This is a genomic window from Micrococcus sp. 2A, assembly GCF_039519235.1.
Taxonomy (GTDB): Bacteria; Actinomycetota; Actinomycetes; order Actinomycetales; family Micrococcaceae; genus Micrococcus.
This window is the reverse complement of sequence record NZ_CP154351.1, coordinates 620705-847977: the sequence shown is the minus strand read 5'-3', so window position 1 is coordinate 847977 and position 227273 is coordinate 620705. Positions and strand designations below refer to the sequence as shown.

Below are 227273 nucleotides of genomic sequence, written 5' to 3'. Positions count from 1 at the left end.
GGTGCCGGTCCCGGCCTGGACCAGCAGGTGCCGCCGCGACTCGAGGGCGCGCGCGACCTGCAGGACCATCTCCTTCTGGCCCGCGCGCTCCTGGCCGCCCGTGGCCTCGACCACGGCGTCCAGGAGCCGCAGCGCCTCCCTCTCCCGATCCGTGCGGGGGGCCGAGACGGCCCACTCCGCGGCGTCCGTCCCGCTCATGAGGCGTCGGAGTCCACGCGGTGCTCCGCGAGCTCGGCGGCGATGTCCTCGCGCACGAGGACGGTCAGGCGGGTGCCGCTCTCCTCATAGGCCTCGGCGAGGATCTCCGCATCCGCAGAGTGCAGGCGCGAGACCACGTCGCCCCGCGTGAACGGGACGAGCAGCTCGAGGCGCACGCTGGGCCGCGGGATCGTGGCCGCGATGGCCTTCTCCAGCTCGTCGATGCCGGCGCCGGTGCGGGCCGAGACCACGACGGTGTGCGGCTCCTTCGAGCGGATGCGGGCGATGACCACGGGATCCGCCGCGTCCGCCTTGTTCAGCACGATGATCTCCGGGATGCGCTGCGCGTCCACCTCGGCCAGCACGCCGCGCACGGCGGCGATCTGCCCCTCGGGGTCCGGGTGCGCGCCGTCCACGACGTGGAGGATGACGTCCGCGTCCGCGACCTCCTCCAGGGTGGAGCGGAAGGCCTCCACGAGCTGCGTGGGAAGGTTGCGCACGAAGCCCACGGTGTCCGAGAGCGTGTAGCCGATGCCGTCCGGGGTCACGGCCTTGCGGACCGTGGGGTCCAGGGTGGCGAACAGCGCGTTCTCCACGAGCACCCCCGCGTGGGTGAGGCGGTTGAGCAGTGAGGACTTGCCCGCGTTGGTGTAGCCGGCGATGGCCACGGACGGCACCCGATTGCGCCGGCGGTTGGCCCGCTTGGCCTCGCGCGCCGGCTTCATGGCGGAGATGTCCCGGCGCAGCTTGGCCATGCGCGTGCGGATGCGTCGGCGGTCCAGCTCGATCTTCGTCTCGCCAGGGCCGCGGGAGCCGATGCCCTCGCCGCCGGCCGCACGGCCGCCGGCCTGGCGCGACATGGACTCGCCCCAGCCGCGCAGGCGAGGCAGGAGGTACTCGAGCTGGGCCAGCTCGACCTGCGCGCGGCCTTCGCGGGACTTCGCGTGCTGCGCGAAGATGTCCAGGATCAGCGCGGTGCGGTCGATGACCTTGACCCGCACCACGTCCTCGAGCGCGCGGCGCTGGGACGGGGCGAGCTCGGAGTCCACCACCACGGTGTCCGCGCCGGAGAGGGCCACGATCTCCGCGAGCTCACGGGCCTTGCCCTTGCCGAGGAACGTGGCCGGGTCCGGGGTCGCGCGGCGCTGGATGACACCGTCCAGCACCTCCGAGCCCGCGGTCTCCGCGAGCGCGGCGAGCTCCTGGAGGGAGTTCTCGGCGTCCTCCGCGGTGCCCTCGGTCCACACGCCCGCCAGGACCACCCGCTCGAGGCGCAGCTGGCGGTACTCGACCTCGGACATGTCCTCGAGCTCCGTGGAGAGCCCGGCCACGCGGCGCAGGGAATGGCGCGCGGCCAGTTCGTCCTGGTCGCCGTCGAACTCGGTGTGCTCGTCCCCGCCCTCGGCGAGCGCGAGCGCGCGGCCCCCGACGACGGACGCCCGATCGCGCGTCTCGGAGGCCTGCTCGGACGCGTCGTCCCCGCCGGACGCGCGGCGGGCGTCGTCGGCGGCGAGGATGCGGTCGATCACGGCCTGGATCTCGTCCTCGGATCCTGCCGCGGCGGGTCCCGGCCCGTTCTGGCCGGCGGTGTTCTGGTGCTCTTCAGTCATGGTCTCCTCTGGGCGCCCGTCGGTGGGGCCCGGTTCGAATCAGCGTAGTGGGTGGGGCGGACGCGCTAGCGGCCCTGTGGAGCTCGGGCGACGCCCTCGCGGGTCCACGCGTCCAGCCGGCCGGTTCCCTCAGGCAGCCGCGCGATCAGCGCCTCCAACGGTGCGGTGGCGATCCCCCTGCCCTCGTGGTCGGGGTGGACGTCGAGGATCCCGAGGACCTCACCGCCCGAGCCGACGGCGACCCACCGGGTCGAGGGGAAGGACAGGGCGCGGCAGCGCAGCCAGCTCGGCGTGTCCGGCGGGCGCGCAGGGCGTAGCGTGATGCTCATGGGGATGTCCTGTTCGCGTCAGCGGGGCCCGGGCGCACGGAAGCGACGCCTCAGGGGCGGGATGCGGGGTGTGACGGCGGCCGGAGCGGGGCTCCACGGCGGGCGTCAGGCGAACAGCAGGAACATGAATGACACCCTACCCGGCCCCCACCGCAGCGGGAAGCCTCTCCCCCGTGGGCGAACACCCTCTCCGACATGGCGCCGCAGGCCGCCCCGGCGCCGCCGACCACGCCACGGTCCCCGTGAACGGCGCCGGCCAGGCGAGACGGTCCGCGGCCCACCGCCTGACTACGATGGTCCGCGTGAGTCAGCCAGCCCACTACTTCTCCCCCGACCCCGGGACGCCCGAGCGACGCCGGCGGATCGAGGTCGAGCTCGCGGGCCGGACCGTGGCCGTGCAGACGGCCAACGGGATCTTCTCGCCCGACGGGATCGACAAGGGCACCGCCGCCCTGCTCTCCGTGGTCCCCGTGCCGCCGTCGCACGGCGCCTTCCTCGACGTCGGCGCGGGCTGGGGACCGCTCGCCCTCACGCTCGCACTGCGCTCGCCCGAGGCCCACGTGACCGGCGTCGAGGTGAACGAGCGGTCGATCGGTCTGGCCCGGGACAACGCGGCCGCCGTGGGCGCCGAGAACGCGGTGTTCCTGCGGCCCGAGGACGTGCCGGCGGACGCGGGGTTCGACCTCATCTGGTCCAACCCGCCCATCCGCGTGGGCAAGGAGGTGCTCCACGAGCTGCTGGAGCGCTGGCTGCCCGCGCTGAACCCGGGCGGCGAGGCGTGGCTCGTGGTGCAGAAGAACCTCGGGGCCGACTCGCTGCAGCCCTGGATCGCCGGGATGCTCGAGGACCGCACCCCGGGGGCGTTCACCGTGCGGCGCGCGGCGACCGTCAAGGGGTTCCGCATCCTGACGGTGACCCGGCAGGCCTGACCCGCGGCCGGAGCGTCGGCCGGCGACCGGGTCTCAGCCGCGCAGCTCGCCGTCGAACACGAGCTCGGCGGCCCCCGCGAGGACGACGTGCTCCTCGCCGTCGGAGGCCAGGACGAAGTCCACCGCGAGCACGCCGCCCGGGACCTCCACGAGCCACGAGTCCGCGCCCTCGGGCCCGGCCCACACGCGCATGGCCGCCGCGGCCGCGCACGCGCCCGTGCCGCACGACTGGGTCTCCCCCACGCCGCGCTCGTGCACGCGCATCCGCACCCGGCCCACGCCCCCCTTGACGAGCGGCTCGTGGGCGGCCACGAACTCCACGTTGGTGCCGTGCGGCGGCTCGGGGTCCACCTCGGGAGCCGTGTGCAGCTCCAGCGCCTCGAGCTCCGCGAACGCCCCGAGCGGGACCACCGTGTGGGGGTTGCCCATCGAGATGCTCAGGCCGGGACGGGCGTCCGTCAGCCCGGTGGCGCGCACCATCGAGTCGGCGGCCGCGTCCTCCGCGAGCTCCGGGTCGATCAGGCTCCAGGGGCCCATGTCGATCGCGTAGCCGTGCTCCATGCGGGTGACGGACTTCGCGCCCGCGCGGGTTCCGATGGTCAGCGCCGAGCCGACGGGCAGGTCCACGAGCTCCTTCTCCACGAGGAAGTGGACGAAGACGCGCACGCCGTTGCCGCACATCTCGGCGACCGAGCCGTCCCCGTTGCGGTAGTCCATGAACCACTCGGCCTCGGGAGCCGCGGCCAGCACCTCACGGCCCTCGGGGAGGTGCGCCGAACGCACGGCGCGGATGACGCCGTCGGCGCCGATCCCCTGGTGGCGGTCCGCGAGCATCGCGACGCGGGAGGGCTCGAGGTGCGCGTTGCCGTCCGGGTCGGCGATCAGCACGAAGTCGTTGCCCGTGCCGTGGCCCTTCGTGAAGGGCAGCGTGGGCGTGGTGTCGACGACGGCGGAGGCGCCGGGCAGGAGGCTCATGCGGGCCAGTCTAGGAGGCGGGCTCGGCGGCGAGCACCGCGAGGGAGCGCTCGAGGACGTCGGGGGCGAGGGCGTCGACCCAGCGCACGCGGGGATCGGCGCGGAACCACGTCTCCTGGCGGCGGGCGAAGCGCCGGGTGGCCACCACGGTGCGCTCGACGGCGTCGCCCAGGCTCGCGGTGCCGTCGAGGACCTCGAGCACGGGCGCGTACCCGATGGCCTGGGAGGCGGTGCGCCCCTCCCGCAGGCCGGCGGCGTCGAGGCGCCGCACCTCCTCGACGAGCCCGGCGTCCACCATGGCCGCGACGCGCGCGGCGATGCGCGCGTGGAGCACGGCGCGGTCGATCCGCAGCCCGAGCTGCACGGCCGGCGCCACGGAGTCCTCGTAGCGCCGCCGCGGCATGAACGCCGAGAACGGCCGGCCCGTGATCCGGTGCACCTCGAGGGCGCGCACCAGGCGCCGCTCGTCCGCGACCTTCTCCGCGGAGACCGGGTCGACGGCGGCGAGCTCGGCCCGCAGCGCGGCCTCCCCGCGTGCGGCCAGCTGGGCCTCGACCTCCCCGCGGACCGCCGGATCGGTGGGAGGGAACTCCAGCTCGTCGAGGGCCGCACGGACGTACAGGCCCGACCCGCCGACGAGGATCGGGGTGCGACCCCGCGCCCGGATCTGCGCGAACAGCTCGCGGGCGCGCCGCTGGAAGTCCGCGACGGAGGCCTCCTCGCGCACGTCCAGGACGTCGAGGAGATGGTGCGGGACGCCCTCGCGCTCGGCCTCCGTGACCTTCGCGGTGCCCACGTCCATGCCGCGGTAGAGCTGCAGCGCGTCACCGTTGACGATCTCCCCGTCCAGCCGGTGCGCGAGGGCGACGGCGAGAGCGGACTTGCCGGTCGCCGTCGCCCCCACCACGGCGACGACGGGCGGGCGCGCGGCCGGCATGCTCACCCGCGCGGGCGGATCGTCGGCATGCCGAGGCGCGTCGCCCCGGAGGCGGAGGGGGCCGTACCGTCCGGCGCGCCCGGGCCGGGGACGCCGCAGGACTCGGCCTGGGCCCGGTCCCACGCGTCGCCGGCGCGCGAGCGGCGCAGGGCGTAGTCCTCGGGGCCCGGATCCGCGATCGCGAAGAACGGGCGCGCCTCGGTGACGGTCACGGTGACGAAGTCGCCCGGGCGGGGCGTCTCGGCGCCCTCGGGCACGGAGAAGTGCACGAGCCGATTGTCCTTCGCGCGTCCGGCGAGGCGGCCGCGCTCGGCCGACTTCGAGCCGGAGTCGGCGGTGACGAGCAGCTCCTGCCGCGTGCCCGCAAAGGTGGCCATCTCCTCCGCGGAGATGCGGTCCTGCAGCGCGACGAGCCGCTCGAAGCGCTCTTGCACGACGGCCTTGGGCACCTGGTCCTCCATCTCGCCCGCCGGCGTCCCGGGGCGGATGGAGTACTGGAAGGTGAACGCCGAGGCGAAGCGGGAGGCCTCGACCACGCGCATCGTCTCCGCGAAGTCCTCTTCGGTCTCCCCCGGGAACCCCACGATGATGTCGGTGGTGATGGCCGCGTGCGGGATGCGCTCGCGGACCCGCTCGAGGATGCCGAGGAACCGGGTGGAGCGGTACGAGCGGCGCATCGCCTTGAGGATCCGGTCCGAGCCGGACTGCAGGGGCATGTGCAGCTGGGGCATGACGTTCGGGGTCTCGGCCATCGCGTCGATGACGTCGTCGGTGAAGGCGGCCGGGTGGGGGCTCGTGAAGCGCACGCGCTCGAGGCCCTCGATCTGACCGCACGCGCGCAGCAGCTTCGCGAAGGCGCCGCGGTCGCCGAACTCGACGCCGTAGGAGTTCACGTTCTGGCCGAGGAGGGTGACCTCCACGGCGCCGGCGTCCACGAGCGCCTGCACCTCGGCGAGGATCTCCCCCGGGCGGCGGTCCTTCTCCTTGCCGCGCAGGCTCGGGACGATGCAGAACGTGCACGTGTTGTTGCAGCCCACGGAGATCGAGACCCAGCCGGAGTGCGTGGAGTCGCGCTTGGTGGGCAGCGTGGAGGGGAACACCTCGAGGGACTCGAGGATCTCCATCTCGGCCTCGGCGTTGTGGCGGGAGCGCTCGAGCAGCACGGGCAGGGAGCCGATGTTGTGGGTGCCGAAGACGACGTCCACCCAGGGCGCCTTCGCCTGGATGGTCGCCTGGTCCTTCTGGGCGAGACAGCCGCCGACGGCGATCTGCAGGCCCGGGTGCGCGGCCTTCACGGAGCGGAGGTTGCCGAGGTTGCCGTAGAGGCGGTTGTCCGCGTTCTCGCGGACGGCGCACGTGTTGAACACGACGAGGTCCGGCTGGTGGCCCTCGCCCGCGGGGGCGTAGCCGGTCGACTCCAGGAGGCCGGAGATGCGCTCGGAGTCGTGCACGTTCATCTGGCATCCGAAGGTGCGGACCTCGTAGGTGAGGCCGTCGTGCGGGAGGGCGGGGGCGGGGTCCGTCAGAGTCACCGGACCATTCTAGGAGGCGTCCGCCTCGTGCTCCCCGAGGACCTCCGTGACCACCCCGAACGCGAGTCCGGGGGCGTAGCCCTTCCGACCGAGCATCCCGACGAGGCGGCGCACCGCCTTGTCCCGCTCGGCGCGGTTCTCCGGGGAGTCGGCCGGCGGCACCGTCTTCCCGCGCATCCGGCGGCGGGCGAGCTCGAGGGCGGCGGCGCGCTCGTCCTCCGGCTCGATGGCCTCGAGGGCCTCCTCGGCGACGTCCCGGTCCACGCCCTTCTCGTGCAGCTCCCGGCCGATGGCCCGGCGGGAGAGGCCGCGGCCGCGGTGACGACTGCGCACCCACACCTCGGCGAAGGCGGCGTCGTCCACGAGCCGCACCTCCTCGAACCGGTCGAGCACGTGCTCGATCAGCTCCGGCTCGGCCTCGCGCTCCGCGAGCTTGCGCTCGAGCTGGCCGCGCGAGCGCGGGCCCATCGCGAGCTGCCGCAGCACGACCTCGCGCGCGGCCTCCGCGCGCTCCCGGGGGTCCTCGGGCAGGGGCGCCGGCCCCGGCCGACGACGTCGGCGAGGACGCGCGGCCTCGTCCGACGCCTCGGCGCTGCGGCCCACGACGGACGGCTCAGGCTCCGGAGCGGGCGGGGACGAGGGCGCGGCGGCCTTCGGCGCGCGACGCTTCTTCGTGCCCGGCGCCGTCGTCGGGCCCGGAACCGTCCCCGCGCCGCTGGTCCACGGCAGTGGCGTGACCCCGCCCGTGGTCGGCGCGGGGCTGGGCAGGTCGCTCGCCCGCGTGAGGAGCGCGCTCAGGTCCGCCGCCTCCGGAGGCGCCGGTTCCGCCGGCGAGGCCGCGGCGGGATCCAGCCCGGCCAGGTCGAACCAGAGCCGGGCCACCTCGGAGTCCCGGGAGTCGTCGAACCCGGCGCCGTGCCCCGACATCAGGCCTTGGTGTCACCCGCCACGGCCGCGAGGACCGGCGCCCCGTCCTCCTCGGCGGCCTCCGGGTCCACGCCGATGCCGAGCTTCGTGAGGATGCGCTGCTCGATCTCGAGGGCCAGGTCCGGGTTGTCCTTGAGGAACCGGCGGGCGTTCTCCTTGCCCTGGCCCAGCTGGTCCCCGTCGTACGTGAACCAGGCGCCGGACTTCTTGACGATGCCCTCCTCGACGCCCATGTCGATCAGCCCACCCTCACGGGAGATGCCCACCCCGTAGAGGATGTCGAACTCGGCCTGCTTGAAGGGCGGGGCCATCTTGTTCTTCACGATCTTGACGCGCGTGCGGTTGCCGACGGGGTTGCCGCCCTCCTTCAGCGTCTCGATGCGGCGCACGTCGATGCGCACGGAGGCGTAGAACTTGAGGGCCTTGCCGCCGGTGGTGGTCTCCGGGGAGCCGAAGAACACGCCGATCTTCTCGCGCAGCTGGTTGATGAAGATGGCGGTGGTCTTGGTCTGGTGCAGGCGGCCGGTGATCTTCCGCAGCGCCTGGGACATCAGCCGGGCCTGGAGACCCACGTGGGAGTCGCCCATCTCGCCCTCGATCTCCGCGCGCGGCGTCAGGGCCGCCACGGAGTCGATGACGACGATGTCCAGGGTGCCGGAGGAGACCAGCATGTCCATGATCTCAAGGGCCTGCTCGCCCGTGTCCGGCTGGCTGACCAGCAGCGCGTCCGTGTCCACGCCGAGCTTGCGGGCGTAGGCCGGGTCCAGCGCGTGCTCCGCGTCGATGAACGCCGCGATGCCGCCGTTGCGCTGGGCGTTGGCCACCGCGTGCAGGGCGAGCGTGGTCTTGCCCGAGGACTCCGGGCCATAGATCTCCACCACGCGCCCCCGCGGGAGGCCGCCGATGCCCAGGGCCACGTCCATGGCCACCGAGCCGGTCGGGATGACCTCCACCGGCGCCTGGGTCTGATCGCCCAGGCGCATGACGGAGCCCTTGCCGAACTGCTTGTCGATCTGGGCCAGTGCCGCCTCGAGGGCCTTCTCACGATCCGTCACGTTGCTCATCCTTCACCCCTTGATGTGGTCTGTGCTCGTGCGGGACTCTGCGACGCCCGCCTCGGCCATGTCAGTGACACTACGAGGTGGGGCGGACACGTTAGGCGCGCACCCAGTCTGCTGTGCACGGGCCGGCGGCCCCTGCGGCTGTGCAGGACTCTACCCCATGGATTCGAACACGTGTTCGAAGCGGTGCCCCGACCCGCCGCAGGGTCAGCGCGTCGGCGGCACGTCCCGCCCGAGACGCCGTTCGGCGGGGATGTCGTTCAGCTCGCAGACGGCCCGCCACACGGCCCGCGGATCCACGCCCGCGGACAGCGCCTCCCGCGCCGTGGCGTCCAGTCCCGGCAGGTGCAGGCTGTCCGCCTCGACCGCGGCGCGCGCGGCACCGAACTCGTCGTCCATCAGTCTCCAGAACTCGCTCACCCGCACGGTGGCCCTCCTCTGCTCGTCACGGACTCCTCCTCGCGGGGCGCGGCCCCTCGCCCGGGGCCGGCCTCCCCCCGCATGCACACGGGCGCCCCGCCGTGATGGCAGGGCGCCCAGAGGCGGAGCGGTGGGGATCAGCGGCCGGCCAGGGAGCCCAGCTCCGCGGCGCCGGCCTCGCCCATGCCCTCGGGCACGGTGTCCGGGATGACCACGCCCTCCTGCTCGGCAAGGCGGTCCGAGACCTCGCGGAGCATGAAGGACAGGGGGACGTCGAGCGCCCCGCAGATGGAGGCCAGCAACTCGGAGGAGGCCTCCTTCTGGCCGCGCTCCACCTCGGAGAGGTAGCCGAGGGAGACGCGGGCGTCGTGGGAGACCTCACGGAGCGTGCGGCCCTGCCGCTGGCGCACGTCACGCAGGACGTCGCCGATCTCGTGCCGGAGGACGGGCATGGTGCGCTCCTTGATGTCGGGGGTCTCCGCGCGGGGGCGAGGCTGCTCGCCGACCCAGCGGGTGATGCCGTTGGCATGGACGGGGTGTCGCATCATGTCTATCGCGTGCTCCTGGACTTTCGCTGAGGACGCCGGACGGGGGCCTGATCCCCCACGGCCGTCTTCTTGACTCGTTCCATTCAACCGGCTGGAGGGCGGGTTCATTCCCGCTCGGCCGCACCGCGCTCAGGAACCCCCGCGACGCTCCCCTGCGGTGGCGAGCCGCTCGAGGCACGCGACCACGGTCCCCCGGCGGATCGCTGCCCGGTCGCCCGGCAGGCGCAGCCCCCACGCCTCGGCCTGCTCCACGCCCGCCTCGTCCGTCCACGCCAGCGCGATGAACACGGTCCCCACCGGCTTGCCCTGATGGGGCTCCGGCCCGGCCACGCCGGTGGTCGCCACGCCGACGTCGGCGCCCAGCACCCGGCGCGCACCGCGCGCCATGGCCTCGGCCACCCCGGGATCCACGGCCCCGCGCTCGGCCAGCAGCGCCGCCTCGACGCCGAGCACCTCCGCCTTCACGCGGTTCTGGTACGCCACCACACCGCCCTGCAGGACGGCAGAGGCGCCCGGCACGTCCGCGAGGGTGGCGGCCACGAGGCCCGCGGTGAGCGACTCGGCGGTCGCCAGCGTCAGCTCGTCCCGGGCGAAGCGGGCGACCACCTGCGCGGCCGTGCTCATGCGGCGGTCCGGCCTGCGAGCGCGTCCCGGCGGAGCGCGGCGGCGTCGCGGACGTACTCCACGCCGGTGACCACCGTCAGCGCGGTGGCCGCGCCGATCACGGTCCAGCCCAGCCACGGCCACCAGCCGCCCACCAGGGCGCCCAGCGGCATGAGCAGCAGGCCGATGCCCGCCGCCTGCAGCACGGTCTTCAGCTTGCCACCGCGGCCGGCCGGCATGACGCCGTACCGGATCACCACGAAGCGCATGAGGGTGATGCCCCATTCGCGCACGAGGATCACGATCGTCACCCACCACCACAGCTCGCCCAGGAGGGAGAAGACCACGAGCGCGGCCCCCGTGAGCAGCTTGTCCGCGATCGGGTCCGCGATCTTCCCGAAGTCCGTGATCAGCCCGCGCGCGCGGGCGATGTCGCCGTCGAGCTTGTCCGTGTACATGGCCGCCGCGAACAGCCCGAAGGCCACCCAGCGCGCCGTGAGCGAGTCCTGGCCCCACGGCCCGCCCGCCCACAGCGCCCACACGAAGAAGGGGACCATCAGAATCCGCACGCTCGTGAGGATGTTCGGCAGGTTCCAGGCCGACGGCCGCTCCCCCGCCCGGCCCTCGGCCGTCCGCTCCGTGCTCATCTGCCCGTCAGCTCCCATGCGTCCTCGGATTCCCCCTCGTCCTCCCCATCGTCCCAGGCCTGGGCCTGCGGACGGGAGTCGAGGTCCTCGGCCACCAGGTCACGCGGTGCCGCGGACGACGACGGCGCAGGCGCCGGAGCAGGCCCCGCCGGCGCGGTGTCCCCCGAGATCGCGGCGAGCACCTCGGCCACCTCGTCGGGCTTGACCAGCACGTCGCGCGCCTTCGACCCCTCGGAGGGGCCGACGACGCCGCGGGACTCCATGAGGTCCATGAGGCGGCCGGCCTTCGCGAAGCCCACGCGGAGCTTGCGCTGCAGCATGGAGGTCGAGCCGAACTGGGTGGTCACCACGAGCTCGACCGCCTGCAGGAGCAGGTCCAGATCGTCGCCGATGTCCTCGTCGATGACCTTCTCGGTCTTCTCCGGCACCACGTCGTCCCGGTACTGCACCTGCATCTGGGCCTTCACGTGCTCCACGACCGCGTGGATCTCGGACTCGTTCACCCACGCGCCCTGCACGCGCATGGGCTTCGACTTGCCCATGGGCAGGAAGAGCGCGTCGCCCTGGCCCAGGAGCTTCTCGGCGCCGGGCTGGTCGAGCACCACGCGGGAGTCCGTGACGGAGGACGTCGCGAACGCCATGCGGGAGGGCACGTTGGCCTTGATCAGGCCGGTGACGACGTCCACGGAGGGGCGCTGGGTGGCGAGCACCAGGTGGATGCCGGCGGCGCGCGCGAGCTGGGTGATGCGCACGATCGAGTCCTCGACGTCCCGCGGGGCGACCATCATGAGGTCCGCGAGCTCGTCCACGATCACCAGCAGGTACGGGTACGGCCGGAGGACGCGCTTGGAGTCCGGCGGCAGCTTCACCTGCCCCGCGCGCACCGCCTTGTTGAAGTCGTCCACGTGCTTGAAGCCGAACGCCGCGAGGTCGTCGTAGCGGGTGTCCATCTCCTTCACCACCCACTGGAGGGCCTCGGCGGCCTTCTTGGGGTTCGTGATGATGGGCGTCACGAGGTGCGGGACGCCCTCGTAGGCCGTGAGCTCCACGCGCTTGGGGTCGACCATGACCATGCGGACCTCGTCCGGGGTGGCCCGCATGAGGATCGAGGTGATCATCGAGTTCACGAACGAGGACTTGCCCGCGCCGGTGGCGCCGGCGACGAGCATGTGCGGCATCTTCGCGAGGTTGGCCACCACGTAGCCGCCCTCCACGTCCTTGCCGACGCCCATGACCATCGGGTGGTCGGTGCGGTGCGCGGCCTGCGAGCGCAGGACGTCGCCGAGCACCACCACCTCCTTGTCCGGGTTGGGGATCTCGATGCCGATGGCGCGCTTGCCGGGGATGGGGCTGAGGATGCGCACGTCGGAGGAGGCCACCGCGTAGGCGATGTTCTTCTCGAGCGCCGTGACCTTCTCCACCTTGGTGCCGGGGGCGACCTCGACCTCGTAGCGCGTGACGGTGGGGCCGCGGGAGAAGCCGGTGACCTGCGCGTCCACCTTGAACTCGGTGAACGTGGTGGTCAGCGCGGCGACGACGCGGTCGTTGGCCTCGGAGCGCTCCTTCGGCTGCGGGCCAGCGGGCAGCAGGTCCGACTGGGGCAGCGTGTACGCGGCGTCCCCGCCGAGCTCGGCCTGCCGGCCCCGGGCCGGAGCGGCGGTCATGGGCGGCACGGGGGCCGGCGTGCTCACCGCCGGCACCGGGGCAGGCACGGCCGACGCCGACTCCTCCTCGGGCTCGGCCGCCCCTTCCACAGGCTGCGTCGGCTCCTCCGCCTCGTCGTCCGGCGTGGCGGCGTGACGGGCGCGGGCGTGCTCGCGGACCCGCTCGAGGGCCCGGTCGGCGGCGGTGGGGCGCTTGACCCCCGGGGGAAGCACCGGGGCCGCGTCCTCGTCCACCCAGGGGTCGAACGACTCGGCGGTGGAGTCGCCGCGGGCCGCGGGAGCGGCCAGGTGCTCCTCCGCGTCGAACACGCCCTGCTGGCCCCGCGCGGGACGGCGGGGGGCGGGCGCGGCGGCGCGCGGCTCGAGCACGAGCGTGGCGTCCTCCTCCGTGGCCTCCGCGGCCTCCGCGGTCCCGGCGGCGTGGGAGCCGGCCCCGGCCGCGGAGTCCAGGATCACGGGAGAGTCGTAGGCGGCGCTCTCGTGGCTGCGTTCGGATGCGGCGTCCCGGCCGCGGTCACGCCGCCCGAAGAGGCGGGCGAACAGGCCCGGGCGGGGACGCGCGGAGTCCTCCGCGGCGTGGCTGCCCACGGCGTCGAGGTAGGACTGGTCGTGGTCGGGGTGGGTGCGCGCGGGCTCCGCGGACTCCTCCCCGGCGGCGCGCCGCTCGCGGCGTGCGTCCCGGCGCTCGGCGCGGCGGGCCGAGGCGCCCTCGGGGTCCTGGCCGGTGAGCCAGTCGTACGCGCCCGTGATCCGTTGCGGGATCGAGCCCAGCGGGGTGGCGGTGAGGACGAGCAGGGAGAAGAAGGCGAGGGCGGCCATGAGCACCCACACGGGGACGGCCGTCAGGAGCGAGGCGAGCGGGACGGTCGCGAGGTAGCCGACCATGCCGCCGGCGTGCAGCACGTCCTCGAAGGACTCTGCGGCCGAGGGCAGCCCGCCGGCCAGGTGGGCGAGGCCGCTGCCCGCCACCGTGGCCATGAGCAGGCCGATGATGATGCGGCCGTTGGCGCGCAGCTCCTGGGGCGTGCGGAAGCACCGCACCGCCACCACGAGCAGGGCGAGCGGCAGCAGGAAGGCGAACCATCCCACGGTGCCGCCCACCACGCGGTGGACCACCTCGCCGAAGCCCGGCGTCTCCCGCAGGCCCCACCACTCCACCGAGGCGATGACCGCGGCGACGATCAGCAGGAGCAGGCCCGTGCCGTCCCGGCGTTCGTCGCGCGGGATGCGCACGTCACGGCCGAGCTTGCGGAAGAGCGCGCCCACGGGGGCCGCCACTCCCATCCACGCCGCGCGCAGGGCGCGGACAGGGGCGGGGGGCTGATCGGGGGCAGCGGCGGTCGCGCCCTTCCCGGCGGAGGCCCGGGCGGCGGCGGAGCCGGCGCGGGTCTTCGACGAGGAGGACGACGACCGCGGGGGGGAAGTGCGGGTCGCCATGCCCTCCACGGTACCGCCCGGGGCGGACGCGACAGCGCCCGCAGGCGTGTCAGGCCTCGAGGATCACCGGCACGATCATGGGGCGGCGGCGCAGGCGGCGGTTGACCCACGTGCCCATGGTGCGGCGCACGACCTGCTGCAGCTGCTGCGTGGTGTGCTCCTTCTGGCCCTGCACGGCCTCCTCGATGGCGCGGGCGATCTTCGGCTTGATCTCCTCGAAGACCTTCTCGTCCTCGGCCACGCCGCGGGCGTGCACGTCCGGGCCGGACACGATAGCGCCGCTCTGGCGGTTGACGACGGTGACGATGGAGATGAAGCCCTCCTCGCCCAGCACACGGCGGTCCTTGAGGTCGAGGTCGGAGATCTCGCCCACGGAGGATCCGTCCACGTAGACGTAGCCGCAGTCGACCTCGCCGACGATCTGCACGCGGCCGTCGCTCATGTCCACCACGGTGCCGTTGGCGGCCAGGATGACGTTCTCCTTCGGCACGCCCGTCTTCTCGGCGATGCGGCCGTTGGCGATGAGGTGGCGCGTCTCGCCGTGCACGGGCATGACGTACTCGGGCTCCACGATGTTGTAGCAGTAGAGCAGCTCGCCCTCGGAGGCGTGGCCGGAGACGTGGACCTTGGCCATGCCCTTGTGGACCACCTGCGCGCCGAGCTTCATGAGCCCGTTGATCACGCGGAACACGGAGTTCTCGTTGCCCGGGATGAGCGAGGAGGCGAGGACCACGAGGTCCCCCTCCTGCAGCTGCACCTGGTGGTCGCCGTTGGCCATGCGGGACAGGGCGGCCATGGGCTCGCCCTGGGAGCCGGTGACCATGAGGACGACCTCGTCGTCCCGGTACTTGTCGATCTTGCGGATGTCCACGAGGATCCCGTTGGGCACGTTGAGGTAGCCCAGCTTCTGCGCGATCGTCATGTTCCGGATCATCGAGCGACCGCCGAAGGCGACCTTGCGCTTGTGCTTCGCGGCGGCGTCGAGCACCTGCTGGACGCGGTGTACGTGCGAGGAGAACGAGGCGACGACGATGCGGCGCTCGGCCGTGGCGAAGTAGCGCTCCAGCGTGGGGCCGATCTCCTTCTCCGTGGTGGTGAACCCGGGGACCTCGGCGTTCGTGGAGTCGGTCATGAACAGATCCACGCCCTCCTCGCCGAGACGGGCGAAGGAGCGCAGGTCCGTGATGCGGCCGTCGAGCGGCAGCTGGTCCATCTTGAAGTCGCCGGTGTGCAGGATGCTGCCTGCGTCCGTGTGGATGGCGACGGCGAGGGCGTCCGGGATGGAGTGGTTCACGGCCACGAACTCGCACTCGAAGGGGCCGTACTCCTCGATGTCCCCCTCCGTCACCGGGACGAGGACCGGCTTGATGCGGTGCTCCTCGAGCTTGGCCTCGATGAGGGCCAGCGTCAGCCTGGAGCCGATCAGCGGGATGTCCTTGCGCAGGCGCAGGAGGTAGGGCACGGCGCCGATGTGGTCCTCATGACCGTGGGTCAGCACGATGCCGACGACGTCGTCGAGGCGGTTCCGGATGTAGTCGAAGTCGGGGAGGATCAGGTCCACGCCCGGCTGGGTCTCCTCGGGGAAGAGCACGCCGCAGTCGACGATCAGGATCTTGCCGTCGATCTCGAAGGTGACCATGTTGCGGCCGACCTCCTCGAGGCCGCCGAGCTGCACGATGCGGCAGGTGTCACGGGCGAGCTTGGGCGGGGTGGACAGGCGGTTGCCTGGAGTCATGTGAGGGAGTCCTTGTCAGAAGGTGATGCCGGCCTCGGCGAGGTCGGCGCGGATGAGGGAGAGCTCGTCGGCGGTCGCCGGGACGAGGGGCAGCCGCACGGCTGCGGAGGGAATGTGGCCCTGGGCGGCGAGCACGGCCTTCGCGGCCACGGCCCCCTGGACGTGAGTCATGATGCCGCGCTGGACGGGGTCCAGGGCGAAGTGGTGCTCGCGGGCGGCGGTCAGGTCTCCGGCCGCCACCGCGTCCACGAGGGCGCGGTACAGGGCGGGGGCCACGTGCGCGGCCACGGAGACGACGCCGACGGCGCCGAGCGCCATGAGCGGCAGGGTCGCGCCGTCGTCGCCGGAGTAGAGGTCCAGGTCCGAGTGCGCGAGGACCGTGGTGGTGGACTGCAGGTCGCCCTTGGCGTCCTTGAGCGCCCGGATGTTCGGGTGCGCCGCGAGCGCGATGAGCGTCTCGGGCTGGATCGGCATCACGGAGCGGCCCGGGATGTCGTAGAGCATGATCGGCAGGTCGACGCCGTCCGCGATGGTCTCGAAGTGTGCGCGGATGCCCGCCTGGTTGGGCTTGTTGTAGTACGGGGTGACCAGCAGCAGGCCGTCCACGCCGGTCTTCGCGGCGAGGCGGGACAGGTGCAGGCTGTGCGCGGTGTCGTTGGTGCCGGTGCCGGCGATGACCGCGGCGCGGTCCCCCACGGCCTCGACCACGGCCCGGAACATGTCCAGGTTCTCCGCGTCGGTGAGCGTGGAGGTCTCCCCCGTCGTGCCGGTGACCACGAGGCCGTCGGCGCCCTGGTCGACGAGGTGGGCGGCGAGCGACTGCGCGGCCGCGAGGTCCACGGCACCGTCCTTGGTCATGGGCGTCACCATGGCCGGGACCACCGTGCCGAAGAGCTTCTCGGTGGGGGCGGTGGTGTGACGGGCGGCGTTCATGCTCTCCAGCCTACCTGCGAGAATGCCTGCGTCCGGGACCCGGGCGCCCACCCCGCCCTCCGAGGAGCCTTGATGACGCACCCCGCCCCGCCCGCACGGCTGGCCGGAGTGGACGCCGCCCGTGGCGTCGCCCTGCTGGGGATGGTCGCCGTGCACGTCACCGCCCCCCTCGACGCCGACGGGGAGCCGAGCCTGGCCCACCTCCTCTTCGGGGGGCTGGCCTCGGTCCTCTTCGTCACACTCGCCGGGGTGGGCCTCGCCCTCATGACGGGCGGGGCGGCCGGAGCGGACCCGGCCCGTCTGCCCCTGCTGCGCCGCAGGATCGCCCGCCGCGCCGGCCTGCTCTTCGCGCTCGGGCTGGCGTGCGCGTGGCTGGGGACGCCCGTGGCCGTGATCCTGTGCCACGACGGACTCCTCTTCCTCCTCGCCCTGCCGTTCCTGGGGCTGCGGGCCCGCGCGCTCGCACTGCCGGCGGGGGTCGGGCTGCTCGGCGGCCCCGTGCTGGTCTTCGCGCTCAGCGCGGCGGGGCAGGCCCTGCTGGGGCACGAGGAGTTCCTCATGGACGCCCGCCTGTGGGTCACCCCCGCCCCGGAGCATCTCCTCACCCCGGGGCTGCTGCTCACCGACCTGCTGCTGACCGGCTACTACCCCGTCCTCTCGTGGATCGGCTTCCTGCTGCTCGGCCTGTGGCTGGGGCGCCTGGAGCTGGAGCGTCCGCGCGTGGCCGCGGCCCTGCTCGCCGGTGGCGCCGTGGCCGGGGCGGCCGCGAGCGCGGCCGGTTCGTGGCAGCACCACGACCCCGCACAGCTCCAGCGGATCGCCGCCGGCACGGGCGTGTCCCTCGCCGAGCTGCCGACGGCCCTGGCCACGGGGGACCACCGCCTCGCATGGCTCGTGCCCGATCCGCTGTGGCTCGCGGTGGTGGCCCCGCACGCGGGATCCGTGCTCGAGGCGGTGCGCGCGGCGGGCTGGGCGGCGGCGGTCCTGGGGCTGTGCCTGCTGGCCGCGCGGGCGAGCGGCCTCCGCCCCGCGCTCGCCCCGCTCGCCGGGGCCGGGCGGGTGACGCTCAGCCTCTACGTGGGGCACCTCGTGCTCATCGCCGCGCTGGGCACGGCGGGGCTGCCGTCCGAGGGCGGGGCCGTCGTCGCCGCGTTCTGGGCCCTGTGCCTGGGCGCGGGCTTCGCGGCGCTGCGCACGGGTCGGCGGGGCCCGCTCGAGGCGGGCGTCGCGGAGCTCTCCCGCGCGGGCGAGTGAGGCCCGCGGCGGCGGGGGCTCAGCCCTCGGCGTGCAGGCGGACGGCGTCGCGCGCCGCGGCACGGGCCCGGCGGCGGTCCCCCGCGGCGTCGTAGGCGAGGGACAGCCGGTAGCGGGCACGCCAGTCCCGCGGCGCAGCCTCGACCTCGGCCCGGCAGGTCTCGAACTGGGCGTCGGCCGCGGCGCGGTCGATCCGGCCTCCGGGCGAGCGCGGCAGGTCGTCGGCGGGCAGCTCGCCGTCGGCCGCCAGGATGCCGGCGAGCCGCTCCGTCTGGAGACCGAAGCGCAGCTCGCGTGCCAGCAGGAGCAGGCCCAGGACGACCACGACGATCACGGCGACGCCGATGGCCTTCGCCACGAACTGGGGCGCAGACATGAAGGCGACGGCGAAGTACACCGCGATCGCGGAGAAGAAGAGCAGGAGCGCGCTCGTGAAGCCCACCCACACCTTGGACGCGAGGGTCGAGCGGGTGGTCTCAGCCAAGGTCGAGGTATCCGTCCAGTCCGTAGGTGAGACCGGGGCGGGAGGCCACGGTCCGGAGGCCCAGCACGACGCCCGGCATGTAGGCGCCGCGGTCGAAGGCATCGTGGCGCACCACGAGCTGCTCCCCCGGCCCGCCCAGGAGGACCTCCTGATGGGCCTCGAGGCCGCGCAGGCGCACGGCGTGCACGTGCACCCCGTTCACGACGGCGCCCCGTGCTCCGTCGGGGTCACGCTCCGTCGCGTCGGGTGAGGGGCCGACGCCCGCCGCGGCCCGTGCGTCGCCGATCAGCTCGGCGGTGCGCACCGCCGTGCCGGAGGGGGCGTCCAGCTTGGCGGGGTGGTGCAGCTCGATGAGCTCGACCGACTCGAACCACCGCGCCGCCTTGGCGGCGAACGCGGAGGCGAGCACCGACCCCACGGAGAAGTTGGGGGCGATCAGCACGCCGACCCCGGGGTGCTCGGCCAGCCGGGCCTCGAGAGCCACGCGGCGCTCGGGGCCCCACCCCGAGGTCCCGACGACGGCGTGGAGCCCGTTCTCCACCGCGAAGGCGACGTTGTCCGGCGAGGCGTCCGGGACGGTGAGGTCCAGGACGTGGGTGGCGCCGGCGTCGACGACGGCCGTCAGCGGGTCCCGCGAGCCGAGCTCGGCGGCGAGCTCGAGGCCCTCGGCGGCACGGACGGCCTCAACGGCCCGGCGGCCCATCTTGCCGTTCGCGCCCAGGACGGCGACGCGCGGGGCGGCCTCGGGGGCAGCGTGAGGGGTGTCAGACATGGGATCCAGCCTAGTGGTCTCGCCTCAGGCCGGAGCGACGACGACGCGTCCCCGCTCCCCCGCCGCCAGACGCGCGGCGACGGCGCGGACCTGGCCGACGTCGACGGCGCGCACTCGCTCGAGCGAGGCGGCGAGGTCGACGAACTCGCCCGTGACCAGCTCGGCGCGGCCGAGGCGCGACATGCGGGCGCCGGTGGACTCCATGCCCAGCACGGTGCCGCCGCAGAGCTGACCGTGGGCGCGGTCGAGCTCCTCGGCCGTGATGTCCTCGGAGGCCATGCGGTCGAGCTCGGCCTCCATGAGGGCGGAGACCTCGTCCACCCGGTCCGGCTGGCAGCCCGCATAGAGGCCGTAGTAGCCGGCGTCGGAGTAGCCCGCCGAGAAGGAGTACGTGGAGTAGGCGAGGCCGCGCCGCTCACGGATCTCCTGGAACAGCCGCGAGGACATGCCGCCGCCGAGCACGGACTGCATGACTCCGAGGGCGAAGCGGTCCGGGTCCGTGGTGGAGAGGGAGCGGCCGCCGACGATCACATTGGCCTGCTCCACGGCCTTCTCCACGGTGTGCGTGCCGGTCAGCACGCGGGAGGCCGCGGCGCCCGCGGTGTCGACGCCGCGCCGCGGCGCCGGGGACGCACCCGGAGCCAGGTCCCAGCCGGAGCGGCGCAGGGCGTCGAGGACGAGGCCGCAGACGACGTCGTGGTCCAGGTGGCCCGCGGCGGTGACCACCAGCTCGTCCGGCCGGTACCAGTGCCGGTAGTGGGCGAGGACACGCTCGCGGCTGACGGCGAGGATGGTCTCCGGGGTGCCGCCGATGGGGCGGCCGAGCGGATGCCCGTCCAGCATGACCTCGGCGAGCTTCTCGTGGGCGACGTCGACGGGGTCGTCGGCGTCCATCGCGAGCTCCTCCAGGATGACGCCGCGCTCGGTCTCGAGCTCGTCCGGGTCGAGGACGGACGAGGTGAGCATGTCCGTGAGGACCTCGACGGCCATGGGGAGGTCCTCGTCGAGCACGCGCGCGTGGTAGACCGTCGACTCCTTCGCGGTGCCCGCGTTGGACTCGCCGCCCACGCGGTCGAAGGCCGCGGCGATGTCCATCGCCGAACGGGTGGCGGTGCCCTTGAAGAGCAGGTGCTCCAGGAAGTGGGTGGAGCCGTAGCCGTCGGTGGACTCGTCCCGCGAGCCGACCGCGACCCAGTAGCCGATGGTGACGGAGCGCTGGTCCGGCATGGACTCGGTGAGGACGCGCACGCCGCCGGGGAGGACGGACCGCCGGACGACGGACCCGTTGCCCTCGTCCGCGAGGACGCCGTTAAAGTCCAGGGGGATCTCACGCTGAATGCTCATGCTGGCCATTCTGTCCGATCGGCGGGGGCGGGGCGTCGCAGAACGGGGTGCGGCACCGGTCGTCGCGCAGGGTGACCCTGCGGCGCAGCACGGGAGGGAAGATCCGGGCCCGCGACTCCATGGCGAGCAGCTGACCGGACTCCGGTGCCGTGGAGAGGCGGCGCAGAAGGAGACAAGCGTCCTCCGACGTCGCGCCGTCCTCCCCCGCCCCGCGCGAGGCGAGGCGAGGCCGAGCATAGCCCGGGCGACGCCGCCCGGGACGGGGCCGTGACCGGGGAGCCACGCCGGGTCACCGGCACCGGCACTGGCACTGGCACCGCAGGCGTGGCCGAGGAGCGACCGGTGGAGTGCGCGTGGGGATGGTCGCCCGTGCCCACGATGGTGGCCGCGTCCCGGGTGAGGCCGGCGAACGCCGCGACGGCCTGCTCGAGGGGCAGCAGCGCACTCAGGTGGGCCATGCCCGCGCCCGCGGCAGCCGGCGCCGGGCGCACGCTCACCCGCCGCTGCGCAGGGGACCGCTCCCGACGCTCCACCGCGCCGGCCTGATCCAGCCGCAGTGCGTGAGCACGGGCCTCGCCTCCGAGGCGACGGATCCCCGTCTCACCGAGCCTGTCCGCCATGAGCTCGTCCACCCGGCGGCGCTGCTCGGGCTCGAGCCAGATGCTCTCCCGCGCCTTGACCGTCGCGTGCTCCTCCGAGATCAGGCCGCGGGTGAGGGCCGTCAGCGTGTGCGGCATCTCGTGGACGAGAGCACGGTCCATGCCCACGTGCCGACCGCCGCGGTGGGGAGACTCCCGCCGGGCGAGCGCGACCGCCGAGCCCAGCCCACGGCAGCGGTCCCGCCGGGCGATGCCCCGCTCCCCCTCGGCTGCGGAGCGCAGCGCGTGGAGACGGGCCGTGAGCGTCGCCTGGGCAGCGGAGGCGGAGGCCTTGAGCTCCTCGAGCGCGCGAACGGCCTCGAGGCAGGCGGACTCGTCCTCAGGAAGGTCGGCGGCGGCCAGCTCCCGGACGACGTCGACGACGTGGTTGGCGCCCAGGGGCCGGCGGCCCAGATCCGCTGTGCGAGTGAGGCCCGGGGAGGATGGCCGATCCGGGCACAGCGGCTGATCCAGATGAGGGACGCGCGCCGGATCTTCACAGGGCTCGCCCAGGGCGGGGGCCTCCGCCCCGCTCCGCGCCCGCGCCCCGCGCGTCACCGTCCGCTCATCCATGACCCCCACGCCACGAAGGGTCCCGGACGGGTTGAGCGAGCCGCCCAGAATTGTGGAGGAGCGGTCGGGACGGTGCCCGCCCCCCTGCGCATGCCGCCTCACGCGGCCTAGTCTGACGTCATGAGCGCGTCCGTCCCCTCCCGATCGAGCCGGTCCAGCCGCTCCCCCGGCCCCGCCCGCACCGTGCTGCTCGTCGCGGTCGGCGCCCTGCTGATCTACGTCACGCAGGCCCTGGTGCCCACTCTCCTCGACGGCAGCGGGTTCACCTGGAGCGCTCTCCTCCCCGGCCTGGATCCGATCGTGGTGCTCGGTCCGCTCGCATGGGCGGCCGTCACGGGGCTCCTGCTCCTCACGTGCCGCACCGGCCCGGCCCGGCTCGTCCTCGGCGGCCTCGCGGCCTATGTCGCGGGATTCGCCGCCGGCGCGATGATCCTCGACTCCGGGACGCACGCCGGAGGCTGGGACCTCGGGTGGGAGATCGTGTTCTTCGTGATGATGAGGCTGGGCGCATGGGTGCCCGCGCTGCTGGTCAGCATCGCCGTCGCGGCATTGTCCCGGCGCTGACCCGGCCCTGCCCCGGCCTTGCCCCCCCCGTACGACGACGACGCCGCACCCTCCAGCGGAGGGCGCGGCGTCGTCGTGCGTCAGGCGGAGGCGATGGGCCTCAGCCCCGGATCACCGGGATCAGGCCTCGGTCTGCGAGGACTCGATGGCGTCCTCGGTCTCCGAGTCCGCGGCGTCGTCGGCCACGACCGGGGAGAGAGAGAGCTTGCCGCGGTCGTCGATCTTGGTGATCTCGACCTGGACCTTCTGGCCCACGCCGAGGACGTCCTCGACGTCGTCCACGCGGTTGCCGCCGTTCATCTTCCGGAGCTCGGAGATGTGCAGCAGGCCGTCCTTGCCCGGGGTGAGCGAGACGAAGGCGCCGAAGGTGGTCAGCTTCACCACGGTGCCGAGGTAGCGCTCGCCGATCTCGGGGACCTGCGGGTTGGCGATCGCGTTCACGGCCGAGCGGGCGGCCTCGGCCGAGGGGCCGTCGGTCGCGCCGATGAGCACGGTGCCGTCGTCCTCGATCGAGATGTCCGCGCCCGTGTCGTCCTGGATCTGGTTGATCATGGCGCCCTTGGGGCCGATGACCGCACCGATCTTGTCCACGGGGATCTTCACGGCGATGATGCGCGGCGCGGTGGGCGCCAGCTCGTCCGGGGTGTCGATCGCCGCGTTGAGCACGGAGAGGATGTGCAGACGGGCCTCGCGGGCCTGGGTCAGCGCGGCGGCCAGCACGGAGGCCGGGATGCCGTCGAGCTTGGTGTCCAGCTGGATCGCGGTGACGAACTCCGAGGTGCCTGCCACCTTGAAGTCCATGTCGCCGAACGCGTCCTCGGCGCCCAGGATGTCGGTCAGGGCCGCGTACTGGGTCTGGCCGTTCACCTCGGCGGAGACCAGGCCCATCGCGATGCCGGCCACGGGAGCGCGCAGCGGCACGCCCGCGTTCAGCAGGGACAGGGTGGAGGCGCACACGGAGCCCATCGACGTGGAGCCGTTGGAGCCGAGGGCCTCGGAGACCTGGCGGATCGCGTAGGGGAACTCCTCGCGCTCCGGCAGCACCGGCACGAGCGCACGCTCGGCGAGCGCGCCGTGGCCGATCTCGCGGCGCTTGGGCGAGCCCACGCGGCCGGTCTCGCCGGTGGAGTACGGCGGGAAGTTGTAGTGGTGCATGTAGCGCTTGGACGTCTCCGGCGCCAGCGAGTCGATCTGCTGCTCCATCTTGAGCATGTTGAGCGTGGTGACGCCCATGATCTGGGTCTCGCCGCGCTCGAAGATCGCGGAGCCGTGCACGCGGGGCAGGACCTCGACCTCGGCGGTGAGCTTGCGGATGTCCGTGAGGCCGCGGCCGTCGATGCGGACCTGCTCCTTGAGGATGCGCTGGCGCACGACCTGCTTGGTCACGGAGCCGTAGGCCTTGGCGATCTCGCCGCGGCGGTCGGCGAACTTCTCGCCCTCGCCGGCCAGCTTCTCGATGACCTCGCGCTGGTAGTCGTCCGAGGCGGACTCGCGCTCCTGCTTGTCCCCGATCGAGAAGATCTCGGTGAGGCGCTTCGAGGCGAGCTTCTCGACGGCGGCGTACGCGTCGTCCTCGTAGTCCTTGAAGACCGGCACCTCGACGGGCGCCTTGCCGGCGCGGGCGGCCAGGTCGGCCTGGGCCTCGCACAGCGCGCGGATGAACGGCTTGGCGGCCTCGAGGCCCTCGGCCACGACCTCCTCGGTGGGCGCGGAGGCGCCGGAGTCCTTGATGAGGGTCCAGGAGTCGGGGGTGGCCTCGGCCTCGACCATCATGATCGCGACGTCGTCGCCCGAGACGCGGCCGGCGACGGCCATGTTGAACACGGCGTCCTTGAGCTGCGAGTGCTTCGGGAAGGCGACCCACTGGCGCTTGCCGGAGCCGTCGTCCATCAGCGCGACGCGGACGCCGCCGATGGGGCCGGAGAACGGCAGGCCGGAGAGCTGCGTGGACAGCGAGGCGGCGTTGATGGCCACGGTGTCGTAGATCTCGTCGGGCGCGATGGAGGTGACGGTCACGACGACCTGCACCTCGTTGCGGATGCCCTTGACGAACGCGGGGCGCAGCGGGCGGTCGATCAGGCGGCAGGTGAGGATGGCGTCCGTGGACGGACGGCCCTCGCGGCGGAAGAACGAGCCGGGGATGCGGCCGGCGGCGTACATGCGCTCCTCGACGTCCACCGTGAGGGGGAAGAAGTCGAAGCCCTCGCGCGGGGACTTGCCCACCGTGGTGGCGGACAGCATCGACGTCTCCTCGTCGATGTACACCATCGCGGCGCCGGCGGCCTGCTGGGCGAGGCGGCCGGTCTCGAACCGGACGGTGCGGGTGCCATAGGCACCGTTGTCGATGACGGCTTCGGCGAACGTGATCTCAGGACCTTCCATGGGGTCCCTCCTTTCAGGACGACGAGCCCGCGTCGGTGCCATCGTCCTGGTCTTCGATCGAGGCCCTCGGCCTGCCCGCTGCGAGGCGGGCGTCCGGGAGCCACTGTCGAGGACCGCGAAGGATGGGTGCGGGTCCGTCTGGGTGGTTCTCTTGCTGGTGCGGACCGCCCGGTTGGCGGCGCACGGTTCCTACACTAAGGGCGGCACCGGTGTCCGCGGGAGGTCCCACGGGCCGATGCCGCCCTCAGCGGCGGGTCACTTGCGGAGGCCGAGGCGCTCGATCAGTGCGCGGTAGCGCTCGATGTCGACCTTCTGCAGGTAGCCGAGCATGCGACGACGACGGCCCACGAGGCCCATGAGGCCACGGCGGGTGTGGTGGTCGTGCTTGTGCTCCTTGAGGTGCTCGGTCAGGTCCTTGATGCGGCGCGAGAGCACCGCGATCTGGACCTCCGGGGAGCCGGTGTCGCCCTCGTGAGTGGCGTACTCCTTGATGATCTGCTGCTTGACAGCGGGATCCAGGGCCATGTCAGGCCTCCTTCTCTTCGGTACCGCGAACGGGGAGCCGCGCGAGCCCGAGGGCACGGCGCGGGGCCTCTCCACCGCGGACTGCAGGGAGGCCGATGGTCGAGTCTACCGCAGGATCATCCCGACGGCGGAGGCGCCCGACGGCGCGCCGCCCCTACGGTGGTGCCGTGACCTCCGCTCCCCCGCCGCTCGGCCCGCTCGGCCCTCCCCTCCGCCCGCTCGACCTGCCCCTCATCGGCCACGAGTACCCCCAGCTGCTGCGGACCCCGCGCAGCCGGTGGTGGCAGCCGCTGCTCTCGCTGCTCCTCGTGCTCGGATCGCTGCTGGCCCTGATCGCGGCGCTGCTGCCGGCCATGTCGGCCGCGATCCTCTCCGAGGTCGGATGGGACGCGCTCCTCTCCTCCGACCCGGAGGACGTCGCCGCGGTGGAGGAGGCCGCCTTCTCGAACTCCGCGCCGCTGACGCTCCTGAACAACCTGCCGCTCATCGCGCTGATCGGCGTCGCCCTGCTCGCCGTGGCCGTCTGCCACCCCGTGGCCGCCCGGTTCGTCCACTCGGTCGAGGGCCGCGTGCGCTGGCACTGGCTGCTGCGCGCGCACCTCGTGCTGCTGCCGCTCTTCCTCGTCTACGTGCTCGGCACCTGGGCCCTCGACGGCACCCCCACCGCCCCGCGCTCCGCGGACTGGGCCTGGCTCCTGGCCATGACGTTCGTGCTGACCCCCCTCCAGGCCGCCGGCGAGGAATACCTGTTCCGCGGCTGGCTGCTCCTGGCCATCGGCTCGTGGTTCCGCCGCCCCGTGCCGGCCGTGGTGCTCACCGCGCTCGTCTCGGCCGGGACGTTCGCCCTGGCCCACGGCTCCCTCGACCCGTGGATCCTGCTGGACCTGGCCGTGTTCGCGGTCGCCGCGGTGGTCCTGACCTGGCGCACGGGCGGGCTCGAGGCGGCCGTGGCCCTGCACGTGGTGAACAACGTCGTCATCCTCGCCGCCGGCACCCTCGCGGGGACCGTGGACGAGAGCTACGTGGACGCGGAGGCCACGGGCTCACCCCTGGCGACCCTGGTGTCCGTCGTCGTGATCTCGCTCGCGACCGCCCTGCTGCTGTGGCAGGCGAAGCGGGCGGGCGTCGCCCGCGCCGTGCCGGTCAGCGTCGGCGCGCGCCCCTGATCAGCGGCGCCGAGGGGCCGTGGCCCGCCACGCCACCGTGACGTAGGGCAGCGCGATCACGGCGGCCGGCGCGTGGCCGAGGTGCTCGAGGAGGTACCAGTCCAGGTTCGCCGCCATCCTGGCCCGGGTGGCCTCGGAGGCGCGCAGCCAGGACGCACGCGATGCCATGAGCCCGTGCAGCTGCGGCACGGGCTGCTCCACGGTCCACGTCCACCGCGCGTGCTCCTCCGCTCCGAACGGGGCCGCGAACCGGCGCTGCTCCGGCTTGGCGGCGTGGACGTCGCCGGCGCGCATGATCCGGGTGAGCCGGTGCACCCACGGCACGGAGGTGTCCAGCTGGTTCCACACCGCCGCGAGCCGCCCGCCCGGGCGCAGCACCCGCGCGGCCTCGGCGCTCGCAACGGGCACGTCCGTCCAGTGCCATGCCTGGGCCGCCACCACGACGTCGGCGCTCGCCTCCGGCAGGCCGGTCGCCTCGGCCGTGCCGGGCAGGGCGCGGACGCGGTCGGGCAGGGCGGGGTCGAGTGCGGCGACGTCGCGCTCGAGCACGGCCCGCATGGCCTCCGACGGCTCCGTGGCCACGACGCCGCGGACCCGTGAGGTCGGTCGCGCCGCCAGCTGCCGCGTGAACAGGCCCGTTCCGGCGCCGAGCTCCACGACGTCGAGACCGCGCCCCGCGGCGCTCGGCTCCGACGCGGCCGGATCCGTGAGCACCCAGTCCACGCACGCCTCCGGATAGGAGGGCCGGACGGCGTCGTAGTGCTCCCCCGCCGCCGCGCCGCCGAGGCCGAAGGGGTTGGGTGCGTCCGTGCGCGGCCGCGCGGGGCGGCCGGGCAGGCTCGGGACGGGCCGGCCGGGCAGGCTCGGATCGGGCTGCTCGGGGACGCTCACGGCGGCGTTCAGGACGGGCGCGGCGCCGCGCCGAGGATGGCGCGCGCCCGGTCGACGTCGTCGCGCATCTGGGCAACAAGCTTCTCGACGCCCTCGTAGGCGACCATGCCGCGCAGCCGCTCGACGAACTCGACGTCGACGTGCTGACCGTAGAGGTCGAAGTCCTCGACGCGCTCCTCGGGGCGGTCGATCACGTGGGCCTCGACCACGCGCGAGACGCCCTCGAAGGTGGGGTTGGAGCCGATCGAGATCGCGGCGGGGTGGGCCGCGCCGTCGGCGTCGTGCAGCCAGCCCGCGTACACGCCGTCGGCCGGGACCATGCCGGCCACGTCCGCCGCGAGGTTGGCCGTGGGGAAGCCGAGCTCGCGGCCGCGGGCGAAGCCGTGGACGACCTCGCCGGCGAGCACGTGGTTCCGGCCCAGGACGGCGGCCGCCTGGGCGACGTCGCCCGCGGCGAGGGCCTCGCGGATCCACGTGGAGGAGCAGCGGCGCTCGGGCGTCGCGCCCTCGAGGGCCGGGAACTCGTCCACCGCCTCCACCTCGAAGCCGTGCCGCTCCCCCAGGGCCACCATCGCGGCGAAGTCGCCGGCGTTGTCCTGGCCGAAGCGCACGTCGTGGCCCACGACGACGGCGCACGCGCGGAGCCCGTCCACGAACATGCCCCGCACGAATTCCTCGGGGCCCTGCCGGGCGAACTCAAGGCTGTAGCGCTGCAGCAGGACGGCGTCGATCCCGGCCTCCTCGAGGAGGAGCAGCCGCTGCTCGGTGCTCACGATGTCCTCGTGCGGGACCTCGGGGCGGTGCACGGCGCGCGGGTGCGGCGTGAACGTCACGGCCACGGCGAGGGCGTCCTGCTCGCGGGCCAGCTCGACGACGCGGCGCAGCACCTGCCGGTGGCCGCGGTGCACGCCGTCGAAGTTGCCGAGCGTGACCACGGTCCGCCGCAGGTCCGCGGGGACCTCCGCGAGGCTGTTCCAGATCAGCATTCAGCGCACCCCGGCTTCGTCGGCGTGGGAGGGGCGGTGCGCGAGCAGCCAGGCCAGGCCCACGATCGGCAGCACGAGCGGGATGTAGCCGTAGCCCGCGCCGAAGCGCGACCACACGGTCTCGTCCGCGAACAGCTGGGGGTCCAGGAGGGTCAGCAGGCCCACGCCCACGACGCCCACGAGCTCCACGCCCACGGCCGCCACCGCGACGCGCCACGTCCGCGCACCCGTGCGGGCGAGCGAGAGGGTGGCCACGATGTACACGAGGGCCGCGAACGCCGAGAGCAGGTACGCCAGCGGCGCCACGCTGAACTGGGTCAGCAGCTGGAAGAGGCTGCGCGCGAAGGCCGAGAGCGCGAACACGGCGTAGACCATCACGATGATCCGGCCGAACCCCTGGTTGCGGGGGGCGCGGGTGCTGCGGGCGGGCGTCGTCTCCATGGGTCCTCTCACCACTGTCCGAACCAGATGACTTGCATGCGGTGCAGCATGACCACGATGGTCGGCCCGACGACGGCCAGCACGAGGTTGGACCAGCGCGTCTTGTCCGAGGCCGCCCAGCCCACCGCGACCACCGGCACGATGAGCGCCGTGAGCACGTAGCCCCAGAACTCCCAGCCGGGCCCGTTCAGCGGTTGCCCGCCGAGCTGGCGGAACGCCGCGGCCCCCGCGTACACGAGCAGGAAGAGCTCGACCGCGGCCACGGAGAGGATCGAGGAGTCGGCGGGGTGGCGTCGCACGGCCGTCATCACCACGCAGGTCAGGAAGGACAGGACGCCGATCACGGTGCCCGCCCAGAACCATCCGTCGAGGATCACGCGTCGCCTCCCGCCGGTTCGAAGACCAGGTGGGGCCGGGCCACGTCACGGCCCGCGCGGCGGCCGTCCTGCAGAAGCGCGACGACGGCGCCGGCGGGGGCCCGTCCGGCCACGAGGGCGGCCTCGCCGCCGGAGGAGGGCGGAGTCGGCGCGCCGGGCGTGCCGGAGAGCTCGCCCGAGGGGTCGATCGCCCGCCCGAAGGAGAGCTCCCGCGCCTCGTGCTCCGTGAGCTCGCGCACCGGGAAGAGGACGGCGGCGGCCGCGGAGAGCTCCGTCATGGAGAACCGCTCGGCGAGCTGGTCGAGGGTCACGGCGTCGGCCACGTGGAACGGGCCCACGTGCGTGCGGCGCAGCGCCGTGAGGTGGCCGCCCGTGGCGAGGGCCTCCCCCAGGTCGCGCGCCAACGCGCGGATGTAGGTGCCCGAGGAGCAGCGCACGGTGACGTCCAGGTCCACGAGCCGGCCGCCGTCGAGCCGGCGTTGGTCCGTGACCTCGAAGGAGTGCACGGTGACCTCGCGGGAGGCCAGCTCCACGTCCTCGCCCGCGCGCACGCGGTCGTAGGAGCGCTTCCCGGCCACCTTGATCGCCGAGACCGACGACGGGACCTGCTGGATGCGGCCCGTGAGGGCGGCGACGTGCTCCGCCACGCGGTCGGGGGTGACGGCGTTCGCCAGGCGGGTGGCCACGACCTCGCCCTCGGCGTCGTCCGTGACGGTCGACTGCCCGAGGCGGATGGTCGCCGTGTACGTCTTGTCCGTGCCCGTGATGGCGGTGAGCAGCCGGGTGGCCTTGTTCAGGCCCACCACCAGCAGGCCCGTCGCCATGGGGTCGAGCGTGCCGGCGTGGCCCACCTTGCGGGTGCCGGCGAGCCGACGGACCCGCCCGACGACGTCGTGCGAGGTCCAGCCCTGCGGCTTGTCCACGAGGACGACCCCCGACGCCGCCGTTCCCGGGGCGTCGGGGGTCTGTCCCGCAGGGGTGTGTCCTGCGGCGGTGCGCGCGTTCACGTCGGCGTCGCCTCAGGCCCGCTGCTCGTCGTCGTCGGCGTCGTCCTCGGCGGTGCGGTACGGGTCCGCGTCGCCGGCGTACTGCGCGCCCTCGCGGGCCTTCGCCAGCTCGGCGTCCCGCTCCTTGGCGGCGCGGAGGACGTCCTCCAGGTGCGCGGCCGCCTCCGGGACGGTGTCCGCGACGAACTCGAGCGTCGGCACCAGGCGGATGGTGAGGCCACGTCCCACCTCGCGGCGCAGCACGCCGCGGTTCTCCTGGATGGCCGCGTGGGCGGCGTCGACGGCCGCGTCGTCGCCGAGCACGGTGTAGTAGACGGTGGCGTGCTGGAGGTCGTTGGTCACGCGAACCTCCGTCACGGTGACGGGCTCGACGCGGTCGTCCTTCACGGCGCGGCGCAGCGCCTCCGCCACGAGGACCTTGATGCGCTGGGCCAGTCGGCCAGCACGGGCCGGATCGGCCATGGCTGCACTTCCTTCCGGGTCAGCCGGCCGCGGTCGCGGCCGGCACGGTGGGGCGCCGGGGTCCCTCACGGGCCCCGACGCCCCCTCGATCACGCGCGGGGCTTCTCCTGCATCTCGAAGGTCTCGATCACGTCGTCCTCCTTGATGTCGTTGAAGCTGCCCAGGCCGATGCCGCACTCGTAGCCCTCGCGGACCTCGGTGGCGTCGTCCTTGAAGCGGCGCAGCGACTCGATCTTGAGGTTGTCCGCCACCACCATGCCGTCGCGCACGAGGCGCGCCGAGGCGTTGCGGCGGATGAGGCCCGAGCGCACGAGCGTGCCCGCGATGCTGCCCCACTTGGAGGAGCGGAAGACCTCGCGCACCTCGGCGGTGCCGAGCTGCACCTCCTCGTACTCCGGCTTGAGCATGCCCTTGAGGGCGTTCTCGATGTCGTCGATCGCGTCGTAGATGACGGAGTAGAACCGCATGTCCACGCCCTCGCGGTCGGCCAGGTCGGCCACCCGCTCGGCAGGACGGACGTTGAAGCCGATGATGATGGCGTTGTCCACCGTCGCCAGGTTCACGTCGTTCTGCGTGATCGCGCCCACGCCGCGGTGGATGACGCGCAGCTGCACGTCGTCGCCCACCTCGACCTTGAGGAGCGAGTCCTCGAGCGCCTCCACCGGACCGGCGGCGTCGCCCTTGATGATGAGGTTGAGGGTGTCGATCTTGCCCTCGGCCACGGCCTGGTCGAAGTCCTCGAGCGTGATGCGCTTGCGGCGCTTGGCCAGCTGGGCGTTGCGCTCGGCGGCCTCGCGCTTCTCCGCGATCTGACGAGCGGTGCGCTCGTCCTCGGTGACCAGGAAGGTGTCGCCGGCACGGGGCACGGACGACAGGCCCAGGACCTGGACCGGACGCGACGGGGTCGCCTCCGAGACGGTGTCGCCGTTCTCGTCGAACATCGCGCGGACGCGGCCGTGGGCGGAGCCCACCACCACGGTGTCGCCGACCCGCAGCGTGCCGGTCTGCACCAGCACGGTGACGACGGCGCCGCGGCCCCTGTCGAGGTTCGCCTCGATGGCCACGCCGCGCGCGTCCTTGGTGGGATTCGCCGTGAGCTCGAGGGCGGCGTCCGCGGTGAGCAGGACCGCCTCGAGCAGCTTGTCGATGTTCTCGTTGTTGCGCGCGGAGACGTCGACGAACATGGTGTCGCCGCCGTACTCCTCGGGCACCAGGCCGTACTCGGTGAGCTGGCCGCGGATCTTCTCCGGCGACGCGCCCTCCTTGTCGATCTTGTTGACCGCGACCACGATCGGCACGTCGGCCGCCTGGGCGTGGTTGAGCGCCTCGACGGTCTGCGGCATGACGCCGTCGTCGGCGGCGACTACGAGCACGGCGATGTCGGTGACCTTCGCACCGCGGGCACGCATGGCCGTGAAGGCCTCGTGACCGGGGGTGTCGATGAAGGTCAGGCGTCGCTCGTCGCCCTCGTGCTCCACCGGCACCTGGTACGCGCCGATGTGCTGGGTGATGCCGCCGGCCTCGCCCTCGGTGACGTTCGCCGAGCGGATCGAGTCCAGGAGGCGGGTCTTGCCGTGGTCCACGTGGCCCATGACGGTGACGACCGCGGGGCGGGGCGCCAGGTCGGCGTCGTCCTCGTTGGCCTCCTCGGCGTCGAGGTCGATGTCGAACGCCTCGAGCAGCTCCTTGTCCTCGTCCTCCGGGGAGACGATGTGGACGCGGTAGCCCAGCTCCTCGCCGAGCAGCTGGAAGGTCTCCTCGTCCAGGGACTGGTTGGCCGAGGCCATCTCGCCCAGGGTGAAGAGCACCTTCACGAGGTCCGCGGTGTCCGCGCGGATCTTGTCGGCGAAGTCCGCGAGCGAGGCGCCGCGGCGCAGGCGCAGGATCGTGGTGCCGTCGCCCTTGGGGACCTTGACGCCGCCGATCTCGCGGGTGTGCTGCTGTTCGAACTCCTGACGCTTCGCGCGCTTGGACTTGCGCCCCTTGCGCGCTCCGCCGCCGCGGCCGAACGCACCCTGAGCGTTGCCACGGCCGCCGCGGCCGCCGGGACCACCCGGACGGGCCGGACCGCCGCCGGGCGCGCCCGCGCCCGGACGGCCACGGCCGCCGCCGCGGCCCGGAGCGGGGGCAGGGGTGATCTGCTTGGGCATCATGCCCGGGTTCGGACGGGCGCCGCCCGCACCGGGGCGAGGGCCCGCGGCGCCGGCCGCGGGACGCGGACCGCCGGGACGGGGACCGGCCGCGCCCGCCGCCGGACGGGGGCCGCCCGGACGCGGCGCGCGGTCCTCACGGCCGGCGCGCATGCCCTGCGAGGGCGCGAACGGGTTGTTGCCCGGGCGCGGCGCACCGCCGCGCGCACCGGCACCGCCGGGACGGGCGCCCGGACGCGGGGCGCCGCCGCCGGGGGCGGCCTTCGAGGTGAACGGGTTGTTGCCGGGGCGCGGGGCGCCCGGCTTGGCACCGCCCGGCTTGGGAGCGGCCGCGCCCGGGGTGGGCGTCGAGGCCGCCGACGTCGGCGCGGAGGGCGTCGACGCGGCGGGGGCCTGCGGCGTGCCCTGTCGGGACTCCTGCGGGGCGGCCGGAGCCGGCGTCGGAGCCTGCTCGGGCGTCGGCGCGGGAGCCTGCGTCGGGGCGGGAGCCGGGGTCTCGGCGCGGGCGGGCGCCTGCGGCGCGGCGGCCGGCGTCGGCTCGGGCGCCGCCGGCGCAGCGGGGGCGGCAGCCTGACCCGGCTTGGGAGCCGCAGACCCGGGCTTGGGTGCGGCCGAGCCCGGCTTCGGGCCGCGCGGCGACGGGGTGGGCGCGCCCTGGGCGGACGTGCTCGGGGCACCCGCCGCGGGGGCGGAAGGGGCGGCGGCCTTCGCGGCGCCCGTGCCGCCGGCCTTGCCGGCGCCGGGGTAGGCGCCGCGCAGCTTCTTGACCACCGGGGGCTCGATGGTGGAGGAGGCGGAGCTGACGAACTCGCCGAGATCCTTGAGGGTGCTCAAGGCCTCCTTGGAGGTGATGCCGAGCTCTTTGGCGAGCTCATGGACGCGGACCTTTGCCACGGTTCTCCTGTTCTGGCCTCACGGGCCTTCAGGGGAGCCGGGGGGCTTCCGATTCAGCGCGGCGCGAGACCGTTGACGTTTGTCCAGGCCGCACGGGACACCTCGAGGGTGCGCGCGCCGCGGCCTGCCTGATAGCAGGGGGTGAAGTTCATCGTTGGGCACTCATGCTTCAGTGCTCATCGGGTACGCATCAGATCTCTGACCCGCCTTCATCTGTCGTGTCTGCAGCCGGTGCGGCGTTCCGCGTCCGCGCGGCGCTCGGGGATCCCTCGCCGGGACCGCCCGCCTCGCGTGTGAGCCCGTCGGCGTCCACGGCGGCCCTGAAGGCCCGGTGGAACGCCCGACGGCGCACGGCGAGGAGGAGGCAGTCCGGCCCGGGGTGCACCCAGGCACCGCGTCCGGGACGTCGACGACTCCGGTCCCAGACGACGGTGGGGGGTTCCGTCGCGGGGTCCAGTGCCACGCGCACCAGCTCTTCCTGGTCCGCCCTCGCCCGGCATCCGATGCAGGTCCGCACGACCGTCTGGGACGTCATGCGGTCTCCTCACACGGTGTCGGAACGAGAATGGACCTCATCCATCCTAGCGCGTCCCGGCCGGGATCTCCTCTCGGGCCCGGGCATCAGTGCCCGGGCGCCTGCGCCGCGGCGCCGTCGCCGACGATGTCGATGCGCCAGCCGGTGAGCTTCGCGGCGAGGCGGGCGTTCTGGCCCTCCTTGCCGATCGCGAGGGAGAGCTGGTGCTGCGGCACCACCACGCGCGCGGAGTGCTGGTCGGCGTCCACGATCTCCACGGAGACCGTCTGGGCCGGGGAGAGGGCGTGGGCGATCATCGCGGCCGGGTCGTCCGAGTGCTCCACGATGTCGATCTTCTCGTCGCCGAGCTCGGTCATGACGGCGCGCACGCGCGAGCCCATCTCCCCGATCGCGGCGCCCTTGGCGTTGATGCCCGCCCGGGTGGCCTTGACCGCCATCTTGGTGCGGTGGCCGGCCTCGCGGGCCAGGGCCGTGATCTCCACCGAGCCGTCGGCGATCTCGGGGACCTCGAGCTCGAAGAGGCGCCGCACGAGGTTCGGGTGCGAGCGGGAGACGGTCACGGACGGGCCCTTGCTGCCGCGGTTCGCGGAGACCACGTAGGTGCGCAGGCGGCGGCCATGGGGGTACTGCTCCCCCGGCACCTGCTCGGGCGGCGGGAGCACGGCCTCGAGGGTGCCCAGGTTCACCTGGATCATCTGGCGGTTGTTGCCCTGCTGGACGACGCCGGAGACGAGCTCTCCCTCCTTCTCCTTGAAGTCGCCCAGCACCTTGTCGTCGTCCGCCTCGCGCAGGCGCTGCAGGATGACCTGGCGTGCGGTGGACGCCGCGACCCGGCCGAAGCCGTTGGGGGTGTCGTCGAACTCGCCGACGGCCGCGCCCTCCTCGTCCAGCTCCGTGGCCCAGATGGTCACGTGGCCGCTCGCGCGGTCCAGCTCCGCGCGGGCGCGCTTCAGGGCGCCCGGGGTCCGCTGGTACGCCATGAGCAGGGCCTGCTCGATGGTGGGGACGAGCCGGTCCAGCGGGATGTCCCGCTCGGCCACCAGCATGCGCAGCGCGCTCATGTCGATATCCACTTATGCCTCCGTGTGCTCTGCCGTGTGCTCGGCCCGGTCCGGGGACTCGCCGGGCTCGCGGGCGGTGCCCCACTCTACCTGCACCACGGCCGGCCCCAGTCGGTCCATCCCCACCCGCTCGGCCGGCAGCTCCTTGGCGGGCATGCCCTTCTTGGCGCCGGGGCGGACCACGACGAGCTCGACGTCGTGCTCCCCGACGTCTGTGAGGCGCGCGGTGATCGGCTCGGCCCCGTCCACGGACACGCTCACGAGGCGGCCCACGTTGCGCTCGAAGTGGCGCGGCTGCGTGAGCGGGCGATCGACGCCGGCCGTGGTGACCTCGAGCATGTACTCGCCGGCGCCCACACCCGGGACCTCGTCCCCGGCGGCGTCCAGCGCGGCGGAGACGCGGGCGCTCAGGGCGGCCACCTCGTCCAGGCTCAGGCCCTCGGGTCCGGCGGCGCGGTCCAGGACGACCTCCACGGTCGGGGTGGCGGCGGCGCCGGCCACGCGCACCTCCTCCACCACGACGCCGGCGTCGGCCACGGCGTCCTCGACCATCGCCGTCAGCGCGGCGCTCTCGGGACGGTCGGTGGTCTCCTGCGGGTCCATGCGGGGCTCCTGAGGGGTCGGGGGCGGGCAGGGCCAGCGTACCGCCGCGGCCGGCGCCTCACCCCACGAGCGGGGCCAGGGTGTCCGCGCCCACCTTCACGATCAGCGCGGAGACGACCGCGAGGAAGACCACCCGGATGAACCCAGTCCCCCGCGCGATCGCCATGCGCGCGCCCACGTAGCCGCCCGCGAGGTTGGCCGCGCCGAGGAGGAGGCCCAGGCCGAGCACCGCGTGGCCCGCGGGCAGGAAGAACGCCAGGGCGCCGAGGTTGGTGGCCAGGTTGACCACCTTGGCCTGGGCCGAGGCCTGCAGGAAGTCGTGTCCGAGCAGCGCCACCAGTCCCAGGATGAGGAAGGTCCCCGTGCCGGGCCCGATCATCCCGTCGTAGAAGCCGACCGCCCCGCCGAGGGCCAGGGCCCGCGTCAGGTGGGCCGCCCCCGTGTGCTTGAGGGCGGCGACCCGGCCCAGCTGCGGTCGGGTCGCGGTGACGATCCACACCGTCACGAGCGCCGCGAGGATCACGGGCCGGATCACCCCCGTGGGGAGCAGCGTGGCCACGACCGCCCCGCTGAGGGAGGTCGCGAAGGCCAGCGCGGCCATGGGCAGCGCCGTGCGCAGGTCCGAGCCGAGCCGGCGCCGGTAGGTGATCGCCGACGTCGCGGTGCCGAACACGGAGCCCAGCTTGTTGGTGGCCAGGGCCTGCACGGGCGTGAGGCCCGGCACCAGCAGCATGACGGGCAGCTGCAGCAGCCCGCCCCCGCCGACGACGGCGTCCACCCAGCCGGCGGCGAAGCCCGCGGCCAGGAGCAGCAGCACCAGGCCCGTCGTCAACTCGACGGCGCCGAACATCTCAGCGCCCGTGACGCACCTCGGCCACGACCTCGGCGACCGCGTCGGCCACCGGCACGGTGCGGGCCTCCCCCGTGGCACGGTCCTTGAGCTCGAGCTCGCCGTCGGCCAGGCCGCGGCCGATCACCACGGCGGTCGGCACGCCGATCAGCTCGGCGTCCTTGAACTTCACGCCGGGGCTCACCTTGGCGCGGTCGTCCACGATCACGGTGAGACCGTGGGCCTCGAGGCCCTCGGCCAGGTCCAGGGCGGCGGCGACGCCGTCCTCCCCCTTGGTCGCCACGACCACGTGCACGTCGGCCGGGGCGACCGCGCGCGGCCACGCGAGGCCCTTGTCGTCGCGGTAGCGCTCGGCGATCGCGGCGACGGCGCGGGTCACGCCGATGCCGTAGGAGCCCATGGTCACCACGACCTGCTTGCCGTTGACGTCGAGGACCTTCAGGTCGAGGGCCTCGGCGTACTTGCGACCCAGCTGGAAGATGTGCCCCATCTCCATGCCGCGGCGGGAGTGGAGCGGGCCGGAGCCGTCCGGGGCGGCGTCGCCCTCGCGCACGACGGTGGCCTCGAGGACCGCGTCCCATCGGAAGTCGCGGCCGGCGACGACGCCGAAGGCGTGGCGCTGGTCCGCGTTGGCGCCGGTCACCCAGGCGGTCCCGGGGGCGACGCGCGGGTCCACGAACAGGGGCAGGCCGGACACCGAGCCCTCGGCGCCGAGCACGGGGGTGCCCTCGATCTCGCCGGCCCCGGCCGGGCCGATGTAGCCCTTGACGAGGGAGGGGTGGCGCTTGAGGTCCTCAGCCGTGGCGGCCTCGACCGTGGGCTCCCCGACGACCCCGAGGGCCGGGCCGACGGACGCCTCGAGCCGCTTGACGTCGACCTCTCGGTCGCCGGGGACGGCGACGACGAACTGGCGGCGCTCGCCGCCGTCGACCACGGCGGTGAGCACGACGCACTTGAGGGTGTCCGCGGCCTCCCACGGGCGGTCGGCCCGCGGGGCCAGGTCGTTGGCGACGTCCACGAGCGCCGCGATGGTCGTGGAGTCCGGGGTCTCCTTGACCTCGGCCGCCGGCAGCGTGGCCATCGCGGCCTCGTCGAGGGGCTCGGGGGCCACGGTGGTGACGGCCTCGACGTTGGCGCGGTAGCCGCCGTCGGACTCCACGAAGGTGTCCTCGCCGACCTCGGTGGGGTGCAGGAACTCCTCGGAGCGGGAGCCGCCCATGGCGCCGGAGGTGGCCTTCACCGGCACGACCTCGAGGCCGAGCCGCTCGAAGATGCGCAGGTACGCGGCGCGGTGGGCCTCGTAGGCGTCGTCGAGGCCGGCGTCGTCCACCGTGAAGGAGTAGGAGTCCTTCATGACGAACTCGCGGCCGCGCAGCAGGCCGGCGCGCGGGCGGGCCTCGTCCCGGTACTTCGTCTGGATCTGGTACAGGTACGCCGGCAGGTCCTTGTAGGACGAGTAGAGGTCCTTGACGAGGAGGGTGAACATCTCCTCGTGCGTGGGGGCCAGCAGGTAGTCGGCACCCTTGCGGTCCTGGAGGCGGAACAGGCCGTCCCCGTACTCCTCCCACCGGCCGGAGGCCTCGTAGGGCTCGCGCGGCAGCAGCGCGGGGAAGTGCACCTCCTGGGCGCCGATGGCGTCCATCTCCTCGCGCACGACCGCCTCCACGCGGCGCAGCACGCGCAGGCCCAGGGGCAGCCACGTGTAGATGCCGGGGGCGGCGCGGCGGATCATTCCGGCCCGCACGAGCAGCTGGTGGCTCGCCACCTCGGCGTCGGCCGGGGCATCGCGCAGGGTCCGCAGGAACAGGGTGGACATGCGCAGAGGCATGGGAGGACTCCTTCAGGGGCAGCGCGCGAGCACGGGTCGGTGGACGCCGGCCGGTGCGTCGGGGGCGTCGTCGACGTCGATCCTAGCGGCCGGCCCGGCCATGTCCGGCTGCGTCCTCGGTGCCCGGGCACAGGAGGTCCGCCGCCGAGGGATCCGCGGCCGACCCGGCGGTGCACCCCAGGGGCGGATCGGACGCGGAACCAGACCCGCGCACCCCCGTCAGTAGAGCACCGTGGCGAACGTGCCCACGCGCTCGAACCCGACGCGCGCGTACGTGCGCAGCGCGGCGGTGTTGTACGCGTTCACGTAGAGGCTGACCACGGGCGCGTGACGCCGTGCCAGCCCCACGACGGCGGCCATCGCCCCGGCCGCGAGCCCGCGCCCGCGGTGCTCCGGGTGCATCCAGACCCCCTGGATCTGGGCGCACCGGGAGGAGAGCACGCCCACGTCCGCCTTGAAGCGCAGCGGGGGGCGGGCGCCGACGCCCGGCGTCGGGGCGTCCGGTGCCGGGACGCCCGGCGTCGGGGCGTCTCCGGGGACGATGAACACGCGGCCGGACGCGATGAGCCCCCGCACGCGCTCGCGGTACTGCTGCGCGCCGCCGAGGAACGGGGAGAAGCCGAGCTCCTCCTCGAACATGGCCGCGCTGGCCGGCAGCACCCGGTCATAGTCCCGCGGCCCTGCCGGGACCACGTCCGGGAGCGGCGCGACGGCGGGCCGCTCCCCCGCCACGAGGAGGGGCTGCTCCTCGCGCACGGAGCGCGGCCGGTGGCCGGCGGTCCGCAGGGCGCGGCCGATCGTCAGCACCGCGGCGGCCGGGCCGTACACGGATCCGAGGCGGCGCCGCAGGGCGACGACGGCCGCGGCGAGGGCGGCCGCGTCGTCGTCGGTCGCCGTCGACTCGGCGCGGCCGGGCGGCACCACCGGCACCACGTTCGAGCCGACCCACGCGGCGGCGCGCAGCGCGCCGGCGGGGGCTGCGGCGTCGGGGTCCTCGGGGACGCCCAGGAAGAGGGTGCCGCCCGCTCCCCCGCGCGGGCCCGCCCGGCGACCGGCCTCGAGCAGGGACTCGACGAAGACGTTCGCCACCGGGTCGCGGCGCGCGAGGGCCGCGAGTGCGGGGGTGTCGGCGTCGGTCAGAAGGCGGACCCGCCCCTGCGAGGCCTGGCGGACGGCGGCGTCAGTGGACGGAGACCACGGGGGCACCGGCGGCAGCCTGGTCACCGGAGCCCTCCTCGTGGCCCATCTCCGCGGCGATCCGGCGGGCCTCCTCGATGAGGGTGTCCACGATCTGGTCCTCGGGCACGGTCCGAATGACCTCGCCCTTGACGAAGATCTGGCCCTTGCCGTTGCCCGAGGCCACGCCGAGGTCGGCCTCCCGGGCCTCGCCCGGGCCGTTGACGACGCAGCCCATGACGGCCACGCGCAGCGGGACGGTGACGTCCTTGAGGCCTTCGGTGACCTCCTCGGCGAGCGTGTACACGTCCACCTGGGCGCGGCCGCACGAGGGGCAGGAGACGATCTCGAGCCTGCGCTCGCGGAGGTTGAGCGACTGCAGGATCTGCAGGCCGACCTTGATCTCCTCGACGGGCGGGGCGGAGAGGGACACGCGGATGGTGTCGCCGATGCCCTTGCCCAGCAGGTAGCCGAACGCGGTGGCCGACTTGATGGTGCCCTGGAAGGCGGGGCCGGCCTCGGTCACGCCGAGGTGCAGGGGCCAGTCGCCCTCCTCCGCGAGGAGCTCGTACGCGCGGGCCATGATCACCGGGTCGTTGTGCTTCACGGAGATCTTGAAGTCCTTGAATCCGTGCTCCTCGAAGAGGGACGCCTCCCACACGGCGGACTCCACGAGGGCCTCCGGCGTGGCTTTGCCGTGCTTCTGGATCAGGCGGGGGTCGAGGGAGCCGGCGTTGACGCCGATGCGCAGGGAGGTGCCGTGCTCGGCGGCCGCCTGGGCGATCTCCTTGACCTGGTCGTCGAACTTGCGGATGTTGCCCGGGTTCACGCGCACGGCGCCGCAGCCGGCCTCGATCGCGGCGAACACGTACTTCGGCTGGAAGTGGATGTCCGCGATCACGGGGATCGTGGACTGCCGCGCGATGACCTTCAGCGCGTCCGCGTCCTTGTCCGTGGGGCAGGCCACGCGCACGATGTCGCAGCCGGCAGCGGTGAGCTCCGCGATCTGCTGCAGGGTGGCGCCGATGTCGTGGGTCTTGGTGGTGGTCATGGACTGCACCGAGACCTGGTGCTTCGAGCCCACCCCCACGGAGCCCACCCGGATCTGCCGGGTCGGCCGGCGCGGGGCCAGCACGGGCGGCGGGGCGGACGGCATTCCAAGGCTGACGGGCACGGCAGCGCTCCTCACGGTTCTCGGGTCGGCGGCGAGAGGCCGTCGCTTCATCCGTCCCATCCTAGGCCCCGGTGCACGGCGGCACCGGGGCCCGGCGGGGGCGGTGAGGACGGCCGGGGATCACTGGAAGGAGACGAGCCAGGGCTTGGGGTCGTTGGCCATGGTCTGCTCCGGGGTCATCATCGGCTTGTCCTCGTCGTAGAAGTTCTTCCAGGCCATGCGGATATGGTCCGGGAGGTTCTTGCGGAGGATGCTGTACGTCTCCTTCTTGAGCTGGTGGGTGCCGTGCCCGTCCGCGTGGAGCAGGAAGGCCAGGCCCTCGCGGGCCACGATCTCCGACCGCTGCTCGATCATGGCCGAGCGGAACTGGTGCAGGACGAAGAGCTTCTCGGGGAGCCCCTCGGAGGCCACGAGGTCCGAGAGCCACGCGCTGGTCTCGTTGATCTCGGCGGCCGTCACCTGGCCGATGTCCCGCATGTGCTTCTGTCCCGGACGCAGCCGCCACTCCGGGTCCAGGGCGAGGCCGACGTGGGGCCGCTTGAGCAGGTCCTCGATGCGCTTCGCCTGGGTGGGGAAGTCCTCGAAGCCGGTCTGCAGGTCCAGGATGACGTGGATGCCGGCCGCGCCGGCGCCGTCCACCCACTCCTCGAGGCGGTCGCGCTTGACGGGCCGGGAGTACGCGCCGTCGGGGCCGGCGTCCGCCGAGGCCACCGTGGCGATCATCTCGAACGCCGGCTGGATCGGCTCCTCCGAGAACGGCTCGTAGGTCTTCGCGAGCGCCCGCACGCGCTCGATGGACGCGGGGAGGTCCTGCTCGCCCAGGACGCCGAGGGCACCGGTGCCGGGAGTGCCGTACAGGGCGACGAACCGGCGGGCCGGGAAGATCTGCCGACCGCCGCCGGGCAGCTCGCCGGACGGGGTGGGCGTGGCCGAGGACGAGTCCGCGGCGGACTCCGAGGCCGAGGCCGAGGTCGAGGCGGGGGGCGCCGACGAGCTGGCCGCCTCCTGGGAGGCGGGTGCCGAGCACCCGGCCAGGCCCGCGGCGAGGGAGCCGAGACCGAGGAGGGTGGCGCGGCGCGTCAGGGCGCTCGGAAACGGGGAGGCGTCACGAGAGGCATTCACAGCAACGATCCTAGGGGACGCCCTCCGGGCGGGCCGGGCGGGCCGGGCGGCGCCGCGGCTTCGTGCCCGGACTGTGACCTTCCGGGCCGTCCGCCCGTCAGAAGAGCCGCACGGGCTCCACGAGGTCCGCCACGATCAGCAGCAGGCCCATGGCCAGCATGGCCCCGGCCACCACGTACGTCAGGGGCATCAGCGCGGCGAGGTCGAACGGCCCGGGGTCCGGTCGCCCCCGCAGGCGGGCCCCGCCGCGGCGCAGCGCCTCGTAGAGCGCGCCCGCCACGTGCCCGCCGTCCAGCGGCAGCAGGGGGATCAGGTTGAACACCAGCAGGGCGACGTTCACCCCCGCCACGAGCGAGAGCACCATCGCGGCCTTGTCCCCGAACGAGACCTCGTCCAGCGCCGCCGCCTCCCCCGCGATCCGCCCGACCCCGACGACGGACATGGGGCCGTTCGGATCGCGCTCGGCCGGGGTGAGCACCGCGACGGCGGTGTCCCACAGCCGCTGGGGCAGCACGAGGACCACGTCCGCGACGCCGCGGATCTGCGTGCCCACCAGGCCCACCGCGTCCAGCGGCGTCCCCGTCACGGTCTCGGTCTGCGCCCCCATGCCGATGAAGCCCACCTGCTGGGTGCGGGCGGTGCCGTCCGGGGCGCGCTCCGGCTGCCCGACGGCGTCCGTCACCGGCCGCTCCGTCAGCCGCGGGGTGATCGTGGACTCGATGCGCCGCCCGTCCCGCTCCCACGCGATCGCGGTGGGCCGGCCGGCGCGCTCGCGGATGGCAGCGGCGAACGCGTCCCAGTCCTCGACGGGGACGCCGTCGAAGGCGACGACGGTGTCTCCGGGCAGCATGCCTGCCTCGTGGGCCGGCGCCACGGGGTCACCGGGCCGGCACTCCTCGGTGTCGCCCGCGGCGGCGCGCGCCTGCTGCTCCTGCGCGGGGACGACGCAGCGGAAGACCTCCGCTGCCGTCGTGCTGGGCTGCGCGGTGCCCACCGTGGTGACGAGCAGGGCGGTCAGGGCGAGCGCGATCAACAGGTTCATGGCCGGGCCGCCGAGCATGATGACGATCCGCTTCCAGACCGGCAGCGAGATGAAGGTGCGTCCCTCGTCCCCGGGCCGCAGCTCCTCGGCGGCCTGGGCCCGTGCGTCGTCGGCCAGGCGCCCCAACTGGCGGAAGAGCCCCGTGGAGGACGCGCGGGGCGCCTGCCCCGCGCGCGGCGGTGGGAGCATGCCCACCATGGAGACGTAGCCGCCGAGCGGGAGCGCCTTGATCCCGTACTCGGTCTCCCCGCGCCGCCACGAGGCGACCGTGGGGCCGAAGCCGATCATGTAGCGCGTCACGCGGACGCCGAAGAGCTTGGCGGGCACGAGGTGGCCCACTTCGTGCAGCGCGATCGAGAGGGCCAGGCCCAGGGCGACGGCGAGGACGCCGAGCACGAACCAGGCGGCGCTCATGCCCGCGCCCACCGGCCCCGGGCCGCGGCGCGGGCCCAGCCCTCGACGGCCAGGACGGCGTCGACGCTGAGGTCTCCCGGCGCGTGGCCGTGGCCGGCGGCGTCGAGGACGCGCTCGGGGGCGTAGTCGCCGAGGACGGCGCGGACCGTCTCCAGGATGCCGTCGAAGGAGAGGCACCCCTCATGGAAGGCGTCGACGGCCTCCTCGTTGGCGGCGTTGAACACGGCCATGTGCGTCGGCGAGGCGGCCGCGGCCTCCTTCGCGAGGCGCACCGCGGGGAACACCTCCTCGTCGAGGGGCTCGAAGGTCCAGGTCGCGGCGCGGGTCCAGTCGCATCCGCCCACGGCGCCGGGCACGCGGCGCGGCCAGCCGAGGCCGAGGGCGATCGGCAGGCGCATGTCCGGCGGGGAGGCCTGGGCGAGGGTGGAGCCGTCCGTGAACTCCACCATGGAGTGCACGACGGACTGCGGGTGGACCACGACGTCGATGCGGTCCAGGGCGACGTCGAAGAGCAGGTGCGCCTCGATCACCTCGAGGGCCTTGTTCACGAGCGAGGCGGAGTTGGTGGTGACCACGCGGCCCATGTCCCACGTGGGGTGGGCGAGGGCCTGCGCGGGCGTGACCGCGCGCAGCTGCTCCCGGGTGCAGCCCCGGAACGGACCGCCCGAGGCGGTCAGGACCAGGCGGGCGACCTCGTCCGCCGTGCCGCCGCGGAGCGCCTGGGCCAGCGCGGAGTGCTCGGAGTCCACGGGGACGAGCTGGCCGGGCGCCGCGGCGGCCTTGACGAGCGCGCCCCCCACGATGAGCGACTCCTTGTTCGCCAGGGCGAGGCGGTGGCCCGCCTCGAGGGCCGCGAGCGTGGGGCGCAGGCCGATCGAGCCGGTGATGCCGTTGAGCACGGTGTCCGCGCCGGTCCAGGCCGCGATGCGGGTGGCCGCCTCGGGGCCCGTGAAGAGCTCGGCGTCGGGAGCCGGGCGGCCGAGGCGTGCGGCGGCCGCCGCGATCGCCGCGCGCAGCTCCTCCGCGCCCGCCGTGGCGGAGCCCACCGCCTCGACGCCGTGGCGCACGGCCTGCTCGGCCAGGAGGGCGGTGTTGGAGCCGCCCGCGAGCGCGACGGCCCGGAACCGCTCGGGGTCCTGCTCGATGACGTCCAGGCCCTGGGTCCCGATCGAGCCGGTCGAGCCGAGGAGGGCGACGCGGCGGGGGGCGCCGTCGCCTCCGCCGGAGGGGTCGTCGGCGCGGACGCCGGGGGCCGGGAGGGTGTAGTCGGCGAGGGATCCGTGGGTCACCGGGCCATCATGCCAGCGGCGGCTGGGAGGAGGGCGGGACGGTGGAGTGCCGGGATGCCGGGGACGACGACGGCGGGACCGCACCCGTGAAGGTGCGGCCCCGCCGTCGTCAGGGGTGGGCGGATGCCCGCGGCGTCAGTGGCTCACGGCCTTCTCGGCGCCGATGCCGGTGAGGGAGCGGACCTCCATCTCGGCCTGCTTGCCCGGGTCCTCGGCGCGCGAAGACGTCACGGAGCCGAGCCAGCCGAGGAAGAAGGCCAGCGGGATCGAGACGACGCCCGGGTTCTTCAGCGGGAAGAGCACGAAGTCCGCGCTCGGGATCATGGCGGCCGGGTTGCCGGACATGACCGGGGAGAACACGATCAGGACGATCGCGGAGAGCAGGCCGCCGTACATGGACCAGAGGGCGCCGCGCGTGGTGAAGCCCTTCCAGAACAGGGAGTACAGGATGGTCGGGAGGTTCGCCGAGGCGGCCACGGCGAAGGCGAGCGCCACGAGGAACGCGACGTTCTGGCCCTGGGCGCCGATGCCGCCGAGGATGGCGAGGATGCCGATGACCACCACGGTGATCTTGCCGATGCGCACCTCATCCTCCGAGGACAGGGGCTTCTTCGCGATCACGGGGCCCCACACGTCGTGCGTGAAGGACGCCGCCGCCGTGAGGGCGAGGCCGGCGACTACCGCGAGGATCGTCGCGAAGGCGACCGCCGAGATCAGCCCGAGCAGGATCGACCCGCCGAGCTCGAACGCCAGCAGCGGGGCCGCCGAGTTCACGCCGCCGGGGGCGGCGAGGATGCGCTCGGGGCCGATCAGTGCACCGGCGCCGTAGCCCAGCACCAGGGTGAAGAGGTAGAAGGCGCCGATGAGCACGATCGCCCACACCACCGACTTGCGGGCCTCCTTGGCCGTGGGCACGGTGTAGAAGCGCATCAGGACGTGCGGCAGGCCGGCGGTGCCGAGGACGAGCGCGAGGCCCAGGGAGACGAAGTCCAGGCGCGTGGTGAAGTCCTTGCCGTACTGCAGGCCCGGCTCGAGGATGGCCTCACCCTTGGGGTTGAGCTCGACGGCCCGGCCGAGCATCGCGTTGAAGTCGAAGCCGAAGAGGGCGAGCGCCCACACGGTCATGACGCCCGCGCCGAGGATGAGCAGGATCGCCTTGATGATCTGGACGTAGGTGGTGCCCTTCATGCCGCCGATGAGGACATAGGCGATCATGAGCACGCCCACGATCACGATCACGAGCGCCTGGCCGCCCCTGTCCGTGATGTTGAGCAGCAGGGCGACGAGGCCGCCCGCGCCGGCCATCTGGGCCAGGAGGTAGAAGAGGCAGACGGCCATGGTGCCGAAGGCGGCGGCGATGCGCACCGGCTTCTGGCGCAGGCGGAACGAGAGCACGTCGGCCATCGTGAACTTGCCTGTGTTGCGCAGCAGCTCCGCCACGAGGAGCAGGGCGACGAGCCACGCCACGAGGAAGCCGATCGAGTACAGGAAGCCGTCGTAGCCGTAGAGGGCGATCGCGCCGACGATGCCGAGGAACGAGGCCGCCGAGAGATAGTCGCCCGCGATGGCGGTGCCGTTCTGGGTGCCGGAGAAGCCTCGGCCTCCCGCGTAGAAGTCCGCCGAGGAGCCCGAGGTCTTGGAGGCCCGGATCACGACGACGAGGGTGACGACGACGAACGCCGCGAAGATGCCGATGTTGACCATCGGGTTGCCGACGGCCTCCGCGGCCAGGAGGGGGGCGAGGGTGCTCATCGGATCTCCTCCGTGGGGTCGGCCGCGTGGGAGCCCGCCTCGCGCTCGAGGCGCTCGCGCAGCGCCGTGGAGCGCGGGTCGAGGGTGCGGTTGGCGAAGCGGACGTACGCCGCCGTGATGGCGAACGTGGTGACGAACTGCAGCAGGCCGAGGACCAGGCCCAGCGTGATGTTGTCGTGGAGGCGGATGGCCATGACCTGCGGGAAGAACGCCCCCAGGATGACGAACAGCAGATACCAGACGAAGAACGCGACCGTCATGGGGAACGCGAACGAGCGGTACGTGCGGCGCAGCTCCGTGAACTCCTCGGACTGCTGGGCCGCGCGGAACTGCTCGGGGGTCGGCGCCGGTGGCGCGACGGAGTGGGGTGACATGGGTGCTCCCTCAGGGGGCGGGCGTCCGGCCGCAGAGCGGGCGGAGCGGTGTGTGATGGCGCTCACATCCTTTCCCGCGAATGCTCCGCGCGTCAACCACTTTGTATACATACGCCAGTGCGTGACCGATTGTGACGACGGCCCCTGCCACTCCCCCGGTGATAGCGTTGCCGAAAGACTGCGGGCGGCCGCCGCCGCCCGCCCGCTCACCCGAGAGGTCCACCGCCGTGCCCCTTCGTGACGTCCGCCCCGAGGACCTGGACGAGTTCTTCGTGCACCAGCAGGACGAGGACGCGAACCAGATGTCCGGAATCGCCCCCCGCAGCCCTGCCGACCGCGGGGTCTTCGACCATCACTGGGGCACCCTGCTGCGCGACCCCCGCGTCCAGGTGCACACCATCGAGCACGAGGGCCGCGCCGTGGGCGCGCTGATCTGCTCCGAGCAGGACGACGCCGCCGAGCTCTCCTTCTGGACGGCGCAGGAGTTCTGGGGCCTCGGGCTGACCACCTCGGCCGTGGACGAGTTCCTGCGCGGGTACCCGCACCGCCCCGTGCGGGCCCACGTGGCCGAGGACAACGCGGGCACCGTCAAGGTCCTCTCCCGCCGGGGGTTCGAGGTGGTGGGCGAGGAGAAGGTCTTCTCCAATGCCCGCGCCGCCGTCATCACCGAGCTCGTCATGGAGCTCGGCGCGGACTGAGGCCGGCTGGAACGCGACGGCGCCGCGGAATGCCTCCCGCGGCGCCCTTCCTGTATACAGCCGTTCAGTCCCCCGCCGGCACCCGCCCGAGGGTCAGCCGGGCCTGGGCGAGCACCACCTCGTCCACCATGGTGCCGTCCAGCCCGAAGGCGCCGTGCGCCCCCTCGGCCGCCGCGAGCACGCGTCGGGCCCGGGCCACCGCCTCCTCGCTCGGGGCGTAGGCCTCACGCACCACGGGGGCCTGCGCCGGGTGGAGGCACACGGTGGCCGCGCACCCGAGCGCGACGGCGTCCTCGGCCTCCGCGGCGAGGCCCGCGTGATCCTGCAGGTCGAGGAACACCGCGTCCCACGCCGCCGTGCCGTGCGCGGCGGCGGCGAGCAGCACGGTCGCTCGTGCGTGCCGGACGACGGGGCGGTAGGCGCCGTCGGCCGTGCGCGAGGACGTGCCGCCCATGGACGCCACGAGGTCCTCCGCGCCCCACATCAGCGCGCCCACGTGGGGGTGCGCCGCGAGGGCGGGCGCGGCGAGGATGCCCGCCGCGGTCTCGCACAGGGCCACGACGCGCACGTCCTCCCCCAGCGCCGCCACGAGGCCGTCCACCTGCGCGGCGGACTCCGCCTTGGCGAGCATGAGCGTGCGCCACCCGGTCTCCGCGAGCATCGCCAGGTCCGCGGCGTGGTCCGGCGTGCCCGCCGGGTTCACGCGCACGACGACGCGGTCCGCGGCGAGCGGTCCGCCGTCCGTGCCGCCCGTTGCCCGGCCTTCCCAGGCAGCTCGCACGGCGTCGCGGGCGGCCGGGCGGGAGGCCGGCGTGACGGCGTCCTCGAGGTCGAGGATCACCGCGTCGGCGCGGTCGAGGGCCTTGGCGAAGCGCTCGGGTCGGTCCGCCGGCGTGAACATCACGGCCGGGCCGAGGGCCAGGGGCCCGGCCGCCGTGGGGGCGCTCATGCCCGGGTCTCCATGGAGCCCTGCTTCGCCTTCGCCTCGGCGTGGGCCGACGCCGTCCACATGAGGCAGGTGCGCTGGGCCCGCACGACGACGTCGCCGTGCTGGTTCTCCCCCGTCATCTGGAAGGTGACGATGCGCTGGCCCGGTCGCGAGGAGGACTCCCGGACCGCGGTGACCTCCGAGCGCCCGTAGAGGGTGTCCCCGTGGAACACGGGGTGCGGGAAGGCGATCTCCCCCAGCCCGAGCTGCGCCACGAGCGTGCCCTGCGTCGTCTGCCCGACGGCGAGGCCCACAAGCGTGGACAGCGTGAGCATGGAGTTCACGAGCGGCTTCCCGAAGGGCTGCGCGGCCGCGTATGCGTGGTCCAGGTGCAGCGCCTGCGGGTTCATCGTCAGCGTGGTGAAGAGGACGTTGTCCGCCTCCGTGAGCGTGCGGCCGGGCCGGTGCAGGTACACCTGGCCCACCGCGAGCTCGTCCGCGTAGCGCCCGCGCTGCTCGATGACCTCGGGCCCTGTGTTCTCCGCGCCCGGCTCGGGGGTCTCCGCCACCGTCACAGCCCCAGGTCGCGCGCGATCAGCATGAGCTGCACCTCGGTGGTGCCCTCGCCGACCTCGAGGATCTTGGAGTCGCGGTAGTGGCGGGCCACGAGGGTCTCGTTCATGAAGCCGTAGCCGCCGAACACCTGGGTGGCGTCGCGGGCGTTGTCCATGGCCGCCTCGCCGGCGATCATCTTCGCCATGGCGGCCTCGGTCTTGAACGGCTTGCCGGCCAGCATCTTCTGCGCCGCCTCGTAGTAGGCCAGGCGCGCGGCGTGGGCGCGGGCCTGCATGCGGGCGATCTTGAAGGAGACGGCCTGGAACGTGCCGATCCTCTGGCCGAACGAGGTGCGCTGCTTCGCGTAGGCGACCGACTCGTCGACGCAGCCCTGGGCCACACCCGTGGCGAGCGCGGCGATGGCGATGCGGCCCTCGTCGAGGATCTCGAGGAAGTTCGCGAAGCCGCGGCCGCGGGTGCCGAGCAGGTTCTCCTCGGGGACGCGCACGTCGGTGAAGTGCAGGGCGTGGGTGTCGGAGGAGTTCCAGCCGACCTTGTCGTACGGCTTGGCCACGGTGAAGCCCTCGGTGCCGGCGGGCACGAGGATCGTGGAGATCTCCTTCGCGGGGCGGCCGTCGGGGCCGGTCTTGCCCTCCACCGTGCCGGTCACCGCGGTGACGGTGACGAGGCTCGTGATGTCCGTGCCGGAGTTGGTGATGAACTCCTTGGCGCCGTTGATGCGCCACGTGCCGTCCTCGAGCACCGCCGTGGTCTGGGTGCCGCCGGCGTCGGAGCCCGCGCCGGGCTCGGTGAGGCCGAAGCCGGCCAGGTTCTCGCCCGCCACGAGGCTGGGCAGCCAGCGCTCCTTCTGCTCCTGGGTGCCGAACTTCAGCAGCGGCATCGCGCCGAGGGAGACGCCCGCCTCGAGGGTGATGGCCACCGACTGGTTGACGCGGCCGAGCTGCTCGAGCGCGAGGGCGAGGGCGAAGTAGTCGCCGCCCATGCCGCCGAACTCCTCGGGGAAGGGCAGGCCGAACAAGCCCATCTCGCCCATCTGCTTCACGATCTCGTACGGGAACTCGTGCCGGGCGTCGAGCTCGGCGGAGACGGGGGCCACGACCTCGTCCGCGAACTCACGGACGGTGTCGGAGAGGACCTGGTAGTCCTCCTCGAGGGCGGGCAGGGTGCGGTGCTTGGTGCTCATGCGGACTCTCCAGAGGTGGTGGGCACATCGGCGGTGCCGGGGGTGTGAGGGGTGACGGTGGCAACCAGCCCGCGCGCGGGCACGGACTCGCCGGGACGGACGTGGACGGTGACGACGCCGGCGACGCCCGCGGTGACGGGGTGCTCCATCTTCATGGCCTCGAGGACGGCCAGCTCGGCGCCGGCCTCGACGTGCTCGCCGGTGGACACGGACACCGCGACGACGGTGCCCGGCATGGGAGCCCGGGCCTCCGGGGAACCGCCGCCGGCGGGGGCACGACGCGCGGCGGCCGCGGCGCGCGACGCCGCCACGCGCTCGGCGCGGCCCAGCCGCTCGATTCGCCAGGTGTGCCCGCCGGAGTGGACCCACGCGGCGTCCGGGTCCGCGGGGTGGCGCAGAGATCGACCGCCCGCGTGCCCGGACTCCGCCCCGTCCTGCGCGGACGGCCCGTCCTCCGGGGCCACCGGCCCGGGCCCGCGCCACAGCACGGAGAGGTCCTCCCAGCGCAGAGGCAGCGCGGGGGCGGGGGCGCCCGCGGCGCGCCAGGCGTCCTGGCGGTGCCAGGCGCCGGCCGGCTGCACCCGCAGACCGGACGCGGCCAGGGTCGCCTCGTCGATCCCCTGGACCGTCAGCGCGGAGGTGAGGGCCTCCGGGGCGAAGGCGGCGCCGGCCGCGTCCCAGACCTCCGCGCGGGGGGCGGGGGCCTCCCATGCCGGTGCCTCGTCGATCAGGGAGGTCCTCAGGCGGCCGGCCCGGACGTCGTCGCGCGCCACGAGGTCCCGCAGCCACGCCAGGTTGCTCGTGACCCCGAACAGCACCGACTCCGCGAGCGCCGCCTCGAGGCGGTCCAGTGCCTGGGGGCGGTCCGCGCCGGAGGCGATCACCTTGGCGACCATGGGGTCGTAGTGACCGGTGACCTCGGGCTGGTCCGGGCCCTCGGACCGGCCGGGGGCGTCGTCCTCGGAGTCCGGCGGGAAGAGCAGGGTGTCCACGCGGACCCCCTCCCCCCGCGGCGGCTCCCACAGCAGCACGGGCCCGGCGGCGGGGAGGAACCCGTGCGCGGGGTCCTCGGCGTAGACGCGGGCCTCGGCGGCCGCCCCCTCCAGGGTGACGTCCTCCTGGCCGAAGCCCAGGTCCTGTCCGGCGGCGATCCACAGCTGCAGCTCCACGAAGTCCACGCGCTCGCCGCGCACCCGCACGACCTCCTCGGACACGGGGTGCTCCACCTGCAGACGGGTGTTCATCTCCATGAAGAAGAACTCGTCCGGGTCCTCGTCCGAGACGAGGAACTCCACGGTGCCGGCCCCCACGTAGCCCACGGACTCCGCGGCGTCCACGGCGGCCCTGCCGAGACGGGCGCGCAGCTCGGCGCCGTGCGCCAGGCCGGTGAGCAGGGGCGCGGGCGCCTCCTCGATCACCTTCTGGTGGCGGCGCTGCAGGGAGCACTCCCGCTCCCCCAGGTGCACGGTGCGCCCGTGGGTGTCCGCGAAGACCTGCACCTCGATGTGCCGCGGGGCGGTGATGAGCCGCTCGAGCAGGAGGGTGTCGTTCCCGAACGCGGAGCGCGCGGTGCGGCGGGCGGAGGCCAGCGCGGCCGGCAGCTCGTCCGCGGCGTGCACGGCCACCATCCCCTTGCCGCCGCCGCCCGCGGAGGGCTTGATCAGCAGCGGGAAGCCGACGCGCTGCGCCTCGGCCACGATCTGATCGTCGGTGAGCGTGGGGTCGGCGATGCCCGGCACCACCGGCACGTCCCGCGCCGAGACGTTCTCCTTGGCGCGGATCTTGTCCGCCATCGCGTCCAGCGACGCCACGGGCGGGCCCACGAAGACGACGCCGGCCGCCTCGAGCGCCCGGGCGAAGTCCGCGTTCTCGGAGAGGAACCCGTAGCCGGGGTGCACGGCCTGCGCCCCGGTCCGGACGGCGGCCGCCACCACCGCGTCCACGTCCAGGTAGGACTCGCGGGCGGGGGCCGGGCCGAGGCGGACGGCGAGGTCCGCCTCGCGCACGTGGCGGGCGCCGGCGTCGGCGTCGGAGAACACCGCCACGGAGCGGATGCCGAGGCGGCGCAGGGTGCGGATCACGCGCACGGCGATCTCGCCGCGGTTGGCCACGAGGACGGTGTCGAAGAGGGCGGGGCCCTCGGCGGGGGTCTGGGTCATGGCCAGGCTCACATCCGGAAGAGGCCGAAGCGGGCGTCCGGCAGGGGGGCTCGGGAGATGACGTCGAGGGCCATGGCGAGCACGCGGCGGGTCTGTTCGGGGGTGATGATGCCGTCGTCCCACAGGCGGGCCGTGGAGTAGAGGGGGCTGCCCTGCTCGTCGTACTGCTGCCGCACGGGGGCCTGGAAGGCCTCGACCTCCTCGGCGGTCATCGGCTCCTCCCCCTTCGCGGCGCGCTGGTCCTGCTTGACCTGGGTCAGCACGGCGGAGGCCTGCGGCCCGCCCATCACGGAGATGCGGGCGTTGGGCCACATCCAGAGGAACCGCGGGGAGTAGGCGCGGCCGCACATCGCATAGTTGCCGGCGCCGAACGAGCCGCCGATCACCACGGTCAGCTTGGGCACGCGACACGTGGCGACGGCGGTGACCATCTTCGCGCCGTCGCGGGCGATGCCGCCGGCCTCCGCGTCCCGGCCCACCATGAAGCCGGAGATGTTCTGGAGGAACAGCAGCGGGATGCCGCGCTGGTCGCACAGCTCGATGAAGTGCGCGCCCTTGCGGGCCGAGTCGCCGAAGAGGATGCCGTTGTTGGCCAGGATGCCCACGGGGTGGCCGTCGATGCGAGCGAAGGCGGTGACGAGCGTGGTGCCGTAGAGCGGCTTGAACTCGTGCACCGAGTCGGCGTCCACGAGGCGGTCGATCACCTCGTGCACGTCGTACGGGGCGTTGACGTCCACCGGCACGACGGAGGTCAGCTCCCCCGGGTCCTTCGCGGGCTCGAGGGAGGGGTGCACCTCCCACGCGGGGCGGGCCGGCGCGGGCAGGGTGGCCACGATGTCCCGCAGCAGCTGCATGGCGTGGACGTCGTCGTCGGCCAGGTGGTCCGCCACGCCCGAGCGCTCGGCGTGCAGGCGCCCGCCGCCGAGGTCCTCGGGGGTGACGTCCTCGCCGATCGCGGCCTTCACGAGGGGCGGGCCTCCGAGGAAGATGGTGCCCTGCTCGCGGACGATCACGGTCTCGTCGCACATGGCGGGCACGTACGCGCCGCCCGCGGTGGAGGAGCCGCACACGGCCGCGAGCTGCGGGATCCGGCGCGAGGAGAGCAGTGCCTGGTTGCGGAAGATCCGGCCGAAGTGCTCCCGGTCCGGGAACACCTCGTCCTGCTTCGGCAGGAACGCGCCGCCCGAGTCCACGAGGTAGAGGCAGGGCAGGTGGTTCTCGAGGGCGATCTCCTGGGCACGCAGGTGCTTCTTCACGGTCAGCGGGTAGTAGGTGCCGCCCTTCACGGTGGCGTCGTTGCCCACCACCATCACGGCGCGGCCGTGGACCAGGCCGATGCCCGCCACGACGCCGGCGGCGGCCGGGCTGTCCTCGCCGTACACGCCGTGCGCGGCGAGCGCGGCGATCTCGAGGAACGGCGAGCCCTCGTCGAGGAGCGCGTCGATGCGGTCCCGCACCAGGAGCTTGCCGCGGCCGGTGTGCCGCGCGCGGGCGGACTCGGAGCCGCCGAGCGCGGTGCGGGCGACGAGCTCGGCGAGCTCCGCCTCGAGGCGGGCATGGCCGGCGGCGTGGCGCTCGGCGGCGCTGGCGGGCGCGGCCGATGCCTCCGCGGTGGGACCGGCGGTCATGAGACCCCTTCCAGTGAATGATCACTAACTGAACCTGTCCCCAGTGTAGTGATCAGGATCACGGGCGCAAACGCCGTCACGGCCCCGTCGGGCTCGCCCTAGAGTGGCAGGCATGCCCTCCGCAGCACCCTCCGCCGCACCCTCCGCCGAGACCCCGGGCGCGGCCCCGCCCCGCGCCGACGCACCCGCCCCCACGGCCCGTCTGGCCGCGAAGGCTCGGCGCCGGGCGGACCTGTTGGCCGCGGCCGCCCGACTGTTCGCGGCGAGCGGGTTCGACGCGGTGCGCCTCGAGGACATCGGCGCGGCATGCGGGATCAGCGGGCCCGCCGTCTACCGGCACTTCGCGAACAAGGCCGCCGTGCTCCGGGAGATCCTGGAGACGGCCAGCCGCGACCTCCTGGCGGGCGCGCTCGCCACGGAGGGCACGCAGGCCCCGGGCGAGACCGTGCTGCGCGCGCTCATCGCCTTCCACGCCGACTTCGCCCTGGAGAACCGGGACGTGATCCGCGTGCAGGACCGGGACCTGCGGGCGCTGCCCGCCGCCGAGCGCGCCGAGGTCACGGCCACGCAGCGCGCCTACATCGACGTGTGGGCGCGGCAGCTCACCGCGCTGCACCCCGACGACGACGCCGCCGCGGCGGTCTTCCGGGCCCAGGCGGTCCTCGGGCTGCTCAACTCGACGCCGCGCTCCGTGCGCCGCACGCCCGCGGACCGGGCCGCGCGTCGGGCGACCCTGATCGCGATGGCATGGGCCGCCGTCGCGGCCCACGCCTGAGCGTCAGACCATCGCCAGGGTCATCCCGGGCCGGCGCAGCATCGCACCGACGTCGGCGAGGAAGCGCGAGCCCTGCTCGCCGTCCACGAGGCGGTGGTCGAAGGAGAGCGAGAGCGTGACGACGTCGCGCAGCGCGATCTCCCCGCGGTGCTCCCACGGCATGCGGCGCACGGCGCCGAGGCACAGGATGGCCGCCTCCCCCGGGTTGATGATGGGGGTGCCGGTGTCCACGCCGAACACGCCGACGTTGGTGATGGTGAACGTGCCGCCCGTCAGCTCGGCCGGACCCAGCGCGCCCTCGCGCGCCGTCGACGTCAGCCCGGCGATCGCCTGGCCCAGGGCCCTGAGGTCCATGGCCTGGGCGTCCTTGACGTTGGGCACCATGAGCCCGCGGGGCGTCGCGGCGGCGAAGCCGAGGTTCACGGCGTTCTGCTGCACGATCACGCCGCGCGCCTCGTCCCAGCGCGCGTTGACGTCCGGGGTGCGCTCCATGGCCAGCAGGCAGGCTCGGGCGGTGAGCGTCATGGGGGTGAGCTTGACGTCGCGGAACGCGCGGTCGGCCTTGAGCTCGGCCAGCAGCTCGAGGGTCTCGGTCACGTCCACCTGGAGGAACTCGGTGACGTGCGGCGCGGTGAACGCCGACTGCACCATGGCCGCCGCGGTCGCCTTGCGCACGCCCTTGACGGGGACGTCCACCTCGCGCGGACGCCCGCCCAGGGTGCGCACGGAGCCGGTCGCATCGCCAGCGGACGACGGCGCGGACGACGCGGCCGCGGGCTCGGCGGCCGCAGGCTGGGCGGCCCGCAGGAACGCCTCGACGTCCTCGCGGGTGATCACCCCGCCGGCCCCCGAGCCGGTCAGGGACGTCAGGTCGACCCCGCTGCGCTTGGCGAACAGGCGCACCGGCGGGGTGCACCGGGGGCGCTCCCCCGTGCCGCGCTCGACGGCCGGGGCGATGGGCTCCGTCTCCGCGGCGAGCGCCGGCGCCTCGCCCGGGGCGTCGGGGGCCTCCTCGGGGCCGGCGACGGGGGCCGACTCGACCGCGGTGGACGGACCCGCACCGCGGCGGACGCGCCGACCCGGCTTGCCGGCGTCGGGCGCGGCGCCGTAGCCCACGAGCGTGGGCACCCGGCCGCCGTCGCCGACGGAGCCTGCGGGATCATCCCCGGCGCCCTCCACCGTGAAGGTGACGAGCGGGGCGCCCACCTCGACGGTGGCGCCCTCCTCGGCGTGCAGCTGGGCCACGACGCCGGCCAAGGGGCTCGAGACCTCGACGACGGCCTTGGCCGTCTCGACCTCGGCGAGGGTCTGATTGACGGTGACCGCGTCGCCGACGGCGACGCGCCACATGGCGATGTCGGACTCGGTCAGGCCCTCGCCCAGGTCGGGCAGGCGGAACGTCTTCTGGCTCATCGGGTCTCCTCCCCGTCGGCGCCGGCGGCGTGCGCGGCGAGGAACTGCTCTGCGGTCTGCGGGGCGGCGAACGCGTCCACGGAGTCCAGCGAGTTGGGCCGGCCCATCGCGCGGTCCACGCCGTCGAGGATGCGGTCGAGGTCCGGCAGGTGCAGGTGCTCGAGCTTGGCCGGCGGGTACGGGACGTCCATGCCGGTGACGCGCACCGGCGGAGCCTCGAGCCAGTGGAACGCGCGCTCGGCCACGGTGGCCACGAGCTCCGCGCCCAGACCGCCCGTGCGGGAGGCCTCGTGGGCCACCACGAGCCGGCCGGTGCGGCGCACCGAGGACTCCACCAGGCCCGTGTCGATCGGCGAGAGGCTGCGCAGGTCCACGACCTCCACGTCCACGCCCTCCTCGGCGGCCACCTCGGCGGCCTGCAGGGCCGTCTTCACGAGCGGTCCGTACGAGACGAGCGTGACGTCGGAGCCGGGGCGCAGGATGCGCGCGGGGCTCAGCGGCGGGACGGCGGCGTCCACGTCCACCTCGCCCTTGTCGTGGTAGCGGCGCTTGGGCTCGAGGTAGATGACCGGGTCGTCCGAGGCGATGGCGCCGCGGATCATGTCGTACCCGTCCTGCGGAGAGGACGGGGAGACCACGCGCAGGCCCGCGGTGTGCAGGAAGTACGCCTCGGGCGACTCGGAGTGGTGCTCGGGCGAGCCGATGCCGCCGCCGAAGGGGATGCGGACGGTCACCGGCATGGGCACGGCGCCCCGGGTACGGGCCCGCAGCTTGGCCAGGTTCGCCACGATCTGGTCGAAGGCCGGGTACACGAAGCCGTCGAACTGGATCTCGACGACGGGCCGGTAGCCGCGCATCGCCAGGCCCACGGCCGTGCCGACGATCCCGGACTCGGCGAGCGGGGTGTCCAGCACGCGGTCCCTGCCGAACTCCTCCTGGAGCCCGTCCGTGATCCGGAAGACACCGCCGAGCGCGCCGATGTCCTCGCCCATGAGCAGGACCTTGGGGTCCTCCGCCAGGGCCCGGTGGAGGCCGCGGTTGATCGCGCGGCCGAACGTCATGCGCTCGCTCATGCGCCTGCCTCCTCGTCGTCGAACTGGGCTAGGAACAGCCCGTGGTCCCGGTGCTGGCGCTCCAGCTCCTGGTGCGGCTCCGCGTACACCTCCGAGAACATCGTGTCCGGCCCGTCCTCCACGAGTCCCTCGAGCGCGCGGCGGACCTCCGCGGCCAGCTCGTCGGCGGCCGCCTGGGCCTCGGCGCGGATCGCGTCCACGTCCTCGCCGAGCGAGGCCAGGTGCGCCTCGACACGCGCCAGGGGGTCGCGGGCGCGCCAGGCCTCGAGCACCTCGGGGTCCTGGTAGCGCGTGGGGTCGTCCGCGGTCGTGTGCGGGCCCATGCGGTAGGTGACCGCCTCGATGAAGGTGGGGCCGCCGCCCTCGGCCGCGCGGGCCACAGCCTGGCGCGTGGCCGCCAGCACCGCGAGGACGTCGTTGCCGTCCACGCGCAGGGCGGGGATGCCGAAGCCCCACGGGCGGTCCGCGATGTTCCGACGGGCCTGCAGCCCCACGGGCTCGGAGATGGCCCAGTGGTTGTTCTGGCAGAAGAACACGACGGGCGACTGGTAGGTCGCGCTGAAGACCATGGCCTCGTTCACGTCGCCCTGGCTCGTGGCGCCGTCGCCGAAGTAGACGATCGTGGCGGCGTCGGCCTGGTCGCGCTGGACGCCCATCGCGTAGCCGACGGCGTGCAGCGCCTGGGCGCCGATGATGATCTGCTGGGTGGCCACGCCGGTGGTCTTGGGATCCCAGCCGGAGAACGTGGATCCCCGCCACACGCGCAGCAGGTCCAGGGCGGGGACGCCGCGCAGCAGGGCCACGCCGTTCTCGCGATACGAGGGGAAGACGAAGTCGTCCGCGCGCAGGGCGGCGGCCGAGCCCACCTGGGACGCCTCCTGGCCCAGCAGCGGGGGCCACAGGGCGAGTTCACCCTGGCGCTGCAGGTGGGTGGCCTCCGTGTCCAGCCGGCGCACCACGGTCATGCTGCGGAAGAGGTCCGCGAGGACGGCGGCGTCCACGTCCTCCAGCCACGGATCGAGCTCCGGCGAGGGGACGCGGGTCCCCTCGGCGTCGAGCACCTGCAGCGTCGCGCCCGCGGACGCGTGCCCGTCCTCGAGGGGGGTGTGGCCGGCGGCGGGATCGGTGGAGCCGTGCTCCACGGGGGTGGGGTGCACCAGGGTCATGAACTCAGCCTTCCATACGTCGCCCCAGGTGAGGGGCGAGGGTGGAGGCGTCCTGCGCGGCGGGGGTGGGCGGCGTCAGGGCGCGTCTGAAATGTGATTGTAGTCACATGGTGGACGCGATTTGCCATCGGCGCCCGGGACCGCCCCGCGCCGGGCGAGGCGGTCCTGGACGCCGGGCGGGTCAGCCGCGGCGCAGCAGCACGTCGACGGCGGCGTCCAGGTAGACGTCCACCTGCGCCTCGTCGTAGCCGTCGCGGCCCTCGGCCTCGGCGAAGGACGACCGGCGGACGTCGTCGGCGGTCAGCGGACGGTCCGCGGCGTCGCCGCGCTCAGCGGTGACCCGATGCGTGCTCCCGAGGGTCGCGCGGAGTCGGTCGAGGAGGGCATCGACGTCGTCGACGGCGTAGGCGGGGGCGTCCTCGCGGGTGGGGCGGCGGAAGCGCTCGGCGGGTGCGCGGTCCGCGCGGTCCAGGAGCTCGCGGGTGCTCTCCTCGAGCGCGGCGTCCCACTCCCCGTCGCCGTGCTCGCGCACGACGGCGTCCCGCTCAGCGGCGGTGAGGGCCTCCTCGAGGCGGTCCAGGGCGTCGTCCACCTCGTCGGTGGCGTAGCCGCCGTCCACGGTGGCGAAGCGAGCCTGGCGCACCTGCTCGGGGGTGAGCTCGCCGCGTCCCTCGGCGGCCTCGCGGGCGCGCTCCATGAACGCGTCCACGTGGGTGGGCTCGTAGCCGATCTCGTCCGACTCGACGGTCTGGAAGACGTGGTCGGCGGAGGGAACGGCGTCCTTCGGGGGGCGGGGGGTCATGGCGTCTCCTGCGGGGTGGGTCGGAGCCCCGCGGTGCGGGGCGGCGGGGGGAAGGGGATCAGGTGAACGGCAGCGCCATGACCGTGTAGGCCACGGGCGCCGCGAAGACCAGGGAGTCGAGTCGGTCCATGATCCCGCCGTGGCCCGGGAGCATCGAGGACATGTCCTTGATGCCGAGCTCGCGCTTGACCATCGACTCGGAGAAGTCGCCGCACGTGGCGGCCGCCACGGTGAGCACGCCCAGCAGCGCGCCCACCCACCAGGGCTGGCCCACCAGCAGCGGCACCGCCACGACGCCCACCAGCACGGAGCCGGCCAGGGAGCCGCCGAGGCCCTCCCACGACTTCCTGGGGCTGATGCGCGGGGCGATGGGCGTGCGGCCGAAGCGGTAGCCCACGGCGTAGCCGAACGTGTCGTTGGACACCACCATGAGGAGCAGGCACAGCACCATCATGCGCCCGTGCGGCTGGGCGAACAGCGCCACGCCGAAGGAGAGCAGGAAGGGGGCCCACAGCACCACGAACACGCCGGCGAGGATGAACTGCCCCGTGGGCCGACGCCGCGTGGCCGCCGTCCAGAGGCACACGGCCAGGAGTGAGGCGAGCAACGCCAGGAACAGGGCGGGGACGCCGCCCCACCACGTGGCCAGCGGCAGGGCCGCCGCGGCGATCCACAGCGGCGGACGTGGGACGTCCATCCCGATCCCCCGCACGGCGGCCGCCACCTCGGAGACCCCGCCCAGGAGCAGCGCCACGAGGAGCGTCACCAGCACCCACGGCAGCCACAAGAGGCCCACCAGGGCGACGGCCAACAGGCCGACCCCCACGACGACGGCGGACTTGAGGTCGCGGCCGCCGCGCGGGGGCGCGGTGATGGGGGCGGGTGTCATCGAGGCGGGACGCCGGAGCGCGAGGATCAGACCTCGAGCAGCTCGGCTTCCTTCTTCTTCGACATCTCGTCCACGAGGTCGACGTGCTTCTTGGTCAGCGCGTCCAGGTCCTTCTCGCCGCGCGTGCCCTCGTCCTCGCCGATCTCGCCGTCCTTGACCGCCTTGTCCATGGCCTCCTTGGCCTTGCGGCGGGCGTTGCGGATGGAGACCTTGTGCTCCTCCGCCTTCGACTTCACGAGCTTCACGTACTCCTTGCGGCGCTCCTCGGTCAGCTCCGGCATGACCACGCGGATGACCTTGCCGTCGTTGGACGGGTTGGCGCCGATCTCCGACTCGGACAGCGCCTTCTCGATGTTGCGCAGGGCGCTGGAGTCGAAGGGCGTGATGAGCAGCGTGCGGGCGTCCGTGGTGGTGAAGGACGCGAGCTGCTGCAGCGGGGTGTAGGAGCCGTAGTAGTCCACCATCACCTTGGAGTACAGCCCGGGGTTGGCGCGGCCGGTGCGCACGGCGGCGAAGTCCTCGCGCGTGGCCTCGATGGTGCGGTCCATCTGCTCTTGCGCGGACTGCAGGGTCTCCTGGATCACGGTCTCTCCTCGGTGGTGCGGTTCGGGTCTGGTGCCATCCTACGCGGCGGGGCTCACGGGGTGACGGTGGTGCCGATCGGCTCGCCGAGCAGCGCGCGGGTCACGTTGCCCGGGCCCTCCATGCCGAACACGCGCATGCTCAGGTCGTTGTCCTTGCACATGGTCATGGCGGTCAGGTCCATCACGCGGATGTTGTTCAGCAGCGCCTCGTCGTACGTCAGGTGCTCCAGGCGCCGGGCCGTGGGGTCCTTCTTGGGGTCCGCGGTATACACGCCGTCCACGCCGGACTTGGCCATCAGCACCTCGTCCGCGCCCACCTCGAGCGCCCGCTGTGCGGCCACGGTGTCGGTGGAGAAGTAGGGCAGGCCGGTGCCGGCGCCGAAGATCACGACGCGGCCCTTCTGCATGTGGCGGATGGCGCGCAGCGGGATGTAGGACTCGGCCACCTGCTCCATGTGGATGGCGGACTGCACGCGCGTGGACACGCCGGCCTGGAGGAGGAAGTCCTGCAGGGCCAGGCAGTTCATCACGGTGCCGAGCATGCCCATGTAGTCGGCGCGCCGGCGGTCCATGCCGCTCTCGGAGAGCTCGGCGCCGCGGAAGAAGTTGCCGCCGCCGACGACGATGGCGATCTCCACCCGGTCGGCCGCGGCGGCGATCTGCTCGGCGATCCCGCTGACGGTCACGGGGTCCACGCCGACGCTCCCGCCCCCGAACACCTCGCCCGAGAGCTTGAGCAGGACGCGGCGCCGGCCCGTCTCGTCGGCGTTCTGCTGCGCGGTCTCGGCCGTGCGGGGGGCTGCGGGGGCGCGGTTGGACTCCATGGGGATCTCCTGGCATGACTGGGGGACGAGGGGCCGCCGGCCGCGCGGAGGCGCGGGGCGGGCATCGTGCGCGAGTCTACCGGCCGGCGTCGTGGGCCCCACCCCCGGACCGGCACCCGGAGACGGCGTCGGACACGGGACGAGCCGCGCCCCCACCGATGAGGTGGGGACGCGGCTCGTCTCGAGTGCTCCGCCCGGCGCGGGCGGCGCGGATCAGGCGCCGACGCGGAAGCGGGCGAAGCCGGTGACGGCGGTGCCGGCCTCGGAGGCCACCTTGCCGACGGTGGTCTTCGGGTCCTTCGCGAAGGGCTGGTCCACAAGCACGATCTCCTTGAAGAAGCCGGTCAGGCGGCCCTCCACGATCTTCGGGAGAGCCTGCTCCGGCTTGCCCTCGGCGCGCGCGGACTCGTCGGCGATGCGACGCTCGTTCTCCACGGTCTCGGCCGGGACGTCGTCGCGGGAGAGGTACGTGGGCGAGTAGGCGGCGGTGTGCACGGCGATGTCGTGCGCGGCCGTCTTGGCCTCCGCGGAGTCGGCGTCGACGGCGAGCAGCACGCCCACCTGCGCCGGCAGGTCCTTGGAGGTCTTGTGGAGGTAGGCGTCCACGAAGGAGCCCTCGACGCGGGCCAGACGGCGCACGACGACCTTCTCGCCCAGCAGGGCGCCCTCCTCGATGACGTAGTCGCCCAGGGTGCGGCCCTCGTGGTCGGAGGCCAGCAGGCCCTCGACGTCGGTGGCGCCGGAGGCGACGGCGGCGCGCAGCACCACGTCGCCCAGGGTGATGAACTTCTCGGCCTTGGCCACGAAGTCGGTCTCGCAGTTGAGCTCGATCATGACGCCCACGCCGTTCTCGACGGTGGCGGCCACGAGGCCCTCGGCCGCGGAGCGGCCCTCGCGCTTGGTGGCGCCCTTGAGGCCCTTCACGCGGATGATCTCGGTGGCCTTCTCGGCGTCGCCGTTGGCCTCGTCGAGGGCCTTCTTGACGTCCATCATGCCGGCGCCGGTGCGCTCGCGCAGGGCCTTGATGTCAGCAGCGGTGTAGTTCGCCATGCTCGTTCGGTCCTTCCCGTGGTGGGGTGGTGCGGGATGTGCTGGGGATGGGATCCGGGGTGGGCGGCCCGGTGCCGATGGGCACCGGGCCGCCCCTCACCCGGGCGGGGTCACTCGGCCTGGGCCGGGGCCTCGGTCTCAGCCACGGTCTCCTCGGCCTGGGGCACCTCGAGGGCCGGCGCCTCGGTGGCGCCCGGCGCCACGGCCTCGCCGGCGGCCGGAGCGGCGGCCGCGGGGGCCTGCTCCTGGGCCTGCGGGGCGGCCTGCTCGGCGGCGGGAGCCGCGGTCTTCACGGCCTGCTCGGCGTTGTGCTGCTCGAGCAGCTCGCGCTCCCACTCGGCCATCGGCTCGGCGGCGGACTGACCGGACTTGCCGCCGCCCTGGCGGGCCATCAGGCCCTCGGCCACGGCGTCGGCCACCACGCGGGTGAGCAGGTTGACGGAGCGGATCGCGTCGTCGTTGCCCGGGATCGGGTAGGTGACCTCGTCCGGATCGCAGTTGGTGTCGAGGATCGCCACCACGGGGATGTTGAGCTTCTGCGCCTCGTCGACGGCGAGGTGCTCCTTCTTGGTGTCCACGATCCACACGGCGGAGGGGGTCTTCGCCATGTTGCGGATGCCGCCGAGGTTGGCCTGCAGCTTCTGCAGCTCGCGGTTCAGGAGCAGGAGCTCCTTCTTGGTGTGGCCGGAGCCGGCGACGTCCTCGAAGTCGATCTCCTCGAGCTCCTTCATGCGCTGCACGCGCTTGGAGACCGTGGAGTAGTTGGTGAGCATGCCGCCCAGCCAGCGGTGGTTCACGTAGGGCATGCCCACGCGGCCGGCCTGGTCGGCGATGGCCTCCTGGGCCTGCTTCTTGGTGCCGACGAAGAGGATGGTGCCGCCGTGGGCCACCGTCTCCTTGACGAACTCGTAGGCGCGATCGATGTAGGACAGCGACTGCTGCAGGTCGATCACGTAGATGCCGTTGCGCTCGGTGAGGATGAAGCGCTTCATCTTGGGGTTCCAGCGGCGGGTCTGGTGGCCGAAATGGACACCGGAGTCGAGGAGCTGGCGCATGGTCACGACGGGCATGACGTTTCCCTTCTGTGGCAGCCGTGGCACCCCGCGCTTCGCGCGCGGGCGGTCTGCCGGTCGGTTCTTGACGGTTGTCGGCCGCACGGCACGTGCGACCCCTGGCATCAGGACGGCGGCTGCCGGGCCCCGCGTGCACCCCCGACGACGCCGTGGCGGCGGAGGCGGGGGACCGAACGTGGGGGCTGGGCTCGCCGGAGCGGGCCCACCCTGATGCGCGTAGTCGGTGCCCGAGCGCACGGCGAGACGCCGGCGCAGGACACCGCTGGGGCCAAGCCTACCGCACCCGGGGTCGGCCGGACGCGGCCGGCCCGCTCCTGCACAGCGCGCGGAGAGCCCCGCTCCGTCCCCCATCCCGGGCCCGATCGAACCGGGCGGGGCGCGCCCCGGGCAGGCTGTCCGCATGGCCGGATCATCCCCTCCGCTCCCCCGCCCCCTCCGCGGCCCGCGGGCCCTCGCGGTGCTCGCGGTGCTCGCCACCCTCCTGGCCACCCTGCTCGTCACGTCCGTCTCCGTGCCCCTCACGGGCGATCCCTCCGCGGATCCCGCCGCCGCGCCGCACGGGCTGCTCGCCGCGGGCGAGGCGCGGCCCGGGTGGCGCGCGCCCGTGGCCGGGGCGGGACCGCAGGACGTCCGCCGGGCCTTCGCCGCGCCCCTCCAGCCGTGGGGGCGCGGGCACCGCGGCGTGGACCTGGCGACGGGCTCAGGGGCCGTCCGCTCCCCCGCGGACGGAACGGTGCGGTTCGCCGGCGGCGTGGTGGACCGTCCCGTGCTCACGATCGCCCACGACGACGGTCTCGTGAGCTCGTTCGAGCCCGTCACCGCCCTGGTCCCGGTGGGCGCGCGCGTCTCCGCGGGAGAGGTGGTGGGGACAGCCGACCCGCTGGGCGCGCACTGCCTCGTGCCGTGCGTCCACTGGGGCGTGCGCCGCGAGGACGGGTGGCGCGTGGGAGGGGCCCTCTTCGACCGCTACGTGGACCCGCTCTGGCTCATCGGCTGGAGCGGTCCCTCCGTCCTGTGGCCGCAGCACGGTCCTCGGCCACCCGGCGTGCCAGCCGCAGCAGGTTCCGCGCCGAGCGGTCCCAGCTGAACCGGGCCGCCTGGGCGGCGCTCGCGCGGGAGGCCCGCGCGAACTCCGCCGGGTCTTCGAGCTCGCGCACCCGCGCCACGAGGGCGGCGGGGCGGTCGCCGTCCAGCGGCACGCCGCGGTACGCCGGCGTGCCGGCCCCCGCGACCTCCTGGAAGATCGGCAGGTCCGAGCAGATCACGGGGGTGCCGTGGGCCATGGCCTCGGCGACGGGCAGGCCGAACCCCTCGGCCCGGGAGAGCGTGACGAGGGCCGTGGCCCGCCGCAGCAGGTCCGCGTACTCCGCCTCGGAGGCGCCGCCGTGGAAGAGGACCCGGGCGCCGGACTCCCCGGCGGCGGCGCGCCGTCCGGCCAGCCGGGCCTCCAGCTCGGCCCGTCGCTGCTGCGGGATCGGGGACAGCAGGTGCAGCTCGTAGCCCGGCAGCGCGGGGGCGGCGTCCAGCAGGGACTCCACGTCCTTGTAGTCCATGAAGGAGCCCATGTAGACCAAGAGCCGCTCCGGGGCGGCGTCCGGGTCCCGCGGCGTCGCGACGTCCGGCGGCGCGTTGCCGATCACGTGCACGGGCCGGCGGGTGAGGCGGTGGCGGGCGATCAGCTCCGCGGTGGTCTGCGAGACCGTTGCCACGGCGTCGCCCCGGTCCAGCAGGAGCCGCTGCGGCGCGTAGCTGAGGTGGTAGGCCCGCCAGAGCCAGCGGATCGGCTCGGGGAGGCGCCCCGGCGGGGTGGGGTGCTCGTAGTAGATGAGGTCGTGCAGCGTGAGGATCAGGCCGTAGTCCCGCCCCCACGAGCCCATCGTCTGCATGGGCGAGAACACCACGTCCGGCTCGAGCGCCCGGACCTGCCGGGCCACGAACGGCTCCCGGACGGAGACGGGGCCGGAGACCCGGTGCCACGGGACGCCCGCGGGGAGCAGGGCCAGCTGGCGCTCGTCGGCGATGAGCATGGCCGTCCGGACGCCTTCGCCGTCGGCGTCCCCCGACGTCGTCGTGATCCGGTGGACGGCCTCGATGAGGCTCGCGCCGTAGCGGGAGATGCCGTCGTGGAAGTCGGTGCGCGTGTAGCGCGCGTCCAGGAGGAGGCGCAGGGGGCGAGGGGCGGTCACCGCTCCACGCTAGCGCGCCCGGCCCACCGCAGGCCGAGACCCCCGTGAGCGTGGGGCCGGCCACGAGCGCGTCGACGTCGGCCCTCGGCACCGTGCGCCGTGCCCGCGAGAGGGCTGCCGCGCCCCCGGCGGTGGACGGGCGAGACGAGCCCGGAGCGACGACGTGGAGAACGTGTCCTGCGGCACACTCGCGAGGCGCGCAAGGCCACGTCAGCGCAGGATTTCGTGGATTGCCCCTGGATGTTCCCCGGCGTTCATATTGCGTTTCGATAACGATCCGGTATCTTTGATCACGGATCGGTTGCGATCCACTCCGGGCTTCCTCTCGCACCCTGCGTCCCGGTCTCTCCATCACTGTTCATCACTCGCACCAGCGGTCCGGCTACACCCGGGCACCACGTGGCGCCCTGCCCGAAGGACGCTGGTCACGAATGGGAAGTAGCGCCATGACTGAGATCTCCCCCGCCATCCGCCGGCATCACCGCGTCGCCGCGGCCTCCTTCGCCCTCGCCCTGAGCGCCGGCACCCTCGCCGGCGTCGGCACCGTCGCCGCGGCGCCCTCCGCGCAGGCCGCCGAGTCCACCTACACCGTGCGTTCCGGCGACACCCTGTGGCGCATCGCCGCCGCCAACGGCGTGGCCCTCTCGGAGCTGATGAGCCTCAACGGCCTCTCCGGGTCCTCGATCATCTACCCGGGCGACGTGCTGCGCCTCACCGGCACCACCACCGCGGCCCCGGCCCCGACCTCGGGCGGCACCTACACCGTGCGCGCCGGCGACGGCTGGTGGGTCATCTCCCAGCGCGTCGGCATGAGCATGTCCGCACTGACCTCCCTGAACGGCATGACGACCTCGACCATGCTGCACCCGGGCATGGTCCTGAAGACCTCCACCGCCGTCGAGCGCACCTCCACCACCGCTCCGGCCCCCGCCCCGGCCCCGGAGCCGGTGCGCCAGTCCTCCTCCAAGCAGGCCGCGATCGACTTCATGGTCGCCAAGGTCCGCAGCTCCTCCACGTACTTCGCCTGGGGCGGCAACGGCCCCTACGGCTACGACTGCTCGGGCCTCGTGAAGCAGGCCATGGCCCAGTCCGGCATCACTGTGGCCCGCACCAGCCACGACCAGTACGTGAACGCCCCCACCAAGGTCTCGCGTGCCAACGCCCAGCCCGGCGACCTCGTGTTCTGGGCCAACCAGTCCACCGGCCGCATCTATCACGTGGCCATGTACATCGGCGACGGCAAGATCGCCCACGCGCTGAACCCCACCGCCGACCTCGTCATCACGGACATGAACATCATGTCCTCGAACATGCTCTCCGTGGTGGGCCGCTACTGAGCCTGACCCCCGCCGCCTGAACGGCGGCACGGGAAGCCCGACGCCGGCCCCCGCCCCACGCGACCGAACGGTCCGGGGCGGGGGCCGGCGTCGTCTGCGGTCAGGACGGCGCCAGGACTAGGCTGGCGCCCATGACCACCCTTCTCTGGGGCGCGGTGGCCGCGTCGTCGCTGCTGCTGGGCGCCGTGCTCGCCACCCTGCGTGACTGGCACCGGGGCACGATCGGCCTGATCCTCGCGTTCGGCGCGGGAGCCCTCATCGCCTCCGTGTCCTTAGAGCTCGCCGAGTCCGGAGTCGAGGCGGCCGGCCCGCTGGCGGTGGGCGTGGGCCTCGTGGTCGGGGCGCTGGCCTACTTCCTCGGCAACGGCTACGTGGAGCGGCGGGCGAAGCACTCCGGGGGCGGCGCGTCCTCGGGCGCGTCCCTCACCGTGGGCGCGCTGCTGGACGGCATCCCCGAGCAGGTGGTGCTCGGCATCGGCCTGGCCATGGGCGAGGGGGTCTCGATGGCCCTGCTCGTCGCGGTCTTCATGTCCAACCTGCCCGAGTCCATCGCCGCCTCGGCGGACTCGCTGAAGGCCGGCAAGTCCAAACGCTCCGTGCTGCTGCAGTGGACCGTCGTGTTCCTGGTGTGCACCCTGGCGACCGGCGCGGGCGGCCTCCTCGCGGATGTCGCCTCCGCCTCCTTCACGGGGGGCGTGCAGGGCTTCGCCGCCGGCGCCCTGCTCGTGATGCTCATCGACACGATGGTGCCCGAGGCCCGCGAGGAGGGCGGTGAGACCGCCGGCCTGGTCACCGTGGTGGGCTTCGCGATCGGCGCGTTCCTCTCCCTCACCGGGTGAGGGTCCTGTAGGGCGTGCGGGACTTGAACCCGCGACCGAAGGATTATGAGTCCTCTGCTCTGACCGACTGAGCTAACGCCCCTGGCCCGCGCACCGGCGCGGGACCCGCCCATCCTAGCGAGGACGGGGCCGGCGTCGCCTCAGAGGGCCGCGCGGACCTCCGCCACCGTGGCACCGCGGTAGAGCCGCTCGAAGAGGTCCACGCTCTTCTCGGCGGAGTGCCGCACCGCCTTGGCGTGGGAGGCCTCCCCCATCGCCGCGCGCTCGGCGGCCGGGAGCTCCAGCACGCGGGCGATCCGCTCCGCGAGCGCGACGTGGTCGCCGGGCGGGAAGAGCCAGCCGTTGACGCCGTCGTCCACGAGGTGGGGCAGGGCCAGCGCGTCGGCGAGCACCACCGGGGTGGAGGCGCTCATGGCCTCGAGGGAGACCAGGGACTGCAGCTCCGCGGTGCCGGGCTGGCAGAAGACGTCCGCGCGCAGGTAGGCCCGGTGCAGCTCCTCCTCGGACACGTGCCCGCGCAGGTGCACGCGCTCCTCCACCCCCTCGGCGGCGATGACCTCGCGGAGACGGTCGCGCTGCTCGCCGTCGCCCACGATCTCCGCGTGCGCGTCGAGCTCGGGGCGGGTGCGCGCCAGGTGCGCGACGGCCCGGATGAGCACCTCCACGTTCTTCTCCACGGCCAGGCGGCCCACGAAGAGGATGACGGGGTGGTCCGGCTTCTCCACGACCTCGCCGGGGGCGAGCTCATAGGCCGCGGCGTCGATGCCGTTGGAGATCGGCAGGACCCGCTGGAGGCCGGCGTTCTCCGCCATGGCCTTCGCGGCGAGCGCGGTGGGGGTGGTGACCGCGGCACCCTTGCCCATGAGCCGGCCCATGTCCCTCCACGAGTTCCGGGAGACGATGTCCCGGAACCACTGGGGGAAGGGCAGGAAGGGGTCGAGGTTCTCCGGGATGAAGTGGTTGGTGGAGACGGTGCGGATGCGGCGCCGCTCGGCCTCGATGATCGCGGCCTCGCCGATGAAGTAGTGGCACTGCGCGTGGACCACGTCCGGCTGGACCTCGCGGAGGACGCGGCGCATCCCCGACTTCGCGTGCCACGGCATCACGAAGCGGTAGTACTCGTGCGTGAACGCCTTCACGGAGGAGAGCCGGTGCACGGTGGCCTCAGGGCGGTGCTCGACGGCGTCCGGGCCGGACTCGTTGCGCGCCGCGATCACGTGCACGTCATGGCCGCGGGCGTGCAGCGCACGGGCGAGGCGGAAGCAGAACACGGCGGCCCCGTTGACGTCCGGGGGGTAGGTGTCCGCGGCGATCAGCACCGTCAGCGGACGGTCCTCGGACTTCCGGGGGGCGCGGTCGGCCACGGGTGACCCTCTCTGGACGCAGGTGGTGCCGGGGATCGGCGTCGGCTCAGCGTGCCTCGCGGCGGGCCACCACGTCCGGGTGGCCGCGGGAGAGCTGGATGATGCCCACGGTAGCAACAACGGCGGCGGCCAGCAGGGCGGAGGCCACCCACAGGGGCAGGTGGGGGCGCAGCTCGTCCAGCACGGTGACGCCCACGAGCACGCCGACCATGGGGTCGACCACGGTCAGCCCCGCCACCACGAGGTCCGGGGGGCCGTAGCGGTAGGCGGTCTGCACGAAGTACACGCCGAGCAGGGCCGCGGCGGCGAGCACGGCCACTGTGCTCCAGGACGGGACCCTCCCCTCGAGGATCCGCACCGCGGTGAGGCGCACGCACACGGCCACGAAGCCGTAGAGCACACCCGCCGCCACGATCGGGACGATCGCGCTCGCCCGCCGGCTCAGCCACGTGGCGGCGACGGCTCCCGCGGCCACCACGACCCACGCGATCAGCACCGTCTCGCGCTCCTGGGCGTCCGTGGGCACGGCGGTCGGCTTGGTGGCCTGCATGGTCACGAGCACGAAGCCCACGGAGCCCGCCATGCACGCCCCGACGGCGGCCCACGTGCGCGGACCGATCCGCAGGCGCTCCGTGCGAGCGTGCAGCACCGTGGTGATGGCCACCGCGATCGCGCCGATCGGCTGCACGACGCTCAGGGGGGCGTTGGCCAGGGCGATCACGTTGAGGGCGATGCCGGCCAGCATGAGCACGCCGCCGAGCAGCCAGACCGGGGAGCGCAGCATGGCCAGGGCCCCGTGCAGGGCGCCGCGGGCGCGCTCGGCGGTGGGCGTCGTCGTCGCCGGGGCGGGCGGGGCGGCCACCGTGCCGCCCGAGGGGATGGCCGCGGCGGGCGGCTGCGTGCCGCGCACGCCGGCGGCCTGGCGCTCGCTGCCGAGCGCGAGGAAGAGGGCGCCCACCAGCGCGCACAGGACCGGGATCAGGTACACGGGGTGCTCACCCGGCCCACGCCGCGCGGTCGCGGGGATCGACGCCGGCGGCCCGCAGGGCGGCGGCCTTCGCCACGGCGCGACGCAGGTAGTCGAGCGTGGCCGCCACGTGGAGGATGCTCCCGGCCGCCACGAGCACGAGCGACACGGCGGTCCAGACCGCCGTGTCGGCCTCCGGGACGCGGGAGAGCAGCAGCGCGGGGGCGCCGGCGAGCAGGATCGCCGTGCGGACCTTGCCCAAGACGGTGACGGTGAGCTCCGGGCTGCCGCGGAACAGCCACGCGGAGACGGCCGCGAGCACCAGGTCCGGGACGATCACGGCGAGCGCGAACCACAGCGGGGCGATCCCGGTGCCGACGAGCGTGACCGCGACGACCATGAGGGAGAGCCGGTCCGCCGCCGGGTCGAGCCAGGCGCCGACGGTGGACATCATGTCGAACCGCCGGGCCACGTAGCCGTCCACCCAGTCGGTGCAGGAGAGGACGGCCAGGACGATGAAGGCCGTCAGGTACTCCCCCGACGTCGTGAGCCACACGAACACGGGCACGAGCCCGAAGCGGGCGAGCGTGATGAGGTTCGGCGGCGTCAGCCAGTCCTCGCGCACGGTGTACACATGCCCCTCCCGCAGGCCGGCATCGATCAGGCGCATCGCTCACTCCAGGGACGTCGGGCGGGTTCGGGACCACCCTACCGACGACGACGCCCCGATCCGCGCGGATCGGGGCGTCGACGTCGTGGGACCGCGGCCCCGGAGGATCAGTCGCGCTTCCTGCCCTTCGTGCCGAGGCGGGTGGCCAGGACGGCGAACGCGGTGGAGGAGGCGCCCAGGAGGGCCAGCGGCTGCCAGCGGTCCTTCACGTAGTCCTCGGCGGCGGCGGCCTGCTCGCCGGCGCGCGCGGCACCGGTGTACGGGGCGGTCTGGTCCAGGGCGTGCGCGGTGTCCGGGGTGGCGCCACGGCCCTTGCGCTGCGCGGTGAACGCGGCGATCTGGCCCTTCACGGAGGCGCGCTCGTCCAGGCCGGAGCGGATGTCGCCCAGGTGACGGCGGCGCAGGTCGGCGCGACGGCGGACCTCGTCCTCGGAGGCGGAGCCCTGCTCGGGATGCGGGGCGGCCTCGCCGCGCTTCTGCGCCTTCTTGTTCTCCTCCTGCTCGATCTTCTTCCGCTCGGCCTCGCGCTGCTTCTCGATGCGCTTGGCCTCGGCACGCTCCGCCTTGAGGCGGTCGTACTCGGCGGGGTCGAAGTCGTTGCCCTCCTTGAGGTAGCCGAGGTCGTACTCGAGGTTGCGGATGGTCTCGGCGGGCACGAGGGGCATGGCGCCCTTGACCTGCATGGCACCGATGCCGGCGAAGAGGAGGCCGAGCACCAGGAACGCGAGCGCCACCATGAGGGCGGGGAACCAGAACTGCGGGTCGGCGAACGCGCCGATGAGCGCCACCACGAGGGCGACGAGCACGAGGGCGAGGAAGAAGAGGCCGACGAGGGCCAGGGCGGCGCCGATGCCGGCCTTCTTGCCGGTGCCCTTGAGCTGACCCTTGGCGAGCGCGAGCTCGTCCTTGAGCTGCAGGGGCAGGAGGCGCACGACGGCGGCCAGGAGGTCAGAGAGGGAGCTGGCGCGCGTCTGGGCGGTGACCGGCGTGGTGGGGCGCGGGGCGCCGGCGGTGCGGGTCGTGCTCCCGGGGTCGGTGGTGGCGGCCGAGGTGGCCGGGCGCGGCGCGTCGACCCTCAGCGAGTCGGCGGCAGGGGCCTGATGGGACATGGGGTCATGCCTTCCGTGTGGTGCGGCGGAGGAGCGGCCGAAGCCAGGCGGCGGCCTCGTGAGGTGTTCGGATCAAAGTTATCACCGCCCGCCTCCGCGAGAGCGGGGGCGGGCGGCGGGCGCAGGCGATGACGGGGGCCGCGACCGGCTGAGTCGACGGGTCAGAAGTCGATGTCCGCCGGGTCCGGGCCGATGCGGCCGTCGGCGCGGTCGAGGCCGTCGATGCGGGCGATCTCGTCCTCGCTCAGCCGCACGTCCGCGGCGGCGAGGTTGGAGGCGATGCGCTCGGGCGTGACCGACTTGGGGATCACCACGTTGCCGATCGCGAGGTGCCATGCGAGGACCACCTGGGCCGGCGTCGCGCCGTGGGCCTCCGCGATCTCGGTGACCACCGGGTCCTCCAGGACGTCCCCGCCCTGGCCCAGCGGGGACCACGCCTCGGTGAGCATGCCGCTGCGCTCGCCGAATGCCCGCAGGTCCCGCTGCTGCCAGTAGGGGTGCAGCTCGATCTGGTGGATCACCGGGGTCACACCCGTGGCCTCGATGATCTCCTCGAGCTGGGCCTGCGGGAAGTTGGAGACGCCGATCGAGCGGACCCTGCCCTGGCGCTGCGCCTCGATGAGGGCCTTCCAGGTCTCCACGTACTTCCCCTGGGACGGCTTGGCCCAGTGGATCAGCCAGAGGTCCACGTAGTCCGTGCCGAGCTTCTCCAGGGACACGTCGAGCGCGGCGAGCGCCTCGTCGTACCCCTGGTCCGAGTTCCACACCTTCGTGGTGACGAACAGCTCCTCGCGCGGGACGCCGGCGGCCGCGATCGCGCGGCCCACGCCCTCCTCGTTGCCGTAGATCGCGGCGGTGTCGATGTGGCGGTAGCCGGCCTGGACGGCCTGCTTCACGACGTCGGCGGCCACCTCGTCCTCGACGCGCCACACGCCGTAGCCGAGCTGGGGGATGGACTGGCCGTCGTGGAAGGGGACGGCGGGGACGGCGGTCGTCATGGTGCTCTCCTCTGGTGCGTGATGCTGGTCTCGGTGGCTGACTCTACGACGCGCGCGTCCGTGGCGCTGACGACGTCGCGGGGAGGCCGCTCACGGCGGGGAACGTCACGGGGTGGGGGTGCCGCCGTTCGCGTTCAGCGTGTCCCCCGTGACGTAGCTGGACTCGCCCGAGGCGAGGAACACGTAGGCGGGGGCCATCTCCACAGGCTGGCCGGCGCGGCCGGTCGGGGTGTCCTGGCCGAACTCCACGAGCCTGTCCATGGGCTGGCCGTAGGAGACCTGGAGGACGGTCCAGATCGGGCCCGGGGCCACCGCGTTCACGCGGATGCCCTTCTCCGCGACCTGCTGGGCGAGGCCCTTGGTGAAGTTGTTGATCGCGGCCTTCGTGGCGGCGTAGTCCAGGATCATCGGGTTCGGGTTGTAGGCCTGCACCGAGGTGGTGTTCACGATCGCGCTGCCCGGGCCCATGTGCTTCAGCGCCGCACGCGAGAGGGTGAACATCGAGAGGATGTTGATCTGGAACGTCTCGAGCACCTGCTGGTCGGTGAGCGTCTCCAGGCTGTCGGAGATCAGCTGCTGGCCGGCGTTGTTGACCAGGATGTCCAGACCCCCGAGGCCCTGCACGGCCTCGTCCACGAGCCCGTTGCGGTAGTCCTCGTCCAGCAGGCTGCCGGGCAGGGCGACGGCGGTCCGGCCCGCCTCCTCGATCGCCTTCAGGACGCGGTCCGCGTCGGGCTGCTCCTCGGGCAGATAGGCGATGGCGACGTCGGCGCCCTCGCGGGCGAACGCGACGGCGACGGCGGCGCCGATGCCCGAATCGCCGCCCGTGATGAGGGCCCGGCGTCCCTCGAGGCGGCCCTTGCCCACGTAGGACTCCAGGCCGATGTCCGGCACCGGATCCGTCATGATGTCCAGGCCGGGCGCGTCCTGGCGCTGCTCCGGCGGGGAGACCTTCGGATGGCGGGTGCTCGGATCGTCGTGGGCGAGCTGCGAGCCCTGCACGGGGCTGTCCTTCTGGTTCGTCTCGGTCATGGCCTCGACGCTACGCCGCGGATGCGGGGTGGTGGCAAGGGTGGGCGGGCCACCGGATCGGGGGGCCGGCGCAGGTCAGTCCGCACCGCGCAGCCCCGCCAGGGCGCCCCGGTGGCGCAGCACGTGCAGGTCCCACCGCTCGCTGAGGCGTTCGAAGATCCCGATGCCGCGCATGGAGTTGCCGCGCTCGTCGAGGCGGGGGGACCACGTGGCGATCCCGACGGCGCCGGGCACCGCGCCCAGCAGGGCCCCCGAGACGCCGCTCTTGGCCGGCACGCCGACCTCGGCCACCCACTGGCCGGTGGCGTCGTACATGCCGCACGTGAGCATGACGGAGAGGGACTGCTCGGCCACCCACTCCTGCAGCACGCGCTCCCCCGAGAGCGGGTTGACCCCACCGGCCGCGAGCGTGGCGCCCATGACCGCCAGCTGCGGCGCGGTGACGAGGATCGAGCACTGCGTGAGGTAGCCGTCCACGGCCTCCCGGGCCTCGATGGGCAGCACGCCCGGGTCGGCCAGCAGGTGGGCGAGGCCCAGGTTCCGGTCGGCCCGCGCGCTCTCCGCCGCGCGGACGTCCTCGGACACCTCGAGGCGGGCCCCGGCCATCGCGCTGTAGCGGTCCAGGAGCAGCCCCGCACGCGTCTGGGCGTCCTTCCCGGGGACGAGGGCGTGGGCCATGATCGCGCCCGCGTTGATGAGGGGGTTGTACGGGCGGCCGTCGTCGTGGAGGGAGAGGTGGTTGAACGCCTCCCCCGAGGGCTCGACGCCGACGTGCTCGAGCACCGCGTCCAGGCCGACCTCCTCGAGGACCACCGCGTAGGTGAGGGCCTTGGAGACCGACTGCAGGGCGAACGCGTGCTCGGCCTCCCCCGCCGAGGCCTGGTGCCCGTCCACCGTGCAGACGGCGGCGGCCAGGCCGTCCCGCTGCCGGCCGGCGACGTCGTCCAGGTAGTCGGATGTCTCCCCCGAGTGGTCCGGCTCGACCTCCTCGAGCGCGGCGGTGAGAGCGGCATCGAGACGGTCGGTGTCCATGCCGGCCAGCCTAGTGGACGGGCCCTCGGTGGCTAGGGTGGGGGCATCCGTCCGCCCGTCGAGAGGCAGTCCCGTGTCCCGCGCCGACGTCACGACCATCCCGCCCGAGAAGTCCCGGCGGGTGCTGGCGGCCGAGGCGCTGGCCGCGCGGTGGGACCGGCCGATGGGCATGCTGGGCGTGCTCTTCCTGTTCGTGGTGCTGGGCCAGCTGCTCGTCACGGAGCCGCGCTGGGCTGCGGTGCTCACCTGGCTGGGCTGGGCGTTCTGGGCGGTGTTCCTCGGCGAGTTCCTGCTGCGCGCCTACATCGCGCGGTTCAGCACGGAGTTCTGGAAGCGGAACTGGTGGCAGGTCGTGTTCATGCTGGTCCCGTTCCTGCGGTTCTTCCGGGCGCTGCAGGCGCTGCGGCTGGTCCGGCTCGCCCGGCTCTCACGGGTGGCGCGCGTCGGCGGCATCCTCTCTGCCGGCATCCGCGGCTCCCGTTCCGCCGGGCGCCTGCTCTCCAGTCGCCTGGCGTGGCTGGCGGCGGTGACCGCCGTCGTGATCCTGGCTGCGAGCCAGCTGCTCTACGCCCTCGAGGCCGTGGAGGACTACACCGACGCGCTGTACCAGACGGCCATGGCCACCATCACGGGCTCGGGCATCGCGGCGGACCACCCGGGGGCACGCGTGCTGTCGGTGGCGCTCGCCGTCTACTCCGTGGCGGTGTTCGCCACCCTGGCCGGCTCCCTGGGCGCGTACTTCCTGCGGGGCGACGAGGCGAAGGAGCACGAGCGCGCCCGGCAGGACGAGGGGCTCGCCGAGGTGCTCCACGCCGTGGAGGAGGAGCACGCCGCGGAGGCCGCGGCCCGGCGGGCGGCCTGCGGACCGCGGGGCAGCCACCGGCGCGGGGCGCAGGAGTAGGGCCGTCGCAGGGACGTGAGGGTCGGGACCTCGGACTGGACCGACAGGCGCCGGCGCGGGACCTTCTCCCCCGCGGGGCTGCGGATCGCGGACCAGGTCGACGGCGTCACCGTGCGGGCCGGACCTCGTCCTCCACGACCCACTTGTGGTCCGTGACCTTCTCGCCGCCGTCCGTGGGGGTGTAGTCGACCTGGTAGGCGGTGGTGTCGAACGCGCCGGTGACGGTGGCCTCGGCGCCCTTCATGCCGGGCATGTGGTCGGCGGTCAGCGTGACCTCGGTGCCCACGGGGTAGGCCGGGTCGTCGGCCTCCTCGATGCCGGCCGGCGAGGGGCCGCCGTCCATCGCGTGCTCCATCGAGTGGCCTGCGTGGCCGGAGGCGGCGGCCGATCCGCTCGCGTCCTTGGAGCGCATGTCGTCCATGCGGCTGGCGGCGGCTGACGACGCGTCCGAGGCGGCGGATCCCACGGCTGGGCCCGCGGAGGAGGCCAGGGAGCTCGCAGCCGCCCCGATCGAGGGAGCGGCCGAACCCACCGCGGCACCCGCCGAGGAGGCGGCGTCCGTCACCTTCTCCTGGTCCTCGGCGGAACAGCCGGCGAGGGCGAGGGCACCCGCGAGAAGGGCGGCGGTCAGGGCGGGGCGGGTATGCGTGGAGCGCATGCGTGGAGCTCCTCCGTGCTCGTGCCGGTTGCGCGGCGCACCGGGCGTGCAGACCACTCCAGGTCGGCGGTCCGCGGTACTGCCAGGTCTCCGGTGAGCGGCGCGGACACCGTCATCGCGGAACTGAAGCGTCCCGGGTTTCGTACCGCTCCTATGTGGGTGCCAGCTCTCGGTTGAGGGCGGCGTAGTAGGCAGTCTCGTACTGGGCCGGGGTGGTCATAGCCAGGGACGAGTGGAGCCTTCGATTGTTGTACCACTCGACCCATCCGGCGGTGGCGTACTCGACGTCGGCGATGGTCTTGTACGGGCCGTTGTGGAAGATCGTGGTGGTGATGCACTCGGTCTTGTACAAGCCGATGACGCATTCCATGAGCGCGTTGTCATACGCATCGGCGACGGTCCCGATGGACGCGGCGATGCCCTCGGCGGCCAGGTGCTCGGCGAAGCGAAGGCTCGTGTACTGGGCGGGTTCAACCGGTCGTTGCAACACCGTGCGTTGAGAGCGAGCGTAGCTGCTCGGCGAAGACCTCCGCGGGAGTCTTCCAGTCCAGGACCTTCCTGGGCCTGTTGTTCAGCGTGTACGCGACTGCTGCGAGGTCCTCGGCCGACCATCTCGACAGGTCCGTGCCCTTGGGGAAGTACTGCCGCAGCACCCCGTTCGTGTTCTCGTTCGTCGGCCGCTGCCACGGCGAGTGGGGGTCAGCGAAGAACACCTTCGTGCCCGTGGCCATCGTGAACTGGACATGCCCGGCCAGCTCCTTGCCCCGATCCCACGTCAAGCTCTGACGCAGCTGCTCCGGCACCGTCGCCATCGCCTTGATCAGGGCCGCGGTCATCGCCTCAGCCCCGTACCCACCCAGCGACGGCCCGTTCTTCACCGGCGGCCGCTCTCCCCATCCCTGCAGGCGGGGCAAGTGGACCAGGATCGTGGCCCGGCTCTTGCGCTCGGCCAGAGTCCCGATCGCTGAACGCTCGGTCCCGATGATCAGGTCCCCTTCCCAGTGCCCGGGCACAGCACGATCAGCGGCCTCGGGTGGGCGCTTGCTGAACACCACGTCCTCGGTGACGTGGCCCTGGGGCTTGTTCCGGGTACGTGCCCGCGGCTCGCGCAGAGCCCGCCCGGTACGCAGGCACGCGACGAGCTCACGCTTGAGCGCCCCACGCCCCTGGATGAACAGCGACTGATAGATCGCTTCATGAGAGATCCGCATGGACTCATCATCCGGGAACTCCAGGCGCAGCCGGCGGCTGATCTGCTCAGGGCTCCACGCCGTAGACCACCGCCGGTCCGCCCGGCGCGGTTTCATCTTCCGCCCCTTGAAACCGGGCCCGACTGGTCCCGGCACGGCCACGCCATCGGGGCCCAGGACCACCCCGTTCAGGCGTGCCTGGACGTAGTCGTGCAGTCGCTGGTTCGTGGCCAGCTTCGCCGGCTTGGGCCGCCTGGCAGCTTCCTGGGCCTTCCACTGCGCCACCGTGGCCCGGTACTCCTGCTTCCCGGAACGAGTGGCGCAGTTACGGCGCAGCTCACGGCTGATCGTGCCGGGATCACGTCCCAGCGTGCGTGCGATCTGACGGACCCCCTGGCCCTGGGCATGGAGGATTGCGATCTCTTCACGCTCAGCGAAGGACAGGTACCGGCCGGTGGGCTCGGCCAGGGACAGCGGGGTCATCCCGCCAGCGTGACGGAACCAGCGCGCCCCGACGGGCCAGGACACGCCCACAGTCAGGGATGCCTCGACCGTCGTAACGCCGGTGGCGATCACACGCCAGAACTGGCGTTGCACCTCTCGTGAGGGCTGCGGCCTGCCAGGAGAGCGCATCGGGGCCCGCAAGGCCCGATCCGCTCTCCACTGTCGACGTGTCCCCTCGGGCACGTCACTGATCTTCCTCGCCCAGTCCTTGCTTGCCATCGCCCATACCTCCAGTGATTCCGAGAGGGTGTTGCGACGACCGATTGAATCCACCCTGCGACCCGGCATCGCTGTGCGCGATCAGCTCGCCGGGCTGCACAGGGTGCCCGTGCCGGTCACGGTCCCACAACGCGATCCGCAGCGGGGTCAGGACCAGCGGGGTCGTCTTGGCCGTCGCGGCATGCCAGGCGAGGATTCTCTGCGAGTAGCAGTCCAGCACGAACGCGACGTATACGAAGCCCGCCCACGTGCGCACATAGGTGAAGTCCGCGACCCACTTCGTGTTCGGCGCGGCCGCGGTGAAGTCTCGATTGAGCAGGTCACCGGCACGGCAGCCGTCCTTGGCCGGGACGGTGGTGCGCACTGGCCTGCCTCGACGCACACCGTTCATCCCCGCAACCCGCATGAGCCGGTCCACACGACCGGCGCCGACCTGGTGACCTTCTCGACGCAGCCACGCGGTCATCTTCCGACGCCCGTACAGCCCTTCCGGGGTGCCGACAAGGTCGTGCAGGACGTTGAGCAGGACCGCGTCGGACGTGTCACGAGCCGACGCGCTGCGGCGGCGCCACGCCCGGTAGGTGCGTGCGGCGATCTGACAGCCCTCCTGACGGAGCACCCTGCAGATCGACTCGACCGCATGCCCCTTGGCGCGCATCTGATCGATGAATCCCATGATCATCGGTTGCGGGGGTCGAGCTCCCCCGCGAAGAAAATCGAGGCCTTGCGCAGGATCTCGTTGTCCTCCCGCAATCGCTTGACCTCGCCGCGCAGGCGCTTGAGCTCGGCCAGGTCATCGCTGGTCGGCCCGTCCTTGAGGCCGGCGTCGACGCGGTGCTGACAGACCCAGCGGCGCAAGGTCTCGCGCCCCACGTCGACCTTCGGCGACACCAAAGCCACGGCCTTCGTGACTGACCCGGCTTCCTCGACACGGTCCAGGACCATCCGCACCGCGCGGTCCTTCACCTCGGGATCGAACTTCTTCGGCATGAACAACATCCTCTCGAACTCGAAAGGAAGCGGCATCACACCCGGGACGCTTGGTCAAGTCCCTGGAAGTGGTGTAACCGTCTTCGAGGCATGAGAATCAGGCCAGGGCCGGCATCACCTCCGTGCCCATCACGGTGCCCGGTTCTTGCGTGAGGGGCTCGCGGCAGCGGGCCAGCAGCTCGAGACCGAGGTACCGGCGGCCCTCGGCCCACTCATCCGTCTGCTCAGCCAACACGGCCCCCACGAGCCGCACCACGGCATCCCGGTTCGGGAAGATGCCCACCGCGTCCGTGCGGCGCCGGATCTCCCGATTCAGGCGCTCGGCAGGGTTGTTCGACCAGATCTGGGACCACACGTCCTTCGGGAACGAGATGATCGCGAGGATGTCCTCCCGAGCAGCATCGAGGTGCCCAGCCACGGCGGGCAACCGCTCGGCCACGTAGTCCAAGAGCCGGTCGAACTGGGCGTGCACCGCCGGCCCGTCAGGCTGGTCGTAGACGCTGTGGAGCATGGCCTTCACCGCCGGCCACATGGCCTTCGGGGTCACCGCCATCAGGTTCGCGGCATAGTGCGTGCGGCACCGCTGCCACACGGCCCCGGGCAGGCTCGCCGCGATGGCTTCGACCAGGCCACGGTGGGAGTCCGAAGTCACCAGTCTCACCCCGTGAAGGCCGCGGGCGACCAGATCAGCGAAGAACTCGTTCCACGCCGCGCCTGACTCCGTGGTGGCCACCCGCAGCCCGAGTACCTCACGTCGCCCGTCAGCGTTGACGCCGGTGGCGACCATGGCCACCGCGTTGATCACCCGACCACCCTCGCGAACCTTCATGGTCAGGGCGTCCGCGGCGAGGAACACGAACGGGCCGGCATCCCCCAGCGGGCGGTGCCGGAACGCGTCGATGTGCTCGTCCAGCTCGGCGGCCATCCGGCTGACCTGGGACTTCGAGAGCGAGTCGATGCCCAGCTGGCGCACGAGCTTGTCCATGCGTCGGGTGGAGACCCCAGCGAGGTAGCAGTCGGCGACGACCGTGATCAACGCGGACTCGGCCCGCTTGCGTCGCTCGAGCAGCCACTCTGGGAAGTACGTGCCGGCGCGCAGTTTCGGGATGGCCACGTCGATCGTGCCGGCGCGGGTGTCGAGGGGCCGGTGGCGGTACCCGTTGCGCTGTGCGGTGCGGGTATCAGAAGCGGTGCCGTACTCGGCGCCGCAGACCGCGTCTGCGTCAGCGCTGAGCAGGGCGTTGATCACGGTCTGCAGCAGGTGGCGCAACAAGTCCGGCGAGGCTTCGCCGATCGCTTCGCGTAGCAGGCCTTCAGGGTCGACAATGTGAGGAGCGGTCATCGTGGTGATGTCCCTTTCGAGAGTGCTGTGGAAGGTTCACTCGAAGGCTCCCACGGTGACCGCGTCCATGCTGGGGACGGTGTTGGCGGCCGGGGAGGGTTACACCACTATCAGGGACTCAACTGGACGCTTCACTGTCGACGTCATCGTGAACGCCACCGGATTCCGGCCCGACCTCGACATGCTCCGCGAGATCCGCCTCGGCCTCGACGACATCGTCGAAGCACCCCGAGCCCTCGCACCACTGATCGACCCGAACCTGCACTCCTGCGGCTCCGTTCCCCCGCACGGTGTCGCCGAGTTGGCGCACCCGGAGCCGAACTTCTTCATCGCCGGCATGAAGTCCTACGGCCGCGCGCCCACGTTCCTGCTCCTCACCGGCTACGAGCAGGTCCGCTCCATCGCCGCCGAACTCGCCGGCGACCACACCGCAGCCCGACAGCTCGAACTCGTCCTCCCCGAAACGGGTGTCTGCTCCACCGACATCGGCGGCAGCTCCTGCTGCACCACCCCGCCCGCCACCGCCACTCCTGCCGCTGAGGACGCTGCCTGCTGCACTCCGCTTGATTCGGCTACCGGCAACACCTCGTGCTGCACCAACTGACCGGACTTGCATCCATGACCACGAAGCCCACTGTCCTGTTCATCTGCAAGCACAACGCCGGCCGCTCACAACTCGGCGCAGCACTCCTCGAACTCGCCGCACCCGACCGATACACGGCCACCTCCGCCGGCATCACCCCGGCCGACGAGGTGAACCCCTCGATCGCCGCGACCGTAGGCGAACTCGGCCTCGACATCACCGCACGCATGCCGCGGCGCGTGACGCCCGACCTGCTCGAACACGCGGACATCGTCGTCCTCATGAAGCCCGGACTCGAACTCCCCGCAGAACCTGGCGGCACGGTCCTGGAGTGGTCGTTCCCCGACCCCAACTCCTGGTCACCGGAAGACGTGCGACCAATGCGGGACGCCATCGCAGAACGCATCGAACGAGAGCTCCTGCAGCCGTAGCGACCGGGCTACCCGACACGAAGCGAAGCCAGAAGGACGACACAGAGCGAAGCTGTTCACATGCGTACATGACGATCCCTCACAAGAAGTCGTCGAGGACTGAGCTCGCTCGACGTACGGTGAAGGATCCCCTTACGGGCATGCGATCTGGGCTGACGCCTGTGACCGAGTGTTCAGTTCGCGCTGTATAGTTCAGTCCATGCTGACTATCGCTTCGCGTCTCGACGTGATGAACCGCCTGGGTCGTGCACTGGCCGACCCCACTCGATCCCGGATCATCTTGACCCTGCTCGACCATCCCGCTTACCCGGCGGAACTGGCCCGAGATCTGGACCTGACACGCCCGAACGTGTCCAACCACCTGGCATGCCTGCGCGATTGCGGGATCGTCGTCTCCGAGCCTGAGGGTCGTCGGACACGATATGAGATCGCCGATTCGCACCTGGCGCAGGCGCTGACGGCACTGGTCGATGCCACCCTGGCAGTGGACGAAGACGCCCCGTGCATCGATCCCGCCTGCTCGCTTCCCGGATGCGACGCAGCTGGGGAGGGCGCATGATCCTCACCTCGGTCTTGCAGGCGATGGGCCTGTTCGCAGCGACCAACATCGACGACATCATCGTGCTCTCCCTCTTCTTCGCGCGAGGGGCAGGCCAGCGCGGCACTACCGCCCGCATTCTGGCCGGCCAGTACCTCGGATTCGCCGGCATCCTCGGTGCCGCGGTCCTGGTGACCATCGGCGCCGGAGCATTCCTGCCCTCGGCAGCCATCCCGTACTTCGGTCTCATCCCTCTGGGCCTCGGCCTCTGGGCCGCATGGCAGGCCTGGCGCGGAGACGATGACGAGGATGACGACGAGGCCAAGGTTGCCGGCAAGAAGGTCGGCGTGTGGACAGTCGCAGGCGTCACCCTTGCCAACGGCGGCGACAACATCGGCGTCTACACCCCTGTCTTCCTCAGCGTGGAACCTCTCGCAGTAGTCGCCTACTGCATCGTCTTCCTCGCGCTCGTCGCGGTCCTGGTGGCCCTGGCAAAGTTCGTCGCCACCCGCCCCCCGATCGCCGAAGTGCTCGAACGCTGGGAGCACGTCCTCTTCCCCATCGTTCTCATCGGCCTCGGCATCGTGATTCTCGTCAGCGGCGGGGCCTTCGGACTCTGACGTAGCGGCAGCGATCCAAACGGCCCCGACCGGGCGCACCCCTCTCGGTTCAGACCGCGACACCTACCTGCAGCCAGTCCTGCGTGATCGCGGCAACAAGACCGCCACGGAGCGCTGCAAAAACCCCGCCACCAAGCGAACGAAGCCACAGCCCCGTCGCATCCCGGACGCCCGCCACAAACGACCGTTTATGGGCTCTTCCCAGATGAGGGTGTAGGTCGGCCGGGCGCGTCGGTCCGCAGGTAGACATCGAGGTCTCCCGACGATGGAGGTTCCTACGCCATCCATCCGAAAGACCTCGACGTGACCGACGCTACCCCGCCGGCCGGCTTCGGCCGCCTTGACCTGAGCGCCTTCGCGTCTCATCCCAATCGACCCTGATCGAGTCTGCTGACCCCCTCGACGAGAACGCAGCGACACATCACAGCCACCCGACCCCGGCCGTCCGGGAAGCCGGGGCACGTCACATGGCCTGTGCTGCGGGCGTGTCGAGTGGGTCGTCCAGGGGCGACGCAGTAGCGTCGACGCGACGTGCTGAGAGGTGGTTCCAGTCGAGCACTAGGACACCGGCTACAGGCATGGCGATAGGTCAGGAACGGCGTCGCTCCCTGCGCAGGAGGGAGCGCAGAGTCTCGGCGTTCGCGTAGCCGACCCGTAGCGCGATCTCGGCGGAGGTGAGATCCGTGGTTGCTGAGAGGTGCCGAGCTCGTTCGGTGCGAAGCCGTTGGACGAACCCGAGCGGAGTGAGGTTGAGCGCCGCACGGACTCGTCGTTCGAGGGTGCGCCGGCTGGTGCCGAGCGACTGCGCGACGAAGGCGACGTTGAACGGTTCGTCCAGGCGGGCGCGCACGAAGCGTTCGAACTCGACGACGATCGGGTCCTCGTGCCGGAGATGTTCGTAGGCGACGAAGGCCGCCTGCGACGGACGCTCGTCGATGATGAGGAGCTTGGCGACATGTTGGGCCAGGTCGGGGCTGATCGATCGCACGAGTGAGAGCGCGAGGTCGATGTGGGCGAACGCAGCGCCGGCGGTGACGAGGTTCCCGTCGACCACGACCATGGTGTCGAGATCGAGGGCGACGGTCGGATAGCGCTTCAGGAACTCCGGCCCCAGGAACCAGCTGGTCGTCGCCCGCCGATGATGCATCCGTCCGGTCTCGGCGACGGCGAACACGCCGGTGCACGCCGCGGCGATCCGGGTGGTCGCCTCGTCGAGGCGCCCGAGCGAGGCGATGACCGAACGAGCATCTCGGGGCGCTTGACCCCTGATCTTGGACACGCTGATTCCAACACGATGATGGGGAAGCGAGAATCCGAGGGATGGCTAGGAAGAACTACACGGACGAGTTCCGGCAGCGGGCGGTGGACTTGTACGAGTCGACGCCCGGTGCGACGTTGAATGGCATCGCGGCGGACCTCGGGATCTCCCGCGGTGCGCTGCGGGAGTGGGTCGAGAAGCACGGCTCGGGCACGACGACCGCCGGCACCATGTCGCCGCCCACGTCGGGGCGGTCGGAGTCGCAGGCGGCGAGGATCGTGCGGCTGGAGGCGGAACTGGCGGCGTCGAAGGCGGAGAAGCTGAAGCTCGAGACGGAGCGGGACATCCTCCGTCAGGCGGCGAAGTATTTCGCCGGGGAGACGAACTGGTGAACCGCTTCCAGTTCGTCGAGGACCACAAGGACGCCTACGGCGTGAAGCGGTTGTGCGAGATCGTCGAGATCGCGAGGTCGTCGTTCTACGCCTGGCTCGCGGCGGCTCCGGGACGGGCGGCGAGAGCGGCCGAAGATACAGCCCTCGCCGCACGGATCAGGGTGCTGCAGGACCCCGCCCAGGGCGGCGACCGCGCCTACGGGGCACCCCGGATCACCGCCGACCTCAACGACGGCGTCACCACCGCCGCCGAGCGGGTGAATCACAAGCGCGTCGCCCGCGTGATGCGTGAGCACCAGCTGGTGGGGATCCGGCTGCGACGCCGGGTGAAGACCACGATCCCGGACCAGTCCGGGAGGAAGTTCCCCGACCTGATCGGCCGGGACTTCTCGATCGGGGAGCCGAACCGCCGGTACGTCGGCGATATCACCTACCTCCCGATCGCAGACGGGTCGAACCTGTATCTCGCGACGTGCATCGACCTCGGCTCCCGCAAGCTCGCGGGCTGGCAGGTCGCCGACCACATGCGCACCGAACTCGTCGAGGACGCACTCCGCGCCGCGGCCCGCGACCGCGGCAGTCTCGCCGGCGCCGTGTTTCACAGCGACCACGGCAGCGTCGGTGGATTCAATCGGTCGTCGCAACACCCTCTCGGAATCACTGGAGGTATGGGCGATGGCAAGCAAGGACTGGGCGAGGAAGATCAGTGACGTGCCCGAGGGGACACGTCGACAGTGGAGAGCGGATCGGGCCTTGCGGGCCCCGATGCGCTCTCCTGGCAGGCCGCAGCCCTCACGAGAGGTGCAACGCCAGTTCTGGCGTGTGATCGCCACCGGCGTTACGACGGTCGAGGCATCCCTGACTGTGGGCGTGTCCTGGCCCGTCGGGGCGCGCTGGTTCCGTCACGCTGGCGGGATGACCCCGCTGTCCCTGGCCGAGCCCACCGGCCGGTACCTGTCCTTCGCTGAGCGTGAAGAGATCGCAATCCTCCATGCCCAGGGCCAGGGGGTCCGTCAGATCGCACGCACGCTGGGACGTGATCCCGGCACGATCAGCCGTGAGCTGCGCCGTAACTGCGCCACTCGTTCCGGGAAGCAGGAGTACCGGGCCACGGTGGCGCAGTGGAAGGCCCAGGAAGCTGCCAGGCGGCCCAAGCCGGCGAAGCTGGCCACGAACCAGCGACTGCACGACTACGTCCAGGCACGCCTGAACGGGGTGGTCCTGGGCCCCGATGGCGTGGCCGTGCCGGGACCAGTCGGGCCCGGTTTCAAGGGGCGGAAGATGAAACCGCGCCGGGCGGACCGGCGGTGGTCTACGGCGTGGAGCCCTGAGCAGATCAGCCGCCGGCTGCGCCTGGAGTTCCCGGATGATGAGTCCATGCGGATCTCTCATGAAGCGATCTATCAGTCGCTGTTCATCCAGGGGCGTGGGGCGCTCAAGCGTGAGCTCGTCGCGTGCCTGCGTACCGGGCGGGCTCTGCGCGAGCCGCGGGCACGTACCCGGAACAAGCCCCAGGGCCACGTCACCGAGGACGTGGTGTTCAGCAAGCGCCCACCCGAGGCCGCTGATCGTGCTGTGCCCGGGCACTGGGAAGGGGACCTGATCATCGGGACCGAGCGTTCAGCGATCGGGACTCTGGCCGAGCGCAAGAGCCGGGCCACGATCCTGGTCCACTTGCCCCGCCTGCAGGGATGGGGAGAGCGGCCGCCGGTGAAGAACGGGCCGTCGCTGGGTGGGTACGGGGCTGAGGCGATGACCGCGGCCCTGATCAAGGCGATGGCGACGGTGCCGGAGCAGCTGCGTCAGAGCTTGACGTGGGATCGGGGCAAGGAGCTGGCCGGGCATGTCCAGTTCACGATGGCCACGGGCACGAAGGTGTTCTTCGCTGACCCCCACTCGCCGTGGCAGCGGCCGACGAACGAGAACACGAACGGGGTGCTGCGGCAGTACTTCCCCAAGGGCACGGACCTGTCGAGATGGTCGGCCGAGGACCTCGCAGCAGTCGCGTACACGCTGAACAACAGGCCCAGGAAGGTCCTGGACTGGAAGACTCCCGCGGAGGTCTTCGCCGAGCAGCTACGCTCGCTCTCAACGCACGGTGTTGCAACGACCGGTTGAACCCGCCGTCTACGCCTCGAAGGCCTACGCGGCCCTCTGCGAGCAGCTCACCGTCGTCCAGTCCATGGGTGCGGTGGGCACGAGTGCCGACAACTCACTCGCGGAGAGTTTCAACGCCGCGCTCAAGCGGGAGCTTCTCGAGGGCCGGGCCGCATTTCCAGATCAGGCCACGGCCTACCGGGCCGTGTTCCGATGGGCGAACCGCTACAACACCCGCCGACGCCACTCCACGATCGGCCAGGTGAGCCCAAATAGCTACGAGAACGCCTACGACGCCGCGAGGTCAGCTACCCTCACGGAAGCGGCATAACCGAACCGACACCGGGTCCACGATCAAGGGTCAAGGCCCCCTTCTCTATCACCGAGCTGGCACAAGTGGCAGAACTGCTGGAGCTTACGCTTGGCGACTTGCTCGGCCCGGTCATCCTCCAGGCACGAAGAATCCCCCACACCGACATGGTCGGTGCAGGGGCCTCTGCTCGGCTCCTCCGGTTGGACTCGAACCAACAACCCTTCGATTACTCGTCGCGAAGCCTCGCTAATCACACCGTCGCCGCGACTCTCCGGCTCGTCGTCATCCTCAGGGCTACCCTGAAGTCGCCGACCGACGAAGGGCACGTCGCATGACCATCTCGCAGCAGGCTCGTATATCCGCCCCCAGAGCTAACAAGCACCTCTCGGCCCACGAGTGCAGGGACGAGCTCAAAGGCGCACTCGCCGAGTGGGCTGACCCCGTTTCGTAGGTCCAGTCGTTATGAGAGTCGTCCTGTTGCCCGCGGTCGCGGGCAGGGAGACTGGTCAGATCATGACGAACAGCAGGAAGCGTCACACCCCCGAGCAGGTCGTCCGTAAGCTCGGGCAGGCCGACAGGATGCTCGCCGATGGTCAGGACGTCGCGGCGGTGTGCCGGGAGCTCGGGGTGTCCGAGCAGACGTACTACCGGTGGCGGAACCAGTACGGCGGCCTCAAGGCCGACGATGCAAAGCGCCTGAAGGAGCTGGAGAAGCAGAACGCGACCCTGAAGCGTCTGCTCGCGGAAGCGGAGCTGGAGAAGGCCGCGCTCAAGGAGCTGGCTGAGGGAAACTTCTAAGCCCGGACAGGCGCCGCGCCGCCGTCGATCACCTCAAGCGCAAGTTGCGGGTGAGCGAACGGATGGCGTGCCGTCTGGTCGGGCTGAGCCGCTCCGCGTACCGGCGACCGCTCAAGGGCGACACGGTCGCGGACCCGGATCGGGCGCTCAGGGAGTGGCTGCGCGCCTGGGCGAAGGACCATCCCCGCTACGGGTATCGGCGGGCGTATCACGACGCCCGCGCCGAGGGGTGGGTGGTGAACCACAAGAAGATCCAACGCCTGTGGCGTGACGAAGGGCTCCGGGTCCCGCAGCGGCGTCGACGCAAGCGCGTCGGGTCCTCGACCGTCGACGCGCCGACGGCGGACGCGCCGAACGTGGTGTGGGCGGTGGACTTCCAGTTCGACGCCGACGAGCACGGACGACCGATCAAGATCTGCTCGATCGTCGACGAACACACCCGGGAGTGCATCGGCGGCCTCGTGGAGCGCTCGATTACCGCCGACCGACTCACCGCCCACCTCGAGGACCTCGTCGCCGCCCGGGGCGCCCCGGCGGTGCTCAGGTCGGACAACGGGCCGGAGTTCATCAGCGAGGCGATGGCCGACTGGGCCGGCACCCGCACCGGCCTGTCCTACATCCCTCCGGGCTCGCCGTGGCGCAACGGGTACGTCGAGTCGTTCAACAGCCGGATCCGCGACGAGTGCCTCAACATCAACAGCTTCTACTCACTGCTGCACGCACAGGTCATCATCGGCGACTGGAAGGACGAGTACAACCACCACCGCCGGCACTCCTCGCTCGGCTACCTAACCCCAGCCGAGTACGCTCGGCAGTGCACCCATCAAATGGAAACCGACGACTCACAGAACGTCCGGACCGAATGAAGGGGGCGGCTCACGAGCTCGAGTCCTTGACCCACGTGACCGACCCGCCCAACGCCATTATGAGCGCGATGATCCGCTACGAGACCTGACACCGGTTACTTGTCCATCCGAGCGCCCTGGACGCCCAAGGACAGCCACTGGCTTAACGAGTCGGCTCCCTCGCCAGTATTGACATCACCACTCGCACACCTGAAAGGGCGGCCACCATGTGGATCTTCGCCGGAGCCATCATCATGTTCCTCATCGCGCTCATCACCCGTCCCTTCTCTACCGGGCTGGCCCTCCTCAAGTTCCTGGCGTTCTCCGTCGCCGCCGTGAGCGCTTTCGCCCTCTACATGGGCGGTCCCATGTCTATGTACGCCGGCCCGGCGGTCGTCGGCGGCATCAGCTGGCTCGCCCTCCAGTTCGTCCCCATGCCCCGACACGGTTGAGCACACCCGGCTAAGCACACGCACTAAGGGGGGGCAGCCATAAACGGGTTGCCCCCCCTTTTTTGCCCATCAGACCCGTGTGACGATCACTCCTCCCCATGTAGGAGGCACCCCATGTCGTCACGCCCACCACATCTCGCCGGATTCGAGTCGTGGCTTACCGTCTTCCGCCGGCCGCGCACAGTTGCCAACCGCGTGCACTACGCCCAACGTCTGCACGCCTGGACCCATGAGAACGACCTCGACGCCCTCACCCTCACCCCCGGACAACTCGCGGAGTGGCTGCTCACCGTCGGCGCCTCACCCGCCACGCGCAAGAACGCTGCGGACGCCATCCGCGTCTACTACCGCTGGGCCATCGATCTCAACCTCACCGACACCAACCCAGCCGATAAGCTCCCCCGATTCACCGTGCCCCGCGGCCTCCCCCGCCCCACGCCAGACCACATCCTCCGTGGCGCCATCACACGATGCACCCGCCCTCAGGACATTCTGATGCTCCTACTGGGCTCCCTCTCCGGCCTGCGCGTGGCAGAGATGTCCCGCCTCCGCGCCGAAGACATCAACGACGGACAGATCCGTGTCACTGGCAAGGGCGGTCATATCCGCCACGTTCCCGTCCACCCCCTCCTGAACGAGGCGCTCGCCCTCGCACCCTCATGCGGCTGGCTATTCCCCAGCGACCGCAACCCCAGCGGCCACTACCTACCCGCTTCCATCGGTCAACGCATCCATGACCTGCTGGCCACAACCGGCTGGTCCGCCCATACCCTCCGGCATCGCTTCGCGACCCACGTCTACTCCTCATCCCTGGACATCCTTGGCCTACGCGATCTCCTAGGCCACGCCGATGTCACCACCACCATGGTCTACACCCGCGTAGCCGCGGAAAAACTCTCCCGCGACGTCGCCGCCCTCCAGACACTTCCGGGCATGACCGATCGCATCCAAACCCTCGCCTCCTGACGCGTGGACACGCATGACCCCGCCACTGCCACGAATCCAGGTCGACCCTTCGCCCAAGCAACGGAGACCCATCATGGCCATCAAAACCGCCCTTCCCATCGCCTTCAGCTGCGGCCACACCGAGACCGTAGACCTCACCCATGTCCCCGCCGGCCGCCGCAAGAACCACGCCTTCGGCCTCGGCAAGAACCGCGTCTGCACGAAGTGCTTTAAGACCCAAGGCGCCGCTGATCTCGACAAGCTCAACCGGCAGACACTCCTCGACGCCGCCGCGTTCGAGCAGGAGCACGAGCTCCCCGAGCTCACCGGCACCGAGAAGCAGCTCAACTGGGCCACCCGTATCCGCTACCAGGTCCTCGCAGCCGTCCTCGAGGAACAGGACGAGGAGACCGCCAGCGAAGCCTTCGCCGCCGCCCGTACGCTCACCCGCTCTGGCTGGTGGATCGACAACTGCGCGGACAAGGACCTCGACACCGACGACCACCTCGAACTCATCGCCACCGCTGACGAGTCCGGCCAGCCCGAGCACGTCGCCACCGAGAACCCCTTCTGAGGAGCCACCATGCCGCCGCAAACCTGCACCCCCACCAAGCCCTTCGACCACCTACGCCCCAAGCCCATCCCCCTGCGCGCTTTCGGCTACAGCCCGCAGGCTGACATCCTGCTGCGCCGCACGGTCCTGGCCCGCCTTTCTACAGTCCCGCACCCGGGCCCCGGACGATGAGCGAGGAGACCACCGCGATGATCACCGTGTACGGCCAGCCCACCTGCTACCCCTGCAAGCAGGCCACCGCATACCTCGACCGCCACCAGATCCCCTACGACTACGTCGATCTGACTGGCCGGCCCGAGCTTGTGACCAAGCTGAAGTCCAGCGGACTGGAGCAGACCCCCATCCTGCAGACCCCCACGAGCACCACCTCCGGTCTGCGCCTGGACGCTCTGCAAGCGGCCGTGGCTGAGTACCGCGCCGCGGACACGGCCACCACGCCCGCTCCCGCCCCGCACGGGCCAGCCCACACTTGACCGGCCACGGCCGGCCACTGTGGCCACCGGACACTCCCGTCCGGTGGCCACAGCCATGTCCGGCCACGTCCATCCGCCATCACGCGCGGCCGCGCACGACTGGCCGGACGACGCCACCTGGACACACACCTCCTCCTACACACAACGAATCCAGAACGACCCCACAGACCCCGACCGCCACTCGGCGCTCACCCCAGGAGGACACCGACGATGGACACCACCCTGACCCTGACCGCTCGCGTTGCACTGACCGACCCCACCGGCACCCGCCTGCCAGCCACCTCCCTCACCGAGGCTCTGGCCACGGCGGCAGCAGCCCCGACCGGCCAGCACGTGGTCACCGTGACCGGCCACCACGAGGGTTTGACCATCACCCCGGACACCTTCACCCTCGACCCGGACACCCACACCCTCACCCCGGCCCCAGACACCACCGATCCCCGCCGTGCCTTCCGCCTGTCCTACACGGCCTTCACTCTGACCGACCCGTCCGGCCAGCCGTCCACCGTGACCACCGCCGCGTTGGACACCATCGGACAGTCCGCGGCCAACCGCCTGGGCCACGACGTGATCATCACCTCCGACCTCCCGGGCGTGCACGATCTCACCTTCAGCCCCGAACTGCGCAAGCCCGCCCACGCGGAGCTGACCTCCACCGCCGAGGCCTTCGCCACCCGCACCCGCGCCGACCGTCGTCGGCAGGCCCCCGCCCGCCACGGCTGGCGCGGCGGGCTCAACGAAGCCTTCGGCCTGCGCCTGGCCCCCTCGGCCGACGAGATGCACGAACGCGAGCTCACGACCACCATCCAGCGCGGCCTGCCCGGCCACCGCACCGCCGCCGTCGTGAACATCAAGGGAGGCGCCTCCAAGACCACCGCCACCTACCTCCTGGCCGCCACCCTCGGCCGAGTCCGCGGCGGCACCGTGCTGGCCTGGGACAACAACGAAAACGCCGGCAATCTGGCCGACCGTGCCCTGCCCGCCTCCCACCAGCACACCGCCGTGGACCTGCTGGCTAACATCGAGGACTTCCGCATCCCCGAGAACGCCGACCGCCTCACCGGCTACGTCCGCCCCCAGGGCGACAACCGCTTCCACGTCCTGGCCTCGCAGGATCACGCCGGAGACCGCGAGGTCATCGACGCCGACGCGTTCCACCGGATGCACGCGGTGCTGCGACAGCACTACGCCCTGGCCATCGTGGACACCGGCAACGCGAGCACCGCGGCCACCTGGCAGGCAGCCGTCGACGTCGCGGACTCCATCGTCATCGCCATCACCAACAAGGAGGACGCCGCCCGCCGCGCCTTCGTCACCATCGACGCCCTGCGCAAGGCCGGCCACACCGACAAGCTCGCCCGCTCCATCGCCGTCATCACCCAGCCCGCCCAGGCCGACACCGACCGCCTCGACAAGGTCCGCGAGCTGCTGGCCGAGCACGTCGGCGCCGTCCTCGTCGTCCCCTTCGACCCCGCACTCGACGCCGGAGACGAAATCGACTGGGACCGCCTCACCAAAGCCACTCGCCGCGCCTACCTCGAGGCCACCGCCGCCCTCATCGAGGGCCTGGCATGAAGCGCCTGATGATCGTCGCAGGCGTGCTCATCGCGCTCCTGGGCCTGGTGCTCGTCATGGTCGTGGGCCCGGCCATGATGATGGCCTCCTTCACCTCGTTCCAGCGCACCCCCGTCAACGGGAACATCGCTGAAATCTGCTCAGCCGGTGAGGCGGGCGAGGCTCAGATCCCCGAGGAGTACCGCGAGGACATCGCCAAGGCCGCTGAGGTCTCCGGCATCAGCCAGGAAGTCCTGGCCTCCCAGATCTACCAGGAGTCCCGATGGAACCCGAAGGCCACCAGCTCCAGCTACGCGCGCGGTCTGGCCCAGTTCAAGGACGAGGCCTGGGCCGAATACGGCAATGGCGACCCCTACGACGGGCACGCCTCCATCGCTGCCCAGGGCCGGTTCTTGCTGAAGCTGAAGAACGACTACAAGCAGTACTCCTCCGACCCGGAGGACGTCGTGCGTATGGCCCTGGCTGGCTACCGGATCGGCCCCGCGCACGTCCATGCCGCCAAGGGCATCCCCTACCAGCAGCCCGTCGCCGTTGAGTACGCCGAGGAGATCCTGTCCCGCGCGAGCATCTACACCACTGAATGCAAGCCGGCCTTCTCGGGCGGTGACGACGTGGTCATCTCCGGCGAGTGGACGCACCCCTTCCCGGGCGGGTACTTCACCTCCGACTACGGCGCGCGGCCGTGTCCTTCAACGCTGAAATGCACCGTAGAGGTCGCCAATCACAACGCGATCGACCTGGCCTCCGGCACTGGCACCGGCTATGCCGTCGCCCCCACCCAGATGCGGATCACTAAGGCCAACGGGACCGACCGGGACGGCGACCACCCGGTCTTCGCACGTCAGATGGCCGAGCCCCACTATGTGATCAGCTACTGGCACTGTGCCTACGGCTCCCACCGCGTCCAGGTCGGACAGATCGTCGAGCCCGGCACCCCGATCTGCAAGGAGGGCGTTACCGGGAATGCCGGTGGCCGCCCCCACATACACCTCCAGTTCAACCAGCCCAGCGCCTCCGACACGAGCTACGAGCGCCACACGACCGTCAACCCTGAGCCGATCTTGGCCGCCAACGGCATCGACCTCTGCCCGTCCGGCCGCGACGTGACCGGTCCCTGCCAGGCACGCTGAAAGGACACTTCTATGAGCTCCGCCCGCACCGCCCAGCTTGCCCTCGGCGGAATCGGCCTGTTGGTCATCGCAGGCATCGCCCTGCTCCTCAACGTCATCACCCAGCCCACCGCCCCCGAAGCGGTACTGGCCCCCACGGTCGCGGCGTCCACCACCCAGAACGCACCGACGGAATCCTCGGCCATCCCCACGCCCCCAAGCAGTTCCCCAGCGGCCAGCCCCTTCGGGTCCGCCCCGACGACCCCGGCCGAGGAGGCAGCCGTCGAGGCCGCCCGCGTGATGACGACGTGGGACCCGGCCAAGGACGTGGACGAGACCGCATCTGAGGGTCGCGCCATGAAGCTGATGACGCCGGAGCGGGCGAAGCAGGTGATCGTCTCGGACCGCGGCACCAGCGATCCTCAGTGGACCGACGCCGCCGCCGAGGGCTGGACCTCCGAGCCCATCGTGACCTTGGTGCCTTCCGATGAGCCGAACGTCATCCGGGTGAACGCCGCCTGGGAGTGGGTGTCCCCCACGGGCGAGCGCGAACCCGGGAACACCTGGCGGTCGTTCGCCTTCGAGATGACGGATGAGAAGACCCCACGGATCAGCGACTACACCTGGTCTAACCTCGGCTGAGAATCCCGCGTAGCCTGGTGCATACGCGGTCGTAGGCTCACCCCCCCTCCGAGCCTCCCGCGCAGGCCCCTCCAGCCGATCCCGTTTCAAGGCTGGAGGGGCCGTCCCATGTCCAAGTAGCGCAGAGCCCACCTCGCCGTGGACACCGCCACACCTCTCACGGGGGCGCTTCGCCCCCCGCACCCCCAGACCAGCGCGGCGCTGGACCACCGATGCGGCCCTTGCTCGCTTCGCTCCGCGCGGGCCGCCCAGATCGCCCGTGGCCCACCACCCGAGGCGGCAGGGGACATGGTTCCTTTTGACGTCCCCCCATCCGCAGCCATGGGGCGCGAGTGCCTTCGCCAGACCGGGGCCAGCGCGGAACCGTGACCACTTTGACCGTCGATGTTGGCACCATGTGTGCGAAGGGTCACCAATCGTCAACGGTCACCAGAGGCGCATGGAGTGGGCCGTCGTTCTCCCCGTCATCCAAGATCCCTGGAGGTAGCCGCATGGCTCACATCGTCCCCGTTCCAAACCTGCCGGCCCCGGTCGCTCGAGGCCCTGTCCACGCCTGGCGGCTGACTCGTCTGGCCGTCCGCGACGAGTTCCGCAGCTTGCCCGTCCGCGTCCGCAGTCTGCCGTGGTGGCTCAAGTTCCCACTGGTCATCGTCCTTGTGGCCTTCGCCGCCGCGGTGGCCACCACTACCCTCCCCGTCTCGACTGTGCTGCTGGTCATGGCGGGCTACGCCGTCCTGGCCGCCATCCTCACCCCGGTCCTCGTGTGGCTGGTCTACCTGGCTTTGCTGGCAGACCCCCGACGGCGCTACTACTGCTGGCCCACGTCCGAGGCTCCCACTGCGTACCTGGGCATCCACGCAACACGCACCGGCTGGACCATCGAAGGGCACACCACAGCCCACCCACGCTCCGGCCGACGCGAAGGCCAAGCACTGCGCGACGCGATCCTCCCAGCACTGATCAAGGCAGCCGACGCCCACCACGTCGACGTCACCACCACCGCCGTCACCCAAGCCCACGCTGACCTGTACGCCAAAGACGCCCCCGACCTGCTGCCCTCCACCCACCGCACCCTCACCGGAGGAGTCCCGATGCGCCGCCGCCCAGCCGAGGCCGCAGCACCCCGCCGCTGAACCCCGGTGTCACGCTCCCCAGGGGAGCGCTGACACCCAGGGGCACACCGCGCCGAGCGCGGAGCACCCCTGCAAACCATCCATCACACGTCTGGCACCAAGGTGCACTAGCGTCACGAGTCGCGTGACACACGCTCCCCCGGCCGGGGCGCGAACCACGGGCATGAGCGACCGACGCCCGTGCGCGCACTGCGCCGATCCCCTTCCCGAGGACGCCTCGCCGCGCCAGCGGTACTGCTCCCATGCGTGCCGTTCAGCGGCCTACCGGGCGCGGACCGCCGGGCAGGCCCCGGACCCCGCCGTCCTGGCCCTGACCGCGCAGCTCGACGCTGAGCGCGCTCAGCGTCATGACGCCGAGACGCGCATCGGCCAGCTCGAGGCCCGCGTCCGGCGCAAGACCGAGCAGGTCCAGCAGCTGGCCGGCCAGCTGGCCGCCGAGCGGCGGTCAGCGGCCGTGGCCATCGCTGGCCAGGCCAACCGGACGGTCGCTGTCCGGGCGGACAACGCCGCCCTGGCCGGCCAGCTGGCCGCCCTGCGCCGGTCATGGTCCGTGGCCACGGCCGGCACTGACCTGACCCCGGACGAGGTGGCCGCCCTGCGCGGCCAGCTGTCCGCCCTGCGTGTCCGGTACGAGGACTTGTCCGTCCGGCACCGCCGCCTGTCCGCCGCGGCCGAGGTGGCCGCTGTGGAGCGGTCACAGTTGCAGGGCATCGTCCGGCAGTGGGACACGCTGTGCCGTCGTCTGGCCAAGGCCGTGGCCGGCCAGCCGGTGGCCGCCGTGGACAAACGCATCCTGGCCACGCACGCCCGGTTCCGGTCAGCGGTGGCCGCCGCTGACCGGTCAACCCAGAAGGGGGCTCGGCCATGACCGTGTCCATCTCGAAGATGTCCATCGACTACTACCTGGACTCCGTGGCCACCGGTGACCGGTCCGTGTCCGCTGACGGGGCGGCCACCGCCCGGCGTGACCTGACCGCGTACTACACCGAGGCCAAGGCCCCGCCCGGCACCTGGCTGGGCCGTGGTCTGGCCGGCACGTCGCTGACCGCTGGCCAGCAGGTGGCCAAGGCCGACGCCGTGTCCGTCTACGAGCTGGCCAAGGACCCGGACACCGGCACCGCACTTGGCCGGTCACCGATCCGTGAGGTGGCCGCCCCGGAGGGGGCCACGACCCCGGCTGGCCGGACAGCCAAGGCCACCCGCAAGCCCGTGGCCGGGTTCGACCTGACCTTCTCCGTGCCCAAGTCCGTGTCCACGCTCTGGGCCATATCCGGGCCGGCCATGCAGGGCCAGATCCAGGCCGCCCACCAGCAGGCCATGGCCGAGGCCCTGGCCTGGGTCGAGGACAACGTGCTCCAGTCCCGCGCCGGCCACGGCGGCGTCGCCCACGTGCCCGTGACCGGACTCGTGGCCAGCGCGTTCGACCACTGGGACTCCCGCGCCGGTGACCCCCAGCTGCACACCCACGTCGTGATCTCCAACCGGGTCCAGCGCCTCATGGACGGGCAGTGGGCCACCCTGGACAGCTACACCCTGCACCGCCACGTCGTGGCCATCTCCGAGAAGTACAACGCGCTGCTCTACGACCGGCTCCACGGCCAGGTCGGCGCCCTGGCCGAGTCCCGCGACCCGGCCATCACCGCCGCCCTGGAGCAGGTGCTGTCCGGTCAGGAGCTCGAGCAGGCCACCGTGGCCGGCCACGGTGGCCACCGCGTGGAGCTGGCCGGCGTGCCGGACAGTCTGATCGAGGAGTTCTCCACCCGCTCCCGACTGATCCAGGCCCGCAAGGACGAGCTCATCGCCCAGTGGGAGGCCGCCCACGGACGCACCGCCCCGGCGGCGGTCGTGCTCAAGCTGCGCCAGCAGGCCACCCTGGAGACCCGGACACCGAAGAAGGAGTCCACCGAAACCCTGGCCGAGAAGATGGTCGGCTGGCGTGACCGTGCGCTGGCCGGTGGCCACGACCCGGCGGTCATCGTGGCCGCCGCCGTCGGCCATGACCGGCGCACCGTGACCGCTGACCAGCTCACCGACCAGGCCCGCGAGGCCATGGCCGTGTGGGTGCTCACCGACGCCTCCGTGCGCCGGACCACCTTCACCCGGGCCAACGTGCTGGCCTCGGCCGAGCGCGTGCTGGCCCTTGTACGGTTCGACACCGCCGAGGACCGGCACGCCGCGGCCGACGAGCTCGTGGACACCGCCCTGGCCAAGGCCGTGTCCCTGACCCCGGACAGGATGAGCGCCCCAGCGGAGTTCGACCCCGTGCTGTCCGCCCCGGCTGGCCGCTCCGGTCTGGACCACAAGCGTGTGGCCGGCACCTGGAGCACCAGGCAGGTCATTGAGGACGAGGCCTACCTGATGGGCCGTGTCCGCTCCGCCGACGCCCCGGTCATCGACCCGGACACCCTGTCCGGACAGGTGGCCGAGGTGACCACCAAGGACGGCCACCGCCTCTCGGCCGACCAGGCGGCGGCCACCGCCCATGTCCTGGCCTCCCCGTCCGGGATCGACGCGATCATCGGTCCGGCCGGCACGGGCAAGACCACCACCATGGCCGCCGTCGCGCAGCTGTGGCACGCCCAGCACGGCCAGGGCTCCGTGGTCGGGCTGGCTCCCTCGGCCGTGGCCGCCGGCGTGCTGGCCGACGAGCTCGGCGTGGCCACGGAGAACACGGCCAAGTGGCTGTGGGAGTCCGTCGGGGACGGCGCGGCCGCCCGCGCGCAACGCGTGGCCGGCCTCCAGGACCGCCTGGCCCAGCTCTGGGACTCCCCCGCCTCCGACGCCCGGACCCGGCAGATCGAGGCCATGACCGCGCGCCTGGCCGAACAGCACGCGATCCAGGCCCGGTTCACCCTGCACCCCGGACAGCTGCTGATCGTGGACGAGGCCTCCATGGTGGCCACCGCCCAGATGGCCGAACTGGCCCGGCAGGCCGAGACCGCCGGGGCCAAGGTGCTGCTCGTGGGCGATCCTGCCCAGCTCGAGGCCGTCGAGGCCGGCGGCTTCCTGGGCTGGATGGACCGCGCCGAGGACGTGGAGGTCGCACGCCTGGATCAGGTGTGGCGCTTCCGCAACGAGTGGGAGCGCAGCGCCTCCCTGCAACTGCGCGAGGGCGACCACGACGTGCTGGAGCAGTACGAGGCGGCCGGGCGCCTGCACGGAGACCCCGAGACCGACGCCGCGGACACCGCCTACGCCGCCTGGCTGGCCGACAAGCGTGAGGGCTTGTCCACGATCCTGATCGCCTCGGACAACGCGACCGTGGCCGACCTGAACGCCCGCGCCCAGGCCGACCTGGTGACCGCTGGCCTGGTGGACGTGGAGACCACCGTCACCCTGCGCGCCGACGTCGCCGCCGGCGTCGGAGACGAACTGCTGGCCCGCCGCAACGACCGCTCGTTGCGCGACTCCACCGGCGCGTTCATCGCCAACGGCACTCGCCTGACCCTGACCGGGATCAACCCCGACGGCTCGGCCGAGGCCATCGTGGACTCCACCGGCGGCACCGTGATCCTGGACCCGGACTACCTGGCCTCCTCCACGGAGCTGGGCTACGCCACCACCGCGCACCGATCCCAGGGCGTCACCGTGGACACCGGCCACACCGTGGTCGAGGTCGGCCAGTCCCGCGAGCTGTTCTACGTGGCCATGACCCGAGGCCGCATGGCCAACCACGCCTACGTAGACCTCGAGCCCGACGACCACGCCTCCCCCGACGAGTGGGGACTGCTGCACCGCACCCCCGGCGCCCAGACCCCCGTGGGCGCGCTGAAGGCCGTGCTGGATCACTCCACCGCCGAACGCTCCGCCCACGAGGTCCAGGCCGGCGAGCGGGCCTGGGCCAACGACCTGGGACGGCTGGTCCACGAGTACGAGTTCCTGGACTGGGCCGCCCGCGCCGAGCGCACCAGCGCCTGGATCGACCGCGCCTTCCCCGACCCCGCCACGAACGCCGCCATGCGCGCGGCCGAGACCTGGAACCGGATGGTCAAGGCCGACCCCGCCCGCACCTTCTCCGGCGAACTCGACCAGGCGCAGACCCCCCAGGACGTGATCGGCCAGTGCCAGAGCCTCCTGCCGCCCTCACCCCTGGACCGGCCCGCCCAGGACCCGGCGGAGGGCACCCGCGCGGCCGCCGTCGCGGAAGTCCACGAGCACTTGCACACCGAGCTCACGCACCAGGCCGCGACCATCCGGGCAGATCCTCCGGCGTGGGCAGAGCACATGGCCGGCTGGGACGAGTCGGAGACGACCCTGCGCGCCGTGCTGCTGTGGCGGGCGGTGTCGAACCAGACCGAGCACACCGCCAGCGTGTTGGGCCGACCCCCCACGGCCAACGACGCCACCGCGCACCACTACCGGCGCGCCCTGGACGCGCTCACCGGCTCGGGAGAGGACGAGGCCAGGATCGCCGCCCTGACCGACAACCAGCTGCACCTGGCGCGCGTCCTCGACCTTCCCCCCGCCGCCAACCACACCGTCGACGTCGGCGCCGAGCATCACAGCCCGGATCGCCCTGAAGGCCCCGACCTCTAGCCACCCACTCAGCGGGCGGCCCCGGAGCATGAAGCTCCGGGGCCGCGTTCCACTACCGGCTTCGACTCACAAGCCGGGACCGTCCACCCCCGTTTGCGGCGGACGCGTCGGGTCCACCCCGAGGCCCGGCTGGCCCGCGGGACCCATGCCCATCCAGTCCAGCCCGTCCCGGCCCAGGGCGGGGGCCTTGCCCGCCGCCGGTGGGGCGGTGGGCACCTGCTTTGCCGGGGCCTCGCCTGTCACCCCGACCGTCTCAGGTCCCGGCGCGGCATCGGGCACCGAGCCCTCCAGCGGGCGAGCACCGAACACCTTCTCCACGTCCAGCTTCCCCTCGTACTCCCACACGTGGCCGGCGTCGCGGGAGGTGACCTGGAACTGCCCGCCCGCCTCGTCCTTGAGAGTCAGCACGGCCACTTCCTCCGTACCGCTATACGGAGACCCGATGGTCCGGGAGTCCTGGGCGATGACCGTCCCGACCTTCAGCCCGTCGGCTGCGCGCTCGGTGGCCACCCTGTCCACCGTCGTGTCCACGGCCAGTGTCCGGCCAACCCACTGGCTGTCCGGACTGATCTGCCTGGCCGGACACGCCTTGACCGGCTGACCGGCCTCGGCGGCCAGCGTGGCCAGTTCCGGCAGCTCCAGCGCCCCGCGTGTCCGGCCCAGCACCGTCACTATCGTCGTCTCCCGGCGGCGGCACTCCTGCTTGGCCCCGCCCTGGTCGGCGTACACGATGTTCCGGTTGCCGCCGGAGCCGGTCTTCAGGATGGTCACGGGCACCTTGGCCGTGGCCGAGGTGTCCACGTCCGTGGCCATGACCGTATCCCCTGGCCGCAGGTCTCCGACCTGCACGCTGCGCGTCTTGGCCCCCCACAGCCTCTCGCGCTCGGCGTCCGAGAGCTGGACGGCGTCGGCCACCTGCCACCGTCGGGTGCCGGCCGCCGCCGACCCGCTCATCCGCTCACGCGCGGCCCCGGTGTCCGGGGACACGGCCACCCGCCGCTCCCCGTACCCCGGGCGCATCCGCACGATGTCCCCGGCGTACCCGAACCCGTCGATGTCCTCCTGGAGCACCTGACCGGGGATCAGCTCGTCCGGCCAGCGCGTGTACGCCTGCTCTGCGATCGCATCCCGACGAGCCTGCTCCGACTCCGGGCTGGTCGCGTCGATCAGGATCACCGGAGACCCGAACCGCACGAACTCCTCGTCGCGGATCAGCGCCCCGGTGGAGGACTCGATCATGTTCCCCTCGGCGTCGAGCCGGCCTTGTCGCACGGTCCGGTCCTGGTGCTCGCGCAGCACCTCCCCGTCGTACCCCTTCGCCATACCTGGGTTCGGCACGATCCGGTCTCGGTCGAGGTCGGCCTGCATGGCTCGCTGCTCGATCTCGTTCAGGCCCGACTCCCGCCGGATGACCATCCGCCCCGTGGCCTGGATTCGGGAGGCCGCGATGGCGTCCTTGGGGTCTCCGTCCACGGGCCAGGCCCACAGCTGACGCTGGTGGACGCCCACGGACTTGTCCGTGTACCCCACGATGTAGAACGCCTTGTTGTACTCCCACACATCGCCCTCACGCGGGACGGTGTGGTGACCGAGCAGGCCACGCTCGTTCAGCTGCTCCGCGGTGTACTCGAGCACGGCCGGGCGCAGGGACTCGTCCACGTCGTCCCGCATCTCAGCCTCCAGCGCCGCGAGCTCACGCTGCTTGGCGACCAGTTCGTCGGCTTGCTGGAACCGGCTCTCGGACAGCCCCTCCTGCATGGCGGGGATGGTCTCGGCCAACTGGTCCAGCTCGCGCTTGTCCTTGACCAGCTGGTTCGGCAGTTCGGCCACGAAGTTCTCCGCCGAGATGATCGAGCCCTGCGCCGAGACGTCCCCGCCGAGCACCTGGGCCGTGGACCAGGCCCGGCGCACGCTCGGGGCCTGCATCGGCACCAGGTACACCTGCGAGGCGTGCCGGACCGTGCCCACCTGGACACCGCCGAGGGTGCCCAACGGCTCCGGGTCGGTCGCGTCCAGGAAGTCGGTTCGGTCCGTGCGCGCCGCCTGCCGGCGCAGCTCGGCCACCAGGACTTCCCCGGCCTCCCCACGGTTGCGGATCGTCTGTCCGTCCGTCGTCGTGAACGCGAACGCATCCCCTCCGGTAGGGCTCACCTGCGCGGCCAGCCCGATCAGGGCGTCCTGCCGTCCGGCCAGGAACGCCTGCCGGGCCTCGTACCGGCCCAGCTCGACCCGCTGGGTGGCTCGCTGCTGGGACCACGCGCTCTGCGCGCGGGTCAGCTGCTCCACGTCCATGCTCAGCGTGGCCAGCTGCTCGATGCGCGGGTCCCCGGAGAGCACCGCCGCGGCCGAGGCGCCGCTGACCTCCAGCCCGGCCACCACGTCCTCCATGGTTCGCCCGTTGAGCTGACCGGCCTTCACCTGGGCGATGAACGTGGCCTTGCGGGCGATCATGTCCCAGCTGTAGACGTCGAAGGTCTGCTCGGTGGCCCAGGCGTAGATCGACACCTCGGGATTCTGGTTGCCCTGCCGGATGATCCGGCCCTCGCGCTGCTCCAGGTCCGCCGGGCGCCAGGGCACGTCCATGTGGTGCAGGGCGATCGCGCGGGTCTGGATGTTCGTGCCCGTGCCCATCTTCTGGGTCGAGCCGATGATCACGTTCACCCGCCCGTCCCGGCACTTCTCGAACAAGGCCGCCCGGGCCTCGTCCGTCTTGGCCTCGTGGATGAACGCCACCTTCTCCGGGTCCATCCCGCGCGCGGCCAGGTCCTCGCGCAGCTGGTCGTACACGTTCCAGGACCCGTCCTCGGTGGGCGTGGACTGGTCGCAGAACACGATCTGCAGAGCCCCGGTGGTCTCGGAGACCTCCCCGTTGGGCAGCCGGTACTCGGTGTCCTTGGTGCGCTCGTGGATCGTCATGATCTGCTCGGCCACCGCGCCCACACGTCCACCGTCCGGGTCCGCGTCCATGCCGACCAGGCGCGCGTCCAGCGCCACCTTCCGCCCGTCGCCCACGATCACGAGCATGTTGTCCGCCCCCTTCGTCGGCGGCGTGTTCTTCACCAGCTCGATGCGCTCCTTGAGCTGGTCCACGTACTGGGCCACCTGCTCCGAGGGCGGGCGGGCCATCAGGATCCGGTCACCGGTGGCCACGGACGGCAGGGTCGTCTCCAGCTGGTCCCGGAGCACGACGTCGGTGAACGCGGAGTTGATCGACAGCAGCTCGGGCACGTTCACGTACTCGGCCACCTTGATCACCTGCTGGTAGCCGTCGCCGGTCACCGTGGGCCGCAGCTGGGGCTTGACCTTCGTGAACGCCTGACCCCAGGCGGTCACGGTGTCCACGCGAGCGGCCTCCAGCAGGTCCGGGCGCAGGTAGTGCTGCATCACCCACATCTCGGCCATGTTGTTGGCCACCGGGGTGCCCGTGGCGAACGTGGCCACCGCCGGCAGGTACCCCGGACCGGCCACACCGGCCCGCTCCGCCGCCTCCGTCTTGACCTCCCGCAGCGCGCGCAGCTTGAAGTCCAGGTCCATGGCCCGCTGGGACCCCGAGCATGCCAGCTCGGCCAGGTCTGAGGACCGGGCCAGGTTCTTGAACATGTGCGCCTCGTCCACCAGCAGGTAGTCGATGCCCGTCTCCTCGAACGTGACCCCCGGATCGGTGTTCGCCGCGATCTTTTCGTGCTGACGCTCCAGCGCCTTCTTCGCCTTCTCCGACCGCTTCACCCAGCCGGCGTCCTGGTCCTGCCCGGCCGTGGCCGCCTCGAGCTCGTCCTGGGACTGCTTGAGCCACTCGGCCTGCTTCACCGGGTCGATCTGGACCTTCTCGAACGTGGTCTGGGGCATGACCACCAGGTCCCAGTCCCCGGCCCCGACCTGCGCCATCCACTCCTGCCGGGCCGGGGCGGCCAGCCCCGTGGGCACCGCGATCACGTTCGCGTCCGGGTACCACTGCGTGGCCTCCGTGGCGATCTGGTCCACCAGGTGGTTCGGGACCACCATGCACGGCTTGGCCACGATCCCGGTGCGCTTGAGCTCCATCGCGGACATGATCATCGTGCCGGTCTTGCCGGCGCCCACCACATGGTCCAGCAGAACGGTCGGCTCGGACACCGCCCGGGCCACCGCCGCCCGCTGGTAGGAGTACGGGGTCATCGACTCGTTCAGCCCCGGCAGGGACAGCCGCGCACCGGCGCCCGAGTAGTCCGGGGCCACGTGGGCGTTGAAGGCGTCGTTGTAGAGCTCCTGCAACCGCTCCACGCGCGCCGGGTCCTGCATCATCCAGACCCCGAACTCAGCCCGGATCTCCTCGACCTTCGCCCGGGCGGCCGCCGTGGCCTTTTCGTCCTTGACCCGCTTGCCCTCCTCGAGCTCCACGGTCACGGTCACGGTCTTCATGTTCATCGCCGCGGTCATCAGCTGAGCCGGCGTGCGCTTCTCCACGCCCCACCGATACCGCACATCCGGGGCGACCCCACCCTTGGGGACCTCAATCTCCCAGGCGTCCGTGCCCGGATTCAGCTGCACCTGGCATTGGGCTTTCAGCGTCTCCGAGACGAACTGCGCGTACACGTCCTCGGGCACCCACCGCACGCCCGGATTCACCGACACGTCCGCCAGCGCGATCTCCGCCGGGACCACGGCCTCTAGGGCGGCCACGTTCTCCCGGAACGCCGCGTCGGCCTGCGCGGCCTCACGCGCCGCCGCGAGCTTGGCGCGCACGTTCCCGGACAGGTACGTCGTCTTGGGCACCAGCTCCTCAGTGCCGGGCACCTGGAACACCTCACCGGACATGCGCTCACGCGCCTGCGCCCGGTCCACGCCCAGCAGCTCAGCCACCCGGCCCACGTCCACGGTCCGGGACTCGTCCATGCTGATGGCAATCGCGTCCTCCACGGACTCCGCACGCTCCGGACGGGTCCGGTGTTGCACCACATCCCGGGTCATGATCGGTGCCGGCGTGGCCGAGTTCGTGGCCTCGTCGTACACCTCCAGCGAACGGATCAGCCCCAGCTTCGGGTCCCCGGCCAGGAACTCCAGGTGCTTCTGCTCCCGCTTCTTGAACTCCGAGGCGGTCGCCGCCTCCAACCACTCGGCCGCGAGGTCCTCCGGCACGGGCACGTCCGCCGGCGCGACGTCGCCGTCCTGCGGCAGGCTGTCACGCCACTGCGTCTCCAGCTCACGCAACATCCGATCACGGTCCGCCTTCGACGGCGGCCCGTACTTGTCCTCGCCGCGCGAGATCGGCCCGTGGTAGCCCACGTAGGACTCCCACAGCCCACGCAGCTCCCCGCGCAGCTGCTCCCGCTCGGCCTCGGGCGCACCCGTGCGCTGAGCGGCCAGCACCTCCGTGGCCTTGTCCCGCATGGCCAGCAACGACTTGGCCTGCGCGAACAGGGGACGGGCGATCTTCACCCGCTCCCACGTCAGCCCCGCACGGTACTGCTCGAACCAGCCCCCCGCGTTGTGCCGCACATGCCCGATCTGAGCCTCGGGCTCCGGGGCGAACCGCAGACCAGGGCTCGTGTCCACCGCCACCCCCTCAGCCACCTCGGGGGCGTAGGACAGCGCACTGGACCCACCGAACCGGGCGTCGAGCATCTGCTCGGTCAGCAACACCTCCACCTGCTCGGCCACATCCACGTCCGCCTCAGCCCGGACCGCGTAGCTCGGCCCGAACGCGCTACTGGCGTAGCCGGCCTCTCCGACCACCCGCTCGGGGTGATCCTTGAACCACTTCGAGTAGTTGACCTCGTGCTCGTTGCCCTCCGGGTCCCGCACCGCCAGCGTTTCCGCCTCCACCCACCCGGCCACCCGGTCCTGGTCCACCTTCTCGGTGGGCTTGCGCCGGCGGAACACGAGCACGTCCGTCTTCACGTCCGTGCCGGCCGAGGCCGCCATGGCCCCGTTGGGCAGACGCACCGCGCCCACCAGGTCGGCGTACCGGGCCATCTCCCGCCGCGCGGTCTCGCGCTTGGCGTCCATCGTGTGCGTGGAGGTCATCACGGCCACGTACCCACCCGGCGCGGTCAGCCGCAACGACTTCAGGATGAAGTGGTTGTGGATCGAGTGACCCTGCCCGTTGTGGGTCTTGTCCACCACCGAGTAGCCCCCGAAGGGCACGTTGCCGACCGCCGCGGAGAACGAGTTCTCCGGGAACATCGTCTTCTCGAACCCGGCCGCCATCACCTGCTGGTCGGGGTGCAGGTACGCGGCCACCCGCGCCGTCGTCTCATCCAGCTCCACACCGACCATCTGCGCCCCCGCCGGGGCGGCGCCCATGAACTCCCCGGACCCGCACCCCGGCTCCAGCACCGCCCCGTCCTCGAAGCCGGCCGAGCCCAGCGCCGACCACATCGCCGCCGCGACCGCCGGGTCCGTGTAGTGCGCGTTCAGCGTCGTCGCCCGCGCCTGGGACCAGCCCACCGGACCCAGCAGCTCCCGCACCCGCTCCCGGTCCTGCGTGGCCACCCGCTCGTCCGCCTCGTCGAACACGAACGGCAGCGCCCCCCACGCCGACCACCCGGCCAGCGTCTGCTGCTCGGCCTCGGTCGCCGGCCGCGCCTCCTGCTCCAGCGTGGCCAGCACCTCCAGCGCGGCCACGTTCGCGGTCAGCCTGTCCTGCCACCTGGCCGGACGCCGCGAGCCCCCTGTCCACGGTTGGCCACCGGCGGTCACCACGCCGGTCCTGGCGGTGTCTGTGTCCGCGGTGGTGTCCGCCCCGCTGTCCGCCGCCTCCGGGGCGGCCACGCCCGTGTCCGGGCCGCTGACCTGGGCAGATACCGTGGTGTCCGGGGTCGTGTCCGCCTCCATGTTCGCCCGCGCCTGCCGGTCGGCCACACTGTCCGGCTCATACGGCAGCCCACCGGCCAGCACCCGGCGGGTCATATCGCTGAACCGGTCTGACCGGTCAGCCTCCGGCGTGTCCGCCCCCGGCTGGCCGGTCAGCCCTGCGGCGTCAGCATCACCTCGCGCACCTCGTCGGTCACCAGACGCGGCAGCTCGCTCCGACCCGGGAACGGGTCCATCCCCTGGCCGCTCATCCAGGAGAACACCTCGTCCGCCAGCGCCTGGAGCCTCAGCCCCGCGGCCAGCTGAGCCTCCGGCCGCATCGCCTCGAACTCCGCTCTCCCCACCGGGCTCACCCGATCCGGGGCCAGCTGTGCGTGCCTGGTCAGCACGATCGCCCGCAGGTACCTCCCGAACTCCGGGCTCACCCCCTGGTACCGCGGAAGGCTCAGCATCGCCTCGGCCACCGTCGGGTACTCCTCCAGCACGTCCGGGTCCGCGTACACCCCCATCCGATCCGGGGACGGATCGTAGTACGCCGTCTCCTCGTCCAGCCTCTGCCACACGGTCGGATCGGCCTCCCACTCGGTCTCCGCTTGTGCCCGAACCGACTGCTGCAGAAGCATCAGGTCGCTGGTCTCGCTCTCGAACTGCTCCATCACGTTCCTCCTGGATTCCCTGTGCTTCGTCCTGCGCTAAGGCCATGTCAAACAACGACATCTGCCCCGACACCGGCCCCGCGGACTTTCTACGTGCCATTGCTCTCTCCGCAACTACTTGACATAACTCCACAACACCGGCGGGAAGTCAAGACGACTGCCTCACCAGTGCTGTGGATCGAATCGTGTGGACCGCACCTCGGTCCGAAGGGTCAGCGGGACGGGCCGGATCCCTCCGGCCCGGACACCCCGGGACTGGGCACCTGCCCACGGGCCATGGCCTCGGCCGCCCGGTCGATCTCGGAGCCGGCGGCCTTGGGCACCCGCCGCTGGGCCGTCGTCGCGCGCGGGTTCTCCGGCGTCCACGTCGCCCGCGCCGGCCGAGCACCGCGACGGGGCTCCATGGCCTCCAGCGCCTCGGCCGCCGAGCGGCGATCCGCCTCACGCGGCAGGAACTGCGCCCCCAACTCCAAGGACAGCCGGCGCGCCCCGCGCGTGAGCTCCTCCCGGTCCACACCGGCCTGCTCCAGCTCCGCATCGGTGGCACGCACCTGCACCTGCGGCGCCGGCTGCTCACGCGGCTCCACGCCACGCTCGGCCAGCGCGTGCGGCCGCCGGTGCATCGGCGTGGTCCACACCGCCTCCTTGGCCTCCTGCGCCGAGGTCAACGGCCGCATGACCTGCTTCGAGGCCTGCCCCAGCTCGAGCCGGCTCTCGTCCCACGGCTCCCGCTCCAGGAACGCCCCGCGCGGGTACAGCGGAGCATTCCAGTCCTCCACCACGAACGGCTCCCGAGGATCCATCGGGGGCATGACCGCCTCCGGGTCCACCTTCAGCGGGTTGCCGTCGCCGTCGTTGATCTCCATGGCGTACAGCCGGTGCGTCTGCATCGACACGGTGCCCGGCGACGCCGCCGAGGCCATCACGTGCCAGTCACCCGCCACGCCCACCAGGTCACCCTGGTGCACCTGCTCGAGCACCGCCTGCCCGCGCGCCGAGAGCGGGCCCGGCTCGGTCGGGTCCTCGCCCGCGTCGATCACCACGTCCCAGTAGTCCGGCTGCCCCTCGAACCGGTTCTTCACCTTCAGCGGGATGACCACGGCGAAGTCGCCCAGCTCACCAGCTCCCTGGGGTGCCAGCACGCGCGGCGGCCCCGCGACCTCCCCGACGACGTACTTGTTCGACTCCAGCATCATGATCTGCTCTCCTCTGTCCTCAGCGGCTCACGCCGTCGGTCCCGGGCATGCTCAGGGCGGACACACCCAGCTCCCCCCGGGTCATCGCCTCGACGGCCTGATCGACCTGCGACCGGGCTACCTGCTGCTGGACCTTCCACGCGGGCAGGTAGGTGTGCGTCGGCGTCGTCCACAGCGCCTCACGCGCCTCGGCCGCCGAGACCAACGGACGCACCACCAGACGCTCACCGTCCGGCCCCTGCTCGCCCTCACGGATCAGCCCCGCCGGGCACAGCGCCTGCCCCCAGTCCTGGACCACGAAGGCGTCCTTGACGTGCTCCTCACGCAGCACCAGCCCCTGACCCTCGGCGCCCATCCGCTCGTAGTCGGAGCCGCCGTAGTCACCCCGACCGAACACCCGCGCGGTGATCCGATCCACCTGCACCGACCCGCCCGCACCCGGGCCAGTCCGCTCACCGGCGTGCTCGGCCCACTGCACGTTGGCGTCGAACAGCTCCCACGCCCCGATCCCAAACGCCTTGTCCCCGACCTGCAACGTGGTCAGCGCCTCCACGGCCGCACGCGACTGCCACGTTGGCTCGTCCCCGACCTCACCGGCCACCAGCACCATCTCGGCATACGCCCGGTCGCCCCCGTCCTCGCGGGCCGGGGCGATCAGCGGGACGACGACACACGCCGGACCCAGCGTGCCGCCCCGGTCCTCACGCAACACCCGAGGAGGCGCAGCCACCTCGCCGCTCCACGACACCTTGCTCTCCGCCATCCGCATGAGTCGGCCCCCGCCTCAGCGGCTCGGGCCGGACAGCGCCGGCCCGCCCTGCTCGACACCGAAGTGCTGCTCCACAGGCTGGTTCGACGCCTGCCACCCCGGGTCCGCGGCGACGCGCTCCGGGGACTGCCGCTCCAGCCCCGCCTCACGCCCCGGCCCCCCGGCCTGCACGCCCGGACGCACCTGCACCGTGTTGTGCTGCATCGAGGCGGACACGTCCTCCGCCCAGATCCGGTTGCCCAGACCCGCCTTGCCGTCCCGGTCCACGTAGGCCTCCATCGAGTGGTTGCCCGTCACGGACACCCGCTGCCCGACCTCCACCGAAGCCAGCACGTTCTTGCCCAGCTGCTCCCGACCCACGGCCACGTCGTAGTACCGCGGGGCCAGGTCCTCGTACTGCCGGGTCTCCTTGTTGAACGCCTGCTGGGGCTCGGCCAGCCGGAAGGCGACCATCTGCCCGCGCGCGGTCTCCACCGTCTTGGGCTCGGTGGCCACGTACCCGGTCACGGTCTTGTCCCGGTCGATCTGCTGCCTCATGATCCACTCCTCGTGCTCGTGTCCGCCGGGCCGTCCGGCCCACGCACCAGGGATACGACCCCGACGGCCCCCGCGCGTGTGACACACATCGCCGCGCTCACCGCTCGTACTCCCCCGCCAGCACCCGCGTGACCGTGCGCCGGGACACCCCGTGCATCGCGGCCACGTCCCCAGCCGGCACGCCGGCCTCCACCGACGCCTTGATCGCGTCCACCGCCGCCACGCTCAGCTTGCGCGGCCGGCCCCCGACCCGGCCCTGGGCGCGAGCGTGCGCCAGACCCACCCGAGTCCGCTCCACCTGCAGGTCCCGCTCCCACTCGGCCAGCGAGGCCAGCGTCCGCACCACCAGCCGGCCACCGGCCGTGGCCGTGTCCAGGTCCAGATCCAGCGCCTTGATCCGCACCCCACGCTCCTCCAGCGCGGTCACCGTCCTCAGCGTGTCCACCGTGGACCGGCCAAGCCTGTCCAGGCGCGTGACCACCAGCGTGTCCCCTTCCCGCACCCAGTCCAGGGCAGCGGTCAACCCCGGCCGCTCAGACCGCGCCCCGGACACCACGTCCTCGAACACCCGCTCACACCCCAGCGCCTCGAGCTCCTGCCGCTGGGCCACCAACGACTCCGCCTGATCCCGCGTAGACACCCGCGCGTACCCGGCCAACACCCCGCTCACCCGAACGCCCACGTCCAAGCCGTCAGCGGCCCCGTCGGCGCCGCGTTCGGCGCGATGAACGGGACCTCCCAAACGGGCAGGTCCGGTCCACGTCCCAGCAGCTCCGAGACCGCCCCGACCGCAGACTCCGACGCGGCCTCCAGGACCAGCCCCTCGGCCGAGAGCATGAACGCCGGCCCGGCCGGCCGGTCGGTGGCGTAGATCGTCCCGCCGAGCATGGCGCGGGCGCCCATGGACCACGCCGTCGTCATGGCCTCCCGGACCTTCTCGACCACCGGAGCACCCTCGTACTCGGAGGCCACCTCCACACCGAGCTCCGGCCGCCACCAGTCCACGTCCCAGCCCGCCGCGATGAACACGCTCGGCCCCGGACTGTCCCGGTCCAGCCACACCGCGCCCGGATCCAGGTCCAGCTCGTCGTTCAGCAGCTCCGTCAGCGCCTCGGACAGCCGGCCCTTGCTCAGGACCCCCTTCACGGTCTGCCCCTGCGTGATCGCCCCGGACCACACCTCGATAGCCCTCTCCCACGCCAGCACCCCCACGGACTCCAGGTACTGCGGGCTCCCGCCGTCGGAGTAGTAGACCTGGAGGCCACGGTGGCTGAAGTACCGCCTCAGCACGTCGTCGCTGAACCAGCCCAGCTCCTCCCACAGCCACGCAGGCACCCCCGACATGCCCACCTGCACCATCTCCGGCGTCGTCGTCATCAGCACGGCCCCTCTCGTGAATCTCGATTCGTTCACGGGGGATTCGTCTGCCGCCGGCCCACGTGTGTGTCACCGGAGCCTCACGCCCAGGATTCGTCGGAAACAGACGCATGTCGCGGGCGCTCATGCCGCCCCGCACCCAGGCACCAGGGGCACGGCCCCTGGACCCACGTTGCGCTCAGCCCCTCGCTCCGCTCGGGCTTGACCGCCAGGAGGTGCGCGGCCGCCACCATGCCGTGCGCCAGCATGCCCAACTAGCCCGCCGTTTAGGCGCGGGGGTTCTGTCCAAGGTTTTGCCAGGGCGAGCCAGACTCCGAGGACACTCAACTGGGAGTGCGCCAAAAACCTTCGTATCTGGCACCTCCAGATACGACGGCGCCCGCCCCCTAACCGAGTGTGGCTAGGGGGCGGGCGCGATGGGACGTGTTAGGTCAGTACCGAGTCACGGTCAGCGCGGTGTTCGCGCAGGAAGCGGCCTTCTTCACCAAGAACGCCTTCTCCGTCGCATCAGCCTTCAACCCCCAACGGATCTTCACCGCAGTCCAGTCAGCGATGTACTGGCACTGGTTCTTCGGCGGCAGCCACGCCTCCGGACCCCGAGCCTGCTTGGCCGAGTTCAACGCCGAAGTCTGCGCGTTCAAGGACCGGGCATCGCCCAGATCGTTGTAGAACGCCACCCGCTTGGCCTGCGTCCAAGACCGCGCCCCAGAACCCCACGCCTCATGCACAGGCACCATGTGATCGATCTGCACCGTCGAGGCAGAGGTGTGCGTGACCAGATCCCAACCGGTCACCCACTTGCCCCTGGCCACCGTGCACTTACGCGTCGTGGTGTACGTCGGAATGGTCTTGGACTCAGCGATCAGCACCTCAGCCCGCGTGTTCTGGCAGTCCCCGTTCGCATCCTTCCAGTCACCGAACTGAGCGGCCCGGTCATAGCCGGCATTCACCTCCGCAGCCACCGGCAAAGACGACACAGCCGTGCGCAACGGCGCCGAATACGTGGTGCCGGCCGAAGCAGGAGCAGCACCGCCCAGGACGGCGGTGGCGACGAAAACGGCAGCAGTGGCCAGAGAAGCCAGAGAGCGTCGTGACATGGGCGGGTCCTTGCTCGAGTGAATGGGGATGCGCGACTGCATCAGCGCTGATCCTAAGCAGAACCAGCCGGGGCCCATGAACGGCCCTTCTACGCTGTCCCCAGCGCCTTGTAGATCGTGGGCCGGGAGACTGCGAACGAGCGGGCCACCGCTGCCACGGGCTGCCCGCCTGCCACCACAGCACGCACGGCGGCGATCTTCTCCGCGTCGAGCTTCGGCCTCGGTCCCGGGAGTCTTCCGGCAGCTCGGGCGCGGGCCACACCTTCACGGGTGCGTTCTCGGAGGAGGTCGCGTTCCCATTCGGCCAGCATCAGCAGCATGTTCAGCATCAGCCGTCCCGAGGCCGTGGAGGTGTCCAGGTCCACGTCCAGGGCCTGCAAGCCGATCCCCCGATCAGCCAGGGCCTGCACGGTGCGCAACGCATCCGGCAGGGACCGGCCGAGCCGGTCCAGACGCGTGACGACGAGGGTGTCCTCACCATCACGCAGGTAGGCCAACGCCTCGGTGAGACCGGGCCGGTCGGCTCTGGCACCGGAGAGGCGGTCCCGGAAGATCTTCGAGCATCCGGCCGTGGTCAGGGCTGCCTCCTGGCCCTCGAGGGATCCTTCCTGGTCCCGCGTGCTCACCCGGGCGTAGCCGACCTTCACGCTCGCACCCGACCGTCCATCAGTAGTGCTCCGCGATGTAGGCGTAGGCCTTCTCGAACAGCCCCTCGGTCTGGTGCAGTCGGTGCTTGCGCAGCACCTGCCTCACATGACGGCGCACGAGCCTGTCGCCTTCCAGCGTCGCCTCCCAGCCGTCGTAGGACACCTGCTTCACGATCGCGTCGATGTCCTTCACCACTCGCTCGACCAGCATCGGCGCGTCCTCCGGGGCGAACTCCATGAAGATCTGCGTCAGTGCCCCGATGCGGGGGTCGGGGAGCAGCTCGAGCGTGCCCTCGTCGTCGGCCTTCTCGGCGGCCGTGAGGTCCTTGGCCAACGTGAAGGCCTCACGCAGCCACTCGATGGACTGCTGGGCGGCCGCCATCGTGCGCTCACGCAGACGGTCGAGCCGCTCCGCCAGAGACTTGAACTGCGGGCTCTGTCCCGAGGGCCCGGCCAGCCGCTTCTTCAGGCGCTGAGCGATCGAGTCGATGAGGTCGTCCGCGCTCTTGCCCTCGACTTCCTTCGGGTCATCCAAGAGGCCCTCGTCCATGAGCGTGCGCACCGTGTCCTCGTCGGCGACCACGACTTCATCCGCACGCGTGACGGTGATGTCGTCCATATGACGGTGGACCAGCTCGAGCGTCTTCACACCCAGCCGGTGCCACAGGTGCTCTCCCTCACCCGGGGAGGGCTGCAGGGAGGCGTAGACCTGGGACAGGAACCGGTACGCGCCCCGGTGAGGCCGCAGGCCATCGGTGGGCCACAGCGACTCCCATACGCCCTCGAGCATCGCGTAGTCCGCGGCGAACCGCTCCTGGTCAGCCTGGCCCGGGATGCGCGCCTGGGCGTCCATCAGCGTCTGGGGCCCGGGCTCGTCGATGTCAATGCCGGCGAAGCGGGCCATCATGTGCTCGAGCTGGCCCTTGAACATCTCGATCAGCCCGGACACCTCGATCTGCGGTGCCACCTGGTCGGGGTCGGCCGGGGCCATCGCCTTGGCGAAGCCGGCGCCGAGGCCCACGTAGTCCACGATGATGCCGTAACGCTTGTCCGCGTCCGTCTGCGGGTTGCGCCACGTGCGGTTCGCGCGCGTGATCGTCTGGAAGAGGGTGTGGTCCTTCAAAGGCTTGTCCAGGTACATCACCCCCTCGATCGGGGCATTGAACCCGGTGCCCAGCTTCGAGGTGCACACCAGAAACTTCAGCGGGTCATCGAAGGTGCGGAACCGCTTGAGCAGTGCCGCCTCCTGGGCGTCCGTGAGGGCGTACTTCTGCCAGGCCGGCTCCTCACCCTTAGCCGTGCCCACCGTCATGACGACGCCGACCTCATCGCGCACGGGCGGCTCCGCGGAGGGATCCGTGCGCGCGGCGACGCTCTGGCGTTCGTACCGTTCCTGGAGCAGACGGTCCAGCTCCTCGGTGTAGGCCACGCACGCGGCGCGGTCGATCACCACGATCTGGGCCTTCATGCCCAGCGGGTCCACCGTCTCGTAGAAGTGGTCCACGATGTCGGCGCAGACTGCACGGATGCGCTCCGGGTTGGCGAAGAACGTCGCCGCCCGCGAGGCCCTGCGCGCGATCTCGTCCTGCTGCTCGTCGCTGAGGTTCTCATCGGCGGCCATGACGGCGAAGGCCTGGTCCAAAGCCTCCTTGTCGAGGGAGAACTCCACCTTGCGCGGGGCCACGTGAATCGGCACGGTCATGCCGTCACGGATGGACTCATCCGTCCCGTAGGTGTGCAGCGCGCTGCCCGGGTCGAACTCGTCCCCGAACGTGGCGAAGGTGTTGCGGTCCACGTCGGCGATCGGCGTGCCGGTGAACGCGAACAGGTTGGCGTTCGGCAGGGCCGCGCGCATGGTCTGACCCAGATCGCCCTCCTGGGTGCGGTGGGCCTCATCGACCATCACAACGACGTTCTCCCGGGTGTTCAGCACACCGGCGCCGGCGAACTTGTGGACCGTCGTGAAGATCAACCCGCGCCGATCCGAGGACAGCGCAGACCGCAGGCCGGCCGCACTGCCGGGCACCTGCAGCCGCGGCATCGACGTGGTGCGGAACTGATCCCACAACTGCTGCACGAGCTGCACACGGTCCGCGACCAGCACGATCGTCGGGTTCTTCAGCTCCGGGTCGCGCAGCAGCTTGCCGGCGGCGAAGACCATCGCCAGGGTCTTGCCCGAGCCCTGGGTGTGGTAGATCAGACCCTTGCGCTTGTCCGGGTCCTTCACGCGCTCCACGATGCGGTTCACGGCCTCGTACTGGGTGTAGCGGGCCAGAAGCTTATTCAGCGAGCCCGCCGCTGCTGTCTGGGAGGCCTCGAAGATGCTGAAGTCCTGCAGGAAGTCCAGCACGACGGCCGGCGTCAGCATGGAGGCTGCGGTCTCCAGGACGTGGCTCAGCCGCGGCTGGTCGGGGACAGCACCCCACATGTACCAGTGCTGCAGGGGCGTGCCCACGCCGGCGTACCGGTACTGCTTGCCCTCGGTAGCGAAGCACAACACGTTCGACACGAAGAAGGGCGCCCATCCCGGTTGATAGGTGTCCACCAGCTCACGTGCGCCCGTGGCCCACGACTTGTTCTTCTCCAGGGGCGTCTTCAGCTCGCCGACGACGAGCGGGAAGCCGTTGACCCACAGCACGGCGTCGAACCGGGCGATGTGCCCCGGTGTGCCGTAGCGGACCTCATCCGAAACTATGTAGGTGTTGTTGGACAAGTCCTCGAAGTCGATCAGGGTCACCGGCACGGAGCCCTTGGTTCCGACATACTCATGGGTGACTTCGCCCTTGAGCCAGGCTGCGAAATCGCGGTTTGCCTCAACGAGGCCGGAGTCGCGTGCCGTGAGCGGCACTGTCCGCAGCCGACGCAGGATCTCCTGGGCCCGCTGCCGGTCCTCGGAGATCGCCGGGTTCAGCCGAATCAGGGCCTGTTCGACCTCGCGCGAGTGGAACGGGTCCTCATCGGTGCGGTCCAGCTGGTCGCCAGAGATGTGCTGCCATCCCACGCCGGCGAGGGCCTGAACGAGTGGCGTCTGGACGCTGAGGATCTCCCCAATATTCATGAGGTCGACTCCTTGGTAACGGTGATGCAGGCATCCCGCGCCTCGCCCAGGCGAACAGATGCGAGGGTGAGATGTCCGGCAGCGTCATGGAGATCGTCCACGGTGAGACGGGTACCGCCATGCCTGCGGGGTCTCATGAGGGCCTGCTTGCCGTCTTCGGCGGTGTAGACGATCGCATGGGTAACGCTGTTGCGCTTGTCAAGCGCCGGGGAGCCGTACTTTACGTACCAGTCGCGGATCATGGCCGCCCAGGGCTCACCGGTTTCAGACGCTGTCCGACCCAAGGCGCTCATAGCCCTGCCCAAGGTCATGTCGAAGGGCTTGTCGCTCAGGCCGTCTCCAAGGTCGCGGGTAAGGATGTCTCGGATCGTGGAATGCAGACGGATCGCAGCCCACGTCACGAGCCCGAGAGGAGCAAGCATCTCCTCGTCGACGGGGATGCTCCGGGAGTAATAGACAATCAGGTCCGAGTCGTTCATGAAGACACTTCCATGATTTCGTCGTAGGCGTCGGGGATCTCGTGCTCACCGGACAGCAAGGCGGTGAGCAGGTTGGAGCGGAGGTCGCGGAGGTTCTTCAGCTGGACCCGCAGCTCCCACTCATGAGTAGTCAGCGTGTCCAGCAGGTCCGCCCAACGTTCCTGATCCGCGTAGGGCAACACCGGGACGGGGAACTTCGACAGGGTCGTCTTGCTGATCGAGGCGATGCCGGTAGTCTGCGATGCGTTGATGTCGAACCACTTCTTGCCGTAGCTGTTCGCCCAGGCTGACACGAACTCAGGCACGAACTCGGCATCGGTGACCCGAACCCGGAATACGTGGTTCTGGTGGGTGCAACCGTCGATCTGTCCGCGCCACACGGTTCCACGGCCGAGCTTGTCCCGGTCGCCCCCCTCGTTCATCAGCAGGTCACCAGGCTGGAGGATCGCACCTTCGATGCGCTTCTGACTGGCCACGATGGTGCTAACTTCGTCGAGGTTTAAGTAGCGTCGATAGACGTTTGCGACCCGCAAGTACGGGGCCTCAAGAACGTCAGGTCGAAGCGCGTCATTCTTGTTCTTCGTCAGACCTCCGTGGATGTCGGAGATGTCACCCAAGGGTTTCAGATCCAGTCCGTCACAGGCGGTTTCCAGGTCCCGGGTGAGTTCCCACCACAGGACTTCGGCGGTGTCGGCGAGCTGCGTCGTGGACTCGAAGGCGTCATCCACGGCAGTCATGAGATCTACGATCCGGCGCTGCTCTTCCAGCGGCGGGAGGTTTACCATCAGAGTTTCAAAGGACTTCCAAGGGAGACTACGTCGACGGTTGATGCTTCCCTGCTGGGCGTCGCCGTACGTTGCGAGCATCTCGGGAGATCGCAGGACGAGTTCCGCCAAATAAGGATCGAGACGCCCGCCGCGCAACCGCATCGTCGTGTACATCGGGCTGACCACCCCTGTACGGCCAAGGCGGTTTCGCGCGATAGATCCCTCGTCGATGTGGATGGTGGAGTAAGCCCATTCATCAGGCTCAACTACCTTATACGTGTCGAGCTTTGCAGAGGCAACGCGCTTTCCGAAGTAGTCGGCCGCCGGCACAAAGCCGTCGCTCTTGGTGACGGAGAAAACTTCAGGCTCCTCTCTGTGAGCCCCGAGCCGCTTGTTTGTCGTCTCGAAGAGATCGCCCAATGCGAACTCACGCCATCCTTCACGCATTGAACCCCGCCGCCTTCAACTTCTCATCCAGAACGCGCTCGGCTGCGCGCAACTCGGCGCGGGCGTCCTGGTAGGCCGCCAGGGCCGCCTCCACGTTGACCTCGGCCGCGGCCTCGGTCGTGATGTACCGGCCAATGTTGAGGTCAAACCCGTTGTCCGCGATCTCGTCCATCTCAACCAGTCGAAGGTGCAGCCCCTGATCCTCACCGTCGATGTCCGCGCCCCGGGCGTAAGCCGCGTGGATCGCCTCGATGTCCTTCTCGTCCATCGTGTTCTGGTTCTTCCCCGGCTGGAACTTCGCTGAGGCGTCCACGACCAGGACCTTGCCCTGCCTCTGGGCCGGCTGCGTCTTGCGCAGGATGAGCAGGCACACCGGGATCGAGGTGGAGTAGAACAAATTGGTCGGCAAGCCGATCACGGCCTCGATCAGGTCCTTCTCCAGCAGGCACTGCCGGATTGCCCCCTCCTTGCCTCCGCGGAACAGCACGCCGTGCGGCACCACGACGCCGACTCGGCCCGTGTCGTCTTTCATCGTGGCGACCATGTGCTGGATCCAAGCGAAGTCGCCGTTCTTAGCCGGCGGGACGCCGCAGAACGCCCGCCCCCACGGGTCGTTCGACCACTGCGCCGCCCCCCAGTTCTGCAGGCTGAACGGTGGGTTGGCGATGACCACATCGAATTGGTCCAGCCGGCCGCCGGCCACGAAGCGAGGCTCGCGGAAGGTGTCGCCGCGGCGAATCGAGAAGTCGTGCAGCCCGTGAAGGTACAGATTCATCTTGGCGATCGCCGAGGTCGTGAGGTTGACCTCCTGACCGCGCAACTTGAGGGTGCGGGGGTCTCCACCCGCGGCGCGCACGGCGTTGACGGTCTCCACGAGCATGCCGCCGGAACCACAGGCCGGATCGATGACAGACTCGCCGGGCTGAGGGTCAAGGATCTTCACGAGCAGGTGCACGACGTGGCGGGGCGTGAAGAACTCGCCGGCCTTCTTACCCGAGGCCTCGGCGAACTCGCGCAGCAGGTACTCGTAGGCGGCGCCGAGCATGTCGCCGCGGACGTGGTTCGGATCGAGCTGCACTTCGTGGAAGGTGTCCAGGAGGGTCACCAGGGCCGTCTCCGGCAGGCGGTCCTTGTTCGCCCAGTTCACGTCGCCGAAGACGCCGGTGAGGTCGGGGTTGGCCTGTTCGATGCGCTGGAGGGCGCTGTTGAGTTCTACGCCGACGTTCGTCGTCTTGTTGTGAACGTCGCTCCAGTGGCAGCCGTCCGGGATCGTGAAGGGCTGGTAGTCGGCCTCGATCTCCTCGGTCAGCTCGTCACCCCACTCCTCGAGCGCGGTCGCGTGATGGAAGTCCCAGGTGTCGGAGATCCACTTGAAGAACATCACAGGGAAGACGTACGCCTTGAAGTCCCCGGGTTCGACCGGGCCGCGCAGCGCGTTCGCAGCAGCCCACAGGGTGGACTCCAGCTGCCGCTGGGTCATGTAGGTGCCGTGGGTGCTCTCCAGGGACACGCCGTCTCCTCACGCTCAAGCTGACCTGTAGGTAACCGGTCAATTTGTTGACAGTCTCACACGAGGACGGCCACACACTCCTAGGCGCACTTACCGGAGACGTTGATCAAGTGGTCAGCGACTATGACAGGAGGCTAGTAGTCGCAGTTCCATCGGCAGATGCCCGCACCCCGGCGACGGCCGCGCCCGCTCAAACCCGTAGAGCAACCATAGTTGACAAGCGGGGGGATAGCAACCAAGGTTGACGCATGGATGGACAAGATCTCGCCAACTCGGCAGCCGACACCAACGATCCCCGCCGTGGCCTGCGCGCCGTCTCGGCCCTGCGGCGGCTCGCCGATGAGCTGGAACTGCAGCAGGTGGAGGCCGCGCTGGCCCAGGGCATGGGCTGGCCGGAGATCGCCGACGCCCTGGGCGTCACCCGGCAGGCCGTCCACAAGAAGTTCGCCAAGCGGATCGACCCGACCCTGCTCCACCCCACCCGTCAGGAGAAGCCATGAATCGCATCCAGAGACTCTTCATGGGCACCGGCCGCAACATGGGCATCATCGTGACCGCCTGGCGCGAGGCGCTGCTGGCCGGCGCCCAGGAGGTCACCCCTGACCACCTACTCACGGCCCTGGCAGTCTCGGGGGGTCCTGCCGCCGAGCTGTTGGCCCGCCATGGCGTGACCGTCGCGGCGCTGCGCGAGGCCACCCACACTCGCGACGTCAACGATCTGGCCAGCCTGGGAATCGATGCGAGCACCCTCGGGCAGCCGCGGCGGCGCTCGATCGCCCAACTGTGGAGCACCACTCCTAAGCTTGAGATGAGCCCGCTCACCGAGCAGCTGGTCACGTCCTTGCAGGAGGCAGGCGGCGAGATGGAGGCGCTGCGCACCCTCATCGATCACCCCACCACGGGTGCCGCCGAGGCACTGCGTGGCTGCGGGGTCGACGTCGAGGCCTTACGGACAGACCTGGACGCCGACACGTCTGCCATTGCCCACGGCATCCGGCACGTGGCCCCAATCCCCGGGCTGCTCGACGGACTGGTTGAGTCCACGGTCGCGGTGACGCGCTTCGTGCCGGTGGATATCAAGCGCCTTGCAACGGTGGCCCGCAGTCCGGAACTGGTGGTCCAGTGGTTCTACGGCGGCCCGGATGTGCACCTCGACGAGCAGCACCGCATCCTGCGCGAGCAGAAGGCGGCCACGATCGAACTGCGCAAGGTCGTCGACGAGCGCACCGGCGACCGGTTGGCGATCGCCTGGCAGGAGCACTGGAGCGGCGGGAAGCACCACGACCCACGCGGCTACTACCTGCACCTGCTTATGCAGCCGGCCGGGATGGGCACGCGCATCACGTTCACCCGGGGGTTTCGTGGCTTCGGTCGGGGCGGGCGCGTGATCGCCCGACTCAGCGCTGAGCTGTCCCGGTTGAGCGTCAACCCGACCATCCAGAACTTGGTGCAGGTGGCCGAGGATGGATGAGGTCCATACCCAGGCGGTTGGCGGTCCTACGACAACCATCACCGACCCCACACAGCCTGCGGGGACCAGCCGCCCTTCTCAGGAATGACCACCGTCCCCGGTCAGTACACCTAGATGTGATGTCCAGGGACGTTGTTGCGTGAACAGCTGACAGGCGAAGGCCTCCTGTTGCGAGAGTGGAGTTGTCGAGAAACCGCTCACGCGAACAGAAGGCCTTCATGTCCCACGCTAACGCCGCCCTGACCCCTCGCGCCCGCCTACGCCTGGCCAAGCTCATCGTCGAGGAGCACTGGCCGGTCGCCACCGCGGCCAAGATGTTCATGGTCTCCCCACCCACCGCACGCAAATGGGCCACACGCTTCCGGGCCGAGGGACCTGCAGGGATGGCAGACCGGTCCAGCCGGCCGTCCACGATGCCGACCAGAACACCGCCGGCGGTGGTGAAACAGATCGTGGCCGCCCGATGGCGCCGACGCCTGGGGCCGGCACAGATCGCCGGAGAACTCAGGATGCCGGCCTCCACCGTCCATGCCGTGCTCGTGCGCTGCCGGATCAACCGCCTCGCCCGTCTGGACCGGGTCACCGGCGAGCCGATCCGCCGCTACGAGCACCCCCACCCCGGGTCGCTGATCCACGTCGACGTCACCAAGTTCGGGCGCATCCCCGACGGGGGCGGACACCGATTCGTCGGGCGCCAGCAGGGCCTGAAGCACCGCGCGGCGACCTCGGACCGCGAAGGAACCCGTGATGCCCGATACCAGCCCCGGCTCGGGGTGGGCTTTCTGCACACCGTGATCGATGATCACTCCCGCTTCGCCTATGTCGAGATGCACTCCGATGAACGCAGCCAGACGGCCATCGCGGTGTTGCGCCGCGCGGTCGCCCACTTCGCGCGCCTGGGCGTGGAGGTGGAGCGGGTGCTCTCGGACAACGGCTCGGCCTACCGCTCGCATGCCTGGCGTGATGCCTGTGCCGAGCTCGGGATCAAGCCCAAGCGGACTCGGCCCTACCGGCCGCAGACGAACGGGAAGATTGAGCGGTTCCATCGCACGCTCGCTGACGGGTGGGCCTACGCCCGGTTCTACAGCTCAGAGACGGAGCGCAGGGCCGCGTTGCCTGGATGGCTGCACTTCTACAATCATCATCGCGTCCACTCCGCGATCGGTGCCGTGCCTGCCACCAGGCTCAACAACCTCCCTGGACATCACACCTAGAGCGTGTCTGGCAAAGCCTTCGTCCAGGTGATGACGGAGTGCAGGATGATGGCGGCGCGATAGGTCACAGCGTGTCTGTCGTATCGGGTCGTGATGGCGCGCCATTGCTCGAGCTGGCAGTAGCTGCGTTCGATGACCTTGCGGTTCTTGTAGTCGGCGGCGTCGAGGCCGACGGGCCTGCCGCCGCGAGAGCCGCCCCGTCGCCGGTGGCCTTTCTGGTCCTCGGGTTCGGAAATGACGGCTTTGATTCCACGGGATCGCAGGTGCGTGCGGATCGCTCGTGAGGAGGGGGCCTTGTCGCCCCGAAGCGCCTCAGGCCGGGTGCGGGGCCGACCCGATGCGCACGCGACGCGCAATTCGTTCAGCAAGAGCAACAGCATGGGCGAGTCGCATGCTTGTCCGGGCGTCAGCAACGTGACCAGGGATCGTCCGCGCACGTCGAGGAGTTGGTGGATCTTCGCTGACAACTCACCGCGTGTGCGACCAACGGCGTAGTCAGGCGCCCCGCATCCCGGATTCTTGTAGTTCGATCCAATCCCCCGGTGATGCGGGTCGTGTTCCTCGCGTGCCGATGGGCGCGCGATCGTCGAGTCGGCTGCCAACGACCAGCTGATCAACCCCGCCGCGTCGGCGGCAGCGGTCAGTGCCGCGTGGATGCGGTCCCAGGTGCCGTCATCGGCCAGACGTCGATGCCAGGTCCATACCGTTTGTTACGGCCCGTACACCTCGAGCAGATCGCGCCAGGCGACGCCGGTGCGGTAGCGATACACGACGCCTTCAACCATCGTGCGCGCGTCGGAGAACTTCCGGCCTGGCTTGCCCGTCAGGCGCGGCAACAACTCCGCGATCAGTGACCACTGGGCACCCAGGAGAGCCGGAAAGCGTGACACGCCACGATCATTTCAGACCCCGCTACCAACATTTGTCAGACACACCCTAGGCCACGTTGGCAAGAAGTTCCGTGCATCGGTTGATGACGAACTCCGGCACCGTGTCGAACTCGCGAGGGTTGAGCTGGAGCACGTACTCATTTTCGATGTGGTACGTCGTGTTGACGAACTTGGTGAACACCGCATCGCCCTTCGGGAGGTCAGGGTCGAGGTCGGTCATGATGCGGAACAGTTGCACCTTCTCATAGCCCACAGTCGTGTCTTGGAAGCGCGCCTTGAGGAAACCTTCTGTCTTCAGCTCGGCCACTAGACCGGCGTAGTTGAAGTCGGGGATGTGTTTCTGAATCTCCGAGGTGGCCATCGCGACTTCGTCTGTCGACATGGGCTTATAGTGGTTGTTGGTGAGCTTGAAGATGGGATCGTCACGACCATGGAACAGGTTGGACAGAAGTTCGTAGACTTTATCGACGGTGCCGTGCACTTCGTACAAGCGCCGCAAATATATGCACTTAATGATCGAAAATGACGCCGAGGCGATGTTCTCTTCGCAGACCTTGGTGAAGGTCAAAAGGTCATTGGGTTCAATGAGCTTTTCGGTTACGGTGCCTTTACGACCGTTGAGGAAGTGCACCACGGGCTCAGCCGCCGTGAACAATCCCTTGGTTCCGACCCGGACCATGTCGATAGCCGGTTCAATGTCGTGAGTAAGTAGCAAGGTCGTCGTGCCTCGAAGTGTGTTTTTGCCTCGAAACAGCTCGTTGATGATGGCAAACTTCTTGGTCTTGTCGAAGCTCGACACAGGGTCATCAAGCACCACAAGGTCAGGCTTCTGGTGCTGCACATCATGCATGAAAAGCACCATCGCGAAGGCGTTCTTCTCGCCGTAGCTGAGGTGGCTTCCCGCGTCCTGGATGTGCTGGCCGGGTGCGTCTACGTGATCGAGAAGCATGCGATACGTGTCATCGGTGGGAACGATACGCACCGTGTAGCGATAGCCGGCTGAGCGAAGGAAGGCGTTGACCTCCTCCTGGTTCTTCTTGATGAGCCTGGCCACACGGTTTTTCTGCAGGTTAATGCGTCCTTGAACATCACCGATCTTAGCCGCCACTTCGTCTAGCTTCTCGTTGATGAGAGTGGCCACTGAAGTTGTCTTCTCGGAGCGTAACGCGGGCAGGAACTGCACATTAATCTTGAGATCGCTGAGGAATGCCGCAAGGTTTTCCTCTTCCTGAAGAGCATGGAAAGACAGGGTCTTTATGTCTGAAAGTTTGCTGAGGAGCGTCTCGATTTGTCCACGCAAGTTGACCAGGAAGTGCTCCTGCTCCGGGCTAACGCCTGAGAGAGAACCTGTGACTGCTTTCAAGTTCTGAAGTTCGGTCCTTTCGAAGTAGTCGCCTAGGCGCTCGATCACGTCACGGAGCTGGGTCATGTTGCGCACCGCTGCGGTCTCATACTCTTGGGAGACCTTTGTGGCGGTTTCTTTGTCCACGCTCTCTACTGAGCAGAAAGGGCAGTTGTCCGAGAGCTCTAGGTACTCCTTGCCCTTGGCTTGCCAGGAGATCCACCCCGCCGGGTCGCCGCTCTGAATGAAGCTCTTGTAGCCGTGAAAGTGCTCCGGCACGTTATCGAGCTTGCCGCCAACGGCGAGGGCCTTATAGCCCTTGCTCGTCTTGGCCATAGCACCGTTCTTGGTGACGTTGAAGGCGTCCTTGAGGTCCCTAAGGCCTGTCAGCGCTTCGTTGAACTCCGCTTCCTCATCGAACGTCTTCTTGAGTGCCTCAAACAGGGACTCGATCTGGGCGATGCCGTCTTGGAAGTCTTCCGTGTTGATAAAGATCTCGAAGCTGTTCTCAAGTACTTCGTCCCGCTTGAAAACGAAACCAGACACGTACTGGTCATCGAACGTCATGACGTGGGTAATCTCGTCTGCACCCGTGACTGACGGGCGCGGCCCGTTCTTGTCTGCCCTGTGCATGAAGGGTGTGAGCTGCTCGAGCTGCGCCTCCCCCTCCGCGCGATAGCGAAGAGCTCTCGCGATGGTGCTCTTGCCAATACCGTTGGGGCCATACTTGATGTTGAGCGCGTTGGGGCGCAGCACGATGGATGCTTCAGTGATGCTGTTGCAGTTACGGATCGTGATCTTGTAGTCGGGCCTGACTTCAGTTGAAGCGTCCTGCTCACTGGCGGGCGTCATTGCTCACTCCTCTTGGCTCGGGCGCCCTGTGGCTACCGGGTACCCTTGCTTGCGTTGTCGAACGCGGAAAGCATTTAGCAGTTCTCGGGCACTGTCTTGCCGTCCTGACTTCATCGTACGACGTGACCTCCGGCCATCTCGTCGCACTCGAAGCGCTTGCCGCGCACGGTGCATAGAGTCTGTCGCGGGGCACCTCCCCACATAGGCCGCTAGGGCGTGTCTCACAAAGAATCCAGGGGCCGGCTGACACCCTGGAAGGCATGTCCCGCTTCTAGATCCTCTCCGGCACCCAATGGGAGCTGATCGCCCCGCTGCTCCCGACCCAGACCGGCCGGGCCGGCAGGCCGTTCGCCGACGCCCGCACCATGGTGGAGGCAATCATCTACCGGTACCGGTGCGGAATCGCTTGGAGGGATCTGCCCGAGGTCTACGGGCCCTGGCAGACCGTGTGGACCTGGCACCGCCGAATGGCGGCCGAGGGCACCTGGGACACAGTGCTGGCAACACTGACCGCCGCAGCGGATGCCGAAGGCCTGATCGACTGGTCGGTGGCGGTGAACTCCACGATCGCCCGCGCCCACCAGTACGCCACGAACACCACCCGCCTCACAGGGGGCTGGATCGAACTACAAGAATCCGCATGAAGAGCCGGCCGATCACGGCATCGGGCGCTCACGGGGCGGGCTGAGCACGAAGATCCATCAGCTCGTCGACGGTGCAGGGCTGCCGCTGGTCAGCCTGATCACCCCTGGCCAAGCCGGGGACTCCCCGATGCTGCTGCCCCTACTGGGGCAGCTGCGCGTGACCCGGCCGGCAGGCCGGCCCCGCACCCGCCCCGAGGCGGTGCTGGGCGACAAGGCGTACTCCTCCCGGGCGATCCGCACCCACCTGCGCGCCCGCCGGATCAAAGCCGTCATCCCCGAACCGGCCGACCAGCAGGGCCACCGCACACGCCGCGGCTCAGCCGGCGGCCGACCCGTAGGCCTCGACGCGAACGCTTACAAGGGCCGGAACGTGATCGAGCGCCAGTACGCGCACCTGAAGCAATGGCGGGGCCTGGCGACCCGGTACGACAAGTACGCGATCGTCTACCGCGCCGCCGTGGTGCTGAACGCGGTGCTCGCGTGGTCGAAGCTATTGTCAGACATGCCCTAGGGATGCGATCCGTCGAAGCTGGCAGAATCACCGGCTTTCTCATCTTCAGGTGAGGGCCGGTCTTGTTGAGATGTCCGCCCCCGCCATAGCGTGTGAGTAATACAGCGATGCCACGAGGAGACCACGGATGAGTGCCAACCAGTACCGGAGCGAGCTCGAGCGCAAGCGCAAACAACGGGTCGAGGCTGAGAAGAAGGCCGCTAGCTACCGCGTGAAGGAGTCTTCCAAGAGAGCACAGGCGGCGCAGGCGCGACAGTCGGCTGGACGGCTCAAGTCTGAGGCAACCGTCCGGAGCAAGATGCGCGAGGCCGAACGCAGGGAGGGAGAAGCTGTAACAGCTGGTAAAGAAGCGGCACGCTGGCAAGGAAAAGCTGCCGACTATGCGAAAGCTGAGGCCGGGTTACAGGAGAAGCTTGCACGGGCTGAACGAGCCGAAGCGATTGCGGCCGAGAAGCGGCGTCAGCGCGACCTCCAGCAGGCCGAGCGTCAAGCGGCCGCCGAGAAGGCGGCTTTCGACTTGCGAGTTAGTCACGCCGAGACTGCTGTGAGTGACGTCTTACGCCAGCTTCCCGCACCCAAACCTGAGAAACTTCGAATTCTCATGCTTGGAGCATCTTCAGAAAGAGACCTCCGGGTAGGGCGCGAACAGAAGCGCATTCGGGCCGCAGTCGAGTCAGCCTTACATCGCGACCAGATCGAACTCGATGCCCGAGCAGCTGCCACCACGCATGACCTGCTAGACGGTCTGAGCAGGTTTCGCCCCCATATCGTGCACTTCTCGGGGCACAGCAACGAGGACCTCATCCTCTTCGAGGATGAAAGAGATGAACCTCATGAAGGAGTGGTCGTCAACGCTCGTGTCTTCGCGAAGGCGATTCAAGCCACCGATGACCCTCCGTTGCTGGTCTTGCTGAACTCTTGCAAGTCCGCCGCGCAGATCGATGCGCTTGTGGAGCAGGTTGTGCCCTTCGCCATCGGGATGGCCGATGAGGTCGGTGACGCCGATGCAATCAACTATGCAGCCCGGTTCTATGCGTCAGTGGCCAATGGCCAGTCCATCCAGTCAGCTCATCTTGCCGGCAAGGTTCGTCTCGAGCTCGATGGCCTCGAGGGATCAGAACTCCCGACGCTGGCTTGGGCTGACGATGTCGATCCAGCCGCCACAATGCTCGTGAAACCTGACGATCCGTCGTTGCGACGCTGATTTAGCGAGGAGGTTGTGGACCGCGACCCCGGCGACTTTTTAGCTTCCACGATCAGTGTGTGGCTACATCTACCTTCAAGGAAGGATAACGCGACCGAACGAGGTGTACAGCGTCTGCCGGCTTACCCCGAACGTGCGCGCCACCTCGGCCTTCGGAATCCCCATGTCGATCATCACGCGCGCCTGCTCCACGTCGGTGTCCGAGAGCTTCGGGGCCTGCACGTACTTACCGCGGGCCTTGGCCAACGCGATGCCCTCAGCCTGGCGCTCCTTAATCCTTCGACGCTCGAACTCAGCGAACGCTGCCAGGACGCCCAGCATCAGCCCATCCACCGGGGAGGTGCCGGACTTGTCCACGGTGATCCGCTCGGACATGAACTGCACCGCGCACCCCTTGTCGGTCAGCTCGTCCACGATCGCGTACAGGTCCCGGGTGTCCCGGCCGAGGCGGTCCATGGAGGCGACCTTCACCAGGTCCCCCTCCCGCACGTACCGCATCAGCTCCGCCAACCCGGCGCGCTTGGCGCGGGAGCTGCCGGAGATCTTGTCTTGGAAGATCCGGTCACACTCCCCCACCGCCTCGAGCTGGCGGTCCAGGTTCTGCTCGGCCGAGCTGACCCGCACATACCCCACAGTCTGTCCAACCATGCCTTAGACCCTCCGTCAGGTGTGTCCAACGGGTCCAAAATGGACCTACTCTGACGTGATCCTCTCGTGGCGGCGGGGGGCGTGTAAAGGGGTATACCCGACTGGACGGTTTCTCAGACACGCCCTAGGTCCACCCGAGATGGATAAGACATCGCTCAGGCTCTCACGGCGTCGCGCTACCTTGGGGACTTAGGCCCAGTCCTTGTGCGGCGACGTGCCGCCGATACCGGCGTTGAACGTATTCGTCGGATCGAGCTCCTTGAAGTGCTCTTCCATGGACTCCGGCAGCTTGTAGATGCGACCGTAGTTGTGCTCGGCGGGCAGCTTCGCGCCGCGCTCCTCCAGCAGGTGCTGGATGCGGTCGTGCAGCGCCTCGGGATCCACGCCCTGCTTGGCGACATAGTCCTGGTGCATCACATGGCAGAAGAAGTGCCCGTAATACGCCTTGACCTCAAGCTGGTCGTCGATCTCCTCCGGCAGCACCTCGAGCCAGTTCCAATCGTCGCGACGCAGGGCCACATCGATGGGGATGAGCCCTGCGATGTGCCGGCGCTTCAACGCGGCGTAGCGAGTGGCGGCACTGGCCGCGCCGAACCGGTTGAGCGACGCGCTCTTTTCTTCATCAGACGTGCAGATGAAGAACTCACCAGTGTGCTCGGGCTCTGCGAAGAACTCCTTGAGCATCTTCTCGCTCGCGGCCTTCTGCGACTCGCTGACGGTGAGCAGCAGGTGATGCTCGAAACGGTTGCGGTACTCCATCATGCGCTTGGGCAGCTGGTTGGGCAGCACGCTGAACATGGCTTGCGATACCGTGTCGGCGAAGGTCGGACCAATGCCGGGAATCTTCGAGAACAAGCCGTTGGCCCACGTCTTGAACGAGAACATGCGCGTCTGCAGCGCTGGACTCATGAACTTCAGGAAGACGAAGGTGTCTTTGCCGTACTTCTCGGCCAAGTCGAAGGCACTGCGGCCCATGTACTCACCAGAGATAGGCAGCGGCATGTCGGCTTCGAGGAACAACCGACGGATCTCTTCGAGCTCGTGCGTGTTGTTCGTGCCGATGTAAAACACGGTCGGGTGCACTTCGCGAGGGAAGGTGCGAGTGCGCACCGCGAACACCATCAGCTTGCCGGCCGAGCCGGAAGCCTCGAACAGGTACTCGGGGTTCGCATTGTAGCGAGCAGGCGAAGGCACGATCTTGCGCAAGTGCTCGGCGTACTCGGTCTCGTTCGAGTCTTCGGGAGCTGGGGTGACATCCTCGGGAGACCACTCGCCGCGCTCTAGACGGTCGAGTGCGACCTCAGGGTCGTCTCCGAGCGAGATGCCCAGGTGATTGACCAGCTCGACCTTGCCGTCGTCGTTGACGCGGGCGAAGATCGCTTCGCGCGTGAATGCCGGACCCTTGCGAATCTGGCTGCCGCCCGAGTTGTTCGCGATGCCGCCGATGACCGAGGCGCCGATTGATGTCGACCCGATCACCGAGTGCGGCTCGCGCTGGTGCTTGGCGAGCGCGTCGGTCAGGTGTGTCAGCGGGGTGCCCGCGAGCGAGATCGCCTCGCGCGCGTCGTTGATGAGGTGCACCTCATCGATGCGGTGAGTCGAGATGATCACAATGGGGCGATCGTAGTCTTGGAAGCCGGGGCCGGATCCACCAGTCAGGCCCGTGTTCGATGCCTGCGGGATGACGATGAGGTTGTTGTCGACGGATACCTGCAGCGCCCGCCACATCTCGACCAGCGTGCCGGGGCGCACCACGGCGAAGACTGGTCCTCCGCCGAATCGATAGCCTTTGCTGAATGGCATCGTGGCACGCTCAGAGGTCAGTACATGTTCGTCGCCGACGATTCTCTTGAACGCATCGATCGCTTCGTGCGAAGTCGTGGTGGTCTGTCCTGGTTGCGTCATCTCTAAGCTTCCTATATTCAGTTGCATCACAAGCGCGTCATGATGCTGAGGGGATGTCGCCTTGATCCGAGCTAGTCCGCGGTCGTTCATTTTTTGATGGGCGGGGAAACGAGCCAGGGGGACGACGTCTGCGACCGTCTGCCCGGAAGCTCGCTACGGCGTCCAAGGAGTGTGCGTGTGCGTATGCATGTGCATACGCGCATCCTCATTGTAGAAGATGCGCATCAGATAGTTTCGGACCGCGGTACTTTCGGACTCCGGTAGGTTCGGACCGCGATAGTTCGGACCGCGATAGTTCGGACCGCGATAGTTCGGACCGCGATGTCGGCCACTGCCCTCACCCCATAGATCGACGCAGCAATCAGACTCGCCTAGGGCATGTCTGACAATCGTTTGGACCACGCGAGCACAGCGTTCAACACCACGGCGGCGCGGTAGACGATCGCGTACTTGTCGTACCGGGTCGCCAGGCCCCGCCATTGCTTCAGGTGCGCGTACTGGCGCTCGATCACGTTCCGGCCCTTGTAAGCGTTCGCGTCGAGGCCTACGGGTCGGCCGCCGGCTGAGCCGCGGCGTCTGCGGTGGCCCTGCTGGTCAGCCGGTTCGGGGATGACGGCTTTGATCCGGCGGGCGCGCAGGTGGGTGCGGATCGCCCGGGAGGAGTACGCCGTGTCGCCCAGCACCGCCTCGGGGCGGGTCCGGGGCCGGCCTGCCGGCCGGGTCACGCGCAGCTGCCCCAGTAGGGGCAGCAGCATCGGGGAGTCCCCGGCTTGGCCAGGGGTGATCAGGCTGACCAGTGGCAGCCCGGTCCCGTCGACGAGCTGATGGATCTTCGTGCTCAACCCGCCCCGTGAGCGCCCGATGCCGTGATCGGCCGGCTCCTCACGCAGATTCTTGTAGTTCGATCCAGCCCCCTGTGAGGCGGGTGATGTTCGTCGCGTGCTGATGGGCGCGGGCGATCGTGGAGTCCACCGAGACCGACCAATCGATCAGGCCTTCGGCGTCCGCGGCAGCGGTCAGCTTTGTCAGCACCGTGTCCCAGGTGCCTTCTTCGGCCATGCGCCGGTGCCAGGTCCACACTTCTCTGCCAGGGCCCGTAGACCTCGGGCAGATCACGCCACGGAATCGAAGCACCGGTACCGGTAGATGATTGCCTCGACCATCGTGCGGGCATCGGCGAACGGCCTGCCGGCGCGGCCGGTCCGGGTCGGAAGGGTCGGGGCGATCAGTTCCCACTGGGCATCGGAGAGCATCTGGAACCGGGACATGCCTTTCAGGGTGTCAGCCGGCCCCTGGACTCATTGTCAGACACGCCCTAGGGCGGTGTCGTGGCCAGCTACCCACCGGACAAGAGCCACAGCGTTCAGGGCTCTTGATGTTCGGGCTTGTGCCGCCACCCGAGGTCGGGCACAGCACCACCTTTTTACCGTGGCGTCATTCTGGCCGATGCATCTGACTTTATCGTGCGGCGACTCGGCACGCTGGCGAGGCGATCACGTGATGCATGCGATCTGGTAACCGTCACTACCCTGGCGATCCTAGAAGGCACCGGGGGTGAAGTAGTGACAACGAGGGATGTCATCTGAGTAGCTCGGCGAGGTGGGTCGGTAAATACCACTCTCGAACGAGCTCCTCGTACATCCGCCCCAGATTGGCTCCCTTACGAAAGGTGTCCCATGCGGAGAAGAGCAGCTTCTCGTCAATCTGTTCGAACGGCTTAGAATCACGTACTTTCAGCTGTTGCTCGATGTCGGTCAAAGCCACGTGGATGTCTTCAAGTGGTGCCCACCAGCCGCAGCTGCGCCTCTTCCACACGTCCAGACGAAGGACGGCCTTTACGAAGACATCGATCATTTCGAAAGTCTCGGAAGCTGAGCCATTCGCGCGTTCCGCATGGTCCTGGCAGACGATGTTCAGCTCGTGAAACTGGAAGTTGAACAAGTTGAACAGCGAGTAGAGCTTCGACCGGCGAGCAAGGAGCCAGAAGTAGGTGAAGTCAGTTGTACCTTCATCTATCCGGTTGGACATCGGAATCCTGATGTTCACGGTCTTCTGGGTCTCGTAGTCCGGATTTTCAGGAACCAAGACCTTGGCGATGTAGTCGTTCATACACACGAAGTAGGCCGCGTGTGCTGCGAGGTCAACCCAGAAGAGCAACACAGGAACCGAAGACCCCATCGCCTCTATGGTCGTTAGCTCAGAGACTTCAATCGGCAATGAGACGACCGGGATGTGACTAAGGTCTTCGTCGCGACCTTTCTTGCTCCTGAACTTGGCAACGTTGAGCCTGGGGCGCGCTACCGAGCCGTATTGAACGAGGTTAGAGTCCGTCTTTACCTGGGCGTATAAATGTTCGCCCGCGGTCTGTGCCCAGTCGGAGCCATCTGGGAGCATGTCGAAAACCTCGATGTGGAAGTCCAAGCCGAAGTCAGGGCCGACCTTGCGCACCGACCAGTAGTCGGGCAGAAGCGCCTCAACTAACCGCTCGCCAGCATCTCCGCGTCGTTGGCTGGGATGCTGGACCTTAGTGCGCCTTGGCGACTCCACCTCGTCCTCGCTCATGAACTCCGGCCCCCTGTTGCTTGCTTGTTGCTCATACTCGCACGTACTCTAGGTGTGATGTCCAGGGAGGTTGTTGATCCTGCTGGCCGGCGGGCCCCCGATCGCGGAGCGGATCCGGTGATGATTGTAGAAGTGCATCCACCCAGGCAACGCGGCCCTGCGCTCCGTCTCTGAGCTGTAGAACCGGGCGTAGGCCCACCCCTCGGCGAGCGTGCGATGGAACCGCTCAATCTTCCCGTTCGTCTGCGGCCGGTAGGGCCGGGTCCGCTTGTGCTTGATTCCCAGGTCGGCGCAGGCATCCCGCCAGGCATGAGAGACGTAGGCCGAGCCGTTGTCCATCAGGACCCGCTCCACCTCCACGCCCAGGCCCGCGAAATAGGCCACCGCACGGTGCAGGACCCCGATCGCGGTCTGGGCGCGTTCATTGGCATGCATCTCCACGTAGGCGAACCGGGAGTGATCATCGATCACGGTGTGCAGAAACCCCACGCCCAACCGTGGATGGTGCAGGGCGTCCCGGGTCCCCTCCCAATCCGCGGTCACCGCACGGTGCTTCAATCCCTGCGCCCGCCCCACGAACCGGTGTCCGCCCCCGTCAGGGATACGCCCGAACTTCGTGACGTCCATGTGCAGCAGCGCACCGGGGTGGGGGTGCTCGTAGCGGCGGATCGGCTCGGCACTGACCCGGTCGATGCGGCTGAGCCGGTTGAGTCGGCAACGCACGAGCACCGCATGCACGGTGGAGGCGGCCATGCCCAGTTCCCCGGCGATCTGGGCCGGGCCCAGGCGGCGGCGCCAGCGAGCGGTCACGATCTGCTTCACCACGGCCGGTGGTGTCCTCGTGGGCATCGCGCTGGGCCGGCTGGAACGATCACGCATCCCTGCCGGGCCCTCAGTCCGGTAGCGTGCCGCCCATTTGCGTGCAGTGGGCGTGGAGACCATGAACATCTTCGCGGCCACGGCCACGGGCCAGTGCTCTTCGACGATGAGTTTGGCCAGACGCAGACGAGCGCGTGGGGTCAGGGCGGCGTTAGCGTGGGACATGAAGGCCTTCTGTTCGCGTGAGCGGTTTCTCGACAACTCCACTCTCGCAACAGGAGGCCTTCGCCTGTCAGCTGCTCAGGCAACAACGTCCCTGGACATCACACCTAGAGCGCGCTACGAATCTGGTCACCACAACGCCGGGCAGGCCCCGCGATACCCGCTTGGACGCCGGCCCCTGCAGCGCATGGGCAGTCGTCCAAGCGAGTTGCGGGCTCAGCCCTTCTTCCCGCGGTTGCGGTAGGCGTCCATGACCTCGACCGGGATGCGTCCGCGGTCCTTGACGTCGAACCCGTTCTCCACGGCCCACAGCCGCACCTGGGAGGCATCCACGCCGGAACCCGAGGAACGACGAGCCGGGGTCCGCCCAGTGGACGCGGCGCGGCCGGCCGGGCGGGCGACGTCGGTGAACTTCTTCAGCCGATCCTGGGACTCGGCCATGATCGCCTCCAGCTCGGCCCGGTGCTCCTTGGACAGGTCGATCTCGTAATCACGCCCCGCCACGGAGAAACGCACTGCCTCAGCAGGGGTCGAGCCGTCGAAGTCATCGGCCACAGTGGAGATGATTGCCATTGTCTTTCCTTCCACGAAATGGATTCTTTCATGATGACAGTATTCCCTTATCAAGTGGACGTCAAATTCCACCCCGCCCCCGAGAACGCTCACCGTAATCCCTGGGCGGATCGGAAGACGCCGTGATAGGAGATATCAGCCCGGGCCTTACCCGGCGCTGCTCACCTCGTGGGATCCTGTCCCCAAGAAGTCCGCCCCCGACACCGGGACTCTCCGCCTTCCAGACGAAGGGCTCCCCATGCCCCGCAGGGACTCACACCAAGCCCTCCGCCAGAAGCTCGAGGCGGTGGAGACGAGGATCTCCCACCACCTCTTTCAGTTACCGGGCATCGCAGAATCCCTGCGCATCGTGGCCCAGTCCACGGGAAAGGACGCCGATGCCGTCGATGCCGTCCTCGCATCGCGCGGACTTCCCGGCCTGGAAGAGCTGGGGCGGAAGCAGCTTCGTCACATGTTCTCCTGGTGGAAGCTGCACCGGGACCGACGCGTGCTCCAAAAAAGGATGGCGAAGGCCCGCCGCGACTGAGCGGGGATCCTCCACGGCCGCCTCGGATCCAAGCCCTGAACTGAGTGGCCATGGTGAGAGCGCCGCCCTGGACATGCACCGACCTGGACATGCACCGACCTGGACCCGTGGGGCGCGCCGGCCTCGGTGCTGATGCCACTGGCGGGTCAGCTGCAGGACATGCCCGAACGGCGCCCTCCTGCGGTCATCATGTCCACATGAAGCTCACCGTCCACGGCAACCGCCTGGCCAGCCTCGGAGCGAGAATCAGTCTCGAGCTCACTGAGGGGGTCGACCCCGAGCTCCACGTGCACGCGCCGTTCTACTCTCGCACCATCCCCGTCCATCAGATCGCCACAATCACCTGTGCGCCTGACGACGGGACGAACCGGGGCCCGCTCAACTGGTTCGTCACCGGGCGGGCCACCTCCCCAGCCGGGCTGCGGATCAACAATGGAGGCCAGGCCCGGATCGACATGAGCACCACTGAGGGACTGCGCTTCGTCGTGGTTGTCGACGACCTCAGCCAGGCCGAGCAGCTCATATGTGCCGTGCAGACGAGTTGCTCGCGTTGAGCCCGCCCAAACGGTCGTTACCGCCCATCTCACGTACACTCAAGCCCACGCTTAAACCGCCGAGGGATATGAAAGGGCCATGGATATTCTCGTTGCGCTTATTAAATTGTTCTCCTACCTACGCAGCCATGGATACCAAATAGAACTTTCATTCCTAACTGAGAAGGATGGCAGCACATCTATTGTAGCGGCATTATTTATTGCCCTCATTGGCGCCACGGGTGCGGTTGGATCGGCCGTTCTAGCTGCGCAAGTTACATCTAAAAACGCCCGGCGAGATGCAAACCGTCAGATTGCAAAAGCCGCCGAGCTATCGGAAGCAGAGTTAAAAGATGCAAGAGCTCGTTTTGATGAAGAGATTTCCCATGCTCGCTTGATGCCTCGTCAAGCCTCACTTAATGAAGCAATCGCGTCCATGATCGGCTGTCTAGATAAACTTCGGATGACTAACTTTTCAAACGCCTCACCAGCACACCTGAATGAGGACTGGATCCACGCCTGTCGTTTGGTAGAACTCAATTTCGATGCAGTCGAGGTGGTACAGACCTCAGAGTTCTGCCGTAGCGCTTTTGGTGGAATAATCTCCCAGTACTCGAAATATATCCAGAGCACATCCGCCGCCCTCGAGCAGATAGACGCGCGCCGGGATACAAATCAGCAGACGAAGGGGACGAGATGCTTGCTGATAAACGGGAAGGCGCAATTTTGGTCCGAAAAGGAAGGGTATGACTATGAATTCGCCATGCTCTTCTTTAGGGCAACGGAGAGTATCGTGGCATCCTACTCTTCACTGGCCCGAGCTTGGCCCGACCAAGAGGCCGGCGTCAAATTACTAAAGGGTCTCTCCGACACGCTCATCGAGGTGAGCACTTCGAATCAACGAACGGATCAAGAAATATGGCAGATGTATGAAGTAGTTTTTTCAGACCACACTAGCGACGGCGTAACTATCGAGGACGCAAACTAGAGCCAGGCCCACCGGATAACCCTGACACGAGGGGAATCCAACGGTCACAACCTCATTCATACCCGCGATTCTTCAGTCTCTTTTCGAGTGGTCTTCCGACAAGACTGCCCACTCGTCCCCGTCCGTCGAGGCCTCCCACTCCACCCCGAGGTCGTCCCGGCCACTGGCCACCGCAATGGACAGTCGCGGCGCCGACGGTGTGGACGAGGCCACTACGAGCTCCGCGGCGACGTCCTGCACCTGTGCGGCCGCGCCGAGCGCCACCACGTTCGAGGTCCCCACCGCGGCGCCGTCGGAGTCCACGACCTTCGCTCGCACGTACCGCACCCCCGCCTCGGGACGTTCCACCGTCTCGTGCTCACGCTCCGTGGACGCCCAGCGCAGCCAGTCCGTCTCGTCATAGGCGATCTCGTAGGCGCCTCGCTGCCCGTAGGCCTCGGGCTCCTTGTGCGCCCCGGTCTTCGTGCAGCCGGCCTCGTCCACCATGCGGCGCAGCCGCATCTGGAGCATCTCCACATGCGGGTGCCACATCATCATCGGCCCCAGCCCGGGGGCCTGCTCCTCCCAGACCTTGTACTCCATGCACATCGCCGCGTACAGCTCAGCTGTGACGTCTGGGTGACGGAACCAGCAGACCGGGACCACCGAGGTCCCCAGCCGGTACTCGCCCACGAGCCAGTCGACCCAGCGGCGCAGCGTGTTCCAGGCGTCCCACTGGTGCTCAGCCTCGATGTCCCGCCACCGGGTGCCCATCCACGCCGGCGGCCCGTCCTGGCTCAGCTCAGCGGCCACCGACGGGTCCACGAACGGCAGCGGAGTCCCCTGTCCGTCGGTCGGTCGGTCTGTCCCTGCGGCCATCTCGTCCCAGGCGTCGTCTTCTTCGTCCTGGCTCCATGGGGATGCCATCTCAGGCCTCCTTGCGATGGCGCCGGTAGGTGCGCCGCTGGGTGAGCAGTCTCGCCAGCCGGTCCAGCACCTCGGCCAGCGCCTCGTCCGCGCTGGCGCCCGTAATACGCATGTGGCGGTGCGCGGCCTCCTCGCACGTGGCGCACAACCACACGCCCGTCCCGCCGGCCCGTGCACACGCGGCCCGGTCCAGGTGGTCCTCGCTCGTGCAGTGCCACCGCAACGGCACCTGCCGCTGGCAGACCGCGCACCTCTGATCGCTCACGAGGTCACCGCCGCCTTCCGGCGTCGCTGACGGATCATCCTTGCCACGATCACTACCGTGGCCCGCGCCCTGTTCCATCCGAAGAACTCCTTCCGTCCGTCCATGATTTCGTGCAGCCGCTGGTGGTGTTCCCGGCACAGCGGCATGAGCTCCTCGTCCTTCTCCCGCGCCTGCCACGTCCCGGTCTGCGGGTCCTGGTGCACGCCCTCATAGGAGAGGTGGTGCAGGTCCAACGTCCCCGCCTCGTCCAGGCGCACCTGGCAGACCTGGCAGGCCGGCTCGACGCCGGCCTGCCGGCACTGCTCGAACCACCGCACCCTGCGGTATCCCCACGCCTGGCTCCGCAGGTACTCCCGATACGACGTCGAGCCGGTGCGGTGCAGTCCAAACCTGCCCACCAGGTCACCGCACCGGGATCGCGGCGACCTCAGCCGGCACCTGCGCCGGCGTCTCGGCCTTGTCTGCCGCCGTCGGGGTCGAGGGCACCGGGTCGGAGGACTCCAGCTCGGCCAGCAGCGCCTTGGAGTACCGGCCCGCGGCCTCCTTGATCGCCTTGCCGTCCTTGCGGTCCCACCACCGGGTCATCTGCATCAGGATCGGCCGGCCGTTGCGGTTCATCATCATGCCCCACCCGAACGGCAGCCGCCGCAGCTCCGCGACCGTGACGACCTCGGTGTCATGCACCTGCTCCGAGACCGAGTGCGAGTCCTTCCCGCGCGAGCGCGAGGACCGCATCACCTGGCGTGTGCCCGCCAGCTTGGCGAACGCCTCGAGGTCGGACACGTTCGAGGCGCCGCCGAGCTGGAGCTTCACCGTGGCCGCGTCGAAGAGTGCCTGGGCCTGCTGGTCGCCCCACTCGTTGCGCGCCTGGGCCAGGGACTGGAACACCGCGAATGGGCAGATGCCCACACCGCCGCCGTCGGCCATGAGCTGGGTCAGCCCCGGCCAGGCCCCGGAGATGTTCGCGATCTCATCGAGCACGAGTGCCAGCGGCGGGTCCAACCGGTTGCCCGGGGACTTCGCGGCCAGCTCGCGGGCGCGCTCGGTGATCGCGTCCATCATGGCGATCAGGAACGGGCCGGCCGAGGACCCGCCGGTCTTGGTGCCCACGATGTAGAGCGTGCCGGACTCGCGCAGGAACTTGTCGATGTCCAGGACTTCCTCGAACTCGCCCGGGCGGAGCACATCGCGCACCTCCGGGACGGACAGGCCCTTCACCGCGCCTTCCACGCCGAACCACTTCGACTGGAGCAGCTTCGGATCGCCCTCGATGATGCCCTTCAGCACCAGATTCCAGTTCATCGCCGCCTTCGGATGCTCCGAGAGGATCGTCACGGCCTCCTTCGCCTCGGCAGGGTTGTTGCCCCAGCGCATGAGGTCGTCCACCGTGCGCTCCCCCAGCGCGGCGGCGTGGAGCAGGCACTCCATGATCGTGATCGCCGGCGCCTGCCACTCCGCGTTCGAGCTCGAGGACCCCAGACCCGAGGCCCCGATCAGCGAGGCCGCACGCTGGTTCGCCACCCGCGGCTCGCCGCACCCGGTGATCGGAGACCACTTCAACGTGGACGGCTGGCCCGTCAGGCCCTGCGGATCGAACAGCGCCACCGGGCCCTTCGCCCGGCGCAGCTCCGCGGTCGCCCCGAGGTTGTCCGCGCGCGAGCTCGTCGTGATCACCGGCCCCGGCGCGTCCAGGATCGCACCGATCAGCAGGTGCACACCCTTGCCCGAGCGCGGCGGACCGATCAGCGCCAGGGACTCCTCGTAGGAGGCATAGACGTCCACCCCCTCGGCCTTGCCCAGGCGCATGGCCCCGTCGGTGATCTTCGGCTTCTTGATGGACGGACGGACCTTCTTCACCCGCTTCACCACCGCCGAGCGGCCCACGGCCCGGGAGATCTCAGCCGCACGGGCCAAGCCCTCACGCTGACGCAGGTCCTTGATGAACTTCTTATCGGACTGCTGGTAGCGGTTCCAGGCCACCATCGCGGTCACGGCCGTGATGAGCACGGCCACCCCCAGCCCGATCATCCATCCGATCACCCCGCCCTGAGTGGCCGTGCAGCCTTGGGCCGTGGCCCCGAACGCCGCCGGGTCCCCGGTCCCCAGGAACCCGAGGGTGTCGAACAGCGACTCCGGACGGGTCGGCGCCCCGCACTCCACCCGCCCAGCCAGGAAGCCCGCCAGGATGTACGCGCCGAACAGCGCCATGGCCGGCAGGAGCGTGAAGATGACGATCCGCTCTTTCTCGTCGGCGCCGCTGAGCGCCCCTGCCTGTTCACGCCGCATGTGATCCAGCTCCTGTCGCGGTCCTGTCCATCCGCTCGTCCGTGTCGAACAGCGGCAGCTCCGCCTTCGTGAGCTCGTTCTTCACCTCGAAGGAGGAATCCCCCAGCCGCCACAGCCCGGTGCCCTTGGGCAGAGACCGCACCAGGGACACCTCCCGGTCGGACAGTTCCATTTCCGAGGACGTCACCTGCAACGCCGACCGGTCCTGCCGGTAGATGACCTTCACGTCCGCGTCGGCCAGCAACGACTTCGCCATCGCGGCCATGCGCGAGCTGCGGTCACCGGCCATGTCCAGGTCCGCGATCTTGTGCAGCACCAGGATGTTGAAGATGCCGTAGGCGCGGGCCAGCTTCCATTGCTCCACCATGCGCCGCAGGTCCGCCTCCGAGGAGATGTTGTCCCAGCCCTCCTCGTAGATCACGATGCGCTGGCCACCGTCGCGCGTGGTCACCATCGCCTCCGTCCACGCGCCGGCGCACGCGTTGACCACGCGCACCGCCTCCGGGGACGCCCCACGCAGGGCCGAGGTGTCGATGCTCGTGGCACGGGCCTCCGCGCTCATCATCACGGTGGTCTCCCCGTCGAACATGCCCGCCAGGTCACCCGAGGACACCCGCGCCATGGTCATCATCATCACCGAGGCCGCCTCCGCGGCCATGACGTCCCCGTCCTGGCGCATGGCCTCGAGCGCGTCGATCACGTCCGGGATCACCGGCACCCGACCCTGCTCCCCGGAGATGCGCACGGCCTCATCCAACGCCTGGGAGAGCATGTGATGCTCCGGGGAAGTCAGGTCACGGTCCGTGAGGATCTTCGCCAGGGTCACGATGATCGACATCCGCCGGGTGCGGACCATCATCGCCCACGCCTCATCCGTCATCAGGTGCCCCTGCACGTCCGTGGACGGACGAGTCCCCGGGTCCAGGGGATTGAGCCGAGTGCTCAGGCCCGGACCGACCTGGATGACCGTCCCGCCCAGGGCTTTGACCACACGCGTCCACTCACCCTTCTTGTCCGAGGCCACCGACAGCTTGCGCCCGGCCAGCACCTGCCGCACCGCCAGCGACTTCGCCAACGAGGACTTCCCCGTGCCGACCTGCCCGAACAGCATCATCGACATGCCCGAGATGACCCCAGCTTCGTACAGGCTCCACGGGTCGAAGCAGAACGCTCCACCGCCGTGCTGATCCCGGCCCAGGTAGAGGCCGTTGGCGCCCACACCGGGGCCGGCCACGAACGGGTACGCCGTGGCCGCCGTGTGACTGGTCGTGCGCACCGGCCGGGGGGCGAGCACCTTCAACCCCCGCAGTTTCTGCTTGCCCCTCGGCCCTTTCGAGGACCACTCCTGCTCCGGGAACTTGTCCAGCTGTTCAGCCTTGCGCGCCGCCGCGCGCTCCTTCTCCAGCCGACGGCGCAGCTGACGCGCCGCACGCTTAGCGTCCTTGGTCTGCGTCCTGCCCGGCTCGATGAACTCGATCACCGCGTGCTTGGTCTCGGCCATCAGAGCTTCACCATCCCGAACGGCAGCGCCGCGGCCATGAACGCCGAATCCTGCTCCAGGTACAGCGGGCGCAGCTCACACCCGGCAGTGATAGACGAGGTCATGATCTCGTTCGAGGCCGCCTCCAGCTCAGACTCATTGCGCCCCGTCACCGTGACCAGCACGGCCATCTCCAACCCGGCGTGCCGCTTCATCAGCTCCCCCTGCTCCCGCTCGATGTCATCCTTCTCCTGCTCGTGCTCCGGGGACGGCGGCCGGTCCATCCGCTCCATCACCTTGGAGTCCGAACGCCACGTCGCCATGCGCCGCTTCGTCGCCCGCATCGCAGACGACCGATCCACCGGCGACATGAACACCGACACGGTGTGCCGGAAGTCGCCCGCGAAGATCAACTCATCCAGGAACCCCAGCCGCGCCAGCTGCTGGGGCAGCTCCGAGACCTTGTACGTCCGGTGCATGTGCCCATCCGTGCGCATGTGCCCGGCATGGACCTCCACCGCCATCGGCCCCCCACCCCCGTTCGGGGACGCACCCTGCACCGCACCCGAGGGGTCCGTAGAGGACACCATCAGGGCCGCATCCGGATCGAACGCCGCCCGAGACAGCCCCGCCAGCGACCGCGGGGAATGCCACGCCGCCACCCGCGTCCCCGAACGCGGAAGCAGACCCTCCACCGTGGACATGACCTTCAGCGCGTGGTCCATCAGGGCCGGCACGCCGCCGCCCAGCGACTTCAGCTGAGACCCGATCCGGGCCGGGGAGAGCACGATGGTCAGCCACTGCTCATGCACCGGCATGGCCTGCGCCTCCGCCATCAGCTCACGGAACGCCGCGTCCAGGAACGGGTCCACCGTCTTGGACTCGATGCCCGCCCCCTCCTGCTTGGAGTCGTAGTAGCCCAGCACGTTGGAGCCGGAGATCAGCGTGGTCTGGTCCGCCGCCTGCACGCGCACCACACCCGGCAGCCGGCCCATGGCCGCCAGCGCTCCACCCCAGGACAGGGACCGCTCCTCCTGCGAGTCGAACGACTCCAGCTCGAAGCCACGCGTGGTCAGCACCTTCGCGCAGACCGAAGCTTCCTTCGTGCGCGGATCCCACACGAACCCGGCCCCACCAGGAAGCCCGTACAGGCGCAGCTCGTCGGCTCCACCGGGCAGACGCAGCCGTGCCGGCGCACCCGGTTTGATCCGCCCCTTGGCATCACGGACCGCCGCCTGCCCGGCCTCCAGGACCACAGCCTGCGGCTCCCCATCCACGAGCTGAAGCTGATGTCCCGGCTCCACGCCCTGCCGGTACGTCAGCTGACCGCTGGCCTGGCGCACCAGCTGACGGACGAACAGCAGCGTCCATTCCGGGATCGACCGGCCCTGGAGCCGGATCACACCGACCGCCGCGCACACCAGAAGCATGACGATCCCGATGATCAGCATCCGTCCCTGCAACACGATCCCGCCGAGGGCGAACACCGCGCCGAGCGCGACCACGGCCAGCTGCTCCCAGGTCAGCCCGAGGACTACACCAGGGTGGCGCTCCTGCGCGAAATGCACCCCGTCGAACTCCGAGGTCTCCTGCTGGATCGACTCCATGACCGCCATCTCAAACTCCCTTCCGCATGACGGCGGACGCCGCACGCTGTCTCATCTGTGAGGCACGCGCCTGCGCACCCCTCATCGACCGGGACGCAGCCCGGCCAGCACCCTGGGCCGCACCGACACCAGCGCGCTCCACACCATCGGAGGCACCCCCCGTCAGGAACGACATCATCGAGAGCATCGTCAGCGGCATCGCCGAAGCCAGCAGCACCAACACGACACCGGCCACGGTCTGCACCCAGTCCGTGGACATGGAGGCCGCGATCATGCCCATCCGCACGATCACCGCCGCCATCGGGGCCGCCATCAGCAACCCCATCAGCATGGCCAACCACTTCGAGAACACGGCCTTCGCCGGCTCCAGAGCCAACGCGAAGATCACCGGCGGGGCGAACGTAGCCAGCACGAGGATCACCACCAGGCGGAAGATCATCATCGCCATCAGCACCAAGCAGGACAGGAAGATCACCAACGCCACGATCCAGGACACCAAGATCATGCCGTTCTCGCCCTGGTCGGACGCCATCTCCCACTGCGCGTAGTTCTCATCCAGCAAGACCTTGTCGTTCTGCCCATCCCAGGACAGCCCGAACAGGGAGAGCACGCCGGCCACTGCCGTGTCCTCCGCCTCCCCCTCCGCCCCGACCCGCAGAATCCACATCGTCATCTGCTGGGTAGCCCCCAACGCCAGCCACACCAGACCCACGACCACGTAGACCGCCGGAACGCTGAAAACGGCCACCACCAGGGCGCGAACCATGCCCGCCGTCGAGCCGCGCAACGCCGAGCGGATCACCTGCACCGCCACGAACACCCCCAGCAGCGGCAGCATCGCCATGACCACGACGTTCAGCATCCCGGGGTGATTGATCGTGGCCGAGCTCCCCCCGGCCACGGTGGTGGTGACCGTGCCACCGACCACCGTGGTCCACCACTCCGGGGTGAGCGCCCCCACGGAGAAGGCGTCCTGAATGAGGCGCCACGCCGACTTCGCCAGGCCCTCGATCGAGCCGCGCAGGAAATCATGAAAATCGTCTTCCCATCCCATTGGGACACCTCCTCCGTGAGTGAGTTGCTAGACCGGATCGAATCAGGCGAACAGCGGCAGGCCCGTACCCCAGCGCACCAGAGCGGAAGCACCCGCGATCAGGGCGCCACCGACCACACCCCACAGGAAGATCGAGATGCCGACCTCCTGGGCACGGCCGGACGAGGAGAGCTTGCCGAACAGCCAGAGCATGCCGCCGATGGCAACGGCGGCCACGATGGCCACCAGGGCCGTGCCGATGGCCATGCCGGTGATGTTCTCCAGCGTCGGCATCCACGGCGCGTCGTAGGACGGCGCGATCGCCGGCATGCCGATGACCGTGCTCTGGGCCAGGCTCAGAATGGAAGTGCTCATGATGTGTTCCTCCTGGAACGCGGTAGTAGACCCCCGGTTAGCCCCCGGTGACCGGCGAGACCTCCGCTCGCTGAGGATGATTCGCGCCCCTTGGCCTCCTGCGTGTGTCACACACCCCTGACACACGCACCTCCTCACCCAGCCTCACTCAGTACCCAAGAAAGAGCCGAAGAACGGCTGCCGCCCTCCGCTGCGCTCCGGTTGCCTCGGAAAGACCGTGGGCACCTACCGGAGACGGCCGGGACCTCGGCTGGGCGAGCGCGAACACGCACCTGATTGAGGTGGCCGGGGAGGTGCTCACCATGGGAACCAACCAGCACGGGAGGCCGAGGGCAGGGACAGGCTCACCACCACCCCGGGAACCATGCACCCCGGACACGGAAAGGCCCCCTCCCCCGCCAGCGGCAGGAAAGGGGGCCTCGAGGATCCCGACTTAAGCTGGAATGATCGGGGAGGTTAATTGGTTCGCCCAAGACTCACCCGGTTAGGTATCCTCAGCCCCATGTACTCAGGCATCGCCTCGATGAAGCTGCGTTCCGCCCGCTGACGGCGGCGGGACCCCTTCTGATCTCTCGTCTGCCGTCCTGGCCATCTGCCGGGCGGTCACTTTGTGGTGCCCGGCTCCATGACGAGCTGAGAGTACGCAATGCCAACTTCACGATCCTTGCGGTCGTGTGTGTGGAACGGGACGCCCCAGGGGCACGCCGCACACATCCGCGCTGAATCCATTCACATCACCCTGGGGGACAGGCATGTCCTGAACGGGGTGGACGTCACGGTCTCTGTCGGGTCGCGTCTGGCGATCGTCGGCGACAACGGCCGGGGCAAGACCACCTTGCTCCATCTGCTGGCCGGAATCCTGCAACCTGACTCAGGCGTCGTGACCCAGGCGGGTTCCCTCGTCCTGGTCAAACAGGACATGGCCACCGAAGGCGACTGCACGGTGGGCGACCTCATCGCCGAGGCGACTGGCCCCTCCAGGTCTGCCCTCGAGGCACTGGACGCGACGAGCGCTGCCCTCGCCGAAGGGGACGACGCAGCCGATGCCTACTCGGCTGCGCTCGAGAGGGCCACGTTGCTGGACGCGTGGGATGCCGAACGACGTGTGGACATCACTCTGGAAGGCCTGAACGCCTGCAGCGACCGCGATCGCGTCCTGTCGACCTTGTCGGTCGGCCAGCGGTACCGGGTCCGGCTGGCCGTCGCCCTCGGTTCGACCCCTGACCTGCTCCTGTTGGACGAGCCCACCAACCACCTGGACGCCGCAGGGCTGTCCTTCCTGACCGAACGTTTGCGGGACCACGCCGGCGGTCTGGCCCTGGTCAGCCACGATCGCGCTCTGCTGCGCGACGTGGCGACCACCTTCCTGGATCTCGATCCGACCCGTGACGGCCGGCCTCGGACCTATGCGGGCGGGTACCAGGGATGGGTCGAAGGCCGGCAACGGGAACGAGTCTCGTGGGAGCAGGACCATGCCGCCCAGGTCGCCCGGCATGCGCAGCTGACACGTGCTGCAGCCGAGGCGCGCTCCCGCCTGTCCCAGGGCGGATGGCGACCTGACAAGGGCACCGGCAAGCACCAACGCGCCACCCGCGCCGCGGGGGTGGTACAGGCCTTCAAGCGACGTGTCGAAGACCTGGAGCGGCACGAGATCGACGTGCCGGAACCCCCTTTGCGCTTGGCGTGGCCGAAGTCCTCGGCACGACGCGGAATGAGCATCGTGAACGCCTCCATGCTCACCGTGGAGCGCCGGTTGGACACACCTGTCTCGATCGGAGTCAACGGGGGAGACCGGCTGGTCGTCACCGGGCCGAACGGCGCGGGCAAGTCCACCTTGCTGGCGGTTCTCGGACAGCGGTTAGTCCCCACCACCGGGTACGTGCAGGTGAACCCCAGCGCACGCATCGCCCTGTTGTCCCAGGAGGTCCCCGACTGGGACCGGACCAGCCCTGCCCACGTGGCCTACGAGACGTACCTGGCGAAGCTGGGCTGCCGATCTCAGGCACCCTCTCTCGGCTCACTGGGACTGCTCGAGACCTCCGCGACCAGCACCCCCGTGGGGCGCCTGTCGCAAGGACAGCAACGCCGTCTCCACCTGGCCCTGTGCCTCGCGCAGGACCCGGACCTGCTGCTCCTGGACGAGCCCACCAACCATCTGTCGTCGAGCCTCGTCGATGACATCACCACAGAGCTTCTGCAGACCCCTTGCGCGGTGATCGTCGCCACGCATGACCGGCAGATGCTCGACGACTTGGCCGATTGGCCCCACCTTGATCTCGACCCGAAGGACATGCCGTGAATCCGCTGCGCCCCTTGACCATTCCCACCTACCGCTGGCTGTTCGCCGCGATGGTGTTGACCATCTTCGCCCAGGGCGCCTGGGCCCTCTACTTGGCCATGCAGACCCTCGACTTGGGTGCCACGCCCGCCACGCTCTCGGGAGTCGTGGTCTGGAGCGGCATCGGCCTTCTCGCCGGGTCCCTGCCGGCCGGTGTCCTTGCTGACCGGATCCCCAACAAGTCCGTCATCGTGGGCGTGCTCTCTCTGAACCTGGCCATCGCGACGGCAACCTCCACAGTCGCCGTCTTCGGCATGGTCGCCTTCTGGATGCTCGCGGCTTCCGCGTTCTTCATCGGCGTTTCCACCGCGTTCTTCTTCCCCGCGTACACCGCCCTCGTGCCAGTCCTGGTGGAAAGCGATGACCTGATGGCTGTCAACGGCCTCGAGGGTGCCACCCGCCCCCTAGTCGGCCAGGCGCTCGCGCCCGCCGCCGTCGGAGCAGTCATCGGCGTCAGCATGCCCGCCGCTGGCGGGTATCTCATCGCAGCGGCACTCGCTGTCGCATTGCTCGCCGCTCTGCAATTGCCTGCCCCTACGCCCGCCGAGAGTGAGGCTGACGCGTCGGCTGCCTCGCCGATCGGCGACCTGCTCGACGGGTTCGGCTACGCCGCCCGCACACGCTGGGTCCGCACCAGTGTCCTGTTCGCGGCCGTCATGGGGCTGGTCGTGACCGGACCGCTTGAAGTGCTCCTGCCCGCCCTCATGCGCTCTTCACACGAGAACGGGCCAGCCCTGTACGGGGCCGTCCTCGCGGCTCTCGGCGTCGGTGGACTGGTGGGGTCCCTGCTGGCGGGGTCGTGGTGCACACCGGAACGCTTCCTCCCCGCCATGATCGGCGCCTGGGCGCTCGGTTGCCTGCCTTTGACCATCCCTGCACTGACCAGCAACCCGTGGGCCATCGGTGTGGGGCTCGCGATCTACGGCGCGCTGATCGGGATCGGAATGGTCATCTGGGGCACAGTCCTCCAGGAGCATGTCCCGCTTGAGATGCTTGGCCGGGTCGCCAGCCTCGACTTCTTCATTTCCATCGCTTTCATGCCGCTGTCCATTGCCCTCACCGGGCTGCTCAGCCGGCACATCGACACCCACACGCTGTTCATCAGCGCTGGACTGGTGCCCTTAGTCACGGCAGTCCTCCTCGCAACCCTGGGTCAACTGAGAATGCCGCGGACGACCGTTGGCGTGGCGGACGGGGCGTGATGCACATCGACACCACCGGGAGGGTTCGCCACGGGCGAGTCAGTCCGCTGGGGTGAGTACGCGCACCCCGGGTTCTGGGTGCGCGTGGATGTGAAGGGGCTCGGCGACATCTCCGACGGCGGCGGCCGCTATGCCGGCCGCCGCCTAGAGCCTGTCCTGTAAGTGGTCGGCGTGGCGTGGCCGGCTTCGCGCACGGTGGTGTTCACTGAGCCGATGGTTGGTCGTGGAGAGCTCACAGACAAGGCCTGGGAACGGATCGAACCGTTGCTGCCGGTGAACAGGTCGGGGCGGCGGTGGCGGGATCACCGGCAGGTGATCAACGCGATCCTGTGGAAGCTGCGCACCGGGGCCCCGTGGCGGGACGTGCCCGAACGCTACGGGCCGTGGAAGACCGCACACGAACGCCTGCGGCGCTGGACGATGGATGGGACCTGGCAGAAGATCCTCGAGGAAGCCGTGGTCAAGGACGACGCGGTGGGCGAGATCGAATGGGTCCTCTCGATTGACTCCACCGTGGTCCGGGCTCATCAGCATGCTGCTGGTGCCCGGAAAAGAGGGGCTGCTCTGACCCGGTCGAGGCCATCGCTGTGGCCGGAGAGCACCTCGGACGCTCCCGGGGAGGGCTGAGCAGCAAGATCCACTTGGCCGTGGACGGGCGCGGGTTACCGATGAGTGTGGTCCTCACCCCGGGACAGGCTGGTGACAACCCTCAGTTGCTGCCGTTGCTGGAGAAGATCCGGGTGCGCCGCCAGGGGGTGGGCCGGCCACGGTGCAGGCCTGAGTCGGTGATCGCGGACAAGGCCTACTCGCATCCCTCGACTCGGCAAGCGATGCGGCGCCGCGGGGTGAGGTTCACCAGCCCTGAGAAGTCTGATCAAGCCGCCCGGCGACGGGCCAAAGGGGCCAGGGGTGGGCGCCCCCCGGCCTTTGATCGGGAGGAGTACGCCCGGCGCAACGTCGTGGAACGGGCTTTCGCCCGGTTGAAGCAGTTCCGGGATCTGGCGACCCGGTATGCGAAACGGGCCGCGTACTACGTTGCGGAACTCACTCTCGCGGCCATCGTGCTCTGGCTCCGATGAAGTTACAGGACAGGCTCTAGGAAGACTTGCAGTTCTCGCCCTTCGTTAGCGTCACCGTCCGGCCCGTCTGCGCACCGTTCGTCATCGACTGACGCGCCACATGCACCTCCACCGGGGAGCACTCGGGCGTGGTCATGTTGTTGGCCGAGCAGTCAGGCTCACTGCTGCCATTCGCGGAGGCCTGCGCGTACCACTTGATCCCCGTGATGACCTGGCGCGAGGTGTCCATGTCACCGGGATCCTGGCCCCACGTGTAGCCGTCCAGCTCCTTCTGCCCACCCAGCACGGTGGAGACCACCCGCTCCTTCTCCGCGCGATCAGGGACAGGGCTCTCCTTGACGAAGTCCCGCACGGCCTGCCGGTTGCAGGTCTGCTTCGGTGCCTGCTTCTCCACCGTCACAGACCCTGGGCGCGCACCGACCGGCATGAGCTCTGCCGTCCCCAGACCCTTGCCCCAGGTGATCCCGCCACCCACGGAGCCGATGATCACCGCCCCGAGTCCGGCCATCGCAACGACCGCCCAGCCCTTCCGCGCGGCATGGTGCGACATCATCGCCCGACCCCACACCGCCATCGCCACACCCGCAGCCACCGCCACCATCAGCAGCACCACGGCCGACCCGAGCAGGAAGCCCGCGATCGTGTTCCAGCCCTCAAGGCCGTCCGGATTGATCCCATCCAACATGTTGCTCTCCTTGCTCATGGTCTGCATCTAGTGCCGACGCTCTCGTAACTGGATTCGTGCTACTCCCTCACGGATGTGTGACACCGCCGCTCAGCCCATCAGCCAGAGCACCACCGCCACCCACAGCGCCAGGACGAGCAACGCGACCACAGCCATCCCCGCCCGCCCTGCTGGCCCGTCCCACTCCTCGGGCAGACGCGCCCGCCACCGGGCAGGCAGCTCCGCGTCCACCGAGGCCTCCGTCCACGCCTGACTCCACCGGCGCACCCGCTGACCCAGCGGGTCCCGGCGACGGGGCACCTCGACGTAGACGACCTCCCGGTCCTCCTCGTCCACGACGCCTGCCCTCTCGCCCGCCACCTGATTGTTCGTGTGCTTGCTCATGCCGCTGCCCTTTCGTCCTGAATCACCGTGGCCGCCACCCGAAGCAGGTAACGCACCTCCGCCAAGTACTGCCTCGCGGTCGAATGCGAGTGCCCCGTAGCGCGCATGACGTGCTCGACCTGCACGTGCTCCATCCGGCCCCCCGCCTGCGCACACGCCAGTGCGACTCCACGCGACCAGTCCCCCGCGTCCCCGTCAGCCGGCAGACACCCGATCAGCACCCGCATCGTCACTTCCACCCCCGAACGGGCCACCTCCTGCGCGGCACGGACCACCCGCGCACACCGCACCAGCTCCCGGCGGGCCTGACGCAGCACATCCGCGCTCACGCCCATCGCCGCCGCCGCCTCGGCCACGTCGTCGTCGAAGACCAGCGTCACCGCCAGCGCCCGCGCAGTGACCTGCGGCGAGTCCATGACCCGCTCCAGCACGCACATCACCGAGGCGAGCTCCTGCCGCGCCGTCAGTGCATCCAGCACCTGGTCTGCGTGATCCCACGCCACAGCCGACGCCACGGACTGCTCCCGGCCCATCGCCGCGGCCTCCACCACGTCCTGCCCCTCCCAGGCCCTCTGGACCCGACGCAGGTGATCCACCGCCCGACGGCGCACGATCACCGACACCCACGTCCGCAACGAGCCCCGCTCCACATCGAACCCATGCCGGCCCGACCACGCGGACTCCCACGCGGCCTGGAGCACGTCATCCAGCGCGTCACGCTCCCCCGCCGGCCCCAGCACCACCAGCGCAGCACCCCGGGCCTCCTGCACAGCCTCGAACAGGCCCTCACCCGTCAGCTCGGTGGCCTCCACGGCGCCCACGGCGTCAGTCATCGCCGCTCACCTCCCCGCCCCGGCCTGAGCCTCGACCCGGGGCATCGCACGCCGCTCAATCCGGCAATGCGGGCAGTCCCGCAGCACGGACTCGCCGTAGTTGGCCACGTGCACATCCGGGCTCTCACACGGCTCCCCCGAGACCATCTCCCGCACCGCGCCCACAGCCAGCCCCGGTGAGGCTGGTGACGCCATGGTCGGCACCACCGCCAGCGGCGGGCGCTCACTGGTGAGCTGGACCAACGGCCCCAGCTCCGAAGCCATAGCCCGAGCCACGTACCGCGTCGGGGACTGCACAGCGCCCGAGGCTCGAGCCAGCACGACATCCACGATCCGGCGCACCTGTGCATCCGGGAGCTCCCAAGCCTGGATTGACGGGACCAGCGAGCGAAGCGAGCTCAGGTCCACACCCCGATGCACCACCGGCTCATCCGTCGTCGTAGCCTCGTCCTCGCGCTCGTGCACGTCGACAGACTGACGGACTGACTGATGATTCTCTTGGTGATTAGTCCGCGCGCGATCCTTTATATGCACCAAGTCGTGATTGGCGGGTGAGTCCGTCGTCAGTGGCGGGTGAGTCGTTTCACCCGCCAAATTGGCGGGTCGCGTGTTCTCGCGGTTCACGGTTTCACCCGCCAAATTGGCGGGTCGCGTGTTCTCGCGGTTCTCGGTTTCACCCGCCAAATTGGCGGGTCGCGTGTTCTCGCGGTTCTCGGTTTCACCCGCCAAATTGGCGGGTCGCGTGTTCTCGCGGTTCTCGCCCTGCCGGGTCCCGTTGGATCGCGGACTCCTCCAGCTCTCCTTCAGCACCTCGATCCGCTCCTCTCCGAGCGCTGCTAACGGGATCAGCGCGTCCGGGTTCAGCAGATACTTCAGCCCCACACGGCCCCGCCCAGCGCCGTAGCGGCTCTCCGTGCGGATCAGGTCCAGCTCGCGCAGGCGCGCGATCTGACGCTCAACAGTTCTCATCCCCTGCCCCGTCTCCAAGGCAAGCCGCTCCTGGCTGGGCCAGCACTCCCAGGTGTCGGGGTGCACATGGTCAGCCAGCAGAAGCAGGAGGTATGCCTCCCCCGTCCGCAGCACACCGGCAGCAGCGGCCTGCCGGGCCAAATTCGTTGCCTGCCAGCTCATACCTGCTCCTCCTCATCCGTGAACAGCTCAGGACGGTCTGCACGCACATCAGCCAGCCGCCGCCGCCCCGTCCGCTCCGAGCACCCAGCCCACTCCGCGACCTCCACCGCCGACGGGCACTCCCCCGCCTCGCACCCCGCCACGATCCACGCCGTGACCTCAGCGCCCGACGGAGCCTTTACCGGCGCCGCCGGCTCATCCTCCACAGCCTTCACCGGCTCCAGCGCCCGGACGGACACCACCGGCGACGACGGCGTGCCCTCGTCCTCCTGCACCGGCTCCTGGACCTGTTCGGCCTCCCGCGCCACCGCCTCGAGCTCACGGCGGTGTCGGGCGTGTTCCAGCTCTGCCTCGAACTCGGCCTGGCGCCGCTCACGCGCCCGCTCCACGCGGCGTGCCTCACGCTCGGCCTCCAGCTCCTCCCGACGCGCGGCGAGCTCGGCCTGCGCGCGCAGGACCTCGGCTTCCTCGTCCATCTCCGCGGCACGCTCAGCCCGCCGAGAGGCCGGGTTCTCCACGGCCACACGAGCCAACTGATCCGTGGCCACGAACACCGCCACCGGCACCATGGCCGCGATCAGCACACCGACCACCGACTGCCACACTGTCGCGTTCTCCGCCGACCAGGCGTGCGCCCCGTTCGCCACCACCGACAGGCCCGTGAACGCGCCCAGCGCCCACCATGACGCCCGCGCCGGCTCACCCCGTGACTCGTGCACCAGCACAGAGCCCGCGTAGGTCAGGATCGCCAAGTCGATGAACACCGGGACCGCCCAGTGCATGAACGGCGGCAACCCCAACCACGCCGCCACCTCGTACAGCGCCGCGAACGAGATGGAGAACGCCACCAGGCCCGCGATGGAGGTCCCGATGACCACAGCCCGGATGAACCGACCGTCGTTGGGATTCACCCGCCGAGGCAGACCCAGTGCCGGTGCTGACTCCTCCAGGATCGTGGTGCTATTCTGGCCACGTTCCGAGCTTCGTGCTAGGTGCATCGTCTCAACCGGTGTATTAGCGACAGCCCCGATTTCCTGCCCGGTGGTCGGGGCTTCGCCATGTCCAGTGTCTTCCACGACTTCGTGTAGCCATGTGCTCTGTTCTGCGCTCATCACGCGACCTCCTCGATCTTGTTCAGCACCTGTTCCAGGTCGTTCACTGCGTCTTGCAACGTCGAGCGGATCTCCGGCATGGACTGCCCCTCGTGGTGGCCGACCGACCGGAGGACGTGCGCCAGCGTCCGCACGCATCGCGCTGAGTCCCACACGACCCCATGCAGGTCCTCATCTGCCACGGAGGCCTTGCCCGTCAGCGGGGACACCAGGGATGCCACCGCCGGCGCAGCCTTCAGGAGCATCGGCACCGCCGCGGCGCCGCCCCCGTTGAACGCGGCCAGCGTCCGGCGGGCACGGTCCCGGTCATCTGCCTGGCGGGCCTTCAAGTCCAGCGGCTCGATCCCGAAGTCGGCAGCCGGCATGTCCAGCACGTCATCCAGCGAGGACTGACCGTCAAGCACCGTCACCGCTTCCTCGACCTCGATGACCGCGGCCGCCTCGTTCTGCACCACAGGGGGCACAGCCCGCTCCTGCTGGGCTTGGTACGTCTTGCCGTCCGTGCCCACGACGTCATGGCGTCCAGCAGGTGGGGCAAATGCCCCACCTGCTTCGTCCAGTTCGCGGCGGACAGTCCGGGGCGACAAGTGCGTTGCGGCGGCGATGGCTCGCGTGCTCATGCCGACCTCACGGAGCGACAGCACGACGTCCTGCCGGTCCTCCAGCGGCGGGCGTAGGTGCAGGTTGCCAAACTCCCTGGTGACGTACTCGTCCCAGCTCCCGTATCCCAGTGCACTCCACGCCCGACCGCTGTATGCCGTGCGAATGAGGTGGTAAATCGACTCCATGCCGGTCCTGATCTGATCTGTCAGATCCCGAGCTGCCGCCTGTGTCAACACAGCGCCTCGCAACTCCGCGCTCTGGATGATCTCCTCGCTCATCGGGCCACCTCCATCTCCGGCGCGTTGGCAACCAGATAGGGAAGCTCCACCTCCAGGGCCTCTGCGATTGCAGCCATCTCAGACAAGCGGAACTCTCGTTGCCCTCGCATCCGCGCCGACAGCGCTGTGGGCGTCATTCCTACTGCGGCAGCAAGCTGACCCTGCGTCATCTCTAACCGAACCAGTCGTTCTCGAATGTTGAGGCTTAGCGCCTTTGCGATACTCATAAGCACAGCGTGCCGCTCAGCGGCATGACCTGTCAATTCACGCCGTGTCGCTCAGCGACACGTCATGTTCCTCATGGACATTTTGGGTCCGTCTCCGTTATGTTGAAGACATGAAACGACACCCAGAACCTGCCTTCACAGCAGCGGACGTAGGTACGGAGGTCCGCGTGTGGTTGACGCGCAGGGGCATGTCTCAGCGGCAACTGGCCGAGGCGCTAGACATCACCCCCAGCGCACTTTCGCGGCGGCTTCGTGGAGTGATGGCCTTCTCTATCACCGAGCTGGCACAAGTGGCAGAACTGCTGGAGCTTACGCTTGGCGACTTGCTGGGCCGGAACATCCTCCAGGCACGACGAAGCCCCCACACCGAACTGGTCGGTGCAGGGGCTTCGAGTGGGCTCCTCCGGTTGGACTCGAACCAACAACCCTTCGATTAACAGTCGAATGCTCTGCCAATTGAGCTACGGAGGAATGCGTCTCGGGCGATCCAGCCGCCCGAGCAACGGAGGAAACACTACCAGACCCGATGGGTCTGCGCTACCCGAGCGCCGTCGCCGCCTCCTCGTCTGAGGCCGCCGGGCACGACGCCGCCTTCGATGTGATCGACGCCGAGAGCAACGAGGTCGTCGAGATCGACTGAACGGCGCGCCACTGATTGGTACGCCACCGATCCGCGCTGCCCGTGGCCCCTCAGTCGTCGGCGCGCAGGGCCCGTCGCCGGGCCTCGAGTTCCATGAGCTCGCTGTTGAGGCGCATGAACTCGGCCGGATCGCCCTGCGGGCCCAGACGCTGCAGCTGACCCAGCAGCTCCTCCTTGCGGTGCACGATCTGGAGGGCGAAGAGGCGGTTCATGATGTCCCGGCAGTAGCGGTCCACGTCCGCCTCGGTGCGGGCGGGCAGGTCCCGGACCGCCAGCTCGGAGACGACGCCGCCCACCTCCTCGGGGACCGCGTCCCGCACGGCGTCCACCCAGCGCGCGGGCGTGGCGCCGGAGGAGCCCGCCGCCATGACGCCCCGGTGCACGGCCGCGAACTGCGGCACGGTGAAGCGCGCCTCGTACAGCGCCGTCCACTGCTCGGCGGAGAGCAGTGTGGGGTGCTGCAGCACCACCTCGAGCGACTCGCGCTCGCGCCGGGCCACCGGATCGCGCGGGTCCACGCGCACGACCAGCGACTCCACGGGGACCTGCGGGGCCTCGCCCGACGCCGGATCCCCCGACGTGGGGGTGGCCGAGGTGGGGTTCGCCGACATCGAGGCGGCGGGCGTCGCCTGCTCTCCCCGTTCGCCGCGCTCGGAGCGTGGGGTGGAGCGCGCCGCGGCGGCGACGGCCCGGTGCACCGCGTTCGGATCGAGCCCGAGCCAGCCCGCGAGCTCGCGCTCATACCCGGGGCGCAGCACGGAGTCCCTGATGCCGGCCACGATGGGCGCGGCATGGCGCAGGGCGCCGGCGCGGCCCTCCACGGTGTCCAGATCGTAGTCCTTCAGACCGGCGCGGATGGCGAACTCGAAGAGCGGGCGGCGGGAGGCGATGAGCGCGCGCACGGCCTCGTCGCCCTTCTGCTGACGCAGGTCGCAGGGGTCCATGCCGCTCGGCTCCACCGCCACGAAGGTCTTGGCGAGGAAGCGGTGGTCCTCGTCGAACGCCTTGAGCGCGGCCTTCTGCCCGGCTTCGTCGCCGTCGAAGGTGAAGATCACCTCGCCGCCCGTGCCATCGTCCGAGATCAGCCGGCGCGCCACCTTGATGTGGTCCGCGCCGAACGCGGTGCCGCACGTGGCCACGGCCGTCCCGACGCCCGCCAGGTGCGCGGCCATGACGTCCGTGTAGCCCTCCACGAGCACGAGCTGGCGCTCCTTCGCGATGGCCCGCTTCGCCAGGTCGATGCCGTAGAGCACCTGCGACTTCTTGTAGAGCTGCGTCTCCGGGGTGTTGAGGTACTTGGGGCCCTGGTCGTCCTCGTAGAGCTTGCGCGCGCCGAAGCCGATGGTCGCGCCCGTCATGTCCCGGATAGGCCACAGCAGGCGGCCACGGAAGCGGTCATAGAGGCCGCGCTGGCCCTCCGAGAACAGGCCAGTGGCCCGCAGCTCGTCGTCGCGGAAGCCGCGCTGGCGCAGGTGGTCCAGGAGCGTGGACCAGCCCTGGGGCGCGTAGCCGTTAGCGAAGCGCTCGGCGTGCTCCTGGGTGAAGCCGCGGCCGGTGAGGAAGTCCCGCGCGGTCTGGGCCTCCTTCGAGCCGAGGGCGCGCCGGTAGAACTCGTCCGCGATCTTGTTGGCCTCGAGCAGGCGCTGGCGTCTGCCCACCTCGGCGCGGTCAGGACCGGCGCCGTCCTCGTAGTGCAGTTCGACGCCCACCCGCGCGGCCAGGCGCTCGACCGTCTCGGTGAACGTGGTGTGCTCCTGCGCCATGAGGAACGCGATGACGTCCCCGTGCTCGCCGCACCCGAAGCAGTGGTAGGTCCCGACGCCGGGGCGCACGTGGAAGGACGGGGTCCGCTCGTCGTGGAACGGGCACAGGCCCTTGTAAGAGCCGACGCCTGCCGAGCGCAGCGTGACGAACTCCTCCACGACGGCCTTCAGATCGGCGCGCTCGCGGACGAGGTCGATGTCCTTGCGCACGATCAGTCCGGCCATGCGGACCATTCTAGGGAGGCGGCGACGCGCTCAGCCCCGGGCGGACGCACGGGTGGGGACGAGAGCCGAGGCCGCGCTGGCGGTGCAGGAGCCGCGTCGGCCTCAGGCGTCCGCCAGGCCGGCGCGCTGGGCGGCGGCGTCCAGGGAGGCGACGTCGGCCGGCACCACCATCGTGGTGTCCTGCGGCTGGAGCACGGCGGTGACGGGTCCGTCCGTGCCCGGGCCCAGGACGCCCGTCACGGTGGTGGCGTACCAGACGCCCTCGCCGTCGCCCGGAGTGAGGAACCAGAGGTAGTCCTCGTCCGGGGCCGCGAGGGCGTCCCCCGCCATCGTCTGCCCCACCCGCACGTGGACGTCCACGCGCACCTGGCCCGCGGCCGAGCCCTTGAGGACCTGTCCCACGTCCACCATCAGTGTCGTGGCACCCTCGAAGCCACCGGCGCGTTCGCGGACCGCGGCGACGGTCCCGCACACCACCAGCTCCGACCGTTCCGCCAGGTCCACGAGGGAGCCGGCGGGTTCGACCTCCTCGGCGATGACCAACTCCGCGGGCCGCCAGAACTCGAGCGCAGTCGCGGAGACCCCTGGGACGCTCTCCGCGGTCTCGCGCACGTCGGGCTCGCGCACCTCCGCGCCGCGCTCCGTGGGCAGCGCCGCCTCGGACGGAGTGGGCTCCGCGGCACACCCGGCCCCGGCCAGCATGGCGACGGCCGCCAGCGCCGCGAAGCGGCTGCGGCGGTGCCGGCGGAGAGGCGAGGAGTGCGAGAGGGCCATGCCCCACCCTAGGTGTAAGAGGTCATGACGTTGTTGACTCGCGCCGGGGCCAGTGAGGCCGGCGGGGCGTCCCCGCAGGAGGTATGAGGCCGATGGTAGTTGTAGTGGTTCACCCACACCGCCAGGGCCTCACGCCGGGCCGTCTCTGAGGAGTACGGGCGGGCGTAGAGGACCTCATCGACCATCAGCCGGTTGTAGCGTTCGACCTTCCCGTTATGGCGCGGGGTGTAGGGCCGGATCCGGTGGTGCCGACCCCCGAGCGAGACCACCTTCCGGGTGAAGTCCACGGCCCGGTAGTTGTTCCCGTTGTCCGTGACCACCCGGTCCACGGTGATGCCGTGGGCGGCGAAGAACGCCCGCGCCCGGCAGAAGAACCCGATCGTGGTCACCGTCCGCTCATCCTCCAACGCCTCGGTGTAGGCCAGGCGGGTGAACCCGTCGATCGCCGAGTGCAGGTACGTGTACCCGACCCGTCGGCCAGGCCCGCGCTTGGCCGCTCGCGCGTTCTCGGAGTCCCGTCCGTGAGCACGCCAGCCTCCCCCGTCAGGGATCTTCCCGATCTTCTTCACGTCCAGGTGCACCATGTGCCCCGGCCCCCGCGCGGTGATCCTCTGGGCCGGCTGCTGGCGCAGGTCTTCCCCGGCCGGGGTCAGGTCCCGTAGCCGGGAGAGCCCGGCCCGGTGCAGCCACCGTCCCACGGTACGAAGACACACCCGGTGGCCCTCGGAGACGAGGTGGTGATGGATCCGGCGGGCCGACCACTTCTCCCTGCGACGCAGGGTCTGGATCTGAGCCACCACCTCGGGGTCGAGCTGGGCAGGTGAACGGCGCGGACGGCTGGGCCGGTCGAGCAGCCCGGCCTCGCCCTCGGCGCGGTAGCGGGCTACCCAGGTGGCCACCGTGGGGCGGCTGACGCGGAACTCGGCGGCCACGTGCGCTTGGGGGATGCCGTCGTTCAGGTGGCGTTGGACCATCCTGAGACGGCCGGTGGGAGTCAGGGGTGCATTAGCGTGAGTCATGAGTGGGTCTCTTTGCGCGGATGGGTGGTGTAGGAACTTCCATCCTGCGGGAGAGGCCCACTCGTCTCATCTCAGCCCGGCCCTCGTGCCAAGAACCTCATGACCCACAACACCTAGGCAGACGCCACGCATGAGGCCGATCACGGCGAGGGCACGGTTCAGTCACGATCGACGCGGGTGGGGCTCCTACAGTGGTCCCCATGCCCACCCCGCCTCGGCCCCACGCGTCCGCGCCGCTGCACGTCGCCACCCGGGTCCTGGACGCGGGCGCCCTCACGGGGCTCGGGCACACCGCCGCGAGCGCGGCCGGCGCCGTCGCCGAGCACGCCGTCGTGCGCGGCGCCCCCTCGTTCTGGCTCGACTCCGCCCTGCCGGACGCGGGCGAGGCGCGCTGGAGCATCGTGGGCGACGCCGTCGACGTCCTTGGCGAGGACGCCGCCGACGGCTCCCCCGAGGCCGTCCCCTCGCCGGGGCCGCGCGTGCTCCGCCGGCCGGACCCCCGCGACGCCGAGGCAGCCTGGGCTGAGCTGGCCGCGGCGTCGGCCCCGCGCCCCGTGGTCGGCGGGGAGGGCCTGCCGCTGCGCGGCGGGCACGTCGGCTTCCTCGGCTACGAGCTTGGCCTCGCCGACCTCGGCGTCGCCCCGCCCGCAGCCGGTCCGGCGGACCCGGCGCCGCTGCCCGCGCTGTTCTGGCTGCGTCCCAGCCGGTACGCGGTCGTGGACCATCACGACGGCTCGCTCACCTGCTGCGTCGTCTCCCTGGACGCGGCCGCGGCGGAGCGGGGCGTCGAGGCGTGGGCGGCCCGCGTGCGCGACGCCCTCACCGTCCCCCGGGCGCACGCGGCACCGGCCGGGGACGGCGGGCGCGCGCCGTCGTCGTCGGGGGTGGCGGGGGCAGCCGGAGGGGCCCAGGTGGCCGGGCGATGGCGCGAGGACCGGGCTGCGTACACCGCCCTGATCGAGCGGAGCCACGGAGCGCTGCGCGAGGGCGAGTCCTACGAGCTGTGCCTGACCACCCGCTTCGACGTGGACCCGGCCGTGCGCGTGGACCCGCTCGTCCTGTTCCGGGACCTCGCGGCGCACCACCCCACCCCGTACGCGGCGCTGATCGAGCACGGCGCCGGCCCGGACCGCTGGGCCGTGGTCTCCGCCTCCCCCGAGCGCTTCCTCTCCGGCCGGGACGGGAGGTACAGCACCAAGCCGATCAAGGGCACCGCGGCCCGGCACGCGGATCCGGCCGAGGACGCCGCCGCGGCCCGCGCGCTCGCCTCCGACCCCAAGACGCGCGCCGAGAACCTCATGATCGTGGACCTGCTGCGCAACGACCTCACGCGCGTGTGCGTGCCCGGCTCCGTGCAGGTGCCCTCGCTCATGGCGGTCGAGTCGTACGCGTCCGTGCACCAGCTGGTCTCCACCGTCACGGGCCGTGCCCTCCCGGGGCTGACCGCCGTGGACGTGGCCCGCTCCCTCTTCCCCGGCGGGTCCATGACGGGCGCGCCGAAGCGGCGCACGGTCGAGCTGCTGGCGCAGTGGGAGGGGGCGCCGCGCGGGGTCTATTCGGGGGCGCTCGGGCTGCTCAGCGCGGACGGGGCGTGCGAGCTGAGCATCGTGATCCGCACGGCGGTCCTCGCCCCGGGAGCCGACGACGACGCGACCGGAGGCTCAGGCCGCTGGTCGATCGGCGCGGGCGGGGCGATCGTCGCCGACTCGGACGCCGACGCGGAGTACGAGGAGGTGCTTCTCAAGGCGGGGGCGCTGCGCCGGGCGTTCGCACGGGTGACCGGCAGCGGGGACGCGCGCCCCTCGTAGGCTGGGCTCATGAGCGACCAGACCTCCGCCCCGCTCGACTCCCCCGACCTCGAGGCCGTCCGCCGCCTGATCCGCGCCGCCGAGCGCCCCGTGGTGCTCACCGGCGCGGGCATGAGCGCCGAGTCCGGCGTGCCGACCTTCCGCGACGCGCAGACCGGCCTGTGGGAGCGCTTCTCCCCCGAGGCGCTCGCCACGGAGGAGGCGTTCCTCGCCGATCCCGCGCTGGTGTGGTCCTGGTACCGCTGGCGCGCCCGCATGGTCCGGGCCGTCGCCCCGAACGCGGGGCACGCGGCCGTCGCGGCCTGGCAGGAGCGGGTGCCCGCGCTCGAGGTCGTCACGCAGAACGTGGACGACCTCCACGAGCGCGCCGGCTCCCGCGTGCTCTCCCACCTGCACGGGTCCCTGTTCGCGTTCCGGTGCGCGGAGTGCGGGGCGCCCGCGGACGTGGACCCCGGCACCGCCGACGACGGCGCGGCGGGCTCCGAGGCCGACCTCGAGGCGATGCTCCGCGAGGCACCGCCGGCCTGCACTGTGTGCGGGGACGGGCTGGTCCGCCCGGGGATCGTGTGGTTCGGGGAGATGCTGCCGGCCGAGCCCTGGGACCGAACCTTCGCCGCGCTCGAGGCGTGCGATCTGGCCGTCGTGATCGGCACCTCGGGCGTCGTGCAGCCGGCGGCGTCCCTGCCGTTCGTCGCGCTGGGGGCCGGCGCCGCCGTCGTGGAGATCAACCCGGACCTCACGGAGCTGTCCCCCGCGGTGACCCACCGCCTGGCCGGCCCGGCAGGGGTGATCCTGCCCGCGCTGCTCAGCTGATCGGGGCCTGCCCGAGCACGCCGGGCCGCAGCACACAGGGCCGCGTCCACAGGTAGCGCTGCCGGTGCAGCTCCCGCGCCGTCGCGGAGAACCGTCCCGCGCCCCGCAGCAGGGGGCCGGGCACGGCGAGCATCCCCCGCAGCGGCACACCGGCCGTCGTCGCCGCCTGGTGGGCCCCGGCGCGCAGGCTGCGCGCCGGCGGCGTCGGGGCGTGCAGCACCGCGTCCCCGGACGGGGCCAGGTCCTCGGCGTGCTCCGCGCAGCGCAGCAGGGCGGCGGCCAGGTCCGGCAGCCGTGTCAGCGAGTGCGGCTGGTCCGGGTCGCCGAACACCACCGCACGCCGGCCGGCGGCGGCGCGATCCAGGACGAGGGCCTGCACGCTGGTGGCGGCCGCGGTGGGCCCGATGAAGTCGGAGGCAACCACGGACAGGGTCCGGGCCGGGTGCTCTCGACGCGCGGCCAGCAGCTCGGCGCGCACCTGACCCAGCGGAGAGCACGGGCTGACCGCTTGGCCCTCATGGAGGTCCTCGGCCTGATGCCCCCAGGCGTAGACGGACTCCGGGAACACGACGGGGATCTCACGCTCGGCGGCCGCGTCCATGACGGCCCGCTCCCGCGGCGGAAGCTCGCGGCGCCACACCTCGGTGGAGTAGGCGGCATGGATCAGGTGGAAGACCACGTCGGCACCGTCCAATGCCTGCCGCAGCAGAGCCGGGTCGCCGACGTCGCCGGTGAGCAGGGTGAGCGCGCCGCGCTGACCGGCCGGAGACAGCCGTGCGGCGTCCTCGTCCGTCCAGGCGCGGCGGCGGACGATGCTGACGGAGTGGCCAGCGGAGAGCAACAGGGGGACGAGGGCGGAGCTGATCTGACCGGCACCGAAGACGGCGGCATGCATGGGGACTCCCGGGACGACGGCGAAGACGCGCACCCCACGAGCCGGGAGTGAGCACCGCTCACCAGTGAGTGAGCGGTGCTCACTCTATCGCCTCTGCACCCCACGCCGGAGCCTCTGCGAGCGGATGCCATGATGGATCCATGCCCCGCCCCCGCCGCACCCGTGCCGAGATGGATGAGCTGGTGCTCGCTGTCGGGCGGCGGCAGCTGGCCGAGCACGGCGCCGCCGGACTGTCCCTGCGCGAGGTCGCCCGCGAACTCGGGGTGGTGCCCTCCGGCGTCTACCGGTACGTGGCCAGCCGCGACGAGCTGCTCACCCGGCTGCTGGAGGACGCCTTCTCTTCCCTGGCCGATGCGGTGGAACAGGACATCGCGGGAATCACCGAGCCGCGGACCCGGATGCGGACGCTCGCCCACGCCATGCGCACCTGGGCGCTGGCCCACCCGGCGCAGTGGGCGCTGATCTACGGCTCACCGGTTCCCGGCTACCACGCCCCGGCCGAACGCACCTCAGGCCCCGGGCTGCGGTTGACCCGGCACGGTCTGCAGGCCGCCGCCGACGGCGCCTTCCGAACCCCCGGCACCGAGGACGACGACGCCGCCCGGCTCAGCCCGCCGTTCGTGGCGCAGGCCGTCGAGGAGCTTCAGGTGGAGGCCACGGCGCCTCAGGTCACCGCGGCCACCCGTGCCTGGACGGCTCTGCTCGGTGCGGTCAGCGCCGAGGTCTTCGGCCACTTCGGGCCACTGTCCCCCGACGACGGCGCCGCGCTGCTGGAGGCGGCCCTTGAGATCCACCTGGACTGATCGTCACCGGGCCGCAGCCCGTCGGCTGCGCGTTCCAGCCCAGGCGCTCAGACCCAGACGCGGGTGAACGGCTCGCCGCGCACCAGGGTGTGGTGCCACTCGACGGCGGTCGAATCGGTGAGCGAGGCGATCTGGTCGATCAGCACGCGGCGCCGGGCTGCGTCGTCGGGGGCCTGCGCCCAGTCGAACGCGAACATCGGCTCGAGGTACCGGTCCCCCGTGGCGTCCAGCAGCGCCACGAGCTCCGCGAGCACCTCGCGCTGCCGCGCGTAGAGCGGCTGGCGCTGCTCCGCGGTCATCACGTAGGCCGCCGCGATGCCCTTCATCACGGCGATCTCGGTCTCCGTCTCCTCGGGCACCACGACGTCGGCGCCGTGGCGGGTCAGCGGCTCGTTGCCGAACACCTGGCGCGTGGCGTCGAAGGCGGCGCTGCAGAACCGGCCGATCAGCTGACTCGTCATGTCCTTCATCGCCGCGAGCGCCCGCCGGGAGCCGTCCATCTTGGAGACCCACACGTCGGTGGCCTCGAGGCGGGCCAGGGCCGCGTCGACCTCGGCCGGGTCCGTGTGCGGCAGGTACCACTGGCGGGTGGTCTCCACGACGCGCTCCCGGTGCTCCGGGATGGCCAGCCACTTGAGCTGGAACGCGGCGTTGACCACGCCGTCCTCGACGTCGTGCACGGAGTAGGAGATGTCGTCCGCGAGGTCCATGACCTGGGCCTCCATGGACTTCCGGGGGCCGGGCACACCGGCGCGGAACCAGCGGAACACGGGCAGGTCGTCCGCATAGACGCCGAACTTGCGCGAACGCGTGCCGTCGGGGCGCAGCGGGGCGTCCTCACGGGTCCAGGGGTACTTGCACGCGGCGTCGAGGGCGGCGCGCGTGAGGTTCAGGCCCGCGGAGGAGCCGTCCGCGAAGAGCTTCTTCTGCTCGAGGCGGGCCAGCAGCCGCAGGGTCTGGGCGTTGCCCTCGAAGCCGCCAACGTCCTCGCTGACCGCGTCGAGCGCCTTCTCCCCGTTGTGCCCGAAGGGCGGATGGCCGAGGTCGTGGGACAGGCAGGCGGTGTCCACGAGGTCGGGGTCGCAGCCCAGCGACCGGCCGAGTTCACGCCCCACCTGGGCCACCTCGAGCGAGTGCGTCAGGCGGGTGCGGGCGAAGTCGTCCGCGTCCGGGGCGACCACCTGGGTCTTGGCCCCCAGCCGACGCAGGCCCGCGGAGTGCAGCACGCGGGCACGGTCCCGCTCGAAGTCCGAACGGTAGGAGGACTTGGGCGGCTCGGGCAGCCACCGCTCCCGGTCCCACGGCGTGTAGCCGGGGGTCTGCACAGCGCGGCCGGCGTACGGGGGCCGGCCCTCGGAGCCGAACAGCACCGGCTGGTGGGCGGCCCCGGTCCAGGGCGACGACGGCGAGGCGGGCCCGTACGCGGCGGCGCGCGCCGGCGTCGTGGGCTCAGCCACCGGAGACGTCCAGCTCGGCAGCCGAGATCATGGCCTTCTGCTCCGCGTTGAGCTCGCGGGAGTCCAGCCAGCCGTCCGGCAGGTGGGGCCGCTTGGGGGCGCCGGAGCGGCCGCGCGGGCCCTCGGCGTCCAGGCCCGGGTACGGCTGCTCCCGGTCCACGCGCGCGAGGATCTCGCGCATGGCCTCCAGGGTGGGCACCGTGGAGAGCGCCGTGCGGATCTCGGAGCCCACGGGGTAGCCCTTGAAGTACCAGGCCACATGCTTGCGGATGTCCCGCAGCGCCTTGAGCTCGTCCCCCTCGAAGGTGTCCACGAGCAGCTCCGCGTGGCGGTACAGCGTGTCCGCCACCTGCCCGAGCGTGGGCTGGAAGCGCTCCTGACGTCCCTCGAACGCGGCCTGCAGGTCCCCGAACAGCCACGGGCGGCCCTGGCAGCCGCGCCCGATCACGACGCCGTCGACGCCGGTCTGCTCGACCATCGCGATCGCGTCCTCGGCGGACCAGATGTCCCCGTTGCCGAGCACCGGGATGTCCGGCAGCGCCTCACGCAGGCGCGCGATGTCCTCCCACACGGCGGTGCCGGAGTAGAACTGGCGCGTCGTGCGGCCGTGGAGCGCCACAGCGGCGACGCCGAGGTCCCGCGCGGTGCGGCCGGCGTCGAGGAAGGTGAGGTGGTCCTCGTCGATGCCGCGGCGCATCTTGACGGTGACCGGGATGTCCTTCTTGGAGGCCTCCGTGACGGCGGCCTTCACGATCGAGGCGAAGAGCTCCGACTTCCAGGGCAGCGCGGAGCCGCCGCCGCGGCGGGTGACCTTGGGGACGGGGCAGCCGAAGTTCATGTCGATGTGGTCGGCGCGGTCCTCCTCCACGAGCATGCGGACGGCGGCGGCCGTGGTGACGGGGTCCACCGAGTAGAGCTGCACCGAGCGGGGCACCTCGTCCGGATCGTGCTTGATGATGCGCATGGACTCGGGTTTGCGCTCCACGAGGGCGCGGGCTGTCACCATCTCGTTCACGTAGAGGCCGCCGCCGTACTCGCGGCACAGGCGGCGGAAGGCCGTGTTGGTGATGCCGGCCATCGGCGCGAGCACCACGGGCACGTCCACGGTGATGGGGCCGAGCTTCAGCGCGGGCAGGCTCAGGCGATCCGTGGTGGGGGCCGCGTGGCGGCCCTCGTGCAGCTGGTCGTCGTCCGCGATGCGGCGGCCGGCTCCGGCGGACTTGGCGTAGTGGACGGCGTTCGGGTCTGCGGCGCGGGTGTCCGAGGCGGGCCGCGCGGCGGTGTCAGGGGAAGCAGTCATATCCCGCCCATTCTCCCAGACCTCGCGAGGGACGCGTCAGGCCTGTGAAGGGGCGGCGTCCAGCACCCGGACCTGGGCGGCGAGCGCCCGGGCGAACTCCCCGTACCGCTCCCCCGGGACGGGGCTCGTCCGCACGCCGAGGAACTCGTCCGGCCAGCCCTTGGCGTACCGGCGCGGCAGGCCGAAGCGGTCTGCGAGCGCGAGTTTCACGGCCGCCGCGCCCTTGCTGCCGCCGCCCGGGTGCGTGGAGACGCGGACGGGGTCCGCCGCCGTCGCCTCCATGGCCTCGCCCAGGGCCCGTACCCGCGTGATCCACGCCGGCTCGACGTCGGCGCCCAGCCCGGCGGGGTCGAGATCGCCGGGGAGCATGGAGACGCCGACGGTGGCGTGGAAGAGCGGGGAGCGGCACCGGACGGGGAGGACGACCACGACGAGGCGGCGGCCGTCGTCGGCGAGGGACCCGTGCAGGCGCAGGTGGGGGTGACTGGGCTCCCCCGGGTCGGCCTCGACGTCCCAGCCGGGGCCGAGGAGGCGGGTCAGGTCCGCGACGAGCTCGGGGAGCCCGGCGCGGACGGCGGCGTACACCTCGTCGACGGAGGGGGTGCCCTCGGGCGTCTCAGCCACGGCCGTCGAGCAGCGCGAGCATCTCCTCGAGCCCGAAGGTCCGGGCGACCTCGCGCGCGGAGGGTGAGCCGCCGTCGGGGTCCGCGCCCGCGGCGAGGAGGGCCCGTACGGCGTCCTCGTCCTTGCGGAAGGTGGCGCAGCCGAGGGCATCCTGGCCGCGGTCGTTGACGGCGGCGACGTCGAGGCCGGCCTCGATCAGCATGCGCACCGTGCCCGTCTGCCTGTAGTACGCGGCGAGGGTGAGGAAGGTGTCCCCGCTGCCGTTGCGCAGGTTCCGCTTCAGGCCCTGGTCCAGGTACGCCTTGAGGGTGGCCGTGTCCCCGTTCCGTGCCAGGTCGAAGAGCTGCGCGGCCAGCTCCATGGACTCCTCGCTCCACTGCTGTGTCATGGGTCCATTCTCCCGCACGCGGGCGGGTGGAGCCGGGAGGGCCGGCGAGGACCGGCGCCGGGCCGCGGCACCGCCTGACGGCCGGGCCGCCGGACCGGCGGACCGACCCATATTCAATCGACCGACCCCTATGGGGGCTGTTTCGTGAATAAGGGTCGGTCGGGTGGGCGGGAACCGGTCGAGCGGGATGGGACCGGACGGCCCCCGCGGCGGACCCACGCCGCACCGCAACGCACTCCGGGAACAACCGCCGGTCTTTCAAGGTTTAAACACCCATGACCAAGAAGCACCTCGGATTCCTCAACTTCGGGCACTGGATCCACCGCCCCGCCGTGGACCGCGTCCCCGTCGAGCACGACGCCGGGCAGGCCCTGCGCGACGTCGTGCAGATGGCCGTGGACGCCGAGGCCGCCGGCATCGACGGCGCATGGATCCGCAGCCACCACTGGCAGCAGATGTTCTCCTCGCCCTTCCCGATCCTCGCCGCGATGGCCGCCCGCACCGAGCGCATCCACCTCGGCACCGGCGTGATCGACCTGCGGTACGAGAATCCCCTGTCCATGGCCGAGGCCGCCGCGACCACGGACCTGCTTGCCGGCGAGCGCCTCGAGCTCGGCATTTCGCGCGGCTCACCCGAGGCCGCCGCGGACGGCCAGCACCGGTTCGGCTACGACCTCGCCCCCGGCGAGACCTGGTCCGACGTCGCCTGGGAGCGCGGCCGCCGGTTCATGGAGGGCATCTCGGGCGCGGGCATCGCGACGCCGGACCTCTCCTCCGGCTGGGCCCACACCTCCCGGCCCCTGCGCATCGAGCCGCACTCCCCCACGCTGGCGCAGCGCGTCTGGTGGGGTGCCGGCACGACCGCGACCGCCGTCCGCGCAGGCGAGGCCGGGTACGACATGCTCTCCTCCACCCTGCTCCTCGAGGACGACGGCCGCCCCTTCCACGTCCAGCAGGCCGACCAGATCGCCCGCTACCTCGAGGCCCATGCGGCGGCCGGCCACCACGACGGCGTCAGCCCCCTCGGGCGCACCGGCGCGCCCCGGACGGCGGTCACCCGCTCCGCGTTCGTGATCCAGGACGAGACGGACGAGGCCTACTTCGGCCACGAGCGCGCCTCGCGCCAGTCCTCCGGTCACCTCGACGGCGGCCGCGCCGTCTCCGGCCCGACCTACGCGGGCACGCCCGAGGAGGTCGCGGAGCAGCTCGCCGCGGACACGGCCGTCCAGGCCGCGGACTGGGTGCTCTTCGCCAACCCCAACCAGCTCGGGCCCGAGTACAACGCCCACCTCTTCGAGGGCTGGGCGGAGGTGTGGCGCCTGCTGGGCTGGGACCGTTGATGCGCGCCGGCGGCGACATGCCGACGTCGTGGGCGGGGTGCGCGAGGATCCGCGGGTGAGCACCGCGCACCCCCACACGACGACCTGCACGGACACCTTCATCCATGTGGCGGAGGACCGTGCCGCCGCGCGAGGCGTTCTTCGCGAAGAGCCAGGCGTGCCTGCGCGCCTCCCCGCTGGGCAAGCGCCACGGCTGGGGCCTGCACCACGACGCCGAGGGCCGGGTCGCGCTCGTGCCGCTGGGCTCGGCGCGCTGCGCTCGGCGTCGTCCGGGGCATGACCCTCGGCGCCCAAGGCTGAGCGTCAGTCGTCGTCGAACTCGCCCGCGAGCGCCTTCGCCGCGAGCTGCTCCTCCGTGGCGGCCTCCCAGACCTCCTTGGCCGCGCTCAGGTTGAGCGCCACGATGAACAGGCCGAGCACGATGTCCGGCCAGCCGGACCCGGTCCACAGCGTCACCGCTCCCAGGGCGAGGATCGCGACGCCGGCGATCACGTCGTTGCGGGCCGCGAGGTAGGCCGCCGTGGTGAGGGAGCCGCCGTCGGCACGGAACCGCACGAGCACGAGCGTGCACACCACGTTGACGGCAATCGAGCCGCCGGCCGTGAGCATGAGCAGCCCGGGGTCGGGCGGCTCGGGGTCGCCGGCCTTCAGGACGGCCATCACGAGGGCGGCGACGGCCGGGAGGACGATGATCCCCGCGAGCACCTTGCCCACCGCCGCCCGCCGGGCGAGGGACCAGCCCAGCGCCAGGAAGATCAGCAGGTTGACGGCGAAGTCCTCGAAGAAGTCCACCGAGTCCGCCACGAGCGCGACCGAGCGGACCTGCGCGGCGACCACCAGCTCCACCACCATGTAGGCCAGGTTGAGCAGGGCCACCGCGAGGACCACACCGCGCAGGGCGCGGGCGCGGTCCGCCGCCTCGGTCACCGTGCCACCCCGGTCATCACGCCGCGTCGTCGGCGAACACGTCCGTGTCCACGAGCGTCCGGGCGGCCCCGCCGCCGATCAGCCCGTCCACGATCCGCTCGAGCGGGGCCATGGCCTCGTCCACCTCGACCTGGACGGGGTGCTGCGCCACGAGCAGGGCGAGCAGGTCGGCCACGGCCTGCAGGGCGTCCTGCTCCTCCAGCTCCGGGTCCCAGCCGACGAGCACGTCGGCGGCCCCGTCCTGCCGCTCGGCGGTGTAGGACACGGCGAAGGCGCGGATGCTCCCGCCCTCGGCGCGGGGCCGGTCCCGCAGCACCACGGCGCCCGAGGCCCCCGTGGCGGGGCCGAGCAGCAGGGTCTGCGCGGAGCCCACGGTCATCTCGGCCGGGTCCCACGCGTGCGTGGCCTGGTAGAACGCCACCACGGCCTGCGTGAGCTCGACCGATCCCGTGGCGGCCTCCTCCAGGACGACGCCGTCCGGGTGCTCCTCGTCCCGCAGCGCGGGCAGCCCGATGGACCCGGGCGCGATCCCCACGCGGCGCGAGCGCTGCACGGGCGTGAAGCCCTGGCCGGCGAGGAACGCCTCGGTGCCGCGGGCCAGCGCGGCCGTGGCCTCGCGGGTGCCCTCCACGGTGGCCCGGTCGGCGACGCCGACCAGCGCCTCGCGCGCGAACCGCGCCTTGAGCGCGGTCGTGGGGACGAGCCCCTCCGCGTGGGCCTGCTCGGCGAGCCCGCGCAGCGCGGCCAGGAGCGCGCGGGCGATGCCGCGGCGCCGCTCGGACGGGGCGGTCTCCACGTACAGCCACAGTCGCCGCGGGTGCAGCGAGGACGCGTAGACCACGCCCGCCGCCACCGGGACGCCGTCGGCCTCGGCCACGAGGGAGCGGCGCCACGGCACGTCCGCGTCGTCCGCGAGCATCGCGCGGTCCTGGTGCTGCTGCGCGTTGGCGGGGTCGCCCCACACCTCGAGCAGGGCCAGGTCGTCGCCCTCGCGCCACGCGCGCAGGGTGACGCCGGCGGGCAGGGGCGCGCCGTTCACGTTCTCCGCGCTCACTTGGCCAGGCGCTCCGCGAGGTAGGCCTTCACCTGGGAGAGGGCCACGCGCTCCTGCGCCATGGTGTCCCGCTCGCGGACGGTGACGGCCTGGTCCTCGAGCGTGTCGAAGTCCACGGTGATGCAGAACGGGGTGCCGATCTCGTCCTGGCGGCGGTAGCGGCGGCCGATGGCACCGGAGTCGTCCGTCTCGATGTTCCACTCGCGGCGCAGCTCGGCGGCGAGGGCCTGCGTGGCCGGCTGCAGCTCCTCCTTCTTGGAGAGCGGGAGGACGGCGGCCTTGACCGGGGCCAGACGCGGGTCGAGGCGGAGCACGGTGCGCACGTCCGTGCCGCCCTTCGCGTTCGGCGCCTCCTCCTCGGCGTAGGCGTCCACGAGGAAGGCCATCATGGAGCGGGTCAGCCCGAAGGAGGGCTCGATCACGTACGGCGTGTAGTGCTCGCCGTTGGCCTGGTCGAAGTACTGCAGCTTGGTGCCGGAGGCCGTCGTGTGGCTCGAGAGGTCGTAGTCGGTGCGGTTGGCCACGCCCATGAGCTCGCCCCAGCCGTCCCCGCCGCCGAAGCCGAACTTGTACTCCAGGTCGATGGTGCCGTCCGAGTAGTGGGCGCGCTCCTCCGCCGGCACGTCGAAGCGGCGCAGGTTCTCCGGGTCGATCCCGAGGTCGATGAACCAGTTCCAGCAGGCCTCGACCCACGTGTCGAAGTGCCGCTGGGCGTCAGCCGGCGGCACGAAGTACTCGATCTCCATCTGCTCGAACTCGCGCGTGCGGAAGATGAAGTTGCCGGGCGTGATCTCGTTGCGGAACGCCTTGCCGATCTGGCCGATGCCGAACGGCGGCTTCTTGCGCGAGGCGCCGAGCACGTTGAGGAAGTTCACGAAGATGCCCTGCGCGGTCTCGGGGCGCATGTAGTGCAGCCCCTCCTCGTTGTCCACGGGGCCGAGGAAGGTCTTCATGAGGCCGGAGAACATCTGCGGCTCGGTGAACATGCCCTTGGTGCCGCAGTCCGGGCAGACGATGTCCTGCATGCCTTCCGGGGCACGGCCCTTCTTGGCCTCGAACGCCTCGACCAGGTGGTCCTGGCGGTGGCGCCTGTGGCACTGCTGGCACTCCACGAGCGGGTCCGTGAAGGTGTCCACGTGGCCCGAGGCCTGCCAGACCTGCCGCGGCAGGATGATGGAGGAGTCCAGGCCCACCATGTCCTCGCGCGAGCGCACGAAGGCCTTCCACCACTCCGCCTTGATGTTCTCCTTCAGCTCCACGCCCAGGGGCCCGTAGTCCCACGCGGAGCGCGAGCCGCCGTAGATCTCACCGGCCTGGAACACGAAGCCGCGGCGCTTGGCCAGGCTGATGACGTTCTCGAGCGGGGACTTGGCAGCCATGGGGGCATCACTTCCGTGCACATCGGGGGCGGGAGGGGTTCACGACGACGGCGGCCCGCCGGGTCCTCGCGCTCACCCTGCGCGCGGCGCGGGCGGTCTCGGACGGCCGGGCCGGTCGATGCGGACCAGCCTACCGGCCACAATGGACGTCATGACCGATGCCCACAGCCATGACGAGTCCCGCGCCACGGGGACCGACGCCACCGCCGTCGACGTCCCCGAGGACGCTCAGCCCCTGCCGATCCGTGACACGATGATCCGCCTCGGCCAGGCCCTCAAGCTCGCCTCCCTCGTGGAGGACGGCGCGATGGCCCGGGACGTCGTCGCGGACGGGATGGTCACCGTGAACGGCGCGGTCGAGACCCGCCGCGGCGCGCAGCTGCACGACGGCGACGTCGTCGAGTTCAACGGCGAGGCCGTGGTGATCGAGGCGGAGTCCGCCGAGTCCTGAGCCTCAGCGGCCCTTCAGCACCGTGTGCTGCAGGTATTCGCGCACGTGGCCGAGCTCCTGCTGGTTGATCGCGTGGGGCAGGCCCGCGTAGACGATCTTCATGAGGTCGGTGTGCGCGGTGAGCCACGCGTGGGCGGACTCGACGCGCGCCTCGGAGATGACCGGGTCGTCCTGGCCACGGCCCCAGAAGACCTTCGGCGTGAGCCGGGCGACCTCGTCGTCGCGGTTGAAGAGGCCCTCGAGGCCGGGCTCGGCGAGGTCCGGGTCGATCACGAAGCCGGAGAGCGCGACCGTGCACGCGTAGGCCTCCGGGTCCAGGCGCAGCAGAGCGGTGGCCAGCGCCATGCCCTGCGAGAAGCCGACCAGAGAGACGGTGCGGAAGTCGCCGCGCACGGTCTGCACCCACGCGTGCAGGTCCTCTGTCGCGCGGCGCACGGCCGGAGCGTCGTCGGAGCCGATCTCCCCCGTCACCGGGTCCTGGGAGAGCGGGAACCACGCGTGCATGCCGGGCTGGAGGGTCAGCGGGGCGCGGACGGCGGCCACCGTGAACGGCTCCGGCAGCTGGGGCACGAGGCCGAAGAGGTCGTGCTCGCTCGCGCCGTAGCCGTGGAGCAGGATCAGCAGGTGCTCGGTGCGCTCGCCCTCGGGGCGGGACCAGCGGACGACGGGCTCGGGGCTCGGGGCGGAGGGGGTGTGGGAGGGCTCGGTCACCGGCTCAGCCTAGCGATTGACCGTGGGTCGGCCCCTGGAGCAGACTGCTACCCGTGAGTAACACCATCGTGCCGCCCGTCGACGATCAGCCCACCGGTCACCCCTGGCGCCGCTACGTGGCCCTCGGCGACTCCTTCACGGAGGGCATCGGGGATCCGGACCCGGACCAGCTCGGCTACCACCGCGGCTGGGCCGACCGCGTGGCCGAGGAGCTGGCCCGCCACGCCGAGGGGCCGGAGCCGTTCGCCTACGCGAACCTCGCCGTGCGCGGCAAGCTGATCGACCAGATCGCCGCCGACCAGGTGGACCCGGCCATCGAGCTGGCCCCGGACCTCATCAGCATCTGCGCGGGCGGCAACGACATCCTGCGCGGCGCCGACCCCGACGACGTCGCCCGCCGCCTGGACGCCGCCGTCGGGAAGCTCGCGGGAACGGGCGCCACCGTGCTCCTGTTCAACGTGACCGACGTCCGTGACACCCCCGTGCTGGGACGCATCCGGGGGAAGGTGGCGATCTACAACGAGAACGTGCGCACCGTGGCGCTGCGCCACGACGCGTTCGTGCCGGACATGTGGTCGCTCAAGCAGCTCTCGAGGCCCGAGATGTGGGCGGAGGACCGGCTGCACTTCTCCCCCACCGGGCACCACACCATCGCGGCGATGGTGCTGGACACCCTCGGCGTCGAGCACGATCTGGAGCCCCTCCAGCCCAAGCCGGCCGCGCCCCGGACGTGGCGTCAGGCCCGCGTGTCCAACGCCAAGTGGGCGCGGGCCCACCTGGCGCCGTGGGTGATCCGACGCATCCGTGGCGTCTCCTCCGGCGACGGGGTCAGCGCCAAGCGCCCCGTGCCCGAGCCGCTGTTCGGCGTGGAGATGCCGCACGGCTCGGACCACACGGAGTCGCTGCCGGTCACGCCGCCCGCCGAGCCGGCCTCCTGAGCGGTCAGAGGGCGAGGGTCTCCTTCAGGGCGTCGGCGACCTGCCCGTACTCGGTGAGGAACCCGTCATGGCCGATCGGCGAGACGATCGAGTGGACGGGCACCTCGCCGGGCAGCAGCTCCGCGAGCAGCGCCGACTCCTCGGGCCGGTACAGCCGGTCGGAGTCGACGGCGGCCACGAAGGCCCGCCCGCGGAAGCGCCCCAGCGCCTCGGACAGGCTCCCCCGCCCACGGGCGACGTCGTGGCTCATGAGCGCCTCGGTGAGCACGAGGTAGGAGTTCGCGTCGAACCGCGCGGACAGCTTCGCGGCCTGGTGGTCCAGGTAGGACTCCACCGCGTAGCGTCCCTGCCGCCTCCCGACGGCGGCCCCGAACGGGTCCTCCGCGCCCTGCGGCTCGCGGCCGAAGCGGTACTCGAGCTCCTCGGCCGTGCGGTAGGTGGTGTGGGCGATGCGCCGGGCGATCCCGAGGCCCGTCTCGGGTCCGGGTCCGCCGTAGTAGTCGCCCTCGCGGTGCGCCGGGTCGAGCCGGATGGCCGCGGCCTGCGCCTGGCCCCAGGCGATCTGGTCCGCCGAGGACTGCGCCGTCGAGGCGAGCACCCCGACGCCGGCCACGCGCTCCGGGTGGGAGACCGCCCATTCCAGGGCGCGGGCCCCGCCCATCGACCCGCCGATCACGGCCTGCCACACGTCGATCCCGAGGTGGTCGGCGAGGCGGCGCTCTGCCTCCACCGCGTCGCGCAGCGTGAGGAACGGGAAGCGCGAGCCCCACGGCACGCCGTCGGGGTCGGGCGAGGACGGGCCCGTGGAACCGTGACAGCCGCCCACCATCGCGGGGGCGACGACGAACCAGCGGTCCGTGTCCACCGCCCGGCCGGGGCCGACGAGCGCGTCCCACCAGCCCGGCGTCGGGTCTGCGGCGTGCGCGGCCACGTGCGAGTCGCCCGTGAGGGCGTGCAGCACGAGGACCGCGTTGGAGCCGTCGGCGTCCAGGGCCCCCCACGTCTCGTAGGTGAGGGTGACGTCCGGGAGGAAGCCGCCGGTCTCGGTGGTCAGGGGCCCGACCGAGACGGTGTGGCGGGCGCCCTCGGGGAGGTCGACGGTCAGGGACGGGCGGCTCGCGACCGCGGTCATCGGGTGCCCTCCCCCGCACCGGCCGCCGCCGCGAAGCCGCGCTCCAGGTCGGCGAGGATGTCCTCGACGTCCTCCACGCCGAGCGAGAGTCGCACCAGGCCGGGGGTGACGCCGGCGGCGCGCTGCTCGTCCTCGGTGAGCTGGGCGTGGGTGGTGGAGGCCGGGTGCACCACGAGCGAGCGGACGTCGCCGATGTTGGCCACGTGGTGCAGCAGCTCAAGCCCGTCCACGAACGCCGCGCCCGCCTCGGCGCCGCCCGCGATCTCGAAGGAGACGAACGCGCCTGCGCCGCGCGGCAGGTACCGCTGCGCCCGCTCGTGCCACGGGCTGGAGGGCAGGCCGGCGTAGACCACGGAGTCCACGTCGTCGCGCGCCTCGAGCCACTCGGCCACGGCCGTCGCGTTGGCCACGGCGCGCTGCATGCGCAGGGAGAGGGTCTCGAGGCCGAGGTTCACCAGGAACGCGTTGAACGGGGAGATCGAGGAGCCGTAGTCGCGCAGCAGCTGCACGCGCGCCTTGAGGATGAACGCGAGGTTGGCGCCCAGGGCGGAGCCGACGCCCAGGTCCCGCGCGTACACGAGCCCATGGTAGGACTCGTCCGGCTCGTTGAACCCGGGGAAGCGCTCGGGGTGCTGCGCGAAGTCGAACGTGCCGCCGTCGACGATCACGCCGGCCATGGCGGCGGCGTGCCCGCCGAGGTACTTCGTGGCCGAGTGGGTGACGATGTCCGCGCCGCGCTCGATCGGGCGCAGCAGGTACGGGGTGGCCAGCGTGTTGTCCACGATCAGCGGCACGCCCGCCTCGTGCGCGACGTCGGCCACCGCCCGAACGTCCAGCACGTCGCCCCGGGGGTTGCCGAGGGTCTCCCCGAAGAAGGCCTTGGTGTTCGGCTTCACGGCGGCGCGCCAGGACTCGACGTCGTCGGGATCGGTCACGAACGTGGTCTCCACGCCCACCTTGGCCAGGGTGTGCTTGAAAAGGTTCTGCGTGCCGCCGTAGAGGCTCGCCGAGGCGACGACGTGGTCCCCGGCGCCGGCGACGTTGAGGATCGAGAAGGTCGTGGCCGCCTGGCCGGAGGCCAGCAGCAGCGCGCCCACGCCGCCCTCGAGCGCGGCGACCTTCTCCTCCACCGGGGACTGGGTCGGGTTGCCGATGCGGGTGTAGAGCGGGTCCAGGTCCTTGAGGGCGAACCGGTCCGCCGCCACCTCGGCGGAGGGGAAGTCGAACGAGGTCGTCTGGTAGATGGGCAGGGCCGTCGCGCCGAAGGCGTGCTGGCCGGGGGCGGCGCCGGCGTGGACCTGCGCGGTGGAGAAGCCCCACGCGGCGGCCGGGGTCAGGGGCGTGGTCTCGGCGGGGATGTTCTGGTCGGGCATGGCGGACTCTCCTGAGCTCCTCAGGGGCCGGACCCGCGTCCCTCCCGGCGGTCGGTGCGCCGGGTCGACCCGGCGCCTCGCGCCGGGGGTGCCCCGGCGTCGTCGAGAGGGGCCGAGGGGACGGCCCGCGCTTGCCGGCAGCCCGTGTGGGAGCCGGCCTGGTCGTCACCCGGGGCACCCCACCGCGGAAGGAGGGTTGCCGGTCAGCATGCCGGGGCAAAGACGCTGACTCTCGTGACCGTGCCGCCAGTGTGCCACGAGTGCGGGGCCGATTTCATCGGGCGTGTCACACATGGATACGCTGTGAATCACAGGGGCGGCTCGGAGGTCAAGGGGCCGACGGCGCCGCCCTCCCATCGCGTTCGACGCCCGGCCCGCCCGGGGGTTCGGAGAGGAACAACGCCGTGAACACCTGCCGGATGGACCACGTCTCCTACGCCGCCGGGCCCGAGGGCCTCGAAGCCACCGTGGAGCGCCTCGTCGAGACCCTCGGCATCGACCGCATCAAGGGCGGCGTGCACCCGCGCTTCGGCACCCACAACGCCCTGTTCCCCATGCGGAACGGGCAGTGGCTCGAGGTCGTGGAGGCCATGGACCACCCGGCCTCCCTCAGCGCCCCCTTCGGTCAGCTCGTCCGCGCCCGCTCCGAGCAGGGCGGCGGCTGGATGAGCTGGGCCGTCTCCACCCCGGACATCGGCCGCTTCGAGCGCCGCCTGGAGCGCGAGGCCGTGCCCGGCATCCGCCGCTTCCCCGACGGCCGGGAGCTGTCCTGGCGTCAGATCGGCGTCAAGGGCACCCTTGCCGACCCGCAGCTGCCGTTCATCGTGCGCTGGGCCGACGGCCAGGAGGACATGCACCCGTCCCAGGCCGCCGAGCCGCAGGCCTCCATCGACAAGGTGGCCATCGCCGGCTCCCGCGACCGCCTCATCGAGTGGCTCGGCGGCGAGCAGGTCGGCGAGGAGGACGGGGTCGCGGACGTCGACGTCGACTACCTCGCCCCCTCCGGCACCCCGGGCATCGTCTCGGTGACCTTCACGACTCCCGCGGGCCCGGTCACCCTCTGACCCCTCCTCCCCGCCCGGACGGACCACGACGACGCCGGCCCCGCCTCCCCGAGGCGGGGCCGGCCTCGTCCGGGGCTCAGACCCCGAGCAGCCCTGCCTCGTGCAGCAGCGGATACGCCACGAACCCGGCCGCGTCCAGCAGGAAGTGGGCGAGGACGAGAGGCATGACCCGGCGCGTGCGCAGCAGCACCAGGGTGAACACCACCCCCATGAGCGCGTTGCCGATGCCCGGCCCCACGCCCTGGTAGAGGTGGTAGCTGCCCCGCAGCACGGCCAGGGCGAGCACCACGGTCCAGATGCGGGCCGGCAGGACGAGGCCCGGGCCCTCCGCGGCGGGCGCGGGGGCTCCGGCGCGCCGGGCGGTGTGCAGCCGCTGGAGCCAGCCGAGGCGGTCGACGAGCCAGACCCCCACGATCACCTCCTCCACGAGCGCGTGCCGCGCGGCCGAGAGCAGCAGCACGGGGACCTGGTACCAGGTGTCGTCGAGGGCGGCGGCGACGATCGCCGTCGTGACCCCGGCAGCGCGGCCGGCCGCGTACACCGCGAGCGTGCCCAGGCCGATCCCCACGAACAGCGCCAGGCCCCAGGCGAGGTCGCGGCCCGGGCGGCGCAGGTCCAGGCCGAACGCGCGGAACGGGTTCCGCCCGCGCAGCCACGTCAGGTGCAGCACCAGCAGCACGGGGACGAGGGCGAAGCCGATGTCCAGCAGCTGGTAGGTCAGGTCGAAGCCCCACCGCGGGCTGAGCGCGGGGTTCAGCACCGTGGTCTGCTCCCCCAGCGGGGCACGGGTGGCCTTGTCGATCAGCTGGACGACCGCATACACCGCGCTGCGCCCCAGGGACAGGCCCAGGACGAGCGCGATCTCCCACCGCACCACGCGCGCGCTCGGGGCGGGCAGCGCGGGCCGGGCGGCGGGGGCGGCGTCGGAACGGAGGTCGGGGCGGCCGATCATGCGGGCCAGTATCCCCCGCGCGCCCGGACGCTAGCGTGGGGACATGACCTCCTCCCCCGTCGCGTCCGAGTTCGAGCTGGCGGCCGAGGCCCTGACCCGGCTGCTCCCGGACGTGCCCGCCGCGCTCGCGGACCGGCTGCGCGCCGCCGCGTGGTCGGCCGGGCACGTGGTGGAGTCCGGCCAGTTCCACCGCGTGCTGGTGCTCGACGGCCTGGCCGTGCTGCGCATGGCCCGGGTCAGCGAGGCCGGCGCCCCGGTCGGCGCGGCCTGGGCGCCCGAGGACTCCCCCGCCGCCCACCTGCCGCGCCGCGTGGGGCTGGTGACGGCCCTCGCGGACGCGGGCCTGCCCTTCGCGGTGCCGCGTCCGCTGTCGGCGGTGCTCCGCCGGGACGACGACGCCGGCCGCCCCCTCGCCGCGGCCGTCCTCCAGGCGTCCGTGCCGGGGCAGCCGCACCCGCCCCACGAGGGCGACCCGACCGTCCTGCGGGGGATCGTGGACGCCCTCGACACCGTGGACGTGACCGACCCGGCCGTCGCGGCGGGACTCGGCCCGGCGTTCGCGTTCCGGGGTCCGTGGACCGCGGAGCGCGTGGCGCGCGTGGGGCGGCTGGGCGCGTCCCTGCCGACAGAGCACGCCGGAGCGCTACCGGCGGACTGGGCCGGCCTCGTCGCGAGGATCGCGGGGGCGGTGACGGCGTGGGCCGCCGCGCCCCCGGACGGGCCCGCGCTGGTGCACGGGGACCTGGCCGGGCACAACATGCACTGGGTGCCCGCCCCGGACGGGGACGACGTGCGGTGGGAGCTCTCCGGGATCCTGGACTGGGACCTCGCCCACGCCGGCGACGGAGCCCGCAACGTGGCCTACCTGGGGATCTGGCACGGCGAGGAGCGGATCGAGGACATCGCCCGCACGCCCGCGGAGGCCCGCCGGGCCCGCGTGTGGCTGGGCGCCGCCGGCCTGGACTCCCTCGACGACGCCGCAGCCCGCCAGGAGCTCACCGGCCGCGCCCCCCGCTGGGGGCGGCTGCTGCGCAAGGTGGTGCCGCGCATCGAGCGGGCGTCCTGCGCCCTCGCGGGGCGCTGATAGGCCGCCCGTCAGTCTGCACGTCCCGCTCAGGACCCTCTCTCCGACGACCATGCCGTCGTTGCGCCTCCGGGGGCAGGCGACTGAGACGGCCCGACCACCAGGGTGTCCTGCAGCCTCCGGGGACACGGCGATCCGACGAAGTCCGGAGCGACGGGCGCCGCCGGGCTCAGTTGATCGCGATCCATCCGCCGGTGGACGGGGAGTTGGAGACCACCAGACCGGTGTACCCGTTGGCCGTGGTGAAGGTGCCGTAGCTGCCGGCGGTGCGGCCGAGGGCCGCGGCGGTGCCCCCGGAGTAGTAGTTGGAGAGGTAGTAGGCGGTATTCACAGCGCAGTAGCTCGTGTTGACCTCCCAGCTGCCGGTGAGGGCGGTGCCCGCCCAGCTGGTGGGACGGGTTCCTGAGGCGGTCCGATCCTGGGTCGTGGACTGAGAGCGGTTGCCGAGCCAGGTGAACGTGAACACGTCGTAGGTCTGCGTGATGCCGTCGGGGCTCGTCAGAGTGGCCGTGCGGCGGGTCGGCGCGCTCCAGTTGTCACCGGTGCCGTTGGTGAACCTGAACGGCTGCGCAACGTTCGCGACCATCCCACTGGGGTACGCGACTACGAGCTGCACGGGGTTGGCCAGTGTGGCCGTGGTCCGCGGCGAGAGGCCGGATCCGTCGGTGCGTGGCATCTCCACGATGGAGAACCCCAGGGGCGAGGTCCCGATGGACACCTGGTTGGACAGCGAGAGGCTGGAGAGCCGCAACCCGGAGCGACGGTACGTGGTGTTCGTGCAGCCGACGCCGTTGCGGACCTGGGAGGTGTAGATCGACCCACGGAATCGATAGGCCAGCGTCTGCGAGGGGCTGACGGCGAAGGCGGGGGCGGCAGTGGCGGCGGCGATGGCCGGGGCGGTCCACGCCAGCCCCTGCGCGACGCGACGACGGGTCAACTGGGTCATGAGGGTGCTCCTGGGGTGAGAGTCGAGTGACGGCAGAGGTGCGAGTCGAGGTGACGGCAGAGGTGCGAGTCGAGGTGACGGCAGAGGCGTGTGTCGCACCCTCGGGTCCACTTTGTTCCGGATCTCAGTTTTGCCACCTCAAACTTTACCTCAAGTAATCACCGCACATGACGTTCCGATGGCGGGGAGGGGGAGCACTGCGGCCCCTCGCAGCGTTCGCACAGCAGAACGGGGCGGACCGTCGGATTCGACGCCCCGCCCCGTTGCCTGTTCCCGTCATGCCGGTACGGTCACGGCCCCACTGCGGAGCCGCTACCACCCTCTTCGCGCGAGAGGCAGACACGATGTACACCGGGTACCAGCACCCGTTGAGGCAGGTCCACTGGGAGGCCGACTCGATCCGCTCGTCCTCACACTGCTGGTGGGTCGTGGACTCCACCAGTGCGATCCAGCGGTACAGGCGGTACGAGTAGGTGTAACGGACTCGCACGGGCTCGCCGCCGTACATGCCGGTGCCCACGTACTCGCGGCGGTAGTAGTCGTAGGTGACCCGGGTGATCACGAGCTGGCGGTACGTGGTGGAGCCGGTGGCCGCCGAGGCGGCGGGGGCGATCAGCGCGGCGCCGACGGCGCCGAGGCCGGCGCCCAGCAGAGTGCGTCGACATGTCATGGGAGGGACCCCTTCTCTCGGATGGAAGCTACACTTCGGAGGCGCGCCGCCCACCCTGTGCCGTCAGGGGGCCGGGAGAGGACGACCTGTCAGAAGTGTGGCCATCATCTACTACACGGTCGCCGGACGCCAGGGGTCTCACATCCTCCTGGGCGGTCAAGTGGCGACCGCCCGTCGCGCGCCGCGCGTGAGCCCATCGGTCGGCTGCTCAGCCCACCCCGAGGCGCTCCAGCACGATCTCGCGCACGCGGCCGGCGTCGGCCTGGCCGCGGGTCGCCTTCATGACGGGCCCGATCAGGGCACCGACGGCCTGCATCTTGCCGCCCCTGATCTTCTCGACGACGTCCGGGTTGTCCGCGATCGCCGCGTCGACGGCCTCGGTGAGCGCGCCGTCGTCGGACACCACGGCCAGGCCCTTCGCCGAGACGACCTCCTTCGGGGCGCCCTCGCCGTCGGCCACCAGACCGAGCACCTGCTTGGCGATCTTGTCGTTGATCGTCTTGGCGGCGATCAGCTCCTCGACCTCCACCACGTGCGCCGGGGTGATCCCCAGCTCGGCGACGGTGACCTCGCGGACGTTCGCCAGGCGAGCGATCTCGCCCATCCACCACTTGCGGGCGGCCGCCGCGGAGGCGCCGGCCTCCACGGTCGCGACGATCTCGTCCAGGACGCCGGCGTTGACGACGTCGCGGAACTCCTCGTCCGAGAAGCCCCACTCGGCCTTGAGTCGCTTGTTGCGCACGGCCGGCAGCTCGGGCAGCTCGGCGCGCACGCGCTCGATCCACGCCTCGTCCACGACGACGGACACGAGGTCCGGCTCGGGGAAGTAGCGGTAGTCGTCGGCGTCGGACTTGGGACGGCCCGACGTCGTCGTGCGCGTGTCCTCGTGCCAGTGGCGGGTCTCCTGCGTGATGGTCCCGCCCGCGGCGAGCACGGCGGCCTGACGCTGGATCTCGTGGGTGACGGCGTGCTGCACGGCGCGCGTGGAGCTCACGTTCTTGGTCTCGGTGCGCGTGCCGAAGACCTCGGCGCCCTTCTCCATGAGGGAGACGTTCGCGTCGCAGCGCACGTTGCCGTGCTCCATGCGGGCGTCCGAGATGCCGATGGCCTTCACGATGTCCCGGATGGCGGCCACGTAGGCGCGCGCGATCTCCGGGGCCCGCTCCCCCGCGCCCACGATGGGCCTGGTGACGATCTCGATCAGCGGCACGCCGGCGCGGTTGTAGTCCACCAGCGAGTTCGCCGCGCCCTGGATCCGGCCGGAGCCGCCCATGTGGGTGAGCTTGCCGGCGTCGTCCTCGAGGTGCGCGCGCTCGATCTCCACGCGGAAGACCTCACCGTCCTCCAGCTCGACGTCCAGGTGGCCGTCGAAGACGATCGGCTCGTCGTACTGGGAGGTCTGGAAGTTCTTCGGCGTGTCCGGGTAGAAGTAGTTCTTCCGTGCGAACCGGCAGGTCTCGGCGACCTGCGCGTCCAGGGCCACGCCCAGGCGGATCGCGTACTCCACGACCTCGCGGTTGAGCACCGGCAGGGTGCCGGGCAGGCCGAGGTCGAGCGGGGTCACGTTGGTGTTCGGCTCGTCGCCGAACGCGTTGGGCGCCGAGGAGAAGATCTTCGTGGCGGTGTTCAGCTCCACGTGCACCTCGAAGCCCAGCACGGGGTCGAAGCGCTCCATCGCCTCCGCGAAGTCCATGGTCTGCTCTGCGTGGCTCATGCCCGGCCTCCTGCCGTGGTCGCGGTGGTGGCGCGCTCGGCGCCGGTGCGGCGCTGCGCGCCCTTCTCGAGCTCGGGGGCCTGCGCCCACACGGGCGAGCCGCCGCGGCGGGTCACCAGCGCCTCGACGGCGGCGCCCACCTCGTACAGGCGGGCGTCCTCGCGCGCCGGGGCCGTGAACTGCAGGCCGTACGGCAGGCCGTCCACGAGGCCGCCGGGCACCGAGATGCCCGGAACGCCGGCCAGGTTGGCCGGGATGGTCGCGTAGTCGTTGAGGTACATGGTGACCGGATCCTTCGTCTGCTCCCCCAGCGCGAAGGCGGTGCCCGGCGCGGTGGGGCTCAGCAGCACGTCCACCTGCTCGAAGGCGGCCGCGAAGTCCTGCTGCACGAGCGTGCGGACCTTCTGCGCGGAGCCGTAGTAGGCGTCGTAGTAGCCCGCGGAGAGGGCGTAGGTGCCCAGGATGATGCGGCGCTTGACCTCGGGGCCGAAGCCGGCGGCGCGGGTGGCGCCCATGACCTGCTCGATCGTGCCGCCGCCGGCCGGGACCACGCGGTTGCCGTAGCGGACGCCGTCGAAGCGGGCCAGGTTGGAGGAGACCTCCGAGGGCATGATGAGGTAGTACGCGCCCAGGGCCGCGTGGAAGTGCGGGCAGGAGACCTCGACGATCTCCGCGCCCGCCTCGCGCAGGGCGGCGACGTCGGCGTCGAAGGCTGCCTTCACACCGGGGTGGTAGCCGTCCTCGCGCAGGTCGGCGATCACGCCGATGCGCAGGCCGGAGAGGTTCCCGCGGGCAGCGGCCGCGCCGAGGTCGGCGGGCTCCTCGGGCAGCGAGGTGGAGTCGCGCTCGTCATGGCCGGCGATCACCTGCTGCAGCGCGGCGGCGTCCGCCACGGTGCGCGCGGCGGGGCCCACCTGGTCCAGCGAGGAGGCCATCGCGATCACGCCGAAGCGGGACACGGCGCCGTACGTGGGCTTGACGCCCACGGTGCCGGTGAACGCGGCGGGCTCGCGGATGGAGCCGCCCGTGTCCGAGCCCAGGGCGAACGGGGCGAGGAACGCGGCCACCGCGGCGGCCGAGCCGCCACCGGAGCCGCCGGGCACCCGGTCCAGGTCCCACGGGTTGCGGGTCACGCCGAACGCGGAGTACTCGGTGGAGCCGCCCATCGCGAACTCGTCCATGTTGGTCTTGCCCAGGATCGGCAGGCGGGCGGCGCGGATCCGATCGATGACCGTGGCGTCGTACGGGCTCATCCAGCCGTCGAGCATCCTGGAGGCCGCCGTCGTGGGCTGCCCGACGGTGACGATGTTGTCCTTGATCGCCACCGGCACGCCGGCCAGCGGGTGCAGGGCCTCGGCCTCGGCGCCCCCGGCGGCGCGGATCGCGTCCACCTCGGCGGCGACGGCGAGCGCCTCCTCCGCGTTGACGTGCAGGTACGCCCGCACGCCGCGGTCCTCTGCGGCGTCGGCGCGCGGGTCGCCGTCGAACTCCGCGATGCGGTCCAGGTGCGCCTGGACGAGCTCCACGGAGGTGGTCGTGCCGGCGCGCAGGCGCTCGGCCATCTGCAGGGCGGTGAGGCGGACCAGCTGGTCGGCGCCCGCCTCGGCGTTCACATCGAAGGTCTCGGTCATGCTCGTGATCACTCTCCGTCCAGGATCGCGGGGACCTTGAACTGGCCGTCCTCGGCGTCCGGCGCCTGGTCCAGGGCCTGCTCCTGCGTGAGCATGCCCGTGGGCACGTCCTCGCGGAACACGTTGTGCAGGGCGATGGGGTGGGAGGTGGGCTCCACGTCCGCGGTGGCCACCGCGCGCACGTCCTCGACGGCCGCGAGGATCTCCTCGAGCTCGCCCGGCATCTGGGCCAGCTCCTCCTCGCTCATCTGGATGTGGGCCAGGCGGGCGAGGTGCTCCACCTGCTCCCGGGTGATCTCCGGCATGGATCTCCTTCACGACGGTGGTGTCGGACGGCGTGGCCGGGCCGGGCACGCGGACGCGCGACGGGGCCGGACGGGCCGCTTTCGGTTCGGACCGAGTCTAGCGGCGCGCGCGGACGGGACACGGCGGCAGCCGGGCCGGGCTGCGGGGGCGGGTCAGCCCAGCGGCATCCGGTACACGATGAAGGGACCGGCCTCGTCCGCCGGGTCCAGGTCCGGGACCACGTCCCGCAGGTGCCAGTCCCGCTCGGGCAGCCGCACGAAGCCCATGCGCTCGTAGAGCCGGTGGGCGTCGGTCATCGTCGGCATGGTGGTCAGGGCGATGGCCTCGATCCCGGGCAGGGCCCGGGCCCGCTCCACGATCGCGGCCATCAGGGCGCGGGCGACGCCGCGGCGGTGGTGGTCCGGGTGCACGGCCAGCATGCGGAACTCGTACTCCCCCTCCACGGCGGTCTCCGCCATCGGCGAGCCCAGCGGGGTGAGCACCACGGAGCCGACCACCTGCCCGTCGAGCTCGGCGACGAGGACCTCCGCCTTCTCCGCCCGGGAGGCCACGTCCGTGAGGGTCCGCACGTACGCGGAGTCGGGGTCGATGTGCCCGCCGTCCACGTAGGAGGCCAGCGTGAGCGCGGCGACGGCGTCGTGGTCCTCGGGGCGCAGCGCCCGGACGTGGATCCCGCTCATCGGGCGCTCCCCTCCTGCGCGGGCGTGGCCGCCCGCAGCATGTCCTTCAGGCGGGCGCGCGAGGCGTCGTCGGCCACGATGAAGTCCTTCTTCCGCGCCCACACCGTGGGGACGGCCTCGTGCTCGCGACCTTCGCGCCGTGCGTGGAGGCGGCGCAGCGCGGCCGCAGCCTCGGCGTCCGTCCAGATGTTCACCCAGGAGGCCGCCGCGCGCTCCGCGGGCGTGAGCGCCTTGATCAGCGTCATGCAGTACTGGCAGCCGGGCCGCCAGAACACCACGACGCCGCCCGCCGCCACGTGCGCCTCCGCGCCGGCGAGCGGGCGGGAGCGCACCCGGGTGGCCCGGAGATAGCGCAGCGCGAAGGACAGCAGCACCAGCGAGGACGCGATCACCGCGAGGTTCCGGTTCACCGTGCCCCACACCGCGAAGAAGATCCCCGACGCCGCGAACAGCACCGGGTAGAACCAGGGATCGCCCACCAGCCGTCTCACGCGGTCACCTCCTGTGCCGCCGTCAGGGCGGCCTCGTCCACGTCCCCGGCCACCATCCAGCCGGGATCGGCCGTGCCGTCGCCGCTCGCGGGCCGGCGCACGCGGGCCCCGGCCTCCTCCGCGATCAGCGCGCCGGCGGCCCAGTCCCACTCCTGCGTGCCGAACTCGGCATACGCGTCCAGGGTGCCGTCCGCCACCATGCACAGGTCCAGGGCGGCCGAGCCGATGCGGCGCACGTCCCCGAAGCCGGGCAGCAGCGCCTCGAGGGCGCGCACCTGGACCTGCCGACGCGCGGGGTCGTAGCCGAAGCCGGTGGCCAACAGCCTCCCGGAGCGGCCGGGCACGGGGCCGGCCAGGCGCACGGGGGCCTCGTCCCGGCCCGGCAGCTCGACACCCGCCGTCGTCGCGTCCGCGGTGCTGAAGGCACCCTCGCCCGCGCTCGCGAACCACGTGCGCCCCAGCGCGGGGGCGACGACGGCGCCCGCCAGCCAGCGCGGCGTCCCCTCCGGCACGCCGAGGCGCTCGGCGACAGCGGCGTCCGCCGGGCCCATCACGGCCACGGAGGTGCAGAACTGCGGGATCCCTCGCACGAAGTTGGTGGTGCCGTCGAGCGGGTCGATGCTCCAGCGCAGCCCGCTCGGACGCGAGGGGACGGTGGCGCCGTACTCCTCGCCCATGAGCTCGTCGTCCGGCCGGTAGCCGGTGATGACGGCGCGGACGGCCTGTTCGGCGCGGCGGTCGTAGTCCGTGACCCAGTCCGAGCCGGAGGACTTGGTCTCGGCGCCGAGCGAGGCCGCGGTCAGCGGGGTGGCCGGGTGGTGACGGACCCACCGCTGGGCGAGCACGTCCGCCCCGGCCCGTGCGGCGGCCTTGGCGATGACGAGCAGGCCCGCCGTGGTGGGGGTCGGACGCGCTGCGGCGCGGGGCTGCGGGGCGGGGCTCATCCGGCGTCCTCCCCCGTTCCGGCCTCCCCCTCGGCCGTCTCCTCCCCCGCGAACGCCGCCGGCCCCTCGGCCAGCAGCGTGACGAACCCGGCCTCGTCCAGCACGGGCACGCCGAGCTGCTCGGCCTTCTCCAGCTTGGTTCCCGCGTTCTCCCCGGCCACGAGGAAGTGGGTCTTCTTGGAGACGGAGCCGGACGCCTTGCCGCCGCGCACCAGGATGGCCTCCTTCGCGGAGTCGCGGGAGAAGCCCTCGAGCGATCCGGTGACCACCACGGTCACGCCCTCCAGCGTGCGGGGCATGGACTCGTCCTGCTCGTCCTCCATGGAGACGCCCGCGGCGGCCCAGCGGTCCACCACCTCACGGTGCCAGTCCTCCGCGAACCACTCGATGAGGGCGTCCGCGATGATCGGGCCCACGCCGTCGATCTCCGCGAGCCGGTCCCGCTGCCCCGCCTCCGCGGCCGCGCGCAGCGCCGCCATGGACCCGAACGCGGTGGCCAGGGAGCGGGCCGCCGTCGGGCCGACGTGCCGGATGGACAGCGCCACGAGGGTGCGCCACACGGGCTGGGACTTGGCCTTCTCCAGCTCGTCGAAGAGGCGCAGCGTGTTGGCGGTGGGCCCGGACGGCTTCTTCGCCGTGCCCGCGGTGAAGAAGTACGGCTTGAGCTCGAACCTCCCGGAGGGCACGAACGTGCCGTCCACCTTGGTGCGCGTCTCCCGCCACACCCGGACGTCGCCCAGCGAGCGCTGGAGGTCCGTCAGGCCGTCCTCGCCGCGGGGGCCCGTGATCTCCTCGGGCGTGCCGGAGGCGAGGTCGAAGACCTGCGCCTCCGCGGTGATGACGCCGGCGCCCTCGGGGAGCACCCGACCGCCGTTCTCGGCCGGATCCGGGCCGGGCCCGTTCACGAGCCAGCGGGCGGCCTCCTCGCCGAGCGCCTCGACGTCGAACGCCCCGCGCGAGCCGAGGTGCTCCACGCGGCCGGCCAGCTGGGCGGGGCACGAGCGAGCGTTGGGGCAGCGCAGGTCCACGTCCCCCTCCTTGGCAGGCGCCAGGGGGGTCCCGCAGGACGGGCATGCCGCGGGCATCACGAACTCGCGCAGCTCGATGCCCCGCTCGGCTGCGGTCTCGCGCAGCGGCAGCACGGGGCCCACGACCTCGGGGATCACGTCCCCCGCCTTGCGCAGGATGACGGTGTCCCCGATCAGCACGCCCTTGGCCTTGACCACGTCCTGGTTGTGCAGCGTGGCCAGGGAGACGGTGGACCCGGCCACCGACACGGGCTCCATGTGGGCGAAGGGGGTGACGCGGCCGGTGCGGCCCACGCTGACGAGGATGTCGAGCAGGAGGGTGTGCACCTCCTCCGGCGGGTACTTGAACGCGGCCGCCCAGCGGGGCACGCGGGAGGTGTGGCCGAGCAGGCGCTGGTCCGCGAAGGCGTCGGCCTTGACCACGATGCCGTCGATCTCGTGGATCAGCTCATGCCGGCGGCGCCCGTACTCCTCGATCACCGCGACGACGTCGGCCAGCGCGGCCTCGTCCGCGCCCTCCACGAGGCGCGTGTACGGGCTCACGGGCAGGCCCCAGGCCGCCAGCGCGTCGTAGGCCTCGTGCTGGGAGGCGACGCCGAGGTCCGGCCCCGCGCCGACGCCGTGCAGGATCATGGACAGCGGGCGCCGGGCCGTGACGGCGGGATCCTTCTGGCGCAGGGAGCCGGCGGCCGCGTTGCGCGGGTTCGCGAAGGGCGGCAGACCCTCCTCTGCGCGCTGCGCGTTGAGCTCCGCGAAGGCGGCGGAGGACATGAAGACCTCACCGCGCACCTCGAACTCGGCCGGCCATCCCTTGCCCGTGAGCGTCTGGGGGACGTCGGCGATGGTGCGCACGTTCTGCGTGACGTCCTCGCCCACGCGCCCGTCGCCGCGGGTGGCGGCCTGCACGAGCCGGCCCTCCCGGTAGCGCAGGTTCACGGCCAGCCCGTCGATCTTCACCTCGACCGTCCACGCCGGAGCCGCCTCCGGGCGGCCCGCCGTCAGGGTGCCCGCGGTGCGCAGGAACCAGGTGCGCAGCTCGTCCTCGGAGAACAGGTCCTCGAGCGAGTACATGCGCGCCCCGTGCGTGACCGGGGAGAACGCGGCGGAGGCCTCGCCGCCGACCTCCTGGGTGGGCGAGTCGTTGGCGACGATCTCCGGGTGCAGCGTCTCGATGTCCTCGAGGCGGCGGTACAGCGCGTCGTACTCCGCGTCCGAGAGCTCCGGGGCGTCCTGCTGGTAGTACGCGGTGCGCGCGGCGCGGACCTGCTCGACGAGCGTCTCGTACTCCTCGCGGAGGCGCTCGGAGGGGATCTGTCCGGGGGCGTCGGGGCCGACGGAGGGCTCGGGGGTGCTCACGGGGACCACCCTAGTTCCCGTCCCGGACACCTCAGGGGATCCGGACCAGCACCACGGTGATGTTGTCCCGTCCACCGCGCCACAGGGCGGCGTGGACGAGCTGCTCGGCGGCCTCCTCGAGGTCCGCGGCGTCGTCCAGCAGCGCCCGGATCTCCTCGTCCGTCAGCTCGCCCGTGAGGCCGTCGCTGCACAGCACGAACGTGTCGCCGGAGGCGGCGTCCACCTCCGTCACGTCCACGGTGAGCGGTTCGAGCGAGCCCAGGGCGCGGGTGATCACGTTGCGCCGGGGGTGCACACGCGCCTCGTCCGCGGTGAGCCGGCCGGCGTCCACGAGCAGCTGCACGGCGGAGTGGTCCACCGTGACCTGCTGGAGCACCGGCGCGTCGGCGGGCCGCCGGTAGACGCGGGAGTCCCCCACGTTGGCGATCGCCCAGCGGCTGCGCTCGGCGTCCAGGCAGGCCAGCAGGGTCAGCGTGGTGCCGGAGCGGGCGTGGCCGGCCTCGATCACGGCCGCGTCGGCCTCGTGCACGAGGGCGGCGAGCTCCTCCAGGGTGTGCGGGCTCCCGGGGGCGAGGACCTCGGTGGCGCGCCGCTCCAACAGCTCGACGGCGGCGGCCGAGGCCACCTCGCCGGCCTCGTGACCTCCCATCCCGTCCGCCACCGCGGCGAGCACGAGCGGCTCCCCCACGGTGACCCACGTGTCCTCGTTGAGCTCGCGGACCGCTCCCACGTGGGTGCGGGCGGCGACCTCGGGGCGGGCGGCGACCTCGGGGCGGTCGGGATCGGACGGGTGCGGCTCCTGCACAGGGCGGCTCATGGGTCCTCGGGTTCCGTCGGTGGCGGGGACGGCCGACGCGGGGCCGGCCGGGGATCAGTCGACGAGCAGGGTCTGCGTGGCACCGCTCATGAGCAGGGAGGGGCGGACCTCTCCGAACCCGCGAACGATCCTCGGCGGCTGAGGGACGAGGACGAACCGCTCGTCCTGCGAGAGGGCGGCGGCGGTCAGGGCGTCCACGAGCACCGTACCCGGATCCGCGAGCGACGTCAGGCGCGCGGCGAGGTTCACCGTGGGTCCGTAGATGTCACCGAGGCGGGAGAGCACGCGGCCCCACGCGAGGGAGACGCGCGCCGAGGGCAGCACGGGGTCGTCGGCCAGCGCCTCGGAGAGGCTCAGCGCGATCGTGGCACCGGCCTCCGGCGACTCGGCGTTGAAGAGCACCTCGTCGCCGATCGTCTTCACGAGCCAGCCGCCGCCCGAGGAGATGATCTCCGCGCACCGGGACTCGAAGCGCTGCACCATGCGGGCCAGCGTCCGCTCGTCCATCGTGCGGGAGAGCGTGGTGTAGGAGACCATGTCGGCGAAGCCCACGGCGCGCGCGAGCGGAAGCGGGGCGTCGTGCTCCGAGCCGTCGCGGCCCTGCTCGCTCGCGGCCAGGCCGGCCTCCACGCGGACGGTGAGGCGCTGCACGGCGCGGTTCAGCTGCCGCCGGTAGACGACCTCCATGGCCTCCTCGAGCGGGGAGACGATCTCCGGCAGCAGGTCCACGGCCGCGCGGCGCGCCGAAGGGTCGGACATCCCCCCGGAGGCGATCTTGTCCTCCACGAGGGCCTCGATCTGCCACACCACCATGCGGTCCATCAGCTGGCCGATCGAGCGGGCGAGCGAGATGGCGGTGTCCTCGTTCAGCGCGCCGGAGCGCATGAGGTGCAGCACGGCGCCGAACGCGCGCGCGTCCTCGTCGGTGAACGCCTTGACCCCGTCCTTCCCGCTGGGGTATCCCAGGGCCCGCCAGATGCGCCGAGCGGTGGCCAGGGGGACCCCCAGGCGGTCGGCCATCTCCCGCTGGGTGTAGCTGCGCGGGCCCACCACGAGCCCCGCGTCCAGGGTGCGCATGGCGCCGGTCCAGCCGGGGGTGGGCACCGGGTCCCGGGGGTCGGCGGCGGCGGTCGACGACGGCCCGGGCGCGCCCGTGGTCGCAGGGTTCTCCGGCGTCACGGGTGCGTCCGGCGTCACGGGTGCGTCCGGCGTCACGGGTACGTCCGGCCTCGCCTCGGGGGCGCGGGCGGGCGGGATGACGGGCAGCGGTGCCGTGTCCGGCAGGTGGGAGCGGGTCAACGGATGCCTCCTGACGGGTGCGGGGCGGGCCACGACTGCGCGCGGGCCCGACGCGTGGCCTCGGCCAGCGCCTCCTCGAAGCGGCCGGCCTCCGGGACGTCCGTGAGCCGCCAGTAGACCTGGCGGCCGGCGTCCTGGAACCGGACGTGCAGATCCCCCGCGCCCGAGCCTCGGCCGCGGCGCACCACGTCCGCGATGGACACGAGGGGCATGACGGCCTCGGGGCCCCGGCCGAGGCCGGGTCGCTGGACGAGGCGGCGCGTGGTGATCACCGTGCGCCGGGTGAGCCAGCGCAGGAAGGGCCGCACCGTGCCGAGCAGCACGGCGAGCGCGGCCAGGGACCAGGCGAGCAGGTGCAGCCACGAGCGGGAGCGGACCACGAGGCCCGGCAGGCCCGGGCGGTCGAGGACGCCCATGACGAGGCCCAGGAGCAGGGCGGTGCCCACGAGCAGGGCGGCGGCGCGCAGCAGGACGCGCGGATGCGCGCGGGTGCGCACCACCACGCGTTCACCGGGCTCCAGGCGCACTCTCCACTCCCTGCGGCTTCAGTGCCCGCGCCGGGGCACGGGCTCAGCGTCCGCGCAGCACGTCGCCGCGCAGATGGACGACGTCGCCCGCGCTGATCTCTGCGGGCAGTGTCTCACGCGACCCTGCGAGCGGCCTGACCAGGAGCGTCCCCCCGCGTCCGAGGCCCACGGCCGTCCCCTCGAGGGTGTCCCCGCCGGGCAGCTCGGCCCGGATCTCACGGCCCACCGTGCTGAGCCGGCGCAGCACGGGGGCGACGGCCGGGTGATCCCCGTCCACGGGCTCGGCCTCGCCGGCCACGGCGGCGGCGAAGCGGTCCACGGCGGCCACCACGGCGTCGCGCAGCTCCTCGGCGAGCACGCGCGGCTCGGGCACCTGGCCGGCGTCGGCCCACTCCGCGAGGTCGGTGGCGGTGGGCACGGGGGCGGCGCCGCGGTGGTCCAGGTTCACGCCCATCCCCACGACGACGCCGGGGCCCTTGCCGTCCGCGGCGAGGGACACCGAGCCGAGCACGCCGCACAGCTTGCGCCCGTCCGGGGCGAGCACGTCGTTGGGCCACTTCACGTGGGCGGCCACGCCGCGGGTTCCGAGGCGCTCGGCGATCGTCGCGGCGGCCACGAGCGAGAGCCAGCTGAGGTGCACGGGCACGAGCGGGACGCCGGCGGGCTCGGGGCGCAGATGGACCGAGAGGGCGAGCGCGGTGCCGGGCGGGGTGCTCCACACGCGGGTGTGGCGGCCGCGGCCGGCGGTCTGGTCCGCGGTGGCGACGGCGGCGCCGTGCCGGTGGCCCTCCCGGTCGAGGCGGGCCAGGAGGTCGTCCTGCGTGGAGCCGACGGACTCGAGCCACGTCAGCGGCGGGGCGGGGGCGGCGGAGGCGGCTGGGGAGGGAGCTGCGGGGACGTGTTCCTGCATGATCCCTACATATACACGCCCACCGGGCCGCCGCCGTGCGGGCGGGGCGCACGAGCCGATCCGGCGGGCCTTGGAGGAATCCTCCTGTCGGGGCCCCGGGCCCTCCCCCGTAGACTGGCCGCTCGACAGGGCCCCGCCCGGGCCGCCCATCAGCCCAGGAGCTCGCGTGTCCGATCCCGATCTGACCACCACCGCCGGCCGTCTCGCGGACCTGCATCGCCGCCTCGAGGCGACGGACGCGCCCGGCGGCGCGGCCGCCGTCGAGCGTCAGCACGGCCGGGGCAAGCACACCGCCCGGGAGCGGATCGAGATGCTCCTGGACGAGGGCTCGTTCGTGGAGCTCGACGCGCTGGCCGTGCACCGCACCACCGCGTTCGGCATGGACGCCAAGCACCCGGCCGGCGACGGCGTCGTGAGCGGCTTCGGCACCGTGGACGGCCGCCAGGTGGCCGTGTACGCGCAGGACTTCACGGTGTTCGGCGGCTCGCTCTCCGAGCGCAACGGCCAGAAGATCGTGAAGGTCCAGGAGTTCGCGGCGCGCAACGGCTGCCCCGTGATCGGCATCCTCGACGGCGGCGGTGCGCGCATCCAGGAGGGCGTCGCCTCGCTCGCCCAGTTCGCGGACATCTTCCGGAACAACGTGCTGGCCTCCGGCATGGTCCCGCAGATCTCCCTGATCATGGGGCCGTCCGCGGGCGGCGCGGCATACTCGCCGGCGCTGACCGACGTCGTGGTGATGGTGGACCAGACCTCCCACATGTTCATCACCGGCCCGGACGTGATCAAGACCGTCACGGGCGAGGACGTGGACATGGAGACGCTCGGCGGCGCGCGCTCGCACAACGCGGTCTCCGGCACGGCGCACTACATGGCGACGTCGGAGGAGGACGCGATCGCGTACGTGCAGGAGCTGCTCGAGTTCCTGCCCTCCAACAACCTGGCCGAGGCGCCGCTGGACCAGCCCGTGGACCTCGAGCCGACGGACGAGGACCACGGCCTGGACGCGCTGATCCCCGACTCGGCCAACCAGCCGTACGACATGCTCCAGGTGATCGGGGCGATCGTGGACGACGGCCACGTGCTGCAGCTGCAGGAGCTCTACGCGCCCAACGTGATCACGGCGCTGGCGAGGCTCGACGGGATGAGCGTGGGCGTGGTGGCCAACCAGCCGATGCAGTTCGCCGGCACGCTGGACATCGCGGCCTCGGAGAAGGCGGCGCGGTTCGTGCGGTTCTGCGACGCGTTCAACCTGCCCGTGGTCACCCTCGTGGACGTGCCCGGGTTCCTGCCCGGCACCGACCAGGAGTTCCAGGGCATCATCCGCCGCGGCGCGAAGCTGATCTACGCGTACGCCGAGGCCACCGTGCCCAAGCTGACGGTGATCACGCGCAAGGCGTTCGGCGGCGCGTACATCGTCATGGGCTCCAAGAAGCTCGGCGCGGACCTCAACCTGGCCTGGCCCAGCGCGCAGATCGGCGTGATGGGGCCGCAGGGCGCCGTCAACATCCTGTACCGCCGCGAGCTCGCCGAGGTCCAGAAGGCCGGCGGGGACGTGGAGGAGCGGCGCGCGCAGATCGTGGCCGACTACGAGGCCGAGCTGCTGAACCCGTACCAGGCCGCGGAGCTGGGCTACGTGGACGCCGTCGTCGCCCCGCACCAGACGCGCGCCCAGCTGGTGCGTGCCCTGCGCGCCACGCACCACAAGCGCGAGGCGCGGCCCGCCAAGAAGCACGGGAACATGCCGCTGTGAGCGCGCGCGACGAGGAGGTCCGGGGCACGGGCCAGGCCGGTGGAGAGCAGGCCGGCGACGCCGCCGACGCCGTGCGCCTCTCCGGCGCCGAGCTGGACCCGGAGGAGATGGCGGCCCTGACCGCGGTGCTCGCGCACCTGCGGGCGGAGGAGGCGCAGGCCGTGCAGGCTCGGCCGCGACCGCCGCGGCTGGACCGCACGCTGCGCCGCCGCGACGACCTCGGGCTGTGGGCCCGTCCCGGCAAGGACCAGTGGCGCCGCTCGGCGGGCCCCTCCTGACCCGACCGGCGTCGTGAACGGGACGGGGACATGAGCTCCCGTTTCGCGCACGAAAACGCACGGCCTAGAGTTCCGGGTATGACCCAGAACACCTCCCTGAGCGAGGGCGCCGCCCGCACGCCCTCCGCGATCGACGCCCTGGCCGAGCAGTACGTCACCGACTACCTCGCCCTGCACCCGGACACCGCCACGGAGCTCGGCTTCGCGGGCCACGAGTCCGAGTACTCGGACTTCTCCCCCGCCGGCGCCCGCGCCGACGACGAGCTCAACGCCCGCCTCCTCGCGGACCTCGAAGCGCTCGAGCCGGCCGACGAGACCGACCGCGTCACCAAGGCCGCCATGCAGGAGCGCATCGGCCTCGAGCGGGAGATCCACGCGACCGGCCGCACCGAGCTGAACAACATCGCGTCCCCCGCGCAGGGCATCCGGGCCGTGTTCGACCTCATGCCCACGGACACCGCCGAGCACTGGGAGCACATCGCCGGCCGCCTCGAGAACCTGCCGGCCGCGCTCGCGGGGTACACGGCGTCGCTGATCGCCTCGAAGGACTCGGGCCACGTGGCCGCGCAGCGCCAGATCGACATCGTCATCGAGCAGGCCCGCGCGCACGGCACCGGGGACGGGTTCTTCCCGGGCCTGACCGCCCGCGCGCAGGAGGCCGACGTCGTCGACGCCGCGCTCGCCGAGCGGATCCGCTCCGGCGCCGAGGCCGGTGCGCAGGCCTACCGCGACTTCGCGGACGCCCTCGAGTCCGAGCTGCGCCCGCACGCGCCGGAGGCCGACGCCGTCGGAATCGAGCACTACCGCCTCGCCTCGCGCGTGTTCCTCGGCGCGGAGATCGATCTCGAGGAGACCTACCGCTGGGGCCAGGAGGAGCTCGCGCGCCTCATCGCCGCGCAGGAGGCGGACGCCGAGAGGATCAAGCCCGGCGCCACGATTGAGGAGGCCCGCGCCGTCCTCGACGCCGATCCCGAGCGCGCCCTCAAGGGCACCGACGCGCTCCGGGCCTGGATGCAGCGCCTCTCCGACGAGGCAGTCGAGGCCATGAAGGCGCACTTCGAGATCCCGGCCCCGATGGACCGACTCGAATGCATGATCGCCCCCACGCAGGAGGGCGGCATCTACTACACCGGCCCCTCGGACGACTTCTCCCGGCCGGGCCGCATGTGGTGGTCCGTGCCACCGGGCGAGGACGAGTTCACCACGTGGGCGGAGACCACCACGGTCTACCACGAGGGCGTGCCGGGCCATCACCTGCAGATCGCCACCGCCATGATGAACCGGGCCAACCTGAACCTGTGGCGCCGCAGCTTCTGCTGGACCTCCGGCCACGGCGAGGGCTGGGCGCTCTACGCGGAGAGGCTCATGGAGGAGCTCGGCTTCCTCGACGATCCGGGCGACCACCTCGGCATGCTGGACATGCAGCGCATGCGCGCCGCCCGCGTGGTGTTCGACATCGGCTACCACTGCGGCTTCGAGATGCCCGAGTCCGAGGGCGGCGGCGCGTGGGACCCGGAGCGCGGCTACGCGTTCCTGGCCAAGCACCTGAACATCTCCGAGGGCCAGCGCCGCTTCGAGTTCACGCGCTACCTCGGCTGGCCGGGCCAGGCGCCCGCCTACAAGGTGGGTCAGCGCATCTGGGAGCAGATCCGCGCCGAGCACGAGGAGCGCGAGGGCGCCGACTTCGACCTCCGCGCGTTCCACACGCGGGCGCTGAAGCTCGGCTCGATGGGCCTGGACACCCTCCGGGACGCGCTGGCGTGAGCCTGCCCTCCCCCGAACGAGGTGACGCGGGAGGCCGGGTCGAGCTGGTGCTCGGCTCGGCCTCGCCCGGGCGCGCGGAGATCCTCACGCGCGCCCGGGTGGGGTTCCGCGTCGTGGTATCGAACGTGGACGAGGACGCCGTGGGCGCCGAGCACCCCGACGCCTCCCCCGCCGAGCTCGCGGGGCTGCTCGCCGAGGCGAAGGGCCGGGACGTCGCCGCGCGCGTGGCGGCCGACGGCGTCGCGGTGCCCACCCTCGTGCTCGGGTGCGACTCCGTGTTCGAGTTCGAGGGCCGCGCCTACGGCAAGCCCTACGAACCCGACGTCGCACTCGAGCGCTGGCGGGGCCAGGCCGGCCGAGCCGGGACGCTGCACTCCGGTCACTGGCTCGGGCTGGTGATGCCCTCAGCCTCCGCGTCCGGCTCTCCCGCCGTCGCGGGGGTCGTCTCCGCCGGCGTCCGCTTCGCCGCGGCGGAGGAGGCCACCCTCGCCGCCTACGTGGCCACGGGCGAGCCGCTCTTCTGCGCGGGCGCGTTCACCATCGACGGGGCGGGGGCCGCGCTGATCGCGGGCGTCGACGGCGACCCGAACGCCGTCATCGGCCTCTCGGTCTCGTGGCTGCGCGGTGCGTGCGAACACCTCGGCGTCCCCTTCACGGAATTGTGGGTTTCCTCCAACACCAGGCGCTGATCCAGCGGATCCGAACCGGGTTGCTGTGAGGGTTCCCCCACCCACAGTAGGGTGCTGATGAACAGCGGCAGCCCGTGCCGCTGCCTCCGCAGTCTTCCCCGAGGAGTCCCCGAAGCCCATGAGCACCGCCGACGCGCCCCAGGCCCCCCTCGCCACCGACGCCGGGACCCCGCGGCCGTTCTCCCGCGTGCTGATCGCCAACCGCGGGGAGATCGCCGTCCGCGTCATCCGTGCATGCCAGGACGAGGGCCTCACCTCGGTGGCCGTCTACGCCGAGCCGGACCGCGACGCCCTCCACGTCAAGCTCGCCGACGAGGCCGTGGCCATCGGCGGGGAGACCGCGGCCGACTCCTACCTGCTCGTGGAGAAGATCCTGGACGCCGCTGAGCGCTCCGGCGCCGACGCCGTGCACCCCGGCTACGGCTTCCTCTCGGAGAACGCCGGCTTCGCGCGCGCCGTCGAGGCGGCCGGCCTCGTGTGGATCGGCCCGCCGCCGGCGGCCATCGATGCCCTCGGGGACAAGGTCTCCGCGCGCCGGCTGGCCACGAGGGTCGGCGCCCCGCTCGCCCCCGGCACCACCTCTCCCGCCACGGGCACGGCCGAGGTGCTCGCGTTCGCGGACGAGCACGGCCTGCCCGTGGCCATCAAGGCCGCGTACGGCGGCGGCGGCCGCGGCATCAAGGTGGCCCGCGAGCGCGAGGAGATCCCCGAGCTCTACGAGTCCGCGGTGCGCGAGGCGGTCTCGGCGTTCGGCCGCGGCGAGTGCTTCGTGGAGCGCTTCCTGGACAAGCCGCGCCACGTGGAGACGCAGTGCCTCGCGGACGTGCACGGCGACGTCGTGGTGGTCTCCACGCGTGACTGCTCGCTGCAGCGCCGCAACCAGAAGCTCGTGGAGGAGGCGCCCGCGCCGTTCCTCACAGACGAGCAGAACCGCCGCCTCGTCGAGTCCTCCAAGGCGCTGCTCAAGGAGGCCGGCTACGTGGGCGCGGGCACGTGCGAGTTCCTCGTGGGCCAGGACGGCACCCTGTCCTTCCTCGAGGTGAACACGCGCCTGCAGGTGGAGCACCCCGTGTCCGAGGAGGTCACGGGCATCGACCTCGTGCGGGAGCAGTTCCGCCTCGCCCGCGGTGAGGCCCTCGGCTACACCGATCCCGAGGTGCGCGGCCACTCGATCGAGTTCCGCCTCAACGGTGAGGACCCGGGCCGCGGCTTCCTGCCCGCCCCCGGCCGCCTCACCACGTTCCGCCTGCCCTCGGGCCCCGGAGTGCGCGTGGACACCGGCGTGCTGGAGGGCGAGACCGTCTCCGGGGCGTTCGACTCGATGGTCGCCAAGCTGATCGTCACGGGCGCCACCCGCCGCCAGGCCCTCCAGCGGGCCGCCCGTGCGCTCGGCGAGGCGGAGATCGCGGGGATGCCCTCGGTGCTGCCGTTCCACCGGGCCGTGGTGAAGGACCCGGCGTTCGCGCCCGAGCTCGCCGGCTCCGAGGAACCGGTCTCGGTCCACACCCGCTGGATCGAGACCGAGTTCGCCGCGCTCCTGGAGCCCTACGGCCAGACGCCCGCCGACCCCGCCGCACCGGAGGCCCGCCACACCGTCACGGTGGAGGTCAACGGCAAGCGCGTGGACGTCACGCTGCCCACGTTCGCGGCCGCGATGCACTCCGTGCAGGGCGCCGCGCAGCGCGCCGGCGCGGGCCGACGTCGGCCCCGCGGAGCCCGCGCCGGTGCGGCCACGGCGCCCAGCACCAACGCGCTGACCGCGCCCATGCAGGGCACGGTGGTGAAGGTGGCCGCGGAGAACGGGCAGACCGTGGCCGAGGGCGATCTCATCGTGGTCATGGAGGCCATGAAGATGGAGCAGCCCCTCACGGCGCACCGCGCGGGCGTGGTCTCCGGGTTGAGCGTGAAGGCCGGCGAGACGGTCAAGGCCGGCGACGTGCTCGCCACCATCGACGCCGAAGGCTGAGTCCGCGTCCGGGCGCGGCCACGCTCCCCGCGGGTAAGGGCTCTCCTGTGGCGGACCAGGGTGGTCGTCCGGCAATTGCCATGGGCTAGACCGGATAGACCATGTCATTTCGGGGACCCACCACCTGGTCGCCGGGCACAGCGACGCGTCGGTCCATCCCTCCGCGCCGGACCCCTGGCCGAGCCGCCGGACCGGACACCTGGCCGAGGCGCCGTCGCGTCCGCAGGCGTCGGCGCACGATTCCCAGTGGCCGAGCCGTCCGCATGGTGGACAGGTGCAGCCAGCGTGAGGGTACGTCAGCGCGCCACTCCTACACTGGCGGACATTCCATCTCACATCGTGGGCCATCCGACCCTCGGTGACCGTCCGTCCCTCGGAGCTCTCATGTCCCACTCCACTCCGCCCTCGGGCCCCGCCGCGTCTGCCGGCACACCCGCCGGCCCCGCCGGCGCCGGCGCACCGGCCGCCGTCGCCCCCGCGGTAGCCGCCCCCGACGAGACGCCCGTGCCCCGCTCGCGCGTGGTCGTGGCCTCGCTCATCGGCACCTCGATCGAGTTCTACGACTTCTACGTCTACGCCACGGCCGCCGTCTCGGTGTTCCCGCTGATCTTCTTCGCGAAGGGCGATGACGGCGCCGCGCTCCTGGCCTCCATGGCCACCTTCGGCGCGGCGTTCGTGGCCCGCCCGATCGGCTCGGTGCTGTTTGGCCACTTCGGCGACCGCATGGGCCGCAAGGTCACGCTCATCGGCTCCCTGCTGACCATGGGCATCGCCACGTTCCTCATCGGCCTGCTGCCCACGTACTACCAGGTGGGCCTGTGGGCGCCGGCCATGCTCACCATCCTGCGCTTCACCCAGGGCCTCGGCCTGGGCGGCGAGTGGTCCGGCGCGGCCCTGCTGGCCACCGAGTACGCGAAGGAGGGCAAGCGCGCGCAGGCGGCCATGTGGCCGCAGCTCGGCGCCCCGATCGGCTTCTTCCTGGCCAACGGCCTGTACCTGCTGCTCGTGCTCGGCTTCGACCACGACTCCACCAACCCGGACATGGACGGCGCCTTCCTCACGTGGGTGTGGCGCATGCCGTTCCTGCTCTCGATCGCCATGGTGGCCGTGGGCATGTACGTGCGCGTCCGCCTCGAGGAGACGCCGGTCTTCCAGCGCGCCCTGGACAACGACCAGCGCGTCAAGGCCCCCGTCGGCGAGGTCTTCCGCCGCAACTGGTGGGAGCTGATCCTCGGCACCTTCGTCATGTACGCCACGTACGTGCTCTTCTACCTCATGACCACGTGGATCCTCTCCTACGCGATCGGCAAGCGGGAGAACGGCATGCTCGGGATCCCGTACTCCGAGTTCCTCGTGCTGCAGCTGATCGGCATCGCGTTCTTCGCGGCGTTCATCCCGGTGTCCGGCTGGCTGGCGGACCGCTTCGGCCGCAAGCCCACCCTCCTGACCGTCTCCGGCTTCATGATCCTGTTCGGCCTGAGCTTCGGCCTCTGGCTGGCCCCGGCCACGATGGGCACCGGCGCCGAGGTGAACGTCCCGCTCATGGTCGCGTTCCTCGCGGTCGGCATGACGCTCATGGGCCTGACCTTCGGCCCCATGTCCGCCGTCCTGCCCGAGCTGTTCCCCACGAACACGCGCTACACGGGCTCGGGCATCGCGTACAACGTGTCCTCGATCCTCGGCGCGGCCCTCACGCCGTTCGTGGCGGCCTGGCTGGTGCAGAAGTTCGACGTCTCGTACGTCGGCTACTACCTCGCCGCGGCGTCGCTGATCACGATGGTCGCCCTGGCCCTCTCCCCCGAGACGCGGCACGCGGACCTGGACACCGTCTCCTCCGCTCGGGAGCGCCGCGCGGCCCGGTGAGCCAGGACCCCTCCCGGAGACGACGGCGGCCGGTCACCTTCCAGCGTGAAGGTGACCGGCCGCCGTCGTCGGTGGAGGCCCGACCTGTCCCGGCCCGGCCCGACCTGTCCCGTCCCGTCCCGGAGTGGTCACGACACGCCGCCTGCGGAAAGGCGACGCGGCGTGTTGTGACCACTCTGGGTGGGGGTGGGGGTGGGGGTGGGGGTGGGGGTGGGGGTGGGGGTGGGGGTGGGGGTGGGGGTGGAGGACCGCTCAGCTCACAGGCGCACGTGCAGGCGGCGCGCCGCCTCCGCGATGGAACCGGACATGGAGGGGTACACGGTGAAGGTGTCCGCGAGGTCGTCCACGTGGAGCTTGTGGGTCACGGCGAGCGCGAGCGGGTAGATGAGGTCGGAGGCCCGCGGGGCCACCACCACGCCGCCGATCACGGTGCCCGAGCCCTGGCGGGCGAAGATCTTCACGAAGCCCTCCTTCACGCCCTGCATCTTGGCGCGGGGATTGGTCGCGAAGTCCAGGCGCAGCACGTCCGCCTGGTACTTGCCGGAGTCCACCTGCTCCTGGGTGACGCCCACCGTGGCGATCTCGGGGGAGGTGAAGATGTTGGAGGCCAGCAGGTGCGGGCGCAGCGGCTTGAGGGCGTCGCCCAGCAGGTGCGCGACGGCGATGCGCCCCTGCATGGCGGCCACCGAGGCGAGGGCGAGCGCACCGGTGCAGTCGCCCGCGGCGTAGATGCTGGGCACCGTGGTGCGGGAGACTCCGTCGACCTTGACGTGGCCGGACTCGGTCAGCTCCACGCCGACCTCCTTCAGGCCCAGGCCCGCGGTGTTGGGGACGCCGCCCACGGCCACGAGGCAGTGCGAGCCCTCGAGCACGGGGGTGTCCGCAGCGCCCTCGCCGGAGAGGTGCACGCGCACGCCGGTCTCCGTGCGCTCGACGGCCTCGGCGCGGGAGCGGCCCACCACGTTCAGGCCGTTCTCGTGGAACACGTGCTCGAGCAGCTCGGCGGCGTCGGCGTCCTCGCCGGGGAGCACGCGGTCACGGGAGGAGACCAGGGTGACCTCCGCGCCGAGGCGGTCGTACGCGGAGGCGAACTCGGCGCCGGTCACGCCCGAGCCCACCACGATGAGGTGCTCGGGCAGCTCCTGCAGCGCGTACAGCTGCTTCCAGTTGAAGATGCGCTCGCCGTCCGGGAGGGCGGTGGGCAGCTCGCGGGGGCTCGCGCCCACGGCCACGAGGATCGCATCCGAGGTGATCACCTCGCGGTCGGCGCCCTCGGCCTCGTCCTCGGGGCGCACCTCCACCTCGTGGGGACCGACGACGCGCGACGTGCCGTGGATGACGCGGACGCCGAGCGCCGTGAGGGCGGCCTCGATGTCCCGGGACTGCTCCCCGGCGAGGGCCAGGATGCGGCGGTCCACGTCGAGCATGTCCGCGCGGGGCTCGCCGCCGCCGAGGTCCACGCCGAGGTCCTTGGCGGACATCACGCGACGCATGGACTCGGCCGTGGCGATCAGGGTCTTGGACGGGACCACGTCCGTGAGGACGGCGGAGCCCCCCATGCCCTGGCGCTCGATGACGGTGACCCGGGCGCCGAGCTTGGCGGCCACCATGGCCGCCTCGTAGCCGCCGGGGCCGCCGCCGATGATGGTCAGGGAGGGGATGAAGGTCGTGTTCTCGTCGCTCACGGTCCTCATTGTGTCCGCCGTGGGCCGGAAAGTCACAGCAGCCGGGCCCGGCCCCGGGCCCCGCGCCTAGACTGGCGGCGTGAACGAGCAGACCTCCTCCCCCGCCCCGGCCGCACCCGACTCCACGACCGGCGCCCCCGGGGTCGCCGGCGAGTCCCGGCTCGTCGACGACCACCCCGGCTTCGCCGAGGCCCGGCAGGCCGCCGCGGCCATCGCCGAGGCGACGGGCGTGCCGGAGCACCGCATCGCCGTCGTGCTGGGCTCGGGCTGGGGCGGCACGGGCGCGCTGCTGGGCGAGGAGGTGGCGGCCGTGCCGCTGGCCGACGTGCCGGGCTTCCACGCCCCGCAGGTGCCGGGCCACAGCGCCGTGATCCGCTCCGTGCGCCTGCCGGACGGCACGCACGCCCTGGTCTTCGGCTCGCGCACCCACTTCTACGAGTCCCGCAGCGCGCAGGACGTGGCCCACACCGTCCGCACGGCGGCCGCGGCGGGCGCGTCCGTCGTCGTGCTGACGAACGGGTGCGGCGGGCTGGATCCGGCGATCGCCCCGGGCACGCCCGTGGTGATCTCGGACCACATCAACCTCACGGGCGCCACGCCTCTGGTGGGCGCCACGTTCGTGGACCTCACGGACCTCTACTCCCCGCGCATCCGCGCGATCGCCCGCGAGGTGGACCCCTCCCTCACCGAGGGCGTGTACGTGCAGTTCTCCGGCCCGCAGTACGAGACGCCCGCGGAGGTGCGCATGGCCCGCACGCTCGGCGGGGACCTCGTGGGCATGTCCACGGCACTCGACGCCATCGCGGCCCGCCACGCCGGCCTCGAGGTGTTCGGCATCTCGCTCGTGACCAACCCGGGCGCCGGGATCTCCGAGACGCCGCTCTCGCATGCCGAGGTGGTGGAGGCCGGCCGTGCCGCCGGGCCGCGCATCTCGCGCCTGCTCGCCGAGATCGTGGGGCGGATCTGATGAGCGCCCTGGACCCCCGCGTCGTCGCCCTCGCCGAGCGCTGGTCCGTGGAGGACCCGGAGCCCGTGCACCGGGAGATCCTGCGGGCCGAGCTGGACGCCGCCGAGGGCACCGGCCCGGAGGCCGACGCCGCCCGGGCCTCCCTGGCCTCCCGGTTCTCCGGCCCGCTCGCGTTCGGCACGGCGGGGCTGCGCGCGGAGGAGGGCCCCGGCGAGTCGCGCATGAACAGGATCGTGGTGCGCCGCACCGCGGCCGCGCTCGGCGCGCATCTCTGGCAGGTGCTCGGGGTGGACGCCCCGGCCCCGCTCGCGGTGGTGGGCTACGACGCGCGGCGCGGCTCGGCCGCCTTCGCGCAGGACACGGCGGCGGTGCTCACGGCGGCCGGCGCGCAGGTGATCCTGCTGCCCTCGGCGCTGCCCACGCCGGTGCTCGCCTTCGCCGTCCGCCACCTCAACGCCGACGCCGGCGTGATGGTCACCGCGAGCCACAACCCGCCCGCGGACAACGGCTACAAGGTGTACCTCGGCGGGCGCATGACGGACGCCGCCGGGCGCGGCGCCCAGCTGGTCTCCCCGGCGGACGCGCAGATCGCCGCCCTGATCGACCACGAGGCCTGGCCCGCGGACATCGCCCTCGCCGCGGACGGCTGGGAGCTGGCCGGGCCGGAGCTGCTCGAGGCCTACCGGGAGGCCGCGCTCGGCCTGCTGGACCCGGGCCGCTTCCCCCACCGCGCCCTGCGCGTGGTCTACACGCCGATGCACGGCGTGGGCGGGGCCGTGCTCCCCGAGCTGCTCGCCGAGGCGGGCTTCGCCGACGTCGAGGTGGTGCCGGAGCAGGCGCAGCCGGACCCCGCCTTCCCCACGGTGGCCTTCCCCAATCCGGAGGAGCCGGGCGCCATGGACCTCGCGCTCGCCCTCGCGGCGGAGCAGGACGCGGACCTCGTGATCGCCAACGACCCGGACGCGGACCGCCTCGCCCTCGGCGTGCGGATCACCGACGGCGCCGGCGCCCGGACCTGGCGGATGCTCTCCGGCGACGCCGTCGGGACCCTGCTGGGGGCCCACCTCATGCCGCAGCTCCGGGCCACGGGTCGCAGCGCCGCGAACTCCGTGGTCTCCGCTCCGCAGCTGGCCGTCCTCGCCGAGGCCGAGGGGGTGGCGCATCACGTGACGCTCACCGGCTTCAAGTGGATCTCGCGCGCCCCCGAGCTCGGCTACGGCTACGAGGAGGCGCTCGGCTACTGCGTGGCCCCGGACCTCGTGCGGGACAAGGACGGCATCACCGCCGCGCTGCTGGCGTGCGAGCTGGCCGCCGACCTCGCGGCCTCCGGGCGCACGCTGGCCGACGCGCTGGCCGCCGTCGACGCGGTGACCGGCGCGATGCCGGCCGCGCAGGTGTCCGTGCGGGTGCAGGACCTGTCGATCATCGGGGCGACGATGGCCGCGCTGCGCGAGCGGGGCCCCGCCGAGCTCGCGGGCGAGCCGGTGACCGTGAGCCGGGACCTGGCCGAGGGCGGCGCGGGCCTGCCCCCCACCGACGCGCTGCTGTTCGCCACCGACTCGGGCACGCGCGTGCTCATCCGCCCCTCCGGCACGGAGCCCAAGCTCAAGTGCTACCTCGGCACGCGGGACGCGGACCCGGACGCGGCAGCTGAGCGGCTCGAGCGGCTGCGGTCGCAGGTGGCGGCGCTCGTCGGGGGATGAGGAGGCCCCTCGCCTCCACCCCGACACCCCCACGCCCCCACATTCCCGCACCCCCGCACCCCCACGCCCCCACACCCCCGCACCCCCGCACCCCCACACCCCCGCACCCCCGCACCCCCACGCCCCCACACCCCCGCACCCCCAAGGCAGGCAGACTCGCCGCTTCCAGAAAGTGAAGCGGCGAGTCTGCCTGCCTCCGCGGAGGGCGTCGGTCATGCGCCCCGGATAGGCTGGCCCGCATGACCGACACCGCGCTCCCGCAGCTGTCCACCGCCGAGCTGGCCCAGTACATCGACGCCACCGCCCTCAAGCCTGAGACGTCCGCCGAGGACATCGACCGCCTCGTCGCCGAGGCCCGCGAGGCCGGCGTCAAGAGCGTCTGCGTGAACCCGGTGTGGGTGCCCCGCGTGCACGCCGCGCTCGAGGGCTCCGACGTGCTGACCTGCACCGTCATCGGCTTCCCGCTGGGCGCCACGTCGTCGGCGGCCAAGGCGTTCGAGGCCACGCAGGCCATCAAGGACGGGGCGGACGAGGTGGACATGGTGATCGACGTCGCCGCCGCCCGCGCCGGTGACCGCGAGCGCCTGGTGCAGGACATCCGCGCCGTGGCCGACGCCGCGCACGCCATGGGCCCCGCGGGTGAGGGCGGCGCGCTCCTCAAGGTGATCGTGGAGACCGCCCTGCTCACCGACGAGCAGATCGTGCTCGCGTGCGAGGCCGCCGCCGAGGCCGGTGCGGACTTCGTCAAGACCTCCACGGGCTTCTCCACGGCCGGCGCCACCGCCGAGCACGTGGCGCTCATGCGACGCACGGTGGGCCCGGACATGGGCGTGAAGGCGTCCGGCGGGGTGCGCTCGCGCGCCGACGCGCTGACCATGATCGCGGCGGGCGCGACCCGCATCGGCGCGAGCTCCGCACTTGCTATCCTGGGGGACGACTGAACCCCCCCCCGAGCGACTCCGGGGACAGACCAGCAGCTGAAGGAGCTATGACGTGATCCGCAACGGCAAGGCCATCGACCACTCGAACGCGGGCGGCGTCGGCAGCTCCGTGCTCCTCTTCCTGCTCTGCTTCGGCCTGTTCCTCGGCTCGCTGTACGCGATGGGCTTCTGGAGCCTGGACAACGCGTGGCTCGCGGGCCTGATCGCCCTCGCGCTGGCCACGATCGCCTTCCTCATCCCGCAGGGCATCCTGGGCCGCGGCGACACCCTGCACACGCAGTCCATCCACGGCGCCCCGGCCGTCGCCACGCACACCGTGGGCACCACCACGACGCACGGCGCCGCCGGCTCGACCGCGGCGGGCGCGTCGCGCGGTCACTGACCCCGTCCCTGAGGGCGGCACCCCCGCCTCACACCGCCGAAAGGCGTCCACCGCAGTGCCGCGGAGGACGCCCTTCGGCGTCTGATCTGCCCGCCCCTGGCCGCGGGGAGGCTCGCCCCGAAAGGATCGCCCCATGAGCTGGACCGCCCGACCGCCCATCCGCTCCCCCTTCGGCGCGCCGACGCCCGACGGCGATGCGCACCGTTCCGACGACGACGCGGCCGGTGCGACCGGTGCCGCCCCCGTGCGCATCCTGACGGTGTGCACGGGCAACATCTGCCGCTCGGCCTACGCGCAGCACGTGCTCCAGGCGCGGCTCGACGAGCTGCTGGGCTCCGGCCGCGCCGAGGTGAGGAGTGCGGGCACGGGGCCGAACCAGGCGCTGGCCGTGCCGGACGAGATCCTTCACCTGGCGCCGAGCAGCGGGGTGATGGACGCGCTCCTGAGCCACCGGCCGCGGCAGCTGACCGCGCGGGTGCTGGCGGGGCAGGACCTCGTGCTGACAGCCACGGAGGCCCACCTGGGCGCCGTGCTGCGCGAGGAGCCGGGAGCCGTGCGGCGGGCGTACACGCTGCTGGAGGCGGGGCGACTGGCCGCCGGGACGGACCTCCCGGACGCGGGCGGCCTGCCTGCCCTGACCACGGCCTGGGCCGCGCGGCGGGACGCCCTGACGGGCGAGCCGCTGGACCTCCCGGATCCCTTCCGCGGGCCGGTGGCCGGCTACGCGGCGATGGCGGACGCACTCGACCCGACGCTCGAGGCGATCGCGCAGGCCGTGGCCCGCGCCGTGGGGGGCGCGGGCACGCAGAGCTGAGGCGGGCGCCCTGAGCCAGGCGAGGCGGGGCGAGCGGGGCTGAGGCCGGGCCGACGTCACTCGGCCGCCGCCGCCGTCAGCCCCAGCGGGCGCGGGCGTCGTGGAGCACCTTCGCCCGTTGCCGCTCGGTGACCTCGGTCTCGAGCGGCGCGTCCTTCTCCTGCAGCGCCAGGCTCGCACCGGTGGCCAGGATGAGCATGCCCGGGATGGTCAGGAAGACCTCGCCGAGCTGGGCGGCGGTGACGAAGATGACCGCGGTGGCGGCCTCCACCGCCACGCGGGAGGGCGTGCGGAGGCGCGTGGTGAAGACCCGCAGGCCGAAGTACAGGTAGGCCGCGAGCACGGCGATCACCAGCACGTAGCCGCCCTCGGTGAAGAGACCCGCGTAGGAGTTGTGGTAGTGCCACGTGGCATCGTCGATGGTCACGTAGGCCTCGGTCAGGCCCCGGCCGAACCACGGGGTCTCCGCCGCCTTCACCGCCGTGGCGTCCTGGATCCAGGAGCGCAGTTGGTCCGTGCCGGTGCGGTCGCCGAAGACGCTCAGCTGGGCGAGGTTCTCCTCGGCGAAGGTCACGGCCCAGCCCATGGCGGCCAGGATCAGGATTCGGAAGACCGGCCCCAGACGCGGGGTGAGCCACATCCAGAGCACCGCGCAGGCAAACCCCGCCATCGAGGTGCGCGAGCCCGTGAGGAAGACGCACGGCGCGGCAGCCGCCAGCACCATCAAGCGGCGCTGCGGGGACCGGACGAAGGCCACCGCCAGCACCGGCATGGCCGCGTAGTAGAGGCCGGCCACGTTCTTGTCCCCCAGGAAGCCGGTGAGGTAGCTGCCGTACGGTGCGGGCACCACGCCCGCGTAGAACAGCGGGACGTTGACGGCCATCGCCGCCAGAAGGCCCCACAGCACCGAGCGCAGGTCCAGGCGCCGCGCGGCGAAGCACCCCACCAGGGCGGCCAGGGCACTGATGCGCACGAGGCGGCGCATCCACGCGAGATCCTCGATGCCGACGGACACCGAGACGACCGCGAGGAAGAGGGCCACCGCACCCGCGGCGAGGGCGGCGACGCCCAGGTCGGAGGCGTCCCGAGTGGCTCGGCGGCACAGGGCGAGCAGCAGGAGCAGCATCATGGCGAGCTCGCTGAGGGGAATGCGCGTGCCACCCACGGGGATGGCGAACACCTCCATGGCCAGCAGTGCACCCAGGAGCAGCTCGGGGATCCGCAGCGGGACCCGCTCGAGCGCGTGCTCGTCGTCCTCCCTGGTCCACGCCGACGTGCCCCGCGCAGTGCGCCGGGCCTGCTCAGCCCGGGCCGCGTAGACCGCCGCGAGGCGGGGGTCCGTCTCCAGCGGCCCCGCGCTGTGGTGCTGCACCGCCATCCGTGCCCTCCTCGTCCGTGCCCTGCCCTCGCGAGCCGGCGGCCCGCGCCGCACGGCCCAGCCTAGTGGCGGAGGTGGCCCACCTGTGCTCCTTGTTAGAGTGAGCTGAGCCGTCATCCCTCCGATCAGGGGCACCATGAACATCCTCGACTTCTTCAAGGTCCTGCGCGCGAACCGTCTGGTGCTCCTGGTGTGCCTCACCGTGGGCGCCCTCGCCGGGCTCGTGTACTCCCTCCTTCAGCCCACGCTGTACACCGCCACCTCCACGGGGTTCGTCACCGTGCAGGGCGAGGCCAGCATCTCCGGCACGGAGACGGCCCAGACCCGGGCGCAGTCCTACATCCCGCTCATCAACAGCCGCACGGTGCGCGATCGCATCGCGCAGACCGAGGGCCTGGACACGCGGGGGGCCCGCCTCAGCGCCGAGGTGGTGGCCGGCTCGAACCTGATCACCGTGTCCGCGACGGCACCGGACGCCACGAACGCGGCCAACCTGGCCAACACGGCCCTCGTGGCGACGGCCGAGGTGGCCAACAACCTGGATCCGACCTCCAACGTGGAGGTCACGGCCTTGGAGGACGCCCTCGCACCCACCGTGCCTTCCAGCCCCAACCATCTCCGCAACATCCTGTACGGGCTGGCCATCGGTGGGCTCATCGGCCTGGCGATCGCCTTCCTGCGCCGGATGCTGGACGTGAACGTGCGCACCACCACGGACGCTCAGGTGGGCGCGGGCGCCGGCCTGCTGGGCGCAATCCCGCAGGACAAGACCTTGAAGGCCGAGCGCACCTCCCGCATCATGGAGCTCTCTCCCCGCGCGGCCGAGACCATCCGCCAGCTGCGCACCAACCTGCGCTTCGCCGCGGTGGACGACCCGCCGCGCACCATCGCCTTCACCAGCTCGAACCCCAGTGAGGGCAAGTCCACCGTCGTCGGCAACCTGGCCCTGGCCATCGCCGCGGCCGGCCAGCCGGTCATCCTCATCGACGCCGACCTGCGCCGCCCCCGCCAGGCCAGCCAGTTCGGCGTGGAGGGCCGCGTGGGCCTCTCCGAGGTCCTCAACGGGGACGTGGAGCTCCAGGACGTGCTGCATCCCGTGGGCGACGACGGCCTCCTGCTCCTGCCGGCCGGTCGCACGCCCCCGAACCCCTCCGAGCAGCTCGGCTCGGAGCGCATGCGCCAGCTCCTTGCGGCGCTGGCCGAGACGCACATGGTTCTCGTGGACGCCCCGCCGGTGCTCCCCGTGACCGACTCCACCCTGCTGGCCGCCGCCGTGGACGGCACGGTGCTGGTGGTCCGCCACGGCAAGACGCGCAAGGACCACCTCCAGGTGGCCAGGGACATGCTGGGCGGGGTGAACGCCCGCGTGCTCGGCGTGGTGCTCAACGGCACGCCCACCTCCGGCGTCGGCGCCGACTACTACGGCGGTGGCTACTCCGCGCATGGTGACTCGTACGACTCGTACTACCAGGCGCCGCGTCAGTCCCGGCTCGCCCGCTCAGGCCGCCGGGCCGCCCGGGTGGCACGCGATGCGTCCGCCCAGCCGGCTCCCCCGCATCCGGAGGCTCCCGCGGCGGGATCGCACGCCGTCGGCTGACTTGGACCTGGGCCTTGTGGGTGGCGCCGGTTCCCCATCGAGGGGAACCGGCCCCGCCGTCTGCGCCCCAGTCCAGCGCGCACTGCCCATCCGTGGGGCGACGCGAGAGGGCCCCGCCGGGTGGCGGGGCCCTCCATCGAGAGTGCTGGAATCAGCAGCCCTGCGGCGGGGTGTCGTTGAAGCACACCTTGGGAACGACGATGACCTCGCAGTGATCGGTGTCGACCGGCTGGCCACCGACGAGAGAGACGTTGAAGGTGGCGTAGATGCAACCGGAGTCGTTCGCGGAGTTGCCGGTGTCGTTCACGACGAAGAACAACGGAAGCTTCTCACCGGGCTCGAGCGTCAGCAAGTCGCTGCCGGACTCGATCGGCACGCCACCCTTGCACGGATCGGCGGTGTAGAGCAGGGGGGCACCGGACTTGTTGCCGAACTTCGTGAACTCGATGTAGGCGGAACCGCCGGAGATCACGATGGTCTCGGAGGTGTCGTTGGTGAGGGTGACGTCGAAGCCGTAGGCCTGCTTGATGCCTTTGATCTTGCTGTTGCCCGGGAACTTGATGGCGCCGCCGACACCCGAGACCTCGGGGCAGATGACCGGCGACGCGGCAGCGAAGGGGGCCGCGGCAACCGCGGCCACGGCGGGGACGGACCAGGCGATGCCAGTGGTCACCTTGCGGCGGGAGATGGAAGAGGGGGTGTTCATGTGGAGCTCACTCAGGTCGGGTCGAGGTCTAGAGGGCCGGAACGCCGTCGAGGAGGTCCAGCCGTAGAGAGCCCTGCACCGCCGATACATGTGTTTCAGCTGTGGAGCTCCATTCAGGAGTCTAGACGGATACCACGGATGCCACTAGCGACCCGGTGGAAAACACGGTAACGACTTGGCAACATTCGGGCACCACCGCTCCCCACTCGCTCCACTAGTCTGAGATCTATGACCGGCGTCTCCCCTTCCTCCCAGGTCGATGCCGTGCCGCCCCTCGAGCTTCGCGCGCGCGTCCACCTGGCGCACGCGCGCATCGCGCACATCCTCGAGGAGAACGGGGTCCGCGGGCTTCACGTGAAGGGCTACGCCATGGATCCCGGCGTCTACCGCGAGGCTCGCTCCAGCTCGGACGTGGACCTCCTGGTCCACCCGTCGGAGGCGGAGCACGTCCTGGACCTGCTGACGGACCAGGGCTGGAACACGGTCGCCGCGTTCTCGGAGGGCTCGATCTTCGAGCACGCCGCCACCCTGTGGCACGACCACCTCGGCTACGTGGACGTCCACCGGCTCTTCCCCGGGCTGGGATCCTCGGACGAGCGGACGTTCGAACAGCTCTGGGCCGAACACCGCACGCGCGTCATCGCCGGCAGGGCCGTGCCCGTCCCGAGCCTGCGCCACCAGCGCCTCATCGTGCTGGTGCACGGTGCGCGGGACCCCTACCGCGGCGCCGCCGACGTCGCCCACCTCCGCGAGACCCTCAGTGATCCCGAATGGACGGAGGTGCGCGAGCAGGCCGAGGTCCTCGGTGCGACGGCCGCGTGGCACGTGGCCACGGACGAGGACGCCGCCGGCATGGACGAGCACGACCTCACCCTCTTCACCGCGCTCCGTTCCCAGGAGAGCGGCATGCAGCTGTTCACCACGCGCTGGCGCGCGGCCGAGTCCACCCGCGAGCGGGCCGCGCTCGTGCTGCACACCCTCCCCGTGAACCGGCCCCACCTCCAGATGCGGCTCGGTCGCCCGCCGACGCGCGCGGACATCCTCCGCGAGCAGGCCCACCGCGCTGGCGCCCTGGCCGGATGGATCCGAGAGAAGGCCGTGTCCCGTGGCCGCTGAGCAGCTCCGACCCGCTAACACCGCGACCGCCGCCGCCGCCCCCGCCACGTGGCGCGTGGACCCAGACACCGCGTGGACGCGCACGGCGGACGACGACGCCGTCGTGATGGGCATGGCCGCGGGCATCCCGCTGCGCCTCAGCGCCACGGGTTCGCTCGTGTGGGAGGTCCTCGTCGAGGGCCGCACCCCGGCGGAGGACATCGCCGCTCCCCCGCTCACCCCGTGGACGGAGGAGGACCTCGTGGCCGAGGTCGCCCGCGCCGCCGGCATGGCCCCCGAGTCGATCGCCGCGGACGTCTCCGCCTTCCTCGCCCTGCTCGAGCAGCACGGCGTGGTCGCCCGGGCCTGAGCCCGGGGCTGAGCCCGCAGCCGCCCCGTCCGGCCGCGCCTCAGCCCGCGGCGCCCTCCGGCGCGAACACCGCGCTGACCACCTGGTCCGCCCACTCCAGGAGCGGGGCGTCCACGAGGTCCTGGCCCATGACCGGCTTGGTCTTGGGCCGTGGGATGAGCACGGCGTTGATCCCTGGCTTCACCTGGGCGCCCTTGTACATGCGGGCCAGGCGCAGCCGGCGGGACTCGGGCAGGTCCGCGGCGGGGCCGAACTTCACGTTCTGGCCCAGCAGCATCACCTCGGTGACGCCGGCGGCGCGCGCCCGGTTGCGGAACCGCGCCACCGCCACGAGGGCCTGGGCGGGCTCCGGCGGCTCGCCGTAGCGGTCTTTCATCTCCTCCACCACGGCGTCGATCGCGGCGTCGTCGTTGGCCTTGGCCAGCGCCCGGTACATCTCGAGGCGCAGCCGCTCCCCCGGCACGTAGTCGTGCGGCAGGTGCGCGTTGACGGGCAGCTCCACCTTCACCTCGGCGGGCGCGGTGTCCTCCTCGCCCTTGAAGTCGGCCACGGCCTCGCCCACCATGCGCAGGTAGAGGTCGAACCCCACGCCGGCGATGTGCCCGGACTGCTCGCCCCCCAGTAGGTTGCCGGCGCCGCGGATCTCGAGGTCCTTCATGGCCAGCTGCATGCCGGCGCCGAGCTCGTTGTGCAGGGCCACGGCCTTGAGCCGCTCGAGGGCCACCTCGCCGAGGGGCTTCTGCGGGTCGTAGAGGAAGTAGGCGTAGGCGCGCTCGCGCCCGCGGCCCACACGGCCGCGCAGCTGGTGCAGCTGGCTCAGGCCGTAGCGGTGCGCGTCCTCCACGATCAGGGTGTTGGCGTTGGCGATGTCCAGGCCGGTCTCGATGATCGTCGTGGAGACGAGCACGTCGAACTTCCGCTCCCAGAAGTCCACCATGATCTGCTCGAGGCGGGACTCGGTCATCTTGCCGTGGGCGACGGCGATCCGCGCCTCCGGCACGAGGTCCGCGATCCGCTTGGCCACCTTGTCGATCGTGGTGACGCGGTTGTGCACGTAGAACACCTGGCCCTCGCGCATGAGCTCGCGGCGGATGGCCGCGGTGACCTGCTGGTCCGTGTACGGGCCCACGGAGGTGAGCACGGGGTGCCGCTCCTCCGGGGCGGTGGCCAGCGTGGAGGTCTCGCGGATGCCCGTCAGGGACATCTCGAGGGTGCGCGGGATGGGCGTGGCGGACATGGCGAGCACGTCCACATTGGTGCGCATCTTCTTGAGCGCCTCCTTGTGCTCCACGCCGAAGCGCTGCTCCTCGTCCACGATCACGAGGCCCAGGTCCTTGAACTGCACCTGGTCCGAGAGCAGGCGGTGCGTGCCGATCACCACGTCCACCTCACCGGAGGCCAGCCCGGCGAGCACCTCCTTGGACTCCTTGGCGGTCTGGAAGCGGGAGAGCGCGGCCACCTGCACGGGGAAGCCGGCGAAGCGGTCCGTGAACGTCTCGTGGTGCTGGCGGGCCAGCAGCGTGGTGGGCACCAGCACGGCCACCTGCTTGCCGTCCTGCACCGCCTTGAACGCGGCGCGCACGGCCACCTCGGTCTTGCCGAAGCCGACGTCGCCGGAGACCAGGCGGTCCATGGGCACCTCGGCCTCCATGTCCTTCTTGACCTCCTCGATGGTGGTCAGCTGGTCCGGCGTCTCGATGAACGGGAACGCCTCCTCCAGCTCGCCCTGCCACGGGGTGTCCGGGCCGAAGGCGTGCCCGCGTGAGGCCATGCGCGCCGAGTAGAGGCGGATCAGCTCGCCCGCGATCTCCTTGGTGGCCCGCTTGGCCTTGGACTTCGTCTGCGCCCAGTCCGAGCCGCCCATCTTGGACAGCGCCGGCGCCTCGCCGCCCACGTAGGCGGTGATGAGGTCCAGCTGGTCCGTGGGCACGAACAGCCGGTCCCCCGGAGCACCCCGCTTGGAGGAGGCGTACTCCAGCACCAGGTACTCGCGGTAGGACTCCTCGGCCCCCGGCGCGGTGCGCGGCCCGCCGGTCACCTTGCGGCGCTGCAGCTCCACGAAGCGGGCGATCCCGTGCTGGGAGTGCACCACGTGGTCGCCGGGCTGCAGGGTCAGCGGGTCCACGGCGTTGCGCCGCTTGCGGGCCAGCGGCGCGCCCGCGGCGCGCGTGCCCTGCGTGCGGTGGCGGCCGAACAGGTCCTGCTCGGTGATCAGGGCCAGCTTGGCCTCGGGCACCGTGAAGCCCGTCCCGACGGCGGCCGCGGCCACCGTGACCTGGCCCGCCACGGGCACGGCGGGCACGGGACCGGTCACCACCGACGCGGTGAGCCCGGCGTCGGCGTGCAGCTCGGCGACTCGGCGGGCCGAGCCCGGGCCGTCCGTGAGCAGCACGGCATGCCAGCCCTCGGCGAGGCGCGTGCGCGTGTGGGCCACCATGGCGGCCATGTCCCCCGCGAAGGTCTTCGGCACGCCGAGTGAGGAGCGCAGGGTGGCGGCGTCCGGCAGGAGCTCCTCGTCCGAGGAGAGGGCGGTGGTGGACCAGAACCCCTGGCGCCGGGTCAGCGACTCCTCGCGCAGCTCGGCCACGGAGAGGAAGCCGCCGGCGGCGGACTGGTCGAGCTCGGCCAGGTCCACGGGAGCGGCCGCGCCCTGGGCGGCGCCGGCCCACGCGGCGTGGAGGAACTCCTCATTGGTGGCCAGCAGGTCGTCCGCACGTCCGCGGATGCGCTCGGGCTCCACGAGCACGGTGAGCGAGCCCTCCGGCAGCTGGGCCGGCACGGAGGTCATGGCCTCGGCCAGCAGCGGGGAGAGGGACTCCATGCCCTCCACGGCCACGCCCTCGGCGATCCGCTCGAGCATGTCCGCCGCCCCCGGCAGGCGCACCTGCAGCTCGCGGGCCTTGGCGCGCACGTGGTCCGTGATCAGCAGCTCGCGGCACGGCGGGGCGTGCAGCTCGGTGGGGTGGCCGGTGCCGTCGCCGGACGTGTCCTGGAGGGAGCGCTGGTCGGCCACGGAGAAGAAGCGCATCTGCTCCACCTCGTCCCCGAAGAACTCCACGCGCAGCGGGTGGTCCGCCGTCGGCGGGAACACGTCGATCAGCCCGCCGCGCACCGCGAACTCCCCGCGCCGGGACACCATGTCCACGCGGGCGTAGGCGGCGTCCGCGAGCGCGGCCACGGTCTCCTCGAAGTCCGCCTCCTGCCCCACGCGCAGGCTCACGGGGGCCAGGTCCCCGAGGCCGGCCACGAGCGGCTGGAGCACGGCGCGCACGGGGGCGACGACGACGCGCAGCGGCGGCTGCCCCTCCGCCTCCGGGTGGGCCAGGCGGCGCAGGACGGCCAGCCGGGCGCCCACGGTGTCCGAGCGCGGGGAGAGCCGCTCGTGCGGCAGGGTCTCCCACGAGGGGAACAGGGCGGCGGAGCCCGCGGGCATCCACGCGGCGAGGTCGGCCATGAGGTCCTCGGCCTCGCGCGTGGTGGCGGTGACCACCAGCACGGCCGCGTCGGCGGCGTGAGCCGTGCCCAGCGCGTCGGCGAGGAGGGCGAAGAGCGGGGCGCGGGCGCCGTCGGGCAGGCCGATCTCCAGCTCCGTGCCGCGCGCGTCCAGGGGGCGGGCGGCGGAGGCGACGGCGGCCTCGAACGCTCGCTCGCCGCCCAGCAGCGGCAGGAGTCCGGCGAGGACGGGGGCGGCCGCGCTCACGCGGTGGCCTCGGCGGCGTCGACGGCGGGCAGCTCGGTGGTCATGATGTCCCGGATCTCCTCGAGGAAGTCGAGCACGTCCTGCGCCCCGCCCACGGGGCCGCCCGCGGTGAGGCGGTCCGTGCCCAGCAGCACGGCCATGGGGAAGCGGGTCAGGCCGACGGCGGAGGCGGCCATGCCGCCCGGGTCCCCGAGGACGAGCTCCGGGGGGATGGCGCCGAGGCTCGCGGGGGTCAGGGCCTCGGGAGAGTGCTGGGGCATGAGCACGCGCAGCTGCACGGGGCCGAGGGCGCCCTGGAACTCGGGCAGGCGGGCGATCACGGAGGAGCACGATCCGCAGCCCGTGGAGAGGCGCAGCGCCACCACCGCGTGCTGGGAGACGATCTGGTGCAGGCCCACGTAATGGCCGTCCTGGATCACGACGGCGTCGCCGAAGGGCAGGCGCGGCGGGTCGTCGAGGTCGGCGTCGTCCGGGTCGGCGTCGTCCGGGTCGGCGTCGTCCGGGTGGGCGCCGCCGAGGTCGGCGTCGTCCGGGTGGGCGCCGTCGAGGCCGGCACCGGCCGGGGGCACACTGTCCGGGTGCGCGCCGTCATCGGCCGAGGGCACGGACTCCCGGCCCACCAGGAGCGCGGCGGCGGCGAGCAGTAGGACCACGACGAGGGCCCAGGCCCACGCGGCGGGGCCGAAGGCGTCCAGCGGGAGCCAGTTCACGGTGCCGCCGAGCCGCACGAGGGTGAGCACGCCCTCTGCCAGGGCCATGACGGCGAGCGCGAGGAAGAGGATGTTGCGGGCCACGGTGGTCCCGGAGATCGGCGCGGCCGAGGCCTCGCCGAAGCAGCCGCACGAGACGCCGTCGCCCTTGGCGCGCAGCACCAGGAGGAGGAACACCACGAACAGCGCGACGGCGGCCACGCCCACGAACGGGCGCAGCACGGTGAAGGGCTGCACGAGCCCCACGGCCAGGAGGAGCTCCAGGTACGGGAAGGCGCGGGCGAGCGCCGGGGCGTCGAAGGGACGCGGCACCTTGAGGCGCCGGAAGGTCTCCCCCACGTCCTCCCGGGAGCGCAGCGTGGCCACCCCGCTGCAGAGCATGATCACGGCCAGGGCCCACAGTGCCGGCATTCGGGCGCACCTTCTTCGAGGAGGGGGAGAGCGTGTGCGGAACGGGCGTCCGCGGGCCCCGGAGGCGCCGATGAGCGTGCCTCGCACCGCCCGGAACGCGACTGCCAGCATATAGGCTGAGGCGTCGACGCACGCCGCCCTCCCGGCGGCCGAACCCACAGGAGAGACCGTGGCCTTTTCCGCTCAGCAGTCCATTCCGCACCCCCCGGCCGCCGTGGCCGAGGCCCTCGTCTCCGAGGACTTCCACCGCTCCGTGGTGGAGTCCTTCGGCGGCGCGCTGGTCTCCTTCTCCGTGACCGGGTCCCCCGAGGGCGAGATGACCGTCACCACGGTGCGCTCCGCGCCCGCGGACCGCCTGCCGGACATGGCCCGCAAGGTCATCGGCGGCTCGCTGCAGGTGGAGCAGGTGGAGCGCTGGGGCGCCCCCGCCGCGGACGGCTCCCGCACCGGCACCACCACCATCACCGTCCCCGCCGCCAAGGCGACCGCGGACGGCACCCTGCGCCTGGCCGCCGCCGGCGAGGGCAGCCAGTTCGCCGTGGACGGCACCCTGGTGTGCAAGATCCCGCTGGTGGGCTCCAAGCTGGCCGCCAAGGCCGAGCCCATGGTCGGCAAGGTGGTGGACCGCCAGGCCCGCGCGATCACCGCGTGGATCGAGCGCGGCGGTCAGCCCTCCCAGGCCTGATGCCCCTTCCCCCCTTCCGCCTCACCCGGCCCGGGCCCGCTCCTGCCACCCGCCGCTCCGCGCGGCATTCGGCGGGCGCGGCCCCGGGCGCCGTGCTCCTCGTGTGCACGGGGAACATCTGCCGCTCGGCCTATGGGGCGCACGCGCTCCAGGCCGAGCTCGACGCGCGGGTGCCCGGCCGGGTCGAGGTGGCCAGTCTGGGCACGGCTCCCGACCGGGCCCTCACGGTGCCCCCGCCCCTCCTGGAGATCGCGGAGCAGCGGGGCGTGCCCGGCTTGGCGGAGCACCGTCCCGCGCCGCTCGTGGCGCCCGCGGTGCAGCACGCCGACCTGGTGCTCGTGGCGTCCCAGCGGCACCGCCCCGCCGTGCTGCAGGACGCGCCCCGGGCCGCCCACCGCACCTTCACCGTGCTGGAGTTCGCCGCGATCCTGCGCGCGATCCGGAAGAGGGCGCAGGCCGGCGCGGAGGTGAGCGAGGACATCGCGGGGATCGAGCTCCCAGACCTGGTGGCCCGCGCGGGGCGCGAGCGCGCACGGGTGCGCGCGGGTGCCGGCGCACTGGACATCCGGGATCCGTACGGGCTCCCCGACTCGGCCTACGCCGAGATGGCCGACGTCATGGACCCCGCCATCGAGGAGATCGCCCGTGCGCTCACCCGGGCGCTGTCCCCCTCGGAGGGCTGAGCGCCGGCTCAGTGGAACGACTGCTGGGCGGCCTCCAGCCCGTCGGCCAGGAGCTTCTCGACGGCGTCCGCGGCGCGGTCCACGTGGAAGGGCAGCGCCTTCTGCTCCTCGGAGGTGAAGGGACGCAGCACGAAGTCGGCCACGTCCATGCGGCCGGGCGGACGGCCGATGCCGGCGCGGACGCGAAAGTAGTCCGGCGTGCCGATCGACCTGGTGATGGACTTCAGGCCGTTGTGGCCGCCCTCTCCCCCGCCGCGCTTCAGGCGCAGCGTGTCGAAGGGGATGTCCAGCTCGTCGTGCACCACCACGAGGTCCGCCGGCTCCAGGCCGTAGAACTTCAGGAGGGCGGACGTGGGGCCGCCGGAGGTGTTCATGTACCCGGTGGACATCGCGAGCACCACGCGGGGCCCACCGATGCCGAGCCGGCCCGTGGCCACCGCGGCGCCGGTCTTGTGGCGGGTGAACCCGCTTCCCATGCGGGAGGCGAGCTCACCCGCCACCATGTGGCCGATGTTGTGACGGGTGCGCTCGTACTCGGGCCCGGGGTTGCCGAGGCCCATGATCAGGTGCGTGCCCGTCACGGCGGATCAGTCCTCGGACTTCTCGGCGTCGCCCTCGGCGGGCTCGCCGCCCTCGGACTCGCCCTCGGCACCCTCGGCCGACTCCCCGCCCTCGGCGGCCTGCTCCTCCTGGACGGACTCGTCGCCCAGGTCCTGCTCGACGACCTCGGAGACGGTCGCGATGACGATCTCGTCGTCGAGCTGCAGCACGGAGCCGGCGGGGACCTGCACGTCGGTGGCGTACACGTGCTCGCCGGCCTCGCGGCCCTCGACGGAGATCGAGACGGACTCGGGCAGGTGCGTGGCCTCGGCCTCGACCGGCACGGTGGGGTAGTCGAGCACGTACTCGTTGCCCTGGGCGACCTCGCCCTCCACGTGCACGGTGACGTCCACGACGACCTTCTCGCCGCGGCGGACCTCGATGAGGTCCAGGTGCTCCACGGTGTCCTTCAGGGCGTGGCGCTGGATGTCCTTGGGGAGCACCATGTGCTCCTCGCCGGCCTCGCTCACCACGGTGAGCAGGGCGTTGGGGTTGCGGACGGCCAGCGTGGTCTCGCGGGCCGGCAGCAGCAGGTGGATGGGATCGGCGCCGTGGCCGTACACGACCGCGGGGATCTGGCCGGCGCGGCGGGCCTGGCGGGCGGCCCCCTTGCCGAAGTCGGTGCGGCGGGTGACCTTGATCTTGATCTTGTCAGACATGGTGTCCTCCTCTGGTGTTCTTGTCCCCACCCCGGGTGCGGGGCGCGGATGTGGCCAGGAAGGGTGCCGGGCCGTCGGGAGCGGAGCTCACCGGGACAGCGCGGCGGCCTCGTCGATCACGGAGCAGCGCTCCCTCGCCTGGGCAACCGGATCAGGATACCACCGGCGGTGGGAGAGCCGAGGCTGGAGCGGGCGACGGCGGTCGACGGCGGGCGATCCGAGGGGTCGAGCTGGAGACGCGCTCACGCGAGGCCGCGCAGCCGGTCCCGCCGCGCCTGCTCCACGATGCGGGCGGTGCGGGACGATGTCCCCGTCTGCGCCGTCTCCGCCTCGTGGGCGGCCAGGAGCAGGCCCATCCCCAGGGCGAGAGCTCCGTAGATCGTGATGAAGACCTCGCCGAGCTGGAGCGAGGTCACGAGGATGACGACCGCTGCAGCCTCCAGGGCCACCCGCGTCGGCGTGCGACGTGTCTGTGTGAACGGGCGCAGGCACACCAGGACATAGGCCCCCACCACGGTCAGGAGGAAGACCCAGCCGCCCTCCGTGATCAGCGCCCAGTAGGAGTTGTGGTAGAAGAACTGCCCCTGCTCCAGGTCGACGACGGCGGTGCTGAGCCCTGAGCCGTACCACGGGGCCGCGGCGGTCTTCGCCTGCGCCGCAGCATGGATCTGCTCGCGGAACCAGTCCGTTCCCGTGCGGTCCCCGAACACGGAGAGGGTGGCGAGGTTCTCCTCGGCGAAGGTCACCAGCTGGGCCATGCCCCACAGCAGGCCCAGCCGCATCACCCGGCCGAGGTACGGCGTCAGGAGGATCCACAGGGTGGCGCACGCGAGCGCCGCGAGCGACGTCCGGGAGCCGGTGAGGAACGTGAGCCCGAACGCCGCGGCCAGGATCGCGGCCTTCACCCACGTCCGCTGGACGGTTGAGACGAGGAGCGGCCCGATGAGCGCATAGAACAGCCCGGCGACGTTCTTGTCCCCCAGGAAGCCCGTCAGGTAGGAGCCGTAGTCCCGGGAGACGAGGCCGGCGTAGAAGAGCGGCACGTTGATCAGCCCGCCCATGGCCATGCCCTGCAGCAGCCCCCGTACGTCGAGGCGCTCCTCAGCGATGGCCACGATGAACAGCATGAGAACCATGATGCGCACGCCGCGCCGCAGCGGGTCGAGGTCGTTCATGAGGGTGACGACGACGAGATAGACGAGGAGCGCTGCCGCCGCCACCGCTACGAGCCCGAACCGGGAGAGGTCGCGCCGCGGCGGACGGAAGGCCGCCACCGCCAGCAGGAGGATGGCGCACATCTCGGGGAAGGGGATTCCGACGGTCCATCCGGGCACCGCCTCCATCATGAGGCCGGCTCCGAGCATCACGTCCAGGAGGCGGGGGGACGCGCTGGAGACCAGCGGGTTCCAGGCCGAGGCCGTCCACGCCGCCTGCGGAGCCGGGGCCAGGCCCGGGAGGCGCCTCGGGCGGCCAGACCGCGAGACACCCGCGGCCGCCCGGGATCCGTCGCCGCTGGTCAGGGTGAGATTCGTCACGGCGGCTGACGGCGGAGGGGTCGCGACCATGCGTCGGCACCCTTTCTTTCTGACGGCGGCGGGCTGACGCCCCTCAGCGTACTGGGCACGGTCGGACGCCACAGAAGGAGCACCGGCCACGCGGCCCGAGCCGCTCGCGTTCTGTTGATACCGTGGGCGCACTGGGGCACCACCCGCCCCGCCTACTGCCATGCCCCGAACGAGGTACCCGTGACGGTCGTCGACTTCCTCCGCCTCCTGCGGGCGAACCTGCTCCTCCTCGCGCTGACCGCCCTGCTGGGGGCAGCGCTCGCCTTTGGCTACTCGGCCCTGCAGCCGCGCCTCTACGCCTCGGAGTCCACGGGCTTCCTGGCGCCCAGCAACACGGAGAACAGCGTGATCACGGGCGGCATGCCGGGCGAGTCCCGCGGCGCGTCCTACCTCGCGCTCACCAACAGCGCCGCCGTGCTGGACCGCGTGCGGGAGGAGACGGGGCAGGACGTGAGCGGCTCGCTCACCGCCGCGATGGTGCCGGACTCCAACCTCATCAAGGTGACGGCCACCTCCACCGACCCTCAGATGGCGGCCACCCTGGCCAACTCCGCCCTCAAGGCGACGGCGGACGTGGCCGCGGAGGTGGACCGGAACAGCCCGGTGGAGGTCATCCCGCTCTCGGACGCCAAGGTCCCCAGCACCCCCATCAGCCCGGACACCTCGAAGAACGTCCTCACGGGTGCCCTGGCCGGCCTGGTCCTCGGCCTGCTGTGGGCGCTGCTGCGCCGCATGCTGGACGTCAAGGTCCGCACCCGGAACGACGTGCGAGAGATCACGGGCGTCGGCGTCATCGGCTCGATCCCCGAGAACATCACCCTGGCGAGGAAGGGCGAGTCCGCCGTGGACCTCGACCCCCGCGCCGGCGAGGCGATCCGCCAGCTGCGCACCAACCTCAAGTTCGTCTCGGTGGACCACCCGCCCCGCGTGGTGGCCTTCACCAGCGCCAACCCCTCCGAGGGCAAGTCCACCGTCGCCTCCAACCTGGCCCGCGCCCTCGCCCTCGCCGGTGAGCGCGTGCTGCTGATCGACGCCGACCTGCGCCGCCCCCGTCAGCACGACCTCTTCCAGGTGCCGGGCGACGTCGGCCTCTCCGAGGTGCTCGCCGGCCAGGTTCCCGCGGACGAGGCACTGGCCGACACGGGCATCGAGAACCTCACCCTCCTGCCCGCCGGGCGGACGCCCCCGAACCCCTCCGAGCTCGTCGGCTCCGAGCGCATGCGCGCCCTGCTCCAGCTGGCCTCCCAGGACTACTTCGTGGTGGTGGACAGCCCGCCCGTGCTGCCCGTCACGGACGCCGCGCTCCTGTCCACCGCCGTGGACGGCACCGTGCTCGTGGTGCGCGCCGGCCAGACCCGCAAGGACCACCTGGAGGCCGCCACCGAGCTCCTCACCGGCGTGGACGCCACGGTGCTCGGGACCGTGCTGAACGGCGTGACCTCCTCCACGCGGGGCGGGTACGGCTATGGCTACGGATACGGCCACTACCACACGTCGCACGACGCGTACCTGAAGGGCAACGACGCCCGCCCCTCCCGCGCGGAGTCCAAGCGCGCCGCCAAGGAGGCGCATCTCAGCCGCCGCGCGGAGAAGACCCCCGGCCGGCGCCGCAACAGCTGACAGCGCCCCCACTCCGACGCGAAGGGCCTCGCACCGAGCATCGGTGCGAGGCCCTTCGCCGAGGTGATCCGGTCCGCCGCGCTGCGGGGTTTCCGGCCGGGGTGGACTCAGCCGCGTGCGGCCAGGTGCTCGCGCAGGCGCTCACGCTGGTCCGGGGCCGTGTAGCCGACGGCGGCCAGCGGGCCGAGGTCGAGGGCGCTGTTGGTCGGTCGCGGGGCCACGCCCTCCTTGCCGGCGGTGTACGCGGCGGTGGTCGTGGCGGAGACGCGTGCGGCGTCGTGGCCGGTGTCCTCGAAGACCCACCGGGCGACGTCGTGCCAGGTGACCACGTCGCCGCTGTTGGTCATGTGGAACGTGCCCGTGGGCGCGTCCGTGGTGACCAGGTGCAGCAGGGCGTCGGCGAGGTCGTCGGCGAAGGTGAGGCGGCCGTGCTGGTCGGCGACGACGGCCGGGTCGATCCCGCGCTCGGCGAGCGAGGCCATCGTGGACACGAAGTTCTTCCCCTCCCCGATCACCCAGGAGGTGCGCACGATCCAGTGCCGCGGCACGGTGCGCACCGCGGCCTCACCGGCGGCCTTCGACTGGCCGTAGACGCCCAGCGGCGCGGGCGGGTGGTCCACCGGGTGCTCCTGCCCCACGGGGAGGGTGCCGTCGAACACGTAGTCCGTGGAGACGTGCGCCAGGGGGACGCCGGCCTCGGTGCAGCGGCGGGCGAGCTCGGCGACGGCGGTCGCGTTGACGGCCCAGGCCTGGGCCCGGCCCTCGGGCGTCTCGGCGGCGTCCACCGCGGTCATGGCGGACGCGTTGACCACGGCGCGCAGGCCGCGGAAGTGCTCCCGCGGCCATGAGGCCGGGTCGGTCATGTCCCACGTGTCGCGGCCATGGGCCTCGACCGGGATCCCCGCGGCCTCGGCGCGGGCCACGAGGGCGCGGCCGAGCTGCCCGCCGGCGCCGAGCACGAGGATCGGGGCGGGCGGCATGGGGGTGACGTCCTCGAGCATCGGGTGGGCGCGGTCCTTGTCCGAGAGCTCGGCCTGCTCCAGCGGGATGGGCCAGGCGATCGCCGCGGTCGTGTCCGCGAGGTTGAGGAACGTGTACTGGCCCTGCGCGTCGGCGGACCAGTGGTCGTTCACCAGGTACGTGTAGGCCGTGTCCGGCTCGAGCGTCTGGTAGGAGTTGCCCACCCCACGCGGCACGAAGACGGCCTTCTCCGGACCGAGCTCCACGGTGGCGACGGCACCGAAGGACGGCCCTTCGCGCAGGTCCACCCAGGCGCCGAAGATCCGACCGTGGGCGACGGCCACGTACTTGTCCCAGGGTTCCGCATGGATGCCGCGGGTGGTGCCGACGGCGTCGTTGAAGGAGATGTTGTTCTGCACCGGGGCGAGCGAGGCGAGGCGGGGGTGCTCGGCGGCGAGGGCGCGGATCTTCTCGCGCTGCCAGTTCTCCTTGAACCAGCCGCGGTTGTCCCCGTGGACGTCGAGGTCGAGGATGAGCAGGCCGGGGATGGCGGTCTCGGTGATGCGCATCAGCGGTGTCCCCTCACTGGCCCTGGGCGCGGTACGTGGCTTCGACGGCGTCCTTGGCCGGGCGCCACCAGGCCTCGTTCTCGCGGTACCAGCGGACCGTGTCCGCCAGACCGGCGCGGATGTCCGTGAACTGCGGCTCCCAGCCGAGCTCGGTGCGCAGCGCGGTGTTGTCGATCGCGTAGCGCAGGTCGTGGCCGGGGCGGTCGGCGACGAGGTCGTAGTCGTCTGCGGGGCGGTCGAAGAGCTCGAGGAGGATCTCCACGATCTCCCTGTTGTTCCTCTCCCCGTCCGAGCCGATCAGGTACGTGCGGCCGATCTCGCCGCGTTCGAGGATGCGCAGCACGGCCGAGGAGTGATCCTCCGTGTGGATCCAGTCCCGGACGTTGACGCCCTGGCCGTAGAGGCGGGGGCGGACGCCGTCGATCAGGTTGGTGATCTGGCGCGGGATGAACTTCTCGATGTGCTGGTACGGGCCGTAGTTGTTGGAGCAGTTGCTCAGCGTGGCCTGCACGCCGAAGGAGCGCACCCACGCGCGGACCAGGTGGTCCGAGCCGGCCTTCGAGGCCGAGTACGGGCTGGAGGGGTTGTACGGGGTGGTCTCGGTGAACTTCGCCGGGTCGTCGAGCTCGAGGTCGCCGTAGACCTCGTCCGTGGACACGTGGTGGAACCGCGTGCCGTGCTTGCGGACCGCCTCCAGGAGGACGAAGGCTCCGACGATGTTCGTCTGGATGAACGGGGAGGGGTCGTTCAGCGAATTGTCGTTGTGGGACTCCGCCGCGTAGTGCACGACGGCGTCCGACTCGGCGACCAGGCGGTCCACCAGGGCCGCATCGCAGATGTCCCCGACCTCGAGAGTGACGCGGTCCTCGGGCAGGCCGGCGAGGTTGTCCCGATTGCCAGCGTAGGTCAGCTTGTCCAGGACGACGACGTCGTGCCCGGTCTCGCGGACGACGTGGTGGACGAAGTTCGAGCCGATGAACCCGGCGCCGCCGGTGACGAGGAGGTGCATGGGGCCAGTCTTCCACGGCACCTACACTTGAGCCGTCCCCCGCCCGGTCCAGGAGCCGTCCGATGCCCCGCACATCCCAGCCCATCCTCTCGATCGTGATTCCTTGCTTCCGCAGCGGTGAGCCGCTCACATGGCAGCTCGATGCCCTGGCCCATCAGCGGTCCGCCCCGCCGCGGGAGATCCTGTTGTGTGACAACGGCGGCAATCCTGTACTGGCCGAGGTCGTGCAGGGAGTCAGTCCGCTCCCCGATGACGTTCAGATCCGCATCATCGAGGCAACCGAGCACCGCGGGGCGGCCTATGCCCGGAACCGAGGAATTGCCGCGGCGAGAGCTGACTTGCTCGCCTTCTGTGACGACGACGATCTCGTCCATCCCGACTGGTGCCGACAGGCGGTGGACCTCCTCGCGGAGCACCCCGTCGTGAGCGGCGGCATCGTCGTCATGGACCACGGCGATCTGGAAGCCCTCGGCCCCGTCGAACGACGAGCCGTCCTCGAGGAGCGGACTATGCCGGCGCCGCCGCGGCCCGCCAGACGCGGCTCCATCGGCCCCGCCCTGATGGGGGGCAACTTCGCGGCGCGCCGGGAGGTCCTGATGTCAATCGGAGGGTTCGACTCTTCCCTCGTCCGGGGCGGGGAGGACAACGACCTCGCCTACCGATTGGAGCAGGCGGGGATCCCCATCGTGGACGCGGGGGCGATGTCCATCATCTACGCGCGCCCCTCTGCCACGCGGGACCGAATGCGCGTACGGCGGAACGCCGGCAGATCCCTGGCCGACGTCGCTGCCGCCCGCGACGCGTGGGACGCCGCACCTGAACTTAGACGCTCACCCTTAACGGAGTTGGCCCGGGCCAGCGGGGCACTTGCGCGTATGGCCGTAGGGGCTAAGTCCCGGGACTGGGCGGGGGGGGTCGATCGCGTAGCGACGGCCTGGGGGCTCACCGTGGGCTGGGCCGAGCGTCTGGTGCTGCGTCGACCCCTGCACTCCAAGGTGGGGCACGGCCTGAACGACGACAGTGCGGCGTGGTCCCACCGCCGCCCGGGGACGACCGTTCTCGTGGTCGCCTACAACCACGCCCCCTACGTCATCGAAACCTTGGAGAGTATCGCTGCGCAGACAGTGCCGCCCACACGCGTACTCATCGCCGATGACGCCTCGCCCGGGGATGACACGAGAGCCGTCATCGAGAAGTGGGTTGCGTCCGCCCCGCCTACGTTCGAATTCCAACCGAACGGCGAGAACGTCGGACTCAACAGGACCCTCAATAGGCTCCTTGCCCAGGTGGACACGGAATTCGTGACCTACATCGCCGGTGACGATACTATGGAACCCCACCGGATCGAGGCCCAAGCAGCCCTGCTCAGCTCTTCTTCAGAGGACGTGGTCCTCGCCTACAGCGACGCTCGCGTGATCGGTCCTTCCTCGGAACTGCTCCACTGTTCCTCCCGGGCTGAGTTCCCCTGGCCAGAGGAGCCGGCTCGCTCCGCAGACACGCTCGCGTGTCTCGTCAAAGGGAATTGGATCCCCGCGGCCTCGCTCTTCCTCCGCTCCGACGTCCTGCAGCGGGAGGGCGGCTATGCCGAGGACCTGTTCTACGAGGACTTCGAACTTCTGACTCGCCTGGCTGCCCGGCATCGGTTCGTCTACACCGAGGAATCGCTCGTCTCGGTGAGACGACTGGACACGTCACTGGGGGCCGTCGGATTCGCGCATAACAGCCCACGCTTTATCCGCTCAATGATCCGCGCCCTCAAGAACGCGGAAGAGG

General features: G+C 71.4%; 198 protein-coding genes, 2 tRNA genes, 11 pseudogenes, 1 riboswitch and 1 other annotated feature (2 of these 213 running past the window's edge). Of the genes and pseudogenes, 68 read left to right on the top strand and 143 right to left on the bottom strand.

Features of this window, described 5'->3' with window-relative positions; genetic code table 11:
- From AAG742_RS03945 to AAG742_RS03935, 3 genes are all read right to left on the bottom strand, one after another.
- Positions 1–198: the 5' portion of an ATP-dependent DNA helicase gene (locus AAG742_RS03945; RefSeq protein ID WP_298984803.1), read on the bottom strand. It extends 1899 nt beyond the left edge of the window; the window shows 198 of its 2097 coding nt (coding positions 1–198); the start codon lies at positions 196–198; the stop codon falls past the left edge of the window.
- Complete coding sequence (gene hflX, locus AAG742_RS03940) at positions 195–1808, bottom strand: GTPase HflX (protein ID WP_298984805.1); 1614 nt, start codon at positions 1806–1808, stop codon at positions 195–197. The genes AAG742_RS03945 and hflX overlap by 4 nt, the downstream gene beginning before the upstream one ends.
- A gap of 65 nt (positions 1809–1873) precedes the next feature.
- Positions 1874–2137: a hypothetical protein gene (locus AAG742_RS03935; protein WP_343282340.1), complete on the bottom strand. Its 264-nt coding sequence runs from the start codon at positions 2135–2137 to the stop codon at positions 1874–1876.
- A 293-nt stretch (positions 2138–2430) separates the two neighbouring features.
- On the opposite strand from AAG742_RS03935, the gene AAG742_RS03930 reads away from it, so the two are divergent.
- Positions 2431–3066, top strand: coding sequence for a methyltransferase (locus AAG742_RS03930; RefSeq protein WP_298984917.1), 636 nt, complete (start codon positions 2431–2433; stop codon positions 3064–3066).
- A gap of 33 nt (positions 3067–3099) precedes the next feature.
- Here the strand turns inward: AAG742_RS03930 and dapF are convergent, their stop codons facing one another.
- From dapF to dapA, 12 genes are all read right to left on the bottom strand, one after another.
- Complete coding sequence (gene dapF, locus AAG742_RS03925; protein WP_248115242.1) at positions 3100–4041, bottom strand: diaminopimelate epimerase; 942 nt, start codon at positions 4039–4041, stop codon at positions 3100–3102.
- Between the two features lie 10 nt (positions 4042–4051).
- On the bottom strand, positions 4052–4978 hold the full coding sequence (gene miaA, locus AAG742_RS03920; RefSeq protein WP_298712747.1) for a tRNA (adenosine(37)-N6)-dimethylallyltransferase MiaA: 927 nt from the start codon (positions 4976–4978) through the stop codon (positions 4052–4054).
- A gap of 2 nt (positions 4979–4980) precedes the next feature.
- Positions 4981–6510 carry a tRNA (N6-isopentenyl adenosine(37)-C2)-methylthiotransferase MiaB gene (gene miaB, locus AAG742_RS03915; protein ID WP_298712744.1) on the bottom strand — a complete coding sequence of 510 codons (1530 nt, stop codon included), beginning with the start codon at positions 6508–6510 and terminating at the stop codon, positions 4981–4983.
- A 9-nt stretch (positions 6511–6519) separates the two neighbouring features.
- Positions 6520–7437, bottom strand: a complete 918-nt coding sequence (locus AAG742_RS03910) for a regulatory protein RecX (protein WP_298712740.1) — start codon at positions 7435–7437, stop codon at positions 6520–6522.
- Positions 7437–8501 carry a recombinase RecA gene (recA, locus tag AAG742_RS03905; RefSeq protein ID WP_248115244.1) on the bottom strand — a complete coding sequence of 355 codons (1065 nt, stop codon included), beginning with the start codon at positions 8499–8501 and terminating at the stop codon, positions 7437–7439. The genes AAG742_RS03910 and recA overlap by 1 nt, the downstream gene beginning before the upstream one ends.
- 204 nt (positions 8502–8705) lie before the next feature.
- A complete protein-coding gene (locus AAG742_RS03900) occupies positions 8706–8924 on the bottom strand; it encodes a DUF3046 domain-containing protein (protein WP_248115245.1) in 219 nt (72 codons plus the stop codon).
- A 131-nt stretch (positions 8925–9055) separates the two neighbouring features.
- Positions 9056–9466 (bottom strand): helix-turn-helix transcriptional regulator, encoded by a 411-nt coding sequence (locus AAG742_RS03895; protein ID WP_282442432.1) that lies wholly within the window; start codon positions 9464–9466, stop codon positions 9056–9058.
- A 129-nt stretch (positions 9467–9595) separates the two neighbouring features.
- Positions 9596–10090 carry a nicotinamide-nucleotide amidohydrolase family protein gene (locus AAG742_RS03890; protein WP_298712737.1) on the bottom strand — a complete coding sequence of 165 codons (495 nt, stop codon included), beginning with the start codon at positions 10088–10090 and terminating at the stop codon, positions 9596–9598.
- The gene (locus AAG742_RS03885; protein ID WP_298712734.1) at positions 10087–10734 is read right to left on the bottom strand and encodes a CDP-alcohol phosphatidyltransferase family protein; all 648 of its coding nucleotides are present in this window, start codon (positions 10732–10734) and stop codon (positions 10087–10089) included. Before AAG742_RS03885 ends, AAG742_RS03890 begins: the two co-directional genes overlap by 4 nt.
- On the bottom strand, positions 10713–13817 hold the full coding sequence (locus AAG742_RS03880; RefSeq protein WP_298712731.1) for a DNA translocase FtsK: 3105 nt from the start codon (positions 13815–13817) through the stop codon (positions 10713–10715). Before AAG742_RS03880 ends, AAG742_RS03885 begins: the two co-directional genes overlap by 22 nt.
- A 49-nt stretch (positions 13818–13866) precedes the next feature.
- A complete protein-coding gene (locus AAG742_RS03875) occupies positions 13867–15552 on the bottom strand; it encodes a ribonuclease J (RefSeq protein ID WP_248115249.1) in 1686 nt (561 codons plus the stop codon).
- Positions 15553–15567: 15 nt separating this feature from the next.
- Positions 15568–16485, bottom strand: a complete 918-nt coding sequence (dapA, locus tag AAG742_RS03870; RefSeq protein WP_248115250.1) for a 4-hydroxy-tetrahydrodipicolinate synthase — start codon at positions 16483–16485, stop codon at positions 15568–15570.
- Positions 16486–16557: 72 nt separating this feature from the next.
- Between dapA and AAG742_RS03865 the strand changes: the two genes are divergently transcribed.
- Entirely contained in the window at positions 16558–17739 is a 1182-nt protein-coding gene (locus tag AAG742_RS03865; RefSeq protein ID WP_248115251.1) for a heparan-alpha-glucosaminide N-acetyltransferase domain-containing protein, read from the top strand.
- A gap of 19 nt (positions 17740–17758) precedes the next feature.
- Here the strand turns inward: AAG742_RS03865 and AAG742_RS03860 are convergent, their stop codons facing one another.
- The 3 genes from AAG742_RS03860 to AAG742_RS03850 are packed head-to-tail and all read right to left on the bottom strand — an operon-like array spanning position 17759 to position 20339.
- A complete protein-coding gene (locus AAG742_RS03860; protein ID WP_248115252.1) occupies positions 17759–18223 on the bottom strand; it encodes a hypothetical protein in 465 nt (154 codons plus the stop codon).
- Positions 18216–18995, bottom strand: coding sequence for a 4-hydroxy-tetrahydrodipicolinate reductase (gene dapB / locus AAG742_RS03855; RefSeq protein WP_298712721.1), 780 nt, complete (start codon positions 18993–18995; stop codon positions 18216–18218). The genes AAG742_RS03860 and dapB overlap by 8 nt, the downstream gene beginning before the upstream one ends.
- A gap of 24 nt (positions 18996–19019) precedes the next feature.
- Positions 19020–20339, bottom strand: coding sequence for a pitrilysin family protein (locus AAG742_RS03850; protein WP_248115254.1), 1320 nt, complete (start codon positions 20337–20339; stop codon positions 19020–19022).
- A gap of 1331 nt (positions 20340–21670) precedes the next feature.
- Here AAG742_RS03850 and AAG742_RS03845 point away from each other — a divergent pair.
- Positions 21671–22114: a hypothetical protein gene (locus tag AAG742_RS03845; RefSeq protein ID WP_248115256.1), complete on the top strand. Its 444-nt coding sequence runs from the start codon at positions 21671–21673 to the stop codon at positions 22112–22114.
- A 120-nt stretch (positions 22115–22234) separates the two neighbouring features.
- Here AAG742_RS03845 and AAG742_RS03840 read toward each other — a convergent pair whose 3' ends face one another.
- A complete protein-coding gene (locus AAG742_RS03840) occupies positions 22235–24496 on the bottom strand; it encodes a polyribonucleotide nucleotidyltransferase (protein ID WP_298714704.1) in 2262 nt (753 codons plus the stop codon).
- 255 nt (positions 24497–24751) lie between these two features.
- Positions 24752–25021: a 30S ribosomal protein S15 gene (gene rpsO / locus AAG742_RS03835; protein ID WP_002855292.1), complete on the bottom strand. Its 270-nt coding sequence runs from the start codon at positions 25019–25021 to the stop codon at positions 24752–24754.
- A 167-nt stretch (positions 25022–25188) separates the two neighbouring features.
- On the opposite strand from rpsO, the gene AAG742_RS03830 reads away from it, so the two are divergent.
- A complete protein-coding gene (locus AAG742_RS03830) occupies positions 25189–26187 on the top strand; it encodes a CPBP family intramembrane glutamic endopeptidase (RefSeq protein WP_248115258.1) in 999 nt (332 codons plus the stop codon).
- Here AAG742_RS03830 and AAG742_RS03825 read toward each other — a convergent pair whose 3' ends face one another.
- The 19 genes from AAG742_RS03825 to AAG742_RS03735 form a co-directional block, all read right to left on the bottom strand.
- Entirely contained in the window at positions 26188–27078 is an 891-nt protein-coding gene (locus AAG742_RS03825) for a class I SAM-dependent methyltransferase (RefSeq protein ID WP_248115259.1), read from the bottom strand.
- A gap of 8 nt (positions 27079–27086) precedes the next feature.
- Positions 27087–28064: a bifunctional riboflavin kinase/FAD synthetase gene (locus AAG742_RS03820; RefSeq protein ID WP_343282339.1), complete on the bottom strand. Its 978-nt coding sequence runs from the start codon at positions 28062–28064 to the stop codon at positions 27087–27089.
- On the bottom strand, positions 28065–28505 hold the full coding sequence (locus AAG742_RS03815; RefSeq protein ID WP_343282338.1) for a hypothetical protein: 441 nt from the start codon (positions 28503–28505) through the stop codon (positions 28065–28067).
- Positions 28506–28513: 8 nt separating this feature from the next.
- Positions 28514–28882, bottom strand: a complete 369-nt coding sequence (locus AAG742_RS03810) for a hypothetical protein (protein WP_248115262.1) — start codon at positions 28880–28882, stop codon at positions 28514–28516.
- The gene (gene truB, locus AAG742_RS03805; RefSeq protein WP_343282419.1) at positions 28879–29805 is read right to left on the bottom strand and encodes a tRNA pseudouridine(55) synthase TruB; all 927 of its coding nucleotides are present in this window, start codon (positions 29803–29805) and stop codon (positions 28879–28881) included. Before truB ends, AAG742_RS03810 begins: the two co-directional genes overlap by 4 nt.
- Before the next feature lie 96 nt (positions 29806–29901).
- Positions 29902–30351, bottom strand: coding sequence for a 30S ribosome-binding factor RbfA (gene rbfA, locus AAG742_RS03800; RefSeq protein WP_248115263.1), 450 nt, complete (start codon positions 30349–30351; stop codon positions 29902–29904).
- 89 nt (positions 30352–30440) lie between these two features.
- Entirely contained in the window at positions 30441–33395 is a 2955-nt protein-coding gene (infB, locus tag AAG742_RS03795) for a translation initiation factor IF-2 (RefSeq protein ID WP_343282337.1), read from the bottom strand.
- A gap of 190 nt (positions 33396–33585) precedes the next feature.
- The gene (locus tag AAG742_RS03790) at positions 33586–33930 is read right to left on the bottom strand and encodes a YlxR family protein (protein WP_248115265.1); all 345 of its coding nucleotides are present in this window, start codon (positions 33928–33930) and stop codon (positions 33586–33588) included.
- Between the two features lie 86 nt (positions 33931–34016).
- Positions 34017–35003 (bottom strand): transcription termination factor NusA, encoded by a 987-nt coding sequence (nusA, locus tag AAG742_RS03785; protein WP_298714698.1) that lies wholly within the window; start codon positions 35001–35003, stop codon positions 34017–34019.
- A complete protein-coding gene (locus tag AAG742_RS03780) occupies positions 35004–35594 on the bottom strand; it encodes a ribosome assembly cofactor RimP (RefSeq protein WP_298714695.1) in 591 nt (196 codons plus the stop codon). It abuts the gene before it with no gap.
- A 58-nt stretch (positions 35595–35652) separates the two neighbouring features.
- A complete protein-coding gene (locus tag AAG742_RS03775) occupies positions 35653–36444 on the bottom strand; it encodes a TSUP family transporter (RefSeq protein ID WP_298714692.1) in 792 nt (263 codons plus the stop codon).
- Between the two features lies 1 nt (position 36445).
- Positions 36446–38272, bottom strand: coding sequence for a proline--tRNA ligase (locus AAG742_RS03770; RefSeq protein WP_298714689.1), 1827 nt, complete (start codon positions 38270–38272; stop codon positions 36446–36448).
- A 219-nt stretch (positions 38273–38491) separates the two neighbouring features.
- Positions 38492–39496 carry a GNAT family N-acetyltransferase gene (locus AAG742_RS03765; protein WP_343282336.1) on the bottom strand — a complete coding sequence of 335 codons (1005 nt, stop codon included), beginning with the start codon at positions 39494–39496 and terminating at the stop codon, positions 38492–38494.
- Complete coding sequence (ispG, locus tag AAG742_RS03760; protein ID WP_248115326.1) at positions 39453–40604, bottom strand: flavodoxin-dependent (E)-4-hydroxy-3-methylbut-2-enyl-diphosphate synthase; 1152 nt, start codon at positions 40602–40604, stop codon at positions 39453–39455. The genes AAG742_RS03765 and ispG overlap by 44 nt, the downstream gene beginning before the upstream one ends.
- A 138-nt stretch (positions 40605–40742) precedes the next feature.
- A complete protein-coding gene (locus AAG742_RS03755) occupies positions 40743–41744 on the bottom strand; it encodes a hypothetical protein (RefSeq protein ID WP_298714682.1) in 1002 nt (333 codons plus the stop codon).
- 97 nt (positions 41745–41841) lie between these two features.
- Positions 41842–43200 carry a site-2 protease family protein gene (locus tag AAG742_RS03750; protein WP_298714679.1) on the bottom strand — a complete coding sequence of 453 codons (1359 nt, stop codon included), beginning with the start codon at positions 43198–43200 and terminating at the stop codon, positions 41842–41844.
- On the bottom strand, positions 43197–44489 hold the full coding sequence (gene dxr, locus AAG742_RS03745) for a 1-deoxy-D-xylulose-5-phosphate reductoisomerase (protein WP_298714676.1): 1293 nt from the start codon (positions 44487–44489) through the stop codon (positions 43197–43199). Before dxr ends, AAG742_RS03750 begins: the two co-directional genes overlap by 4 nt.
- A 135-nt stretch (positions 44490–44624) precedes the next feature.
- Positions 44625–46241 carry a cation acetate symporter gene (locus AAG742_RS03740; protein ID WP_298714673.1) on the bottom strand — a complete coding sequence of 539 codons (1617 nt, stop codon included), beginning with the start codon at positions 46239–46241 and terminating at the stop codon, positions 44625–44627.
- Positions 46238–46615 (bottom strand): DUF485 domain-containing protein, encoded by a 378-nt coding sequence (locus tag AAG742_RS03735; RefSeq protein WP_248115275.1) that lies wholly within the window; start codon positions 46613–46615, stop codon positions 46238–46240. Before AAG742_RS03735 ends, AAG742_RS03740 begins: the two co-directional genes overlap by 4 nt.
- Positions 46616–46842: 227 nt before the next feature.
- On the opposite strand from AAG742_RS03735, the gene AAG742_RS03730 reads away from it, so the two are divergent.
- A complete protein-coding gene (locus AAG742_RS03730; RefSeq protein ID WP_298714670.1) occupies positions 46843–47313 on the top strand; it encodes a GNAT family N-acetyltransferase in 471 nt (156 codons plus the stop codon).
- A gap of 64 nt (positions 47314–47377) precedes the next feature.
- On the opposite strand, the gene AAG742_RS03725 is transcribed toward AAG742_RS03730, so the two are convergent.
- The 5 genes from AAG742_RS03725 to AAG742_RS03705 are packed head-to-tail and all read right to left on the bottom strand — an operon-like array spanning position 47378 to position 53787.
- The gene (locus tag AAG742_RS03725) at positions 47378–48262 is read right to left on the bottom strand and encodes a CoA ester lyase (RefSeq protein ID WP_298714667.1); all 885 of its coding nucleotides are present in this window, start codon (positions 48260–48262) and stop codon (positions 47378–47380) included.
- Positions 48259–48810 (bottom strand): MaoC family dehydratase, encoded by a 552-nt coding sequence (locus tag AAG742_RS03720; RefSeq protein ID WP_298714664.1) that lies wholly within the window; start codon positions 48808–48810, stop codon positions 48259–48261. The genes AAG742_RS03725 and AAG742_RS03720 overlap by 4 nt, the downstream gene beginning before the upstream one ends.
- 2 nt (positions 48811–48812) lie before the next feature.
- Positions 48813–50000 carry an acyl-CoA dehydrogenase family protein gene (locus tag AAG742_RS03715; RefSeq protein WP_298714661.1) on the bottom strand — a complete coding sequence of 396 codons (1188 nt, stop codon included), beginning with the start codon at positions 49998–50000 and terminating at the stop codon, positions 48813–48815.
- Positions 49997–52159: a biotin carboxylase N-terminal domain-containing protein gene (locus AAG742_RS03710; RefSeq protein ID WP_298714659.1), complete on the bottom strand. Its 2163-nt coding sequence runs from the start codon at positions 52157–52159 to the stop codon at positions 49997–49999. The genes AAG742_RS03715 and AAG742_RS03710 overlap by 4 nt, the downstream gene beginning before the upstream one ends.
- An 8-nt stretch (positions 52160–52167) precedes the next feature.
- Entirely contained in the window at positions 52168–53787 is a 1620-nt protein-coding gene (locus AAG742_RS03705) for a carboxyl transferase domain-containing protein (protein WP_298714656.1), read from the bottom strand.
- A 112-nt stretch (positions 53788–53899) separates the two neighbouring features.
- On the opposite strand from AAG742_RS03705, the gene AAG742_RS03700 reads away from it, so the two are divergent.
- Complete coding sequence (locus AAG742_RS03700) at positions 53900–54562, top strand: TetR/AcrR family transcriptional regulator (protein WP_298714651.1); 663 nt, start codon at positions 53900–53902, stop codon at positions 54560–54562.
- A 3-nt stretch (positions 54563–54565) separates the two neighbouring features.
- Here the strand turns inward: AAG742_RS03700 and AAG742_RS03695 are convergent, their stop codons facing one another.
- From AAG742_RS03695 to rpsB, 9 genes are all read right to left on the bottom strand, one after another.
- The gene (locus AAG742_RS03695; protein ID WP_298714645.1) at positions 54566–55975 is read right to left on the bottom strand and encodes a dihydrolipoamide acetyltransferase family protein; all 1410 of its coding nucleotides are present in this window, start codon (positions 55973–55975) and stop codon (positions 54566–54568) included.
- On the bottom strand, positions 55972–57048 hold the full coding sequence (locus AAG742_RS03690; RefSeq protein ID WP_248115284.1) for an alpha-ketoacid dehydrogenase subunit beta: 1077 nt from the start codon (positions 57046–57048) through the stop codon (positions 55972–55974). The genes AAG742_RS03695 and AAG742_RS03690 overlap by 4 nt, the downstream gene beginning before the upstream one ends.
- Entirely contained in the window at positions 57045–58214 is a 1170-nt protein-coding gene (locus tag AAG742_RS03685; protein ID WP_298714642.1) for a thiamine pyrophosphate-dependent enzyme, read from the bottom strand. The genes AAG742_RS03690 and AAG742_RS03685 overlap by 4 nt, the downstream gene beginning before the upstream one ends.
- A 181-nt stretch (positions 58215–58395) precedes the next feature.
- The gene (locus AAG742_RS03680; protein ID WP_298714640.1) at positions 58396–59016 is read right to left on the bottom strand and encodes a DivIVA domain-containing protein; all 621 of its coding nucleotides are present in this window, start codon (positions 59014–59016) and stop codon (positions 58396–58398) included.
- 58 nt (positions 59017–59074) lie between these two features.
- Entirely contained in the window at positions 59075–59905 is an 831-nt protein-coding gene (locus tag AAG742_RS03675; protein WP_298714637.1) for a phosphatidate cytidylyltransferase, read from the bottom strand.
- 26 nt (positions 59906–59931) lie between these two features.
- On the bottom strand, positions 59932–60489 hold the full coding sequence (gene frr / locus AAG742_RS03670; protein ID WP_298714634.1) for a ribosome recycling factor: 558 nt from the start codon (positions 60487–60489) through the stop codon (positions 59932–59934).
- 53 nt (positions 60490–60542) lie between these two features.
- Positions 60543–61313, bottom strand: a complete 771-nt coding sequence (gene pyrH / locus AAG742_RS03665; RefSeq protein WP_248115289.1) for a UMP kinase — start codon at positions 61311–61313, stop codon at positions 60543–60545.
- Between the two features lie 213 nt (positions 61314–61526).
- Entirely contained in the window at positions 61527–62363 is an 837-nt protein-coding gene (tsf, locus tag AAG742_RS03660) for a translation elongation factor Ts (protein WP_298714631.1), read from the bottom strand.
- 110 nt (positions 62364–62473) lie between these two features.
- Positions 62474–63433: a 30S ribosomal protein S2 gene (gene rpsB / locus AAG742_RS03655; RefSeq protein ID WP_298714630.1), complete on the bottom strand. Its 960-nt coding sequence runs from the start codon at positions 63431–63433 to the stop codon at positions 62474–62476.
- A gap of 403 nt (positions 63434–63836) precedes the next feature.
- On the opposite strand from rpsB, the gene AAG742_RS03650 reads away from it, so the two are divergent.
- Entirely contained in the window at positions 63837–64523 is a 687-nt protein-coding gene (locus tag AAG742_RS03650) for a peptidoglycan DD-metalloendopeptidase family protein (RefSeq protein WP_298714627.1), read from the top strand.
- Here AAG742_RS03650 and AAG742_RS03645 read toward each other — a convergent pair.
- Positions 64423–65622: a glycosyltransferase gene (locus AAG742_RS03645; RefSeq protein ID WP_298714622.1), complete on the bottom strand. Its 1200-nt coding sequence runs from the start codon at positions 65620–65622 to the stop codon at positions 64423–64425. The genes AAG742_RS03650 and AAG742_RS03645 overlap by 101 nt on opposite strands.
- 446 nt (positions 65623–66068) lie before the next feature.
- Here AAG742_RS03645 and AAG742_RS03640 point away from each other — a divergent pair, with 446 nt between their 5' ends.
- Together AAG742_RS03640 and AAG742_RS03635 are read left to right on the top strand one after the other, a co-directional pair.
- Positions 66069–66959 carry a LysM peptidoglycan-binding domain-containing protein gene (locus AAG742_RS03640; RefSeq protein ID WP_298714619.1) on the top strand — a complete coding sequence of 297 codons (891 nt, stop codon included), beginning with the start codon at positions 66069–66071 and terminating at the stop codon, positions 66957–66959.
- A gap of 131 nt (positions 66960–67090) precedes the next feature.
- Positions 67091–67798: a hypothetical protein gene (locus AAG742_RS03635; protein WP_298714617.1), complete on the top strand. Its 708-nt coding sequence runs from the start codon at positions 67091–67093 to the stop codon at positions 67796–67798.
- An 8-nt stretch (positions 67799–67806) separates the two neighbouring features.
- Here the strand turns inward: AAG742_RS03635 and AAG742_RS03630 are convergent.
- From AAG742_RS03630 to glsA, 8 genes are all read right to left on the bottom strand, one after another.
- Positions 67807–67880: transfer RNA gene (locus AAG742_RS03630), tRNA-Ile, on the bottom strand.
- 58 nt (positions 67881–67938) lie between these two features.
- A complete protein-coding gene (locus AAG742_RS03625) occupies positions 67939–69162 on the bottom strand; it encodes a glycosyltransferase (protein ID WP_298714615.1) in 1224 nt (407 codons plus the stop codon).
- Positions 69163–69208: 46 nt separating this feature from the next.
- Positions 69209–70150 (bottom strand): DMT family transporter, encoded by a 942-nt coding sequence (locus tag AAG742_RS03620; RefSeq protein WP_298714612.1) that lies wholly within the window; start codon positions 70148–70150, stop codon positions 69209–69211.
- A 7-nt stretch (positions 70151–70157) separates the two neighbouring features.
- Complete coding sequence (locus tag AAG742_RS03615) at positions 70158–70799, bottom strand: CDP-alcohol phosphatidyltransferase family protein (RefSeq protein ID WP_298714609.1); 642 nt, start codon at positions 70797–70799, stop codon at positions 70158–70160.
- 107 nt (positions 70800–70906) lie between these two features.
- On the bottom strand, positions 70907–71908 hold the full coding sequence (locus AAG742_RS03610) for a phage holin family protein (RefSeq protein WP_298714606.1): 1002 nt from the start codon (positions 71906–71908) through the stop codon (positions 70907–70909).
- Positions 71909–72069: 161 nt separating this feature from the next.
- On the bottom strand, positions 72070–72906 hold the full coding sequence (locus AAG742_RS03605) for an aldo/keto reductase (protein ID WP_298714603.1): 837 nt from the start codon (positions 72904–72906) through the stop codon (positions 72070–72072).
- 105 nt (positions 72907–73011) lie between these two features.
- On the bottom strand, positions 73012–73938 hold the full coding sequence (locus AAG742_RS03600) for an SDR family oxidoreductase (protein ID WP_298714600.1): 927 nt from the start codon (positions 73936–73938) through the stop codon (positions 73012–73014).
- A gap of 75 nt (positions 73939–74013) precedes the next feature.
- Complete coding sequence (glsA, locus tag AAG742_RS03595) at positions 74014–74970, bottom strand: glutaminase A (RefSeq protein WP_298714597.1); 957 nt, start codon at positions 74968–74970, stop codon at positions 74014–74016.
- Positions 74971–75043: 73 nt separating this feature from the next.
- On the opposite strand from glsA, the gene AAG742_RS03590 reads away from it, so the two are divergent.
- Positions 75044–75871 (top strand): hypothetical protein, encoded by an 828-nt coding sequence (locus tag AAG742_RS03590; protein ID WP_298714593.1) that lies wholly within the window; start codon positions 75044–75046, stop codon positions 75869–75871.
- Positions 75872–75992: 121 nt separating this feature from the next.
- Here AAG742_RS03590 and AAG742_RS03585 read toward each other — a convergent pair.
- From AAG742_RS03585 to AAG742_RS03565, 5 genes and pseudogenes are all read right to left on the bottom strand, one after another.
- A pseudogene (locus tag AAG742_RS03585) lies at positions 75993–76529 on the bottom strand (YdhK family protein); the annotation flags it as partial.
- Positions 76530–76680: 151 nt separating this feature from the next.
- Positions 76681–76998 (bottom strand): annotated as a pseudogene (locus tag AAG742_RS03580) (integrase core domain-containing protein); the annotation flags it as partial.
- Position 76999: 1 nt separating this feature from the next.
- The gene (locus AAG742_RS03575) at positions 77000–78352 is read right to left on the bottom strand and encodes an IS30 family transposase (protein ID WP_343282334.1); all 1353 of its coding nucleotides are present in this window, start codon (positions 78350–78352) and stop codon (positions 77000–77002) included.
- A gap of 139 nt (positions 78353–78491) precedes the next feature.
- Positions 78492–79432 (bottom strand): annotated as a pseudogene (locus AAG742_RS03570) (IS3 family transposase); the annotation flags it as partial.
- Positions 79029–79163 (bottom strand) — a sequence feature (AL1L pseudoknot). It overlaps the preceding pseudogene by 135 nt.
- A 97-nt stretch (positions 79433–79529) precedes the next feature.
- Positions 79530–80774, bottom strand: coding sequence for an IS256 family transposase (locus AAG742_RS03565; RefSeq protein ID WP_343282335.1), 1245 nt, complete (start codon positions 80772–80774; stop codon positions 79530–79532).
- A 136-nt stretch (positions 80775–80910) separates the two neighbouring features.
- Here AAG742_RS03565 and AAG742_RS03560 point away from each other — a divergent pair.
- The 4 genes and pseudogenes from AAG742_RS03560 to AAG742_RS03545 form a co-directional block, all read left to right on the top strand.
- Positions 80911–81378 (top strand): annotated as a pseudogene (locus tag AAG742_RS03560) (flavoprotein); the annotation flags it as partial.
- Positions 81379–81392: 14 nt separating this feature from the next.
- Complete coding sequence (locus AAG742_RS03555; protein ID WP_125107085.1) at positions 81393–81788, top strand: low molecular weight phosphatase family protein; 396 nt, start codon at positions 81393–81395, stop codon at positions 81786–81788.
- A gap of 199 nt (positions 81789–81987) precedes the next feature.
- Positions 81988–82347 carry a metalloregulator ArsR/SmtB family transcription factor gene (locus tag AAG742_RS03550; RefSeq protein ID WP_006590980.1) on the top strand — a complete coding sequence of 120 codons (360 nt, stop codon included), beginning with the start codon at positions 81988–81990 and terminating at the stop codon, positions 82345–82347.
- Positions 82344–82946: a cadmium resistance transporter gene (locus AAG742_RS03545; RefSeq protein ID WP_343281991.1), complete on the top strand. Its 603-nt coding sequence runs from the start codon at positions 82344–82346 to the stop codon at positions 82944–82946. Before AAG742_RS03550 ends, AAG742_RS03545 begins: the two co-directional genes overlap by 4 nt.
- Positions 82947–83535: 589 nt before the next feature.
- On the opposite strand, the pseudogene AAG742_RS03540 reads toward AAG742_RS03545, so the two are convergent.
- Positions 83536–84198 (bottom strand): annotated as a pseudogene (locus AAG742_RS03540) (helix-turn-helix domain-containing protein); the annotation flags it as partial.
- Positions 84199–84266: 68 nt separating this feature from the next.
- Between AAG742_RS03540 and AAG742_RS03535 the strand changes: the two are divergent.
- The 15 genes and pseudogenes from AAG742_RS03535 to mobF all read left to right on the top strand — a co-directional run.
- Positions 84267–85216: pseudogene (locus AAG742_RS03535) on the top strand (IS3 family transposase); the annotation flags it as partial.
- 145 nt (positions 85217–85361) lie between these two features.
- On the top strand, positions 85362–86714 hold the full coding sequence (locus tag AAG742_RS03530; RefSeq protein WP_343282334.1) for an IS30 family transposase: 1353 nt from the start codon (positions 85362–85364) through the stop codon (positions 86712–86714).
- Positions 86715–86718: 4 nt separating this feature from the next.
- Positions 86719–87024, top strand: a pseudogene (locus AAG742_RS03525) (integrase core domain-containing protein); the annotation flags it as partial.
- Between the two features lie 495 nt (positions 87025–87519).
- Positions 87520–88670 (top strand): IS3 family transposase gene (locus tag AAG742_RS03520; protein WP_098471310.1). Its coding sequence is split into 2 segments (ribosomal slippage): positions 87520–87790 and positions 87790–88670, totalling 1152 coding nucleotides; the frame shifts between segments, so codons are not numbered across the junction.
- Between the two features lie 206 nt (positions 88671–88876).
- Positions 88877–89101 (top strand): hypothetical protein, encoded by a 225-nt coding sequence (locus AAG742_RS03515; protein WP_343282333.1) that lies wholly within the window; start codon positions 88877–88879, stop codon positions 89099–89101.
- Between the two features lie 114 nt (positions 89102–89215).
- Positions 89216–90067 carry a tyrosine-type recombinase/integrase gene (locus tag AAG742_RS03510; RefSeq protein WP_343282332.1) on the top strand — a complete coding sequence of 284 codons (852 nt, stop codon included), beginning with the start codon at positions 89216–89218 and terminating at the stop codon, positions 90065–90067.
- 73 nt (positions 90068–90140) lie between these two features.
- Complete coding sequence (locus tag AAG742_RS03505; protein ID WP_343282331.1) at positions 90141–90620, top strand: hypothetical protein; 480 nt, start codon at positions 90141–90143, stop codon at positions 90618–90620.
- A 9-nt stretch (positions 90621–90629) separates the two neighbouring features.
- Complete coding sequence (locus tag AAG742_RS03500) at positions 90630–90791, top strand: hypothetical protein (RefSeq protein WP_343282330.1); 162 nt, start codon at positions 90630–90632, stop codon at positions 90789–90791.
- The gene (locus tag AAG742_RS03495; RefSeq protein WP_343282329.1) at positions 90788–91093 is read left to right on the top strand and encodes a glutaredoxin family protein; all 306 of its coding nucleotides are present in this window, start codon (positions 90788–90790) and stop codon (positions 91091–91093) included. The genes AAG742_RS03500 and AAG742_RS03495 overlap by 4 nt, the downstream gene beginning before the upstream one ends.
- Positions 91094–91303: 210 nt before the next feature.
- A complete protein-coding gene (locus AAG742_RS03490; protein ID WP_343282328.1) occupies positions 91304–92668 on the top strand; it encodes a hypothetical protein in 1365 nt (454 codons plus the stop codon).
- Positions 92665–93798 carry a transglycosylase SLT domain-containing protein gene (locus tag AAG742_RS03485; protein WP_343282327.1) on the top strand — a complete coding sequence of 378 codons (1134 nt, stop codon included), beginning with the start codon at positions 92665–92667 and terminating at the stop codon, positions 93796–93798. Before AAG742_RS03490 ends, AAG742_RS03485 begins: the two co-directional genes overlap by 4 nt.
- Before the next feature lie 12 nt (positions 93799–93810).
- Entirely contained in the window at positions 93811–94419 is a 609-nt protein-coding gene (locus tag AAG742_RS03480; RefSeq protein WP_343282326.1) for a hypothetical protein, read from the top strand.
- A 491-nt stretch (positions 94420–94910) separates the two neighbouring features.
- Positions 94911–95552, top strand: coding sequence for a hypothetical protein (locus tag AAG742_RS03475; RefSeq protein WP_343282325.1), 642 nt, complete (start codon positions 94911–94913; stop codon positions 95550–95552).
- Between the two features lie 163 nt (positions 95553–95715).
- On the top strand, positions 95716–96420 hold the full coding sequence (locus AAG742_RS03470) for a hypothetical protein (RefSeq protein WP_343282324.1): 705 nt from the start codon (positions 95716–95718) through the stop codon (positions 96418–96420).
- Positions 96417–100088 (top strand): MobF family relaxase, encoded by a 3672-nt coding sequence (gene mobF, locus AAG742_RS03465; protein WP_343282323.1) that lies wholly within the window; start codon positions 96417–96419, stop codon positions 100086–100088. Before AAG742_RS03470 ends, mobF begins: the two co-directional genes overlap by 4 nt.
- 66 nt (positions 100089–100154) lie before the next feature.
- Here the strand turns inward: mobF and AAG742_RS03460 are convergent, their stop codons facing one another.
- The 13 genes from AAG742_RS03460 to AAG742_RS03400 all read right to left on the bottom strand — a co-directional run bounded on the left by AAG742_RS03460 (position 100155) and on the right by AAG742_RS03400 (position 119420).
- Positions 100155–106928, bottom strand: coding sequence for a helicase-related protein (locus AAG742_RS03460; protein WP_343282322.1), 6774 nt, complete (start codon positions 106926–106928; stop codon positions 100155–100157).
- Between the two features lie 104 nt (positions 106929–107032).
- Complete coding sequence (locus tag AAG742_RS03455) at positions 107033–107536, bottom strand: hypothetical protein (protein WP_343282321.1); 504 nt, start codon at positions 107534–107536, stop codon at positions 107033–107035.
- A 212-nt stretch (positions 107537–107748) separates the two neighbouring features.
- Entirely contained in the window at positions 107749–108732 is a 984-nt protein-coding gene (locus AAG742_RS03450) for a hypothetical protein (protein ID WP_343282320.1), read from the bottom strand.
- Between the two features lie 19 nt (positions 108733–108751).
- The gene (locus tag AAG742_RS03445) at positions 108752–109462 is read right to left on the bottom strand and encodes a hypothetical protein (RefSeq protein ID WP_343282319.1); all 711 of its coding nucleotides are present in this window, start codon (positions 109460–109462) and stop codon (positions 108752–108754) included.
- A 54-nt stretch (positions 109463–109516) separates the two neighbouring features.
- Complete coding sequence (locus tag AAG742_RS03440; protein ID WP_343282318.1) at positions 109517–110038, bottom strand: single-stranded DNA-binding protein; 522 nt, start codon at positions 110036–110038, stop codon at positions 109517–109519.
- Between the two features lie 97 nt (positions 110039–110135).
- Positions 110136–110699, bottom strand: coding sequence for a recombinase family protein (locus tag AAG742_RS03435; protein WP_343282418.1), 564 nt, complete (start codon positions 110697–110699; stop codon positions 110136–110138).
- A gap of 5 nt (positions 110700–110704) precedes the next feature.
- Positions 110705–111421 carry a hypothetical protein gene (locus AAG742_RS03430; protein WP_343282317.1) on the bottom strand — a complete coding sequence of 239 codons (717 nt, stop codon included), beginning with the start codon at positions 111419–111421 and terminating at the stop codon, positions 110705–110707.
- A 425-nt stretch (positions 111422–111846) separates the two neighbouring features.
- Complete coding sequence (locus AAG742_RS03425) at positions 111847–112554, bottom strand: HNH endonuclease family protein (RefSeq protein WP_343282316.1); 708 nt, start codon at positions 112552–112554, stop codon at positions 111847–111849.
- Positions 112555–112601: 47 nt separating this feature from the next.
- Positions 112602–113159 (bottom strand): recombinase family protein, encoded by a 558-nt coding sequence (locus AAG742_RS03420; RefSeq protein WP_343282315.1) that lies wholly within the window; start codon positions 113157–113159, stop codon positions 112602–112604.
- A gap of 19 nt (positions 113160–113178) precedes the next feature.
- Positions 113179–116217, bottom strand: coding sequence for an HsdR family type I site-specific deoxyribonuclease (locus AAG742_RS03415; protein WP_343282314.1), 3039 nt, complete (start codon positions 116215–116217; stop codon positions 113179–113181).
- A complete protein-coding gene (locus AAG742_RS03410) occupies positions 116214–116696 on the bottom strand; it encodes a hypothetical protein (RefSeq protein ID WP_343282313.1) in 483 nt (160 codons plus the stop codon). The genes AAG742_RS03415 and AAG742_RS03410 overlap by 4 nt, the downstream gene beginning before the upstream one ends.
- A complete protein-coding gene (locus AAG742_RS03405; protein ID WP_343282312.1) occupies positions 116693–117910 on the bottom strand; it encodes a restriction endonuclease subunit S in 1218 nt (405 codons plus the stop codon). The genes AAG742_RS03410 and AAG742_RS03405 overlap by 4 nt, the downstream gene beginning before the upstream one ends.
- Positions 117903–119420: a class I SAM-dependent DNA methyltransferase gene (locus AAG742_RS03400; protein WP_343282311.1), complete on the bottom strand. Its 1518-nt coding sequence runs from the start codon at positions 119418–119420 to the stop codon at positions 117903–117905. The genes AAG742_RS03405 and AAG742_RS03400 overlap by 8 nt, the downstream gene beginning before the upstream one ends.
- Positions 119421–119668: 248 nt before the next feature.
- Between AAG742_RS03400 and AAG742_RS03395 the strand changes: the two genes are divergently transcribed.
- The 3 genes from AAG742_RS03395 (at position 119669) to AAG742_RS03385 (ending at position 122105) form a co-directional block, all read left to right on the top strand.
- The gene (locus AAG742_RS03395) at positions 119669–119920 is read left to right on the top strand and encodes a hypothetical protein (RefSeq protein ID WP_343282310.1); all 252 of its coding nucleotides are present in this window, start codon (positions 119669–119671) and stop codon (positions 119918–119920) included.
- The gene (locus AAG742_RS03390) at positions 119917–120891 is read left to right on the top strand and encodes a Clp protease N-terminal domain-containing protein (protein WP_343282309.1); all 975 of its coding nucleotides are present in this window, start codon (positions 119917–119919) and stop codon (positions 120889–120891) included. Before AAG742_RS03395 ends, AAG742_RS03390 begins: the two co-directional genes overlap by 4 nt.
- A 218-nt stretch (positions 120892–121109) precedes the next feature.
- Positions 121110–122105: an IS481 family transposase gene (locus AAG742_RS03385; protein ID WP_343282308.1), complete on the top strand. Its 996-nt coding sequence runs from the start codon at positions 121110–121112 to the stop codon at positions 122103–122105.
- Here the strand turns inward: AAG742_RS03385 and AAG742_RS03380 are convergent.
- Positions 122102–122995: pseudogene (locus tag AAG742_RS03380) on the bottom strand (IS5 family transposase). The gene AAG742_RS03385 and the pseudogene AAG742_RS03380 sit on opposite strands and share 4 nt — an antisense overlap.
- Before the next feature lie 46 nt (positions 122996–123041).
- Complete coding sequence (locus AAG742_RS03375; protein ID WP_343282307.1) at positions 123042–125189, bottom strand: AAA family ATPase; 2148 nt, start codon at positions 125187–125189, stop codon at positions 123042–123044.
- A 275-nt stretch (positions 125190–125464) separates the two neighbouring features.
- On the opposite strand from AAG742_RS03375, the gene AAG742_RS03370 reads away from it, so the two are divergent.
- Together AAG742_RS03370 and AAG742_RS03365 are read left to right on the top strand one after the other, a co-directional pair.
- Positions 125465–126344 (top strand): IS5 family transposase gene (locus tag AAG742_RS03370; protein WP_343282417.1). Its coding sequence is split into 2 segments (ribosomal slippage): positions 125465–125800 and positions 125802–126344, totalling 879 coding nucleotides; the frame shifts between segments, so codons are not numbered across the junction.
- 127 nt (positions 126345–126471) lie between these two features.
- Entirely contained in the window at positions 126472–127548 is a 1077-nt protein-coding gene (locus AAG742_RS03365) for a hypothetical protein (RefSeq protein WP_343282306.1), read from the top strand.
- 75 nt (positions 127549–127623) lie between these two features.
- On the opposite strand, the gene AAG742_RS03360 is transcribed toward AAG742_RS03365, so the two are convergent.
- The 6 genes and pseudogenes from AAG742_RS03360 to AAG742_RS03335 all read right to left on the bottom strand — a co-directional run bounded on the left by AAG742_RS03360 (position 127624) and on the right by AAG742_RS03335 (position 134277).
- A complete protein-coding gene (locus AAG742_RS03360; RefSeq protein WP_343282305.1) occupies positions 127624–128196 on the bottom strand; it encodes a recombinase family protein in 573 nt (190 codons plus the stop codon).
- A gap of 189 nt (positions 128197–128385) precedes the next feature.
- Positions 128386–130101 (bottom strand): D-lactate dehydrogenase, encoded by a 1716-nt coding sequence (gene dld, locus AAG742_RS03355; RefSeq protein WP_343282304.1) that lies wholly within the window; start codon positions 130099–130101, stop codon positions 128386–128388.
- A 371-nt stretch (positions 130102–130472) separates the two neighbouring features.
- Positions 130473–131369: pseudogene (locus AAG742_RS03350) on the bottom strand (IS5 family transposase).
- A 310-nt stretch (positions 131370–131679) separates the two neighbouring features.
- Positions 131680–132663, bottom strand: coding sequence for a DUF4365 domain-containing protein (locus tag AAG742_RS03345; RefSeq protein ID WP_343282303.1), 984 nt, complete (start codon positions 132661–132663; stop codon positions 131680–131682).
- A gap of 48 nt (positions 132664–132711) precedes the next feature.
- Positions 132712–133707, bottom strand: coding sequence for an IS481 family transposase (locus tag AAG742_RS03340; protein WP_343282302.1), 996 nt, complete (start codon positions 133705–133707; stop codon positions 132712–132714).
- Between the two features lie 213 nt (positions 133708–133920).
- Positions 133921–134277: an Lsr2 family protein gene (locus tag AAG742_RS03335; protein ID WP_343282301.1), complete on the bottom strand. Its 357-nt coding sequence runs from the start codon at positions 134275–134277 to the stop codon at positions 133921–133923.
- Positions 134278–134515: 238 nt separating this feature from the next.
- Here AAG742_RS03335 and AAG742_RS03330 point away from each other — a divergent pair, with 238 nt between their 5' ends.
- The 3 genes from AAG742_RS03330 (at position 134516) to AAG742_RS03320 (ending at position 136324) form a co-directional block, all read left to right on the top strand.
- Positions 134516–134803, top strand: coding sequence for a hypothetical protein (locus tag AAG742_RS03330; protein WP_343282300.1), 288 nt, complete (start codon positions 134516–134518; stop codon positions 134801–134803).
- Positions 134804–135000: 197 nt separating this feature from the next.
- Positions 135001–135357, top strand: coding sequence for a hypothetical protein (locus tag AAG742_RS03325; protein WP_343282299.1), 357 nt, complete (start codon positions 135001–135003; stop codon positions 135355–135357).
- A 79-nt stretch (positions 135358–135436) separates the two neighbouring features.
- Positions 135437–136324 (top strand): hypothetical protein, encoded by an 888-nt coding sequence (locus AAG742_RS03320; RefSeq protein ID WP_343282298.1) that lies wholly within the window; start codon positions 135437–135439, stop codon positions 136322–136324.
- Between the two features lie 72 nt (positions 136325–136396).
- Here AAG742_RS03320 and AAG742_RS03315 read toward each other — a convergent pair whose 3' ends face one another.
- The 8 genes from AAG742_RS03315 to AAG742_RS03280 are packed head-to-tail and all read right to left on the bottom strand — an operon-like array spanning position 136397 to position 144276.
- A complete protein-coding gene (locus AAG742_RS03315; RefSeq protein ID WP_343282297.1) occupies positions 136397–137230 on the bottom strand; it encodes a hypothetical protein in 834 nt (277 codons plus the stop codon).
- A 1-nt stretch (position 137231) separates the two neighbouring features.
- The gene (locus tag AAG742_RS03310) at positions 137232–137495 is read right to left on the bottom strand and encodes a hypothetical protein (RefSeq protein WP_343282296.1); all 264 of its coding nucleotides are present in this window, start codon (positions 137493–137495) and stop codon (positions 137232–137234) included.
- A complete protein-coding gene (locus AAG742_RS03305; RefSeq protein WP_343282295.1) occupies positions 137492–137893 on the bottom strand; it encodes a hypothetical protein in 402 nt (133 codons plus the stop codon). The genes AAG742_RS03310 and AAG742_RS03305 overlap by 4 nt, the downstream gene beginning before the upstream one ends.
- A gap of 4 nt (positions 137894–137897) precedes the next feature.
- On the bottom strand, positions 137898–139781 hold the full coding sequence (locus AAG742_RS03300; protein ID WP_343282294.1) for a TraM recognition domain-containing protein: 1884 nt from the start codon (positions 139779–139781) through the stop codon (positions 137898–137900).
- Positions 139771–141282 carry a conjugal transfer protein TraC gene (locus AAG742_RS03295; protein ID WP_343282293.1) on the bottom strand — a complete coding sequence of 504 codons (1512 nt, stop codon included), beginning with the start codon at positions 141280–141282 and terminating at the stop codon, positions 139771–139773. Before AAG742_RS03295 ends, AAG742_RS03300 begins: the two co-directional genes overlap by 11 nt.
- Complete coding sequence (locus AAG742_RS03290) at positions 141282–142868, bottom strand: SCO6880 family protein (protein WP_343282292.1); 1587 nt, start codon at positions 142866–142868, stop codon at positions 141282–141284. Before AAG742_RS03290 ends, AAG742_RS03295 begins: the two co-directional genes overlap by 1 nt.
- Before the next feature lie 10 nt (positions 142869–142878).
- Positions 142879–143922, bottom strand: coding sequence for a hypothetical protein (locus tag AAG742_RS03285; RefSeq protein ID WP_343282291.1), 1044 nt, complete (start codon positions 143920–143922; stop codon positions 142879–142881).
- 42 nt (positions 143923–143964) lie between these two features.
- Positions 143965–144276 (bottom strand): TrbC/VirB2 family protein, encoded by a 312-nt coding sequence (locus AAG742_RS03280; RefSeq protein WP_343282290.1) that lies wholly within the window; start codon positions 144274–144276, stop codon positions 143965–143967.
- A 646-nt stretch (positions 144277–144922) separates the two neighbouring features.
- On the opposite strand from AAG742_RS03280, the gene AAG742_RS03275 reads away from it, so the two are divergent.
- The 4 genes and pseudogenes from AAG742_RS03275 (at position 144923) to AAG742_RS03260 (ending at position 148895) form a co-directional block, all read left to right on the top strand.
- Positions 144923–146575 (top strand): ABC-F family ATP-binding cassette domain-containing protein, encoded by a 1653-nt coding sequence (locus AAG742_RS03275; protein ID WP_343282289.1) that lies wholly within the window; start codon positions 144923–144925, stop codon positions 146573–146575.
- On the top strand, positions 146572–147816 hold the full coding sequence (locus AAG742_RS03270; RefSeq protein ID WP_144862459.1) for an MFS transporter: 1245 nt from the start codon (positions 146572–146574) through the stop codon (positions 147814–147816). Before AAG742_RS03275 ends, AAG742_RS03270 begins: the two co-directional genes overlap by 4 nt.
- 27 nt (positions 147817–147843) lie before the next feature.
- Positions 147844–147960: pseudogene (locus AAG742_RS03265) on the top strand (IS481 family transposase); the annotation flags it as partial.
- Between the two features lie 69 nt (positions 147961–148029).
- A pseudogene (locus AAG742_RS03260) lies at positions 148030–148895 on the top strand (IS5 family transposase).
- Between the two features lie 16 nt (positions 148896–148911).
- Here the strand turns inward: AAG742_RS03260 and AAG742_RS03255 are convergent.
- The 11 genes from AAG742_RS03255 to AAG742_RS03205 all read right to left on the bottom strand — a co-directional run bounded on the left by AAG742_RS03255 (position 148912) and on the right by AAG742_RS03205 (position 158569).
- Positions 148912–149598 (bottom strand): hypothetical protein, encoded by a 687-nt coding sequence (locus AAG742_RS03255; protein ID WP_343282288.1) that lies wholly within the window; start codon positions 149596–149598, stop codon positions 148912–148914.
- Positions 149599–149670: 72 nt separating this feature from the next.
- Entirely contained in the window at positions 149671–149964 is a 294-nt protein-coding gene (locus AAG742_RS03250) for a hypothetical protein (RefSeq protein WP_343282287.1), read from the bottom strand.
- Positions 149961–150797: a sigma-70 family RNA polymerase sigma factor gene (locus AAG742_RS03245; protein ID WP_343282286.1), complete on the bottom strand. Its 837-nt coding sequence runs from the start codon at positions 150795–150797 to the stop codon at positions 149961–149963. The genes AAG742_RS03250 and AAG742_RS03245 overlap by 4 nt, the downstream gene beginning before the upstream one ends.
- Positions 150798–150803: 6 nt before the next feature.
- Positions 150804–151928 carry a helix-turn-helix domain-containing protein gene (locus tag AAG742_RS03240; RefSeq protein ID WP_343282285.1) on the bottom strand — a complete coding sequence of 375 codons (1125 nt, stop codon included), beginning with the start codon at positions 151926–151928 and terminating at the stop codon, positions 150804–150806.
- On the bottom strand, positions 151925–153040 hold the full coding sequence (locus tag AAG742_RS03235; RefSeq protein WP_343282284.1) for a DUF2637 domain-containing protein: 1116 nt from the start codon (positions 153038–153040) through the stop codon (positions 151925–151927). The genes AAG742_RS03240 and AAG742_RS03235 overlap by 4 nt, the downstream gene beginning before the upstream one ends.
- Positions 153040–153921: a helix-turn-helix domain-containing protein gene (locus AAG742_RS03230; protein ID WP_343282283.1), complete on the bottom strand. Its 882-nt coding sequence runs from the start codon at positions 153919–153921 to the stop codon at positions 153040–153042. Before AAG742_RS03230 ends, AAG742_RS03235 begins: the two co-directional genes overlap by 1 nt.
- Positions 153918–154148, bottom strand: a complete 231-nt coding sequence (locus AAG742_RS03225) for a helix-turn-helix transcriptional regulator (RefSeq protein WP_343282282.1) — start codon at positions 154146–154148, stop codon at positions 153918–153920. The genes AAG742_RS03230 and AAG742_RS03225 overlap by 4 nt, the downstream gene beginning before the upstream one ends.
- A 398-nt stretch (positions 154149–154546) precedes the next feature.
- A tRNA-Asn gene (locus AAG742_RS03220) sits at positions 154547–154619 on the bottom strand.
- Between the two features lie 219 nt (positions 154620–154838).
- Positions 154839–156776 (bottom strand): DNA primase, encoded by a 1938-nt coding sequence (gene dnaG / locus AAG742_RS03215; protein ID WP_298711539.1) that lies wholly within the window; start codon positions 156774–156776, stop codon positions 154839–154841.
- Between the two features lie 102 nt (positions 156777–156878).
- The gene (locus AAG742_RS03210) at positions 156879–157550 is read right to left on the bottom strand and encodes a hypothetical protein (RefSeq protein ID WP_298711536.1); all 672 of its coding nucleotides are present in this window, start codon (positions 157548–157550) and stop codon (positions 156879–156881) included.
- A gap of 8 nt (positions 157551–157558) precedes the next feature.
- The gene (locus AAG742_RS03205; RefSeq protein WP_343282281.1) at positions 157559–158569 is read right to left on the bottom strand and encodes an IS481 family transposase; all 1011 of its coding nucleotides are present in this window, start codon (positions 158567–158569) and stop codon (positions 157559–157561) included.
- A 200-nt stretch (positions 158570–158769) separates the two neighbouring features.
- On the opposite strand from AAG742_RS03205, the gene AAG742_RS03200 reads away from it, so the two are divergent.
- Together AAG742_RS03200 and AAG742_RS03195 are read left to right on the top strand one after the other, a co-directional pair.
- Complete coding sequence (locus tag AAG742_RS03200) at positions 158770–160377, top strand: anthranilate synthase component I family protein (protein WP_298711533.1); 1608 nt, start codon at positions 158770–158772, stop codon at positions 160375–160377.
- A 9-nt stretch (positions 160378–160386) separates the two neighbouring features.
- A complete protein-coding gene (locus AAG742_RS03195) occupies positions 160387–161190 on the top strand; it encodes an NAD-dependent deacylase (protein ID WP_298711531.1) in 804 nt (267 codons plus the stop codon).
- Here the strand turns inward: AAG742_RS03195 and AAG742_RS03190 are convergent.
- Entirely contained in the window at positions 161183–162085 is a 903-nt protein-coding gene (locus AAG742_RS03190; protein WP_298711529.1) for an NAD-dependent epimerase/dehydratase family protein, read from the bottom strand. The genes AAG742_RS03195 and AAG742_RS03190 overlap by 8 nt on opposite strands.
- Before the next feature lie 140 nt (positions 162086–162225).
- On the opposite strand from AAG742_RS03190, the gene AAG742_RS03185 reads away from it, so the two are divergent.
- Complete coding sequence (locus AAG742_RS03185) at positions 162226–162888, top strand: TetR/AcrR family transcriptional regulator (RefSeq protein WP_251650778.1); 663 nt, start codon at positions 162226–162228, stop codon at positions 162886–162888.
- A gap of 47 nt (positions 162889–162935) precedes the next feature.
- Here AAG742_RS03185 and AAG742_RS03180 read toward each other — a convergent pair whose 3' ends face one another.
- The 4 genes from AAG742_RS03180 to AAG742_RS03165 all read right to left on the bottom strand — a co-directional run bounded on the left by AAG742_RS03180 (position 162936) and on the right by AAG742_RS03165 (position 166657).
- Positions 162936–164213, bottom strand: a complete 1278-nt coding sequence (locus AAG742_RS03180) for a deoxyguanosinetriphosphate triphosphohydrolase (RefSeq protein ID WP_248118220.1) — start codon at positions 164211–164213, stop codon at positions 162936–162938.
- Positions 164214–164337: 124 nt separating this feature from the next.
- Positions 164338–165645: a tRNA dihydrouridine synthase DusB gene (dusB, locus tag AAG742_RS03175; RefSeq protein ID WP_298711525.1), complete on the bottom strand. Its 1308-nt coding sequence runs from the start codon at positions 165643–165645 to the stop codon at positions 164338–164340.
- 36 nt (positions 165646–165681) lie between these two features.
- Positions 165682–166269 carry a hypothetical protein gene (locus AAG742_RS03170; protein WP_298711522.1) on the bottom strand — a complete coding sequence of 196 codons (588 nt, stop codon included), beginning with the start codon at positions 166267–166269 and terminating at the stop codon, positions 165682–165684.
- Positions 166262–166657 carry an ankyrin repeat domain-containing protein gene (locus AAG742_RS03165; protein ID WP_298711519.1) on the bottom strand — a complete coding sequence of 132 codons (396 nt, stop codon included), beginning with the start codon at positions 166655–166657 and terminating at the stop codon, positions 166262–166264. Before AAG742_RS03165 ends, AAG742_RS03170 begins: the two co-directional genes overlap by 8 nt.
- A gap of 275 nt (positions 166658–166932) precedes the next feature.
- Between AAG742_RS03165 and AAG742_RS03160 the strand changes: the two genes are divergently transcribed.
- Both AAG742_RS03160 and AAG742_RS03155 read left to right on the top strand, forming a co-directional pair.
- Positions 166933–167997, top strand: coding sequence for an LLM class flavin-dependent oxidoreductase (locus tag AAG742_RS03160; RefSeq protein WP_298711515.1), 1065 nt, complete (start codon positions 166933–166935; stop codon positions 167995–167997).
- Between the two features lie 104 nt (positions 167998–168101).
- Positions 168102–168392, top strand: coding sequence for a DUF6157 family protein (locus AAG742_RS03155; RefSeq protein WP_298711512.1), 291 nt, complete (start codon positions 168102–168104; stop codon positions 168390–168392).
- On the opposite strand, the gene AAG742_RS03150 is transcribed toward AAG742_RS03155, so the two are convergent.
- The 3 genes from AAG742_RS03150 to AAG742_RS03140 are packed head-to-tail and all read right to left on the bottom strand — an operon-like array spanning position 168301 to position 171357.
- Complete coding sequence (locus AAG742_RS03150; protein WP_298711509.1) at positions 168301–168924, bottom strand: cation transporter; 624 nt, start codon at positions 168922–168924, stop codon at positions 168301–168303. The two genes, AAG742_RS03155 and AAG742_RS03150, sit on opposite strands and share 92 nt — an antisense overlap.
- Before the next feature lie 16 nt (positions 168925–168940).
- Entirely contained in the window at positions 168941–169978 is a 1038-nt protein-coding gene (locus tag AAG742_RS03145; RefSeq protein WP_298711506.1) for a GNAT family N-acetyltransferase, read from the bottom strand.
- Entirely contained in the window at positions 169975–171357 is a 1383-nt protein-coding gene (locus tag AAG742_RS03140) for a glycine--tRNA ligase (protein ID WP_298711503.1), read from the bottom strand. The genes AAG742_RS03145 and AAG742_RS03140 overlap by 4 nt, the downstream gene beginning before the upstream one ends.
- Before the next feature lie 151 nt (positions 171358–171508).
- Between AAG742_RS03140 and AAG742_RS03135 the strand changes: the two genes are divergently transcribed.
- A complete protein-coding gene (locus AAG742_RS03135; RefSeq protein WP_282442800.1) occupies positions 171509–171808 on the top strand; it encodes an RNA-binding S4 domain-containing protein in 300 nt (99 codons plus the stop codon).
- A gap of 3 nt (positions 171809–171811) precedes the next feature.
- On the opposite strand, the gene AAG742_RS03130 is transcribed toward AAG742_RS03135, so the two are convergent.
- Complete coding sequence (locus AAG742_RS03130; RefSeq protein ID WP_298711500.1) at positions 171812–172519, bottom strand: phospholipase; 708 nt, start codon at positions 172517–172519, stop codon at positions 171812–171814.
- Positions 172520–172572: 53 nt separating this feature from the next.
- Between AAG742_RS03130 and AAG742_RS03125 the strand changes: the two genes are divergently transcribed.
- Positions 172573–173457: an SGNH/GDSL hydrolase family protein gene (locus tag AAG742_RS03125; RefSeq protein WP_298711497.1), complete on the top strand. Its 885-nt coding sequence runs from the start codon at positions 172573–172575 to the stop codon at positions 173455–173457.
- Between the two features lie 4 nt (positions 173458–173461).
- Here AAG742_RS03125 and AAG742_RS03120 read toward each other — a convergent pair whose 3' ends face one another.
- Both AAG742_RS03120 and AAG742_RS03115 read right to left on the bottom strand, forming a co-directional pair.
- Positions 173462–174589 (bottom strand): homoserine O-acetyltransferase, encoded by a 1128-nt coding sequence (locus AAG742_RS03120; protein ID WP_298711494.1) that lies wholly within the window; start codon positions 174587–174589, stop codon positions 173462–173464.
- Positions 174586–175962 (bottom strand): bifunctional o-acetylhomoserine/o-acetylserine sulfhydrylase, encoded by a 1377-nt coding sequence (locus AAG742_RS03115; protein ID WP_298711487.1) that lies wholly within the window; start codon positions 175960–175962, stop codon positions 174586–174588. The genes AAG742_RS03120 and AAG742_RS03115 overlap by 4 nt, the downstream gene beginning before the upstream one ends.
- Before the next feature lie 122 nt (positions 175963–176084).
- Positions 176085–176202: riboswitch (SAM riboswitch) on the bottom strand.
- A gap of 164 nt (positions 176203–176366) precedes the next feature.
- Between AAG742_RS03115 and AAG742_RS03110 the strand changes: the two genes are divergently transcribed.
- The gene (locus AAG742_RS03110) at positions 176367–177026 is read left to right on the top strand and encodes a VOC family protein (RefSeq protein ID WP_298711484.1); all 660 of its coding nucleotides are present in this window, start codon (positions 176367–176369) and stop codon (positions 177024–177026) included.
- 76 nt (positions 177027–177102) lie between these two features.
- On the opposite strand, the gene AAG742_RS03105 is transcribed toward AAG742_RS03110, so the two are convergent.
- Positions 177103–177978, bottom strand: a complete 876-nt coding sequence (locus tag AAG742_RS03105; RefSeq protein ID WP_298711481.1) for a CPBP family intramembrane glutamic endopeptidase — start codon at positions 177976–177978, stop codon at positions 177103–177105.
- 43 nt (positions 177979–178021) lie between these two features.
- Here AAG742_RS03105 and AAG742_RS03100 point away from each other — a divergent pair, with 43 nt between their 5' ends.
- The gene (locus AAG742_RS03100; protein WP_298711478.1) at positions 178022–179062 is read left to right on the top strand and encodes a phosphotransferase; all 1041 of its coding nucleotides are present in this window, start codon (positions 178022–178024) and stop codon (positions 179060–179062) included.
- Positions 179063–179231: 169 nt separating this feature from the next.
- On the opposite strand, the gene AAG742_RS03095 is transcribed toward AAG742_RS03100, so the two are convergent.
- From AAG742_RS03095 to AAG742_RS03035, 13 genes are all read right to left on the bottom strand, one after another.
- Positions 179232–180008 carry a hypothetical protein gene (locus AAG742_RS03095; RefSeq protein ID WP_298711476.1) on the bottom strand — a complete coding sequence of 259 codons (777 nt, stop codon included), beginning with the start codon at positions 180006–180008 and terminating at the stop codon, positions 179232–179234.
- Positions 180009–180153: 145 nt separating this feature from the next.
- On the bottom strand, positions 180154–180678 hold the full coding sequence (locus tag AAG742_RS03090) for a hypothetical protein (protein ID WP_248118167.1): 525 nt from the start codon (positions 180676–180678) through the stop codon (positions 180154–180156).
- Positions 180679–180886: 208 nt separating this feature from the next.
- A complete protein-coding gene (gene gatB, locus AAG742_RS03085) occupies positions 180887–182392 on the bottom strand; it encodes an Asp-tRNA(Asn)/Glu-tRNA(Gln) amidotransferase subunit GatB (protein ID WP_298711475.1) in 1506 nt (501 codons plus the stop codon).
- Entirely contained in the window at positions 182389–184023 is a 1635-nt protein-coding gene (gatA, locus tag AAG742_RS03080) for an Asp-tRNA(Asn)/Glu-tRNA(Gln) amidotransferase subunit GatA (RefSeq protein ID WP_298711472.1), read from the bottom strand. Before gatA ends, gatB begins: the two co-directional genes overlap by 4 nt.
- 8 nt (positions 184024–184031) lie before the next feature.
- On the bottom strand, positions 184032–184328 hold the full coding sequence (gatC, locus tag AAG742_RS03075) for an Asp-tRNA(Asn)/Glu-tRNA(Gln) amidotransferase subunit GatC (protein ID WP_248118153.1): 297 nt from the start codon (positions 184326–184328) through the stop codon (positions 184032–184034).
- Between the two features lie 153 nt (positions 184329–184481).
- The gene (locus AAG742_RS03070) at positions 184482–185009 is read right to left on the bottom strand and encodes a GNAT family N-acetyltransferase (protein WP_248118151.1); all 528 of its coding nucleotides are present in this window, start codon (positions 185007–185009) and stop codon (positions 184482–184484) included.
- Positions 185006–185500, bottom strand: a complete 495-nt coding sequence (locus tag AAG742_RS03065; RefSeq protein ID WP_298711469.1) for a glutaredoxin domain-containing protein — start codon at positions 185498–185500, stop codon at positions 185006–185008. Before AAG742_RS03065 ends, AAG742_RS03070 begins: the two co-directional genes overlap by 4 nt.
- Positions 185497–186444: an inositol monophosphatase family protein gene (locus AAG742_RS03060; protein WP_298711466.1), complete on the bottom strand. Its 948-nt coding sequence runs from the start codon at positions 186442–186444 to the stop codon at positions 185497–185499. Before AAG742_RS03060 ends, AAG742_RS03065 begins: the two co-directional genes overlap by 4 nt.
- On the bottom strand, positions 186441–188828 hold the full coding sequence (gene ligA, locus AAG742_RS03055) for an NAD-dependent DNA ligase LigA (RefSeq protein WP_298711463.1): 2388 nt from the start codon (positions 188826–188828) through the stop codon (positions 186441–186443). The genes AAG742_RS03060 and ligA overlap by 4 nt, the downstream gene beginning before the upstream one ends.
- Positions 188829–188859: 31 nt before the next feature.
- The gene (locus AAG742_RS03050; RefSeq protein ID WP_298711460.1) at positions 188860–189645 is read right to left on the bottom strand and encodes a protein phosphatase 2C domain-containing protein; all 786 of its coding nucleotides are present in this window, start codon (positions 189643–189645) and stop codon (positions 188860–188862) included.
- Positions 189646–189699: 54 nt separating this feature from the next.
- A complete protein-coding gene (locus AAG742_RS03045) occupies positions 189700–190944 on the bottom strand; it encodes an adenylate/guanylate cyclase domain-containing protein (RefSeq protein WP_298711457.1) in 1245 nt (414 codons plus the stop codon).
- Positions 190941–191471: a PH domain-containing protein gene (locus AAG742_RS03040; RefSeq protein ID WP_248118137.1), complete on the bottom strand. Its 531-nt coding sequence runs from the start codon at positions 191469–191471 to the stop codon at positions 190941–190943. Before AAG742_RS03040 ends, AAG742_RS03045 begins: the two co-directional genes overlap by 4 nt.
- A 43-nt stretch (positions 191472–191514) precedes the next feature.
- On the bottom strand, positions 191515–192381 hold the full coding sequence (locus AAG742_RS03035; protein ID WP_298711454.1) for a biotin--[acetyl-CoA-carboxylase] ligase: 867 nt from the start codon (positions 192379–192381) through the stop codon (positions 191515–191517).
- 166 nt (positions 192382–192547) lie between these two features.
- Between AAG742_RS03035 and AAG742_RS03030 the strand changes: the two genes are divergently transcribed.
- From AAG742_RS03030 to AAG742_RS03005, 6 genes are all read left to right on the top strand, one after another.
- On the top strand, positions 192548–194131 hold the full coding sequence (locus AAG742_RS03030; RefSeq protein ID WP_298711451.1) for an acyl-CoA carboxylase subunit beta: 1584 nt from the start codon (positions 192548–192550) through the stop codon (positions 194129–194131).
- On the top strand, positions 194128–194409 hold the full coding sequence (locus AAG742_RS03025; RefSeq protein WP_248118132.1) for an acyl-CoA carboxylase epsilon subunit: 282 nt from the start codon (positions 194128–194130) through the stop codon (positions 194407–194409). Before AAG742_RS03030 ends, AAG742_RS03025 begins: the two co-directional genes overlap by 4 nt.
- A 78-nt stretch (positions 194410–194487) precedes the next feature.
- Positions 194488–196173, top strand: coding sequence for a DUF885 domain-containing protein (locus AAG742_RS03020; protein ID WP_298711448.1), 1686 nt, complete (start codon positions 194488–194490; stop codon positions 196171–196173).
- Positions 196170–196862, top strand: coding sequence for a nucleoside triphosphate pyrophosphatase (locus AAG742_RS03015; RefSeq protein ID WP_298711444.1), 693 nt, complete (start codon positions 196170–196172; stop codon positions 196860–196862). The genes AAG742_RS03020 and AAG742_RS03015 overlap by 4 nt, the downstream gene beginning before the upstream one ends.
- 118 nt (positions 196863–196980) lie before the next feature.
- A complete protein-coding gene (locus AAG742_RS03010; protein WP_298711441.1) occupies positions 196981–198828 on the top strand; it encodes a biotin carboxylase N-terminal domain-containing protein in 1848 nt (615 codons plus the stop codon).
- A gap of 384 nt (positions 198829–199212) precedes the next feature.
- On the top strand, positions 199213–200691 hold the full coding sequence (locus AAG742_RS03005) for an MFS transporter (RefSeq protein WP_298711438.1): 1479 nt from the start codon (positions 199213–199215) through the stop codon (positions 200689–200691).
- Positions 200692–200948: 257 nt separating this feature from the next.
- On the opposite strand, the gene AAG742_RS03000 is transcribed toward AAG742_RS03005, so the two are convergent.
- Complete coding sequence (locus AAG742_RS03000; protein WP_298714249.1) at positions 200949–202385, bottom strand: NAD(P)H-quinone dehydrogenase; 1437 nt, start codon at positions 202383–202385, stop codon at positions 200949–200951.
- A gap of 202 nt (positions 202386–202587) precedes the next feature.
- On the opposite strand from AAG742_RS03000, the gene AAG742_RS02995 reads away from it, so the two are divergent.
- From AAG742_RS02995 to AAG742_RS02975, 5 genes are all read left to right on the top strand, one after another.
- Complete coding sequence (locus AAG742_RS02995; protein WP_298714281.1) at positions 202588–203343, top strand: purine-nucleoside phosphorylase; 756 nt, start codon at positions 202588–202590, stop codon at positions 203341–203343.
- Entirely contained in the window at positions 203343–205046 is a 1704-nt protein-coding gene (locus tag AAG742_RS02990) for a phospho-sugar mutase (protein ID WP_298714247.1), read from the top strand. The genes AAG742_RS02995 and AAG742_RS02990 overlap by 1 nt, the downstream gene beginning before the upstream one ends.
- A gap of 239 nt (positions 205047–205285) precedes the next feature.
- On the top strand, positions 205286–205987 hold the full coding sequence (gene deoC / locus AAG742_RS02985) for a deoxyribose-phosphate aldolase (protein WP_298714244.1): 702 nt from the start codon (positions 205286–205288) through the stop codon (positions 205985–205987).
- Between the two features lie 52 nt (positions 205988–206039).
- Complete coding sequence (locus tag AAG742_RS02980; RefSeq protein WP_298714241.1) at positions 206040–206369, top strand: hypothetical protein; 330 nt, start codon at positions 206040–206042, stop codon at positions 206367–206369.
- Positions 206370–206502: 133 nt separating this feature from the next.
- Positions 206503–207183, top strand: coding sequence for a phosphotyrosine protein phosphatase (locus tag AAG742_RS02975; RefSeq protein ID WP_248115493.1), 681 nt, complete (start codon positions 206503–206505; stop codon positions 207181–207183).
- A 76-nt stretch (positions 207184–207259) separates the two neighbouring features.
- Here the strand turns inward: AAG742_RS02975 and AAG742_RS02970 are convergent, their stop codons facing one another.
- The gene (locus tag AAG742_RS02970) at positions 207260–208561 is read right to left on the bottom strand and encodes an O-antigen ligase family protein (protein ID WP_248115492.1); all 1302 of its coding nucleotides are present in this window, start codon (positions 208559–208561) and stop codon (positions 207260–207262) included.
- Positions 208562–208697: 136 nt separating this feature from the next.
- On the opposite strand from AAG742_RS02970, the gene AAG742_RS02965 reads away from it, so the two are divergent.
- Entirely contained in the window at positions 208698–210158 is a 1461-nt protein-coding gene (locus AAG742_RS02965; protein WP_298714238.1) for a polysaccharide biosynthesis tyrosine autokinase, read from the top strand.
- 151 nt (positions 210159–210309) lie between these two features.
- Here AAG742_RS02965 and AAG742_RS02960 read toward each other — a convergent pair whose 3' ends face one another.
- Positions 210310–210864, bottom strand: a complete 555-nt coding sequence (locus AAG742_RS02960) for a hypothetical protein (RefSeq protein ID WP_248115490.1) — start codon at positions 210862–210864, stop codon at positions 210310–210312.
- A 228-nt stretch (positions 210865–211092) separates the two neighbouring features.
- Between AAG742_RS02960 and AAG742_RS02955 the strand changes: the two genes are divergently transcribed.
- Together AAG742_RS02955 and AAG742_RS02950 are read left to right on the top strand one after the other, a co-directional pair.
- Positions 211093–211980 (top strand): nucleotidyltransferase family protein, encoded by an 888-nt coding sequence (locus AAG742_RS02955; RefSeq protein ID WP_298714235.1) that lies wholly within the window; start codon positions 211093–211095, stop codon positions 211978–211980.
- Positions 211970–212329 carry a PqqD family protein gene (locus tag AAG742_RS02950; RefSeq protein ID WP_248115488.1) on the top strand — a complete coding sequence of 120 codons (360 nt, stop codon included), beginning with the start codon at positions 211970–211972 and terminating at the stop codon, positions 212327–212329. Before AAG742_RS02955 ends, AAG742_RS02950 begins: the two co-directional genes overlap by 11 nt.
- 40 nt (positions 212330–212369) lie before the next feature.
- On the opposite strand, the gene mfd is transcribed toward AAG742_RS02950, so the two are convergent.
- Both mfd and AAG742_RS02940 read right to left on the bottom strand, forming a co-directional pair.
- Positions 212370–216029 (bottom strand): transcription-repair coupling factor, encoded by a 3660-nt coding sequence (mfd, locus tag AAG742_RS02945; RefSeq protein ID WP_298714232.1) that lies wholly within the window; start codon positions 216027–216029, stop codon positions 212370–212372.
- Positions 216026–217150 carry a MauE/DoxX family redox-associated membrane protein gene (locus tag AAG742_RS02940; protein WP_298714229.1) on the bottom strand — a complete coding sequence of 375 codons (1125 nt, stop codon included), beginning with the start codon at positions 217148–217150 and terminating at the stop codon, positions 216026–216028. Before AAG742_RS02940 ends, mfd begins: the two co-directional genes overlap by 4 nt.
- A 169-nt stretch (positions 217151–217319) precedes the next feature.
- On the opposite strand from AAG742_RS02940, the gene AAG742_RS02935 reads away from it, so the two are divergent.
- Positions 217320–217835: a DUF2505 domain-containing protein gene (locus AAG742_RS02935; RefSeq protein WP_298714226.1), complete on the top strand. Its 516-nt coding sequence runs from the start codon at positions 217320–217322 to the stop codon at positions 217833–217835.
- Entirely contained in the window at positions 217835–218518 is a 684-nt protein-coding gene (locus AAG742_RS02930; RefSeq protein ID WP_298714223.1) for a phosphotyrosine protein phosphatase, read from the top strand. Before AAG742_RS02935 ends, AAG742_RS02930 begins: the two co-directional genes overlap by 1 nt.
- A gap of 8 nt (positions 218519–218526) precedes the next feature.
- Here AAG742_RS02930 and pth read toward each other — a convergent pair whose 3' ends face one another.
- The 3 genes from pth to AAG742_RS02915 form a co-directional block, all read right to left on the bottom strand.
- Positions 218527–219099: an aminoacyl-tRNA hydrolase gene (gene pth / locus AAG742_RS02925; RefSeq protein ID WP_298714220.1), complete on the bottom strand. Its 573-nt coding sequence runs from the start codon at positions 219097–219099 to the stop codon at positions 218527–218529.
- Positions 219100–219105: 6 nt separating this feature from the next.
- Positions 219106–219777, bottom strand: coding sequence for a 50S ribosomal protein L25/general stress protein Ctc (locus tag AAG742_RS02920; RefSeq protein ID WP_298714218.1), 672 nt, complete (start codon positions 219775–219777; stop codon positions 219106–219108).
- Between the two features lie 242 nt (positions 219778–220019).
- Complete coding sequence (locus tag AAG742_RS02915) at positions 220020–221342, bottom strand: hypothetical protein (protein WP_343282280.1); 1323 nt, start codon at positions 221340–221342, stop codon at positions 220020–220022.
- A 180-nt stretch (positions 221343–221522) separates the two neighbouring features.
- Between AAG742_RS02915 and AAG742_RS02910 the strand changes: the two genes are divergently transcribed.
- Positions 221523–222962 carry a polysaccharide biosynthesis tyrosine autokinase gene (locus AAG742_RS02910; protein ID WP_298714215.1) on the top strand — a complete coding sequence of 480 codons (1440 nt, stop codon included), beginning with the start codon at positions 221523–221525 and terminating at the stop codon, positions 222960–222962.
- 107 nt (positions 222963–223069) lie between these two features.
- Here AAG742_RS02910 and AAG742_RS02905 read toward each other — a convergent pair whose 3' ends face one another.
- Positions 223070–224491: a bifunctional dTDP-4-dehydrorhamnose 3,5-epimerase family protein/NAD(P)-dependent oxidoreductase gene (locus AAG742_RS02905; RefSeq protein ID WP_298714210.1), complete on the bottom strand. Its 1422-nt coding sequence runs from the start codon at positions 224489–224491 to the stop codon at positions 223070–223072.
- 13 nt (positions 224492–224504) lie between these two features.
- Entirely contained in the window at positions 224505–225500 is a 996-nt protein-coding gene (rfbB, locus tag AAG742_RS02900) for a dTDP-glucose 4,6-dehydratase (protein WP_343282279.1), read from the bottom strand.
- A gap of 62 nt (positions 225501–225562) precedes the next feature.
- Here rfbB and AAG742_RS02895 point away from each other — a divergent pair, with 62 nt between their 5' ends.
- A protein-coding gene (locus AAG742_RS02895) for a glycosyltransferase family 2 protein (protein WP_298714204.1) crosses the window boundary here: on the top strand, positions 225563–227273 show its 5' portion. It continues 194 nt past the right edge of the window; 1711 of the gene's 1905 nt are visible here — the first part of the coding sequence; its start codon is at positions 225563–225565; the stop codon falls past the right edge of the window.

Bases quoted from the DNA above. Each gene is read 5' to 3' on its own strand.
- AAG742_RS03690 (WP_248115284.1), bottom strand. From the start codon at position 57,048: ATGAGCGAGCGCATGACGTTCGGCCGCGCGATCAACCGCGGCCTCCAC.
- AAG742_RS03005 (WP_298711438.1), top strand. From the start codon at position 199,213: ATGTCCCACTCCACTCCGCCCTCGGGCCCCGCCGCGTCTGCCGGCACA.
- rpsB (WP_298714630.1), bottom strand. From the start codon at position 63,433: ATGCCCGTCGTGACCATGCGCCAGCTCCTCGACTCCGGTGTCCATTTC.
- AAG742_RS03415 (WP_343282314.1), bottom strand. From the start codon at position 116,217: ATGAATATTGGGGAGATCCTCAGCGTCCAGACGCCACTCGTTCAGGCC.
- AAG742_RS03845 (WP_248115256.1), top strand. From the start codon at position 21,671: ATGAGCGCGTCCGTCCCCTCCCGATCGAGCCGGTCCAGCCGCTCCCCC.
- AAG742_RS03565 (WP_343282335.1), bottom strand. From the start codon at position 80,774: ATGACCGCTCCTCACATTGTCGACCCTGAAGGCCTGCTACGCGAAGCG.
- AAG742_RS03165 (WP_298711519.1), bottom strand. From the start codon at position 166,657: ATGACACAGCAGTGGAGCGAGGAGTCCATGGAGCTGGCCGCGCAGCTC.
- AAG742_RS03875 (WP_248115249.1), bottom strand. From the start codon at position 15,552: ATGACTCCAGGCAACCGCCTGTCCACCCCGCCCAAGCTCGCCCGTGAC.
- AAG742_RS03375 (WP_343282307.1), bottom strand. From the start codon at position 125,189: ATGACGCCCGCCAGTGAGCAGGACGCTTCAACTGAAGTCAGGCCCGAC.
- AAG742_RS03335 (WP_343282301.1), bottom strand. From the start codon at position 134,277: ATGGCAATCATCTCCACTGTGGCCGATGACTTCGACGGCTCGACCCCT.
- AAG742_RS03390 (WP_343282309.1), top strand. From the start codon at position 119,917: ATGAATCGCATCCAGAGACTCTTCATGGGCACCGGCCGCAACATGGGC.
- AAG742_RS03100 (WP_298711478.1), top strand. From the start codon at position 178,022: ATGACCTCCTCCCCCGTCGCGTCCGAGTTCGAGCTGGCGGCCGAGGCC.
- AAG742_RS03680 (WP_298714640.1), bottom strand. From the start codon at position 59,016: ATGACCCCCCGCCCCCCGAAGGACGCCGTTCCCTCCGCCGACCACGTC.
- AAG742_RS03775 (WP_298714692.1), bottom strand. From the start codon at position 36,444: ATGTTCGGCGCCGTCGAGTTGACGACGGGCCTGGTGCTGCTGCTCCTG.
- AAG742_RS03285 (WP_343282291.1), bottom strand. From the start codon at position 143,922: ATGGGATGGGAAGACGATTTTCATGATTTCCTGCGCGGCTCGATCGAG.
- AAG742_RS03395 (WP_343282310.1), top strand. From the start codon at position 119,669: ATGGATGGACAAGATCTCGCCAACTCGGCAGCCGACACCAACGATCCC.
- AAG742_RS03340 (WP_343282302.1), bottom strand. From the start codon at position 133,707: ATGTCCCACGCTAACGCCGCCCTGACCCCACGCGCTCGTCTGCGTCTG.
- AAG742_RS03495 (WP_343282329.1), top strand. From the start codon at position 90,788: ATGAGCGAGGAGACCACCGCGATGATCACCGTGTACGGCCAGCCCACC.
- AAG742_RS03440 (WP_343282318.1), bottom strand. From the start codon at position 110,038: ATGAGGCAGCAGATCGACCGGGACAAGACCGTGACCGGGTACGTGGCC.
- AAG742_RS03095 (WP_298711476.1), bottom strand. From the start codon at position 180,008: ATGACCCAGTTGACCCGTCGTCGCGTCGCGCAGGGGCTGGCGTGGACC.
- AAG742_RS03295 (WP_343282293.1), bottom strand. From the start codon at position 141,282: ATGGCCGAGACCAAGCACGCGGTGATCGAGTTCATCGAGCCGGGCAGG.
- AAG742_RS03780 (WP_298714695.1), bottom strand. From the start codon at position 35,594: ATGGACCCGCAGGAGACCACCGACCGTCCCGAGAGCGCCGCGCTGACG.
- AAG742_RS03405 (WP_343282312.1), bottom strand. From the start codon at position 117,910: ATGCGTGAAGGATGGCGTGAGTTCGCATTGGGCGATCTCTTCGAGACG.
- AAG742_RS03090 (WP_248118167.1), bottom strand. From the start codon at position 180,678: ATGACATGTCGACGCACTCTGCTGGGCGCCGGCCTCGGCGCCGTCGGC.
- AAG742_RS03315 (WP_343282297.1), bottom strand. From the start codon at position 137,230: ATGGCATCCCCATGGAGCCAGGACGAAGAAGACGACGCCTGGGACGAG.
- recA (WP_248115244.1), bottom strand. From the start codon at position 8,501: ATGAGCAACGTGACGGATCGTGAGAAGGCCCTCGAGGCGGCACTGGCC.
- AAG742_RS03000 (WP_298714249.1), bottom strand. From the start codon at position 202,385: ATGAGGACCGTGAGCGACGAGAACACGACCTTCATCCCCTCCCTGACC.
- dnaG (WP_298711539.1), bottom strand. From the start codon at position 156,776: ATGGCCGGACTGATCGTGCGCAAGGACATCGACCTCGTCCGCGAGCGC.
- AAG742_RS03710 (WP_298714659.1), bottom strand. From the start codon at position 52,159: ATGACCCAGACCCCCGCCGAGGGCCCCGCCCTCTTCGACACCGTCCTC.
- AAG742_RS03545 (WP_343281991.1), top strand. From the start codon at position 82,344: ATGATCCTCACCTCGGTCTTGCAGGCGATGGGCCTGTTCGCAGCGACC.
- AAG742_RS02965 (WP_298714238.1), top strand. From the start codon at position 208,698: ATGAACATCCTCGACTTCTTCAAGGTCCTGCGCGCGAACCGTCTGGTG.
- AAG742_RS03700 (WP_298714651.1), top strand. From the start codon at position 53,900: ATGCCCTCCGCAGCACCCTCCGCCGCACCCTCCGCCGAGACCCCGGGC.
- AAG742_RS03575 (WP_343282334.1), bottom strand. From the start codon at position 78,352: ATGCGCTCTCCTGGCAGGCCGCAGCCCTCACGAGAGGTGCAACGCCAG.
- AAG742_RS03240 (WP_343282285.1), bottom strand. From the start codon at position 151,928: ATGAGCTGGCAGGCAACGAATTTGGCCCGGCAGGCCGCTGCTGCCGGT.
- AAG742_RS03450 (WP_343282320.1), bottom strand. From the start codon at position 108,732: ATGATGCTGGAGTCGAACAAGTACGTCGTCGGGGAGGTCGCGGGGCCG.
- AAG742_RS03880 (WP_298712731.1), bottom strand. From the start codon at position 13,817: ATGGCGACCCGCACTTCCCCCCCGCGGTCGTCGTCCTCCTCGTCGAAG.
- AAG742_RS03610 (WP_298714606.1), bottom strand. From the start codon at position 71,908: ATGTCCCATCAGGCCCCTGCCGCCGACTCGCTGAGGGTCGACGCGCCG.
- AAG742_RS03010 (WP_298711441.1), top strand. From the start codon at position 196,981: ATGAGCACCGCCGACGCGCCCCAGGCCCCCCTCGCCACCGACGCCGGG.
- ispG (WP_248115326.1), bottom strand. From the start codon at position 40,604: ATGCCGTCCGCCCCGCCGCCCGTGCTGGCCCCGCGCCGGCCGACCCGG.
- AAG742_RS03480 (WP_343282326.1), top strand. From the start codon at position 93,811: ATGAGCTCCGCCCGCACCGCCCAGCTTGCCCTCGGCGGAATCGGCCTG.
- AAG742_RS03530 (WP_343282334.1), top strand. From the start codon at position 85,362: ATGCGCTCTCCTGGCAGGCCGCAGCCCTCACGAGAGGTGCAACGCCAG.
- dld (WP_343282304.1), bottom strand. From the start codon at position 130,101: ATGACGCAACCAGGACAGACCACCACGACTTCGCACGAAGCGATCGAT.
- AAG742_RS03935 (WP_343282340.1), bottom strand. From the start codon at position 2,137: ATGAGCATCACGCTACGCCCTGCGCGCCCGCCGGACACGCCGAGCTGG.
- rbfA (WP_248115263.1), bottom strand. From the start codon at position 30,351: ATGGCCGATCCGGCCCGTGCTGGCCGACTGGCCCAGCGCATCAAGGTC.
- AAG742_RS03115 (WP_298711487.1), bottom strand. From the start codon at position 175,962: ATGCCCGACCAGAACATCCCCGCCGAGACCACGCCCCTGACCCCGGCC.
- AAG742_RS03740 (WP_298714673.1), bottom strand. From the start codon at position 46,241: ATGAGCACCCTCGCCCCCCTCCTGGCCGCGGAGGCCGTCGGCAACCCG.
- pyrH (WP_248115289.1), bottom strand. From the start codon at position 61,313: ATGGAGTCCAACCGCGCCCCCGCAGCCCCCCGCACGGCCGAGACCGCG.
- AAG742_RS03200 (WP_298711533.1), top strand. From the start codon at position 158,770: ATGCCCACCCCGCCTCGGCCCCACGCGTCCGCGCCGCTGCACGTCGCC.
- AAG742_RS03035 (WP_298711454.1), bottom strand. From the start codon at position 192,381: ATGCAGGAACACGTCCCCGCAGCTCCCTCCCCAGCCGCCTCCGCCGCC.
- AAG742_RS03365 (WP_343282306.1), top strand. From the start codon at position 126,472: ATGAGTGCCAACCAGTACCGGAGCGAGCTCGAGCGCAAGCGCAAACAA.
- AAG742_RS03910 (WP_298712740.1), bottom strand. From the start codon at position 7,437: ATGTCGGGGCACGGCGCCGGGTTCGACGACTCCCGGGACTCCGAGGTG.
- AAG742_RS03070 (WP_248118151.1), bottom strand. From the start codon at position 185,009: ATGAGCGGGATCCACGTCCGGGCGCTGCGCCCCGAGGACCACGACGCC.
- AAG742_RS03330 (WP_343282300.1), top strand. From the start codon at position 134,516: ATGCCCCGCAGGGACTCACACCAAGCCCTCCGCCAGAAGCTCGAGGCG.
- AAG742_RS03425 (WP_343282316.1), bottom strand. From the start codon at position 112,554: ATGCAGTCGCGCATCCCCATTCACTCGAGCAAGGACCCGCCCATGTCA.
- AAG742_RS03815 (WP_343282338.1), bottom strand. From the start codon at position 28,505: ATGGAGACGACGCCCGCCCGCAGCACCCGCGCCCCCCGCAACCAGGGG.
- AAG742_RS03325 (WP_343282299.1), top strand. From the start codon at position 135,001: ATGAAGCTCACCGTCCACGGCAACCGCCTGGCCAGCCTCGGAGCGAGA.
- AAG742_RS03735 (WP_248115275.1), bottom strand. From the start codon at position 46,615: ATGTCACCCCACTCCGTCGCGCCACCGGCGCCGACCCCCGAGCAGTTC.
- AAG742_RS03140 (WP_298711503.1), bottom strand. From the start codon at position 171,357: ATGGCTGCCAAGTCCCCGCTCGAGAACGTCATCAGCCTGGCCAAGCGC.
- AAG742_RS03105 (WP_298711481.1), bottom strand. From the start codon at position 177,978: ATGATCGGCCGCCCCGACCTCCGTTCCGACGCCGCCCCCGCCGCCCGG.
- AAG742_RS03360 (WP_343282305.1), bottom strand. From the start codon at position 128,196: ATGGTTGGACAGACTGTGGGGTATGTGCGGGTCAGCTCGGCCGAGCAG.
- AAG742_RS03695 (WP_298714645.1), bottom strand. From the start codon at position 55,975: ATGAGCCAGAAGACGTTCCGCCTGCCCGACCTGGGCGAGGGCCTGACC.
- AAG742_RS03820 (WP_343282339.1), bottom strand. From the start codon at position 28,064: ATGCTGATCTGGAACAGCCTCGCGGAGGTCCCCGCGGACCTGCGGCGG.
- dusB (WP_298711525.1), bottom strand. From the start codon at position 165,645: ATGACTGCTTCCCCTGACACCGCCGCGCGGCCCGCCTCGGACACCCGC.
- AAG742_RS03605 (WP_298714603.1), bottom strand. From the start codon at position 72,906: ATGACGACCGCCGTCCCCGCCGTCCCCTTCCACGACGGCCAGTCCATC.
- AAG742_RS02975 (WP_248115493.1), top strand. From the start codon at position 206,503: ATGAGCTGGACCGCCCGACCGCCCATCCGCTCCCCCTTCGGCGCGCCG.
- AAG742_RS03615 (WP_298714609.1), bottom strand. From the start codon at position 70,799: ATGCGCCTGATCGATGCCGGCCTGCGGGAGGGGCATGTGTACACCGTG.
- tsf (WP_298714631.1), bottom strand. From the start codon at position 62,363: ATGGCGAACTACACCGCTGCTGACATCAAGGCCCTGCGCGAGCGCACC.
- AAG742_RS03895 (WP_282442432.1), bottom strand. From the start codon at position 9,466: ATGATGCGACACCCCGTCCATGCCAACGGCATCACCCGCTGGGTCGGC.
- AAG742_RS03555 (WP_125107085.1), top strand. From the start codon at position 81,393: ATGACCACGAAGCCCACTGTCCTGTTCATCTGCAAGCACAACGCCGGC.
- AAG742_RS03675 (WP_298714637.1), bottom strand. From the start codon at position 59,905: ATGACACCCGCCCCCATCACCGCGCCCCCGCGCGGCGGCCGCGACCTC.
- AAG742_RS03850 (WP_248115254.1), bottom strand. From the start codon at position 20,339: ATGAGCATTCAGCGTGAGATCCCCCTGGACTTTAACGGCGTCCTCGCG.
- AAG742_RS03640 (WP_298714619.1), top strand. From the start codon at position 66,069: ATGACTGAGATCTCCCCCGCCATCCGCCGGCATCACCGCGTCGCCGCG.
- AAG742_RS02940 (WP_298714229.1), bottom strand. From the start codon at position 217,150: ATGCCGGCACTGTGGGCCCTGGCCGTGATCATGCTCTGCAGCGGGGTG.
- AAG742_RS03060 (WP_298711466.1), bottom strand. From the start codon at position 186,444: ATGAGCCCCGCCCCGCAGCCCCGCGCCGCAGCGCGTCCGACCCCCACC.
- AAG742_RS03290 (WP_343282292.1), bottom strand. From the start codon at position 142,868: ATGGAGTCGATCCAGCAGGAGACCTCGGAGTTCGACGGGGTGCATTTC.
- gatC (WP_248118153.1), bottom strand. From the start codon at position 184,328: ATGCCGGAGATCACCCGGGAGCAGGTGGAGCACCTCGCCCGCCTGGCC.
- AAG742_RS03210 (WP_298711536.1), bottom strand. From the start codon at position 157,550: ATGGCCCTCTCGCACTCCTCGCCTCTCCGCCGGCACCGCCGCAGCCGC.
- AAG742_RS03550 (WP_006590980.1), top strand. From the start codon at position 81,988: ATGCTGACTATCGCTTCGCGTCTCGACGTGATGAACCGCCTGGGTCGT.
- AAG742_RS03515 (WP_343282333.1), top strand. From the start codon at position 88,877: ATGTGGATCTTCGCCGGAGCCATCATCATGTTCCTCATCGCGCTCATC.
- AAG742_RS03255 (WP_343282288.1), bottom strand. From the start codon at position 149,598: ATGAGCAAGGAGAGCAACATGTTGGATGGGATCAATCCGGACGGCCTT.
- AAG742_RS03505 (WP_343282331.1), top strand. From the start codon at position 90,141: ATGGCCATCAAAACCGCCCTTCCCATCGCCTTCAGCTGCGGCCACACC.
- AAG742_RS02970 (WP_248115492.1), bottom strand. From the start codon at position 208,561: ATGGCGGTGCAGCACCACAGCGCGGGGCCGCTGGAGACGGACCCCCGC.
- AAG742_RS03750 (WP_298714679.1), bottom strand. From the start codon at position 43,200: ATGAGCGCCGCCTGGTTCGTGCTCGGCGTCCTCGCCGTCGCCCTGGGC.
- deoC (WP_298714244.1), top strand. From the start codon at position 205,286: ATGACCGACACCGCGCTCCCGCAGCTGTCCACCGCCGAGCTGGCCCAG.
- AAG742_RS03185 (WP_251650778.1), top strand. From the start codon at position 162,226: ATGCCCCGCCCCCGCCGCACCCGTGCCGAGATGGATGAGCTGGTGCTC.
- miaA (WP_298712747.1), bottom strand. From the start codon at position 4,978: ATGCCGGCCGCGCGCCCGCCCGTCGTCGCCGTGGTGGGGGCGACGGCG.
- AAG742_RS03475 (WP_343282325.1), top strand. From the start codon at position 94,911: ATGGCTCACATCGTCCCCGTTCCAAACCTGCCGGCCCCGGTCGCTCGA.
- AAG742_RS03790 (WP_248115265.1), bottom strand. From the start codon at position 33,930: ATGACGTCCCAGACGGTCGTGCGGACCTGCATCGGATGCCGGGCGAGG.
- AAG742_RS03250 (WP_343282287.1), bottom strand. From the start codon at position 149,964: ATGAGCAAGCACACGAACAATCAGGTGGCGGGCGAGAGGGCAGGCGTC.
- AAG742_RS03490 (WP_343282328.1), top strand. From the start codon at position 91,304: ATGGACACCACCCTGACCCTGACCGCTCGCGTTGCACTGACCGACCCC.
- AAG742_RS03235 (WP_343282284.1), bottom strand. From the start codon at position 153,040: ATGAGCGCAGAACAGAGCACATGGCTACACGAAGTCGTGGAAGACACT.
- AAG742_RS03385 (WP_343282308.1), top strand. From the start codon at position 121,110: ATGTCCCACGCTAACGCCGCCCTGACCCCTCGCGCCCGCCTACGCCTG.
- AAG742_RS03155 (WP_298711512.1), top strand. From the start codon at position 168,102: ATGTGGCGGAGGACCGTGCCGCCGCGCGAGGCGTTCTTCGCGAAGAGC.
- AAG742_RS03160 (WP_298711515.1), top strand. From the start codon at position 166,933: ATGACCAAGAAGCACCTCGGATTCCTCAACTTCGGGCACTGGATCCAC.
- AAG742_RS03300 (WP_343282294.1), bottom strand. From the start codon at position 139,781: ATGCGGCGTGAACAGGCAGGGGCGCTCAGCGGCGCCGACGAGAAAGAG.
- AAG742_RS03725 (WP_298714667.1), bottom strand. From the start codon at position 48,262: ATGAGCGCCCCCACGGCGGCCGGGCCCCTGGCCCTCGGCCCGGCCGTG.
- AAG742_RS03020 (WP_298711448.1), top strand. From the start codon at position 194,488: ATGACCCAGAACACCTCCCTGAGCGAGGGCGCCGCCCGCACGCCCTCC.
- AAG742_RS03320 (WP_343282298.1), top strand. From the start codon at position 135,437: ATGGATATTCTCGTTGCGCTTATTAAATTGTTCTCCTACCTACGCAGC.
- AAG742_RS03190 (WP_298711529.1), bottom strand. From the start codon at position 162,085: ATGCATGCCGCCGTCTTCGGTGCCGGTCAGATCAGCTCCGCCCTCGTC.
- AAG742_RS02930 (WP_298714223.1), top strand. From the start codon at position 217,835: ATGCCCCTTCCCCCCTTCCGCCTCACCCGGCCCGGGCCCGCTCCTGCC.
- AAG742_RS03280 (WP_343282290.1), bottom strand. From the start codon at position 144,276: ATGAGCACTTCCATTCTGAGCCTGGCCCAGAGCACGGTCATCGGCATG.
- AAG742_RS03510 (WP_343282332.1), top strand. From the start codon at position 89,216: ATGTCGTCACGCCCACCACATCTCGCCGGATTCGAGTCGTGGCTTACC.
- glsA (WP_298714597.1), bottom strand. From the start codon at position 74,970: ATGGACACCGACCGTCTCGATGCCGCTCTCACCGCCGCGCTCGAGGAG.
- AAG742_RS03050 (WP_298711460.1), bottom strand. From the start codon at position 189,645: ATGAGCCGCCCTGTGCAGGAGCCGCACCCGTCCGATCCCGACCGCCCC.
- rfbB (WP_343282279.1), bottom strand. From the start codon at position 225,500: ATGCACCTCCTCGTCACCGGCGGCGCCGGGTTCATCGGCTCGAACTTC.
- AAG742_RS03345 (WP_343282303.1), bottom strand. From the start codon at position 132,663: ATGAGCGAGGACGAGGTGGAGTCGCCAAGGCGCACTAAGGTCCAGCAT.
- AAG742_RS03715 (WP_298714661.1), bottom strand. From the start codon at position 50,000: ATGAGCACCAAGCACCGCACCCTGCCCGCCCTCGAGGAGGACTACCAG.
- AAG742_RS03600 (WP_298714600.1), bottom strand. From the start codon at position 73,938: ATGACCGAGACGAACCAGAAGGACAGCCCCGTGCAGGGCTCGCAGCTC.
- AAG742_RS03205 (WP_343282281.1), bottom strand. From the start codon at position 158,569: ATGACTCACGCTAATGCACCCCTGACTCCCACCGGCCGTCTCAGGATG.
- gatB (WP_298711475.1), bottom strand. From the start codon at position 182,392: ATGAGCCACGCAGAGCAGACCATGGACTTCGCGGAGGCGATGGAGCGC.
- dapB (WP_298712721.1), bottom strand. From the start codon at position 18,995: ATGTCTGACACCCCTCACGCTGCCCCCGAGGCCGCCCCGCGCGTCGCC.
- AAG742_RS03230 (WP_343282283.1), bottom strand. From the start codon at position 153,921: ATGAGCGAGGAGATCATCCAGAGCGCGGAGTTGCGAGGCGCTGTGTTG.
- AAG742_RS03120 (WP_298711494.1), bottom strand. From the start codon at position 174,589: ATGACCGCGGTCGCGAGCCGCCCGTCCCTGACCGTCGACCTCCCCGAG.
- AAG742_RS03470 (WP_343282324.1), top strand. From the start codon at position 95,716: ATGAGCGACCGACGCCCGTGCGCGCACTGCGCCGATCCCCTTCCCGAG.
- hflX (WP_298984805.1), bottom strand. From the start codon at position 1,808: ATGACTGAAGAGCACCAGAACACCGCCGGCCAGAACGGGCCGGGACCC.
- AAG742_RS03500 (WP_343282330.1), top strand. From the start codon at position 90,630: ATGCCGCCGCAAACCTGCACCCCCACCAAGCCCTTCGACCACCTACGC.
- AAG742_RS03195 (WP_298711531.1), top strand. From the start codon at position 160,387: ATGAGCGACCAGACCTCCGCCCCGCTCGACTCCCCCGACCTCGAGGCC.
- AAG742_RS03455 (WP_343282321.1), bottom strand. From the start codon at position 107,536: ATGGAGCAGTTCGAGAGCGAGACCAGCGACCTGATGCTTCTGCAGCAG.
- AAG742_RS03770 (WP_298714689.1), bottom strand. From the start codon at position 38,272: ATGCCTCTGCGCATGTCCACCCTGTTCCTGCGGACCCTGCGCGATGCC.
- AAG742_RS03225 (WP_343282282.1), bottom strand. From the start codon at position 154,148: ATGAGTATCGCAAAGGCGCTAAGCCTCAACATTCGAGAACGACTGGTT.
- AAG742_RS02915 (WP_343282280.1), bottom strand. From the start codon at position 221,342: ATGGTCGCGACCCCTCCGCCGTCAGCCGCCGTGACGAATCTCACCCTG.
- AAG742_RS02920 (WP_298714218.1), bottom strand. From the start codon at position 219,777: ATGTCTGACAAGATCAAGATCAAGGTCACCCGCCGCACCGACTTCGGC.
- AAG742_RS03705 (WP_298714656.1), bottom strand. From the start codon at position 53,787: ATGACCGCCGGTCCCACCGCGGAGGCATCGGCCGCGCCCGCCAGCGCC.
- AAG742_RS02990 (WP_298714247.1), top strand. From the start codon at position 203,343: ATGAGCGCCCTGGACCCCCGCGTCGTCGCCCTCGCCGAGCGCTGGTCC.
- mobF (WP_343282323.1), top strand. From the start codon at position 96,417: ATGACCGTGTCCATCTCGAAGATGTCCATCGACTACTACCTGGACTCC.
- AAG742_RS03685 (WP_298714642.1), bottom strand. From the start codon at position 58,214: ATGACCCTGGTGCACCCCACCCCCGTGGAGCACGGCTCCACCGATCCC.
- gatA (WP_298711472.1), bottom strand. From the start codon at position 184,023: ATGACCGAGACCTTCGATGTGAACGCCGAGGCGGGCGCCGACCAGCTG.
- AAG742_RS03135 (WP_282442800.1), top strand. From the start codon at position 171,509: ATGACCGATGCCCACAGCCATGACGAGTCCCGCGCCACGGGGACCGAC.
- AAG742_RS03245 (WP_343282286.1), bottom strand. From the start codon at position 150,797: ATGACTGACGCCGTGGGCGCCGTGGAGGCCACCGAGCTGACGGGTGAG.
- AAG742_RS03930 (WP_298984917.1), top strand. From the start codon at position 2,431: ATGGTCCGCGTGAGTCAGCCAGCCCACTACTTCTCCCCCGACCCCGGG.
- AAG742_RS03890 (WP_298712737.1), bottom strand. From the start codon at position 10,090: ATGAGCACGGCCGCGCAGGTGGTCGCCCGCTTCGCCCGGGACGAGCTG.
- AAG742_RS03275 (WP_343282289.1), top strand. From the start codon at position 144,923: ATGCCAACTTCACGATCCTTGCGGTCGTGTGTGTGGAACGGGACGCCC.
- AAG742_RS03650 (WP_298714627.1), top strand. From the start codon at position 63,837: ATGGCCGGATCATCCCCTCCGCTCCCCCGCCCCCTCCGCGGCCCGCGG.
- dapF (WP_248115242.1), bottom strand. From the start codon at position 4,041: ATGAGCCTCCTGCCCGGCGCCTCCGCCGTCGTCGACACCACGCCCACG.
- AAG742_RS03635 (WP_298714617.1), top strand. From the start codon at position 67,091: ATGACCACCCTTCTCTGGGGCGCGGTGGCCGCGTCGTCGCTGCTGCTG.
- AAG742_RS03485 (WP_343282327.1), top strand. From the start codon at position 92,665: ATGAAGCGCCTGATGATCGTCGCAGGCGTGCTCATCGCGCTCCTGGGC.
- AAG742_RS02905 (WP_298714210.1), bottom strand. From the start codon at position 224,491: ATGCGCATCACCGAGACCGCCATCCCCGGCCTGCTCATCCTCGACCTC.
- AAG742_RS03865 (WP_248115251.1), top strand. From the start codon at position 16,558: ATGACGCACCCCGCCCCGCCCGCACGGCTGGCCGGAGTGGACGCCGCC.
- AAG742_RS03840 (WP_298714704.1), bottom strand. From the start codon at position 24,496: ATGGAAGGTCCTGAGATCACGTTCGCCGAAGCCGTCATCGACAACGGT.
- dapA (WP_248115250.1), bottom strand. From the start codon at position 16,485: ATGAACGCCGCCCGTCACACCACCGCCCCCACCGAGAAGCTCTTCGGC.
- rpsO (WP_002855292.1), bottom strand. From the start codon at position 25,021: ATGGCCCTGGATCCCGCTGTCAAGCAGCAGATCATCAAGGAGTACGCC.
- AAG742_RS03885 (WP_298712734.1), bottom strand. From the start codon at position 10,734: ATGGGAGCTGACGGGCAGATGAGCACGGAGCGGACGGCCGAGGGCCGG.
- AAG742_RS02960 (WP_248115490.1), bottom strand. From the start codon at position 210,864: ATGAACACCCCCTCTTCCATCTCCCGCCGCAAGGTGACCACTGGCATC.
- AAG742_RS02955 (WP_298714235.1), top strand. From the start codon at position 211,093: ATGACCGGCGTCTCCCCTTCCTCCCAGGTCGATGCCGTGCCGCCCCTC.
- AAG742_RS03410 (WP_343282313.1), bottom strand. From the start codon at position 116,696: ATGAACGACTCGGACCTGATTGTCTATTACTCCCGGAGCATCCCCGTC.